Origin of the sequence: Vibrio hangzhouensis, assembly GCF_900107935.1 — a bacterium.
Classification (GTDB): Bacteria; Pseudomonadota; Gammaproteobacteria; order Enterobacterales; family Vibrionaceae; genus Vibrio; species Vibrio hangzhouensis.
In genome coordinates, this window is the sequence record NZ_FNVG01000011.1 from 1 (window position 1) to 167,546 (window position 167,546).

The following is a 167,546-nucleotide window of genomic DNA, read 5'->3' on the forward strand; positions in this document are numbered from 1 at the left end:
GCGGTCGCTGCGGCCATTGCGCGCGCCAAAGCCCGTAAGCAAGCCGCACAGTCTGAGCCATCGGAAGCAAAGGCAGAGCCTGAATCCACGGAAAACGATCCGAAAAAAGCCGCGGTCGCTGCGGCCATTGCGCGCGCCAAAGCCCGTAAGCAAGCCGCACAGTCTGAGCCATCGGAGTCAAAGGCGGAGCCTGAATCCACGGAAGACGATCCGAAAAAAGCTGCGGTCGCTGCTGCCATTGCGCGTGCTAAGGCAAGAAAAATTGAAAAAGAACAACAAAATAAGGAGAACAACTAGTGTCGTTCTTTATTGCTAGCTCTCCACATGCTCACAGTCGTAAACGTACACCTGATCTTATGAAAGGTGTGGCGATTTGCGCTTTACCTGGTCTGGTCGCCCAAACCTATTTCTTTGGCTGGGGCACGCTTCTTCAACTGAGTTTAGCTCTCGTTGTCGGTCTACTACTCGAGGCCGGCGTAATGCTTCTGCGCAAGCGCGCTCCTGCTGCGGCATTGAGAGACTACAGTGCACTTGTAACAGCCTGGCTATTGGCGATCGCCATACCCCCTTACTCGCCTTGGTGGATTGTGGTGATTGGTCTTATTTTTGCCATTGTGATCGCCAAGCACTTGTACGGTGGATTGGGCCAGAATCCCTTTAACCCAGCCATGGTGGCGTACGTCGTTCTGCTCATTTCATTTCCGGTTGAAATGACAAGTTGGATCACACCGCAATCCGTTTCAAATGAATCCGTTTCATTCGCAGACGCATTTTCTCTGATCTTCACTGGTTTCGATATTGATGGCTACTCACTTCAGCAAATCAGGACAGGGATTGACGGCATCACCATGGCCACACCACTTGATGCATTCAAGACCGGAATAAAAAATGGCAATACCATTAGCGAAGTGTTCCAACAGCCCATTTTCGGTGGTTTGGCGGGTATTGGCTGGGAATGGGTCAATCTGGCCTACTTAGTCGGTGGGTTAGCACTACTGAAACTCAGAGTCATTCAATGGCACATCCCCCTCGCCATGCTGGCATCGCTGACGGTTGTCAGCGGTTTCTTCGCCCTGGTTATGCCCGGCCAAACCGGTTCACCGGTTATGCATCTGTTGTCGGGAGCAACGATGCTGGGGGCTTTCTTCATCGCGACTGATCCGGTTTCTGCTTCAACCACAGTAAAAGGACGACTTATTTTCGGTGCTTTTATTGGTGTAATGGTGTTCATCATCCGAACTTGGGGTGGCTTCCCTGATGGTGTTGCATTTGCCGTATTGCTGGCAAACATGTGCGTACCACTTATCGACTACTACACCAAACCAAGAACCTACGGACATTAATCATCATGTTGAACGCAATTAGAAAAAACGGCTTAACATTAGCGATCTTTGCCTGTGCATCAACGGGTGTAGTTGCGGTAACGCAATATTTAACGAAAGACCAGATCCTACGTCAAGAACGTGCTCAGCTTCAGGCTACTTTGAACGAGGTCATTCCTCATGAACTGCACGACAATGAACTTTACGCTTCATGCACTCTGGTTTCAGATCCTGCACTAGGTACTAATCAACCCCAACCGGTTTACATCGCGACGTTGGATGGGACACCGACCGCACTAGCGATCGAAAGTATCGCACCAGATGGCTATAATGGTGCTATAAAACTCATCGTTGGCATCGATAATCAGGGTATCATTTTAGGCTCCCGTGTTCTGGCGCATCAGGAGACTCCCGGACTGGGCGACAAAGTTGACCTACGTGTCAGTGATTGGGTATTAAGTTTCACAGGTAAACAGATCACTGAGAGCAATCAGGCGGAGTGGGCTGTCCGAAAAGATGGTGGCCAATTTGATTCATTCACCGGCGCCACAATCACCCCGCGAGCTGTTGTTAAAGCAGTGAAAAATACCGCTGAATACGTCAATGCAAATCGCGAGACAATCCTGAATCAGCCTCAAAATTGTGGAGGTCAGTAATGAGTACATCGAAAGAGCTACTAAAAAACGGCCTGTGGGATAACAACCCGGCATTGGTGCAATTGCTGGGACTTTGTCCACTGCTTGCTGTTTCCTCAACAGTGACTAACGCTCTTGGACTTGGTCTGGCAACGCTGGTTGTTTTGGTAGGTTCAAATGTAACCGTGTCATTGATTCGCGACTATGTGCCAAAAGAGATCCGCATCCCTGTGTTCGTCATGATCATCGCTGCGCTGGTTACCTGCGTTCAACTACTGATGAATGCCTACGCCTACGGTCTTTATCTGTCATTGGGTATCTTTATCCCGCTTATCGTAACCAACTGCATCATCATTGGTCGTGCAGAAGCATTTGCATCAAAAAACGCTGTCGCCCCTGCGGCCCTTGACGGGTTATGGATGGGGTTAGGTATGACGTCTGTATTGGTTGTACTAGGAGCCATGCGCGAACTCATTGGCAACGGCACCCTGTTTGACGGTGCAGATTTGCTGCTCGGCGACTGGGCTGCATCATTACGCATAGAAGTCTTTCAATTTGACAGCCAGTTCTTGTTGGCGCTGCTACCGCCCGGAGCCTTCATCGGAGTCGGCTTCCTAATTGCTCTGAAAAATGTTATTGATAAACAAATTGAGCTGCGTCAGCCTAAACAAGAAAAGCCACAAATAGAGCGAGCGCGTGTCACCAACTGATCACTATTCTATGCCCGAGTTTCTCGGGCATTTATTTACTGGAACCACAAAGTCAGCCAATGAACAACATAAAAAGAAAAGAAATTCTAGAAAGGCTTCGCGAAAATAATCCTAACCCGCAAACTGAACTCAACTGGAACTCACCGTTTGAGCTGCTTATCGCCGTTTTGCTCTCCGCCCAGGCAACGGACGTCAGTGTCAATAAAGCCACAGATAAACTCTACCCTGTCGCCAATACGCCCGAAGCTATGCTTAAACTTGGTGTTGATGGCGTCAAAGAGTACATTAAGACTATCGGCTTATTTAATTCGAAAGCAGAAAACGTGATCAAGACTTGTCAGATTTTAGTCGACAATCACAACAGTGAGGTCCCGGAAAACAGAGAAGCACTGGAGGCATTGCCTGGGGTTGGTCGCAAAACGGCAAACGTGGTGCTCAATACCGCATTTGGCTGGCCGACAATTGCAGTTGATACTCATATATACCGTGTTTCTAATCGCACTAAGCTTGCTATGGGTAAAACCGTCGATGACGTTGAGCAGAAGCTGTTAAAAGTGGTACCAAAAGAATTCAAACTCGATGTTCACCATTGGCTGATCCTTCACGGAAGATATACGTGTGTCGCCCGTAAACCACGATGTGGCAGCTGTATCATTGAAGACCTGTGTGAATTTAAAGAAAAAGTCTATCCAGAGAATTAAAAATTAAGGAGCAACGTTATGTCTAATGGTCGTATCCTGCATACCATGTTACGAGTAGGCGATTTAGATAAATCTATCTCATTCTATACCGATGTCATTGGTATGAAGCTGCTACGCAAAAACGAAAACACCGAATACAAGTACACACTTGCGTTCCTTGGCTTTGGTGACGAATCAGAAGGCGCGGTGATTGAACTGACATACAACTGGGGCGTTACCGAGTATGAATTGGGCAGTGCTTACGGTCATATCGCCATTGGCGTTGATGATATCTATAGTACATGTGATGCCATCAAGGGTGCCGGTGGCAACGTTACTAGGGAACCGGGCCCGGTGAAAGGGGGAACAACGGAAATCGCTTTCGTCAAAGATCCTGATGGCTACATGATTGAGCTGATCCAGAACAAGCAAGCCAGCGCTGGTCTGGAAGGTTAATAGATAAAACGCCAGCATGCTGGCGTTTTTTAGTACTATACTTCCGTTCTTCCAAACGAAATAACAACCCGCTGGTTCTTTGACTTGCCAATCGGTGAGGTATTCTCTGCGATCGGGCGTCGCTTACCGTAGCCCTGCACCTGGATCCGGTCTTTTGGCAACCCTAAAGATTCAAAGTAGTCCTGAAGGATTTGCGCTCGTGTCTCAGACAGTCGCTGGCTTTCACTTTTTGAATCTGATGAATCGGTATACGTTGACACTAGCACCAAATCGATGTCCTGGTTATATCTGATATACTCGGCAATTTGCTGCAATCGATGCTGTGAGGTCTTGTTCAACTGCTCACTGTTTCTATCGTAGTGCAGTATAGTGAATGAGATATCCTCAAAACTGTATGGCAACAAATTGGCGATGCAGTCACTAAAGACATTGTACTTCGCCTGAAACAATACCGAAGAAAGAGCCACTTCAATTCGTTCGTTACGGCTTTGCCAGTCTTGATAACTGAACGTTGGATAACGCCCTTTCTCAAGTTCACTCAGCAAGCTCCAGGCTGCCTGACCGCCAACATAACCATTAAACTGCTTAAAAAATTGTAGATTAGTGATACGATCCGCACTGTCTCCCGGTCTCCAGGGTGGCGGCATGGAGACCAGACTGACATTTCTCGTCTCCCCCATTGCTCGTCGCATCTTCAGTTCGAAATCAAGATTAATTTTTTTACTAGCTCTGGCGATAAACTCCGCATCACCAAAATTAGGAATAGGATGAACTAAGCGGCACTCTAATGGGGTATTACTGACCATCTCCCATTGAGATTGGGTCGGTGTTGCCACATACCGTTTTTCCATTGCCGCCTGTACCGCTGTAGGAAGCAATACTGGTAATAATGATAGTGTAAATAAGGCTTTTAATTTCATTAACTTATGGCAACTCTATAGTAAAACGCGTTGCGGCATTGTATTGCCGCTCTCAACGTCAGAGGGATCTTCATATTCAGTTAAGCAAAAATCCCGCCAAGTTCTTGATGAATTGAACTCGGTGTTTCACTGACGATTTACTCTTTCTATCATGCTAATTTCTCAGCACTACTGCAGCTTTGGCTGCGAAACGACCGCCAGATACAGCGAATCTTGCATTAACCCCGAAATTAAATGCTTTGTTTGGTTTTTTAAACCGAAAGAATCTGCAATAATGCTGCGTTCGTCACACTAGAAAACTCTAAAATGTCTGTAGAAAACGAAGCTCTCACTCTAAAAAAGCGATTCCGAGGCTATTTTCCTGTCGTTGTCGATGTGGAAACCGCTGGGTTTAATGCTAAAACCGATGCACTGCTTGAAATCTGTGCTGTAACCCTAAAAATGGATCAGGACGGCAACCTGCAACCTGCTTCGGTTTTACACTACCATGTTGAACCCTTTGAAGGTGCCAACCTCGAAAAAGAAGCGCTAGAGTTCAACGGCATTCGTGACCCCTTTAGCCCACTTCGTGGCGCGGTTTCCGAACAGGAAGCACTTAAAGAGATCTACAAAGTCATTCGAAAGGAGCAAAAGCTACACGACTGCAACCGTGCAATCATGGTGGCGCATAACGCAAATTTCGATCACAGTTTCGTCAGTGCGGCGAACGAGCGTGCCAAACTTAAGCGCGTTCCTTTTCACCCGTTTGCAACGTTCGATACTGCCACATTAAGTGGTTTGGCCTACGGACAAACGGTATTGGCAAAAGCTTGTAAAGTCGCAGGAATGGAGTTTGACAATAAAGAGGCGCATTCAGCTCTTTATGATACTCAAAAGACGGCTGAGCTGTTTTGTCGAATTGTTAACAAATGGAAAGCACTCGGTGGCTGGCCTATTGTTGACGACAACCAAGAATAAACCAAACACAACTTTTTAGAGATTATTATGAATCCTGTCGTTATTTCCGTTTGCATTATGCTGGTTCTGGCATTAATGCGCGTTAACGTTGTCGTTGCGTTAACCTTTAGTGCCATCGTTGGTGGTGTTGTATCTGGAATGTCTCTTACCGAAGCGGTCAGCGCCTTTGAGGGCGGCCTTGGCGGTGGTGCAACGATCGCACTTAGCTACGCGATGTTAGGCACGTTTGCCGTGGCTATTTCAAAATCCGGCATTACTGATTTGCTGGCTCAGAATGTGATTAAACGTATTCACGGAAGAGAAAGCTCTGCCGGAACTACCGGACTCAAGTATGCAGTTCTGGTTGCACTCATTTTAGTGACTATGTCTTCGCAGAACATTATCCCTGTTCATATCGCCTTTATCCCTATTTTGATTCCACCTCTACTGGGCGTATTTGCTAAGCTAAAACTGGATCGCCGTTTGATCGCCTGTGTGCTGACCTTTGGTCTTGTTACACCTTACATGGTTCTTCCGGTTGGCTTTGGTGGTATCTTCCTAAACAACATTCTGCTAAAAAATCTGCATGAGAATGGTCTGGAGTCGGTCACCGCAGCTCAAGTACCCATGGCGATGTTGCTGCCTGCTGCTGGTATGATCACAGGTTTGCTACTCGCCATTTTCTTCAGCTATAGAAAACCTCGTGAGTATGCAGAAACGGAACTTACTCATGTTGATGAAGAACCTTCTCACATCAACAGAAAGAACATTATGGTTGCTGTAGCGGGTATTGTTGCTGCGCTAGCGGTTCAGCTGACTTCCGGCTCAATGATCATTGGTGCTTTGGCAGGTTTCATGGTGTTCACTTTCGGTGGTGTCATTGCATGGAAAGAGACTCAGGATGTCTTCACTAAAGGTGTCCACATGATGGCCATGATTGGCTTTATCATGATCTCTGCGGCTGGCTTTGCAGCGGTAATGAAACAAACCGGCGGTGTTGAATCACTGGTTGAAGCGCTAGCTACCAGTATTGGTGACAACAAGCCGCTTGCGGCGCTTCTGATGCTGGTTGTTGGCCTACTGGTCACTATGGGCATTGGTTCATCCTTCTCAACCATCCCTATTATCGCGACGATCTATGTACCACTAGCTATTGCTTTTGGCTTCTCTCCAATGGCAACGGTCGCTTTAGTGGGAACAGCCGCCGCTCTGGGAGACGCGGGGTCTCCGGCCTCAGACTCTACATTAGGTCCAACATCTGGTCTGAACGCAGACGGCCAACACGAACATATCTGGGAAACAGTGGTGCCAACCTTTATCCACTACAATATCCCACTCATTGTGTTTGGTTGGATCGCCGCAATGGTTCTTTAAAATGGTTCTTTAAACCTACAGACACAAAAAAGGCTTGGTCAAACCAAGCCTTTTTTTACAACTGCTGAAACGAGTTACGCGTCACCTTGCTCCGCATTGCGTGCAGCGGCTTCTTTGATGATCGGTTGCAGTTCGCCCTTCTGGAACATCTCTACAATAATATCACAACCACCAATCAGCTCGCCTTCTACCCATAGTTGAGGGAACGTTGGCCATTGAGCATACTTTGGTAGCTCAGCACGGATATCTGGGTTTTGTAGAATGTCTACATACGCGAATTTTTCACCACAAGCCATCAGTGCTTGAGCTGCCTGTGAAGAAAAACCACAGCTAGGCAATTTAGGAGAACCCTTCATATAGAGAAGAATTGTGTTTTGCTCAATTTGCTGTTTAATTTTATCGATCGTTTCCATTGCTTCCTCGAAATGCTTGTACTGCGAATGTGTTCACATTCTAGCGAATCGCCACAGAATAAAAAGCACATTAATATTGTGGTTATACTATTGTAGCTATGATTGGATTTGGATAGCTTAAACTAATCACTTACACAATTCATCACAATAAATTTGTCACCGCCCCCTTTTAATAAAGTAAAAACTTGCTAAAATGGCTTACAGTCAGTCAAAACACGACTCAATAAAAATATTTTGGAAGCAATCAAGGGTTAAAACCCGCTAATAATCAATGGAGAAGCGAGCAATGGCATTCGAACTACCAGCACTTCCTTACGCGAAAGACGCTCTAGAACCACACATCTCAGCTGAGACACTGGACTTTCACCACGGTAAGCACCACAACACTTACGTTGTAAAACTAAACGGTCTTATTCCTGGTACTGAGTTTGAAGGCAAAACTCTAGAAGAGATCGTGAAAACTTCATCTGGTGGTGTTTTCAATAACGCAGCGCAAATCTGGAACCATACGTTCTACTGGCACTGCCTGGCGCCAAACGCAGGTGGCGAACCAACAGGTGCAGTAGCAGATGCTATCAACGCCGCGTTTGGTTCATTTGAAGAATTCAAAGCTAAGTTCACGGATTCTGCTATTAACAACTTTGGTTCTTCATGGACTTGGTTAGTGAAAAAAGCGGACGGTTCTCTAGATATCGTTAACACGTCTAATGCAGCGACACCTCTAACAGAAGAAGGTGTTACACCACTGCTAACAGTTGACCTTTGGGAACACGCATACTACATCGATTACCGCAACGTGCGTCCAGACTACATGAACGGTTTCTGGGCACTGGTTAACTGGGCATTCGTTGAAGAAAACCTAGCAAAATAATTGCTCGCAGTTGTGAGAATTGAAAAAGGCCTGTTTACAGGTCTTTTTTTTGTCTCATTGCAATTAAAGCACTAAAGCCCGCCCCTACACTGCCGATACAGTCTCTGTAACGAGAGGTATTTATGCAGATTCATAGCTTAGACAAAGCACAATTAGTCAACGAACTACAATGTGGGACATCGCTTAATCGCGCCGTCGAACAGGGTAGACGTGCCGACTTTGCTCTAATGCTTTCGATGTTTTCCCATGACTGTCGTGAGACTACGGTGATCGAAGACATAGATACCCAACAGACTGATGAAGCGCTACTGAGAAAGCGCTTTGATGTACCGACAGCACAAAAATTACAAGGCCTGTTGGACGATTACCAAACCTCAGCTGCAATCGCTAATCAATTTTACAATGGTGGCCTCGCCAGCGCTAAGCTCCAACATTACACTGTGCCTGAGCCGTTAAACTATGCACCGATCGACACCCACGGCCTGAATGAAGAGGTTTATCAAAACCTGTCTGGCCACACTCGCAGGCAGCTTACAGAGCAAGGCGTTCTGAAACCTGGCGTCGATGCTTTATACAATCAGCTTTCAACCGCTTATCGTAAAGACACACTATCAATACGTCTTTGATTGGGGCTAATACGCGCTTTCTAATGTAAGCAATGCGTTTATTCCGTACTTTATGTGATATGTTGCAAAAATAGGCTGATAAGTCCTCTCCCTTCTTCGAAAACTTGATGTTATTCACATTAGATTCACAGTTTTTCTACCAAGTTATTATCTAGGGGAACGGTGAATAGCCAATATTATCCGAAGCCGTCAAATTCGGGGTAACTATGATAATTAAGAATTCGGTAGTACTGATTACTTCGGCAGGCACTAGCCTGGGGGCAATGATTGCATTGCACTTCACCAGGTTAGGGGCTAATGTCGTGCTGTGTGATACAGACGAGGCGGCGCTTAGGTCGACCTATCTACGCTGTAAAGATGTAGCGGGTAACGTAGATATGGTTCAAATCCATGAACTGTCGCTGGAATCCATTGAATCATTATTTGATAAGGTAGAGGCGAGACTTGGTCGCAGCCCTAACGTTCTGGTAAACCATTGGACATCTCTACCACGGCAATCGCTGACCAATGGACATAAAGGGGCACAGTTTATCGCCCAGTTTTCCATGCTCGCATCGAGCTTATTTCTATTTGGGCAAGTCGCGGCTGAGCGCATGTCTAAAACCCACTCAGGCGTAATTGTAAATGTCGTCGCTCAAGAGCCTGATCAACACTACAGTGATTTGGATAATACTACGTCAATGGTGACGGGTTTTACTAAAAGTTGGGCTAAAGAGCTCAAACCGCACAACATTCGTGTGGGTGGTGTCATACCTGTCAGTGATCACAGTTATAACGTTGCAGCCAACTGGTCGCAGATACAGGATGAACTCACTCGAACCACAGAATACATTGTCAGCAATGATTATTTTAGTGGCCGTGTCGTCAGCGCAGAAGCGTAGTTCGAGAGCATGTCATTTTGGACTAGAGGTCCAAGCCTGTAAACGAAGAAAGCCCCCTCAAGTGAGGGGGCTTTTATCTTTTCCCGATTTAGATTTCGTGCTAGCGAAAATCTACAACTGAATTAAGCTTCAGCTTTCTCTTTTTTAGCTTTAGCCGCTGGCTTAGCTTCTTGATCTTCTTTCTTCTTGATTACAGTCGTGCCTTCGAAAGTTTCACCTTCAACGAATGCTTTACCGTAGTAAGAAGCTTTTAGAACTTCTTTAAGCTCAGAGATTAGAGGGTAGCGTGGGTTCGCACCAGTACATTGGTCATCGAACGCTTCAACCGCTAGCTCGTCAAGCTTCGCTAGGAAGTCAGACTCTGCTACACCTGCAGCTTGGATAGAAGCTGGGATGTCTAGGTTTTGCTTAAGCTCTTCCATCCATGCTAGTAGACGTTCAATCTTCTGAGCAGTACGGTCACCAGCTTGGCTTAGGCCTAGGTGGTCAGCGACTTCAGCGTAACGACGACGTGCTTGTGGACGGTCGTATTGAGAGAACGCAGTTTGCTTAGTTGGGTTGTCGTTAGCGTTGTAACGAACAACGTTAGAGATTAGTAGTGCGTTCGCCAGACCGTGTGGTAGGTGGAACTCAGCACCAATCTTGTGAGCCATAGAGTGACAAACACCTAGGAATGCGTTCGCGAATGCCACACCAGCGATAGTTGCTGCGTTGTGTACTTTTTCACGAGCGATTGGGTCGTTTGCACCATTCGCGTAGCTTGATGGTAGGTACTCTTTTAGCATCTTAAGTGCTTGTAGAGCCTGACCGTCAGAGTATTCGTTCGCTAGAACTGAAACGTAAGCTTCTAGAGCGTGAGTTACTGCATCGTAACCACCGAATGCTGTTAGAGACTTAGGCATGTTCATAACAAGGTTCGCGTCAACGATAGCCATGTTAGGAGTTAGCTCGTAGTCAGCTAGTGGGTACTTAGCACCAGTCTCGTCGTCTGTAACAACTGCGAATGGAGTAACTTCAGAACCAGTACCAGATGTTGTAGTGATACATACAAGCTCAGCTTTTTGACCCATTTTAGGGAACTTGTAGATACGTTTACGGATGTCCATAAAGCGCATTGCAAGCTCTTCGAAGTGAGTTTCTGGGTGCTCGTACATTACCCACATGATCTTAGCAGCATCCATTGGAGAACCACCACCTAGAGCGATGATTACGTCTGGTTGGAAGCTTTGCATTGCTTCAGCACCTTTCTTAACAACAGATAGCGTTGGATCCGCTTCTACGTCGAAGAAAGTCTGAACTTCCATGCCTTGAGCTTTAAGTAGCTTCACTACTTCATCGCTGTAACCGTTGTTGAATAGGAAACGGTCAGTTACTAGGAATACGCGCTTCTTACCTTCTAGGTCGCTAAGAGCGATTGGAAGGCTACCACGACGGAAGTAGATAGACTTAGGTAGTTTGTGCCACAACATGTTTTCAGCTCGCTTCGCTACAGTTTTCTTGTTGATTAGGTGTTTAGGACCTACGTTCTCAGAGATAGAGTTACCACCCCAAGAACCACAACCTAGAGTTAGAGAAGGCGCTACGTTGAAGTTGTAAAGGTCACCGATACCACCGTGAGTAGTCGGGATGTTTACAAGGATACGTGCAGTCTTCATCTTGTCACCGAAGTAACGGATGCGGTCAGCGTTAACGTCTTGGTTTGTGTACAGACCAGATGTGTGACCGATACCACCGATTTCAACCATAGTTACCGCTTGAGCAACTGCATCTTCGAAGTCGTCAGCACGGAATAGACCTAGAGTTGGAGATAGTTTCTCGTGAGCAAATGCGTCGTCGTAAGAAACTTTGCCTAGACCTTCACCAACTAGAACTTTAGTGTCAGCTGGAACTTTAACGCCTGCCATCTCAGCGATTGCTGGAGCTGGTTGACCTACGATCTTAGCGTTTAGGTTGCCGTCGATTAGTAGTACTTTACGTACTTTCTCAGCTTCAGCTTTGCTTAGAACGTATGCTTTGTGAGAAGCGAAACGCTCTTTAACTTCGTCATATACAGAGTCAACAACGATTGCAGCCTGCTCAGAAGCACATACTACGCCGTTATCGAACGTTTTAGACATAAGGATAGAAGCTACTGCACGTTTGATGTCAGCAGTTTCGTCGATAACTACAGGAACGTTACCTGCACCTACACCGATTGCTGGCTTACCAGAAGAGTAAGCTGCTTTAACCATGCCTGGACCACCAGTCGCAAGGATAAGAGCGATGTCGTCGTGCTTCATAAGAGCGTTAGAAAGCTCTACAGATGGTTGGTCGATCCAACCGATGATGTCTTTTGGAGCACCCGCTGCTACTGCTGCATCTAGAACTAGTTTAGCTGCGTCGTTAGTAGAGTTCTTTGCACGTGGGTGTGGTGAGAAGATGATACCGTTACGAGTCTTCAAAGAGATTAGAGATTTGAAGATTGCAGTAGAAGTTGGGTTAGTTGTTGGTACGATACCGCAGATGATGCCTACAGGCTCAGCGATCGTCATAGTGCCCAGGTTATCGTCTTCTTCAAGAATGCCGCAAGTTTGCTCGTCTTTGTATTTGTTGTAGATGAACTCAGACGCAAAGTGGTTCTTGATAACTTTATCTTCAACGATACCCATACCAGACTCTTCTACCGCTTGTTGTGCAAGAGGAATACGAGCTTGGTTAGCTGCTAAAGATGCTGCGCGGAAAATTTTGTCTACTTGCTCTTGAGAGTAAGTTGCAAATTCTGCTTGTGCCGCTTTAACGCGTGCAACCATTGCATCTAGTTCAGCCATATTTGTTACAGGCATAATGAATCTCCTAAAATAAAAAAACTAAAAACTTTTTAGTAAGTCAGCTGTTTTCGCTAATGAATCACTCGTTGTTAGCACAACTCTACTTAGTAAATTGCTTTCATGGCTGAGTATAATATTTCATGACGTGAAAATAATTGACTCAGATCAGTTCTGAAAAGTAATTTACCTACTAAGTAGTAACGCCTAAGGATTATCACACTTAAACAGCTGATTAATAAGCAATTTTTAAAGTAAAATACTTAGGTTAAAAATAGAGCAAACGAGCAAATCTTTTAAATAAACTACAAATATCTGTAAAAAAGTTTCATTTTTGAACAGATAAAACAAGTGAAACGCCCTGTTCGTGCTACAACTAGTATATCTTGGAACCCCCTCAAAGCCACTCACATCACACTTTTTTATCGAAAACGTGCTGATGATAACAAATACGAAACACCTTCTGGTTGGAGTCTAGTCTTTGATTGAAATTTTTTTTCACATCTTGTTCATAACTGCGATGCAGGTCGATAGACATTAGTTTTATTGTGGTTAATTAGCGACATATCTTTAGATTTTTTCATTCGCTTATCCCTTTACGTTAGCGTACATTAGCGGCTTCAAACATAGACTCCAACGAGTCACCCCTGTCATCACATTTCGCTATGAGTGTTGGAAAATGAGTAGCATTGAATTTGCCATTTACTTGCAGTTTTTTCTTGGTTTAGTCGCTGCGGTTAACCCAGTAGGTATCATGCCCGTGTTTGTATCCTTAACCGGCCACATGTCACCAGAAGACAAAAACAAAACAGCCGCCACAGCAAACATTGCCGTTGCTGTCATATTGATTACATCTCTGCTTGCAGGACAGGTGTTATTAGATATGTTCAGTATTTCGCTGGATTCATTTCGCGTTGCAGGGGGGCTGCTGCTACTGAGCATCGCGTTTTCGATGATGTCGGGTAAGTTAGGTGAAGATAAACAGAATAAACAAGAGAAATCCGAATACGTCAGTAAAGAGCAAATTGGTGTAGTGCCCCTGGCCATGCCGCTTATGGCTGGTCCGGGTGCAATTAGTTCTACTATCGTCTATGGAGCCCGCTACCCTACCATGGTGGAAACGGTTGGCATCATCATCAGCATTATTGTCTTTAGCTTATGTTCATGGATGTTATATCGTTCCGCACCATTAATCGTAAGATTCCTCGGGCAAACAGGCATCAACGTGATCACGCGTATTATGGGTCTGATCCTTGGCGCCCTTGGCATCGAGTTCATGGCTAATGGCTTAAAAGCACTGTTCCCGGGACTGGCTTAGCGCCTTGTTAAACTGGTCTCTTCCACAATGAGATGAGACCATCTTTCTTTCCTGAGTTATACTGATTGTAGTGTCCACCACCAATATCTTGTTATGGAAAACAATCAGTTAAAACACCAGCTCTATATTGTCATTTTTGGGACCCACACACGCGCCGGCCGAATCTTTGACATAGCTCTGATCATCGCCATTCTGCTGTCTTTGACCGTACTTATCCTACATTCCATTGAGGGCTTAGCGACCGAGTGGGATGATGTATTCCAAAAGCTTGAGTACCTATTCACCGCGCTCTTTACCGTAGAGTACCTGCTTCGTTTGTACTGTTCACCCAAACCCAGAGCCTACGCTTCAAGCTTTTATGGCGTCGTTGATCTGCTTTCGATTCTGCCTACCTACTTAGCGTTACTCTTCCCTTCAGCCTCTTTCATGGGGGTAATACGACTGCTGCGTGTCATGAGAATCTTTCGTATCCTTAAGCTGGTGCGCTACCTGCAGGATTCCAATATCCTGTTGCGCTCACTACTCATGTCTCGTCGCAAGATTTTCGTTTTCTTTAGCACTGTCGCGATACTCGTGACCATATTTGGTGCATTGATTTATGTAATTGAAGGGCCTGAAAATGGCTTCACTAGTATTCCACAAAGCATCTACTGGGCGATTGTGACCATCACCACTGTGGGCTACGGCGATCTGGTACCTAGCACGCCACTTGGTAAAGCTATTGCCTCACTCACTATGCTACTGGGCTACTCTATTCTTGCCGTGCCTACGGGTATCATCACTGCCGAACTAAGCCAGGAAATCAATACGCATCGTAATCTGGTTAAATGTCCAAATTGCTCGAAAACAGGACACGAAAGTGATGCCTTACACTGCAAACACTGTGGTAGTGAACTCGCGGCCCCAGATGAACGAGTGGTCATCGAAACCAAAGCCGATTAGCAGATAGCAAAAAGCCCTCTACATGAGAGGGCTTTGGGTTGAACTAAGCGTTCGATTTAGCCTGCTTTCTCTGCAAGGATGATACGAAGCGTACGGCGTAGTGGTTCAGCCGCACCCCATAACAATTGATCACCTACGGTAAATGCATTCAAGAAGTCATCACCCATTGCCATCTTTCTCAAACGACCAACCGGGATCGACATCGTACCCGTCACTTTCGCCGGAGTGAGTTCCTGAGCGGTAATGTCACGCTCATTAGGGATCACTTTCACCCAATCATTATGAGTTGCGATAATCTCTTCGATTTCATCCATTGGTACGTCTTGCTTAAGCTTAATAGTCAGTGCTTGAGCGTGGCAACGCATTGCACCGATACGAACACATGTACCGTCAATGGCAATTGGATTGCCATCGGTACCCAGAATCTTGTTCGCTTCGACACCCGCTTTCCACTCTTCTTTGCTCTGACCATTATCACGCTTCACGTCAATCCAAGGGATGAGTGAACCGGCTAGCGGTACGCCGAACTGATCGGTAGGGAATGCTGAAGAGCGAATCGTGTCCGCGACTTTGCGGTCGATATCGAGAATAGAGCTAGCAGGATTAGCCAGTTCAGAAGACACCGCATCGTTAACCACACCCATTTGTGAAATCAGCTCGCGCATGTTCTTAGCACCAGCACCTGAAGCGGCCTGATAAGTCATCGCACTCATCCATTCCACCAGCCCTTTTTCGTACAGGCCACCAAGGCCCAATAGCATCAAGCTTACGGTACAATTACCGCCAACAAAGGTGTTAGTTCCTTTAACAAGCCCATCCTGAATTTGAGTCAGGTTCACTGGATCTAAGGTAATGATTGAGTCTTTGTCCATACGGAGAGTAGAGGCGGCATCAATCCAATAACCTTTCCAGCCTGCCTGGCGCAACGCTGGATATACCTTTTCAGTGTAACTACCACCTTGACAGGTAATAACCGCATCCAGCTGTTTCAGGCTGTCGATATCAAATGCATCTTGAAGTAGACCGGCGTCTTTGCCGAAGTTTGGGGCAGGAATACCTACTTGAGAAGTACTGTAGAATACTGGCTCAATAACGTCGAAGTCTTTCTCTTCAACCATACGCTGCATCAGAACCGAGCCGACCATGCCGCGCCAACCAACTAAACCTACTCTCATTGAATTACTCTCCGTGTGAATTAAAAAAAGGCTTCCCCATCTATAAAATTTTCCGAGCCATAACACAAGAGTAAATTGCCAATAAGTGTGTTTTTTTTAACTAGCCCAACCAGTTTGAGCAATTATCAGTGAGCAACATGATAAAAAAGCCCCAAAAAGGGGCTAAATATGAATCAGGCTTCATTTTTTACATCTTTCGTTGCTTGCACCTTTTTACCAAGGATATAACCCAGACCAAGCGGTGCAAAAAAGATCACTAGAATGAACAAAATAAAGTACACAATAGTACTCTTTATCAGCTGTATAAGTTTTTCTAGTGCCAAGGACACAACATCTTGTGAGATCTTATCCAGATCCTGAGCAAACAGCTCGCGTTCATGGTTGACGATGAGCGCTAGCTCTTTTCGTTCCCTTTCAACCATTTTGATCAACTCTTCTCTTTCTCTCGCTACCATCTCATCAAGCGCTTGCCTTTCTGCACTTAACTGCAACAACTTGTCCTGTGTTTTGGCATCAAGATCATTCAATAAAGGTTGCAACTCGATTGCCATTTTTCGGGCCAAATCACGCATATACTGAGGATTGTTGTTCACAAAGTCCTGAAACGCTTCTGCACTCATTTGAAAGCTTTGGATGGCCCCACGGATGTCATCCCCGCTCACATTGCTATTAAGAGCAATCAATTGAGCCTTCCATGTCATCAGTTTCGGTGTCTGCTCTGACATCAAAGAGAGTCGGTCAGACACATCCGATAACGCTTCTGGCATGGTCCCGAGTGTTGTCGTGACCTCACTTTCGTCGATACCCTGAGCGTTCAGCCATTCGCGATACGCCGGAACTCGCGTAAAGGTCAGATTTTCAAAAGGATGCAGTGTTGCAAAATTATTAACAAAAGCACGGCTGGTCTCGTAATTGCCGTCTTTAAACAGCGAGCGAGCCAACTGATCGATGTCGGCACTCAATTTCTTCGATATAACAATGGCTTCATCGGTTTTAAACAGAGTTTGACCAGCACCGGACACGAAGAAGTTCTCCATCTGCAAAGTAAACACCCAGCTGTCGATTAACCCGGCAACTGGCGATACCTGATAGGCCGCTTGTTGCAAGCCTTCTTCCGCATGAATCTTCCACAACAGAACATATGACTGATGGAGGACATCCGTTTCGACATACTGAGCAGAGATAGAGTCAGCAGTTGCCTCCACCTGAGTGAAAAACTCGCGACTATACTCGCGAGTCATGAGGCGCATGTTGAGTTCTTGTTTTGTCAAAGGTGTCGTTTGACTGTCTATCTGAATCTCCAGCAGTGAGCACCCCGACAGCAACGTGGTTAATAAGATAAAAATCAAATTGCGGGTTGCGCGCAGCATATCCATTACAGAAACCTCTGATCATTAAGTGGATTTTACACTGCTATTATAAGGCTTATTCACACCAGATATTGATATTCATTATTTAATTCACCCATTTATAGTCGATGACGACAATGTCGGGTTTGCTATGTAGTCCTCTGCTGACGTTATGGCCGCTGCAAGGTGTCGGGCCAATTCCTCCAGCACATCATTTGAGACCGATTGGGTTTCTTTCAGGCTGTGCTCTGTAGCTATCGCAACATTTCTCAACTGTTCCGCAAATATACTGCCAGAAACACCCTTTAAAGTGTGGGCTATTCGAGTGGCGAGTTCAACATCATCCACCAGATGATGCTGCAGTTTTTCAGCGTCGTTTGCATGCTCGGCAACAAACACACCAAGCAATAACAACATAGATTCATGGTCACCATCTAAGGTACTCAACATCTTCTCAAAGTGAATAGCTCTTCCAACGGATTCAGATAGGGAGGGGGGCTGAAAAGCAGGGGGGGCACTCTCGGCTGCAACTCCTGCCGTAGTTGTTTGAGTCACAGTGTCCCTGTACTTTGTGTTACCCTCCGACAGGTCAACGGGTTGTGGGATTTGCGATGGTTCTGTACCAGCCTGTGGTATTAACCGTGAACCATCAACCTCATCCAGAGAAGAAAAAGAATGCCGATAAGACCGAGAATAACGCCACCCTAGTAGCGTCAGAGTCCCTACCAGAATCAAACTCAGTAGAGAGACCATAAACAACTGTTGATTAACCACCTGCTGTGACTGCCCCTTACGCTGTGAAAGCTCACGAATCACAGGATGGTTCACCACCCTCTCTACCAAAAAGTTTGTATTGGCTGCTCGAGACAGCAATACCGAGGCTTGAGAATTCAACGACAACAACTGCTGTCGGTCTGGTTCGGGCAACTGATAGGACAATCGCTGGACTTCTTCCAGTTTCAGATAAACGTGGCGCGGCTCTATAGATTCATTAAATAGCGTATCCAACACGATAGAAGAGAGTTCATTACTCAGAGTCCTTCCCGCTAGCGTCAATGAAGGCGTTTTCTCACTGATGTTAGCAATGAACTCATCCAGACGTGTTTCATCTTTTGCCAGCAGGGTTGCCTGCTCCACAAACCGTTCTAGTAGGTACACAGTATGGGTTACGTCAGATAGCAACTCCGACTGGTTCAACGCTTTTAATTGCAGGGCTTGCGCATGAAGTAACTGAATATCCAGTTCTATTTGAACAGAAAACTGGGAACGGTAGGGCTGAGCAAGAAAGAGGGTTTGTTGCAGTTTATTGATGCTGGTTGAAATCTCATCGATCAAGTGATTGGTTTTTTCTTCTTGTGTTGCAATATGAAGAATGAGCACTATCCCCAATGCCCAGGCAGCGGTTGTCGTAGCAACGTAGATAAAAAGACGGTTGATAGAGTTCAACGACGGCTCCCCTTCCCTGATGGTTGAGTCAAAAAAGCGCTACGTCCGGTAGCGCTTGGGCATTATCGATTACGAGTCAGCTGATCTCTGAGGTTAGGAGGTGTTCCCTTAATCGTCAGAGTGTCCGTTTCCGGATCGTAAAATACACGCTCACCTAGCAACAGGCTATCAAAGCTCAGGTTAAGGCCGCCACCGGCACCGACAAACTTTGTGAGCTTACGAACAGTTGAACGATCGGCCGGAAAGCTATCTTCCAGCTCATAGCCTTGCTCTTGAGTGTAATCTAAAAAGCTTGAACCTTCATTGCTCGGCAGTTCACCGGACAACTCTTTGATCTGAACTTCATCGCCCGCCTTTAGCTGATCATTACAGTAATCATAAACTTGTTTCTTGTAGCTGACGGTTTCGTCTTTATCCAACTGAGCATCGGCGCAGAAGTCTTCAACAGCCTGCATCAGAATCGTGTTCTGTTGTTTGGTATCCAACCCGACTTCAGCTTGCAAAAAGTCCAGGAAGAAATCTGCAACTTTACGCCCTACTCTCCCCTTGATATAGGTTAGGTAGCGATTCGAACTCTTATCGAGCTCATAACTGGTTAGATCGATACGGGCGGCAATATCCATTTTAGCGATATCAAGGTAATCAATAGAGCCAATGTTAAGCCCCTCTGTGATTTGCAGGCTATTGTACGAAGGTAACAAGCCTATGAACAGGTAATCAGTAGCCAGAGACTGATACTGAGCCATTACTAGAGTTCCCGCCTCCGCGAAGGGGTACTTCGCAAGTTCGGTTTTAAGTCTCTCTGCACTGTCTTGAGAGAACGAATAAAAATCCTTGTCCCCTTTTAGCAGCTCACTCAACCAAACCTGAAAATCACTTTCATTTGTGAAGGAACCAAATCCCTTTCCAGCTTTCGAATTAAAGACGCGATGAAGCTCAGCAACCAGGCTTTCGGTAGAATTATCGTTAGGTAGTAGTGCTTCACGATAGTGAACGACCAGTTCTTCCTGCTCATTTATCGCCAACTGGTGTAAAATAACGTTAGATAGATTCAAACTCATAGTGAAATTATTATCGTTGCTGTTTCGTTTGTGATGCAGAGTAGGGTATCATAAGCCGCTTTCATTATCATTAGCAGAGTCTTTATGCCAATTACATCTAAATACACCGATCAACAAGTTGAACAGATCCTTTCAGAGGTGGCTGCCGTTCTTGATAAGCACGGTGCCGGAGCTGAGCTTTCACTTATGATTGCCGGTAATATCGCAACCAATGTCTTAAATCAGAACGTTGCTCCTTCACAACGCCAGGCAATTGCGGAAAAATTCTCTAAGGCTCTGATTTCTTCGTTAGAAACGAAAGACCAACACTAATAAATAACGGAATAAAAAACGGCAGATGGTAGACAGCGAAAACTCATATGGTGAACGAGTCTCCCGACTAGTAGGTTGGGGACATTGGTTCGCGTTCTTCAATATTATCGCAGCAATGTTGATAGGTACGCGTTATATTGCCGCCTCACCATGGCCCGACACCCTTTTCGGTCAGATCTATTTGCTGAGTTCCTGGATTGGTCACTTTGGCTTTCTGGTGTTCGCGCTTTACCTATTGGTGCTGTTTCCACTGACGTTTATTGTTCCGTCACGTAAGCTTTTCAGACTGCTTGCGGTGTGCTTTGCCACATTTGGCCTGACTGTATTGTTGATCGACACACAGGCCTACCAGTCAATTAACTTGCACTTGTCCCCTGTCGTTTGGGAATTGTTGTTTAACGATGAAAGCAGTCCGGTCAGCTCTGATTTACAACACCTGTTTATCGTTTTACCCCCAATATTCTTAGTTCAACTCGCTCTGTCTGAATGGGTTTGGCGCAAGCAGCGTAAGTTGTCACACAAGCATGTCGGCCGTCCTCTGGCAGCACTGTTCTTCGTTTGTTTCATTGCCAGCCACTTGATTTTTATCTGGGCTGACGCGTTTTTCTACAATCCAATCACAGTTCAGAAAGCCAATTTCCCGCTTTCCTATCCAATGACGGCGAAGTCATTTATGGAGAAACATGGTCTGTTGGACAGAGATGAGTATCTGAAGAAGCTTAAAGAAAACGCAGATGGCATTGATCTAGTGAACTACCCGCTGAGCGAAATCGAGTTTAACCGCCGCTCTGAGAACCTGAATGTATTGGTGGTCAGTATCAATAATTTACGTAGCGATATGCTATCGGCAGAAACAATGCCAAGCAGCTACGCTTTTGCCCTGAATAATCAAAACTTCATCAACCATTACAGCTCGAGTAACGATGACTTTGGTGTGTTCGGACTGATGTATGGACTGCCAAGTAGCTATGCGAGCAGCATAAAAGCACAGGGCAGCGAACCTCTGTTTCTGTCGATTCTGAAAGACCAGGGCTATACCTTTAAGCTCTACAGTGGGGATAACTTTGCTGACGACCTGTACACTGAAACAATTTTCCGCAAGTTCCCGCTCGTCGACTTAACCAAAGCAGACCGTGATAGCACCTCTTCTCTGACCACAGTTTCCGACAGCGCCGCTATCGAGCAGTGGAAAGCAGACATAGAGGCATCTTCCAACAAGCCTTGGTTTAGCTACGTAGAATTGACGACAGTAGATAATTTCAATATTTATCAGCCAACAGCACCAAATTTGTCCCCAGAACAACAGTTTATTTCGGCCTATTCCGCTGCAGCAACCGCCGCTGACGGTGAGTTTGCTAAAATACTGCAAACCTTGGTGGACCAAAAACTGATGGACAAAACCATCATTGTTCTGACGTCTAACCACGGTACCGAATTCAATGAGACTAAGACTCGCAGCTGGGGATCCAATACCAACTACAGTCAATACCAACTGCGTGTTCCTATGGTCATTCGCTGGCCAGGTAAACTGGCTGCGGACTATACCCATATGACTAGCCACTTAGATTTGTCTGTTACCCTCATGCAGGATTTGAGTGGGGTCTCGACAAACGCGAAAAACTACAGTAGTGGTAGAAACCTGTTTGACGAACGCAAACGTAAGTGGGTCATTGCCGGTGATACGCGCGAATTAGCGTTGATCACTGACAAAGATACTACGGTGGTTGATAAATTCGGCAACTACAACCTTTATGATCATAACTATAACAAGTTAGATGATAAGAATCCCAAACTGCCGATTTTAATGCAAGGTTTTACCGAATTGCAGCGTTTTTATGCAAAAAGTCAGTAAATCAAATATTTAATGCTATTTGAGTCTTGACCAATATATTTGACTGGTTTAGATTAAACCCATCGGACTGTAGCGCAGCTTGGTAGCGCACCGTCATGGGGTGTCGGGGGTCGCTGGTTCAAATCCAGTCAGTCCGACCATATTTAAGCCCCTAGTGAAAACTAGGGGCTTTTTACTAAAGATATGTTTAGTTTTTGGACACCCAACCCTCTAATTTGACTCAACTGCTTATAATTACAGCAAACGAACAAAATAGGGGTTTACAAACAGTAAGATGCCCATTACTATGCGCATCAACAACGGAGAGATGGCTGAGTGGTTGAAAGCACCGGTCTTGAAAACCGGCATACGTTAATAGCGTATCTAGGGTTCAAATCCCTATCTCTCCGCCACATTCTGAAAAGGCCGCTACTATGTAGCGGCCTTTTTGCATTTCTGGCTATCAATTGATGGATGCTACTTACATCGGCTTCCAAAACTTCCCACAGGCCTAACAAGCCTGTTGAGATATCCTTTAGCCTATCACTTCGCTTGGTACTGATAACCTGCATTTTTCACCGGATAACAAGGCAAATATACCTCGCCGTTCAACAACGCGATTGTAGAACTCGTTGCGTTTTATGCCACCTACATTGAAGGGAAAGTAAAATATTGTTCAGGAAGGGTAAAGCTCAGACGGGTAGGTTTGATAGTAGAGGAATGCTTTTTCTGTCACGGAAAACAGAAAACAAAGCTCGAAAGACAGAAAAACAATCAGCAATTGATATGAATGTTGCTCAGCCGTCACTGAGCAATTCTATCTAATTTTCAGCACTAAGCGGCAGGTTGTTCGACAACTTCGAGTGCACCCTGCTCTGCTGAATCACTGTTTGCCAATTGCTCCGCTTCCATTTTCGCACGCTCAGCCTTAGAGATGTAGCGGGGTTTGTTTTTACCTGCACCGTTCTTTTTGGCATTGGCTTTTTTCATGCGAGCTTTGTGAATTTGATTAATTTTCTTTTTGCGGTTCATCAGTTGGTACCTTGCTGTCTTGCTGAGGGGCTGCATAATACAGATCCTGAGCAATTTAATCTAGGTGGTTAACGTCGTCTTGGTCTCCCTGAACATAACTGCCCAGATGCGTTGAGAAACGCTGCTGCTCAACAAGTGGCAGCAACACCGAAACCAAATCAGCGGGGAAAACCTTGTACTGCTCGAGTTCATCGATATCCACCCAGCTCACTTGTTGTATATAATCAGCATCATTAAGTCCATGAAGATTACCAAGAGAGAGTTCACCCCGCCACGAGTCGATTAAGTAGAACAGTTCTACATGATAACGGTCACTGGATGTCTCATGAAACTCTCTGACACATATCAATGGCCCCACTGACACTTCCAGCCCTGTCTCTTCTCTGAATTCACGTACAAGCGCACTCTTTGTCGTCGCATCCGTATCCTCCAGACCTCCTCCTGGCGGAATCCAGTACTCGCCAGAATACTCGTCTGCCACCCTAAGCATCAGTATCTTATTATCTCTAACTGCAATCCCTGCAGCACGGATCCTGTGTTTCATTAACGATTCCTCAATTGATAGGCCGCATCGATCAATGACATATGGATCGGCACTAACTGTTCGTGGTTGGAGCGATAACCACCCCCCACAACACACGCAACAGGTATTCCTCCTCGTTCACAGCTTGTAAGCAACCAAGAGTCTCGCTCGCGAATCCCCTCCAGAGTCACATCCAAATAGCCAAGCTCGTCGTGTTGATGGATATCCACACCTGCATCAAAAATCACCAAGTCAGGTTGATGAAGCCGCAGTGCCAGTTCAACCACCTGCTTAAAACTGCTGAGATACTCTTTGTCACCCGTCCCACGAGGAAACGGTACATCCAAATCGGACTCAGGCTTACGTGCCGGGAAGTTCTTGTCACAGTGCAGCGATAGGGTCACAATCTCCGGACTGTGTGTTGCCAGAGTGGCACTGCCATCTCCATGGTGAACGTCACTGTCTATGATAAGCACCTTGTCAGCCCCCAGTTCGAGGCCATGCCTGGCTGCGATGACCAGATCATTAAACAGACAAAAACCACTTCCAAAATCATAATGGGCATGATGATAACCACCACTCAGGTGAATTGACACGCCCTCCCTTAACGCAAGCTCCACTGCAAGGCAGGTTCCGCCAGCAGAAGTCAGTGTTCTTTCGATCAACCGTTCACTCCAGGGAAAACCGATTCGCCTAAGCTGAGCAGCAGGCAGGCTCCCCTTGATAAGCGCATCGACATAGTGTTCGCAGTGCACCGATTTGACCAGTTGCTCAGTCACAGGAGTGGGAGTTGCGATCACAAAGGTGTGGTTGGTTTCGCCAAGATATTTGTGCTCTATTGCCTCATAAAGCAGCCGGTACTTATTAATGGGGTAGCGATGCCCCTCCGGCAATGGCAGAGCGGAATAAATAGGATGGTAGATCAATGGAATAGGTTTATTCTGCATCTGGTGTTGTGATTTCATTTATAATGAAGTCATCTTATCGTCAGGAAGCCATTATGAAAACCGTATTCGTTACCGGAGCCAATCGTGGAATTGGACTAGCGCTGGCCAAAAAGTTTCTCGAAGCCGGATATCAGGTTCATGCCACATACCGTAGTGCCAGCAGCGCGCATGAATTGCTGTCGCTGGAAGTCAGTGAATCAAATCTCATTACCCACGCACTGGACGTCACAAACTACGAGGCAACACAAAGGCTGGCCTCCCAGTTACCCAAGCTGGATGTGGTTATCAATAATGCGGGCTACTATGGTCCTAAAGGCTATGGCTTAGGTAATACTGATGTAGATGAATGGCGCAAGGTTTTGGAGGTCAATACGATCGCTCCTTTGAAACTCATTGAAGCCTTGCATCCCAAATTGGTCGACTCCAAGATAAAGAAAATCGCCTGCTTGTCTTCCAAGGTAGGAAGCATGACCGAAAATACCTCTGGTGGCGGCTATATTTATCGCTCTTCCAAGGCTGCGCTGAACTCTGTAGTGAAGAGTCTGAGCAATGACTTATCCTCACAAGGTTTTACCGTATTAGCTCTACACCCTGGTTGGGTACAAACAGAAATGGGTGGGCCAAATGCCTTAATCTCAACCACCGAGTCGGCAAATGGTTTGTTTCAGGTGATAGAGCACGCGGCTATAGAAGATTCGGGGCGCTTCATTAATTACAGCGGCGAAACGCTTCCCTGGTAAACCGATATTGCCCAGTAGCTGTACAGAAGCTATGGTCTCAGCCGCGGCTTTTTGATACGCTTTTCTTACCTTTACTGTAACGGCGCTTTTTAAAGGCAGGCCTTTCAACTTTTGGTAAGTTCTTCAGTGACTCTGGTACTGGTCCTGTCTTCACCTGACCCATTAACTGCGCCAGTCTTGAATGCAATTCAGCCATAAATGGCGTATAGGAGTGGGTTTTTTCCGCCATCCCTTGTAGCTGGAACTCCCAATGTGCGGTCATGTCGGGATAGGTAGATTCACCTGGCAGTGCATGGATCAGGCCTCGTCCTGCCGAGGTACTGAGTACTGACTTGCCCTGTCGGTTGAGTAGCTGCCTTTTAAACAGCGTATCCAATATGCCAGCACGCGTCGCTTCGGTGCCGATACCATCCGTCTCTCTTAAGATCTTCTTTAATGACTTGTCTTCAACAAAACGACTGATGCCAGTCATCGCTTGCAATAACGTAGCTTCGGTAAAATGACGAGGCGGCTCGGTTTTCTTTTCGCCTATCACACCTTCACGACAAACAAGCTCGATGCCTACATCCAGAGGAGGAACCGCATCCACCCCCTCCTCTTGCTCATCGGCATTTTTTCCCAACAGAGCTCTCCAACCGGGCTCCTGTAGACGTTTGCCCTTAGCGATAAAACGTCCCCCCTGAATGTCAAATTCAAGCATGGCTTCTGCATACACTGCTGGGGGATAAAACTGCATAATGTATTGTCTGGCTATCAAGCCATAGATTTTTTCTTCAAAGCCCGAAAGGACCCCTGCCGCTTTCTTAGGCGTCGGAATAATGGCGTGATGAGCATCGACTTTATTGTCGTTCCACGCTTTTGATTTTCTACCGATGTCAGCACCAGCAACCGCCTGTTGATACTCACGACTATTGTTGTCAATTGCGGCAAGAACATCATTAGCCTGATGGAAATGGTCTTTTGGCAAATAACGGTTGTCGGAGCGCGGGTAGGTGATCAGCTTATGTTTTTCGTACAACGCCTGACACACGTCCAGTACCTGCTGTGCGCTCATGTTGTAGCGCTTTGCAGCATCGATTTGCAATGCCGACAATGAATAAGGCAGTGGCGCGTTCTGTCTTGTTGATTTGTGTTCCGACTTGACGACTTTTGCAGGCTGTCCCTGGATTCTGCTGGCAACATTTTCCACCAGCTTTTTGTTCAGGACACGACCTTCATCATCTTGCCATGGCTGGCACGCTTCACTCGGTTTCCACTTGGCTCTGATATCGAACGATGCCCCCTTATCGTGATAAGGGATCAAGGCATGCAAAGTAAAGTAGTCTTTGGGGATAAAGTTTTCAATTTCTTCATCTCGACGAACCACCAACCCCAATACCGGCGTCTGTACCCGCCCCACAGATAATACACCCTGATAACCAGCCTTCTGGCCAAGCAAGGTATAAGCACGGGACATATTCATGCCGTAAAGCCAATCGGCACGGGAACGCGCCAATGCAGACACCGACAAAGGCACGAATTCGCGATTCATGCGCATGTTATTGAGCGCTTTTTTTACCGCTGGTAAGTTAAGGTCACTAATCAGCAGACGCTGTGCGGTCTCTTTCTTAGATTTAGGGACTTTGCAGTAATCGATGACTTCGTCCACCAACAACTGCCCTTCTCTGTCGGGATCACCGGCATTGACGATGGTGGTAGCATTCTTGAGTAGCTTCTTAACCGCAGTTAACTGCTTGGACGCGCTCTTTCGGGGTCTTAACTGCCACTGTTCTGGGATAATGGGCAAGTCGGCCAAATTCCACTTCTTGTAACGCTCGTCATAAGCGTCTGGCTCAACCTGCTCAAGTAGATGACCAATACACCAGGTCACAACGTCGCCATTGCCACATTGAATAAACCCGTCCCCTTTCTTTTGAGGATTGGGTAAGGCGGCAGCGATAGCTCGCCCTAAGCTGGGTTTTTCTGCAATAAAAAGACGGGTCATAGCAACAATCGCAACTATCGAAAAATAAAGGTAAGCTTAACTAAGCTTACCTTTATTAATCAAGAAAAACTGTCTATTTATACAGTCATTGTGTTCGGTCGGTTACAAGAACTCGACAAATTTGCTCAGTTCTCGCTCAGGCACCTTCATTGGCGTGCAACCCGGTGTGCCCACATAGAGAAATCCGACAATTTGATCATCACCTTCAACACCAAAAGCAGTGCGCACATGATCATCAAACATCCACTTACCAGAGCGCCAGAAGGCCTGATAACCCTGCGCTACTGCGGCCATCTGCATCGCTTGCACGGCACAACCTGCCGAAAGATGCTGTTCGAAAGCCGGAACCTTATCGTGTGGTGTCACTTTTGCGATAATGGTAATCACTAATGGTGCACGAAATGGGGCTTTTCTGGCCTTTTCAACTACCGCCTCATCACCGCCAGCTCGTGTTGCAGCCTCACTGAGAATGTCAGAGAGCTTTTGCCTGCCATCACCTTGCGCAAGCACAAACTGCCATGGAGTGAGCCCGGCGTGATCAGGCGCGCGTAGGCCCGCTTTGATGATGTTCTCCAAAGCCTGCCCTTCTGGGGCCGGATCGGATAATTTAGCGATCGAGCGTCGGTTAAGTAACAATTCTAGGGCGTCCATAACACTTCTCTTTTTTTGTGGTTATTGTAATAACGCCCATTATAACAAAATGTTAACCTAGTTACAGTAAAAGTGAGAACCATTCTCAATGTTGGCTATAACTTCGCAGCGAGCTCGACCCCTTGGCGGATGGCTCGAACGGCATCGAGTTCCCCCGCGTAGTCTGCACCCCCGATGACATGAAGCTTATCGCCGAATTCAGGCCACTGATTTTCAAACGGCTTAACCGACTCCTGTCCTGCACAGATAACCACCTTGTCAGCCGGTATCAGTTGCTGCTCCCCTTTTACCGTGATGTGTAGCCCTTGTTCATCAATCTTGTCGTAACTTACACCACCGAGCAAATGGACGCCGCGCTTTTCCAGCGTTTTCTTATGGATCCAGCCCGTGGTTTTGCCCGGCCCTTTGCCCACACGTCCTTCCTTACGTTGCATTACCCATACGTTGGTAGCCGTCACTTCTTCCGGAAACGGATAAAGCCCGCCCGGGTGTTCAATAGTCTTATCAATGCCCCATTCATGGAGCCAGTCATCCAGCGTCTGACCATGGGGCTCGGTGATCATACTGGCTACATCAATGCCGATTCCTCCGGCCCCCATGATAGCGACGTTTTCTCCCAGGTAAGTCTTGTCCCGGATCAGAGTCTGATAATCAATGACTTTATCTGCATTATCGATACCTTCGATGTTTGGAGTACGCGGCTTAACGCCTGAAGCCATCACCACTTCATCGTACTCTTTCAGCAGATCGGCAGTTGCTTCGGTTTCCAAGTGAAGCTTAACGCCCGTTTCTTCAATGCGATTGGCGAAATAACGAATCGTTTCTCTGAACTCTTCTTTACCCGGTATCTGCATGGCCAATCGGAATTGCCCACCAATACGGTCATTTTTCTCGAACAAATCCACCGAATGTCCTTTCTCCGCCAACATGGTCGCACAAGCGAGTCCTGCAGGTCCGGCGCCCACCACGGCAATACTCTTACTTTGAACGGCTTTCTTGATAATCAAATCCGTTTCATAACACGCCAGAGGGTTGACCATACAAGTTGCCCGTTTGCCCTTAAAGGCGTTATCTAGACACGCCTGATTACAGCCGATACAGGTGTTGATCAGCTGCGATTTACCCTGCTCCGCTTTGGCTATAAAGTTAGGATCTGCTAAGAATGGGCGAGCCATCGACACCATGTCTGCGTGACCGGATGCCAGAATTCGCTCCGCTTCTTCAGGCATATTAATTCGGTTTGTCGTGATGACGGGCACCTTAAGATGTGGACGAATTTTCTCTGTCACCCAGGTAAATGCCCCCCTTGGCACCTGAGTGGCAATAGTCGGCACCTTAGCTTCGTGCCAGCCGATACCTGTATTGATGATGGTGACGCCCGCCTGTTCCAATGCCTGACCAAGCTGAATGACCTCCTCGAAAGTACTGCCCTGCTCAACAAGATCCAGCATAGAAAGTCGGAAGATGATAATAAAGTCTTCACCCACTGCGGCACGAACCGCTTTAACAATTTCCAATGGCAAGCGAATACGATTTTCATAGCTACCGCCCCATTCATCATATCGGACGTTGGTACGTTTACAGATGAACTGGTTAATGAAATATCCTTCGGAGCCCATGATCTCGACACCGTCATACCCCGCCTCTCGAGCCAGAGACGCACTGTTGGCGTAGGCATCGATGGTCTTCCAGATTTGACGACTACTCATTTCACTTGGTGTAAATGGGGAGATAGGCGATTTAATTTTGGAGGCACTTTGAGAGAAGGGATGGTAACCATAACGTCCTGCATGGAGGATCTGCAACGCAATTTTACCGCCATGTTTATGTACAGCTTCGGTCACGACCTTGTGTGCCTTCGCATGTTTAGGTTTACTAAACTCTGCGGCAAAAGGAGCTAAGCGGCCTCTTAAGTTTGGCGCAAACCCTCCGGTAACAATCAGGCCAACTCCACCTTTCGCACGTTCTTCGTAAAATGCGGCAAGTTTGTGCAAACCTTCCTTATGTTCTTCCAGGCCAGTATGCATCGAGCCCATCAACACTCGGTTACGCAGTTGTGTGAATCCTAAATCCAGTGGCTTAAGTAAGTTCGGGTACATAGCAGACATCACTTCCGTTGTTATAGTTGTGGTCTGACCAGAGTATTATGGAAAGGTTAAAAAATCAAACTGCCGTTTACAATTCAACAACATTTTCAGAAATATTTTCTGATTCTTTGAACTTAATCTAGTATGTTAAGTCATTAATTTTTATTCACTATCAACCAGGTTTGAGTGAAACTGGCAACATTCACGTACAATTACAATAATCATACAGCGAATTAATACCCCCAGCGCTACACTAGTAATTGATGTTTAGGGATATAAACACTCACCATTTGGGTGAAGTGGAGACATGATGAAAAAAGTATTTCGATTTATCGGTTTGATCTTTAAGGGCATCTGGAAAGTGATCAACTTTACCAGACTCGCTATCGTTAACCTGTTCTTCTTCGCGATCATTGCGATGATTTACTTCGCCTTAACCCAAGTTGAATCCACACCGCCAGCCGTACAGAAAGAGTCAGCCTTAGTCCTGAACATTGCGGGCCCCATTGTTGAGCAAAGCACTTACGTCAATCCAATGGATTCGGTAACAGGATCATTGCTGGGAAGGGACTTACCGAAAGAAAACGTTGTTTTCGATATCGTTGACACCATCCGACATGCATCCACAGATGACAAGGTGACCGGACTGGTGCTGTCGCTCAGAGATATGCCAGAAACCAGTCTGACCAAATTGCGCTACATAGCTAAAGCCATTAACGAGTTCAAAGCGACAGGCAAGCCCATTTATGCCTACGGGGCATTCTACAACCAGAGCCAATATTACCTGGCCAGCTACGCCGATAAAGTACTCTTGGCACCTGATGGCGCAGTGCTCATCAAAGGCTACAGTGCGTATTCTATGTATTACAAAACACTACTCGAGAAGCTTGACGTCACCACCCACGTTTTCCGGGTGGGCACCTATAAGTCAGCAGTAGAGCCGTTCTTGCGAGATGATATGTCCGCCGAAGCTAAGGAATCCGCAACTCGCTGGGTAACACAGCTTTGGGGGGCGTATGTGGATGACGTTGCCAACAACCGCCGAATCGATGCTGGTGTTTTAACACCAAGCATGGATGAGTTTCTGAGTGAACTTAAACAGGCTGGTGGTGATCTCGCTGCTTTGTCAAAGCAACTTGGGCTAGTCGATGAACTGGTCACCAAGCAACAAGCCAACGAGGCCATGATTGAAGCATTTGGTAGCGATGGCGAAGGCGGCTTCAATGCCATTGGCTATTATGAATATCTTGCTTCACTGCCTTATGACATGCCCGGCCATCCTGACAATCGCGTTGCCGTCGTCGTCGCCAGTGGCTCCATTATGGATGGCGACCAACCTCGAGGTACTATCGGGGGAGACACCACCGCAGCGCTTTTAAAACAAGCGCGTGAAGACGACTCGGTAAAATCCGTTGTACTGCGAGTCGATAGCCCAGGCGGCAGCGCCTTTGCTTCAGAGGTGATCCGTAATGAAGTTCAAGCGCTCAGAGATGCAGGCAAACCTGTTGTGGTCTCGATGTCGAGTGTCGCGGCTTCCGGTGGCTACTGGATCTCCATGAGCGCAGATAAGATCATTGCCCAACCCACGACTATTACCGGGTCTATCGGTATCTTCAGTGTGATCACCACATTTGAAAAAGGCCTTAATAACATCGGTGTTACGACGGACGGAGTCGGAACGTCACCATTCTCGGGTGTGGGTATCACCACCGGCATCAGTGAAGGGGCATCTGCAGCATTCCAAATGGGTATTGAGAATGGTTACAAGCGTTTCATTTCACTGGTAGCCAGCAACCGTGATATGTCCGTCAGTGACGTAGACACCATCGCTCAGGGACGAGTCTGGACTGGTAAGGATGCCTTGGCACATGGACTCATCGATAAGATCGGTGATTTTGATGATGCAGTGGCTCTGGCCGCTCAGTTAGGCAACATGGAACAATACGATGTTTATTGGGTCGAAGAGCCACTCAGCCCGGCTCAGCAATTTGTTCAGGATCTAATGCATCAAGTCAAAGTGAGCATGGGTCTGGATATCTCATCTTGGGTACCGGCTAGCCTGCTTCCGGTAGCTGTTCAAATTCAGCAACAAGCCAGCCTGATCGAGAGCTTTAATGATCCTAAGGGACACTACGTTCTGTGTCTGACCTGTAACGTACAATAACTCGCTACAAACTACCTAATATGAGCCACCAATCGGTGGCTCTTTTATTTGTTTTGGTTATAATCGCCTGCACCTGTTCCCTGACAATATAGTGATGCCTGTCATGACGAGAAAACACATCTATATCGCATACACTGGTGGCACAATCGGAATGCAAAAGTCCGATCACGGTTACATCCCTGTTGCTGGATTTATGGAAAAGCAACTGGCGAGCATGCCAGAATTCCACCGACCAGAAATGCCGGAGTTTACGATTCACGAATACGATCCCTTAATCGATTCGTCTGATATGACTCCCGCTGACTGGCAGCAGATCGCTGATGATATTCGCGATAACTATGACAAATACGACGGCTTCGTGATCCTGCACGGCACAGACACTATGGCGTATACCGCATCCGCACTGTCTTTTATGCTGGAGAACCTGGGCAAGCCCGTTATCGTGACAGGGTCGCAAATCCCACTGGCTGAACTGCGTTCAGACGGCCAGGCCAATTTGCTGAATGCGCTTCATATTGCCGCCAACTACCCGATTAATGAAGTGACACTGTTTTTCAACAACCAGTTAATGCGTGGTAATCGTAGTACCAAGTCTCATGCCGACGGGTTTAATGCCTTTACATCACCTAATATGCCGCCTCTGTTAGAGGCAGGGATTAACATCCAGCTCAGCAGTGGTGTTGAGATCAACAAGGCAGCTGCTGGTCAATTTAAGGTTCACGACATCACGCCACAACCGATTGGTGTCATCACCATGTATCCGGGTATCTCTCATGAGGTGATTCGCAATACCTTATTGCAACCGGTCAATGCCATGATCCTATTGACCTTTGGTGTGGGCAACGCACCACAAAACCCTGAATTGCTTGCACACTTGAAAGAAGCATCCGAGCGCGGCGTTATTGTCGTTAATTTGACTCAATGTCTTGCGGGTAAAGTCAATATGGGTGGCTATGCAACAGGCTGCGCACTTGCTGATGCTGGTGTGATCAGTGGCTTTGATATGACGCCAGAAGCTGCGTTGGCAAAACTGCACTATCTGCTCAGCCAAAACCTCGACTACGAGGAAGTCAAAGCACAAATGCTGGAAGTGCTTCGTGGTGAAATGAGTAAGTAACCTACCCCAAATAACCGATAACGCAGCCATTACAGGCTGCGTTTTTTAATGGTATTTAGCCAGTACCGAATCAGCCGCTTCCTCAATGAGATCGAGTACCAATTCAAACCCTTGCTCCCCTCCATAATAAGGGTCAGGTATCTCATTGTATTCGGATGAGCCATGGCTTAAGAACAGCGACAACTTATGATGTAGATGACGTGGACAGCGCTGCTTCAGGTCTGCGAGGTTGTCTTTATCCGCGGCCAGAATCATATCAAACGATTCAAAATCATCGTCTGTGACTTGCCTGGCTCGTATTCCTGAAAATGAGTAACCACGAGCCTCTCCCGCCTGTTGCGCTCGTGAGTCTGGAGGATTGCCATGATGATAGCCAATGGTCCCGGCAGAGTCGACCTTCACATCGATACCCATTTGCCGAGCCCGAGCTTTCAGCACAGCTTCTCCTGTCGGCGAACGGCAGATATTGCCCATGCAAACAACCAGTAGCGACGGTTTTCTATTGATGGTCATCGTTTCAGTCCTTACTTTACTTGAGTTTAACTATCATATACCAACCAACATCAGGATTGAATTGAATATGCATCTGATCAAGTTCAAAGTATTTACATTGTATTGTTTGATATTACACATGAATGAGTCATGAATAAATATCCATTATTCTCCCAAAATCAATATAAATTAGCATGAGATAATAATATTGTTGCCAAATTACTAATTAATAATCCTGTTGAATTATAGTGTGAAATTAAAAGAACCAAATATGTTGTTATTTTATGTGAACAAAGACAAAGATTACCTGTGACGACAATAGTACAGTTAACTCATTATTTTGGATTAGTAATTCTTATAGCTTCAATGTGGTAATTGATGGTTAAACTTACACGTTAGGCCGACCCGGTTCCCAGCCATCGGCCAAGGAGAATACTATGACTGCCCAAGCGATACCTAAACCCAAGAAGACTGGTGGCTTTTTTGCCAACTTTAAATTCCCCTCTGCATACACCATTTTATTCGCTCTGATCGCCATCGTTGCTGTAATGACCTGGATCATCCCTGCCGGTCAGTACGAACGAGAAATGAATGAAGAACTGGGTCGTGAAGTTCCCGTTGCCGGCACCTACGCCAGCGTTGACAGTAACCCTCAAACGCCCATCGATGTGCTCATGGCGCCGATAGATGGCTTCTATGATCACAACAGTTACGAAGCCGGGGCCATTGATGTGTCGCTATTCGTTTTAGTCATCGGCGGCTTTTTGGGTCTTGTGACGGCAACGGGCGCCATTGATGCTGGTATCGAGCGTGTGACCCACCGACTGGAAGGTCGCGAAGAGTTGATGATACCTATCCTTATGGCTCTGTTTGCTGCCGGTGGCACGGTCTATGGAATGGCGGAAGAGTCGCTCCCCTTCTATACCCTGCTTGTACCTGTGATGATGGCTGCCCGTTTTGACCCCCTCGTTGCCGCAGCGACAATTCTGCTCGGCGCGGGAATCGGTGTACTCGGCTCAACCATTAACCCGTTTGCAACGGTCATCGCCGCTAACGCTTCGGGTATCCCATTTACCGATGGCATATTGCTGCGCCTTGCGATGCTGATCATTGGCTGGGTGATCTGTGTGGCTTATGTTATGCGTTATGCCAGAATGGTCAAAGCCGATCCAACCAAATCGATCGTGTATGACAAATACGAAGAAAACAAAGCGCATTTCCTCGGTAATAGAGGGGATGAAAAACTCGAGTTTACTACCACAAGAAAAGTCATTCTGGCGATTTTTGGTGGCTCATTTGCTGTCATGATTTACGGGGTGTCCGTCGCTGGCTGGTGGATGGCAGAAATATCCGCGATGTTCCTTGCCTCATCAATCCTGGTCGGGTTTGTTGCCAGAATGAGCGAAGAGTCGTTTATCAATAATTTCATTGAAGGCGCGAGGGACTTACTCGGAGTTGCACTCATTATTGGTATCGCCAGGGGCATTGTTGTTGTGATGGATCGTGGCATGATTACCGACACGATATTAAATTCAGCAGAACACATTGTTACCGGACTCTCCTCAGTCGTGTTTGTGAATGTCATGTTTTTCTTAGAGATATTGCTGTCATTCTTAGTGCCATCAACCTCCGGCCTTGCAGTCTTAACCATGCCAATCATGGCGCCGCTGGGCGACTTTGCCGGTGTTGGTCGTGATTTGGTAATTACCGCCTATCAATCGGCTTCCGGACTGGTAAACCTCATAACCCCAACGTCAGCCGTAGTCATGGGCGGTCTGGCTATTGCACGGGTTCCGTATGCAAGGTGGCTCAAATGGGTCGCGCCGCTGATGGCCATTCTTACTGTGTTCTGTATCATTATGCTTAGTATCGGCACTCTGATCGGTTAGCCCCCCACTTCTCTTAGATAAAGCCCGCTGCTCCCTCAGCGGGCTTTGTTATTCCTGGCCTGTTCAGGATCGTCCCTGCTTTTTATGCCCCCCAGGGCGCTGTAAGCGCTATAACCAGCACATAACCCTTAATAGGTGCCACCTGCATCACGAAAACAGAGAAAGAACCATCGTAAAACAGCTCGTCAGAACGAGATTTCAATCACATTTTTGACCAATAAATTGTTAACAAAACGCTTCGAAGCACGTCGAATTCACTTATCTAGTGATTCGACTTGCATATTTGTGCTCGCTAATGATTAAGATGAATTTAACTAATGCGAATCAAAATCCTAAACTGGTCACAGCCATCAAACAAAGACGAATATAACCTGCATATTATTCCGTGTAGATTGCCAATTTACCTATCTATAAATGAAATTATCGGAGAATAGATATTGTTAATATTCACTCAATAATCATCAGCAAACATGAATATATTTATGTGATCATGGTCGAACACATCACCCATTAATTGAGCGATATTAATAACACCACAACGAAGCTAATAATTAATACCCTACTATGAACTCACAGAGTTCTAATAATAATAGAGAGACATGATTATGAATAAACTATACGTTGGTTCTGAAGTTGGTCAGTTACGCCGTGTCTTAATACACCGCCCACGACGTGCTCTCACTCACCTAACACCATCCAACTGCCACCAGCTCCTTTTCGATGACGTACTTGCCGTCGAAAAAGCAGGCGAAGAACACGACGTGTTCGCTAAAACACTTCAGTCGCAGGGGGTCGAGGTTTTACTTCTTACAAACTTACTCGCAGAAACACTCGCTGTACCAGAAGCCAAAGACTGGCTCCTTAATACCCAGGTCTCCGATTTTCGTTACGGTGCAACCTTTGCCAATGACGTGAGATGTTATTTAGGTGACTTACCTAACCTTGAGCTAGCGAAAGTACTAACGGGTGGTCTGTCTTTTGGCGAAATGCCTCTTGAGTCTTCCTCAATGCTGCAGTCTTTGTATAAAGCTAATGACTTTATCATTGACCCTCTACCAAACCACCTATTTACCCGCGATACCTCTTGCTGGGTTTACGGAGGCGTATCCATCAACCCTATGGCGAAAGTCGCTCGCCAGAGAGAAACCAATCATCTCAGAGCCATCTATCGCTGGCATCCAACCTTCGCTGGTCAAGACTTCATTAAGTACTTTGGCGATGAGCAGAACGCCTATGACCACTCGACGATCGAAGGCGGCGATGTATTAGTTATTGGTAAAGGCTCAGTGCTGATTGGAATGTCTGAGCGCACCACACCGCAAGGTGTCGAACATTTGGCGTCAAGTCTGTTCAAGCATGGTCAGGCTAAACAGGTAATTGCACTTGAGCTTCCTAAAGATCGCTCTTGCATGCACCTCGATACCGTAATGACCCACATGCGCGAAGATACCTTCTCCATCTACCCCAATGTCATTCCTGACGATGTGAAATGCTGGAGCCTAACCGGTGACGAATCCGGTCGAGTCAACGCCTCACAGCAAAGCTCTTACATCACCACCATTGAAAAAGCGCTACAAGTTGACAAGCTAAACCTAATCACAACCGGTGGCGATAACTTCGAAGCCGAGCGAGAGCAGTGGAATGACGCGAACAACGTCCTGACCGTGAAGCCAGGTGTGGTGATTGGCTATGAACGTAACACCTACACCAATGAGAAATACGATAAAGCCGGTATTACGGTGTTACCGATCCCCGGTGACGAGCTAGGACGCGGCCGCGGTGGTGCACGCTGCATGAGCTGCCCACTAGAGCGCGATGGTATCTAACCACTCGTTATTAATCACCTGTTCTGGAAACAAAGACTATGAAAAAACAAACGATCGTCGTCGCCCTGGGTGGTAATGCTCTGCTAAAGCGTGGTGAGCCACTAGAAGCAGAAGTGCAACGTCATAATATTGAAATCGCAGTTAAAACTATCTCAGAAATTGCCCAGCAATATAACGTGGTCTTGGTGCATGGCAATGGGCCCCAGGTTGGACTGCTGGCACTACAAGGTTTGGAGTATAAAAAGGTCAACCCCTATCCACTGGATGTACTCGGTAGTGAAACACAGGGCATGATCGGCTACATGCTAATGCAAGAGTTCAAGAATCAGATGCCCGCTAAAAACGTCACTTGCATGCTGACGCAGATGACCGTCGATCCTGGTGACCCGGCTTTCAAAGATCCGACCAAGTTCATTGGTCCGGTTTACGACAAACAAGAAGCGTGTGACCTGGCAGAAAAATACCATTGGACCATTAAGCCCGACGGTCAGTACTTCCGTCGCGTGGTACCAAGCCCGCTACCTACCGGAATTATTGAGCACGAAGCCATTACTTCGCTTATAGAACAGGGGCACCTGGTGATTTGCACTGGTGGCGGCGGAATTCCGGTCACCCGAAAAAACGGCAAGCTTGTCGGAGTAGAAGCGGTGATCGATAAAGATATGTCTGCGGCGTTCCTGGCCAAACAGCTTCAGGCCGATCGTCTTTTAATCCTCACCGATGCAGACGCTGTCTACCTAGATTGGGGTAAGCCAACGCAACATGCCCTTCGTTCCACAACGCCAGACGAATTGGCCGGTTATGTATTCGATGCTGGCTCAATGGGACCCAAGATTGACGCTTCCTGCGAGTTTATTAATCAGGGTGGACAAATGGTCGGAATCGGTGCGCTCGAAGATGGCCTTCGCATTCTCGAAGGCACCGCAGGCACCACGATTTCTAAACACTGATTTAGCTACTAACTACTGATCAATTTTTTCATTGACTAGGCGCATTGGTGACCGCGTGTTGTCGTCACCGATGGGCAAGAATAAAAAAAGGAACCTATTATGGCTTTTAATCTTCGCAATCGTAACTTCCTTAAACTTCTTGATTTTACTCCGCGTGAAATTCAGCATCTATTAGAACTGTCTATTGAACTTAAAAAAGCCAAATACAATGGCTACGAACAGCCTCGCCTCATAGGCAAAAACATCGCGCTGATCTTTGAAAAAACTTCAACCCGTACTCGCTGTGCATTCGAAGTCGCGGCCTTCGATCAAGGTGCGCAAGTTTCTTATCTTGGCCCCACGGGTTCTCAAATTGGCCACAAAGAGTCGATGAAAGACACCGCTCGAGTCCTGGGTCGCATGTACGATGGAATCGAGTACCGAGGCTTTGGTCAAGCAATCGTCGAAGAGTTGGGGGAATACGCAGGCGTACCGGTCTGGAACGGACTCACTGACGAATTTCATCCAACCCAAATCCTGGCCGACTTTATGACCATGATGGAACACGCACCGGGTAAGCCCTTACAGAACATTCGCTTTGCCTATCTAGGGGATGCTCGCAACAACATGGGCAATTCACTGATGGTCGGTGCTGCGAAAATGGGGATGGAGATCAGACTGGTTGCCCCTAAGCAGTTCTGGCCTGAAGCATCTCTGGTTGAAGAGTGTCAATCAATCGCCAATCAGACGGGTGCGAAAATCACTCTGACGGAAGATATTCAAGAAGGCGTGCAAGATTGTGACTTCCTTTACACTGATGTCTGGGTCTCTATGGGCGAAGCAAAAGAAGCATGGGCAGAGCGCATCAAACTCATGCTGCCATATCAGGTCAACATGGCGATGCTCAAAGCCACCGGCAACCCTAATGTGAAGTTTATGCACTGTCTCCCTGCATTCCACGGCGAAGATACGACAGTAGGTAAAGCGTTAGCCACCGAATATCCCGAACTGGCGAATGGCTGCGAAGTCACTGATGAGGTCATTGAATCCGAACATTCTATCGTATTCGATGAGGCGGAGAATCGAATGCACACCATCAAAGCCGTTATGGTCGCCACATTAGGGAACTAAATCCTGCTTCAAGTACAACGAGAGGGTGATGCATCCTCTCGTTTTGATTGATTTCGCTATTAATTTGTTCGCTTTTGCGACCAGAGCATATATTTCAAAAATAGATAATTTGCTAGTTTATACAGTCAATAAAATCTTAAAAAGCAACATTACAAACTAGCTCAAGGATGAGTTTCGATATTTGATAGGTGACCCCATGTATGAAACTCCTACCTCCAATGAGATGTTCGACGTCGATCACAAACTGACCGATGTCTGCAAAAGGCTCCTCCAGCAACAAAGTTTCACCACTCAGAACAAGCTGCGACAAGCACTCGTGGAACTCGGTTATGAAGGGATTAGCCAGTCGACGGTATCACGGTTACTGACCCATTTAGGTGTCGTCAAGGTCCAGAACGCCTGTGGTAAAAAAGCCTACTGCCTGACCTCAGAAAATAGTCCGGTTCGTGTCGACTCTTCCATCTCATCGCAAATTGAGATGATCACCAACAATCAGTCACTGGTGGTCGTGAAAACACACCCGGGCAGTGCTCAACTTATTGCCCGCCTTATCGACATCGACCCCCATGCGGACATCTTAGCAACGATAGGTGGCAACGATACGATTCTGGTGGTACCCAAACACGTCAAAGATGTCGATCGCTGTGAACGCGTCGTCCGTGCGCGACTTGGCGCTTTGTAGTCCCCATAGGTTTCTTCATCTGCTCAACGCTTCCCATAAAGCAGGCTCACAACCTGCTTTAAATCCCTTAGATTTTGTCTAGTTTTTTTCTGACAGCAATCCATTATGATAAGGTGATTCGAGTCAAACTTCGCCCATAAGGAAACCCTATGTCATTAACGGATGACCAAAAAGAACAACGACACAAAGCTCGCCAACAAAAGGTCAAGGAAAACGTCGATAAAAAGATTGCCAACGCGCAGGAAGAAAAAGGTCTTCTGCTGGTGATTACCGGCAACGGCAAAGGTAAGTCTACTTCCGGCTTTGGTACCATTGCCCGCGCTGTCGGCCATGGACAAAAATGCGCTGTGGCGCAGTTCATTAAAGGAACCTGGGACAATGGTGAGCGAAACTTGCTTGAAAAGCTGGGTGTCGAATTTCAGGTCATGGCAACCGGATTCACTTGGGAAACTCAAAATAAGACCGCCGATACCGAAGCGGCTCAAAAAGTCTGGCAGCAATGCAAACGCATGCTTCAGGATGACTCTTTGGACGTCATTCTATTTGATGAACTCACTTATATGGTGAGCTACGGCTATATTGACCTCGATGAAGTGGTGGAAGCACTCAACAACCGGCCAAAAATGCAGTCTGTCGTCATTACTGGGCGAGGTGCTCACCGGACATTGATCGATATGGCTGACACAGTATCGGAGGTAAAAAACATAAAGCACGCCTTTGAATCTGGTGTTAAAGCCCTGAAAGGCGTCGACTGGTGATGAAATAAGCTATCAGCTCCTCCGAATTGAAAAATGAGATGTACGTCTCATTTTTTTCTGTATACTGCCCTCCCGTTTGCCGGGTCACTTCGCGTCTTCGCATCGCCACCTGGCCATACACCAATACAAGCCGTCACCAAGGAACCGTGAACGACCCAAGGATTTGGACCAGCTTCAATCTTAACGCTTGTAAAGGGTATAAAATGGGCAGATTTATCTTCACCTATCACAAACAGTGGTTTCCACAGCTCAGTGCTGTTTCTTCCTGGTCATCGTATTCAACGCTGAATAGCCTCTATTACATTGAGGTGGCAAAATGATGATAACGCTTCTTTTTGGTCTGCTTGGCATCGCTTCTCTGGTCGCCATTGGCTTTTTGTTTTCTGAGAACCGTAAGGCAATTAACTGGAACACCGTATTACGTGCACTACTCCTGCAAACACTATTTGCGGCGTTCGTTCTCTACATCCCGTTTGGCCAAGACGTCTTAGGTGCGATGAGCTCCGGTGTGGCAAGAGTGCTCAGCTTTTCTGACATCGGTATCCAGTTTCTATTTGGCGATCTGGCATCCGAAGGGTTCATTTTTGCCATTCGTGTGCTGCCAATCATCATCGTCATTAGCGCACTGATATCCGCGCTGTACTATCTGGGAATCATGCAAGCTGTGATCCGATTTCTGGGTGGACTGATTCAAAAGTTTTTAGGTACCAGTAAAGCCGAATCTCTGGTTGCTACGGGCAACATTTTCTTATCACAGGGTGAGTCACCGCTGCTGATCCGTCCATTTCTTGCCACCATGACCCGTTCCGAGCTGTTTGCCGTCATGGCTGGCGGCATGGCATCGGTGGCTGGCAGCGTCCTTGGGGGTTATGCTGGCTTGGGTGTAGAGCTTAAGTATCTGATTGCGGCCAGCTTTATGGCGGCGCCAGGATCACTCATGATGGCAAAACTGATCGTGCCAGAACAACAAACTCCGGTTGCCCATGACGCTGTAGATTTGGACACCGGCGATCAAAGCAATGTCATTGATGCCCTGGCCTCCGGAGCCATGAATGGCGTCAAGGTCGCGGTCGCGGTTGGTACTATGTTGATCGCTTTTGTCAGTGTCATCGCGATGGCAAATGCTGCCATTGAGTCCATTGCCGAGGTATTCGGTGCACAGGGAATCACTCTGCAACTCTTGTTTGGCTATCTGTTTTCTCCGGTAGCCTGGTTAATTGGCGTCGATCAGAGCGAAATGTTGCTAGCAGGCTCGTTTATTGGTCAGAAGGTGGTCATGAATGAATTTGTCGCCTTTATTGACTTCATCGAACATCAGGCGAGCCTGTCTGAACACAGCCAGGTCATCGTTATTTTCGCGCTGTGTGGTTTTGCCAACATAGGTTCGATTGCGATTCAACTTGGCTCCATTGGCGTAATGTCACCAGAGCGTCGTTCTGACGTTGCCAGCCTCGGTCTCAAAGCGGTGCTGGCTGGTACACTTGCTAACCTGATGAGCGCCTGTCTGGCGGGTATTTTTATCTCTTTATAAGAGCTATTCGCCTTAGAACCAAACCTTACAGGTGCCAATAATACCGGCACCTGTTCATCCACCTTGACTCGTTAGTTGCAAACGTTTTTACCTCAAAACGTGTCACCCAATTTAGGTACATCCAATCTCACCGCCCGAATGACAGCGGCAAAAAAATCGTATAAGTTAACAATAATGCAACACACATGTAACACGGAGAGTTTCATGGATAGCGCTAGATTGATACTTTGGATAGATACCAGTGAGAACCAGTTTGTCCTTGCCGAGGGACCTGAAGAAACCATCAGTCTGGTATTATCTGAGTGGCAGCTCGTTGCCGATGAAGGTACGCGCCGTTCCTATAAAATTGGCTTAGAAGTCAATGGGGCGACAACCCGTTTTAAGCACATCACTATCGAACAAGTCTCTGTCCTATTGCAGCAGTGGTATCCACACCACCATACAGAACCTGAACAACAAGATCTGGACTTACACTGGTAATGGTACGTTCGAACCGAAAAGAAAAATGCCAGCGATTGAAACGCTGGCATTTTGGGATTAGTTGAAGAGTCCTTTGAGTAGACTATCGACAGCCTTCTTGGTTTTCTCATCTTTAATTCCAAGACGCTCAGTAGCACGCTCTACTTCTTTCTGAGCTTTCTGTTTCAGGACGTCATCAAAAACCAGCGCAAAGCGAGGCTCAGCCCAAGCACCAGCCACTTTAATTGGGATGGTCACATCTCTTAACTCATCAATACTTTGACCACCCTGACCCTCTAAGGTACCGACAACAGATGTTCTGATCAGGAAGTCCACTGTTTCATTGATGTAATTGGCAGAGCCTTCACCACTAACGCGCAGCAACGGAGATTCAGCGTACATATTATTAGTCGAGACCACACCACCAGCCAGTTTTAATGTCGCTTTCATTGCACTGAAATCAGTTTTCTGGGGGCCCTGAACACCATCAAGCGACTGGCCTTTAAATCGTGCGTAGTTTTCTCGTATCATCTGCGCAACGTTGATGCCGTTGACTGCACCGTCAGCGAAGTTGATATTGACTGTGCCCGCAAGATTCTTCTTAATACCGGTTGGGGTCAGGCTCTTACCCTTGATGTTCACATCAATATTTCCCGTTCCTTCAAGCTTATCATTGCCAGCTACGTCGATAAGTAACGGCTGAACCTTTACACCTTTGATGTTTTTAACGGCAGTGTACGTCGCTGGCGTTGAACGCGCGTCCAGTTTCGCTTTCGCTGTAATTGACCCACCATAAAGTTTTGAACTGAATGAAGTCAGCTCGGCAACGCCCCGATTCACTGAAAACTTGGCGGTAACGTTCTGCATTTTCGCATTTGCCGCCTTAAACTTATCGATGACAATGCTACCTTTGACGTCCAGTCCCTTGAGTGCCGTTAAATCCGGCTCGACTTCTGAAACTGGCTCTGACTTGCCGGAGGAGGTGCCCGCACCACTCCCTTCACCACCGCTGACGGCCGAATCCTTACTCGCTGCCTTGTTCAGACCCAAAAACTCATCTAAATCAATATTCGGGCTATGAAGTGAAAAGCGCACTTGCGGAATGTCGGCCAATTGCACTGTGGCTTTGCCATCCAACTCGATCTGATTCACAGTCAATGCCTGTAACACGAAATCAAGGAAATTCTTGTTCAGGTCAAACGTCAGATCAGACGCCATTGTCACGACCATTGGTGACTGAGGCAGGGTTGCACCCTGCAAATTCGAATCCAGAGTCAAGTTAGCAAGTTTCACCGCCGCCAGGTCTTTATCAACCGTAAAGTTAGTACCACCCTTGGCATCAAATTGCAGATCTGGCGTCGCTCCCTGAAGGGTAAACTCCATCTTGTTTGGCTTATCAAACTCAAATGTGGCCAGTTTCAACTGAGCCTGGTCAATCTGATTCACCGCATCCTGAAACGTAGCGTCAAACTCAATATTTTTCAGCGCGTAGTCAACAAAGCCTTCGCTTAATTTAAAATCTGCCGTGCCTTTAGCGGTAAAACGTTGCTCATTGTTTTGCCCTTTCAAGTCAAAATTGGCGGTTGTCCATTGGTTCACGGCAAACTCAGTGACATTCAGACCCACGTCATACAACTTGGTGAAAGTGGCGGTTTTTTCGTTGCTGATTTCTAACAGAGCATTTGAAACCGTCACACCGGACAGAGAAATGCTCCAGCCTTGGCTTGCTGTTGACTCAGAGTCTGCCGTCGGTTGAGCGCCGGCCTCCATAGGCTCCGAGGACTTCACTTCACTTTTTGCGGTGAGTGTATCCAGATTAGAACGGCCATCCTTACGCGTTTCTAGATAGACTTGTGCTCCGTCGAGCGTTACAGAGCCAATTTCCAGGGTCTTGTCGAACAGAGGCATAACAGCCACACTGACACCCACCTGACTGACACTAAACAAATTAGGGTTTTTGAAGCCTTCAGGGTTTTTCAGTGTCGTCTGCCCTAACTCAAAACCAAGCGACGGGAAAAACTGCCAACCAATATCACCGCTGATCTCTAGTTCCAGTCCGGTCTGATTTTGAACCTGTTCAGCGATCATGGGTTTGAACTGGTTCGGATTTACCAACATCACGAGGGCGGCGATACCAATAACAATAACCAGAACTGGAATGGCGAGAATAAGAAGGAGTTTTTTCATTAGCAACTTCCTTGAAAGGCTGAAAACAAAAAGTGGCACATAAAGTGCCACTAATTCATTAAAAAATAAAGCAATTTAAACGTTGTACGTGCACCCATTCAGTATAGAACATAAAGGACAGCAACAACGTAAGAATTCCATCTGCAAAATGTAAGGATTACGCCTTAAGTAGTCTCGCAATGTGTGCTTTCAGTACATCAATCGCAATACGGTTCTTACCACCACGAGGAACAATGATGTCAGCATACTGCTTTGACGGTTCGATAAATTGCATGAACATGGGGCGTACGGTCGTTTGGTATTGTTGAAGCACCGATTCCATAGTACGGCCACGCTCTTCAACATCGCGTTTAACACGGCGAAGTAAACAGATATCCAGCGGTGTATCCATAAACACCGTAGCGTGCATTAGTTTACGAAGTCGAGGATCGGTAAGAAGCAAAATCCCCTCGAGGATGATAACTTTCTTAGGGGTCATTGGGGTGGTGTTTTCTGTGCGGGTATGTTCTGAATAGCTATATTCCGGAACTTCTACAGCATCACCCTGCATAAGCTTTTCAAGATGGTCGCAAAGCAGGTCATGATCAAGCGCATTCGGGTGGTCGTAGTTGGTCTTTACGCGCTCTTCCATACTCAAATGACCTTGGTCATTGTAGTAACAATCTTCCGTAATCACGCCAATTTGATGGTCGCCAACTTTTTCACGAAGTTCGTTATAGATTGTGCTCGCAATGAGGCTTTTTCCAGAAGCGGAAGCGCCAGCGATACCTACGATGACACATTGATTATTATCAGACATTCTTTGCACCTAGTACATATATGGTGGTGAGGACAAAACCGGGTAATTATATGGACATCAATCCTTAGATACTAGTCGATATCTCACTTATTTGATGCCCAATTTTGCCCTCGCTCAAGAAAAGGGAAATTGCAATCGATTACTTAATTTTACAATTTTGTCTCCTATAAGAAACCAGGCTCACTTCTGTCATCAAGTCCGCTCATTCCACCATTTTGAACATGATCGACTCAGGCTTAGCTTTGCCATTCCAGTAAAGGTCTGCACATACTCGCTCTGCAAGTGTTTTATATATCTGCCCGTGCTCGCCATCTGGGTTTGATACGGTAGTAGGCGCACCATTATCAATGGATTCTCTGATGTCTATATGCAAAGGAACTTGTCCGAGCAAATTGAGGCCAAATTTCGTCGCCATCCATTCAGCCCCACCCGCACCAAATATATGCTCTTTCGAACCGCACTGGCTGCAAATATGGTAGCTCATGTTTTCAACAATCCCTACCACTGGTACTGAAACCTTCTCAAACATAGCCGCACCCTTGATGGCATCAGCCAAAGCGAGATCCTGCGGCGTCGTCACTATGATGGCACCCGTCACTGGGATCTGCTGGGACAACGTCAGTTGAATGTCTCCAGTACCCGGTGGCATATCGATAACCAGATAATCCAATTCTGGCCATTCCGTTTCATTGAGAAGTTGAGCCAACGCCTTCGAAGCCATAGGACCGCGCCAAATCGCAGCATCATCAGAGCTGATCAGGTAGCCAATAGACTGAGTATAAATACCATGTGCCAAAACCGGTTGCATCCACTTGCCATCACGTACTTCCGGGTGTGCGTCTATCTTTCCAAACATCATAGGAATCGATGGTCCATACACATCGGCATCCAGAATCCCAACCTTTGCGCCTAGCTGACTGATCGCCAATGCCAGATTGACAGCCGTGGTCGACTTACCTACACCACCTTTAGCTGACGTCACTGCTATGATGTTTTTGACACCTTTCACCTGATTTTCCACTGTGGTTTCTAATGCTCTGACGTTCGTTGATACTGAGAAATCAAACCGAGCCACTTGCCCGGCCTGCTGCTGCTTTTTGATCCAGAGTTCAAGTGCTTGCACCGTCGTTTGATTGGCAAAGGGCAACTGGAGTACGAACTCGCCGGCAGCCGTCACCTTGACTAAGTCGGGCAATTCATTCCATCCTACCTTGAGATTCTCTGCGGTAAATTCCCCCAACCAGTCACAAAAATCTTGTTTCGACTCAAACGTACGCATCGTGTTTTCCTTATCATTTTTATACCTGATAAGAGTAGCACTGACCCACTCGAACCAGAACCCCAAAAAAGTTATGGGGATTGAACTCTGACACCTTGGAGTCACGCCAAGCATCATGTAGTATTAGCGAATATTTTACTCTGAATAAAGAAAGCGAAATTTAAGTATGGCAACCGATCCAAGAAAACTATTGGTAACTTGCGCACTACCGTACGCTAACGGCTCTATCCACCTTGGTCATATGCTTGAGCATATCCAGGCGGATATCTGGGTACGTTACCAACGTCTGCGTGGCAACGTAGTAAACTTCATTTGTGCTGATGACGCTCACGGCACACCAATCATGCTGAAAGCTCAGCAGATGGGGATCACGCCTGAAGAAATGATCGCAGCTGTTAGCGAAGAGCACCAAAGAGACTTCGCTGGCTTTGATATCAGCTTTGACAACTACCACAGCACTCACTCAGAAGAGAACCGCGAGTTGGCATCTCATATTTATCTTGAGTTGAAAAAGAACGGCTTTATTTCAAGCCGCACTATTTCTCAGCTATTTGATCCTGAGAAAGAGATGTTCCTGCCAGACCGTTTTGTAAAAGGTACTTGCCCTAAGTGTAAGTCTGAAGACCAGTACGGTGACAACTGCGACAACTGTGGTGAAACGTACAGCCCGACAGAACTTATAGACCCGAAATCGGCTGTGTCTGGTGCGACTCCGGTAATGAAAGATTCTGAGCACTTCTTCTTCGACTTACCTCAGTTTGAAAGCATGCTGAAAGAGTGGACTCGCTCTGGCTCACTGCAAACTGAAACTGCAAACAAGATGCAAGAATGGTTTGAATCTGGTCTGCAACAGTGGGATATCTCTCGTGATGCACCGTACTTCGGTTTTGAAATCCCGGGCGAAAAAGACAAATTCTTCTACGTGTGGCTAGATGCACCTATCGGTTACATGGGTTCTTTCAAAAACCTATGTGACAAACGTGACGACCTAGACTTCGCAGAGTACTGGAATAAAGACAGCAACACTGAACTTTACCACTTCATTGGTAAAGACATTGTTTACTTCCACAGCTTGTTCTGGCCTGCCATGCTCGAAGGTTCTGGTTTCCGTAAGCCAAACAACGTATTTGTTCACGGCTACGTCACGGTTAATGGCGCTAAGATGTCGAAGTCGAAAGGTACGTTTGTGAAAGCAAGTACTTACCTAAACCACCTAGATCCAGAGTGTCTACGTTACTACTACGCTGCGAAACTTAACAGCCGTATCGACGACCTTGATCTTAACCTTGAAGACTTTACACAACGCGTTAACGCAGACGTTGTAAACAAAATCGTTAACCTAGCGTCACGTAATGCGGGTTTCATTACCAAGCGTTTTGAAGGCAAGCTTTCTGACAACTTTGCTGAACCTGAGCTTTATAACGAATTTGTTGCCGCAGCTGACCGCATCGCTGAGCTGTATGAAGCTCGTGAATTTGGTCGCGCGATTCGTGAAATCACTGCGCTTGCTGATAAAGCTAACCAATATGTGGATGAAAAAGCGCCATGGGTTGTCGCGAAAGAAGAAGGTAAAGACCAAGAGCTGCAAGATATCTGCTCTGTAGGTATTAACCTGTTCCGCGTGCTGATGACCTACCTCAAGCCAGTTATGCCTGCTCTTGCTGCACGTACCGAAGCATTCCTGAACGAAGAGCTAACATGGGATGGCATTGTGCAGCCACTAACCGCCCATGAGATCACCAAGTTCAAGGCTCTGTTTAACCGTATCGATCCTAAGAAAGTGGAAGCGATGATTGAAGCTTCTAAAGAAGATGCAGCAGCAGAAATTGCGGCGAAAGAAAAAGCGGAAGCAGAGAAGAACAAAGCAAGCCAAACTGAGCTTGATAAAGATCCAATCGCCGATGAGATCGAGTTTGACGACTTTGCCAAAGTAGACATGCGTATTGCGCGCATCATTTCTTGTGAAGAAGTGCCAAAAGCGAACAAGCTACTTAAATTCCAGCTAGACATTGGTGGTGAAACTCGCCAAGTGTTCTCTGGCATCAAATCTGCCTATAAGCCGGAAGAGCTAGAAGGCAAGCTAACGGTCATGGTAGCGAACCTGAAGCCACGCAAGATGAAATTCGGTATGTCGGAAGGCATGATTCTGGCGGCTGGCCCTGGTGGCAGTGATCTTTGGATCCTTGAGCCGCACGAAGGTGCACAACCGGGTATGCGCGTCATGTAATTGATCGGGCAGATACTGCTCAGATTGTAGAACTGAAAAGCCAGCATTTTGCTGGCTTTTTTTTGTGATTCAACTCACGGTTTTTGTGCATCTGCACCAATCAAATGCAACCTCTCACCCAAGACCATTTATAACTGACTGTTTTTATTGAGAATATTATTTGGCACTCTCTTTGCTCTGCCTCTTTCAGGAGACAATGAACCACAAAAGGAGGTCGTCATGTTTGTATTCGTGTCTTTTATATTGTCTGCTGCCATTCTGGCAGCCATCTACCACTACGCAAAGGCTACTGAAGCCAAACTTGAACGTAAATATCAACTTATCGTCAATTTACGTGGTCTGGTTACTCTGGTAAGACAGCATCGAACTGCGACCCATTATTATCTGATGTTCGGCCAGAAAAAGCTCAAACAACTAGAAAAAATCGAACAGGAGATGGAACGCCGCTGCCTCGATCTTATCGAAGTGGCTCATTTTGACAATAAACCTATGTATCGCGTACTCCATAGCAACATTAAGCTATTGTGTCGGTCCTGGAAAAAACACAGCGTCAGCAAAAACCAACTGGTACACGGTAAGCTGATCCGTCAAACCTTACTTCTCGTGGATGATATTTTGATCGCCTGGCTTGTGGACGTCGAACGGGAAGAGCTTGAAGAAGACTATCGTAATCTATGGCAAGGAATTATTGATTCTCTCGACTGTTTAACACAGCTGCGCGTCTGTATCGAAGGATGTGAAAGTGAACTGGGCAAACAACGCGTCATGCACTATTGCAGAATGATGCACCGGAAAGTCAATCAATTAAGTGTGGTTGGCCCCCTATCCGTGCCTTCACCAATGTACAGTGCAACAATCGGTAGAATTGAAACCCTTATTGAAACTCCTGCCACCGAGTTGGATCGAGAATTTTTGTATCAGCTAACCTCTGAGCTGTCCGAACTGATATTCACCAGTTACGACGGTATCATTAAGGAAATGGCCGAGGAACTGTACCAACCTATCCCCAATACCGCAGTAGTCTGAAAGGTTCAATCATTAAAAAGGCCGCTAACTTAGCGGCCTTGAGTTTCTACAGCATTAACTGTCGTCTTCGGTAAAATCTGTTGGCAGTGTGGTTTTCATCTGATTCCAGATTTGACTACTCTCGATACCGTAGTGACGAATCACTAGCGGCAGTCTATCTCGATCACCGTTCTGGCAAACTTGCAGTAGCTCTTTATAGAAGGCCAGTGCCAGTTCACGAGCTTCTGGGTTAGAGAAGTAGTAACTACCCACGCGATCGTAGAGCTTCTTAAGACCATTGAAAATCAGACCGTAGATCTGGTTTCCTGAATGAAAGGCCAGACGTTGGAACAGCATATAGTCATAAAAGTTGAAGGTTCGAGCGATCAGTGCAGACTGACGTTTCGCTTCGTCTTTTTCACCTTCATCTTTAACGTTTTGCTTAATTTTGTCGGCATAAGGAGAGGACTCAACAAACGCATCCCAGGACTCTGCCTTAAGAAGGCTTTCACAGGAATCGATCACACCTTCTATAGTGCGTTCTGAATTCTCTTTATTCGCTTTGAAAGCGTAGCGCATGAATATCGGACTGATGTTGGTACGTGCCGCAAGAAGATCTTCAACTATTGATGTAGCATTATCCGCATCTAAAGTCATAAGCGTATCCAGAATGTGAAGACCTGATGTCTCCATAAACTGATTTACCTTGGTTGGCTTGCCATGCTGAATGGTTAACCAACCATCTCTAGCCAAGCGTTGTAGCACTTCACGAAGCGTCGTTCTCGTTACCCCAATAAGTTCAGACAGTTCTCTTTCAGCTGGGAGAATTGAGCCCGGTGGAAAACGGCCATTCCAGATGCTCTCTATAATATACTTTTCAGCGAACCCTGCTGGGCTCTTCGCCTTAATTACCATTATGGGGTGTATCCAATCATTTTATTTATTTGTGTATAGAACTCATCATACCACTACTTCAAGAATTTGGTAAACCTACACGACTTATAACTGTAACATTTACAAAATAGAGCAATAACTCTATTATGACATTTTTATGGACATACCCATTTATAGGTACCATTAATAGTCATTACCAATTTATTAAACTTCTATTAACCATACAACTTATTATAATATATACAAAAACACCCTGACATAACCAAAAATAATCAATACGTTTTTTCCGAGTATTAGCCGAAATTTAAACAGAAAAACATGCTTTTTTGACCTGTACGATTCACATAGTATCTATGACTCATATTTTGTATGGTCATCCATCACAATTGTGAAAAGGCAACCATTACGCATGTCTATGTTTAGCTTATTACACATGGATCGCGTTTTTAGCAAAAAGTAGAAGTTTCCCAATACGAAATTGTATTTTTTGTTGACTAAATCTTACCGAAGAGTAGAGTTGCGGGCGAAGCAAGGAGTGCTTACAACTGAGGGACTTGGCAAGTGAACAATCACCCCCACCTAGTGTGAGCGTTGTTCGTTTACTAAGTTTTTTAAGTTTGATTTTGTTTGGAAGCCCTCTCAAATACTCTCGCACCCTTTGCATTTGTCATTTAATAACAACATAAGAGTATTACTATGCCGATTTCTCTTGGAAATGCTTTTATCAAGAACTTTCTTGGTAAGGCTCCCGATTGGTATAAAGTAGCGATCATCGCTTTCCTGATTATCAACCCAATTGTTTTCTTCTTCATTGATCCATTTACAGCCGGTTGGCTGTTGGTCATTGAGTTTATCTTCACCCTTGCCATGGCACTAAAATGCTACCCACTTCAACCAGGGGGTTTGCTAGCTATTGAGGCCATTGCGATTGGAATGACCAGTCCTGCTATGGTGAAGCATGAAATCGTTAACAACATCGAAGTGTTATTACTTCTGGTGTTCATGGTGGCCGGTATCTACTTTATGAAACAGCTACTGCTGTTCATCTTCACTAAGATACTGTTGGGCATCCGTTCTAAAACGATACTATCGCTCGCGTTCTGTTTCGCGGCAGCATTCCTGTCCGCATTCCTGGATGCGCTTACGGTTATTGCCGTCGTCATCAGCGTCGCTGTAGGCTTCTACTCAATCTACCACAAAGTGGCTTCTGGTAAGCACTACGGTTCTTCTCACGATCACACTCAAGACGAACACCTGTCTGAGTTGACCCGTGATGACTTAGAAGACTACCGCGCGTTCTTGCGTTCGCTTCTCATGCATGCCGGCGTTGGTACTGCTCTGGGCGGCGTAATGACAATGGTAGGCGAACCACAAAACCTGATCATTGCGGATCAGGCGGGATGGCAATTCGGTGAGTTCATCATGCGTATGTTGCCAGTGACGCTACCGGTATTTTTCTGTGGCCTGCTAACCTGTGTGCTGGTCGAGAAATTTAAGGTGTTTGGTTACGGCGCCAAGCTATCAGACAACGTTCGTCAAATCCTGGTTGACTTCGACCGTGAAGAACGCAAAACGCGTACCAAGCAAGATGTTGCCAAGCTATGGGTTCAAGGTGTGATTGCAGTTTGGCTCATCGTCGCATTAGCGATGCACCTGGCCGCAGTTGGTCTTATTGGTCTGTCTGTTATCATCCTTGCAACCGCATTTACTGGTGTCATCGAAGAACACTCTATGGGCAAGGCGTTTGAAGAAGCGCTACCGTTTACCGCACTTCTTGCCGTGTTCTTCTCAATTGTTGCGGTTATCATCGACCAGGGTCTGTTCAAACCGATCATCGATGCGGTACTGCATATTGAAGATAAGGGTACACAGCTGGCTCTGTTCTATGTTGCCAACGGTCTGCTTTCAATGGTCTCAGACAACGTATTCGTTGGTACGGTCTACATCAACGAAGTGAAAACAGCATTAGTTGAAGGTGTCATTGATCGTGCCCAGTTCGACTTGCTGGCAGTAGCGATTAACACAGGTACGAACTTGCCATCAGTGGCGACACCGAATGGTCAGGCAGCCTTCCTGTTCTTGTTGACATCGGCTCTTGCTCCGCTCATTCGTTTGTCCTACGGCAAAATGGTCATCATGGCACTGCCGTACACCATCGTGCTTGCTCTAGTCGGTCTTTTCGGCATCGTATTCCTACTGGAACCTATGACCGCAATCTTCTACGATTTGGGTTGGATTACGGAAGCAACAGGGAAAGCAATTGAGGCCGGAGTCTCATCCGGACATTAATTTTTAGTTGATTGTGAAACTATTCCAAGTTAAAAAGCTCTGAGTATTCAGAGCTTTTTTTATTTTAACAAGGACGTATCAGTGTCAGTTCTTTCTAACATCAAGACTTTTTCTCAGTCCCGATTATCTTGGGCTTTACTGTTTCTCTTTACCCTGTTCTTTGAACTGTGTGCCCTGTTCTTCCAGCACGTAATGCAACTGGCTCCCTGCGTGATGTGTATTTACGAGCGCGTCGCTATGTTTGGGATTTCAGGAGCCGCGCTGATTGGCCTGCTCAATCCTAAAAATACACTACTACGATGGGTGGGGTTAGGTGCCTGGGGGGCATCCGCCGTGAAAGGCCTGACTCTGTCTCTAGAGCATGTGGATTACCAGTTCAATCCCTCACCCTTTAAAACCTGCGATTTGTTCGTCACCTTCCCCGACTGGGCACCGTTGAACCAATGGGCTCCATGGATGTTTGAAGCTTATGGCGACTGTTCAAAAGTAGTTTGGCAGTTCCTCACTTTATCCATGCCTCAGTGGCTAGTCGTCATTTTTGCCGGTAACCTTCTTGCGTTGGCAATCATTGTTATTGCACAAGCCAGCAAAACTAAACGTTTCTGACTTCGAGCGGTAAGCGCTAAGAAGCCAATTTACGCCATCAATATATGTTGTACCGATAGCAAAGAAGCCTCATTTGAGGCTTCCTGATTGCTTTATTTCCCGCAGCATTTCTTATATTTGCTACCGCTGCCACAAGGACACGGATCGTTTCGTCCAATCTCCTTGAACGGGTTCACGGTCTGGGACTGATGGCCAATCATCATCTCATCGGCTGCCATAGCCACCTCATGAACCATGGTATCAAGTTGTGGCGCTAAATCGGCATAGGTGGGCAACTGTTCAAAACCCGCTTCACACATTTGGGCGTGGGTTTGCTCTTCATCCATCGCCAGCATCAGCGTGGTAAGCAGAGCCTGGAGCATACGTACGGTGCCATCTGACAGCGCTTTGCCTTGCCATTGTATCTCAACGACTGGCCAAACCGTCATGAAGCCTTCTGCAAAATCCGCCACCAGATCTTGATTGTCATCAAGCAAGGCCAACAACGCATATTGATTGGTTTTGAGAAGCGCATACTGAGCTTGAAGGTGCTCGACCACCCAAGTTTCTTGCTCCGGCGTGAAGTCACCAAGTACCGATGATAGCCAAGCCTCTGGCTTTAAGGGCTCAGCTGCAAAGTTAGCGGCTAGGATTGCGCCTTCGATAAACGCACTAGATTCGCCTGCCCAGTCAGCAGGAAGCTCGATGAATTTCATTTGTTCAATACACCCGTCAGAATTTGTGGCAAGTATATTTACCTCGCCGTAGAAACACAATGGTCGATTCTTTAATCCATAACGGGTAGAATCCTCGCTCCCTGATAGTAATGAGAACCAGTATGCGCGTTGTTTTGGGCCCGATGGAGGGCGTATTAGATCATTTGATGCGAGAAATCCTTACCGAGATCAACGACTATGATCTTTGTGTAACCGAGTTTGTTCGTGTCGTTGACCAAACACTCCCTGATCATGTGTTTTATCGACTGTGTCCTGAACTCGCTCAAGGTTCGATGACCAAATCTGGCACGCCTGTTCATATTCAGCTTCTTGGCCAAGATCCGCGTTGGATGGCCGAAAACGCGGTAAAAGCCGCATCACTTGGCGCTAAGGGGATTGACCTAAACTTTGGTTGCCCGGCAAAACTGGTGAACAAGAGCAAAGGGGGCGCGGCGCTACTGCAACATCCAGAGCTTATCCATAACGTGGTTAAGGCATGCCGAGAAGCCGTCGACCCATCTATTCCAGTCACCGCGAAAATACGTCTGGGTTGGGAAAATCCTGATGACTGCTTTGAAATTGTCGATGCGATTGAGCAGGCTGGCGCCAACGAGCTAACCGTGCACGCGCGCACCAAAACGGGCGGTTATAAAGCCAGTGAAATCAAATGGGACTACATCAATCAGATACGTCAAAAGACCAGCCTTCCCTTGATCGCCAACGGAGAGATCTGGAATTATGCTGATGGTCAGCGCTGCATCGACAATACTGGCGTAGACTCCTTGATGGTCTGTCGCGGTGCGTTCAACGTGCCAAACTTGGGTAATGTCGTCAAACACAACCATACTGTGATGCCATGGCATGAAGTGGTCGAACTGCTTTTGGTATATTCGACCTATGAAATCAAAGGCGATAAAGGACTCTATTATCCAAACCGCGTCAAGCAGTGGTTTTCGTACCTTCGCCAGCAATATCCTCAAGCTGCTGATTTGTTCAGAGAAATCCGTACCCACAATAAGGCAGCGCCTATTGTAGAGCACATTCAGCAGTACCGCGACAAGATGCTCGCCACCCTGCCGCTGTAAGACTGTCTAGCGTGTCAGCAGCAGAGAATGCTCTGCTGCGATAGTGACATCTAAATCACCCTCTTCTGCTTGGCATGTACGACCGGTCAATACACATTCAAACGTGTCATTCTCAAGTCCAAGCTTCCATACTGGCAGCGAAACACGCAACGCCTCTATGCCCAGGTTGAAGCCACTAATCACTACTTCCTGGCCCAATTGACGGGCGAACACCAAACTTGATTGATCAACATATAGCGGGACAAAACTGCCTCGTTGTAAAGCAGGTGAAGCTTTACGAAGCGAAATCAACTGCTTGCAATAAGGTAACCATTTACTCGTCGTCACTTGCTCCCATGGAAAGCAGCGGCGATTGTCCGGATCGTGTGTCCCCTCAAGTCCCACTTCCACTCCGTAGTACAGACACGGTGTGCCGACGTAGGTCATCAACAGCTGCAGTGCGATGGCAAGACGAGACTCGTTGCCACCCAGAGTGGTAACAAAGCGCTCAGTATCATGGCTATCAAGTTGGTTTAACTGGGACAGTTGGTTACTCCATGGTACTTTGGCACTGGCCTCTTGAAGCCAGCTCAAAAACTCATGACAGTCGATGTCGATAGGGTCAAACGCAATGTCTTTCCTGGCGAGTAGCGCACGTAGTGGATGGGCAAAACCATAATAGTTCATGGCCCCATCTTCCTGATCTCCCTGCAGCCACTGGGTCGCCTCAAAGAAGTGTTCCCCAAGCATATAAGAGTCAGAATTTACCGACTTCATTGACTCACGAAACGCTCTGACATAATGCGCATTATTGGCTGCACCTTCGCCTTCCCCTAGCATATGAATCACATCAAAGCGCCAACCGTCGATATTATAAGGCGGTTTGAGCCAATGTTTGATCACCGAGTCTTGACCTCGATAGATGTGATCACGTACGTCGTCATTATGGAAGTTCAGGACAGGAAGCGTATCTATTCCCTTCCAGCCTACGTACTGTTTTGAGTCTCCGTTAAAGAAGTAGTAGTCACGATAGGGGCTGTCTGGAGAAGTGTATGCGCCATTGCTCTCTTCCAGTACATCAAACCAAGGGTGTGCGACAGAGGTATGGTTGAGCACGGCATCAAGTACCACCCTCATACCTCGCTGATGCAAGTTGTCAGCAAGTTCGGCAAATTGTTGGTTGGTGCCAAATTTTGGATCGATGGAGTAGTAGTCCACCGTGTCATACTTGTGGTTACTGTATGAGGTAAAAATCGGATTGAGATACAAGCTAGTGATCCCAAGGTCTTGCAAGTAATCCAGCTTAGATTCAATGCCAGCGAGATCGCCGCCATAAAACTCAACCGCACCAGAGTTTCCATGATTCCCCACAGGCTCGCCCCACTGTTTTTTCACCGATTGACGATTGCGATTTGGGTATTGGTACTCGCCCGTCTCGACGCCAATGCTTGAGTCACCATTGCAAAAGCGATCAGGGAAAATCTGATAGAACACTTGCTCAGCAACCCAGCTTGGCGGTTGGTCTGTGCGATTATACTTAAAGTGATATTCTCGTCCGGGCATGCGACTGTGGATACCACGTGCATCGAGCCAATACTGACTCGTCGCCGTCAGTGCTTTAAACACATAGTAAGTGACGTCTTTGTCTATGCTAAGTGGCAATGTCGCTTGCCAGATATCCAGTTTGCCTTTACTGCCAACTTTACTCAGTGCGATTAAGTACTCTTCATTGTCAGGCTCGTGACGTAGCTTAATCGAATCAAATTTATCTTGCTCGGCAAATAAACGGATGGTGAGCCAATCACCTTCTCGCACTAGCCCATCGTTGGTTTGCGGGTGATACAAAAATGGCTGGTTCATTATGATTCTTCTGTAGAAAGGGAACGAGGTAAAGTTATTCTAGAAGAATTGCACGGTGAAAAAATCCCCCTTCAAATTGAAGAGGGATCACAGATGGTAGGCGTAGACCCCTGGGCTGAGTCTAACCAGTTTACATGTTAACTGAGTAACAAGCTGTCATCGGCTAGCTCTTCGCCACGCACTTTAGAGAACATTTCTAATAAGTCTGGTACTTGCATGTTGGCGCGTTGCTCCCCTTCTACATCAAGCACTATTTCTCCTTGGTGCAGCATCACGGTTCGATCGCCACAAGCAAGCGCATCTTTCATTGAGTGCGTCACCATCATCACGGTGAGATTAAACTCTTTGATGACTTTTTTGGTCAGATCGATGACAAACGCTGCCATACGTGGGTCCAGTGCTGCAGTGTGCTCATCCAGTAACAGCAGTTTACTGTCTGATAGTGTTGCCATGACCAGACTCACCGCCTGACGCTGACCGCCGGAAAGTAGCCCTATGTTATCACCAAGCCTGTCTTCCAGACCGAGCCCAAGAATACTAATGCGCTCCTGGAACAGCTTGCGACGTTTGCTGGAAAGCGACAAGCTCCAGCCGCGTTTCTTACCACGCATGTACGCCAGCGCCATATTCTCTTCAATAGACAAATCACCACAGGTACCCGCCAGCGGATCCTGAAATACCCGAGCACACTGGTTTGCACGTTGATCTACAGAAAGTCGGGTAACATCCATATCATCAATCAACACTTTGCCTCCTACCATTGGTGTTTCTCCGGTAACAGCGCCAAGCAATGTTGATTTACCCGCTCCATTAGAGCCTATTACTGTCAAGAACTGATGTTCGGGTACTTCTAGATTCACCCCTTTCAATGCCCTGTTCTCCAGTATGGTTCCTGGATTGAACGTAACTTGAATATCTTCCAGTCGAATCATGCTGCTTTCCCCGTGTTGCCTGCGTTAGATACTGCTTTACTCTCTACAGGCTTAACGCCCTTTTTTGCTTTAAGGTTTCCTTTGATTTTTGGTGCAATCAACGCCATTGCCACCAGTACCGCTGTAACCAGGTTAAGGTCCGATGCTTGCAAACCAAACATGCCGGTACTCAATGCAAACGCCACCGCCAAACGATAGAGAACGGAGCCAACAATAACAGCAGTCACTGCCACCCAAATTTTACGCCCCGGAATTAAGGTCTGACCTAAAATAACCGCGGCAAGCCCTACAACTATGGTACCCACGCCCGACGTGACATCGGCAAAACTGTTCGTTTGTGCAAACAACGCGCCGGCAAAACCGACAAAACCATTGGAGAGTGCCAGACAGAAATAGGTGTAAAAAGAGGTACTTGCCCCCTGCGCTTTCACCATTCGAGCATTGACACCGGTGGCTCGCAAGCCAAGGCCAAAGTCACTGTTAAGAAGACGAACGACAAACCACGCGGAGATCAACACCAATACGCCCACCACCAATGGACGAACATACATAGCGTCACCCATCATTTCGAACGGTGTCAGAATGGTGTCCTCACCGAGCAGCGCCATATTAGGTCTGCCCATGATACGAATATTGATTGAGAAAGCGGCTATCATGGTCAGGATAGAGGCAAGAAGGTGTAGAATGCCACAGCGAACAGCCAAGAATGCCGTCACCCAACCGGTCGCAGCACCCGCTATTATCGCCATTCCCGTAGCCACCCAGGGGTCAATTCCCGCCACAATCGCGGTCGCAGCAACCGCTGCTCCCATAGGGAAACTGCCATCTACACTGAGATCGGGAAAATCTAAAACACGGAATGTGAGATAGACGCCCAAAGCGACAAGACCATATATGAGGCCAATTTCTAAGGCGCCAAAAAAAGCGAAAGCAGACATAACAACTCCTCTTCTGCTCAATAAAAAGCTGGGCTCTTTGGCCCAGCATCAGGTTGTTGCGGATTACTTCACGCTAGTTGCTCGGTCCAGTACCGTTTTAGGGATCGACAATCCAAGTTTTTTCGCTGCTGTCGCGTTAATCACCAGGTCGGAACCTTTCGCTACCTTAACGTCCATTTCGCCCGGATTTTTACCTTCTAGGATAGCCGCCACATAGTCTGCCGTTTGAACACCAATCTGGTAGTAGTCAAAACCAAGACTTGCTACTGCACCGCGCTCAACATAAGACGTCGCCGCACCAAACACCGGTGTTTTCGCCTGGTTAGCTGACACGATCATACCCTCAATTGCACTTGCAACCGTGTTGTCGATCAACGCATAGATAATGTCCGACTTTCCAGAAATAGCCTGTGTTGCGGTCTGAACGTCCGCACTCTTCAGAGCCGTCGCTTCAACCAGTTCAATCCCGCGTTTGTCAGTACTCTCTTTGAGCAACTTCATCAAGCTGACTGCATTCGCTTCGCCAGGATTGTAAACCACACCAATTGTTTTCACGCCGGGCATGATTTCCTGAATCAGTTCAACATGCTGAGCAACTGGAGAAAGATCAGACAAACCTGTTACGTTTTTACCTGGTTGCTCCAGTTGTTTCACCAACTTGGCACCAACTGGGTCGGTCACTGCGGTAAACACAACAGGGATATCACGGGTTGCAGAAACAAGAGCCTGAGCTGTTGGCGTTGCAATACCTACAAGAACATCAGGACGCTCACCTACATATTGTCGCGCGATTTGCACAGCGATGGCAGGGTTACCCTGAGCCGTCTTATAATCAAACTCCAGGTTCTTTCCTTGTTCATAACCTTTCGCTTTCAAGCCATCAACCAAACCCTGTCGGGTAGCATCAAGAGCGGGATGCTCAACGATTTGAGAAACGGCAACCTTCGCCGTTTTAGCCATAATGCTTGTAGAAGAGAGTAGCGCGACACCAGTAAGTGCAGCCGTGACAAATAACTTGCTTGCTTTCATCTTGACTCCTTGATTCAGCAAAGATCCACACCGGACGTTGTTGCGGTGTGAGAGATAAATTGAGTGTAATTATTAATTTACATAAATCGCCGAAAGCATTTCATCATTGCTCGGCCTAATGCTATTTCTACCAGTAACACAACTAAAATGAAAGGAATTATTAACAATTAGCCTAGGTAGATGTGCTACATGATCGAATGGGTGAATTATATTTTTGCCCAGATGTACAACAATCGATACATACGTCTAATTTTCATTCAGTTTTCAGAGTAATGCAATTTTGACAAAGTACTGCATGTATGAGTGTGTTTTTGTGAAAGCTGTCTATATTCATACAGATACTGTAATGAACAGCGAGCACGGCTGTCCTTAGTGGTAACGTTCGGAGATCTAATGATGAGATATCTGCTACTCACCGCCTGCCTATTCTGCGTCACTGCCACAACCTCGGCCCGCGAATTGGAAGGCACCCAGCTCACCAAAATGGGTCAGATAGACGGGGTACCCTGGTCTATTCAAAGTACAGGAAATCAGACGTTTCTTATTGGCTTGAGGCGGGGTGAAATGTTTCTCTTCGACGGCCAAAAGGGAACGACACAACCTGTTTCAGGTTTGCCAAAAGTGTTCGCCTCTGGTCAGGGAGGTCTTATGGACATCCACCCTAGCCCGTCAGAGCACAATGTCTTTTACTTTACTTATGCCAAGCCCGCGGGCAAAGGTGGCGCACCTACACTCGCCAAAGCCAGACTGTCTGGCAGTCAGTTAATGAATTGGCAAGATCTCTTCACCAGCAATCTGGTCGTCACGACAGGCCGTCACTTTGGCAGTCGCGTCGCGTTTGATGACAACAACTTTGTCTACATGACGATTGGCGATGGTGGGGAGCGGGATAACGCACAAAACACTGAAAATCACGCCGGTACCATTGTCAGACTGCACCCCGACGGCTCCATTCCTCAAGACAACCCCTTTGTCGACACTAGCGGTTTTGCACCTGAGATTTATTCCTATGGCCACCGTAACCCACAAGGCATCGCATTTGATGATAAGACCGGATACCTGTGGGCAATCGAACACGGCCCAAGGGGTGGAGATGAACTCAATCTTATTCGCTCAGGCGCCAATTACGGCTGGCCCATTACTTCGCACGGTAAAGAGTATTGGGGGCCTGTCAATGCAGGAGAAGCTCAAGAGAAAGAAGGCATTGAATCCCCCAAGAAAGTCTATATTCCTTCCATCGCTCCCGGCTCTTTGTTGCTATACCGTGGCGAAGCCTTCTCGCGATTAAACGATAAGTTTTTGATTGGTGCTTTAAAACTCACTCACATCAACATACTGGATCTGAATGGTGAAGGTCAGGTACTGGAGGAGCGGCGCTACTACGAGGATCTCAATGAACGGATTCGCGATATCACAACGGATGAGCACGGTCATCTGTGGTTCACGACCGACAGCGGCAACATCTATCGGGTGAATTGGCCATCACCTTCCCAATAGGCTCTCTGCAATAAACCCCCAAAAAACAACAAACCCGCTCTTGAGCGGGTTTGTAATTCACACGGGAGACGCGACAACTTTAGAACCAACGTTCAAAGTCACGTCGATCCAACTGCCTGAACGCGCGGTTCAGCGTCATGGCTAACTCCTTATAGCGTGGCTTCGCTTTGACAGGCTCGAGCGCGAACCCCGTTTCAATGATCTTCTGGTGCAGTTCACGATACCAGGACGCAAGTGCCGGAGGTAGCTGTGTATTGTAGCGATTCCCTAACCACCACATGCCCTGAACGGGTAGACTGATGGCAAATAGCGCAATGACGATGGCCTGCGGCATAGCCGGTGCGTTACTGAACGCCATTTGCGTTAACACGCTGATCGCTGCGACCGCGGGCATCACTTTGATACCAAACTTCGTTGCTTTAATGATGCGCTGCTCAGGGAACATCGGGGTCAGTTCCTTTCTCATTGGCCAAAGCTCCATATACTTTTGACCATTTTTTATACTCTGAGTCAGACTTACTCGCTCGCTCATAGGCAACCTCACTAAAAAAAAGTTGAACTATTCAACTAAATCAGCAAAATATTGACGGAAGTTAATATTCTTTCAAATTTATTTTGTTATCTTCTGTCATTATCGTTATTCTTTGCGATTCCTCAATCTCATTGTTGTCTTTATTTACAATAAAGGCAACCAGGAGATGAACGTCGCAAGGACGCAAATGTGATTTTACTGAGAAAATCGCATATTATTATACGGCAATTGATGATTTTTTGACCAAGGCTGATTGGTAATCTTTTATTACTTTTCGGCCTTGAGAACGTTTATACCCTTGATCCTCGATCAGATAAAATACAGGTAACCTCTAATGTCTAAGCTGGTTTTAGTTTTAAACTGCGGTAGTTCTTCTCTTAAGTTCGCCATCGTTGATGCAGAAAACGGTGATGAGCACCTAACAGGTCTTGCTGAATGTCTTCACCTTCCAGAAGCTCGTATCAAGTGGAAACTTGATGGTAAACACGAAGCGCAACTAGGTAACGGTGCTGCACACGATGAAGCGCTATCTTTTATCGTTGAAACTATTCTTGCTTCTAAGCCAGAACTTTCTCAAGCGCTAGCAGCTGTTGGTCACCGAGTTGTACACGGCGGCGAGAAATTCACTCAATCAGTACTGATCGACGACACTGTTGTTAAAGGTATTGAAGACTGTGCAACTCTAGCACCTCTTCACAACCCAGCGGCTATCATCGGTATTAAAGCGGCTCAAAAAGCTTTCCCTGGTCTGCCAATGTCTGCAGTTTTCGACACTGCATTCCACCAGTCAATGCCAGAAGAAGCATACCTATACGCGCTTCCATACAACCTATATAAAGAGCACGGCATTCGTCGTTACGGCATGCACGGTACATCTCACCTGTTTATCGCTCGCGAAACAGCTGAGCGCCTGGGTAAACCAGCTGATGAACTTAACATCATCAACTGCCACCTAGGTAACGGCGCCTCTGTATGTGCTATCAAAAACGGTAAATCTGTAGACACTTCTATGGGTCTGACTCCTCTTGAGGGCCTTGTTATGGGTACTCGTTGTGGCGATATCGACCCTGCGATCATCTTCCACCTACACGACGCACTAGGTTACTCTGTTGAGCAAATCAACACGATGCTAACTAAAGAATCTGGCCTGCAAGGTCTGACTGAAGTGACTTCTGACTGTCGTTTCGTTGAAGACAACTACGGTGAGAAAGAAGAAGCGACGCGTGCAATGGACGTGTTCTGCCACCGTCTGGCAAAATACGTAGCGGGTTATACAGCGACCCTAGAAGGTCGTCTGGACGCTATCGTATTCACTGGTGGTATCGGTGAAAACTCTGCGCCAATCCGTGAAATGGTTCTAAACCGTCTGGGTGTATTTGGCATCGAAGTTGATGGCGAAGCTAACCTTAAAGCTCGTTTCGGTGGTGAAGGCACTATCACTTCTGCAAACAGCCGCATCCCAGCTATGGTTATCTCTACTAACGAAGAGCTAGTCATCGCTGAAGATACTGCGCGCCTAGCAGGTCTTTAATTTCAAACTGGCTAACTAAGGTTAGCCAGTTTTCGTATTGGGCTCGGTAGAACGTTTTACTTCTCCTGTTAAAGGCGTTCATATTGCTGAGTTTCTTCCCCTACATATAGTTTGAGGTACTCAAAGAATGTCCCGTACTATTATGCTTGTACCCACTAGCGCTGGCGTAGGTCTTACCAGTGTTAGCATGGGTGTACTGCGCGCTATGGAACGTAAAGGCGTGAACGTTGCGTTCTACAAGCCTATCGCTCAGCCTCGCCACGGTGGCGATCAACCAGACTTAACTTCTACTATCGTTGGCAATAGCAGCGACATGCAAGTGGGTCAACCACTTCCAATGTCTGACGTTGAGAACCTGTACGGTAGCGAAAAGGTAGATGTGCTACTTGAGACGATTGTTGAACGTTACAACCAGGTAAGCAAAGATGCAGAAGTCACGCTTATCGAAGGTCTGGTACCAACTCGTAAGCACCCATTTGCAAACGCAGTAAACGCGGAAATCGCAAAAACGCTTGGCGCTGAGATCGTATTTGTAGCAACGCCTGGCACTGACAACCCAAGTCAGCTTAAAGAGCGCATTGAAGTTGCATGTACCAACTACGGTGGTACTAAGAACAAGAACATCTCTGGCGTTATCATCAACAAGCTGAATGCTCCAGTTGATGAAGCTGGCCGTACGCGTCCTGATCTGTCTGAAATCTTCGACGACGCAGACACCGCGCAACAGGCTAACCTTGAAGTGATGCAGATCTTCAACACTAGCCCAATCCGCGTTCTTGGCTGTGTACCTTGGAAGATCGACCTAATCGCAACGCGTGCTATCGACATGGCGAAGCACCTGAATGCAGAAGTCATCAACGAAGGTGACATTGCCAAGCGTCGTATTAAGAGCATCACGTTCTGTGCACGTTCTCTGCCAAACATGATTGAGCACTTCAAACCAGGCTCTCTACTGGTTACTTCAGCAGACCGTCCAGACGTTATCGTCGCTGCGGCTCTTGCTGCAATGAACGGTGTAGAAATCGGCGCTATCCTACTAACAGGTGGCTACGATGTTCCTGCTGAGATTGCTGGCCTAATCAAGCCTGCACTAGACACGGGTCTACCAATCTTCAAAGCTCAGGGTAACACGTGGCAAACCTCTCTTAACCTACAGAGCTTCAGCCTGGAAGTACCTGCAGACGATAAAGAGCGTATCGAGTTCGTTAACGAGCACGTTGCTGGTCACATCGACGGCCCTTGGATTGATTCTCTACTTGAAGGTACTATCGGTACTCGTAAGCTAAGCCCACCAGCATTCCGTTACCAGCTAACTGAACTTGCTCGTAAAGCTGGCAAACGTATCGTTCTTCCTGAAGGTGATGAACCTCGTACAGTTAAAGCTGCAGCTATCTGTGCTGAGCGTGGCATCGCAGAATGTGTGCTTCTTGGTAATCCTGACGAAATCAAGCGCGTAGCTGCACAACAAGGTGTTGAGCTAGGTGCTGGTGTCACAATCATCGATTCTGATGCGGTACGTGAAAACTACGTTGCTCGTCTCGTTGAGCTGCGTGGCGCGAAAGGTATGACTGAAGTTGTGGCTCGTGAGAAGCTACAAGACTCTGTTTACCTTGGCACAATGATGCTGGAAGCAAACGAAGTAGACGGTCTGGTATCTGGTGCTGTTCATACAACAGCGAATACTATCGTTCCTCCGTTCCAAATCATCAAAACAGCTCCGGGTACATCTATCGTATCTTCAATCTTCTTCATGCTACTGCCTGATCAAGTATTGGTATACGGTGACTGTGCAATCAACCCTGATCCAACCGCAGAGCAACTTGCTGAAATCGCAATCCAATCTGCAGACTCTGCTGCGGCGTTCGGTATCGACCCACGCGTTGCGATGATCTCGTACTCTACTGGTGAATCTGGTAAAGGTGCTGACGTTGATAAAGTACGTGAAGCAACCAAACTAGCGAAAGAGAAACGTCCTGATCTGATCATCGACGGTCCTCTACAGTACGATGCAGCGATCATGGAGAACGTAGCGGCTTCTAAAGCACCTAACTCTCCAGTTGCAGGTAAAGCGACAGTATTTGTATTCCCAGATCTAAATACGGGTAACACAACATACAAAGCGGTACAGCGTTCAGCAGACCTGGTTTCTATCGGTCCAATGCTGCAAGGTATGCGCAAGCCAGTTAACGACCTTTCTCGTGGCGCACTGGTCGACGATATCGTCTACACAGTAGCACTGACTGCAATCCAGTCTGGCCAAGAGCAAAAGTAAGCTACTAAGCTAAAGATTGAAGCCCCGGCGTAAGCAGGGGCTTTTTTTTAGTCATAGACCGGTGCCCAGTGACAACAACACCCCCAAGCCACTGACAACACTCACCAACATGATCGGCACGACCCTTACCCAGAGTTTCTTACTGCCGAATACGATCACCATCGACATCTTCACCAAGGTGTTCACTGACGCCGCAATAATGATGCCCATCGCAGCCACAGAAGCTGGCAGTACACTGGTACTTTGCCGGGCTAAGGTAAGAGAAATGGCATCCACGTCTGTGATACCTGACAGAGCAGCCAAAACCAGTACCCCAACATGGCCAAACCACTCGGATAACGCATGGGACAGCAACATGATCAGTGCGAGCACGATACCAAAGAAAAGTGCTGAGCCCAGAGCCAGTGGATTTGTTTTGGTCTCAGATTGACTAACCGAAACATTCGGGGCCATTTTCCACAGCCACCAGCAAGGCAGATACATCGCAAGCATCATCACGCCAACGGGAAGCGCTATCTGCTCAATGAGATCTGGGTTGATAACAGACAGCACCACAAGCAGTCTGGGGAACATAGTGCCACAACTAAGCAAGATACCCGTCGCCAGTAAAGGACTGACCGAAGGTTGCTGCCTGGACAATTGAGAAAACTGCAATGTCAGAGCCGTCGATGAACTCAAGCCCGCAAAAATTGAAGTAAACAGGATGCCCCGTTTTGCGCCGGCAATGCGTATAGCAAAGTAGCCAACAAAGGAGATACTGGCAATCAGTACCACCATCCACCAGATCTCATACGGATTGAGTGCCTGCCAGGGTCCAAACCCCTGATTAGGCAGTAACGGCAGCATTACGATCGATATCAATAGAAGTTGGAGTGCTGCATCCAACTCATACTCTTTTAGTTTGGCGAGCGCCTGGTGCAGTTCGCGCTTGTTGTCGAGTACGATGGCGGTAATGACTGCGGCAGCTGCGGCAGCAATTGGCTCGTCATACACCGCTAACGTACCGAGCAGAAAGGTAATTAAAAGAGCCACAACGCCAGTGATGCTGATGTCCTGATTTCGCTTTTGCTGAACCACAAACGCAATGGCAGCAATCACAACCAGAGCAACCAATGTGAAACCGACAATAACAATAGACGTTTGTTTAGCAACAGCGGCAACCAGTCCGCCCAGTAAACCGACAAGTGCAAAAGTACGGATCCCGGCAACACGGCTTCCTTCAACACTTTTTCGCATAACCCAGCCACGCTGAGTACCGACTATGGCCCCCAACAACAGAGCAATGAATAGCTTCCAGACGAGGTTACCGTTGTTGAAGATCTCACCGATGTCCATAAAACACTCCCACCCCTGCCTTTACACTATTAGTGTAAGTGCTTCAGCGCAGAGATCTTTGATGGACACCGTTTTTTTCACATTATCTGTTTGATTATGTGGAAATCCGTTCACGGTGATGGGGCGAGTCCAAATCCAGATTCGGCCCTAAGGGGACGACTTGCGTCGGATTGATGCCGGTGTGGCTGAAATAATAGTGGCGTTTTATGTGGTAAAAGTCCGTCGTCTGTTTGACTCCCTGGATCTGGTACAGCTCTTTCAAATAGCCCTGGATATTTGCATAGTCGGCGATACGTTGCTGATTACACTTAAAATGCCCCACATACACGGCGTCAAAACGAACCAGAGTCGTGAACAAACGCCAGTCAGCCTCTGTGATACGCTCACCTGTCAGATAGCGATGTTCTGCGAGATGGCTGTCAACGCGATCAAGAGCGGCAAATAAGCTGTGAAACGCTTCTTCGTAGGCTTCCTGTGTCGTCGCAAAGCCGCAACGATAAACACCATTATTAATATTGGGATAGATGAAGTCGTTCCATTCATCAACCGTACTCTGCAAAGGCTCCGGATAATAATCGTCCACATTCCCCGTCAAATCGTTAAACTCCGAGTTGAACATTCGAATGATTTCAGAGGATTCGTTACTGACGATGGTATTGGTTTTCTTATCCCACAACACAGGGACAGTAACTCTCCCGGTGTAGTCATACTTTGCCTGGGTATAAATCTGATGAAGCTTAGTAAATCCAAACAGTGGCTCTGGCAAACCAAAAGACCATCCCTCTGACATCATATCAGGGCAGACAACGGTGACACCGATGTGCGATTCGAGGCCTTTCAGAGTTCGGAAAATCAAAGTACGGTGAGCCCAGGGGCAGGCAAGAGAGACATAGAGATGGTAGCGGCCGGATTCTGGCTGGAACTGTGCATCAGGTTTATTTCTAATCCAATGTCGAAATCCGGCATCTTCGCGCACAAACTTTCCGCCAGAAGATTTGGTGTCATACCAGACATCATGCCATACACCTTCTATCAACTTACCCATCCATTTCATCCTCTCTATACCTAACTTAATGCCAGTATAGGAAAAGTCACGGATTAACTTAAGTATGAGATTTTAAAGAAGACGTTCGAATTCATTGAAGAAGTGATATCACATGCCCCATGTGCCGTGCTATCAGAAACAGCATCAAAATAAGGCGATCAAAAAAAGCGCGACCAAAAAGATTGCCGCGCTTTGGCCCGTCACAGGCTGAAATAGCGACTCTGACTACTCACACACAAATAATCAGAGCCATTCCTTGCTAAGATTCGGATCGTCTAAATATCGACGTGTAGGCATGACACAGCATGCACATCCGTTCCCTTTATCGTTGGTTTTTGTTGCGCACACTGTTCTGTCGCCATAGGGCAACGAGTGCGGAACACACAACCTGAAGGAGGGTTTATTGGTGAAGGAAGGTCCCCTTCCAACATCTGAATAGTTTTACTGCGCTCAATCTTAGGATCCGGAATCGGTACCGCTGACATCAACGCACGCGTATACGGGTGCTTAGGATCAGCAAACAGAGCCTCTGCTTCGCCCAGTTCTACTGCATTACCCAGATACATCACCAGTACACGGTCAGAGATGTGTTTTACAACCGACAAGTCGTGGGCGATAAACACTAAGCTAAGGCCAAGCTCTTTCTGAAGTTCTTTCAGCAGGTTCACGACCTGTGCCTGAATCGATACGTCAAGTGCTGACACTGGCTCATCACAAATGATCATCTTAGGACGAAGAATAAGTGCACGTGCAATACCAATACGCTGACACTGACCACCAGAGAACTCGTGCGGGTAACGGTTGATTACGTTTGGCAACAAACCTACCTTCGCCATCATCTCTTTAACGCGATCTTTCACTTCCTGCTTTGACAACTCAGGGTAAAAAGTCTCAAGAGGCTCAGCAATAATATCGCCAACCGTCATACGCGGGTTCAGTGACGCCAGAGGATCCTGGAAAATCATCTGAATTTCTTTACGTGTATTGCGGCGCTGAACTTCTTTCATCTTGGTCAGATCCTGACCAAGCCACATCACTTCACCTTCCGTCGCTTCAACCAGGCCGATGATTGCGCGTGCGAACGTTGACTTACCACAACCTGACTCGCCAACTACCCCGAGCGTTTCACCTTCGTACAAACGAACGTTAACACCATCAACTGCTTTTAACTGAGACGGTTTAGTCCAGGGCCAAGCCGATTTAGCTGCAATACTGAAGTGAACTTTCAGTTCTTTAACGTCCAGTAGTAATGATTTGTTATCTGTCATTGCATTCATTTCACCCAAGCCTCCCAATCAGAAAAACACGCACGCTGACGACCTTGACCAAAGTTCTCTAGCTTTGGTGCTTCTACGCTGCACTGAGGGGTCGCACGGTGGCAACGCTCCTGATAAGGGCAGCCTGGTGGCAGGCGTAGCAAGTTAGGTGGGTTACCCGGAATAGTCGGTAGAATTTCACCTTCGGTGTCCAAACGTGGGATGGCCTTCAACAAACCTTCCGCGTATGGGTGGCTTGGGTTATAGAAGATTTCATCTACAGTACCGTACTCCATAGTACGACCAGCATACATAACCAGAACCTTGTCGCATGAACCTGCAACCACACCCAAATCGTGAGTGATCATAATAATGGCCGTGTTGAACTCGTCTTTCAATTCGTTCAAAAGGTCCATGATCTGCGCCTGTACAGTTACGTCCAGTGCAGTAGTTGGCTCATCGGCGATTAATAGTTTTGGACGGCACAACAGGGCCATCGCAATCATTACACGCTGACGCATACCGCCTGAAAACTCATGTGGATACATAGTAATACGCTTGCGTGCTTCTGGGATTTTAACCGCTTCAAGCATACGTACAGATTCTTCAAACGCCTCTGCTCTGCCCATGCCTTTATGCAGCATCAATACTTCCATCAACTGGTCGCTCACCTTCATATAAGGATTAAGCGACGTCATTGGATCCTGGAAAATCATCGCAATTTGCTCAGCACGAACCTTGTTCAGCTCTTTTTCAGGCAGATTTAGGATCTCTTTGCCTTCAAACTTTGCGCTTCCCGAAATGATACCGTTTTTTGCCAGCAGGCCCATGATGGCAAATACGGTCTGTGATTTACCAGAACCCGATTCACCAACGATGCCCAGAGTCTCACCTTGTTGTAGTGAGAAGTTCAAATCGTTTACTGCGGTAACAATACCGTCCTGCGTGGTAAATTCGACACGCAGATCTTTTACATCTAATAAGCTCATCATACTTCCTTAGTCGTTGTTATCTGTCTTTTGGATCCAACGCGTCACGAAGACCGTCGCCCACATAGTTAAAGCAGAACAGAGTGATCACCATAAAGGCGGCCGGGAACAGTAGCTGCCAGATCGCAACTTCCATTGTGTTTGCACCTTCTTGAAGTAGTGCTCCCCAGCTAGTCATAGGCTCTTGAACACCCAGACCAAGGAATGACAAGAATGATTCCGTTAGGATCATGCTCGGAATAAGTAGCGTTGAATATACCGCAACGATACCCAATACATTTGGAACAATGTGACGCGTAATGATCTTCCAGTTACTCACACCACAAACGTGTGCTGCCTCGATGAACTCTTTGCTGCGCAGACTCAGAGTCTGGCCACGTACGATACGTGCCATATCCAGCCAGGCAATCGCACCGATGGCTACGAAGATAAGAACAATGTTACGACCAAAGAATGTCACCAGTACAATAACCAGGAACATGAATGGCACAGCGTATAGGATTTCCAGGATACGCATCATAATACGGTCAACACGACCACCAATGAAGCCGGAAGTTGCGCCATAAAGGGTACCGATAAGAACCGCGACCAAGGCACCAAGCACACCCACCATCAGAGAAATACGACCACCAACCAGTGTACGTACGTATAAATCTCGTCCCAGGGCGTCAGTACCAAACCAGTGCTCAGCACTTGGTGACGCATGCATGGCATACCAGTCCGTATCATCAAATGCGTACTCGGCCATCATCGGCAGGAAAACGACTGCTAGAGTCATTAGTAACAGGATAAACAAGCTGACCATGGCCGCTTTGTTGCGCATAAATCGAATACGCGCGTCTTGCCAAAGGCTTCGGCCTTCAACTTCTAAGTTTTCTGAAAACTTTTCAATCGCTTCCAGATTATCTTTTTTCGTTAGCATCATTACCACACTCCCTTAGTAACGAATTTTCGGGTCGATCATTGCTAGCAGAATATCAACGACCGCATTGAACAGAATGAAAAGGAAACCAATGAGTATGGTGACCCCCATTACTAACGAATAGTCTCGGTTAAACGCTGCGTTCACGAACAGCTTACCGATGCCAGGAAGACCGAAGATAGTCTCGATAACTACCGAACCAGTGATGATACCTACGAACGCTGGCCCCATGTACGAAACAACAGGTAGTAGAGCAGGCTTAAGCGCATGCTTGATAATAATATAGCGGTAGCTTAACCCCTTCGCACGGGCTGTACGAATAAAGTTACTGTTAAGAGTTTCAATCATGCTACCACGTGTAATACGGGCAAAAGTTGCCACATACAGTAAAGACATACCAATAATAGGTAGAGCCATGTACTTGAAGGAGCCGTCATTCCAGCCCCCCGCAGGAAGCCAACCCAAATTAATTGAGAAAATATAAATCAGCACTGGTGCGAGTACGAAAGATGGCATGACCACCCCGAGCATGGCTGTCGCCATGATCCCGTAATCCAGCCAGCTGTTTTGCCGGAGTGCGGCTATGGTTCCGACCGTTACCCCCATGATGACCGTAAAGATAAAGGCAAGGAAACCTACTTTCGCGGAAACAGGCAGTGCATTAGCCACCAGCTCATTTACAGTAAAGTCTTTGTATTTGAAAGAAGGACCGAAGTCACCTTGCAAAATGTTGGTCAGATAAGTGGTGTATTGCTCAAATACAGGCTTATCCAAACCATATTTCGCGTTGATGTTCGCCATTACCTCAGGCGGTAATGGACGCTCACTCGAAAAAGGGTTACCTGGCGCGAAGCGCATCAGGAAAAAAGATACAGTGATCAATACCAGTAGCGTCGGTATCGCTTCAAAGATCCGTTTCATAATGAATTTAAACATAAACTCATCCATCCAGTCTGTGACAATTAAAAAAAAGCAATAGACGCTGCATGTGTCTCCACATGCAGTGTCTTCATAGTTATAGTTTTTTTTGAGTAGGAACTACTCTTTAAGCATTACTCGTTGAGCATTACTCTACGATGTACATATCTTTTGAGAACAACTTATCTTCAGCGTTGTTGCTTGGGTAACCACCCACTTTAGGTGATACTAAGCGAGAAGTAACGTACTGGTAGATCGGTGCAATTGGCATGTCCGCAGCAAGCAGTTTTTCAGCTTTCACGTACAACTCTTCACGCTCTGCATCGCTGGTAGCAGCCATAGCTTGAGCCATTAGAGCATCGTACTCTTTGCTGTTGTACTTAGGATCGTTTGAGCTGTTGTTCGATTGCATTAGTGACAGGAAGCTTGATGCTTCGTTATAGTCGCCACACCAACCCGCACGAGTCACGTCGAAGTTACCTTGACGACGTGTATCCAGGTACGTTTTCCACTCTTGGTTTTCAAGTGTTACTTTTACACCCAGATCTTTTTTCCACATAGACTGGATTGCTGTTGCAATCTTCTTGTGGTTTTCAGATGTGTTGTAAAGTAGTGTGAACTCAAGAGGGTTGTTCTTATCGAAGCCCGCTTCAGCAAGCAGTTTCTTCGCTTCTGCAATGCGCTCTTTCTGAGAAAGCTGACCGTAAGCTGGTAGCTCTGGGTTAAATCCAGCTGTGATCTCAGGCGTTAGGAAGTACGCTGGCTTCTGACCTTGGCCAAGAATCGCGTTTGCTACGATGTTACGATCGATTGTGTAAGACAGTGCCTTACGTACACGAACGTCATCAAACGGCGCTTTAGCGTTGTTGAAGCCGTAGTAGTAAGAGCATAGGTTGCCCTTAACATCGACTGAGTCAGAGTGGTCTTTCTTCAGGCGCTTGAAGTGCTCGATCGGCAGTTCATTTGTGATTTGGATTTCGCCAGATAGGAAACGGTTCATTTCCGCAACCTGGTTTTCGATAGGCAGGAACGTAACTTTATTGATTACTGTCTTATCGTTGTCCCAGTAGTTAGCGCTACGTACTAGTTCAATACGCTCGTTCACTACCCACTTTTCCAGAACAAATGCACCGTTGCCTACGAAGTTTTCAGGTTTAGTCCACTGATCACCAAATTTCTCTACTGTCGCTTGGTGTACAGGTTTCACTGTTGTGTGACCCATCATTTTCACGAAGTAAGGAACCGCTTGCTCTAGTTGAATAACCAGAGTGTGGTCATCAAGCGCTTTAACACCCAGTGTTTCTTTGTCTTTTTTGCCAGCGATGATATCTGCTGCGTTTTCCATAGTGGTCATTTCAAGGTACCACGAGTATGGAGAAGCAGTGTTTGGATCAACCGCACGTTTAAAGCTGTACACGAAGTCTTGCGCTGTCACAGGATCGCCGTTTGACCACTTCGCGTCTTTGCGAAGATGGAAAGTAAACTTCGTGTTGTCTGTCGTTTCCCAAGACTCTGCAACACCAGGGATAGTATTACCGTCAGCGTCCTGGTTCACCAAGCCTTCTAATAGATCACGAATTACGTGAGACTCTGGCACACCTTCAGTTTTGTGTGGGTCAATAGATGCTACTTCTGTACCGTTACCACGAACTAGCTCTTGCTTTGCAGCCAGTTTAGTACCCGCAGGAACGTCTGCGGCAAGGGTAGAAAAAGAAGTAGCAGCCACTGCCATGCCAGCGCCTAGAAGTAGCGCTTGCGTGATTTTATTCTTATACATGCATTTAACTCCAAGTTTTAATTTTGCATCCATGACTTCTTCGCAGGATTGCCAGAACGGACAGCATTTTAGATTTATTTAGCTCACATTGTGAGCATTAAATTCTAAATCCTTACGAAGATTGCGGTTCACATTACCAACCTTCGAAGCAATTTGCCATATTTTTGTAGTAAAAACGGCATAATTCGCCTGTGGAAGGTAAAAATCAGGTGAACATTCTGTAATGTAAGGTGAATTGACAACTTCTCACCAAAATGTGAGGTCTCACCAGAAATTAATGTCGATAGTTCTGATAATTAACCGTTTCTCAGCATATTATGCCTAAAAATCAATGGTTAATTTAACAATTCGTTTTCATTCTACTCTGCCGATAGAATTATCAAATGTCAAAAAAAACCTAAATGTGAACATAATCACATTTAGTCGCCGACCTTAAAAAACCCTAAGATACAGATCACAAAAAAAAACCCGATCTCTGACTACCAAGAGATCGGGTAAACTGATGTAGTCACGCGGCTCAAGCGCGAGCTCAGATAAGGAGATGTTTCACTTACAGACGTTGTAAACGTGTGCTTGTTCCAACGCTTATGATGTTAAATATTTTTAACGATTGTTAAAATAACCCTATCAGGTGACATCAGTATCTCCTTAACATCAATGCACGTGTTTCCCATCAAAATAGACGGTAAGAGGATCGATATTGCTGTTTGCTGGTACCGTTGAAGCGGCTTCCAAGAACAACGAAAACAGCTCTGATTGTGAAGATATCTTGAGTTTGTTGTGAATGCGCTTTCGATACACCTTGACGGTTTCTGTACTGACCTCGAGAAGCGGCGCAATCGCTTTAGTCGAATACCCCTGGAGCACTAACTGAGTTACCTGACATTCTCGTTCACTCAAGAAATCCTTGCCAAAGTTACTAAAAATGTCATTTAACTGGTGACCGATTGTTCTTTGCTGCGGATCACCCAGTTCATAGTGCTTGCGAATCGCTGACTTTATCTCAGCAAAGTATTGCTCTAGACGAGACTTCTCATCAAACTCTACTTTGTCTTTTCCTCTTAAACCGAGTGACAAAACTAACGTATACCCTTCTGAGCAGGTCACTATCATCCCTAATTCTTGCTTTAAGCCTGTCTGCTTATAGATCTTATGATAATAGTCACTCATATAGAACTCATCAGGTGCGATGTCACTCAACTTATATATCCCTTCTCGTGTCCCTCTTTTGATCAACTGATAAAAAGGGTCGAGTACCAAAGCACCTATAAATTCCTTATCAACACTTTGCTTCTCAAAGAAGGTAGTATCGTTGTAACCGATGACTGGCGGAGCATCGGCACTAAACCCCATGACGACCATACTTTCATAGTCGACAATCGAGGTAAGTAATTCAGACAGCCTTGCTAAAAAGTCATTTTCACCGATGGCGTCAATTACTGCGGGATAATGACGGTGGAATTCACTCCACCCTTCCATTGTGACAGACATAGACACTCCTTATCATTTTTTCTTACTGCTCTTATGAAGTACCACGACTGGGTGACAGACTCAATGCAACAAGCCAGACACCAATCGACTAAACCAAATGTTCACCCTGTCACCCATTCGATATCTAAAAAGCACTAAGTTCATTCTAGTTAAATATATCTACCATGCTGACAAATATATTATCCCTAAAAAAGTAAATTACCCCTGATTTGAGGAATGTTGTCACAGTTTTTCTTCAGCACTCCCCGCTCCTACCGTCCTACAAACAAGCTACGTAACCCTATCGGGGTACATACCCATTGCGCATACGATCACATACTATTCACATACCTATAACAAATGGAGTGCCCTATGAAAGGTCAGATGATGGATGTCCCACTGACAATAACTGAAATTATGCGCCACGCGGACAGAATAAATGGAGAGACTGAAGTTGTGTCGGTCGCCTACGATAATCCGCGCCACCGCTATACCCTCTCCGACGCCTTCAAACGAACCCGAAAACTAGCTAACGCCCTGAAATCCCTTGGAATAAAAAAGGGAGACCGAATCGCTACGCTGGCATGGAATGACTATCGTCATCTGGAGCTATATTATGCTATCTCTTGTTCAGGAAGTGTCCTGCATACGATTAACCCCAGACTGTTCCCGGAACAGATAGAGTACATCATCAATCATGCAGAAGACGGAATCGTATTTTTCGACCCTCTGTTTGCTCCACTAATAGAAGGTTTGCAGGCGAAATGTCCTAGCGTGAAACATTTTATTGCTTTGTGCGATGCTGCACACTTACCCGAAACCAGTATTCCGGAGTTAATGGACTACGAGAGTTTCATAGAATCACACAACGACAGCTTCGACTGGCCACAGCTTGCCGAGGATGATGCGAGTTCGCTGTGCTACACATCAGGAACTACTGGCCACCCTAAAGGCGTACTTTACTCCCACCGCTCAACGGTTCTGCATTCACTGGCCAGCGCATTGCCTGATGCCTTCTCACTTTCAGTGCACGATACTGTCATGCCTATAGTACCTATGTTCCATGTTAACGGTTGGGGCCTCGCCTACAGCGCACCGATGACAGGCACCAAACTGGTACTGCCTGGACCTAAAATGGCTGACGGTGAAACGCTTACCGATCTTATTAACAATGAAGAGGTCACCATGACCGCCGGGGTACCTGTGGTCTGGCTAACATTGCTGGAGCACTTAAAGCAAAGTGATACTCAGGTTCCCTCTTTGTCTCGCATCATTGTCGGCGGCTCCGCGTGCCCAGAATTATTGATTCAGGAGTACGACGAACTATTTGATGTCTCTGTTCACCATGCCTGGGGCATGACGGAAATGAGCCCTCTTGGTACTTTCAATCAAATGACGCCCAAGATCGCCGCACTCTCTGAACAAGAACAAATGGCCTACAAACTGAAGCAAGGTCGTATCGTATTTGGGGTAGACATGCGCATCGAAGATTGGCAGGGAGAAGCCGTCGAGTGGGATGGTCATCAGTTCGGCGCGGTAAAAGTTCGCGGGCCTTGGGTCGCCTCCGGTTACTATAAGCAGGGTGAATCTATAGATAGCAATGGTTATTTCGATACCGGTGACGTTGCTAGTATTGATCCCCATGGTTACATGTTAATTACCGACCGCTCAAAAGATGTCATCAAATCAGGGGGCGAATGGATAAGTTCCATTGAGCTGGAGAATATTGCCGTCGGCCACCCTGATATAAAAGAGGCCGCAGTCATTGGCGTACCGCATAAAAAATGGGGAGAACGCCCCTTACTCATCGCAGTAACGCGTGACGTGGACGTGTCAGCAGAAGAGTTACTGGCACATTTTGAAGGCAAAGTGGCTAAGTTCTGTATGCCAGATGCGGTCGAGTTTATTAAAGAGCTGCCCCATACCGCCACAGGCAAACTCAGCAAAAAAGATCTGCGAGAGCAGTTTGCCAGTTACGTCTTAGGTTAACCTTTATTGGTTAAAACGGGCTCGCTATCCTGAAAAGGGGCGAGCCCTTTTGATATTTAACACACAAAGCACAATTATTAACAACTCTGTAACCCAAATGGGTACTACAGCAATCTGGCATATCGGCTCATTATTAACATATCTATAACAAACCTAATCTAGGATGGATAGGAGAATACTATGTTAAAACACGTTGTGAGCCCGGCTCGGACGATCGACTCCAGAGCACTGATCATCGCAGCCATGATGCTCGTGATGTTTGCCCCAAATGCCTTTAACTTCTTACCCTTCATGCTTGGAGGTGCTGCGGAAGTTATGTCGCTGAATGATGCTCAAATTGAAAGCATTGCGATGTATGAATTGCTAGCAACCGCCCTCTCTTCTCTACTCTTTTCTCTGCTACTGATTCGTCGTACTAACTGGCGCTATATTGGCTATCTGGCTGCACTTGCTCTGATTGCGGGTAACTACCTGAGCATGACTGCACCGGATTTTGACAGCTTCATAATCAGCCGACTTATTTCTGGTAGCGGCCAGGGTATTGGCTATTCACTTGGATTAGTAGGCATGAGTGTTACCCGTCATCCGGGTCGCAACTTTGGTTACATGATCGCTGCACTGAATATCTGGCTCATCACCTGGTTCATTATGATCCCTGAATTAATGGCAACTTATGGTCTTGATGCACTCTACCAGTTCTTTATGTTTGCTTCGGCATTGTGTCTGGTCGCGTTTTGGTTCTATCCTGATAATGGCCGCTTGGATAAAGATAAACAGATCACTGAGAACACCAACGGTCAGGTCGACAAAAAAACGTTCGTCGTTCCAATGATTTGGGTTGGCGGTGCATTCCTGGTTTACAGCCTGAGTCTTGGCATCATTTACCCGTACATTGAGATCATCGGTGCTGATATGCAGGCTTCGACTGAAGATGTTGGTCTGGTATTAGCAGTAGGTTCAGTGATGGCCGTTGTCGGTGGTATTCTGACCGCTGTCGTAGACAAAAAGTACAGCCATACCACCATCATTGTTTCATTGAGTATCATTAATGGTGCTGTCTGCTTTGGCATGGCAACTACTCAAGACACTGCATCATTCCTCGGCTTCTCTGCTTTCTATATCATGCTCTGGAATATGATGTATGCTCGTTACTACACCGCTTTGGCCACTACGGACAAATCCGGGTACTTCAGCTCCTACGGTCCGGAAATTGGCACTGTGGGATTAGCAATGGGACCTATCGTTGCACAAGCAGCAACAGCAACTGGTGACTTTCAGGGTCAAGTCGGAGTGGGTGCAATATGTATCGCGGTAGCCACCGTTATGGTTTTCATCGGTCTGAACAAATCCAGAGTCATTGAGAGAAATCTGGAATCCACCATCGAAGCAAAGCAGTAGAATAAATACAACCTTCAGTTGATAGGAGCAAGAGCCGATACATATCGGCTCTTTTTTTTGCTTATGGGTTATCAGCAGGAAAGCTCACTCCGGTCTGCTCACGAACTAGGGTAATAATACGGGCTATCTCTAAAGATCGTTGAGTGGCATGTGGGTCCATCCTGTCGTTGGCTATCATTTGAGCAAACGCCTCTGCCTCGTACATCATGCTATTTTCTCCCTGCGCTACACGACAGTGAATATGCTCGCCACTGCGTAACTGCTTATCAAAGCCCAGACATTCCGAGAAATCGGGCAACAACAGGCTCGCCTCTTCCCCCTGGACTTCGCTAGTTGAATAGCTGTTGCTGACTTTGGAATGACTCAAGGTGACATCAAAATCAGGATAATTCAGCAACACACTGCCGTGAGCATCGACGCCCGACTCGAGAAGATGTGCCGAAGCCTGCACGCGGGACGGTGCCCCAAATAACTCGACGGCAGCTGCCACTGAATAGAATCCTATATCCATAATGGAGCCATTTGAGAACGCTGGATTAAAAGTGTTCGGATTCTCGCCATCAAGATATTTCTGATAACGGGAGGAATACTGGCAATAGGTAAGATGAGCCTTATGCAATTTTCCAATGTTCGCCAACGCTTTTTTTGCCTCAATAAAGTTGGGCAAGTAGGCCGTCTTAAACGCTTCCATGAGAATCACGTTTTGTTCTTGCGCCACAGCAAACATGGAGGTGGCCTCTTTCAGATTAGAAGCCATCGGTTTTTCACAGATCACATGCTTTCCAGCTCGCATAAGTTGAATGGCTTGTTCGCAATGAAGGCTATTGGGTGACGCGATATAAACCGCATCGATGGACTCGCAATTCCCGAGACTTTCCAGAGTGTCAAAAAACAGCGTCGCTCCCAAAGGTCCGCCAAACTGCTGGGCTTTCTCCAACCCTCTAGAATACACACCTCGAATCACAAACCGCTCTGTTTCCAATGCAGCACGAGCAAATTTTTCACTAATCCAATTGGTTCCGATTATTGCTAGATTGATCATTCCCTATCCTTGTCGTTACTTCATATTGAAAGGGGATTATTATAAAGAACCACTTTGTGATCCTATAGTGGGAACGAAAGCCAACGCTGACTTCAATGGTTTTCTTGCTCAACGGGCTCTCTGTTGAGCTTAAAGTAATGAATAAACTGCCGAAGTTCAATAGCCGCCCTTAGTAAACTGTATCCACAAATCACTAATGTGTGCCATGTGGTCCAAATTGATGTGAAACCACTTATGGCACTTTGTATTAGTAGGAAACACAGTAACAACATGGCGTTTAACAAATGGTTGGGGCAGAATTTACGAGATCCACCACACCGATAAACGATATAGGGAATCCACTTGCTCAATGCGTGACTGACACAAAACAGCACACCCACAACACTCGTTGTAAAAATAAACAAATAGCCCGCACTTCGAGCCAACTGGAGGATTAGCATAGGCACTATTCTTCCAACCTCAGGTAGGCGATTGAACCAAGCAAACACAACACGTACCCCGAGTAAGAATGCCATGAAGACGAGCCAAACTTCGATGAAAAGAACATCTGGGCCATATGCCTGATTAAGATCCTGGGTTTGAGTCGCCAAAATTGAAGCAGGGAGAGCAAATATCCCAGCACATACCCATGCCACATAAGGAACATAATTCTGCCCAAGTTCTCTGTATGCCTGAGACACCTTCGGTTTAGCCTCGTAGATGAGACCCAGTCGGTCATTCTCATGATAACCAATTTCGTATGCGGTAAAATAACTCAACACAAACAGTAGCAAACTTGCTGCACTCGCCCATGGGGTGGAACTGGCTAAACTAAAGGTTAACAGTAATAGAAAGTAGTCATGCCCTAAGATAACTCGGGTAAAGTAGTTTTCATCGGGACGCTTCACCTTCTTGAGGTAAACAAAAGGCAGCATGGGTTTCAACCCAATCTGACGAGAACTGACTTTCGAACATCCCATTTGAACTGAGTAACGTGTCATTTCAAATATGTCACTATCTGTGTGGCGACAACCAATGAACAGCCCTCTTCGCACCGCTTCCAAACCGAGCAGCCTAACCACAGCCACACCTTTTCCATCTTTTCTCAAGCGACTAGCTATATTTAAATCACCTGCCACGACCAGTGGCCATGCGATGTTTAACGATTTCAACATAGGCTCGATGACAAATCGAAAACCAGAGCTAACAATTACGACTGGCTGATTGGACCGTTCTAAGGTCTGACGCAATTCACCGTTAAGGTGTTTGGCTGCTTGTATAGTAGTGACATTCCTCCACTGAAAAATGGACCAGGGCGCCACTATTACAACGACTAATACTCTTAGCCAATCTTGACTTTGAGTACGACCATTCTGAGCCGATCCAAAAGACGAAATGAGCAGCTCCAATAGCTGCAACCAAAAACTAACCCACATCGAAGGTTTAACGTTCGACAAAAATGCCTCTGTTGAATTTCTTAGCCAAAGAGAATCGTCAAAAGCTACGACTACAGGATCATGTTCGCTTAAGTGCCCTAGGTAGGTACCTAACTCTACTTCATACATACAACGGTCCGCATTCGCCTTCTCTTTCACTTCAGGCACTGCGCTTTCCATCGCTTCCCTCCTTAAGTAAGTTTTCCAATTACTTAGAAGCAATCATCAGGGTTCAACCAACCTTTCTCAAAAATATACTGTGCAGTATCGGCTTCGTAATCTCGTTCACCCTTACTATTTTCATCCAATATTTTATATAGTTAACCTGAAAATCTTATTATAAGCCAAATGTTTCATACCAAAAAGCCATTCTATGTGTTGTAGCAAAACTAAGACACAAATAATAAAACGGATAACTACAACCCGCCCTACACTTTTTATTCCTGTAATTGGTCTACATTTAATAGCTACGCGAGTCCTAATTCAGCAGTGGCTTAATGTTAGGATAACTTCGATAGGTTGCAAGTATAAGATGGTGTCTGGGAGCCATAACCTAAGGGCGGTAGCGTGCCCTAGGCTTTATCACAGCGATAAGAACCCACAATAGAAATCGAAGAAATTACTTAACTTATGGATGAGATATAGTATTCACTTCGCCGTAGTTTGATTGCAGATATATATAATAATCTTTTATATCAGCATGTTAAAACATACGTAATGAAACGCGAATATTTCATTATTAAATCCATAATAAACCTTAGTGCTAAATAATATAACGATAATATGCACTTTAGGTTGACACTAATATGTGTTGGTTAAGGCCTTAGGTAGAGCTAGTCCCATGAAAATTAGGAAAATAAAAACAGGCACGACCGAATTTGCTATTTTATACCGAATCATTGATGCAATAATTATAGCATTCATTCTATACATTAGTGCCAAAGTTTATTTGGGCAGCATGTCGACAATGCATATGGTCGTCGCATTTTATGCATGTATGCTATTTTTGCTTGTTGGTGAGGCCATGGACTTGTATCTGTCGTGGCGAACCTCTCCCTTTTTAACTCAACTCAAAGTTGCCGTGGTCAGTTGGGTGGTCGTGGCCTTGGTGTTGTTGACCACCGCCTATTTCTCAAAAACCGGTGAACAGTTTTCTCGAGTCGTTACAGGTGTCTGGTTTGTAGTCACTCCGGTATGTTTATGTCTCTGGCGCGTTTTCCTTTTGCTGGTCAAAAAGAAGTGTATCGAGTTAGGCTTGAGCAGGCAGCCCGCTATTATCATTGGCGTAACCGAATCTGGACTGAGGCTAGCTGACCAAATCCATGAGTTTCAGCACTTGGGTATCGATCTCGTCGGCTTCTATGACGATAGAGAACCTGAACGACTGGACTTGCAAAATGGCAGTGTGCCGCTGCTGGGAAAGGTAGAACAAGGGTTAGAGTTGGCTCGTCAAGGCAAAGTCCATCACGTTTACATTGCGATGCCGCTGCGCGCTGATAATCGAATAGTTGGCTACTTAAAACAGTTCTCAGATACGACTGCGAACACCTATGTTCTGCCCGATTTTTTTATCTTTAACCTGATCCAATCTCGACTAGACTCTGTAGGCGATGTCCCCACACTCAGTGTGTACGACACACCATTTTATGGTGTCACCACTATTATCAAAAGGCTTCAAGACATTGTTTTATCGATAATTATTTTATTAATGATCAGCCCAATAATGATTGCGGTCGCCATTGGCGTCAAACTCTCTTCGCCCGGCCCCATCATCTTCAAACAGAACCGGTACGGACTCGACGGACGCAGGATCTCTGTGTGGAAATTTCGCTCTATGCGCACTTTAGAAGACGGAGCGGTTGTTAAGCAGGCCATTAAGAACGATCCAAGGGTCACACCATTTGGCGCTTTCATTCGTCGAACATCACTCGATGAGCTGCCACAGTTTTTCAACGTATTACAAGGCAGTATGTCGATCGTCGGGCCACGTCCCCATGCGGTGGTCCATAACGAAGAGTACCGTGCAATTGTCGAATGTTACATGCTGCGACATAAAGTGAAGCCGGGCATTACTGGTCTTGCACAAATCAGCGGCTGTCGTGGAGAAACCGATACTATCGATAAAATGAAGAAACGAATTGAGTTTGACCTAAAATATATTGAGTCATGGTCTACTTGGCTCGACATGAAGATCATTTTTTTAACTATATTTAAAGTACTTACTGACAAGGAAGCTTATTGAATATGAAAAGGAATTTCTCACATACTGGATGTATCGTGCTGTGTACTTTGACATATTTGCCAATGGTGTATGCAGAAGGCGACCAGGGGTACAGAACAGAATCAGGGCTAACAATTATACCGATATTTGATACCAAGCTAGAATACAATGACAACATTGGCCGGTATTCAGAGGAGATCCCCCCTGAAAGCTCATACTTACTCGATGTCAGTCCTGGCATTCTTCTGAAGTCCGATCGTGGGGGTAACCTTTACAGCGTGGGTTATCAACTCTCTTCCGGTACGTATTTCGACAGCCCAGACGATAATTATCTTGATCATAACTTCTACACAAAAAACTTTGTCCGATACAACATTCGACATGGAATGGGATTTGACTATCAATATAAGCGCGATCATCAGGAGCGAGGAACCGGTATATTCGCAGGTGATGAATTTTCAACAAGAGCGTTAAATCCTGTTGAGTATCAACAGCATAACCTAGATCTCAAGTACATCTACGGCGCTGACGGCGCTAGAGGTAGAATTGAGGCCAAAGCCAACTATACCGACAGAGAATACCTTAATTACCGGTTCCTGACGGGCACAGACGAGCCCTTCAGTACGAGTTATAAGGATTACAGCCAGGTAGGAGGAGGACTCGCCTTTTACTATCGTCGCAATGACACTACCTCGTTATTTGCAGAACTCGATGCCAATGACAGACATTACGAGCGCGAATTTAATGGCCGCATTCAGGATAGCCTCAACCTATTTTACTTTATAGGTGGTGCATGGGAGATAACAGGGGTAACAACGGGAACAATTCGCTTAGGTTTGCAAGATAAAGATTACAAAGATCCTAACAGCGAAGACTTTCAAGGTTTTAGTTGGAACGTAAAACTGAACTGGAAGCCTGTCGAGTACTCCAGCATAAACTTTAGTGGTGGACAAAGAGCAAGAGATCCAGACCAAGGCGTCAACTCTCAATACATACAATCTACCCTGCTCAACGCCGATTGGAAACATTACTGGCAGTACAATATTTTCTCGATGATCACGCTTGCTTCCATACGCGATGTCTATTCCGCCTCGGACAGAGAAGATGACAAAGTCAGGGCCTCAATCGGTGTCGGTTATCGCATCCGCAGAGATTTTGAAGCATTGCTAAGATGGCAATACGAGGAAAAAGACTCCAATGTCCCCAATAAAAGCTATACGCAAAACGCTTATGGGTTAGCGGCAACCTATCGGTTTTAGGGCCCTATAAGTACCAAGGAGCATAACATGTTGATGAAGCTTATTTTACTGCACATCATGGCACTCAGCGTCATGCCAATGGCGTATGCCAATTCATTGGACACGACCTACAAATTGGGCGCAGGTGATAGAGTACAAATTTCTGTCTACGGAGAAGCCGAGCTCTCTATCAATGATTTGTATATCAGTACCAGTGGTCGATTCGACTATCCCTACCTTGGACAATTAACTGCCCTCAATAAAACACCCGAACAATTAAGAAAAGAGATAACCAAAGGCCTGGAACAAGGTTACTTGATCGACCCTAAAGTGCGTGTGTCAGTGATTGGCTTTCGAAGTTTCTACGTCAATGGCGAAGTCAAAAAGCCTGGAGGCTACGAGTATCAGCCAGGACTCACCGTAGACAAAGCAATAGCGCTGGCAGGAGGATTTACCGACCGTGCTGCCCGAAATAAGGTTTACGTAACTAAAGCAGGTAATGGGGATACCAAAGTAAAAGTCAGATTAAGTACGAAAATTTCCCCCGGAGATATCTTGGTCATAGAGGAAAGCTTTTTTTAGGCTAATTTCGCATACTAACGACTCGCCGAGGAAGACAAATGACAGGAACCATACATGCGCCTCAAGGCCAGGAAGAGCGGTTAGCGGTGGGACATTATCTGTCCGTTATTCGTACACGCCTCCTCCCCATTTCCATCTTTACAATATTGTGCACCTTACTGACATTGCTCATCGTACTGTCACAAACACCTATTTATCGTGCCACCGCCACGCTCTTAATAGAATCAAACCAAAAATCTGCGGTTTCTATTGAAGAAGTTGTTGGTATTGACACGACGGCGAAAGAGTACTTTCAAACTCAGTTTGAAATTATCAAATCCAATCGCGTTGCCCAGCGAGTCATAGACAAAATGGATCTGATCAATCACCCTGAGTTCAACTCTACTCTTGTTGAACCTACGGGTTATAGCGCAAAAATTGCCGAACAATTCAACTCCTTACTTGGAAAAATTTCCTTCTTTAATCAATATCTTGAGGAGCCGGGAATAGTTGAAGCCAGCCTTTCTGATGAAGTGACAAAAACGAAAGTTCTAGAGGAGTTCAAATCTAGAATGTCGATTATTTCTGTCTCCAAAACTCAATTGGTGAAGATTTCTTTTGAATCCAAGGATGCTGTCCTTTCCGCAACCATTGCCAATGAGATTGGCAATGCATTCATCGAAAATAGCCTTGAATCTAAAATCGTCGCGACAGAGTTGGCAACAAACTGGATAAACTCGCGTCTATTGGAACTAAAGCAAAAACTTCAGCAATCTGAACAGGCTTTATTGGCATTTTTGGAAGAGCAAAAACTGATTGATGATAGAGGAATTGATGCACTCACAAGTACTGAGCTTGCAAACTTAACAGAACGCCTTTCCTCGGCGACAGAAAGGCGGATCGCTTCACAATCCCTCTATTCTGCGCTACGAGGAAAGAATGCCGATTTGGCTAGTATTTCCAGTTTGTCCCAGATATCCAACCATCCACAGGTCACCAATATCCGTTTAGCTGAAATTGAAGCAGAAAAACGGGTAAGCGAACTTTCCAAGCGTTACGGGCCAAAACACGACAAAATGATTCAGGCCAAAGCTCAGCTCGCCTCCGTTCAGCAACGGGCAGAAAAAGTGGTAACGAAACTGATCTCCGGGATTCAACAAGAACTTTATAGAGCGCAGCGTCAAGAAGAGTTATTACGCCAGGAGTTAGCGTCCAAGAAAGATGAGTTTCAGGAGTTAGGTATCGTCAAACGAGAGTACGATGCACTCAAACGTGAAGTGGACAGCAATGCTAAGCTTTATGACCTTTTCCTGACCCGACAAAAAGAAACGTCTGCCACGAGCGATTTCACTACCGCCAATGCTCGATTTACCGACTCTGCGCTAATCCCGTTAGAGCCAGCAAAGCCACAAAAAAAACGCATTGTAATGATTTCCTTTGTAGCAAGCCTGTTCAGTGCCATTCTCGCTGCACTGCTACTTGACTCCCTGAGAAATACAATAAGTGACAGCAGTGATTTTGAAGAGAAAATTGGATTGGTTCCACTCGCATCACTGCCAAAAGTCAAAGGGATACGTGGGTCAAATCCGCTTTTCAAACTAGATAAGGCAAACGCAAAGTTGGCACGGCTTTACCTTGAGAAAATTGACTCATTAAGAACCACGTTGCTACTCAACCAAGGTCAAGATAAGTACGCCAAAGTTATCAATGTGACTTCCTCTCTTCCCAATGAGGGCAAAACCTCTGTCGCAATGCAGCTGGCTCGCTCTTTTTCAAAACTAGAAAAAGTACTATTGATAGACACCGATTTGCGAAGACCCACGGTATACCTTGAACTTAATTTGCCCCGCTCACAGGCGGGTATTACCAACTTCGTCCATAGTGGTATCAGCTTTGAGGAATGCATTGCTAGTCCAGCGACGGCTGACTTTGATGTCGCCCTGTCTGGGATCGCGACGTCGTCTCCGCATGAGACGTTGAGTCACAAGAAGTTCCATCAGTTCATCGATACTGCATTAGAGAAATATGACCGCGTGATTATTGATACACCGCCTTCTCTGCTTGTGAGTGACTGCCTGATTGTAGGCAAATTAGTCGGACATATGGTACTTGTGGTAAAAGCGCACAGCACCAAGCTTTCCACCGCACGAACAGCCATTGACCAACTACACCGACACAATATTGCACTAGATGGTGTCGTCCTCAACAGTGTATCTACTTCGTTAAGCAGCGTTCACGAAAAGTATCACTACTCCTATTATCATGAATAGACAGTCGATTGTTAACTACACCATAGGGCCCGTGGCCTCTATGCTGCTCGGAATTGTCAGCATACCATTGATCACCTGGTATTTTCCTGCCGAAGCCATTGCAGCTAACGCATTAATGATTACTTTAGTGGTACTACTTAGTACCGTGATGACGCTTGGTTTGGAGGTTTATTATTTAAGGCACTATGAGCAGGAGAACCCTGACAAGCTACTGTTTTTTTGTGGTTTTATATCGCTTGTTTTTCTTACTATCGTAATGAGCTGCTTCTATGCATTGACCCCATCAACACTAAGCGCCTGGTTGTTTGGTCAGCACAATCTTGTCATTGAGTGGCTGATGGTCGCCTGCTTCTATGCGGCGACGACGATTAAGTTCTTACTGTGTATCTTGCGAATGAATGAAAAGTCGTTCGAGTACTCTCTTAGTCAGGGTGTCAACAAAGGCCTATATGTGGGTCTGATTATAACGGCTATTATCGTTGGGAAAACTGATGAGCAATGGCTAGTTATCTGCACACTAGTGGCTAAATTTTTCACTTTGGCCTACCTGTTTTGGATCGTCGGCAAGCGCACAACGCAGCGTATCCAATACTACTTTTCATCGACAAAGCTGAGAGATGCATTAGCCTTTAGCATTCCTTTGATGATTAACGGTGTAGCGATGTGGGCCTTGAGTAGTATTGACCGCTTTATGCTTAACAGTTTAGCGAACTCATTTGAGTTAGCACTGTACAGCGTCGCATTCAATTTTGCGACGGCAGCGGCAATCGTCCAAGCGGTATTCGCCACAGTTTGGGCACCACATATCTTCAAAATGATAAAAGGAAACAACCACGTTGTTGAAGAGTATCAGCGCGTACTCAGGCATATTCTCCATATCGTCATTGCTCTCGCATCTCTATATGGCCTGACAAGTTGGATTTTGACGTGGATATTGCCTCAAAGCTATTCAGCGGTTCAGAACATTCTTGTGAGCTGTGCCCTCGTTCCATTAATAACGGCATTAGCAGGCATTACGACCGTAGCAATTCAAGTAACAAAAAAGACCTCCAAAATAGCAGCTTGTGCGGCGGTGAGTTTGATAGTCAATATAATTCTTAATCAATGGCTTATTCCCGATTATGGCGCGGTGGGTGCCGCTCTGGGCTCCGGAGCCGCTGTCGCTGTCTATTTCGTGTCTATGTCACAAGCGGCTAAGACCGAAGGCGCCAGCTTAAATCTCACCTATGCCTATTTGGCGACCGCCATACTATTCACAATGGGAGCGATTGTTGCGCTTGAGCTGGTGCCTGGATGGGTTGGCACTTGCATCTGGCTAATACCATTTCTGTTTGTCATCCAACAAAACTGGTCCATGGTCAAGCATGGGTGTGCCTCTTTAGTCAGAATCTATCAACCATGAATATACTTTTTTTGAGTCACACATATATTGGTTGTCGCTATGTGGTTGGTAGCCACCACCTGTCAAAAGCACTTTCAGACTTAGGGCATTGCGTGGTGCACATACCTCACCCGTGGTCGTCTATCCACAAAATGGTGAAAGGAGAGCGTTCCAACTTTTTAGAAGGCCAAGTTTCTCCCAATCGTTGGCAGTTTCTTATAGGTGAACTATTACCGAGCAAATGGAACATGGTTGCCCTTGACTTTGACGCGCATTCTAAGCGACTGGCAAAAAAAATAATCAAACAGTGCTCAGGTATTGGCATCGACCATTTTGATTTCTGTTTTGTCGATGATCCCATTTTTCAAAAAACGTGTCGTTATTTGCCGATAGATAAGCTGATTTATAGACCCACTGACATCTACCCTGAAATGCCAAATGGACGAGCCTACAAGAACACTGATAAGCAGCTCATTGAAAAGTCGGATATTGTCATCGCAACCAACAAACAAATCTTGAAGTACCATGGAGTTGAAGGTCGACATAACACCTTTGTGCTCAACAATGGTTTTGATATGGAGCACTTTAGTCATACCCAGAATCACATCAACGGGAAACAGAAGGTAAAATCCAGATTATCCACCTGCTATGTTGGTGCTCTGGATCATCGATTCGACTTTAATCTAATTAATTCGGCGGCTAAAGTATGCAAAGAGGTGGATTTTGATATCTATTCTCCAGGTGAACCTGACAAATTGGATCTCAGCCTCAGCAACATCCATTACCTTGGCCCACTGGACTATCAGCAATTACCGTCCACGCTCGTAAAATACGGCTTATTGATCATGCCGTTTACCTTTGACTTAAGTAATCGTGGTCGTAGCCCGATGAAGCTATTTGAATACGCCGCATCTAATGTACCAATATTGGTCCCCGACTATATGGATACGTTTGGTATAGAAAGCGTTAGCAAATATTCTAATCTCGACAGCTTTATCGACGCGATCAAAAGAACATCCCCTAATAGCAATTTAACGAGAAACTTCGAAACACTAAAACCTCACAGCTGGCCAGTAAAAGCCAAAATATTGCTAGAACTTGCGCAAGGAAAGGCCTCTTAATGCCTTTATTTCTAGTACAGTAAAACTAGTCAACGACAACCATATACATAAGTTTCATCTAAAATAAAATCTGACTATTATCGTCCCCTCAAAAGATAGTAACAAACGTATTATAGCCAGCAACCTGATGACAACAACGGCAGGTATAATCATGAACTTTAAAAGCATTAGCGATCTAAATCGTGATATAAACTGTAATCTTTCCTTATTAAAGAGTGAAGGCTTTGACGTCATTGTCGGCATTCCAAGGAGTGGTATGCTTCCTGCCAGTATAATTTCATTAAAGCTAAATTTGCCATTGATAACATTAACTGAATATTTAAACAACAGCCCTATTAGCCACGGAAGAACACGAAAGCCATCAAATAACATAAAGTGCGCACATGATGCAAACAAGGTCTTGATAGTCGATGATAGTATTCATTCCGGCGGTACCTTAGCTGAAGTGAAACACAAAATGGACGACCATTTATTACATAAAGCTCGCTTTTTAGCGGTTTATGGCATTAGCAATGACAAATCGGCAGATTTTATTTTAGAAGTTGTGAAGCCCCCACGTTTTTTTGAGTGGAATGCTATGCACCATAACATAATTTCTGACTCTTGCTTTGATATAGATGGTGTACTTTGTGAAGACCCTCGTGAAGACCAGAATGATGACGGTGTAAAATATATTGATTTTTTGGAGAATGCCAAACCACTATATTTACCAATAAAAAAAATAGATACCATCGTTACCAACCGGCTAGAAAAATACCGCCCTCAAACGATAAGTTGGCTCGAAAAACATGGTATAAAGTATAATCACCTCAAGATGGTAAAATTGGAAACCAAAGAAGAAAGAGTCTCTCAGACAGATTATTTTAAGCATAAGGTTGATGTGTATTTACAATCGAACACAAAAATCTTTTACGAGAGTTCTCTAAATCAAGCAAAAGTGATTTTTGAAAGAACCAAAATGCCAGTTTATTGTGTAGACGAGAATATATTATTTTCAACTGACTCTGCAATTAATTATATCAACAAACCGCAGCTCAAATGGATTCTTAAAGAAAGGTTCTATCGTTACAGTATCACCCGAAAAGCGCGCAGTTTAATTAAACGTTTACTTAAGAAATCAACTCGCCTGGTTTTGCGCAACTAAACACGAAGTACCGCCGAGTGCGGATGAAAAACACGGCCTATTAATGTTTATACAAGGACAGGGCTTATGAAAGTTATTCATGTGGTAAGACAATTTTCACCCGCTATAGGTGGATTGGAAAACTTTGTTTTCGACTTGGTAAAGGCGCAATTGGCACAAGGAATTGACGCTTCTGTAGTAACACTGAATAAGCGCTATGACTCCGGCCAGAAGTTAGCAGCCAAAGAAACTATACAGGGCATTCAGATCACGCGCATTCCTTTTATAGGCAGCTATAAATACCCTATTGCACCTAAAGTGCTCAAGGCTATTCGTGATGCGGATATTGTACATGTACACGCCATCGATTTTTTTGTCGATTACCTGGCGCTGACCCAGTTTATCCACAAAAAGCCGCTGGTAGTATCCACTCACGGTGGGTTCTTTCACACCAAATTCGCCAGGCACTTAAAGAAGATCTACTTCAATACCATTACACGGGCATCGCTAACCAGAAGCGCTCGAATTGTCGCTTGTAGTGAAAATGACCAGCGCCTGTTCGCTGCCCTTGATCCTAAAAAAACACAGTTAATTGAAAACGGTGTTAATACGATCAAATTCTTTTCTGGTTCCCCAAATCGAGCCGAAAACCAAATGCTGTTTATCGGCCGTTTTTCCGACAACAAGCGAATTGACCTATTGATCAAATGGTTCAAAGAGCTTGCTTGTTTGGATGCGAGCTTTCGACTCGTTATCGCTGGCAAAAACTGGGACAACAACCTTGATTCGCTAACACATCTCGTAGACGACTTAGAACTCACATCGAATGTTCATTTCAAACTAGAGGCAAGTGAGGAAGAATTGAGCGAGTTGGTTGCAAGTAGCTCTTTTGTCGTCAGCGCTTCGGAATATGAAGGGTTCGGGATGACAATAATAGAAGGCATGGCGGGAGGCCTTATTCCAGTAATGTCGGGTATTGCAAGCTTCGAAAAAATCCACAGATCCACAGGTTGTGGCTGGATCATAGATTTTGAACAACCCGGCTCTGCAAAGGCGTGGCTGGCAGAACTACACCGGAATGGAGATGTTCTTTCGCTAAAACAGAAATCTGTAAAGGCTGCACAACGCTACAGTTGGCCATTCGTTTCGCAACAGTTCACCCAGGTTTACCAGCAAGTACTGTCTTAGGGAGCGGTTTATGAATAGGCAACTGTTTGAACGAATTACAACCTCACAAGACAATGGCAGCGCCCTGATTCAATCGCTTATCAATACACAAAAACCCGTTACGGTAGGCTTCCTAAACCAGCATGGCGCCAACCTTTGTCATGATAGTGCGATTGTCCAACAACACTTTGAAGCACTTGATATATTACTTCGAGATGGCCTGGGGGTGAAAATTGCGATGAAGCGACTAGGGTTGGCGCCTGGTGATAACCTGAATGGTACCGACTTTATACCTGCATTAGCCAAACAGAGCATCTCTCGCCCCCTAAATGTGATTGTATTTGGTACCAAAGAACCCTGGTTGTCCGATGGCATCAAAGAACTAGGCCTTGAGGGACAGTGTCGTTGCGCTGAAACAGGATTTCATGATGAACAACACTACGTCGACCTCTTTGAAGCGTCGATACAACCCGCCAAACTCAATTTGGTGCTACTTGCGATGGGGATGCCCAAACAAGAGCAACTGGCATTACGGCTCCGGTCACTCACTTCTTCGCCAACCATCATTGTTTGTGGTGGAGCTATTCTGGATTTTCAAGCCGGGCGTTTTGCTCGCGCCCCTGCTGTAATGAGACGGTTTGGCCTTGAGTGGGCTTACCGCTTGTTCAAAGAACCTAGACGATTGTTTAAGCGTTACATTATTGGAATCCCATTGTTCCTAAAGCACACAATCTTCATTGGCAAATAGGACGTAAGGTTTTGCAGACATTTGACTCTTCTAACAGACCTTTTTTTACCCGCAACCAACACATAATCATAGCGGCTATCGCATTTTTGGGGATTACCTACAATGCGATATTTGCATTCGTTTATTCTAACGTGGGTATTATAAGCGACGGACACGTCATTATGGCCGAAATGGCAATATCCTTTGCAGGTTTGTCCGTTATTTTGATTAAAGGAATAAAGGAAAATGATAAACTAATAATGATGTTTGCAGTGACCGTGGGTATCTCCGTCATACTCATTTATATTGCTTCGAGTCTAGTCGCTGTAAATATGATCCGGAATTTTTTGATAGTCATCATCTTCACTATGCTTGGCTATAGACTCAGCAAGCAGGTCTATCATCGTTTAGTCTATACTATCGCCATCATTGTGCTTTTTATTCTGATTATAGAGATAACATCTGTCGAAGCTTATGTTAGCTTATTTTCTCCTGCGAGATACTATGAGGCCACTCGCGGCATTGAAATCAAGGACTTCAATGACACTGGCTTGTTTGGCAATGCGTTATCTTTTGAGGGTAGGTTTAACTTTGGTTTTTTCAACACTCACCGGACCTCTTCCATCTTTTTGGAACAAGTATCCTTTGCAAACTTCCTTTCCGTATTAGCAATATACACAGCAACATTCTGGCGAGAACTATCTGCAAACCGAAAAACGATATATTTGACACTTATTATACTGGGATTACTGACAAATAACAGCCGAACATCAAGCACTGTCGCTGTAATTTGCTTTCTGCTATACAATTTGTATGCATTTCTGCCTTCAGCAATAACACTCATAAGGCGAGCTTGTTTCATTACAACTTTCTCAGTTGCTTCTATAGTCGCAATGAATAATGATTTCATATACTCAGGAGATAATTTTGAGGGCAGACTTAGTTTAGGAATGGGACGTTTCTATGACTTAGAGGCGCTAGACTATCTCGGCTTTGGTTGGAATAAGATAGATTCCCTTTGGGATAGTGGCTTCGGTTATTTAATAGCATCGAGCACGATTTTCGCCGCAGTTGGTTTTATCGCATTCATTCATTTATATTTATCATCTAGATTTCGAAATCAACTTTTATTCTCAACCCTGTTAATCATCTACATTTCACTTAACCTGGTAATTGGTGGCAATGCAATATATTCCATGAAAACGGCACCTTTACTATGGATGGCTTTTGGATTTTTGAAATCGGAAGAATCATCAGACGAAGCAGTAGAGAATACAAATTTAAGCTCTCTTGTGCTTTTAGGAGTCTACTTTGCGCACAGAAAAAACCGCTTGGGTTGATTACGCAAAAGGTATAGGCATTATACTGGTTGTCTACGGACATGTTATCCGTGGTCTCGAGAATGCTGGTATCTCAGTCCCCTACTTCAATGAGATAGATACGATAGTATACAGCTTTCATATGCCTCTGTTTTTTTTCATCTCGGGTATGTTTGTACAGCAATCGCTGGACAACCGAGGCTCGAAAGGGGTGATATTATCGAAAGTTGATACTTTGGTTTACCCCTATGTTATTTGGTCATTATGTCAAGGAATGATAGAAGTTGCGCTCTCAACTTACACAAATGGGAATGCCACCCTAGTTGAAGTATTATCTCTGTGGGATCCAAGAGCTCAATTTTGGTTTCTGTATGTTCTCTTTACGACTTTTTGCATCACATGTTTAATTTATCACTACACCAAGAAAGGACTTTTAACCATCGGCCTAGCTTTGGCCTTAATTGCATACTACCAAAGTTTGCCAATGGAAATTTATGTTGTTGATTATGTCTACTCCAAACTTTCTAGCCACTGGGTGTATTTTATGCTTGGTATGTTGTACCAGCACCCCAGCATAAAAGCATTCGCTCAATCAACAAGAATACCGTTAGTCATTGCTTGCGCCTTATTTGTTTTTATTCAGGTGTTATTACTAAAAGAAATATATATACTCAGCGAGCGAACCACCCAATTAATCGCTGCAGTAACATCCATTCTTTTCGTTATTGAACTCTCCAAGGCAAGTTGTAATTTAAACATCTCTGTCATAAAAACCTTGGGTGTTTCTTCAATGGAAATATACCTAATCCATATACTAACAGGCAGCGGCGCGAGAGTTATTCTGTTTCGTTTGGGCATAGACGAGGTCTATACTCATATCATCATAGGTACAATTGCAGGATTGGCTATCCCAATCGCATTTAAACTATTGAGCCAACATTTTGGGTTGAAATACTTATTTAAGGCTCCCATCAGTAATTTATTTCTGCGCACCACTTAGAATACAACCAGGCAACGTTATTTTAATCAATCCGGATAGTGTTTTTATTTAACAAACCATCTATATAGGTAGAGTTACAATGCTAATTCCAGTCATCTTGGCCGGAGGCACTGGCAGTCGTCTATGGCCGCTCTCACGAGAGCTTTATCCCAAGCAATTTCTTAATGTAACCGGGAGCAAGACCATGCTCCAAAGTACGCTGGCTCGTTTAGTTGGCTTAGAGCACACTAGCCCGCTAATTGTATGCAATGAAGAGCATCGTTTCATTGTGGCTGAACAGTTGCGCTTAGGTGGTTTCGGCCACTCAGGAATTATTCTGGAACCAGTACCAAGGAATACAGCACCGGCGATCGCATTAGCTGCACTACAGGCAATGGAACAAGGCGGCGATCCGCTTCTTCTCGTGATGCCAGCTGACCATATCATTGATGATGAAATAGCGTTTCAAACAGCAGTAAAAAAAGGGTTGGCCAGTGCCAACCATGGGCAACTTGTTACTTTTGGTATTGTTCCTCATAGCGCAGAAACAGGCTACGGCTACATTTTGCGAGGCGAAGCGGTCGCTGGGTTCGAAGCCAACTATGTTGTGAAAGAGTTTGTTGAAAAGCCCAACTCCGAGCTTGCACAACACTATGTTGATTCTGGCGAGTATTATTGGAACAGCGGCATGTTTTTGTTTAAAGCCACTGCATTTATCGCTGAGCTAAAACGGCTAGCTCCAGATATTTTAACTGCTTGCCAGCACGCGCTTTCGGCCTCTTCTGCAGATATGGAGTTCATTCGGGTTAACCCTGATGATTTTGAAGCTTGTCCTTCTGACTCTATCGACTATGCAATCATGGAGAAAACTCAATTGGCCACAGTCGTCCCTCTTCATTCTAACTGGAATGACATAGGTTCATGGTCTGCATTGTGGGACGTTTCTGATAAAGACGAACAGCATAATGTGAAAAAAGGTGACGTGATCGCAGTAAACTCACAGAGCAACTATCTCTGTTCTCACAACAAACTGGTCGCAACTGTAGGAGTGAACAACCTGGTTGTCGTGGAGACCAAAGACGCCATCCTTGTCGCTAATAAAGATAATATTCAAGAAGTTAAACAAGTTGTCGAGGCACTTAATGCCTCAGGAAGGACCGAACACATCTTCCACCGTGAGGTTTACCGACCTTGGGGGAAATACGATTGTATCGACTGTGGGTCTCGAGACAACGTAAAACGTATTACCGTTAAACCTGGCGAGAAACTTTCTCTGCAAATGCATCATCATCGAGCCGAGCACTGGATTGTTGTGTCAGGAACAGCCCTTGTGACAAACGGTGACCAAACCATTCTGGTGACTGAGGATCAATCAACTTACATACCGTTAGGTACAGCCCATTCTCTGGAAAACCCCGGAATAATCCCACTCGAGATGATCGAGGTCCAAACCGGTAGTTATCTTGGTGAGGACGATATCGTTCGTTTCGAAGACCGATATGGTCGAGCCGATAACTAAAAGATGAAAAGGGAAATTATGTTGCAAGCATCAACGATTATTCGAAACTCTGGCATTTCATTTGGAACCAGTGGCGCAAGGGGCTTGGTCACAGATTTCACTAACCCTGTATGCGCAGCCTTTACCCATGCATTTGTGCATAGCTTAAGGCAAGAGTTTCAGTTTGAGCAAGTAGCACTAGCCATCGACAACCGCCCAAGTAGCTATGCCATGGCTCAATCCTGTGCCGGTGCACTAATGCAACTTAGGATCCATACTTTCTATTATGGCGTAATTCCGACCCCCGCGCTTGCATACACCGCAATGCGTAAAGGCATACCATGTATCATGGTCACCGGAAGTCACATTCCATTTGATAGAAATGGATTGAAGTTTTATCGACCCGATGGCGAGATCACCAAACAAGACGAACTGCGGATAATCCAAGCTGACTGTGGTTTTGAGGCGTCAATTACGCTACCAGAACTAACCGTAGACTCGACAGCAGCAGACAACTATCTATCCCGTTTTATCGACCTATTTACACCTACATTTCTAATTGGGAAGCGGATCGGTATCTATGAACATTCGAGCGCAGGCCGGGAACTTTATCACCGCCTGTTCCAAGCGCTTGGTGCTGAAACGGTATCATTAGGTCGTTCCGACCAATTCATTCCAATTGATACCGAAGCCGTGTCACAAGAAGACAGAGTAAAGGCAAAACGCTGGATAAAAGAGCACCAGCTGGACGTGATATTTTCAACCGATGGTGACGGGGACAGACCTTTGGTAACCGATGAAAACGGTGAATGGCTTCGTGGTGATATTCTCGGTTTGCTTTGTTCGCAGGCTCTTGGCATTGAGGCGTTGTCTGTCCCGGTCAACTGTAACTCAGTGATTGCGAACTCTCCCGACATTAAGCACGTCACCTTGACCAAAATTGGCTCACCTTATGTCATCGCTGAGTTTGACTCACTAACTGCGAATTACTCGTCAGCCGCGGGCTTTGAGGCTAATGGCGGCTTTATGCTCGCAACTGACATGCTTGTCAATGGCGCCTCCTTAAAAGCTTTGCCAACACGTGACGCAGTACTTCCGGTATTGATGCTACTTTACGCTGCCCAGAATTCATCGGTTGCCAAACTGGTAGAACAATTGCCAATGCGCTTTACCTACAGTGATCGCATTCAGAATTACGCCACAGCAAAAAGTCTCGAATTGGTCGCCCAGGGTGAAGCTCAACCAGAAGCGCTGCTCAAAACCTTAGGAATCACTGCCAACTCGGTCGACGGAAAGAACACCCTTGATGGACTCAGGCTGTTACTATCGGACGGTTCCATCATTCACCTTCGTCCATCAGGCAACGCTCCTGAGCTTCGCTGCTACGCTGAAGCAAGTAGCTCAGACAAGGCTAAACAACTTGTCGATACGGCCATAGTGTCGCTGACATCAAGCCCCTAACCGTTCAGTAATAGGATGAATCAATGATACGTTCTTTACGACTGTGGATTTTAGCAGCGATCACTCTGGTTATATTACTTATAAATACCTCTGGGTGTAGCGACTTAGTTGGAACTAATGAGCAGAGCAAGCACATTTTTACCCCACCCTATTTTGGTGTCAATCTGTCTGGTGGGGAGTTCAATACAAAGGCGTTGCCGGGCAAATTCAATGAGGATTACACCTTCCCGAGTACCGCTGAGGTGGACTATTTTGTCAGTAAGGGTATGACGATATTCCGTTTACCTTTCCGGTGGGAAAGACTGCAACAAGAGATATACGATGATCTAGACCCGCTGCAACTAGAGCGCATCGATCAACTGGTAGACCATATTGCTAATCAAGACGCGTTGGTCATTATAAATCCTCATAACTTTTCTCGGTATTATGGCAATGTCATTGGAACCCCGGAAGTGCCCGTTGAAGCATTCAAAGATTTTTGGACCAAGCTCGCCAACCACTATAAGAGCAACTCGAGAGTCATCTTTGGATTAATGAATGAACCATTTGGAATGTCATCCGAGCTGTGGCGAGACAATGCCAATGCGGCTATCGCCGCGATTCGTGCTGCTGACGCAGACAATCTTATTCTTGTTCCTGGCAACGGGTACTCTGGTGCTGCTTCATGGCACAGTGATTGGTACGGTACGCCCAACGCAACAACCATATTGACTATCGTCGATCCCATTGACAATTACGCCATCGAAGTACATCAGTATCTCGATAGTGATTCTTCAGGCACGTCACAGGATTGCGTTAGCGCTAATATTGGTGTGGAGCGCTTAATTAAGTTCACTGGTTGGCTAAAAGAACACAATAAAAAGGGATTTCTTGGTGAATTCGGAGCGGCAAACAATGACATTTGCCATCAGGCTATGAGCAACCTGTTAGCTTATATCAATGATAATCTCGACGTCTGGATAGGCTGGACATGGTGGTCGGCGGGACCATGGTGGGGGAGCTACCCCTATTCGATACAACCGTCAGAAGGTAAAGACAAGCCGCAAATGAAATGGCTGGAAAAAGCCATGTCCAAAGCCAACTCGCAGGATGTGGAGACAGGTAATAACGGAGTGCCGAATGACCTTTAATCACAACTTGATTATCACCATAGCGTTGTCCATTTCCGCAATCGCGCTCATGTGCTTTTCTGTGATTCAGATTGACCATACGATGGCAAATCACGCTCTCACTAAATCCATTAAAGATCATGAAGCTCTTTATATCACGACAAACAATGGCTCCAACACTTCGCTGCCATCCTTCTCTATCAATGAGTTAAGGCCGCATTGGTTAGAATCGCCACACAACATCAACTTGGTGGCAAAGCAGCTAGAGTGGCTGCAGTTCTATAGCCCGAACTTAGATACACAAATCTACCGAGTTCTACTTCTAGAACAAAGCATCAGAATGCGCCCAACTTGGGCCAACGCGTATTTCGAGCTGCATCGAGCCCTTGAGGGACAGTCCAGCGCTCTGGGTGAGCCTGAAACTATTTTGACTTTGGGAGCACAATTTGGTCCGTATGATCCTTCAATCAATTTTGTGTTAATCGAAAAGCAGTTGGAACAGTGGCCTACTATGACTATCGATGCCAGAATATTGTTACTAGAGAGGCTCGTCGCCTTACTCAATGCCTATTACACCCATGATGAGTTGAGCGTACTGATCGCTAATAGCAATGAAATAACACGAATCTGTTCTGCGACACGATTTTTCGGCATCTGGATACCTGAATGTTATCCATAACGTTCTTCCATCAGACATAGCTCAACTTCTCGACAAAACTTTCGCTTTCTTTAGTAACTATGGGCCGCTTATCGATAACGCTTCTGAGCGTCAAAATGAAAAGGATTCTCTCGTGATTAAGAATTCACTCATCATACTCTTCATCGTATCTTCAATGTTAACCCCATTTGCAACTCATGGATTAACGAGTGAAGAAACCGACAGGCTCCTACAACGGCTGAATTCTGCGCCTACCGCGAAATCTCATCATGCTGTTTTCAAGAAACATTCTGATCATGTGCTTGAACTACTGGAGGCCACATTTATGAGTAATGCTTCAAACGTAACTCTTGCGCTTAACTCTGCGTTTCGTGCTCGACCCGATCTCGCAGTGGACATCGCAGCGCTCGCCAGGGCCTACTATCTTGAACCAGGTATGATTGCCAATGTCGCAATATCAGCGGGTATTGACCCGATGAAAACAGCTCAAAAGAGCAACTTAAGCGCAAAACAGGATACGAGTACTTCTCCTCAATCCTCAGCCGGTCCTCCGACCAAATTAACCACTGGAGGCAACGGCGGAGGAGGATTGGATGTCATTTCTCCAAACTAGCTTCTCGGACGTCACTTTTAAAACATCATTGGTCTTCGCCATTCGATTCACTTTGTGATACTGGTTAACAAACTATGCAATACAATTCTTTACCAGAAAAAGATCGCTATCTGTTGTATTCATTTATCGCCCTACTTATCTGGCTTCCGATTCCTCTAGGGAGCAACCGAGAAATAACATGGGCAATTGCACAAATTTGGATATCATTGCAAACAGTTGGCACCTTCGTCGTTTACCGTAAACAGCTTCCTCTCCATCGTTTAGCTCACTACAAAGTGCTCCTATGGGGAATCCTACTCTTTCAAGTTTGGATTGCACTACAAATCATACCATTGCCTTTGAGCTTATTAAGCTGGGTATCACCTAGAAGTGCTGAAATCTATCAAATGGTCGATGCACAATATGGGTATATCTCTCTGGACAAACATATCACTACAATAGCCTTAGCCAAAGGTGTCGCCTACAGCCTGTTTGTCTTTAACGCCATTATGATCATATCAACATCCAGTCGGCTAAAACTGGCATGCATTGCACTAGTGTGCAGTGGAACATTTCAGGCTTTGTATGGCACTCTTATGGTCCTTCTCAAGGCGGATGTCAGCCCCTTTTTGGGTATTCCTGTTGAAGATATCGCCACAGGTTCGTTTATCTACAAAAATCACTATGCCAATTACCTGTTAATGATTCTTTGCATAGGTATAGGTCTGGTCATCACTCAGCTTCACACCTCAGAATCCGGTATTTGGAAGGTGAGGCTAGATCGAATGCTATCAAGTATTTTTAGCCAAAAAATGATGATTCGGCTTTGCTTAATTTTTATGGTGATCGCGCTGGTCATGAGTGGCTCACGTATGGGTAATGCTGCTTTCTTCACTGTTATCGTCTTAGGTGGTGTTTTGTCATTGGCGATATACAAACGCCGACCAAGAGCACTCATCGCCCTCTTCGTGAGCATTTTTATCATTGATATGATTATTGTTGGGGCTTTGTTTGGTGTCAGTAATGTTCAGCAAAAGATAATGAACACGTCGTGGCTGGAAGAATCGCGAGATCAGGTTTTATTGTGGTCTCTTGACATTATCAAAGACTTTCCCTTGACGGGTACTGGCATGTCCAGCTTCTACACCGTATTCCCCGGCTATGCACAAGACTATCTCGGATTTTACGATCATGCGCACAACGACTACATTCAATTTGCCGTAGAGGCAGGGGTTCCCGCCACCATTATGCTCGGAGTGGTCGTGCTATACAGCTTGCTGAAATGCGTGCAAACCGTTCATCTTCGCCACAGTCGAACAATGAAAGGAATCGCTTTGGGCACTATAATGGCTATATTAGGAATGCTGATTCACAGTAGCACGGATTTTAACTTTCAACCGACCGCGAACGCGTTGACCTTTATATTCATTCTGTTTTTGGCAAACGCGACAGCGGTCATACCAGCAAAAACATGGATAAGGGACTCTGATCGCCCTTCCAGCAACTTGGACGCTAGATACTAATTATGAAACTAGACAAAATTGTTGTTGTGTGTACAGGGAATATTTGTCGGTCTCCAATGGCAGAAGCCTTGCTCAAATCTTATATTCCGAACAAAGAGATTTATTCAGCGGGTTTAGACGTCGTGAATAATGACCTGCAAAACCAAAGTCCGGTAGAACAAGCCCAACTCACTGCTTCTAAGTACGGGCTCGACATTAGCAATCACAGAGCGACACAACTTACCACAAACATGGTCAACGAAATGGATCTCATTTTGGTTATGACTCAAGAGCAGATCGACCAAATTGCGATACGTTTTCCTGGTTGCGCTCAAAAAACTCTACTCATTGGACAATGGGGAGGGGTGGGTTATATTCAAGACCCACTCAACCAAGACTTAGTAACCTTTGAACACTGCTTCAATCAGCTAAAGAAGGCCGTCATCAGCTGGCGTGACAAACTAAAGGCTATTTCTCAATAGGGCATGAAGTCCCGTGGCCTACACGACCAGACTGCCTACTTACAGCATCTTCATCCCCATAAGCTTATAGTAATACCTTTTTTGTCTCTGAGATGGGTAGTCATTCGGATTAACAACGTCTCAATGACCAGGTTTTAGAAGTTCAAATAAGAGAAAGCAAGGAATAATAATGAATATAAAACTCACACCGGATTTGCTGGCTATTTATCTTCTCGCTATCGCTGTTCTCATTACCATTTCATTGATAAGCATCTATTTTCATTTGCCAATCCATTTTTTCACCAGAGATGTAACGACACAGGCCAATATCAGTCCTTTTTCAGGGGTGTTGTCAAACTTGGGAATTTACTTATGGTGCGTAGCAGCAACGGCCAGTTTCTTTGCCGCCATGTTGCTTCGCAATAGAAATCAAACCGAGCCGTTGCCTTTCCTATTTAGCTCTGCTTGTTTAACGACCTACCTAATGCTTGATGATGCATTTCTGATCCATGACTCCATAGTTCCCGTCCATATTGGCGTAGGTGAAAAAGCGGTATATTTAGTTTTGGCTATCGCCGTTTTACTGTATTTAGTATTTTTCATGGCGACAATTCTAAGAACTAACTATGTGCCCCTCATCCTGGCCTTCGCCTTTTTGTCTTCGTCCGTAGTGATTGATTCCATTTTTGAATCATGGCTTGTTCTCCAGATTGGCCATTGGAAGTCAATCATTGAGGACGGTGCCAAGTGGCTGGGCATTGTAAGTTGGTGCATTTATCATGTTCAGACTGCGTTTGCTTTCATTATTCAAACATATACTTTGCCTGAAGTAGCAAATGAAAACAGGACATACTGAGCAAATTCGTATTAACTTACTTTTTCTACATCGTCCATCTGGGGTCTGGCCTACATAAATAGTGTGCCTAGATTGAAATGCGGTGAGTGATAACTTGAAATACAGTCCCTGTTTTAGTTCAGTGCCCGTTATTAGAACTAGGCACTGAATCAACTCTAGCGTCTTAGATGGTCGCTTGTAACTCTGTCCAAAGATCATTTACGATCAAACGATCCGCAGGACTAAGCTCTGATTTAGCGGCATCCAGACTGTCCTGAATACGTGTTTTAAACACCGATAAATCCACTACGCCTTCTTCTTCACATGAGGCTGCAGACAAAGAAATGTGTCCGCGCAGATAACCACCTGCAAACAACTCGTCATCGGATGCTTCTTGGATGCGTGAATCGATGGTCTCAAGAAGTTTTTCTTCATATTCGATAATCATATCGTCTTTATTCCTCGTCTGCCCCTAGCGAACCGTAAACTGGTCGCTGGAAAGTTGCGGTGTTTGATAAAAATGCCTCAAAGCTTCAGAAAGTTGCAATACTCGTTTAGGAATACCCTGCTCTAAAATAGCAAGCGCCTCACTGTGTACTTTACGCATAAAGCCCAATCGATCTGGCTCAAAGTCACCACTCAAATTGTCACAACTGACACTAAATGGAAAACCTGCACTGACGGATAAGATCCATTCATAGGCCTGAGGACGAATTTCTACTTTCTCAAATTCACTTTGTACCTCACGAGTGCGGCCGTCGGGTTGATACCAGTATCCAAAATCTTCCAATTGTCGTCTTTCTGGACCCGCCACACACCAGTGAGCGATCTCATGCAGCGCTGACGCATAAAAACCATGTGCAAAGATGATGCGATGATAATCCACCTGTTCATCTGCAGGCAGGTAGATAGGCTCATCACCACCCAACTCTAACTTGGTCTGATACTCATCAAAAAATGTCTGATTGAAAATTGCGATTAGATCTTGGTACTGGTGGCGCATAATCGTGTTACAACATGAATAATTGGCTGGTATTGTCTATGGAATTCAACGTCAGGTAAAGCTCTGTGTCAGTAGCATCATAAGAAGTAAACTTACGACCACTTAGTCTCGCCTTCGTAAACTCATATTCACATTAGTTTTTTTTATCAGAAAAACGTTTCCCTTTTACTATATTTCATTCGTCAACAGTGCTGACTGCCACTACACTAGCGCATCTTTTATTTTCGAGTATCGTGTCATGTTGCTGAGTGTCTTATATATTATTGGCATTACTGCCGAAGCAATGACCGGCGCATTGAGCGCAGGTCGTCGCAATATGGATTGGTTTGGCGTTATGTTGGTGGCGAGTGCAACGGCCATTGGCGGTGGCACCGTACGTGACATTTTGCTGGGTCACTACCCACTTGGTTGGGTCAAACATCCGGAGTTTCTGGCGATCACTTGTCTCGCCGGTGTTCTAACAACAGGACTGGCTAAGTGGATTATTAAGCTCAAAGGGGTGTTCATTCGTCTAGACGCGTTGGGTTTGGTGGTATTTACCATTATCGGCACCAACGTCGGCCTCAGTATGGGGTTACATCCCTTTATTTGTGTCGTTTCCGGACTAGTTACTGGTGTCTTTGGCGGGCTTCTACGCGATCTTATCTGTCGCCAAACTCCGTTGGTATTACATCAGGAGCTCTACGCATCAATCTCTGTTGTCGCCGCTTGTTTATATCTGGCGCTGCTGGAGTATGGCATCAGTACTTTAGTAACCACAGTGATCACCCTCATTGTCGGTTATGCGCTACGTATGGCGGCGGTGCGCTTTAAATGGCGTTTACCTTCATTCCACCTCGAGGGTGAAGAGGCCCTGCATTAATAACAAGCTGGTAAGAATAAGCCCCGCTATATTGCGGGGCTTTTTTTCTTAATCAGCCTGTTGACACACAAGCTTTTGAATCGCCGGCGGCGCAGGTTCATAGTGACTCAATGTCATACTAAACCGACCTTCACCACCAGTCAGTGCTTTAAGACGTCGTGAGTAGTCTTGCAACTCATTTATAGGTGACTTGGCCTCCAACACCGTGCTACCGAAATTACCTTGCTCAGTACCTACGATCAGACCCCGATTGCCCGATAAATCTCCAGAGACATCACCGACCGCCTCAGTTGGGATCTCTAAAGTAAGATCCACAATCGGTTCAAGTACGATTGGGCCCGCCTCTTCCACCGCCTGCAGGAACGCTTTCTTGCCGGCAATCACAAAGGCGATTTCTTTGGAGTCCACCGAATGGAATTTACCATCGTGCACCGTCACTTCCAGATCCTTTATCGGGTTCCCTGAGATCGCGCCTTCTTCCAGAGCCTGATGAATCCCTTTTTCGACCGCAGGGATGAGAGCCGTTGGGATAGCACCGCCCACCACTTTATTCACAAACCGGAATCCTGCACCGCGCTCCAGCGGTTTCACTTTCAAGTGCACTTCACCAAACTGGCCTGCGCCACCACTTTGCTTTTTGTGTCGATACTGTGCTTCTGCTGGTTTAGTGATGGTTTCAAAGTACTCAACACTTGGCTGACTGGTCTCGACGTCCAGTTTAAATACCTGATTCATTTTCTCCAGAGCAATTTTCAGGTGGAACTCACCCTGCCCACTTAAAACCGTTTCGTTGGTTCTGGTTCTATGCTCTATCTTCAGTGAAGGATCTTCAGCCGCCATTTTCGTAAGGACGTCCGAGAGCTTTTGCTCATCCCCACTTTTTTTCGGGCGTAAAGCCAGACTGTACATCGACTCCGGGAAATTAAGCGTCTTAAATGCGACACCATCTTCATCATGAGAATCATGAATGACCGAGTCAAACTCAAGCTCATCCACTTTAACCAGAACACACAAATCGCCAGCTTTGGCACTGGAGATCTCCTTGCGCTCTTTTCCTTGCAGGTTATAAAGGTGCCCTACCTTAAACGCCTTGCTGCTGTCACCAATGAACAATTGACTGCCCGCGGTAATTTCACCCTGGAACACACGAACATAAGCCAACTTACCCATATAAGGATCAACGTTCACTTTGTAAACATGGGCTACGGTGTGGTCACGCTTATCGCAATCTATGGCGACCTGTTTGCCGTTTTTCTCAAGTAAGGGTGGATTGCCCTCATCGGGCATCGGCATGATTTCAGCAAGGGTTCTGAGCAACAGTTCACACCCTGCACCAGTATCTGAGGAAACAAAACAAATAGGAATGACGTGCCCAGTGCGCAGCGCCTCTTCAAAAGGATCATGCAACTGTTCAGGGGTGAGCTCTGAGCCTTGTTCCAAGTAGAGTTCCATTAGCTGTTCATCAACCTCTACAACCTGATCAATCAACAGTTCGTGGGCTTCATCAACACTACTAAACAGAGTAACTTGTTCTGTATTTGGCTCGAAATAACAGTCGACGACTTCCGCAGGCGTTATGCCAGGTAGGTTTATAGGCATACATTGGGCGCCAAACCTCTGAGCGATATTCTCAAGCAGACTCTCCAGTTTTTCTGGGTGCTGATCGATTTTGTTCACTATAATCATCTGGCATTTTTTCTGCTCCTGAGCAAACTTAAACAGTCTCTCCGATACCTGATTGATAGGCATACTGGCGTCCAGAACGATAGCACTGGTTTCCACGGCCGGAAAAATGCTTAAGGTCCGTCCAAGTAACTCAACCTGTCCGGGAGTGTCGATAAAGTTCATCTGATGCTTGTGCCAGGAGAGCGTGACTGGCGTTGCTTCAACACTGTGCTGATAGTGAATGGATTGATCGTCGAAGTCCGTGATGGTATCACCATCTTCGACATGACCCAGGCGGGTACTACTGTGAGACTCGAACAGCAAACGTTCGATAAGGCTGGTTTTTCCGGTTCCGGTTTGACCTACAAAGGCAATATTTCTGATTTCATGTTGAGACATAATGAACTCCTAAAATGATTGGAAACAAGCACAGTTGTATTGAGTCGGCGGTTTCCCGCCTGCTCGTCTTCCAAGTCATTTTTCGGATCCTACTTCCCAACAAGTGCACTCCTTGTCTCAATGAACTTCTAGTGTGGCCTTATACCCTCAGAAAATTTGTGACTAATTTCATATCGTCCAACATTTTGATCACTTATTGCTCAAGACGTGATGAGGCACAAAAAAACGCCCCGCATGTCTGCATGCGAGGCGCTGTTATAACAGATGTATTTGTCGTTAGATGATAGGCGTTTCAGTTTTCACACCGTAATTTTGACCGCGATGACGCAGCAGATGGTCAAGCAGTACGATAGCCAGCATTGCTTCAGCGATAGGGACCGCTCTGATGCCAACACAAGGATCGTGTCTGCCTTTGGTGATCAACTGAGTTGCTTCACCCGTTTTGGTGATGGTATCACCCGGAACGGTAATACTGGATGTCGGCTTCAATGCAATATTGGCAACAACGTCCTGACCCGTAGAGATACCGCCAAGAATACCACCAGCATGGTTGCTGGCGAAACCTTCTGGAGTCAGAGGATCGCGATGTTCACTGCCTTTTTGTTTCACCACATCAAAGCCGTCACCAATTTCAACCCCTTTGACAGCATTGATGCTCATCAGCGCATGGGCAATGTCAGCATCCAGGCGGTCAAAAATAGGCTCACCAAGACCGACTGGTACATTAGTCGCAACAACCTGGAGTTTGGCACCAATAGAGTCACCCTGTTTCTTCAGGTCACGAATCAATTGATCGAACGCTTCGACCTTATCAACATCCGGGCAGAAAAACGCATTGTTTTCTATCTCATCCCAATCCACCTTATCGATGGACACATCACCCATCTGCGACAGGTAAGCACGGATCTCTACACCAAATTCTTGTTTCAGGTATTTTTTGGCGATCGCTCCAGCCGCAACGCGCATAGCGGTTTCACGCGCCGATGAACGGCCACCACCACGGTAATCACGCACACCGTATTTCTGATGGTAAGTATAATCGGCGTGACCCGGTCGGAATTTATCTTTAATTTCCGAGTAGTCTTTTGAACGCTGGTCGGTATTTTCAATCAGCAGACCGATTGAAGTGCCCGTGGTCTGGCCTTCAAATACGCCAGAAAGAATTTTCACTTCATCCGGTTCACGGCGTTGAGTTGTGTATTTTGATGTCCCTGGACGACGACGATCTAGGTCTACTTGTAGATCGGCTTCCGTGATTTTCAGACCTGGAGGACAGCCATCCACGATACAACCTAGGGCAATACCATGACTTTCTCCAAATGTTGTTACACGAAAATGTTGTCCGATGCTATTTCCTGCCATTACTTCCTCTGTCTGTCCGAACAAGCTATACCAAAGCTTGTCCAATACCTGTCTGTTCTTCGTGGTTTCATAGTGACGACAAAGGCCAGCGTTGTAAACCCCAAAACAAAAAAACGCCGCAATTCTCATTACGGCGTTTTTTATTCGTCTGTCGGCGGGGATCAGTCTTTATAAATAGCAAACTCGTCAGCGTGAGCCACCAGTTGATCGCGCGTCAGCATAAATACGCCGTGACCGCCATTTTCGAACTCAATCCAGGTAAACGGGATATGAGGATATTGCTCCATCATGTGCACCATTGAGTTGCCCACTTCACAAATCAGAATGCCGTTATCAGTGAGGTAATCTGGCGCGTTAGACAGGATACGACGCACCAGTTTCAGTCCATCAGTACCTGCTGCCAGGCCCAATTCAGGCTCATGAGTAAACTCTTCCGGAAGTGAGTTCATGTCCTCTTCATCAACATAAGGAGGATTCGACACAATAAGGTTGTACTTCTCCTTCGGTAAATCACGGAACAAGTCAGAACGAATCGGGAACACTTGCTGTTCAAGACCATGATCCTGTACATTTTGTTCCGCCACTTCCAATGCATCCGCAGAGATGTCTATGGCGTCTACCTCCGCTTCAGGGAAGGCATGAGCACAAGCGATAGCAATACAACCGCTGCCCGTACAAAGGTCCATAATACGAACGGGCTCTTCCGTCAGCCAAGGCTGAAATTGCGCCTCAATCAGTTCACCGATCGGCGAACGTGGCACCAGCACTCGCTCATCAACGAAGAACTCAAGACCACAAAACCAAGCTTTATTGGTTAAATACGCCGTTGGAGTACGCTCATTGATACGTTTAATTACGCGTTCAACGACACGCAGACGCTCGCTGCTGGTAAGGCGAGAATTCAAAACATGTGGTGGCACATCAATCGGTAAGTACAGCGTTGGCAGGATGAGCTGAACTGCCTCATCCCAAGCATTATCAGTGCCGTGGCCATAAAAAAGACCTGCTGCGTTGAATCGACTTACGGTCCAACGAATCAAATCTTGAAGTGTGTGAAGCTCTGAAACTGCCTCTTCCACAAAAATCTTATCCAAAATTGCCTCCAAAAAGCGCTACAATACTGCCAATACCCGAGTTATATGAGTTGTTCCCGTTAATGAGCAAGAAAGACACCAACACTGATGACGACTTCGCCCTCTTTAAGGAGGCAGTACAAGGCGTAAAAAAGTTGCGACAGGATACCATAGTCCAGCAGCCAAACAGAAATAAGAAACAAAAAGAAGCGAAAAGAACTAACCGAGAAGCCAAAGACGCCGAATTTTATTTCTCTGACGAGTTTGTCCCACACCTGAATGAAGAAGGGCCGACACGGTATGCCCGTGACGATGTCTCGACCTATGAAGTCAAAAGGCTGCGCCGTGGCGTCTATGTTCCCGACGTTTTTCTCGACATGCATGGCATGACGCAGCAAGAAGCAAAGCGCGAACTGGGTGCTATGATTGCGCACTGTGTGAAAGAGAATGTGCACTGTGCTTGCGTGATGCATGGCATAGGCAAGCACATCCTCAAACAAAAAGCACCACTTTGGTTGGCACAGCACCCTGACGTAATGGCCTTTCATCAGGCGCCACTTGAGTTTGGCGGTGACGGTGCACTACTGGTGCTGCTGTCGATTCCTGAAAAGTAGTCGCGATTTATGGGTGAATGTGCCAGAGCACTTCACCCTGTCTGCGTTCAACGTCGTAGTCAATACAGACCATCCCCGATGTGGGAAACATAGGGGCGCTCATATCACCGACAAACTCAGCCGTCAGATAGCCGACAAGCGGCAAGTGGGACACCAGCAGAATGGATTGCAGCTGCTCAATCTCAGCGATCGCCGCCACATACTCAACCACATCTTCAGCTTGGCCATATGGCGTAATATCGTCCGATGTTACGACATCATCACTGCTAAACTCCCGCGCGATTGCGGCCCAGGTTTGCTGTGCTCTCAAATAAGGACTCACCAGTACCTTATCGAACTCCGAAAAGCCCTGCTGCTTACAGGCTCTCGCAACGATGACTGAGCACTCTTTTCCGTTAGAGGTCAATGCACGTTGTTCATCTGTAGGGGCGTAATGGACAGCTTCACCATGACGCATTATAAAAACTTTCATATGTTTACCTGTTTCTATCGATAGCCCTATCGGGCGTATCATCTTGCAAGCGATAACCAAGTCGCCTGAATATATGCAGCTATACTTATTTAAAAAAATTAATTATATCAATTCACTTGCTAAAGGCTTCGACTTTCTTAACAATTTAATAAGTAATCTAAAAAGATTTGTAACTATGTTTTTGCGGGTCTCTTTTTTACCGTCATAATTATTTTACTTAACTATTGGCCTATCCTGTGAGTACCAATAGTGAGATTTCCGCTTTTGTTGCCAGGCGCTTGGTTAAGCCGTCCAAGCTTCCGCTTACTCTGGAGAAGATACGTGCATATAAGTCCTAATGATAATCGCTCATATCGTTACCTCACTCTCAACAACGAGCTAAGAGTACTGCTTATTCAAGATCCCAAAGCCCAGAAATCAGCAGCAGCACTTGCTGTTAACGTCGGCCATTTCGATGATCCTTCCGATCGGGAAGGATTAGCTCATTATCTTGAGCATATGCTGTTTCTTGGTACGAAAAAATACCCCAAAGTGGGCGAATTTCAAGCGTTTATTAGTCAGCATGGTGGGTCCAACAACGCGTGGACTGGCACCGAACACACCTGCTATTTCTTTGATATCTATCCAAATTCCTACGAAAAGGCTTTAGACCGCTTTAGTCAATTTTTCTCCGCGCCTCTCTTTAATGAAGAAGCTCTGGATAAAGAGCGTCAAGCGGTGGACTCAGAGTACAAACTGAAACTCTACGAAGACGGCAGACGCTTGTACCAGGTACAAAAAGAAACCATCAATCAGAAGCATCCATTTTCCAAATTCTCGGTTGGTAATGTCGACACTTTAAGTGATCGTGACGGAAACACTATTCGTGATGAAATCATGCGCTTTCACAACGAACAATACTCAGCCGATTTAATGACACTGGCTCTGATTAGCCCAGACTCTCTGGATGAACTTGAACTTTGGGCAACAACGAAATTCTCTGACATTGTCAACAACCAGCGTCAGAGCAAACGGGTTGAAACGCCTTTTGTCACCGAAGAACATACTCAGGTCTTGGTGAAGGTAGAACCTATCAAAGAGATCCGTAAACTGATCTTATCCTTCCCTTTCCCCGGTACGCATCAACATTACCATCAAAAACCCCTGTCTTTTTTTGCCAACTTGTTGGGCCACGAAGGCAAAGGTAGCTTAATGCTCTACCTGAAAAAGAAAGGCTGGATAACCTCTCTGTCCGCTGGAGGTGGAGCATCTGGTAGTAACTTTCGGGAGTTCACTGTCAGCATGACCCTGACACCTGCAGGGCTCGATTACGTTGATGAAATTATCCAATCGCTGTTCCGATTTATCACTCTAATAAAACAGCAAGGAATGAACGAATGGCGCTACACAGAAAAGCGCGCCGTTACCGAGTCAGCCTTTCAGTTTCAGGAACCGGCCAGACCCTTAGATCTGGTTAGCCATCTGGTAATGAACATGCAGCACTATGACGCCGAAGACGTTATTTATGGCGACTATAAGATGTCAGGTTACGATGAGGACCTACTAAACCAGTACGGTGCATACCTCACGACCGATAATCTCAAAGCGACTCTGGTAGCCAAAGAGCAACACTACGATAAGCAGGCTAAATGGTACTTTACCCCCTACTCAGTACAACGCTTTACTGATGCTCAACTGACCTTCTTTAACGATTGTCCTGATTTTGATGCTCTGCCATTTGCGTTACCAGAGCGTAATCCGTTCATCAACTACGATTTGGCCACCTACCCAATTGAGACAAAGGATGACCACCCTCAACTCATTGAAGACCTTGATGGTTTTAGATTGTGGCATCTTCAGGACAACCAGTTCAAGGTACCGAAAGGGGTCGTGTTTATTGCAATCGATAGTCCACATTCGGTGAACTCACCTAAAAACATCGTCAAGACAAGACTGTGTGTTGAGATGTTCCTGGATTCACTGTCGGAAGAGACCTATCAGGCCGAGGTCGCAGGGCTAGGTTACGATATGTATGCCCATCAGGGGGGAGTGACACTTTCCATTACCGGGTTCAGTAAAAAGCAACCTGAGCTACTCGCTATGATACTCAAGCGATTTGCCTCGCGGGAATTCAACCCTGAGCGTTTTGCTAGCATCAAAGCGCAATTGCTTCGCAACTGGCGAAATGCGGCTAAAGATCGCCCCATTTCCCAGCTTTTCAACGCAATGACCGGTATTTTGCAACCCAACAACCCACCTCATCCAGCACTCATTGAAGCACTAGAGCAAACCGAAGTGGACGAACTTCCCGCGTTTGTACAGTCCATCCTCTCTGAACTGCATATCGAGATGTTTGTTTATGGCGACTGGCACAGACAAGGCGCACATGACATCGCAAACACCCTGAAGGACGCGCTGCGAATCAACAACCAAAGGTATGAAGAAAGTTTACGCCCTCTAGTGATGCTAGGTAAGAATGGCAGCTTCCAGAAAGAGGTATATTGTGACCAGGATGATTCTGCCATTGTTGTTTATTACCAATGCGAGGACATTGAGCCGAGACACATCGCGCTGTACTCACTGGCAAACCATCTGATGTCGGCAACCTTCTTCCATGAAATCCGGACTAAACAGCAGCTGGGCTATATGGTGGGGACAGGCAATATGCCACTAAACCGTCACCCGGGGCTTGTACTCTATGTACAATCTCCTAATGCGGCACCGAGTGACCTGATTCGCTCAATCGATGAGTTTTTAAATGCATTTTACATGGTGCTATTAGAACTGGATGATTATCAGTGGCACAGCAGCAAAAAAGGGCTTTGGAACCAGATATCCACACCGGATACCAATCTCAGAGGACGCGCCCAAAGACTCTGGGTCGCGATTGGCAATAAAGACACCTCGTTCAGTCAGAGAGAGAAAGTGCTGACTGAACTCAAATCGCTCACCCGGGCGGACATGACGCGATTTGTCGTTAATGAGTTGAAGCCGCGCACGGCTAACCGTCTGATTCTCCATAGTCAGGGCAAAGCACATACCAATGCTCCGAGGCTGGATCTCGGCTTTGAGATAGGCTCTATTGAGGAATTCCAGTTGCGGCCTAAGGACACTGACTTAGGATAACCACGTTCCTTCACAACACTCAAAACAAAACGCCCCTCATTTGAGGGGCGTTATTTCGATATCAACAGCCGTTATCAATAAAAGGTTGCGTCCATCCCGGCTCGAGTGAGCAGACCATCACAAGGCGCAAATCGGTCACCGTATTTCTCCGCGTGTTGGTTCATCAGTTCAACCACATTCTTGATCCCCAGCGTATCCATATAACGGAACGGGCCGCCCAGGAATGGAGGGAAACCTATTCCGAAGATCGCACCAATGTCGCCATCACGAGGGCTGCGGATGATCCCTTCATCAAGACAACGCACGGCCTCATTGAGCATAGGTAACACACTGCGCATGGCGATATCTTTCTCTGCCATCTTCGCTTCCGGTTTTAGTCCCAACACTTTGTATACCGAGCTGTCAACGGACTTTTTCTTGCCCTTATAGGTGTAGAAACCTTTGCCGGACTTCCTACCTTTACGTCCATCATTAAGTAACTTGTCAAACACATCAGGTCCCTGGAAGCGCTCACCTAATTCTGCCACCAGAATAGGCATGATCTTCGCACCGATATCTACACCCACTTCATCAAGCAGCGTGATCGGTCCAACAGGGAAGCCAAAGTCCAACAAAGCCTTATCCAGTGCTTCAATGGGTTCATTGGCCAGCAGTATGTTCGCCGCTTCATTCATGTAAGGTGCCAGAATACGGTTTACATAGAATCCCGCCTGATCCTTAACAACAATCGGGGTTTTGCCTTGTTTTCTTGCAAACTTCACCATAGTCGCAATGGTTTCATCTGAAGTACCTTCATGCGGAATGACTTCCACCAACGGCATCTTATCAGCAGGGCTAAAATAGTGCAGACCCACAACATTTTCCGGGCGCTGTGCCTGCGCCGCTATTTGCGCAATAGGTATAGACGAAGTATTGGTTGCAAAAATAGTCTCTGGTTTGGCGTTCGATTCCACATCACTGACCATTTGTTGCTTCAAGGCCAGATCTTCGAACACGGCTTCAACGACCACATCGGCTTTACTAAATCCGGTAAAGTCGGTTCCGCCGGCCATTTGCAGCATCTGCGCCTGCAGGTCTGCTTTCGAAATAATGCGGCGTTTACGCTTCTTCTCTAGCAGCTTAAAGTTGTAATTCAGCGCGTTAACAATACCTTCGTTCGCGACATCTTTAATTCGCACTGGTACCTTAGCTTTGCACACGGTCACATGGGTAATACCTGCTCCCATCAGGCCGCCACCCAGCACGATGGCATTATCAACCACTTTAGGCTGAGCATCACTACCAAACTCTTTTTTCATCTCCGTAGTGGCAAAGAAAATTGAGCGCAATGCTTTCGATTCAGCGGTCATGACCAACTCACCAAAGCGTTTCGCTTCATGCTCAAGACCCTTTTTAATGCCTTTTTCTAAACCAAAGCGAATCACATCAAGGATGGCGTCAGCAGCTGGATAGTTGCCACGAGTTTTCTCATGGGTCTTTTTCGCAGCCTGATCAAAGATAACTTTGCGTCCAAGTCCTGTCCCCGACATCAACAGCTCTTTTTTGGTCAGCTTTTTCGCTTTACGCTTTTTGCCCTTCTCCAAAAAATCCCTGGCAACATCCAATAATATGGTTTGAGGCACACTGGCATCGACCACGCCCAGCTTTTTCGCTTTCTTGGCGCGCAGTTGCTTACCTGTCAAAATCAGATCCAGAGAAGGCAACAGACCGATCAGGCGTGGCAGTCGTTGCGTCCCCCCTGAGCCAGGTAACAGACCCAACTGAACTTCGGGCAAACCTAATTTGGTGATATCAGCATCACTGCAAACGCGATAATCACAAGCCAGTGCCAACTCCAGTCCGCCACCCAGACAAGGGCCATGAATTGCCGACACGACAGGGAAAGGAAGATCAGACAGCTGTTGGAACATCTCCTGACCTTTGCTTGCCAGTGCCTGAGCTTCGTCTGCAGACGTGCACGCATCCAACATACGCACATCGGCACCTGCGATAAAGTTGTCCGGCTTCAGAGAGTGAACAATTAACCCTTTGATCCCTGACTTTTTCTGCTCCAACTCTTCAAATACCTGCGACATTTCATCGGCAAAAGCAGCTTGCAACGTATTCATCTTTTCGCCCGGGACATCGATACCCAGCCAGGCAATGTTCTGCTCATCAATCTTCAGATGAAAGGCTTTTTGTTCGCTCATTATTCTACCTCCAGAACCATTGCTGCACCCAGACCACCTGCCGCACATGCTGTATTCAGTGCCAGACCACCACCTCTGCGCTTCAACTCATTCAGTGTCTGAGTGATCATTCTTGCCCCGGTTGCTGCGAACGGGTGACCATACGCGAGCGAACCGCCAAGCACATTAAACTTATCCATATCAATCTCACCAATTGCACTGGCGCGACCCAGTTTTTCTTTGGCAAACTTATCGCTGGCAAACATCTTAACGTTTGATAACGCCTGGGCGGCGAAAGCTTCGTGCATATCAATGAGAGTGAGATCTGACAGTGAAATGCCTGCTCGGTCCAATGCCATCGGAGTGGCATAAGATGGCCCCATCAGCATGTCTTCCCGAACACCGATTGCCGAGAAGGCGTAAGAACGGATATAACCCTTGATTTCCAATCCCAGCTCTTTCGCTCGACCTTCACGCATTAACATGATGGCAGCAGCACCATCGGTGAGCGGTGTACTGTTTGCCGCTGTGACCGAACCATACTGACGATCAAATGCTGGTCTTAACTTGCTGTAACTGGCCAGCTCCGAGTCGTGACGGATATTATTATCCTGGTCAAGGCTGTTCTTATAAGGTTCTGGAAAGGCCGTCATTACTTCATCTCGAACCTTACCCTCTTTCCATGCTTGTGAGGCTAAAGTATGTGAGCGATGAGCTAGTTCATCCTGTTCAAGTCGGCTTATCCCGTGAGATTTCGCCATTTGTTCAGCGGTCTGCCCCATTGACAGGCCTGTCGAATATTCCGCAACTGCTGGCGGTACCGGCATCAGATCTTTCAATGACAGCTTCTTCAGAATACTGAGTTTTTGCCCCAAAGTTTTTGTTTTACTTAACGCAAGTAGATTGGCAGCCAGTTTCTTCGATACCCCAATAGGCAACACTGATGATGAATCCGCTCCACCTGCAATTCCGACCTCAATGGTGCCCGCCATAATGCTTTCACAAACATTGGCAGCCGCCTGAAAACTGGTTGCACAAGCGCGTGTCACACTATAAGCATCGGTATGAATATTCATACCTGTACCAAGGACAATCTCTCGGGCGATATTGGGGGCTTCTGGCATCTGAACCACTTGGCCAAACACGACCTGGTCGATCAGCTTAGGATCGATGTCAGTGCGTGCCATCATCTCGGCAACGACCATTTTACCGAGGTCTACTGCTGGTACCTGACTAAACTCTGTACTCTGGCGTGCAAAGGGTGTGCGCAATCCGGCAACCACTGCGATTCGCTCGCCGTTACGGGTGGTGAGATCGATTTTCCCCACTTCCTTACTGCTCATAGTTTCTCCTTTTTAAGAGGTCTGACCACATTATTGTAACGAAGATGTTAAGGATTTAAAACAACCGTTTGACAAATCTCACCAAAATTATTGAATAACGTGATAGGGTCGACCAAAATGGAATATGAGAAATGAGCCAGTTCGTTGACAATAGAACGCGGTAAAACAACAAGATAGGTTTTTTCAGGCAAAAAAAAACCACACAGTAAATTGTGTGGTTGGAATCTATAAAGCAATTAACTTGCGCCAATTGAAAATAATCAGTTTCCTGATTAGGAGAAAGTAAAGTCAGCCTTCAAAAGGAAGTGTCATCTTGCTCAACATGTTAGTCTCGAGAGACCAACGAGATGACAAGGCTTAATATAACTTCTCCTCAGGTCATAATTTTGAACTAGATCAATTTTGAGTGACTTTACTGGTTTTACTGAGCAAAAAACAAGATTCACAGAGCAAAACGGGGGCTCCTGTGTCACTGATTAAAAAATTTGGAAAGAAACTTTCCAATCGTCCGGTCAACTCGGATATGGACAAACAAAGAAAATACGAAGCACTGGTGCGTGCTTATCACCGAGATCTTTATCGTTACGCTTATTGGTTGTGTAAAGATAAGCCTGTCGCTGAAGATCTGGTTCAGGAAACGTGCTTGCGAGCATGGAAGTCTTTGGATAGTCTCCAGGATGAAAAAGCCGCCAAGTCATGGCTGATCACAATATTGAGGCGAGAAAACGCACGTCGTTTTGAACGTAAGCAGTTTGATCTGGTTGATATTGATGATTACGGCAACGACGCTAAAGTATCTGACGACCCGCACCACCAGCAGGAGTGGCTTCAAGCTCAAATAATGAAACTCGATGTCGAATACCGTGAACCGCTATTTCTTCAGGTCGTAGGTGGCTTTAGTGGTGAAGAGATTGGCTCGATACTCGATTTAAATAAAAACACCGTTATGACTCGATTATTCAGAGCACGCAACCAGCTCAAAGAAATGTTGGAGTCTGAGGATAAATATAGGGGGCAACACAATGGATGAATTAGAATTCCGTCGTCGTATTATGTCCGATCCAAAGGCAAAAGACCCAGAGTTACTGGATGCAGCTAAAGAGAGCGACAACAACGCAAAATATCTGGAAGATGTGTTAGCGCTCGATGCTCGAATTGAACAAGCAATGAAAGTCGAAGTTCCTGACGACCTGGCGGATCGGATCTTATTCCATCAGCCTGATTCCAACGTTGTGAAAGTGAAATTCGGAAAGAGAGCCCTGTCTCTCGCAGCATCCATAGCTTTCGCATTCGGTCTTTTGGTCGGTCAGGTTAATTGGGGAAACGTCGTCGTCTCTCCTGCACAAGCTTCACTTTCTGATACCGCGATGGAACATGTAAATAATGAGATGGGCTTTATTGACCCGTTAGACGAGAATGTGTCAAAAGCGCAGATTAATGCCAAGCTTCTGCCATTCGCGTATCAATTAGGTCAGAATTTTCCGTACCATGTTTATTATTTAAACCACTGCGGCTTTGGTGAATCCAATGCCATGCACATGGTATTTCAAGGCGAGAAAGGCAAAGTCACACTGTTTCTGACCGGACTCCCATCAGATCAAAGTAAAACATTTGATAAAGATGGCTTTTCTGGACTTGTGGAACCTCTGGGAGAAGCCAGCTTTATACTGGTTGGTGAACAGGGAGAGGACTTCCAAAAGATCGGTGAAAATATAAGAAAGATCCTTAATCCATCATAAACTAACTGCCAAAAGAGTCTTATTCCAGAATAAGGCTCTTTTTTTAATAATAACGCTATTATTAGAGCTCTAACTCTAAAAATAACGTTATTAGATGCATTTCCTGCCATATAGTCGTCATTTATATACTTTTCCCGACATTTTTATTACTGGTCAGATTTGTATTGATTATACTAGCGATTAGGATCAGCCCCGAAATTGAGTTTTAACTCAATTTTAACTAACGCCCAAAAGAGGCGATTACAACAAAGGATGTATACTAAATGACTACTTCGCGTCTGTATAAAAAAACACTATTAGCAGTGGCAATCTCGTCACTTACTTTCGCCTCCCATCAAGCAGCGGCAGCAGGTTTCCAACTTAACTCTCAATCAGCAACCGGCCTAGGCCGTGCATTTGCGGGTGATGCAGTAATTGCTGACAACGCTTCAGTCATGGCACGTAACGCGGCAGCGATGACGTTGTTTGATTCGCACCAGTTTTCTGGTGGTGTGAATGTGATCGCTTCGAGTATCGATGTTAAAGACATTGGTGGTGCAGGTGCACCTCCTTATGGTTTACAAGAACCTAACGCCAACAATACCGCTACTTCATACGTACCTAACATATATTATGTCCATCGCCTAAACGACAAATGGGCGTTAGGTGCAGGCCTTTATTCCAACTTCGGTACAACTAACAACTTTAGCGACTCTTTTGGTAATAACAACTTAGCAAAAGTTTATGGTGGTACGACCGAGATAACGAGTGTTAACTTGACACTAAATGCTGCTTATCGAATTAATGAACAGTGGAGCGTTGGTGGCGGCATCGATATTATTCAAGGAACTGGTAGATTAAAGCGTGAAACATCTCCAGCTACACCTAGTGTTCCGCTGCCACCAGGACTACCAGTCTCAGACTCAGATCCAATTGGTCAACAGGCTATAGTTGATATCGACGCTACAGGCTATGGCCTAGGCTTTAACCTAGGTGCCGTTTTTGAGCTCAACCAAAATAACCGATTCGGCCTAGCCTACCACTATAGCCCGGCAGTAGATGCAGATGGCACTGTTAATTTTGGCCCTAACATCACGGCTGGAGGCGGGACCGTCCCAGTTGCATCACAGCAGTCTTATGATAGCGTGACATTACCACTACCAAGTATGTTAGAGTTCTCAGGCTATCACAAAATCGAAGATTCCAAATTTGCCGTTCACTATAGCTTACAGTGGATAGGTTGGAGTGTATTTGACAAAGTTGCAACTAACACCGGTCAAACTATTAAAGACTACGAATGGAAAGATGGTTACCACGCTGCGTTGGGGGGAACATACTATCTAAACAACGACTGGACTCTACGTGCAGGTTACATGTATGACACTGCAGCTCAAGATCAGCTTACGTCAATCTCAGTACCAGATTCTGACCGTCATTGGTTCTCATTTGGTGCTGGTTACAATTTCAATAAACACCACACTGTAGATCTTGGTGTAACTTATCTAATGGGCAAAGATGTTTCAGTTTCTGAAACTAATCCTCTTGCTCCTGATTTGACGGCAACTACTCGTGCAAATGCATGGCTGGCTGGCATCCAATACAGCTACAGTTTTTAAGCTAAATAGCTAAACTTTCTAAGGGTCGGTATTCCGGCCCTTTTTTCTATCCGCTCTTCCTCTACTTGATAGTTTCAGCTTACAACTGGTCTTACCAATCGTTGCGTTTCGTTTACATCTGTACGCTGAAATATCGAAACATCTGCGTAACATCCCATTTTTTAACCTAACCTAAAAGCATTTTGCAAAATAAAATATCAAAATTGCATCCTTTACACTAAAATCGTTTTAAAGCATTTACTCTAAAAATACAATCAGCGCTCTTCATAAAAATACTTTGAGCGTACAATAATGATAATTTCAAAACGAACTCCCCTTTCTCTTGCAGTGGTTTTGGGGCTGCTCTCCTCTACACAGGTATCAGCAGCAGGTTTTCAGCTGGCAGAATACTCAGCAACGGGCTTAGGACGCGCATTTGCAGGTGAGGCAGCAATGGCTGACAATGCAAGCGCACAATGGCGTAATCCAGCGATGTTGACCTATCTAGCGGGGACTCAGATCTCTGGTGGTGTGCTTTATGTAGAGCCGAATATTGATGTCAAAGGAACGTCTTCATTCGCTGGCTACACGGAAGCAAACGATATTGCCAAGGGCGCCCCAGTACCTAATTTTTATATCTCTCACCAGATTAACGATAAGTTTGTCACTGGTTTTGCCCTGAGCTCTAACTACGGTATGGAAACAGACCTAGGTAGTGATTTCAAAGCCACTCAATATGGCAACGAAGCCAAGATCATGACGGTTGAAGCAGTTGCCAGTCTAGCCTATAAACTCAACGAACAGTTTAGCTTCGGTGGAGGTATTCGCTATGTAACGGGTGAAGGTAAAATTGGTGCGACAGTGCCTTTTGATACGAGTATACCGGTAGCTCCTGGCGTTGATATTCCTGTATCTAAGGGTGACTACTTGAAATATGTCGAAGGCACTGACTCTTCATGGGGCTATGTTTTGGGGGCGGCCTGGCAAGTCAATGATACAAACCGCATTGGTTTTGCCTACAAATCCGAAGTAATGATGGATTTCGAAGGGCACGGTGAAGGCATTGGTTTTGGTTTTATGGGTAAGAAAGACGGTAAGTTGAGTGTCGCTCTACCGGCAACGGCTGAGCTATCGAGCTTCCATCAACTTAACACTCAATGGGCCCTTCACTCGAGCATCAACTGGACCCAATGGAGCAGCTTTAAAGAACTGCACGCTGAATTCGTCGATGGTACAAGTAGCCACATTAAGCAAGAGAACTGGAAGGACAGTTACCGCTTCGCTCTCGGTACGACCTATGCACTAAACCAAAAACTTACGCTACGTGGTGGTGTGGCTTACGACATGTCAGCCGTCGATGACAAATACCGCACGACAACCATCCCTGAAACCGACCGTACCTGGCTAAGTGCTGGCGCAAGCTATATGTTTTCCGATCAATTCAGCTTAGATGGTGGACTGACATACATCATGGCACGCACGGCTTCTATCAATGAACCTCGCGACAGTTCTGATGATGAAGCAGCAAAATTTGGTGACTTCAATGGCGAAATCACCGGTGATGTTTGGATTGTTGGTATTCAAGCGAACTATCGCTTCTAACCCTCGACTCAAATATTAAGACGCTTTAGAAGTACCGTCATCTTTACTTGCGTGAAGATGACGGTAATTTTGAGTTAGGTGAGAATGACAACGGGTACTTAGGTGCGCTTCTAACGAAAGACTCACTACTCAAAACCTTCCAGATAATCATCTATATATGCTTCTTCCGCTTCATTCACTTGTTCTGTGTCTATCTCGGCTTTGTAGTTCTGCCGTTGGATATAAACATCACGCGTTAGCGAATAAGGGTCTGGGGACTGCTCCAGAGTTGCTTCCTGCGGCACGACCAACGCTCGTTTTTCCATGCCTTCCAGCGCCCACTTTCCAAACTTTGCCCAGAAGTTTAGAAACGATATAGGTGGGTAAAGTCCGTCAACCAAATCCGCTCCCTCACGCAACACAATCGGTCCGTATGCGGGGATCATAATGTACGGACCGGTTGCCACTCCATAATGACCAATAGCGTCACCAAACTCTTTCTTTTCGCGTTTTTCGATACCTGCCGCAGAGGCAATGTCAATGAACCCCAGTAGACCTACGGTACTGTTAATCCAAAATCGATTGAAGTGATCCAGAGCTGTAGCTCCATTCCCCATGACCGCATTATTCACGGCACTGAATGGTTCGTCGAGGTTAGCAAGGAAATTGCGAATCCCCAAACGCACCGGATCGGGCGTGTAATTGACGTAAGCAAGGGAAACAGGACGTACCAGGTAAGGGTCGAGGTAATCATAGTTAACCGCCCACATTGCTCGGTTAAAGCTCTCAAAGGGGTCATACACATCGGTGCCGACCTGTATTGGTTGTTCAGGCACAGTCACTTCACCGCCTGTGTCTTCCACACTACCATAGGGGGTGTTTGATTGATTTATTGCTGTTTCCTGGCTCTCTATCGGTAATGCGTCTTCATCAGGGGCAGAAGAGCAACCAACAAGAAATACGCAAGAAACAAAAACGGCAAAAAGTGTTACCTTTTTGCCGGTCAATGCTGACTGCATAACCTCATCCATAAGCCATAACAATCTAGCAATTAGTCGTTTTTATAGTCCCTAATTATTTGATTTATAGGACGTATGCACTAGATTGTTGTGATAACCACTAACCAAGAGTATAGCGGTATGCTACATCTCAAGCCAGTGAAAGCAACCATCCAGGCAACATTTTATTAATCAAATTGCAGGTTTGTTAACGATAATTTAGTACTGTTGGTTGATATCTACCTTCACAGTTTCCCCTAGTTTGGCAGGCTGACTCTCGCCATACCAATCGCCATCTCGGGTCGCAACATTGCCGTCGCTATCAATACGAACACGAACGACTAACCCTTCAAGGCTGGATAACTTACGCCCTTCCATCATGCTGTTGTTATCATCGAGAACCACAGTGCGTGGGAATGAACCTAATGGATAACGCGCAGCTGCGACTGGCATCGGCGAACCATCAGCCGGATGCACCGACACAATCAGCGCCGCGCCCTCAGGGACCTGAACGCCTGGGCTTAGTGAAATCTCCACGGCAACGGATTCACCCTTAACAACAGGCTCACCCATGCGTGCCTTGGCACTTTCGATGCTTCGGGTTAGCATTTCGTAACGGCTGTCTTCCGGGCCAATCATTCTCTGCATCACTGACCAGTAGCGAATCGCACTTGCAAAATCTTCACGCTCAAATGCATCAAACGCCAGTAAAGAAAATACTCTGAGATCTACGTACTCTTCCTGTATCAAGCTGGTTAGCAAGCTACGTGCACGATTCTGATCCATCTCATCCTGAGACATCATCAACGCCTGAGCGTAACCTAGTTTGACGTCGGCATTATCTGGTTCAATACGGTACGCATTCTCCATCGCATCTGTTGCAGTGGCAACGTCACGGTTAGCCAGAGCGATACGTCCTAGCAGAAGCCAGCCCGTGGAGTCATCTTTCTGATAATGGAGACGAGTACGAAGCGCCAGAGTCAGATCCTGCATTTCGTCTTCCGTCATTGGCTCAGCGGAGCCAGCCATCAACTTCTTAGAAAGCTCAGGTAAATTAGCTGACACTTCATGCCAGTTTTTCACCTTTTCCGCTCCTCCAAAGTGCATGTACATACCGTACGTAAGCACTACAATCAAAATCGCTGACGGCAATAAAATAGCCATCAGTGACACATTGGTCTTGGCGACTTCCTGTTGCTGAGGAATGTCATCCAGCAGAGATTGCTTCAGGTCATCGATCAGGTCTTGTTGGTTTTCCACCAAGCCTTCACTGGTTTCCTCTTCCAACTCAGATAAACGGTCTTTGTAGAATGCCTTATTTAATTCGTCACGCAGCTGCTCATCATTGTTGGCTTTCTTGCTGTTGAGCGTCATCACCAACAACAGAATAGCGACGAAAACCAGAGCGACTGTTGATATCCAAAAAAGTGTCATTACTGCTTATCTCCAGTCTCTTTTTCATCTAGCAGAGCTTTCAGCTGAGCTTCTTTTTCTTCATTCCACTCACTGTTATCACTCGCTTGTTTAGTGCGATTTCTGCGGCTACGAACCACAATCAGACCAAAGCCAATAACGATGACGACGAACGGGCCTAACCACAAAACAGATGTCGCTAGCGTAAGTGGTGGCTGATAGGTCACAAAATTGCCGTATCGGGCGATCATATAATCTACGATCTCATCTTTTGATTTACCCTCTTTGGTCATCTCGTACACTTTCTGACGCAGGTCTTGCGCCAATTCGGCATTGGAGTCACCGATTGTGTTGTTCTGACACTTTGGACAGCGAAGGGTCTGATTAAGCTCTTTGAACTGATTTTCTTGCTCCAGAGAGTCAAACTCATGAACTTCAATGGCAGCATGAGCGCCCAGCGCCAGCAACAAGGATGATGCAAAAGCAACTAACCACTTTTTCATTGTTTATCCTCCTCTAACATCTGCTGATAGAGAGGCTGCAACTTTTCACTCCAGTTACGCGGATTCACGTCGCCGACGTGTCGATAACGAATCACGCCATTTGCATCAATCAGAAAGGTCTCTGGCGCTCCATAAACACCCAGATCCAGTCCCAGCATTCCGTCTCCGTCAAACAGGCTGATTAAATAGGGGTTACCCAACTCATTTAACCACTGAACCGCTTTGTTACGTTGGTCTTTGTAGTTAAGGCCAATGATTTTGACCCCCTGGGCCGCAAGTTCATTGAGGTACTGATGCTCAGCATAACAAGTCGGACACCAGGTCGCCCATACATTCAGAAGTAGAGGCTCGCCCTTAAAGACGTCCTGATTATACAACTTGCCCGGCTCCGCCAAGTCTTCAAGGCGAAACTTCGGAACCTGCTTACCAATGAGAACTGATTCCAGTTTCGTTGGATCATCGCCAGCCTGATTTTTACCAAGCTGAATCGCAAACACAGCAACTAAAACAAGGAAGGCGATGAGAGGAATAAACAGAATCTTTTTATTCATTATGCATCTCCTGTCGTCTTAGCCGTTTTTCTGAAACGATAGCGCTTGTCACTAATGGACAGAGCCCCACCCAGGGACATAATCAACGCCCCCAGCCAGATCCAGCGCACAAACGGCTTGTGATAAATACGTACTGCCCATGACTTACCATCGTCCAATCGCTCACCCATCGCAATGTAAAGATCACGAGTCACGCCACGGTCAATCGCCGCTTCTGTCATCATCGACTTCGCCGTGCGATAGAAGCGCTTCTCGGCATGTAGCGTGTTGATATATTTTCCATCTTTCGTGATTTCAAAGTCCGCTATATAGCCGTCATAGTTTGGTCCGTCTTTATCGCGCAGGCCTTTAAAGTAAAAATCATAATCATTGATCTGATAGTGCTCGCCCGGAGCCAGACGCACATCGCGTTCGATACTGTAGTTCTGGACCATTGCAATACCAATGACCGTCACTGCCAGACCAATATGACCCATAACCATTGCCCAGTGGTTGCGTGGCAGCTTTTTAATACCTTCGGCAAAACTGTGGCGGTGTGTCGCGCGCTCGTAAAGTTCGAAACAGTGCATGGTGACAATCCACGAAGCCATCAGCCAGCCAAGGAAAGCCAGTCCTGTGAAGTACTCAGACAGCAGTACAACCATCAGAGCTGAGAACACCAATGAGATCACACCGGAAACCAACATTGGTTTCGCTAATGTTGACATCTTGTCACGCTTCCAACGGATCAGTGGCCCAATCCCCAACAAAAAGGCAAACGGCACCATTAACCAGGTAAACAGCATATTGAAGAAAGGCGCCCCGATGGAGACAGAGCCCAAGCCAATTTGTTTATGCACTAAAGGAAGCAGAGTACCTACAAGAACGACCACAAGTGCCGCCATCAGCAAGACGTTGTTGCCAAGCAATGCGTTCTCGCGCGACAGCAAGTCGAAGTTACCGCGCACTCGAACGGACGCGCCCTTGAGGGCAAACAGCAACAGCGAACCACCAATAACGAAGACAAGGAAGCCAAGAATGAACATGCCACGTGATGGATCAGATGCGAACGCGTGTACCGATACCAGAATACCGGAACGTACCAGGAAAGTTCCAAGCAAACTCAATGAGAATGCAGAGATAGCCAAAAGCACAGTCCAGGCCTTGAAGGTTCCGCGTTTTTCCGTCACTGCCAGAGAGTGCATCAGCGCTGTACCTGCTAACCAAGGCATGAAAGACGCATTTTCAACAGGATCCCAGAACCACCAGCCGCCCCAGCCTAGCTCATAGTATGCCCACCAAGAGCCTAGCGCGATACCCAGCGTTAGAAACACCCAAGCAGCCGTGGTCCATGGACGAGACCAGCGTGCCCATGCCGTATCCAGACGGCCAGACATCAAAGATGCAATGGCAAACGAGAACGCAACTGAGAAGCCCACATAGCCCATATAAAGCATAGGTGGGTGAATAATCAATCCCGGGTCCTGCAGCAGCGGGTTTAGGTCGCGGCCATCTACCGGGAAGAAAGGTAAGGTACGTAGGAATGGGTTTGACGTCACGATGATAAATAGTAAGAAGCCAACCGTAATCATCCCCATCACTGCCAGTACGCGAGCAACTGACTCTTGCGGCATACCGCGACTGAAGCTAGCAACTGCTACTGTCCATGCAGCCTGGATGAGTACCCATAACAGCAATGAACCTTCGTGAGCCCCCCAAACCGCCGTCAGACGGTAGTACCATGGAAGCTGGGTATTTGAATTGTTTGCGACGTATTGCAGCGTGAAATCATTGACGTAAAACGACCACTCCAGAATCAGGAATGACAATAACAACATAATGAACATACCCCAGGAAAGAGGTCTGGCGGTGTTCATCAGCATTGTGCTGTTCTTTGATGCCCCAATGAGCGGCAAAATACTGAGTAGCACGGATAAACTCAGCGAGAGTATCAGTGCAAAGTGACCAATTTCAGCAATCATTGACCGCTTCCTTGTTTCTGTTGTTTAGAATATTGCAGCGGCTCGTGAGTCTTCTTCATCGCTTCCGCCACTTCCGGTGGCATATACTCTTCGTCGTGTTTTGCCAGTACTTCGAAAGCTTCAATCTTAGTCGGCTCGATCAGAACACCCTGAGCAACAATCCCCTGCCCCTCACGGAACAGGTCTGGCAGGATACCATCGTAAACCACCGTCACCTTCGGACCCACATCGGCCAAATCGAAGCTGACACGCAGAGACTCTGAATCACGAGATACAGAACCGGCAACCACCATGCCACCAATACGCAGACGCTGACCGATTTCTGGCTTCGAGCCATCCTGCTTACCATTCACCAGTTCCGTTGGCGTATAGAACAGATCCATGTTTTGGTTCAAGGCATAGAGAATAAGACCAACGGTCGCACTGATACCAATGAAAATGGCCAGAATGATACCCAGCCTTTTCTTACGTCTTGGGGTCATAGTGTGTTCTCCATATTTTTTGCCGCTTCGATACGCGCTTGCCTATCGACTTTAGCTTGAACGTCTTTAAGTAGTTTCTTTCCTCGTGACACGCTGGTCACGAGCAAAATAATCAGAGATAAAAAGGTAATGCCAAACGCACTCCACACGTAAGAGGCGTAGCCACCCATCGCAAAAAAGTCACTCAAGGATTCAAAATGCATAATACTTAACCTCTTTGCTTCACTTGTGCTGCCAGTTGGACCACCCACGGACGATGGCCTTCTTTGCTGATAATTTCATTACGAAGTCGGATTAAAGTCAGTGTGCCGAAGAAAAATGCAAACCCAAATATGTTGAGCAACAGCGGCCACAACATATCGGTCGAAATTGAAGGCTTAGCAAACTTGGTGATTGTTGCCCCTTGATGCAGGGTATTCCACCACTCGACCGAAAAGTGAATGATGGGTAAATTGATCACACCTACAATCGCTAATATACCCGCGGCCTTAGCGGCCGTTTTTTGATCATCAAACGCATGGTAAAGTGCGATTACACCAAGATAGAGAAATAGAAGAATCAGTTCCGATGTCAGGCGTGCATCCCACACCCACCAGGCCCCCCACATCGGCTTGCCCCAAACCGCCCCCGTAAGCAGGGCGATGAAAGTAAAGACGGCGCCAATTGGTGCCATTGCCAATGCCGCCATACTGGACAATTTAACCTGCCAGACTAAACCAATGAAGGCAGCAATCGCCATTGACATATAGACACCCATCGACCAGATTGCCGAAGGTACGTGGATGTAGATAATACGGAAACTATCACCTTGCTGGTAATCAGCAGGCGCGAAGGCTAAGCCCCAAATGGTGCCAATAGACAAGCAGGCCAATGCCAGCGTGGCGAACCAAGGTAGAAGCTTACCGCACAGTTGGTAAGTGGTTTCGGGTTTGGCATAAGGATGAAGCCATTTCCACATAGTGTTTCTCACTCTTAGACGACATTTCCCTCATCACACACAGGTGATAAAAGCGTTTTAGTTTTCTAATTTACGCTAACTCTTAAAGCGGCGCTGATAGCAAACGGGGTGAGAGTCATCGCCCCAGCTAACATGGCAGCCAGCAAAGCCAACTGACCATTATACGCGACACCCAATGATGCAGCATCAATCGCGGAGGTAGCAAATATTAGAATAGGTATGTAGAGAGGCAACACGAGCAAACTCAGCAACACGCCCCCCTTTTGCAATCCAACCGTTAGTGCGACGCCGATGGCGCCAATAAAACTCAAGGTAGGCGTACCGACCAGTAGAGTTGATACGACAGCAATCCAGGTAGTAGTGTCCAAAGACAGCAGTATCGCCAGCAATGGACTAATGATGATTAACGGTAATCCCGTTAATATCCAATGAGCAATGATTTTCGCCATCACGACCAGTTGCAACGGGATAGGCATTAGCATCATCTGCTCCAATGAACCATCCTGAAAATCATCTTTAAACAAACGCTCCAGAGAAAGCAGTGCCGACAGCAGTGCGGCAACCCATACGATCCCCGCGGAAATCCGAGCCAATAGGTTAGGCTCCGGACCAATACTGAGCGGGAAAAGGGTAATAACAATAATAAAAAACCACAGCGGGTTAAAAATGTCTGCCTGACGACGAAATGCGATGAGCAGCTCTCGACGAATAATTTTCATCATGGACGCGATCATACTACTCTCCAAGCTTAATCTTTTTCAGTTTAGGGTTATCGCTAAACATATCCTGGTGAGTCGTCAACAACACGATTCCGCCCTTTTCTGCATGACTTAAAAATAAGTTCTCCAGAACTTTCACACCTTGTTTATCAATGGCAGTCAAAGGCTCATCCAGTATCCACAATGGCTGTTCGCTCAGCCAAAGACGTGCCAACGCAACCCGTCGTTGCTGACCTGCTGACAGTTGTGCCACAGGCACATCTTCACGACCCGCGAGGCCAACCTGAGTGAGGGCTGTAAAAATCTGCTCCTCCGAGGTATCGGGCGCATGGATAGATTGATAGAATTTGAGATTTTCAAACGCAGTGAGGTCGCGCTTAACACCAGTCTGATGCCCAAGAAACAACAAGGATTGGTGATACTCTTCTCGATTTGACTCGATTTTTTCACCGTTCCATTTGATATCCCCTTCTTCTTTATCACCCAGGCCCGCCACAATACGCATGAGCGTTGTTTTTCCGGTGCCATTGCGTCCTTCAATCTGAACAAGGTCGCCTAATTGTAAAGAAAAAGATAAATTCTCAAATAATACGCGTTCATCACGAATCGCTGATAATTTTGTTACTTCTAACATTCATTTACATACTGGTTCGACAGGACCTTCATCTTACCATAGCTACCATACGGAGAAACGATAATGATCAAACCCGCTTCACGAAACTTAGTAAGAAACTATAAATTGCTGTTCTTAAAACGAAATATATACCCATAAAGTGGTATAAAATTTCTTATTTTTTCACATAACTGCGGGTAATAGAATAGCAAACCGTATTACTATGACGACAGTAAAACCGTAAGAGATTGTTAATGTTGTTATTGAAATAGAACAAGAACATCAATGCGTTATTGATGCCCTGTAATGTTTATCTTAATCTTTTTGAAGGGGCGTAGCCTTGCGATGGCGACTTGCGAACAGCTTGTTTCGCCTTGTGAAGCGGTGGGACCTGCTCCTTACCGGCGATTTTGTTTTGCAGTGAAAGCATCAGTTCAGCTTCTGCTTTTGGGAGCTCACATTCTTCAATCAGTTCATTGATGTCAGCACCCAGTTTGACCATTTTGTTGGCCCGGGTATAGAGTCGGCCATCACTGTCGACATTCTCAAGTTCAATAATCCGCTCAGTAAGATGGGCAATGATCTCTTCCTGCTCAGACATTTTTTGTCCGAGACCAACCAAAACGGAACGAACCTCAAGCAACTGCTTATTGCACTTCTCGACTTCTTTTTCCAGAGCCCGCTTCTGCTGACGTGCGTGGGCCTGGTGAAGATTCAAATTGCGATGAACCTTCACAAGCCAGCCGAATAAAATCACAACTAATGCCACCGCTCCCCAGAAAAGCGGCGACATTAGGGGTAACGCGTCCATCATTATAGGTAAGCCATCTCGTCCCACTCATCTTCCGAGAGCAGTTTATTAAGATCAACCAGAATGAGCAACTTACCATCACGGTTACTGACGCCCTGAATAAACTTGGCGCTTTCGTCGGTTCCCACACTTGGTGTAGTATCGATCTCTGAAGAACGCAGGTAAACCACTTCCGCAACACTGTCTACTAAAATACCAATCACTTGTCGCTCAGACTCAATCACGATAATGCGAGTATTATCGGTAATTTCGCCCGGCATCAGGCCAAATCGTGAACGTGTGTCGATCACCGTAACCACGTTACCACGCAGATTGATGATACCCAGCACGTAGTCTGGCGCACCCGGAACCGGTGCTATCTCGGAATAACGGAGTACTTCACGAACCTGCATTACATTGATGCCGTACGTTTCCTCTTCTAACTGGAAAGTCACCCACTGAAGCACTTCGTCGTTAGCTTGATCTTTTCTTAGTTCAACATCCATCGTTTGAGACATAGTCTTCCTCTCAATTTCTTCACCGCACAGCCCAGCACAAACTCCGCTGGGTGCCATTGCATCAATATTGTTTGTTATTGTACCGATTTAACATCTAAACCAGCATTTAGCATGTCGATTAACTCAGACACATGAACCAGCGCACACATTTGTTGCTTTACCATGCCAGCCAGCCAGGGGCGTTTTCCGGCTTTCTCTCGCCACCTCACAGCTTCGGGCATTAGTAATTCTGTACCTTTCAGTTCACTGGAGGCCAACCCCCAGTTGCTTTCCCCCAGCATCACGATATATTCGTATACATCTTGGTGTGCATTGTCACTCAGTACGTCCGGCATGACCCAACGCGCCGTATCAACAACGTCGAGTTTATTTTCCCGGCTCGATTGAAGCCCCAGATACCAACTGGGTTTGCCAATCAAATGATTTAGCTCGCCCATCTGGTGAATACCACCTAGTTCGTCCAAAGGAACAGCAAAAGTGACACCATTCACATCGAAGTAAAGAACCTGAAACCCCTCGGCACGTTCACCATTGCGCCATTGCTGCGGCACATCCGGTATTTCATTATGAGCGGCAACCTGCTCTTTTATGATATCGGCTACCTCTGGCGTTGCTTTAACCTCTGGTTCAACCTCAAGCGTGACATCGGTGTCCCAGTTCTGAATTTCGGGCTCGGTTTCGGCCTGCTCAAGCTCGGTCACTATTTCCGGTTTAACCATCGGTTCACACTCGCTGGCAACCTGTGACTGCAAACCACTAAACAGTTTTTCTAAATGAGCAAGATCGGGTTGCTCACAGTCCACAAACTGCTTTGATGCGGCTGCTACCTGCAACTGGGACTGGGGTTGTTGTTTTGGCGCTTCTACTTCTTGTTCTGGATAATCACTACTCAAGTGATCTACGATCTCTGGCGCGATATCAACCTCAGTCTGTCGCTGAACCTCAGTCTGTTGCTGAACCTCAGGCTCTACCAATGGCGCATCCAGAACTTCTGTATCAACATCGTCTTCAAGCCCCAGCAATGACGAAAAGTAGTCGTCCAACGCTTGTTCACTCGATAATGGTGCCGCATCAGCTTTCATCTTGTGCCAGCCTCTCGAGATAGATTAATAGCTGCTTGTACGCAAAGACACCGCGACTTCCCGCAGCAAAATGCGAGGCAGGCATGTGCTTCAGGCTTGCATCACGAAACTTAGTATCTATCGGTACGGCAGAACTCCATACCTGTGATGGATAATCATGCTTTAATTGAGTCAGGGTTTGCAATGAAGCTCGTGTACGCTTGTCGTACATAGTCGGGACTATGGTTACTTTAAACGGTCTTTGACGCGATTTTTGCATGATAGCCAACGTACGCACCATGCGTTCGAGCCCTTTCATCGCCAAGAACTCAGTCTGGACCGGAATCAATATCCGATCGCTTGCAGCCAGAGCATTGACCATCATCACGCCCAGTATAGGTGGACAGTCAATCAACACATAATCGTATCGCTCACGTAACGTCAGCAATGCACGTTTCAAAATCAATCCCATGCCACTGCGATTGCCCATCACACGGTCCAGAGTTGCTAACGACATGTGAGCAGGCAAAATATCGATGTTATCGATATCTGTGTTATGGATAAGGGCTTTGACGCGACTCTCAGAAAACTCTTTAAGCTGAAACAAGTCAAACAAACTTTGTTTGAGCTCATCTGAATCCATACCCAGATAAGTCGTCAGTGAAGCATGAGGGTCAGTATCAATAAGTAATACTCTGTGCCCCTTCTGGCTCAACAATCCCGCTAAAGTTACCGTGGTTGTAGTCTTACCGACACCGCCTTTTTGGTTTGCGACACTCCATACGATCATAGTTAGTGCCTCTTTAACTCGACTAAAATGCGCTCAGCGATACGCTCAAGAGGAAGATCCTCACTGGAAATTCCCGCTTTAGCGACCGCTTGTGGCATTCCATATACCACGCAGGATTCCTCATCCTGTGCCCAGACTGTCGAACCGGAACTTTTAAGCATTCGCGCACCTTCGCGACCGTCAGCGCCCATCCCTGTTAGTACCATAGACAGGACCTTGTCCTGATAGATTTTCGCAGCAGAACCAAAAGTGACGTCGACACAAGGTTTGTAGTTCATGCGGTCGCCACCATCGAGAATACGTATCTTGGCACTATTGGCGCGTCCTTCAAGCATCATTTGCATGCCGCCTGGTGCCAGATAAGCTACGCCAGGTTTTAGCACGTCACCATCTGCGGCCTCTTTGACCGTTATCTGGCATAAAGAGTTAAGTCTGGCGGCGAACGCAGCCGTAAACGTGGCTGGCATGTGTTGAATCAACAAAATAGGATGCGGATAATTGGCCGGTAATTTGGTCAGTATCTTTTGCAATGCCACCGGACCGCCTGTGGACGTGCCGATAGCCGTCAACTGATAACTCTTGCCACTTGCTCTGAATCGCGTTGGTGACGTTGTTATCGATGTGGTTCTGCTCGAAGCGGATACCACCGGGCGCACTGGACGTAGTGAGGTTCTGCGAAGCAAAGCCCGTCGACTGGCAATCTGCTGCACGCGCTGTTGAAGCAGGTTAACCGCTTCATCTTTATTTCTGGCAATGTCCTCAAACTTCTTGGGTAGGAAATCAAGCGCGCCAGCTTCCAGAGCATCGAGTGTCGCTTTTGCCCCTTCATGGGTGAGCGATGAAAACATAAGAATTGGCGTTGGCTGAGAAGCCATGATTTCCCGAACCGCGCTGATGCCATCCATCACTGGCATCTCAATGTCCATGGTGATGACATCGGGTTTCAGTGCCAATGCTTTCTCAACCGCTTCTTTGCCGTTGGTTGCGACATCAACCACCTCCAGTCGAGGTGCCGCGTTTATGATGTCGCTGACACGTCGACGGAAAAAACTGGAGTCATCGACTACGAGTACTTTTAAAGACATAGATTTCCTTATCAGATACGCGATGCCGCTGCGTACTGCTTAAGCAAGTCAGGCACGTCAAGAATTAGCGCAATATGACCATCGCTGGTAATGGTCGCTCCAGCCATGCCTGGAGTACCCTGAAGCAGACTGTCCAGTGGCTTGATAACCACTTCTTCCTGACCAATGAGCGTATCCACAACAAATCCGACACGCTGGCTACCAATTTGCACGATAACAACGTGACCATGACCTTTGCGCTGCTCAGCTCTTCCTGCATGTGGTGCTAACCAGTTCTGCAAATAAAACAGTGGGATAGACTTGTCGCGGACAATAATGGTGAGCTGGCCATCTACGACATTGGTACGGCTCAGATCCAGATGGAAAATCTCATTCACGCTAGCTAATGGCAAGGCAAAAGGATTGCCACCGACACCTACCATCAAGGTCGGTAGAATCGCCAGCGTCAGCGGCACTTTGATGATGATCTTAGTACCTTTACCCAGCTCAGAGTCGATATCAATAGATCCGTTTAGAGCATTAATAGCGGTATTTACCACATCCATGCCCACGCCACGGCCCGAAATGTCTGAAATTTTTTCTTTACTCGAGAAGCCTGGCATAAAGATGAGGTTAAAACATTCTTTATCCGTCAGACGCGAAGCGGCGTCTTCATCCATCATGCCGCGTTTAACCGCAATAGCTCTGAGTTTTTCCGGATCCATACCGCCACCGTCATCGACGATAGCAAGCTCAATATGGTCACCTTCTTGCGACGCTGATAAGGTGACCTTACCAGTGCGAGGCTTACCCGCCTGTTCACGAATGTCTGGCATTTCAATGCCATGGTCAACCGAGTTTCGGACTAAGTGGATCAGTGGATCAGCAAGCGCTTCGACCAGGTTCTTATCCAGATCGGTATCTTCTCCCTGCATCTCCAATGTGATGTCTTTATTGAGGCTGCGAGCCAAATCACGGATCACTCGAGGGAAACGGCCAAAGACTTTCTTAATTGGCTGCATGCGAGTTTTCATCACGGCACCCTGAAGGTCTGCCGTCACCACATCCAGATTTGAGACCGCTTTCGACATCTCTTCGTCGTTGCTGTTCAGGCCAAGACTCACTAGTCGGTTACGTACCAGAACTAACTCGCCCACCATGTTCATGATGGTGTCTAATGTCGAAGTATCAACACGTACCGTGGCTTCAGCCTGCGGCTTCTTCACCTGGACTGCTGTGCTTTTGTTCTCTTGCGCCGCCGGCAACGATTTTTCAGGAGCCGGGGCCACAGAAGGTGCCGCTTTCACTTCCGCGACAGGTTGAGACATAACCTCTGCTGATGCTGAGTTAAGCGTTGCGGGCTTGGTGGCAACTTCTAACTCGTCAGGTGACGGGCCTTTACCCACGCCATGTAATTCATCGAGTAACTTCTCGAACTCTTCGTCGGTCATAAGGTCGCCGCCATCAGTGGCGTCAGCAGGCTTGGCCGCGACTGGATCTTTGGTTGGAGTGGCAGATGATTCTACATTATTGGCAGACGGCCCTTTACCAACCCCGTGCAACTCATCCAACAACTTTTCAAATTCATCATCAGTGATATCAGAAGACGGCAATTCCGCGGGAGCAACCGGGGCAATGTCAACGACAGAGGCCGACGGCTTCGCCGCTTTGGTAGGACTTCCACCCTTACCGTGCAGTTCGTCAAGAAGACGCTCAAATTCATCCTGAGTGATATCGTCAATTGAGTCACCATTAGACACTGGCGTTGATTCAATAACACTTAGACTGGCTTCGGCTGTCTGATTCGGTACAAAGGGCTCCGGTGTTTCAACAATCGGAGCAGGAGCAGATGACAACTCGTCTGCTGACTCAGGCCTACTTAAACGGTGGAGTTCCTCAAGTAAAGCAGGGTCAGCTGGGGCAATCGGGTCCATATTCTGAACAGACTGAAACTGATGATTGACTGTGTCCAACGCCTTAAGCATGGTATCCATCAAACTTGCGTTCAGCGAACGTTGACCATTGCGAAGAATGTCAAAGACATTTTCAGCACCGTGGCAGGTATCAACAAGTTCAGTAAGAGACAAGAAACCGGCTCCCCCCTTAACGGTATGAAAGCCTCTAAATATTGCATTCAACAGATCTTTGTCATCTGGATTATTTTCTAATTCAACCAGTTGCTCTGATAGCAACTCGAGAATCTCTCCAGCTTCCACTAGAAAATCCTGTAAGATCTCTTCATCTAACTCGTAGCTCATAGTCACCCCTAAAACCCAAGACTCGAAAGCAAATCATCCACTTCGTCTTGCGAAGAAACGGCATCGTCCCGCTCGTGAGGGTTAATAATGGGTCCCTCAACGCCAACTGGTGCCTGCTTTGGTTTTGTTGTTATTGATTGTTGTTCGTCACTGAACACTTTCAAGATTTCCACCAGCCTCGTTTCCACTTCACTGACTAAAGTGATAACGCGGCGAATGATTTGTCCAGTAAGGTCTTGAAAATCCTGCGCCATTAGAATGTTGGTGAGTTGAGTACGTAATTCGGTACTGTCTCCCTCAACCTGACTTAACAGTTCATCAATGCGATGACACAGGTCTTTGAATTGTTGCAGTTCTAGCCTTCCATGCATCAGTTCGTTCCACTGAGGACGAACTTGCAATAAGCAGTCATGGAGGTTGTCTGCCATAGGCAAGCACCGTTCAACCGCGTCCATGGTCGTATTGGCCGAAACTTCGGTCTTATTGATAACGTATTCCAGACGGTCTCGTGCTTCGGGGATTTCATCGTTAGCGATCTCATTGAGACGCGTATCAATGCTAAATTCCGTTAAAGCATCGTGCAGATCGCGGGTCAACGCTCCTACTTCTTGCAGGACGCGACGCTCACTACCGCCTTGAATCATCATGACCAGCTTGTTCGCTTCTTGTTGCTTGTCGTGTTCCAACAACTCAACAAGCTGCTTAGCTTGTTCCAATGAAATCATTCTGATATAGCCATTTGCTATGAGAACGCGTTATAAGCGCTCAAAAATTTTGTCTAGTTTTTCTTTTAATGTCGCTGCAGTAAACGGCTTGACGATATAGCCATTCACGCCTGCTTGTGCTGCTTCGATGATCTGTTCACGCTTAGCTTCCGCTGTGATCATCAATACAGGCAAATGTTTCAGTTCTTCATCCGCGCGAATGTGCCTTAAAAGGTCAATACCCTGCATACCCGGCATGTTCCAGTCTGTGACCACAAAGTCAAAGTCGCCTTTTTTAAGCATTGGTAATGCCGTTAAACCGTCGTCAGCTTCTAGCGTATTGCTAAAGCCCAAGTCGCGTAGAAGGTTTTTGACAATACGTCGCATTGTTGAAAAGTCGTCAACAATAAGGATTTTCATGTTTTTATTCAAAATTGCCTCCACTGAAAGCAAGATCAGTGTTTATTAATTATTATCGGTCCAAGCACTCAGCTTGGTGCGAAGACGCTGCATCGATTGGCTTAATATCTGACTAACGCGCGATTCGCTGACGCCCAATATCTCACCTATCTCCTTCAAATTTAACTCTTCATCATAATACAGTGATAACGTTAATGCTTCACGCTCTGGGAGCGATTTTATTGATTCTATTAACGCTTCGCGAAACGCATCGTCCGCGACACCCTGAAATGGTGAGTTATCGTCTTCATCTGAAACAGAGACTGAATCTTCAGACACGCCCAAATCTTCAATACCCACTAACTTGGAACAACTAATATCGGTCAAAGCTTTGTGATATTGAGCAAGGCTCAGCCCCAAATAGTTTGCCACTTCGACGTCCGTCGGATCTCGATTGAGCTCCACTTCCAATACCGAAATGGCTTGCGAAATGTCACGGCTATGTTTATGTACTGAACGTGGTACCCAGTCACCGCGACGAATATCATCCAGCATGGCACCGCGAATTCGAATCCCTGCATAGGTTTCAAAACTGGCGCCCTTGCTGCCATCATAATTTTTTTGTGCCTCAATCAGGCCAATCATGCCAGCCTGTATCAGGTCCTCTACCAATACATTGGGTGGTAGTCGACCAATCAGATGGTGAGCAATCCTTTTCACCAATACTGAGTATTTCTCCAAGAAAGCTTGCTGACCACTCAAATTGGCATGCTGGTCGTAAGTCAAAGCTTTATTCACCAAACGGTTCCTCTATTGCATCAGTTCTATTTAGCAGTCTCTCGACGAAGAACTCAAGGTGGCCACTCGGTACCTTGGGAATCGGCCAGGTCAATGCTTTGTTGGCTAATGAACTGAGTGCAAGCGCCGCTGGTGAACGAGGAAAAGCATCGACAACAATCTTCTGTCTTTTCACTGCTTGCCTCACCTTATCATCAAGTGGAATGCACGCCACTAGCTCAAGACTCACGTTTAGGAATCGCTCTGTCACTAATGTCAGTTTTGTGAACAGTTCTCGACCTTCACGATAACTGCGCACCATGTTAGCAACAACCTTAAAGCGCTGGACCTGATGTTCGCGACTTAACAGCTTAATCAACGCATACGCATCGGTAATTGAAGTCGGTTCATCACAAACGACCACCACCACATCCTGTGCCGCTCTCGAAAAGCTAACAACCATATCGGAAATGCCTGCAGCGGTATCCACCAACAACACGTCCATTTCTTCTTCCAGGCTACCAAAAGCCCGAATAAGACCCATATGCTGAGCATGGCTAAGCTCTGTCATACTCTGGGTGCCAGAAGTGGCGGGAATGATCCTAATACCGTGTGGACCTTCAACGATCGCGTCTTTTAGGTCGCACTCACCCGCAAGTACATGCCCGAGGTTTTTCTTGGGACGAATCCCCAACATGACATCCACATTGGCCAGTCCAAGATCGGCGTCTAGAACCATCACCTTCTTGCCCTGGCGAGCCATACAGATCGCAAGACCCAGAGTAACGTTGGACTTACCAACGCCGCCCTTACCTCCGGTCACTGAAATTACTTTGGTCAACGTCGGTTGTGTCAAACGTCTTAGGCCACTCGCCTGATCATGTATCATGTTATTTGTCATATTCGCTTGCACCTAAACCCCCTCCATATCACTGTTCCAGAAGTGGGGTTCATTTTCTGTCGACTTCTCTAATAATTCGTTCGCTTTAGCGACCATATACTTAGGTTGCGCAATTACAATGTCTTCTGGCACTCGCTGCCCGTTAGCAATGTAAGTCACCGGTAATGCGTTTTGTACTACCACACTAATAAATTCACCCAGACTTAAAGACTCGTCCAACTTAGTCATAATGCAGCCTGAGAGGGGAATGCGTCTGAAGTGATCCAATGTTTCCTGAAGTACCTGTCGCTGCGCTGTGGCCGGCAGCACCAGATAGCTGTGAATCACTTCGCCACTTTCCTGCATCAGGGTATCCAGTTGCTCAGACAGTCGAACATCTCGCTGTCCCATACCCGCTGTATCTATAAGAATCAGGCGACGATTTCTTAACTGATAAAGTACATCGGCCAGTTCTTCAGAATCTTTAGCAACTCTTACAGGGCATCCCATAATTCTGCCGTAAATGGACAACTGCTCGTGAGCACCGATACGATAGGTGTCAGTCGTCACCAAGGCGACGTTGTCTGAGCCGTATTCCATCGCCGCTCTTGCAGCCAACTTGGCAACCGTGGTGGTTTTTCCCACGCCAGTCGGGCCCAACAAGGCTACGATGCCACCTTTGCGCAGCAGATCCTGTTTACTAATCACGATTTGGTCAGAGACAAGAGACAGAAGCGCCTTCCAGGCCTTTTGTGGTGGAGTATCCTCGGGAATATAGCAGGCAAGCTGATCAGAAAGTTCTGGAGAAATCCCCATACGTTCCAATCGCTTAATCAACATGGCACGTAGCGGCTCACGGCGTTCAACTTCCTGCCACATCAGCCCTGATACCTGATGCTCCAGCAGGCGACGTATCGAAGACATGTCTTCTTTCATAGCCTCTAACTCTTCGCCTAGCTTGCCATCTCGACCAGGTGCTGCTCGTCGCGCGGGTTCTTGATGATTGTCACTACGATAGGAAGCACGTTGGCCTGAACGTAATGGTGAAGCATCACGCTCAGAAAACTCTGAACGGTTGTCCTGAGCATACTGGTAGCGGTCGGAGGCTTTGTAGCCTTCACTAACCGATTTTGCCCTTTCGGACTGACGCTCAAGCAGAGCGGAAAGGGAATCAGGTGGGGTCACACTGTTTTTACTTTCCACGCTTTCACCATTGCGGTAGTTTTTAAGCATGTTGGCAAATCTGTCCGTTACCGAAGGAGAGCCAGAAGCTCGGCTCTGGTTCAGGCTTACTACATCTTCCTTAAGATTGCGGCCATCGCCGGTAGGCTCTGTCAGGTTATTTGGACGCGCAGGCGCTGTCAGAGCATTACTCTGCATCTGTCGCGGCTGAGCTTGCGCCGCGTCTCCGTCAATGGCAGCAACGATTTCTACACCACCTGCCACTTTCTTGTTGGACATGATCACAGCATCTGCACCCAGCTCCTCTTTAACCTGGAGCAGAGCCTGACGCATGTCTCTGGCAAAAAATCGTTTAATTTTCAAATGTTACATCCATTTCAATTACCGGCTATCAGTTACCTACAGCCTGCACAATTCTAATCTGTTTTTCGTCCGGGATTTCCTGATACGATAGAACCCGCAAGCTTGGAATAGTATTTTTCACAAACTTGGCGAGGGTCGAACGTAATACCCCTGACGTTAGCAGCACTGCTGCTTCTCCTTTTAGCTCTTGCTCTTGAGTCGCTTGGGTGAGCGATGCTTGCAGTCTTTCGGCTAATCCAGGTTCAATTCCAGTCGATTCACCACCAGAAGCCTGCATCGTTTGATGCAATATTTGTTCCAGCTCAGGAATCAGCGTTATAACTGGAAGTTCTGGCTCTATTCCATTGATTTCCTGAACAATTAGGCGTTTTAATGCGATACGAACAGCGGCAGTAAGAACGTCAGGTTCTTGACTCTTGCCGGAATACTCTGCCAAAGTTTGGACGATCGTGCGAATATCCCTGATAGGGATTGCCTCATGTAGCAGATTCTGCAGTACTTTAACAACCGTACCCAAAGGTAGCTGCTCCGGCACAAAGTCTTCCACCAGCTTAGGTGCACTTCGTCCCAACATCTCCAACAGGTTCTGAACTTCTTCGTGGCCCAATAGCTGTGCCGCATTATTGGTCAGTAACTGGCTCAAATGCGTCGCCAATACCGTAGATGAATCTACAACTGTGTAACCTAATGCCTGAGCATGTTCACGCTGTGCTTCTTGTATCCACACGGCTTCCAGTCCGAAGGCCGGATCTATCGTCTGTTCCCCATCAATCAGGCCATACACCTGACCCGGGTTAATCGCGAGCTCCTGATCGGGGCGTATTTCCGCTTCACCTACAGCAACGCCCATCAGTGTGATTCGGTAGGAGTTAGGCGTCAGCTCCAGATTGTCTCTGATATGTACCGCAGGAATCAAAAATCCGAAGTCTTGAGAGAGCTTCTTACGCACCCCTTTCACTCGCTCCAGTAATTCCCCCCCCTGATCACGGTCGACAAGCGGGATCAGGCGGTAACCCACTTCAAGGCCAATCACATCAACAGGCTGGACATCATCCCAGGACAGCTCTTTAGGTGTACTCGACGATTCTCCCCCACCCACTTCAGCAGGCAAGTGTTTGTCTTCCTCCTGCTTAGCTTGTTTGCGATGCATCCAGTAAGCTGCACCGCCAGCAATTACGGCCAGTAATAAAAACGCAAAGTGTGGCATCCCCGGGACAATCCCCATTACCCCTAAAATACCCGCGGTAATGGTCAGTGCTTTCGGGTTATCAAACAGTTGGAACACCACCTGCTGACCCATATCTTCGTCAGTATTTTGACGCGTAACCATAATTGCCGCTGCGATGGACAGTAGTAACGATGGAATTTGTGCGACCAAACCGTCACCGATTGTCAGTAAGGTATAGATCTCAATGGCCTCTCCAAATCCGAGTGAATACTGCATCATCCCGATACTAAGGCCACCGACAATATTGAGGAACAGGATTAAAATACCCGCAATCGCATCACCTTTTACGAACTTAGAAGCACCGTCCATAGAACCGTAAAAGTCGGCTTCCTTGGTCACTTCAAAACGGCGAAGTCTCGCCTGCTCTTGGTCAATCAACCCGGCATTCAGGTCAGCGTCAATCGCCATTTGCTTACCCGGCAAGGCATCAAGGGTGAAGCGAGCACTTACCTCAGAAATACGACCGGCACCTTTAGTAACGACCATAAAGTTAATGATCATCAAGATAAGAAACACCACCAAACCGACAGCATAGTTACCACCAATAACAACGTTACCAAACGCTTCAATAACATTACCGGCGGCGTTTCCCCCTTCGTGACCATATAAAAGCACCACACGCGTCGATGCAACGTTAAGCGCCAGGCGCAACAATGTAGCGATCAATAACACCGTTGGAAATGCCGCAAAGTCCAATGGGCGTCGGGTGTATACCGATACCAAAAGCACAACCATCGCTAGAGCGATGTTAAAGGTAAAAAACAGATCGAGTAAAAATGCAGGAATGGGTAGCACTATCATCGCCAGAGCGGCGAGGACCATAACGGGAGCACCAATGGCAGGCAGGGCACGACGAGGGATATTAGGCATCTTGTCGGCGAATGGCAAAGTCAATTTCATTACTACTACATCACTGCGTTACCACACCAATCCTGGGTGGCGATTATTATTCCTATAGAGGCACAGTAATCTGCAAGAATTAAGCCAAAGAAAGACGCCAAATTTTTGACGCAACATAGTTACTCAGTAACGCATCTCTTTCGGAATGGTGATCTGCTCGTTCTGCAGGGTCGGGCGTTGTCCGCCTTTTTTGCGATATTGTTTTAGCTGGTAAACGTAAGCCAGTATTTGCGCAACGGCGGCAAACAGGCCATCCGGGATTTCCTGTTCCAGTTCTGTGGTGTGGTAAAGTGAGCGCGCTAGCGGTGGTGAAGGAATTACGTAAATATTATGCTCCCTTGCTACCTCACGGATTTTCAACGCCATATGGTCAATGCCTTTTGCCACAACGATGGGCGCTTTGTCCTGCCCTTGTTTATAACGCAGTGCCACTGAGAAATGCTCAGGGTTGGTGATAATAACATCAGCCTGCGGGACTTCTGCCATCATACGTCGTTGGGCAGCCTCTCGCTGTAACATCCGAATACGCCCTTTTACCTCAGGTTTACCTTCCGTATCCTTAAACTCGTCTTTCACCTCTTGTTTGGTCATCTTAAGTTGATTAGCGTGCTGCCAGATCTGAAAAGGGATATCGATGGCAACCACTATCAACAGTGTTGTGCTAATGAGGAGTATAAAGTTCAACAAGATATCAAGAGCATGGAATATGTTTTGTGGAAACACCTCCATACTGAGCTGGAACAGATCGGCTCGGGAAGCATTCACCAGATAAAACGCCATACCAGCAACCAAGGCCACTTTGAGAATGGACTTGATCAATTCAACCCAACTTTGCATTCCCAGCATGCGCTTGAGACCACTCAGTGGATTCATTTTAGACAGTTTGGGCATCGCGGCTTCAGCCGAAAAGCTGATGCCCCCAACGCCAGCGGCACCGACAAGTGCGGCAACAAACAGTACTAACAGGATTAGAGCAAGTGGAAGCAATAGACTCGAAAGAGCACCGAGCACGACGTCAAACAGTTTCGTCGGATCGTAGATTTCATCGCGACTCAGAGTAAACAGGCGCGCCATCGAGCCAAACAATGCACGAGCGAGACCTTCTCCAAACATCATCAGAGACAAGGCACCGACAATCAGCACTGACACTGACGCCAGTTCTTTTGAGCGTGCCACCTGGCCCTTTTCGCGGGCTTGCTTTAGCCGCTGGGGGGTGGCGTCTTCGGTGCGTTCCTGACCGTCTGATTCTGCCATTATCAGCCTCCTAGTCGTTTAACACGTCGTATCAATCAGGCGGCATACCTGACTTTCCACTTCCAGCCAGTACAACTGATAGTGGCTGTACAACCCGGCCATAATATACCAACAGATCATCAGACCAATGAGCAAAGCAAACGCGAAACCCAATGAGAAAATGTTCAGTTGAGGTGCGGCACGGGTCATCACGCCAAAAGATAGGTTAACAGTAAGGAGCGCGATGATCCCCGCTAAAGCCATGCTTAACGCTGTCTGAAACATAATACTCAGCCAGCCAGCCATCTCTCTGAAATCAGCACTAGAGAGGTGTCCACTGCCAATAGGCAGGGTTTTAAAACTCATAACTACAAGCTGAATCATTTTTAAATGACCATCCGTTGCCAAAAAGAACATGGTGGCAAGAAACATAAATAACTGACCAAGCAACGGAGTGTTCTGACCATTCGCAGGATCCACCATAGAGGCAAAACCCAGACTCGACTGCATACCCAGGATCTGGCCCAGCATAACAAAGGTTTGGATCATAAATACCGTCGTCATCCCCATCGCGATGCCAATCAACATCTGTTCTGCCACCGTCAAAAAGCCTTCAAATGATAGCAACTCGATAGACTGCGGTGCGGCGGGGATAGAGGGCATCACTGCCAGAGTCAGTGCCAGTCCGAGGAACAAGCGAATTCTGGGCGAAACGAAGTTTGCCCCAGTGACAGACATCACCATTAACATGGCTGATATTCTGATGTAGGGCCAAAAGTAATTACTCAGCCATTCCAATACCGCGCTTGCTGGATATTCCATCAGGAGACTACCAAAGTACCTGAGGTAGCCTTTCTATGATCTCGTAGAAAAACTCCATCATCATTTGAGTTCCCCAGTGGGCAAACCCAATCAGCGCAAGAATTGTCACTATCAATCTTGGTAAAAAGCTCAGCGTCTGTTCATTAATCGAGGTGGCGGCCTGAAAAATAGCCACGATAAGACCAATCAACAGGCTGGGAACAACAATGGCACATACCAACAGGAGTACCATCCAAAGTGCGTCCCGAAACAGCTCAACAAATACCTCTGGAGTCATACGTCTTCTCCAGCTACAAGGCAAAGCTGCCGGCGAGGGTCGACAGTATCAGGTTCCAACCGTCTACCAGCACAAACAGCATCAATTTGAACGGTAGTGAGACAATCATAGGTGACAACATCATCATACCCATTGCCATCAATATCGATGCGACCACCAAATCAATGATCAAGAATGGCAGAAACAGCATAAATCCTATCTGGAAAGCGGTTTTGAGTTCAGAGGTGATAAAGGCCGGGATTAGTACCGCCATCGACACATCTTCTGGGTTCTGAGCAGTGGAACCGGACATTTCTACGAAGGTTTCCAAATCTTTAACACGGGTCTGTTTCAGCATGAACGACTTCATCGGCCCCTGAGCCTGTTCAAACGCCTGCTTAGCAGTTATTTGCTCATTTAGATAAGGCTGAATGGCCTGGTCATTCACCTGATTCAAAACCGGTGACATAATGAAAAACGTCAAGAATATCGCAATACCTATGATCACCTGATTGGAAGGTGTCTGCTGCAAACCCATCGCCTGACGAAGAATCGACATCACCACCACGATACGAGTGAATGACGTCATCAATATCACCATTGCAGGCAAAAAGCCCAGCATGGTCATCAAAGCAAGTATTTGCAGGTTAACCGAGTAATCCTCACTGCCGTCTGGATTGGTCTTCATGGTGAAGGCGGGAATGCCCGGTCCGGTTCCAAAAGCGCTGGATGTGGAACTTCCTGCAGCGCCGCGATCGTTTTGCATCGCAGTGACGGTCACACCACCTTCTAGCGCAGCGCCCGTAGGAACGGGCGTCGCAAGTGCCTCTTCAGCCATCGAAACTGGCGACAGAAATATCAGTAAAGAAAGAAGTAGGAGTCGAATTACTTTAGTCATGCGAATTTTGCTTTTTCATTAACTTCGACAATTGTGAGGCAAACGCTGGTTGTGCCATCTCCGCTTCATCCAGTGGTTGTTCAAGCTTCGAAATCAGCTGTATTGAATGACTGGTGATGCCGACCAAAAACTGTTCTTCTCCTGCCTGAACAATCGCAATACGCTCTTTGGTACCGACCGGGATCTGTCTGACGATTTTCAACCCCTGCTGGTTCACCAATGAAGGGACTTTCATTCGCTTAAGGACCCATGCGAGAGCCAGAATCACCCCAATAACCAGTACCAGCGAACCGAGCGTCGCGGCCAAATCAAAAGGCGAACCGGAGGCATTCAGTGAGGTATGCTCCTGGCTGGCATAAGCCGATGTTGAAGCCATCATTGGTAACAACATTGTCAGGGCCCGTTTAGTTACTCTGTTGTCCATCACTAACGCAACTTCTTGATTCGCTCTGTCTGGCTGATAACGTCAGTCAAACGGATACCAAATTTGTCGTTCACTACTACCACCTCACCATGCGCAATCAGTGTACCGTTAACCATTACGTCCAGTGATTCTCCGGCAATTCGATCGAGCTCTACAACCGAACCCTGGTTGAGTTGTAACAGGTTACGGATACTGATCTGTGAACGACCGACTTCCATCGAAATCGTCACAGGAATGTCCATGATGGTGTCCAGCTTACGACGTTCATCGTCAGATATTGGCGAAGCTGAATCTTCTAGCTCATCCAACGGGGCAGCCAATACTTCATCAACATCCACGTCTGGCGCCATTGGGTCTTCACCAAGAGCTGCTGCCCATTCATCTGCTAGTTTTTGGTCGTCACTAATAGTCATGTTCTTTTTCTACTCTCGTTATTCTTCGTCAGCTTCTTCCACATGCTCAAGCTCTGCCATAATATCCTTTCCAAGGAAGGCAAGATCGGTTTTCACCACATCTGGACGTCTAATTTTTTCTGAAATCTGTACCGCTACCTTCTCACCAGAGCGGCCCATTTTGACACGGAATGTCGGTAGGTCTTCGACAAACATCGTAGCGTTTTCCGGCATTTCTATCGGGATAATGTCCCCAGCCTGAAGCTCCATCAGGTCACGTAACGACACATCTTTTTCCAGCAGATTTACCCTGAAATTTACTGGAACATCCATAATTTCTTCGCGCAGTGCGCTACTCCAGCGAACGTCAGTTTCCATCTTATCTGACTGAACACCAGCATCGAGCAGTTCGCGGATAGGCTCCACCATGGAATAAGGCATCACCACATGGAAATCACCGCCACCGCCATCCACTTCAATATGGAATGAGCTCACGACGATCACTTCAGTTGGGCTAACGATGTTGGCCATACTGGGGTTGACTTCGGAATCCAGATACTCAAATTCCACCCCCATCACCGGTGACCAGGCTTCTTTGTAATCCTCAAACACCGTCTTCATCAACAGCTGTATGATTCTGCGCTCGGTTGGTGTGAATTCGCGCCCCTCAATCTTGGCGTGAAATCGACCATCGCCGCCAAAAAAGTTTTCCACCAAAATAAAGACCAGCCGCGCTTCCATAGTAATGAGCGCCGTCCCTTTGAGAGGTCGAAACCTCACCATGTTCAGGCTGGTCGGAACATAAAGCGTATTCTGGTATTCACCAAACTTCATCATCTGCACACCGTTGATAGACACTTCAGCGGTCTTTCTCAACATGTTGAACAGACTGATCCTCATATGTCTTGCAAAACGTTCATTAATGAGTTCCAGAGTCGGCATACGACCACGGACAATGCGATCTTGAGACGAAAAGTCAAAATGGACGACATCACTGGGGTCCTGATCCAACTCATCTTCGACTTCATCAACATCATCTACCCCGTGAAGCAGCGCATCAATTTCGTCTTGGCTTAATAAATCGGTCACAAATTACCTACTGAATTACAAAATCGGTAAACAAAACTCGTTCAATCACTGGTTTTCCGACGACTTGAGACAAACTCGCCTGAACATCAGCTGTTGCCTGATCTCTAAGTTCGACTCGTCCATTCGTGCTACGGAGTTGTTCTACAGTCACTGACGCAAAGGTTGAAAGCAGAGTGCTTTCAATAAGGGGTGAGTGGTATCGGGCATAATCTTCATTCTCCATCCCACGCACCATTAGCTGAACTTTAATCTGTACAACTCTGTCACGCTGTTTACCAGTAGCGTTAAAAACGAAAGGCTGAACAACATTAACGTAAGATATCGGATCGATTACCACCGCTGGGGAGTTCCCAGTAGCGTCAGGTGCTCGGCTCGTGCTCTCATCGGATCCCAGCAGCCAATATGCCAGTCCACCTGCGCTTAGCAGCAGAACCAAAGCGGCAACTATAATAATTAACAGCTTTTTGTTGTATTTCGGTTGTTCTAGAGTTTCTTCTGCCATGTCATTTTCTACTTAGCGGTTTATTTTGTCGGTATTAGGCGTAATAGCTAATCCCATCTTGTTTTTTGGTCAGACTCACATTGACGTTAAGCCCACCTTCGCTCTCGTCAACGCCTGTTGATGCTCCCATGCTGCCCTGAGAGGACTGTTGGTCGGTGCCGTGAGAAGCGTGACGCTGTTGTCCCTGATTTTGTTGCTGTACCGAGGTATCTGCCAACTGAATTCCCTGTTGAGACAACATTTCTCGGAGCCTTGGCATCGCCTGGTCGACCATATCCCGAGTCTGCTGGTTCTGCACAGTAAAGTGCACGGTTGCAGAATCGTTATTCAGCGTCATTCGAATCTGCATTCGTCCCAGATCCGGTGGGTCAAGACGAATATCCACATGCTTGAGGTTTTTCGACATCATCATTTGAAGGCGTTCAGACACTTGTTCACTGGCGTTTTCCTTCGTCAGTACTAACGGCGATTGCACGCCCGTCGCTGACTGAGGCTGTTCTGCTCTTAACTGGTTTGCAGTGAGCGTACCGGCACCGGTAGCCTGCAATAGGCCATCCGGTCGCTCGGTGCCTTGCCCTATCCCACCCGTGTCACGCTTACCATTGGCAGGCAGAGAGCTCGCATTTAACCCGGAGGCAGCTGGTTTGTTACCATCAGGTGATGTCACTGCCCCTGTGGCGATGGCCACAGCAGCCGCTTCAGCACTACCAACGCCATTCGGCGTTACCAGACCCGCAGCTTGAGGAGTCGGCGAACCTGCTTGAGCAGGAGCCACGACAGATTGGGGATGGGCAGACACTGGAGATTTATCGCTTGTTATTACTGAACTTGCTAATGCTGCTTTGCCAACGACTTTAGAGCCATTTTCTCCTTCAGCCGTTGTCCAGGCGATGTTTGAGGACTGAGTTGTTTTGACGTCCCCTTCACCGCCTTTTGTTTCGGCATTGACGCCAGCGTTGGCCGATACTGCGGCAGTCGATACTGCGGCAGTCGATGCTGCGGTAGTCGTGGCTGCGCCACTGGACGCTGACGAACCTGGTGTCAAACTATTGTCGCTGACGGCAGAGCCCGTCGAATGTTTGGTCGACACTGCCGCGATTCCACTGGTAGTGTTTGCAGCTGACGACTGAAGATCCGCAAGCTCGACAGTCGCGCTTTGATCACGTACGACATCAGAGTCAATGTCGCCACTAGCCTGACTTGTTTCGGTCTTGGCTGAACTCCCGACCTGCGCTGCACCGGCGGCAATGGCGACACTCTTTTCTTCGGATTGCAGTTGAGAATCAGGTTTTAGGGCTTTGTTCGCTTCATCGAGACGATTAAGCAGCGCACTGCTGTCATTCACCGCCTGCTTTGCCTGATCGCTGCTTGATTGCCCCGCTTGCGTGTGATTCGTCTCTACGTCTGTATTTTCAACATCGGAACCTGTCATTTTTTTGACGTCATCATTCGAGCTGACACTTTGTTCCGACTCTTCATTATTCACTGATGTGGATGCTTTTCCATTCACTGCAACTGATTCTTCATCAGTCGATGCAGCTTCTTGTGCGTCTTTTAGTACCGTTTGGGTGGATTCAGATAGCGCAGAATTTTGACTATCCGTAACATCAACCTTCTGATTTTTATCCGCCTTTTCTGACGTTAAAGCACCTTTCAGCTTATCGAAAAAACCCTGACTTTCACTGACGTCTCCCTTCTCGGAAGCTGCACCAGTGCCGGTTACCTTGCTGGTAGCGGAAGTGGGAGAGGTATTATTTGAAATTGACAGACTCATTCCATTAAGGCCCGTAAAGTCGAGGTTGAAACATACGGCAGCGCTTTGCCGCAATTAGGTGTTATTCTAAATCGGATGCAAGTTTTGTACCCATAGAATAATAAGCCGCTTTAGCGCTGATTTCTTCGCCGGGCAAATAACAGATTCGAAAATTCATCCATCTGTTTTTGCTCCAGCTTCTCCGCGCGTTGCGCCTTCTCTTCGGCTTTTTTGTCCATCAACCATTGGTATGAACGTCGCTGTTTTCGGGTGGTCTGCCAGTAGTCCTGACAATCCTCAACTTGTTGTTTGAAGTGAGCCTCTGCTGACTTCTGTTTTGTCAGAGTTTCATCTAACTGAGTCAGGAAGCGATTCAAATGACCGTACTCACTTGCGGTTAATCCGGATTTACCCCGCTCCACCAACTGATTACAATAATCCAGCCGATACTGCTCTATCTGTCTGACTTGATTGTAATAATCCTCAAGTTCCGAGCGTGCCTTGTTTAACGCCAGCACCGCCTGCTGCTCATTGTCTTCTGCCTGCTCCAACAAGAATTCCAGTGCATTTTCCATCAGCGCGTTAACTCACCTGAAGTAACTGTTTCAACATACTCAGGCACATATCATAAGGCACCGTCTCTCTCATGCTTTGCTGTAAATACTGATCGAGCTTTGGTTTCAGGGTAAAGGCACTATCGATAGCTGGATCCGTTCCCGGCTTATAGGCACCAATCGATACCAAATCCTGATTTTTTCTACAAACTGACAGCACTTGCCTCACCGCTTTCGACATCAGAACATGCTGGTCGTCCGTGATCTGAGGCATTACACGACTGACCGATTTCTCAACGTCAATCGCTGGATAATGCCCCGCATCTGCCATTTCACGAGACAATACAATATGACCATCAAGAATTGCTCTTGCCGCGTCGGCAATGGGGTCCTGAAGATCGTCACCTTCGGTTAATACGGTAAAAAATGCGGTAATAGAGCCCTGATTCGCGTTTCCGTTACCGGCCCGCTCTACCAGAGCAGGGAGCTTGGCAAACACCGACGGTGGGTAGCCTTTCGTTGCCGGGGGCTCGCCTACCGACAATGCAATTTCACGTTGCGCCTGGGCAAAACGGGTCAGTGAGTCCATTAATAGCAACACATCAAGTCCCTGATCACGGAAGTATTCCGCTATAGTCAGTGCGGTCTGGCAACCTTTTAGCCGCATCAGTGGCGAAGCATCTGCGGGTGCAGCCACAACGACTGAGCGCTCCCGACCTGATGTTCCCAGGATTTCTTCAATAAACTCTTTAACTTCGCGACCACGCTCACCAATCAGGCCAACCACGACAACCTGTGCCGTTGTCCCCCGAGTCATCATTCCCAGTGTCACCGATTTACCGACACCAGAACCGGCAAACAGACCTATACGTTGTCCTTTACCGACGGTCAACAGGCCGTTAATGGCCTTCAGTCCAACATCCAATGGCTCAGAAATCGGCTTTCTTGCCAATGGGTTGATCGGTTCAGCATTGAATGCAGCACGTTTTTCGGTGTAAATATCCCCTAAACCGTCCAGCGGATTGCCGACACCGTCAATGACCCGGCCTAGCAACTCCATGCCTACTGGCAACCCGGCTTCAGAGGCGAGTGGTGTGACTTTTGCTCCGGGAAGTACCCCGGTAATTTGCTCACTGGGCATCAGATAAAGATGCTCGCCGGAGAAGCCGACCACTTCGGCTTCCATTTCGCCATGCATGGTTTCTACTTTGCATAAACTGCCTATGGGCGCCTTGCAGCCTATCGCTTCGAGCGTCAGCCCCACTACCCGAACCAGTTTTCCCGATGCGATTGCCCGTGATTTATGACCCGCTACTTTGTAATTGGCAAGTCTTTGAGCGAGTGGCAACATCAATCGCCCCCTTGATGCCGATTGCTCGCACAGAAGCTTTGTAAGACACTTTTGACTCTCTCCTCGAGCTTATAACTGACACTCGATTCGCCCGCCTCGATGAGTACATCACCACGGTTGAGGGAAGGCTCCACAACCAGATTCCAATTTCGTATATCCAGCTCGTCATCACCATACGCTGCTCGAATGATATCGACGTCAGCCGGGTTGAGCTTAAGGGTGATTGCATGACCCAAAATCGGCAATGCTTCAACCGACTGCTTAACCGTATCCAGAATCACCTGCGGATTGGTCTGTACCTCGACGTGAACAACTTCTTTAGTCAGCGCCAGTACCATGTCCACCAACTGTTTTTCCACCTGGCTGTTCATTAATTCCAACGGCTGAGCAAACTGATTGGCCATCGCCATAAATGTGTCAACCTGCTGCTTGATATACTCTTCGCCAGCAGCCACACCTTCGGCTTTACCTAACTCAATTCCTTCCTGATGACCCGCCTCAAGACCTTCTTCCTTGCCTTTGTCGTAGCCCTGTTTAAAACCGGCTTCCTGCCCCTGAAACAACCCTTCTTGATAAGCGCCCTGTTTGATCTGCTCAATTTGTTCTTCGGTCAGAACCAGGGGTTCTTCTTCGGCAGAAGGTTCATCAACGGGTGTCCAACTGGGATCGTAATTGAGGGCGGTCTCTCTGGCCGTCTGGTTAACCTGTGAGGTATAGTCCGGGAGTCCCCAAGAATGAGCAGACTCTACGGTATTATCTTCGGATGGACGTAAAAAGCCGCGCTTTCTGTCTCCAGACATAAACCACTTTCCCTTAATAAATAAATCAATGTCGATTACAAGAACTCATCGGCACCACCAGATAGCGCCAGCTCTCCGTTGTCCGCCATACGTCTTGCGATAGTGAGGATTTCTTTCTGAGCCGCTTCCACGTCTGACACTCTGACAGGTGGCATCGCTTCGATATCTTCACGCATCATATCGGCTGCACGTTTCGACATGTTATTTAAGATCTTCTCTTTAAGACCTTCGTCGGCACCTTTCAATGCACGTTGCAGTACATCCTGAGGGACATCTCTAAGCAGCTTCTGAATCCCCTGATCGTCCACTTCGATGAGGTTTTCGAATACAAACATAAGGTCCTGAATCTGAGTCGCCATGTCTTCGTCCTGGTCGCGAATTTGATCCATGAGAATGCCTTCGACATTGTTGTCCAGGTAGTTCATGATCTCTGCCGCTGCCTTCAGGCCGCCAATCTTCGCCGCCTGAGCCCCTGCCTGACCGGCAAACTGCTTCTCCATGATTTCGTTCAGTTCTGCTAACGCAGAAGGTTGGACTTCTTCAAGGTTGGCAATACGCATCATCAGATCGAGACGCACGCGTTCCGGGAACTGAGACAAAATTTCAGCAGACTGGTCGGCTTCCAGATAGGACAATACGATAGTCTGGATTTGCGGGTGTTCATTAACAATGATGCTTGCCACCTGACGTGGATCCATCCATTTCAATGAGTCGAGGCCTTTGGAGCCCGTACCTAGCAGGATCTGATCAACAAGGTTGTTGGCTTTATCTTCACCCAGTGCCGCCACCAACGTATTACGCATGAAATCTTCACTACCCATGCCGATGTTGGTGTATTTCTGAATGTCTTCCAGAAAAGCGCGGTGCACCGCGCCCACTTTGTCCTGACTGAGGTCGCTGGCTTTGGCCATCGCACTACCAACACGCTGCACCTGTTTAGGCTCTAAATGGCGAATGATGCTTGCCGCGTCAGCCTCATTAAGACTGAGCAATAGAATTGCGGCTTTTTCATCTCCGCCAATGGTTGAAATATCAACGCCCGTTTCCGTAAGTTGGCCACCATTTGCCGTCACAATTTCGTTCGCCATCAGTTTTCAGCCATCCAGTTCTTAACCACTTGTGCTGCCAATTCTGGTTCATTGGCTACCAGAGCCCGAACCGCTTTCAGCACATCTTCATCTTTATGTAAATTTGGCAAATCGATGCCGGTACTGAACTCAAACAGCTCACTACCATCAATATCAGTGCCGATAAGGCTTGTTTCACCGTCAGCTGCCAGTGGCAAGCCATCTGGGCCGTACAGCTGATCGTCTTCTTCTTGTGCTGCCGGATTGAGCAGTTTTTTCATCGCTGGTCGAATCAAAACCAACACCACCACAACGATAACCAATGCGCTTGCAAACCAACGCACCCAGTCATTGAAATTCGGATGTTCCCAAATTGGCACATCGGGTAGCAGCTCAGCCGCAGGCTCTTCAAAGGTCATACTAAGAACGTTCAGTAAATCGCCCCTATTTTCGTTAAAGCCAACCGCACCGATCAGTATTTGTTTGATGGCGGCAAGTTCGCTTTCCGAGCGCGGCTCATATATGACCTCGCCAGTGTCAGGATTGACAGAGCTGCGGTTTTTAATCGCAACGGCCACTGTCTGACGATTGACGACACCACTCTGCTTTCTTTCATGGCTGATCGTCGTATCCAGTTCAAAGTTTCGAGTCGCCTCTTTGTGAACAGAACCCTGACCCATGATAGAACCATCTTTCATTTGTGCTACATCGGTAGGAATAGACGCATCCGCTGGCGGCTGGTTACTGAGGGCCCCTGGGACACCAGCCACCACATTACCGTTATTGTAATCTTCGAGTGTGTATTCACTGCGCGTGGCCGGCGTGTTGGGGTCAAAGCGCTTACGTGTTTGTTCAACAGCGCTGAAATCCAGTTCGATATCAACCTGGGCTGTGTAATTGCCCAGTCCAAGAATGGGGATCAGTACGGAATCAATCTTCTCGCGTAGAGCCTGTTCCTGATTGCGCTCCAACTCTTGCTCTTTACGTCTCGCCATGGACATAGCGTCCTGAGAACCAGAGCTTAGCAGGCGACCATGTTGATCTGTGACTGTAATTCGGGACGGTTTCATTCCTGGTACGGCACTGGCTACCATATCGACGACAGAGTCGACTTCCTGTTGTCTCAGAACCGCACCCGTTGCCAGCGTCAGGAACACCGACGCTGACGCTTCCTGATTATGACGGACGAACACACTTTGTTTTGGTAGAGCCAATAGTACGCGAGCAGTACGCACCTGTTTCATTTGTTCAATGGCTTTTGCAAGTTGTCGTTCACGACTGAGCTTGAGCCTTTCTTGCTCCAGACGCTGTGATACACCGAATCCCATGTCCTGCATCAGAATATCGTCACCAGCATTCGACGTTCGGTTCAGCCCTGAACGCACCATATCGAGTTTGATATTGTTGTATTCATTGACAGGTACACTCAAAGCGTTGCCTTCCAGTTTATACTGGACCTTTTTCTGGTCGAGATAGTCCAATACCGGAATCAGTTCTTCCGTTTCATAGACCCCTAATGGGCGCATCTCAGGTTCTTTAACCCAGAAAAACAGCATAACAATCAATGCTACGCAGATGGAAATCGACAGAACTAAAACAATTTGACGCAGCAAATCGAGATCACCGACGGCCATATCGAATTTAGAACTGCTCTTTTCGTTAATGTCTGGATTTTGACTATCGGTAGCAATATCGGAGCTCGATACCATTGCGGTATCAACCCCACCATCCATTACTGCTACATCGGTCGAATGATTTTCTTGAGCCACTACTTATTACTACCTAGATTAAACGGGCATATTCATGAGTTCTTTATAGGCTTCAACAAGCTTATTTCTCACCTGAATGGTTGCTTCGAAGGCGACACTCGACTTGTTACGCGCGATCATCACATCCGATAGAGAGACATCAGAATCGCCCCGATCAAAACGCATTTGCAAATCTCCTGAACTCTTTTGCAAGCCGTTAACATTGTTTACCGCCTGCGAAAGCATATCCCCGAAATTCGCCCCTACCTGATGGGCATTGGGAGCAGGCTTTGAGTTGGTTGCTTCCAGCATCATTGCCTGCATTTCGTTGTGTAGTCCGTCTACCTTCATGCGCTATCACTCGCCGTCAATCTTTTGACAGTGTCCTTACATTATCTTGATACTAACCTAAAATTTGCAAAAATTATGCCACGCTTTCGTTAGTTGTGACCAGTTTCAATTGTAACCGGAAGCAAAGCCGTTAACCTGGGATTTCAATACCCGCATCCCTCATTTTGGCCAGCTTATAGCGAAGGGTTCTCGGGCTGATGCCCAGCTTCTCTGCCATTTCTTTACGTCGCCCCTGACATTCATTTAGTGTTTCCAGAATAATCGAGAATTCCTGATCGCGTAGCTCACCGCCTAAGCCTTCAGCAGCCACTACACTGCGTTGAACGCTTTCGCTGACTGGCTCAGCCTGAGGAGCGACCATCGGGATGACATCACTGGGTGACGCAACCACTTGTTGTAAGCTGGACGCATCTTGCCAGTCTACACCCTCTAGTAGAATATGCTCTGCAGCGATGATAGGTTGGTCACAAAGAATGAGCGCACGCTGTATCACGTTATCCAGTTCACGAACGTTGCCCGGCCAGGGATAGCTCATCAGCTTATCCAGCGCTGACTGATTAAAATCTGGCACTGGCATTCCCAGTTTCTTACAATGCCTTTCGATAAGGTGACGGGACAATGGGGCTATATCTCCCGGCCTATCACACAATGCCGGCCACGCTATTGGAAACACATTGAGTCGGTAGTATAAATCTTCACGGAAGTTGCCTTCCTGAACGTACTGTTTCAGGTCACGGTTACTGGTCGCCAGTACCCGTACATCAAGGGCTATGCTCTTGCGACTGCCCAGACGCTCCACTTCACGTTCCTGCAGGACTCGCAATAATTTGGCTTGTAAGTTGAGATCCATTTCACTGATTTCATCCAGCAAGATGGTGCCACCCTGAGCTTGTTCAAACTTGCCCGGACAAGCCTGTACCGCACCGGTAAACGCCCCTTTCTCGTAGCCAAACAGTGTGGCCTCCAGCATGTTGTCAGGAATCGCCGCGCAGTTAATCGCGACAAAAGGTCCGTCGGCTCGCAACGATTTATTATGGATATATCGTGACATCACCTCTTTACCTGAACCACTCGGGCCCAGCACCATCACGCTGGCATCGGTTTTGGCGACTTTCTCGGCCAGTGCCAGCAATTGGATACTTTTCGGGTCAGCGACTACCGCATCTCCGTTATCATCGGATTTAACCGGTGCATAGCGGCTCACCATATTCAGCAATACTTCTGGCGCAAAAGGCTTCGCCATGTAGTCGATCGCTCCTTCTTTCATGGCCGCTACGGCATCTTCAATGTTCGCGTAAGCGGTCATAAGCAAAACGGGTAAGTTAGGCCAATGCTGCTTAATGTTTCTCAACAAAGCCAGTCCACCCATCCCGGCCATCTGAACATCAGAAACCACAATATCCACAGGTTGAGTTTTCAGTTTGACCAGGGCGTCTTCAGCACAATCCGCCTCAACCCATTCATAACCTGCTAACGCGAGTGTGTCGACCAACGCCTCGCGGAGACCTTCATCATCCTCTACGATCAGTACTTTGCTCTGAGCCATTAGCTTAATCCTTCATAAGTTACTTCTTGGGAAGACGATGCATTTTGCAGTGGAATACAGATGGTAAAACACGCGCCATCATCTTCTTCTGATATCAATTCAAGACGCCCATCGTGGGCGCGGCAAACCATTTGAACCACCGCAAGCCCCAGACCTGTTCCCTGAGAGCGAGTGGTAAAAAACGGTTCCATTATTTTTTGTTGGATTTCTGCAGGAACACCTGGCCCGCTGTCCTGTACCGAGATCTTGAGTTCGTCGTTTACCGGGCGGAAAAACACATCAATCTGCGACTGCTTCCCAGCTATCTGTATCGCATTCATCACCAGATTGCTCAACGCAGACGCTATCGCATTGACGTTGCCTAGCAATGCCACCTGCTCTTGCTCCACCTCAAGGCAGTAGTCAATTTGATTACTTTTAAGGGCTGCTTCCACCATTGGTTGATATTCACTAACCAAATCGCGGATCGTAAACGGTTTAACTACCTTGTTGTCCCCACCCTTCGCGAATAACAACATATCGTTGACCTGCTTTTCCAGATCATGCAGCCGGTCCACCAGTTTGACCTGAAAACGCTCGCGAGTCGCTTGAGGCAAATTGGGCGCGCCCAGATTGGAAGCATAAAGCATCGCACTTGATAGTGGAGTTCGAACCTGATGTGCCAGGGATGCAACCATGCGACCTAGCGAAGACAAACGTTGTAAGTCACTGACCCGCGACTGCAACAGTCGGGTCTCGGTCAGATCAGTAATGAGGATCAACTGGCCTGTTGAAGAAGCGGAAATGGCCAAACGTACTTTACGCCCATTACGCAGTGATACTTCATGCCCATCGTCCTCTTTGGGATCAAACACCACCTGAATCAGGTGAAACCATTTTTGACCAACTAAGGGGAGATCCAAAATCCGGTGAGCCTCCGGATTGGCTTCCCTCACCACGCCCTGAGTATCCAAAAGGATGACTCCCGCAGGCATCGCTTCGATAACTTGCTGATAACGTTCAACTTGAGACTCAAGTGAGTCTAAGTGCGAGCTTGACCGCTCATCTTGTACTGGTGTTCCACTGACCATTTGATTCATTTACGAGGCTTTCCTTTCTCAATACTGCTCGCAGAAATAGTTAAGCCCATAAAAGACTTAAGCCCAGCAATGCAAGAGACATGCCGGGCTTAAGTTTATATATTTCAATGAGTTAACTGCGTCAATAAATTGTCGTCAAAAAAATCCCGTGATGGACATCACATTCAAACCTCAGGTCAACGATTCAAACTGTATTTACGCATTTTCTCCACCAGTGTGGTGCGTCTCATTCCTAACATATCAGCGGCTCGGGCTACAATACCATCCTGCGCATCCAATGCCTGACTGATCATATTCACTTCCAGCTCCGCAAGCATCTCTTTAAGGTTGACGCCTTCAGGCGGTAGAGACTGAGGCGCGTTTTGATGCTCAAACTCCTGATCTTCAAAGGTGAAGTTATCAGCAAAAATACTGTCCAGCGCATCACGCTCTTGCTCTTCGATAGTCTTAAAAGCGTTCATTTCCGGCTGGAACTCAGGAATGTCACTGTAGCGATATTTAACCGGAAGGTGGTTTACGTCCACCAGGCTATTAGGATACAAGATCACCATGCGCTCAACCAGATTGGCCAGCTCTCGTACGTTACCCGGCCAATCGTGTTCCATCAAAGAGTTTACCGAACGAGGCGCGAAGCAGATGGGCTGTCCACCCTCCGCTTCCATACGTGCTAACAGCTCTTGTAACAACAATGGAATGTCTTCTTTGCGATCTCGTAGCGAAGGCATCTCGATGGGAAACACGTTCAAACGGTAGTACAGGTCTTCACGGAAATCTCCGGATTGAATCATCTGTTCAAGGTTACGATGCGTTGCGGCTACAATGCGCACATTGGCCTTGATCACGGTACTGCCACCAACTCTTTCAAACACTCGTTCTTGTAACACTCGAAGCAATTTCACCTGCATCGGCATCGGCATATCGCCGATCTCATCAAGAAACAGGGTGCCTCCCTCTGCCAACTCAAAACGCCCCTTTCTTGACGTGATGGCACCGGTAAACGCACCCTTTTCATGACCAAACAATTCACTTTCGAGCAGATCTGGCGGAATCGCACCGCAGTTTACTGGCACAAACGGGCCGCTGCGACGAGTGGAGTGATAATGAATATTGCGTGCCACCACTTCTTTACCCGTCCCGGACTCGCCTAGGATCAGAACATTAGCTTCCGATCCAGAGACCTGTTCGATGAGGTGACGTACTTCCTGGATACCCGAACTCTGTCCCACCAAGCTACGAAACAGCGTGTTTTTACGAGTAGTAGAAGGCACCTGAACGCCTTTACGCCCCAAAAACTCGCGGCAATGACGCAGCGCATCGCTCAGTTGGGGGTAGTTTAGCGGCAATTCGAGTTCGCCTACAAAATTGGACAAAGGCTCTACGGCTCCCGTGAACTCGCTGGTCACCAGCAAAGGGATATGGTTCGACAAAGATAGCTGAGAGAGCAAAGCTTTTGACAGAGTTGTGCTACCTAAAGCACCGACGATGCACCCTGACCAGGTCTGGGACCAATCGATCTGATTGATGTCACTTGATGGAATCGCCACACAATGCTCACCAACGAATTCAAGAATGGTATTCAGGTTGGTGCGAATTTGTGGTTCATCAGCAATAACAAGAAGTTTAGCTAAGCCTTGCATGAGTCAGGTATTATGCCTTGATTTCAAACGAACTCCTGTTTGTGTCAAATTATTGTCGCTTGCCAATTTAACGTCGGGAAAAGAGCGTAAAAAGGGCTGATGTTAATGACAAGCAATTTATAAAACAGGTAGTTAGATGTAAAAAAACGCCATTTGGCGGAGAATGGCGTCTATTCTATTGGCATTATTTTAATAAGGCAACTTAGTCACCCCGACTTTAAGAGGTTAATTCCGCTTAGATGCCAACTTCTTGAGCAGTCAAGTTGTGGTAATTGGTCGGAATTTGATCCCAAGCAGATTTTATCTCACGTATGATTTCAATTACGTCATCGATAGGCTTAGGATTATTCTCATGATTTGCCTCTGTGATCTGGGCGATCATAAATTCATACAGTTGATCAAGGTTTTTTGCGATATCGCCACCGTCATCCATCGACAAACAACTGCGCAGAGCGATGATGATGTCCAGCGCCTTGCCGATACGTTCACCTTTAACAGGAATGTTGCCCTGCTCCATCGCAGCTTTGGCTTGGATCAGTCTCTCAATGGCACCACCCATAAGCATTTGGATAACTTTGTGCGGCGAGGCAGCACTTAACTGGCTGTCTACTGATACTTTCTTATATGCTTGTAATGAACCACGCATCACTATCCTCTCAAATAAATTTTTGATACTGCTGTAGGGAGCGCTTACCGTGTCGGTATTTTCTCAGCGTCAGCCCTAATTGTTCCGTTTTCATTTGCATGTGATGAGTAATTCGACGTGTCGATTCCACCACATCTTGCCATTCAGTACTCTGTTTAAGGTTCGGATTCCCTTGGCAAGCGACAACTAACTTATTGATTATCTGTTCTCTTGTATCGACCAGTTGATGGATTTCTTCAGTATCCACATCGATATTTTCTAAAACAGACTGTAAACGGTGATCCAAATCACTTAATTCTTTGAAAATTAACACCTATTTACCTCTATTCATATCAATCTAAGACAAGGCACTCATTAGTCCGGCAAGTTGTGCCTGCATCTTACCTGTTGCATCCTGCATCGCAGCAAATTTGTCATGGGTACGCTTCTCAATACCCTGCATTCGTCTGTCCAGAGTGGCCTGATCATCATTTAAGCGGTAATTCTGCTCTGTCAGGCTTTTCTCACGTGTGCGGATGGAACCCGTCATACCAGTCATACTGTGGATCGCATCCTCAACCTTCTTGGCAAAGCCATTGTTGCCGCCAAAAAAGGACTCTAACTTGGTAAAGTTGCTGTTCAATTGTTTATCGAGCATTTGGTAATTGATTTCCAAATTGCCCTGCCTTGTCGTGGTAATCCCAAACTCGGTTAACGATTTCAGATCTTCCGGAGCACCATCAATAGAGGCTGAAAAGACGCTCTTTAACCGAGCGTCGGCACTTCTTACGATACTGTCACCAGCAAGCGGTCCAACCTGACCCGTAGTGGGATCGACCTTAGCCAGGCTCTGAGATACCTGAAAAAACTGATTATAAGCTGTGACAAATTGCTCGATATCAGCTCGAACACTTTGCCTGTCGTATTCCACGCCGATCTCTGTCGCACGCTCACCCGGTTTGGTGGTGCCCTTAAGGGTCAGGTCAACACCTTCGATCGCATCTTCAATTACATTATTGTTGCTAGCCAGTTTTGCCACACCATCTAACACCACAACAGAGTCTTGCGCTGCCTGAACCTCTGACATCCCCATATAAACTTGCATTGAACGCTGCGCTTCGGCCAGCTCAGCCTGAATCGCTTCCACTTTTTCAAGACGTTCACGTTCTTCAGGGGACAGTTTCTCCCGTTCGATTTGCTTCGCTTGTTCTTCCGTGAGATCCCCTTCAGAAACCGCTCGCGCAACGGCGGCTTTTTCCGCGGCCAACTCTTGTTCCAGCTTGGCTTGGGCTTCACTCGGTGTGACATAAGAATCTGTTAATGTACCCGAAGCCGTATTAGACCACCCGGGTACTTCTTTGGATTTGGCCAGCGCTTTCTCATCAAGTTCAGGTGGAGGGACATAATAAGAGTCCATCAGTGTTCCCGATGCCGTCGGGGTCCAACCAGGAATAGTATCTTCAGGGCGGCCAGACTTTGCCTCCGTTGGTTGCTGACTGATGGTTTCGCTCGACTGAACGGCCGGTGTCTCCTTAGCGGTTTCGGATTCAGCCTCAACCTGTTCGGTAGAATTCGGCTCCGTCTCCGATAAAGGTGTTGCGGGCAGTCCCAACAAATTAAGTGCTTCTGCCTGCGCCTGCTCTAAATCTTTTACTCTCTGTTCTATGGTCTTGTATTCAAAACGGTAGAGTTCATTTCCTGGTTCAGCATCAACATTAATACGAACCGTCTTTTCCACACCCGACTGGTTGGCGGCAACAATCAGCCTTGGTCCGTTCATGTCTTTGATGATGGAAGCTCTGACCCCTGGATTATCACTGGCACCGTTTATGGCGCGAACGACATCGGTTAGTCTAGAATTTTTGCGAAGGGAAAAATTGAAGCTGTCCTCGCCTAAGGAAATTTGCAGCTTGCCTGGCCCAAAGCGAGTATCATCCGGGATGACATCCGAGGCCACTTTATGGCTTTGAGCAAGCTGCAACACATCGACAGCATATTTGCCAGCGATAGCGTCTGTAGTCGCTGTTGCTGTGACAATATTTTCTTCAGTACTATTTACGCTGCGAACCGCAAACGCTTTTTCCTGACGAAAATTTGCCATCAGGTTTTTCATCGTATCCAGTGACTCTCTGAGCCGCCCATAGGCACTGATACTGGAATCAATTTTGTTGCGCTCGTAGTCGATACGCTGCTGCTTCGGAATTCGCTCAGCATCGACTATTTTGCTCACCATGGAATTGATATCCATGCCAGAAGACATCCCTATCGGGCCCATATTCACCAAACCACTTCGAATTAAATACCAACATGTCTCCGCAACGGAGCCAGTCACTAAACCAGCATGTCTATATTCAGAGAACCATGCTGTTCAATGCGCTTTAATACATCAAGTAGTTCTTCATCCGGAAACTGACGAATCACTTCGCCGCTATCTTTTGCGTATATCGTGATGATGTCACGTCCAAGCTCTTCATCTCGACGGAATGAAAGTCCGGTATTCATCGAGGTCAGAAACTCATCCAGACGCTCCACCATTTTTTCACGTTCGGCCTCATTGAGGTCGTGACGCTCGGTAGCCATTTTCTGAATTAGATCTGCGGTTTTCTGATTGGAAAACTCTGCTCTTTCTGTATTTTTTAGCTCATTTACTGTTTTGGACTGGTTGTCCAACTCAGTAGCATTTTGCTGAGGCGCTGTTTTGTTTGTATTTTTAGAAGCAATTTCTGTGCCACTGGACGAGGCAAAAGGCTGAATGTTCGATGCGTAAGAGGAAATATCCATGCTCGCTCTCCCGGTTCTAACCTTGCATTGTCCAACTCCAACTAAGGTACTACTTGTTGAGCAATAGGAGTGAAATTGGAAAGTTAGCGATAAGCAGAGCTTACCGCTAACACGAATTGCCTAAGGTGAAATACCTATAATTAACCTAGCAAGCTAAGTGCGGCAGACGGAGATTGCTTCGCTTGTGCAAGAATCGAAGTACTCGCTTGTTGCAAGATTTGGTTCTTCGTCATTGCTGTCGTTTCTTTCGCATAATCGGTATCTTTGATACGGCTATTTGATGCGTTCACATTCTCGTTAATGTTGCTTAAGTTATTGATTGCGTGACCGAATCGGTTTTGGAATGCACCCAGCCCTGCACGCTGAGAGTCAACACTCTTCAAAGCGCCATCGATGACGGCAACCGCTTCTTGAGCGCCGGCTACAGAGGTGACATCAATGTCTTTTACTGTGACATCTTTAGCCTCACCCAGACTTAATTCCGATGCCAGGCTGCCACCAAACGCAACATCACCTTGTACTTTCTGCGTAGAAGCGAACAGTTGGATTTTGCCCTCTTCACCTACAGAGGCTTTAACGTCATTGCTCTGACCATTAATGTAGGTCGCAAGTTGCTCAATATCGTCGCCTTGTTTTGCATTGATAGACAGGTTAACTTCTTCACCCTGCTTATTGGTATAGCTCATAGTCAGTTCAGAATCTTGACCAACTGTCCAACCCGGCTCTTTGCCTTCCGTTGCAGAGTAGCTCTTACCACCCATTTCCATCGTATCAGAACGCAGGCTACCCATACTCAGCATAACGGCTTCACCTGAATCCGCACCGATTTGGAATGACTGAGTACCGAACGTACCGTTGAGAAGACGGTTACCACCAAATGAAGTGGTTTCTGCGATACGGTTTAGTTCATCATTAAGCGCTGTCACTTCTTCCTGAATCGCAACACGCTCCGATTTTGAGTTAGAACCGTTTGACGATTGTAGTGACAAGTCACGCATACGTTGCAGGATATTGGTTGTCTCGTTCATTGCACCTTCAGCTGTTTGTGCAATAGAGATACCATCGTTAGCGTTCTTAACCGCCATATCAAGACCACGACTTTGCGCATTCAAACGGTTTGAAATCTGTAGACCTGCAGCGTCGTCTTTTGCGCTGTTAATTTTGTAGCCAGAAGACAAACGCTCCATTGATTTTTGAGTACCTTCCGCAGCGTTGTTCAGATAACGCTGGGCGGTCATTGCAGACACGTTAGTGTTTACATTAATTGCCATATTGATCTCCTTAGGCGGGGTATTTAGATGGCCGCCATGTCTCTCACCTCATTTTGGCCATCTGATTTCATTTCTCTCAATCCCTGTAACGGCGATTGATTTAGAAGCTTTAGCAAAAACATTGTTTTTTTTGGCTGTTAATTCAACTGATTGGATAAATGTGATCGTGATCTGGGATTTTGAGAAAGGATGGGATGATAAAAATTCTAAGGGCTAGGAAGGGGTTTGCGTTACTTTTCTTGATATGATTCGGGTGGTAGGAATTTTGCGATTACGGATTATTTCACCACGCTCCACTTTCCAGGCACCCTCTGCTCCCCAAGAGCCTGGAACCCAGAAACCTAGAAACAAAAAAACCAGAGCCGAAGCCCTGGTTCCTGATCCCTCGCGCTTTACTACTTAACCTAACAGGCTCAGTGCCGCGTTTGGTGCCTGTTTCGCTTGCGCCAAAATTGAGCTGGAAGCTTGAGACAGGATTTGGTTCTTGGTCATCGCCGTGGTTTCTTTCGCGAAGTCAGTGTCTTTAATGCGGCTCTTCGACGCATTCACGTTTTCGTTGATGTTGTCTAAGTTGTTAATCGCGTGATTGAAACGGTTCTGGAATGCACCCAGCTCAGCACGGTGGCTGTCTACATACTTCATGGCTGAATCCAGAATCGCGACTGACTCTTGTGCACCACCCACAGTCGTTACGTCAATCGTATCTACTGTGACCGCTTTACCCTCTTGCATACCCAGCTCACCGGCAAGGCTGCCAGAGAACGACACTTCACTGTCGACTTTGTTGTTGCCGGCAAATACCTGCAACTGACCGTTTTCGTTCACTGACGCTTTTACCAGGTCAGTTTGACCGTTGATGTAAGTCGCTAGCTGCTC

Annotated in this window: 149 protein-coding genes, 2 tRNA genes and 1 pseudogene; 64 read left to right on the plus strand and 88 right to left on the minus strand. The window is 46.6% G+C overall.

The window, feature by feature from the left end:
- The 6 genes and pseudogenes from C4S60_RS12130 to gloA form a co-directional block, all read left to right on the plus strand.
- Positions 1–297, plus strand: a pseudogene (locus C4S60_RS12130) (electron transport complex subunit RsxC); the annotation flags it as partial.
- The gene (rsxD, locus tag C4S60_RS12135; RefSeq protein WP_103880619.1) at positions 297–1,343 is read left to right on the plus strand and encodes an electron transport complex subunit RsxD; all 1,047 of its coding nucleotides are present in this window, start codon (positions 297–299) and stop codon (positions 1,341–1,343) included. The pseudogene C4S60_RS12130 and the gene rsxD, both read left to right, overlap by 1 nt.
- A 5-nt stretch (positions 1,344–1,348) precedes the next feature.
- A complete protein-coding gene (gene rsxG, locus C4S60_RS12140; protein ID WP_103880620.1) occupies positions 1,349–1,978 on the plus strand; it encodes an electron transport complex subunit RsxG in 630 nt (209 codons plus the stop codon).
- Positions 1,978–2,667, plus strand: coding sequence for an electron transport complex subunit E (locus C4S60_RS12145; RefSeq protein ID WP_103880621.1), 690 nt, complete (start codon positions 1,978–1,980; stop codon positions 2,665–2,667). Before rsxG ends, C4S60_RS12145 begins: the two co-directional genes overlap by 1 nt.
- A 59-nt stretch (positions 2,668–2,726) precedes the next feature.
- Positions 2,727–3,368, plus strand: coding sequence for an endonuclease III (gene nth, locus C4S60_RS12150; protein WP_103880622.1), 642 nt, complete (start codon positions 2,727–2,729; stop codon positions 3,366–3,368).
- 18 nt (positions 3,369–3,386) lie between these two features.
- Positions 3,387–3,803, plus strand: a complete 417-nt coding sequence (gloA, locus tag C4S60_RS12155) for a lactoylglutathione lyase (protein WP_103880623.1) — start codon at positions 3,387–3,389, stop codon at positions 3,801–3,803.
- A 35-nt stretch (positions 3,804–3,838) separates the two neighbouring features.
- Here gloA and motY read toward each other — a convergent pair whose 3' ends face one another.
- Positions 3,839–4,723: a flagellar protein MotY gene (gene motY / locus C4S60_RS12160; RefSeq protein ID WP_103880624.1), complete on the minus strand. Its 885-nt coding sequence runs from the start codon at positions 4,721–4,723 to the stop codon at positions 3,839–3,841.
- Positions 4,724–5,029: 306 nt separating this feature from the next.
- Between motY and rnt the strand changes: the two genes are divergently transcribed.
- Together rnt and C4S60_RS12170 are read left to right on the plus strand one after the other, a co-directional pair.
- Positions 5,030–5,680 carry a ribonuclease T gene (gene rnt, locus C4S60_RS12165; RefSeq protein ID WP_103880625.1) on the plus strand — a complete coding sequence of 217 codons (651 nt, stop codon included), beginning with the start codon at positions 5,030–5,032 and terminating at the stop codon, positions 5,678–5,680.
- 27 nt (positions 5,681–5,707) lie between these two features.
- Positions 5,708–7,033, plus strand: coding sequence for a Na+/H+ antiporter family protein (locus tag C4S60_RS12170; RefSeq protein WP_103880626.1), 1,326 nt, complete (start codon positions 5,708–5,710; stop codon positions 7,031–7,033).
- Between the two features lie 74 nt (positions 7,034–7,107).
- Here the strand turns inward: C4S60_RS12170 and C4S60_RS12175 are convergent, their stop codons facing one another.
- Positions 7,108–7,446, minus strand: coding sequence for a Grx4 family monothiol glutaredoxin (locus C4S60_RS12175; RefSeq protein WP_103880627.1), 339 nt, complete (start codon positions 7,444–7,446; stop codon positions 7,108–7,110).
- Between the two features lie 286 nt (positions 7,447–7,732).
- Between C4S60_RS12175 and sodB the strand changes: the two genes are divergently transcribed.
- From sodB to C4S60_RS12190, 3 genes are all read left to right on the plus strand, one after another.
- A complete protein-coding gene (sodB, locus tag C4S60_RS12180) occupies positions 7,733–8,317 on the plus strand; it encodes a superoxide dismutase [Fe] (protein ID WP_042499104.1) in 585 nt (194 codons plus the stop codon).
- 122 nt (positions 8,318–8,439) lie between these two features.
- Positions 8,440–8,943: a VC2046/SO_2500 family protein gene (locus C4S60_RS12185; RefSeq protein ID WP_103880628.1), complete on the plus strand. Its 504-nt coding sequence runs from the start codon at positions 8,440–8,442 to the stop codon at positions 8,941–8,943.
- Positions 8,944–9,149: 206 nt separating this feature from the next.
- Positions 9,150–9,824 (plus strand): SDR family oxidoreductase, encoded by a 675-nt coding sequence (locus C4S60_RS12190; RefSeq protein WP_103880629.1) that lies wholly within the window; start codon positions 9,150–9,152, stop codon positions 9,822–9,824.
- A 122-nt stretch (positions 9,825–9,946) separates the two neighbouring features.
- Here C4S60_RS12190 and adhE read toward each other — a convergent pair whose 3' ends face one another.
- Positions 9,947–12,646 carry a bifunctional acetaldehyde-CoA/alcohol dehydrogenase gene (adhE, locus tag C4S60_RS12195; protein WP_103880630.1) on the minus strand — a complete coding sequence of 900 codons (2,700 nt, stop codon included), beginning with the start codon at positions 12,644–12,646 and terminating at the stop codon, positions 9,947–9,949.
- Positions 12,647–13,307: 661 nt separating this feature from the next.
- Between adhE and C4S60_RS12200 the strand changes: the two genes are divergently transcribed.
- Together C4S60_RS12200 and C4S60_RS12205 are read left to right on the plus strand one after the other, a co-directional pair.
- On the plus strand, positions 13,308–13,946 hold the full coding sequence (locus C4S60_RS12200) for a YchE family NAAT transporter (protein WP_103880631.1): 639 nt from the start codon (positions 13,308–13,310) through the stop codon (positions 13,944–13,946).
- Between the two features lie 93 nt (positions 13,947–14,039).
- Positions 14,040–14,888, plus strand: a complete 849-nt coding sequence (locus C4S60_RS12205) for an ion transporter (protein ID WP_103880632.1) — start codon at positions 14,040–14,042, stop codon at positions 14,886–14,888.
- A gap of 56 nt (positions 14,889–14,944) precedes the next feature.
- Here the strand turns inward: C4S60_RS12205 and asd are convergent, their stop codons facing one another.
- From asd to yejK, 4 genes are all read right to left on the minus strand, one after another.
- Entirely contained in the window at positions 14,945–16,063 is a 1,119-nt protein-coding gene (gene asd, locus C4S60_RS12210; protein ID WP_103880633.1) for an aspartate-semialdehyde dehydrogenase, read from the minus strand.
- 173 nt (positions 16,064–16,236) lie between these two features.
- Complete coding sequence (locus C4S60_RS12215) at positions 16,237–17,433, minus strand: chemotaxis protein (protein WP_167390980.1); 1,197 nt, start codon at positions 17,431–17,433, stop codon at positions 16,237–16,239.
- Positions 17,434–17,523: 90 nt separating this feature from the next.
- Positions 17,524–18,858, minus strand: a complete 1,335-nt coding sequence (locus C4S60_RS12220) for an Hpt domain-containing protein (protein WP_103880635.1) — start codon at positions 18,856–18,858, stop codon at positions 17,524–17,526.
- A gap of 62 nt (positions 18,859–18,920) precedes the next feature.
- Positions 18,921–19,919 (minus strand): nucleoid-associated protein YejK, encoded by a 999-nt coding sequence (yejK, locus tag C4S60_RS12225; RefSeq protein ID WP_103880636.1) that lies wholly within the window; start codon positions 19,917–19,919, stop codon positions 18,921–18,923.
- An 84-nt stretch (positions 19,920–20,003) separates the two neighbouring features.
- On the opposite strand from yejK, the gene C4S60_RS12230 reads away from it, so the two are divergent.
- The 4 genes from C4S60_RS12230 (at position 20,004) to C4S60_RS12245 (ending at position 22,475) form a co-directional block, all read left to right on the plus strand.
- The gene (locus C4S60_RS12230; RefSeq protein WP_103880637.1) at positions 20,004–20,231 is read left to right on the plus strand and encodes a YejL family protein; all 228 of its coding nucleotides are present in this window, start codon (positions 20,004–20,006) and stop codon (positions 20,229–20,231) included.
- Between the two features lie 25 nt (positions 20,232–20,256).
- Positions 20,257–22,083, plus strand: coding sequence for a DUF3413 domain-containing protein (locus C4S60_RS12235; protein WP_103880638.1), 1,827 nt, complete (start codon positions 20,257–20,259; stop codon positions 22,081–22,083).
- 63 nt (positions 22,084–22,146) lie between these two features.
- Positions 22,147–22,223: transfer RNA gene (locus C4S60_RS12240), tRNA-Pro, on the plus strand.
- 161 nt (positions 22,224–22,384) lie between these two features.
- Positions 22,385–22,475, plus strand: a tRNA-Ser gene (locus C4S60_RS12245).
- 421 nt (positions 22,476–22,896) lie between these two features.
- Here C4S60_RS12245 and C4S60_RS12250 read toward each other — a convergent pair.
- From C4S60_RS12250 to C4S60_RS12260, 3 genes are read right to left on the minus strand one after another with little or no spacing between them, the layout of a single operon-like run.
- On the minus strand, positions 22,897–23,094 hold the full coding sequence (locus C4S60_RS12250) for a DUF2986 domain-containing protein (RefSeq protein WP_103880639.1): 198 nt from the start codon (positions 23,092–23,094) through the stop codon (positions 22,897–22,899).
- Between the two features lie 55 nt (positions 23,095–23,149).
- Complete coding sequence (locus C4S60_RS12255; protein WP_103880640.1) at positions 23,150–23,638, minus strand: NUDIX domain-containing protein; 489 nt, start codon at positions 23,636–23,638, stop codon at positions 23,150–23,152.
- The gene (locus C4S60_RS12260; RefSeq protein ID WP_244183093.1) at positions 23,638–24,582 is read right to left on the minus strand and encodes a histone deacetylase family protein; all 945 of its coding nucleotides are present in this window, start codon (positions 24,580–24,582) and stop codon (positions 23,638–23,640) included. Before C4S60_RS12260 ends, C4S60_RS12255 begins: the two co-directional genes overlap by 1 nt.
- A 35-nt stretch (positions 24,583–24,617) precedes the next feature.
- Here C4S60_RS12260 and C4S60_RS12265 point away from each other — a divergent pair, with 35 nt between their 5' ends.
- A complete protein-coding gene (locus C4S60_RS12265; RefSeq protein ID WP_103880642.1) occupies positions 24,618–25,304 on the plus strand; it encodes an SDR family oxidoreductase in 687 nt (228 codons plus the stop codon).
- Between the two features lie 37 nt (positions 25,305–25,341).
- Here the strand turns inward: C4S60_RS12265 and C4S60_RS12270 are convergent, their stop codons facing one another.
- The 3 genes from C4S60_RS12270 to C4S60_RS12280 form a co-directional block, all read right to left on the minus strand.
- Positions 25,342–27,288, minus strand: coding sequence for a DNA topoisomerase III (locus C4S60_RS12270; RefSeq protein ID WP_103880643.1), 1,947 nt, complete (start codon positions 27,286–27,288; stop codon positions 25,342–25,344).
- Positions 27,289–27,390: 102 nt separating this feature from the next.
- The gene (locus C4S60_RS12275; protein WP_103880644.1) at positions 27,391–27,939 is read right to left on the minus strand and encodes an NAD(P)H nitroreductase; all 549 of its coding nucleotides are present in this window, start codon (positions 27,937–27,939) and stop codon (positions 27,391–27,393) included.
- 95 nt (positions 27,940–28,034) lie between these two features.
- Positions 28,035–30,038 carry an NADPH-dependent 2,4-dienoyl-CoA reductase gene (locus tag C4S60_RS12280; RefSeq protein ID WP_103880755.1) on the minus strand — a complete coding sequence of 668 codons (2,004 nt, stop codon included), beginning with the start codon at positions 30,036–30,038 and terminating at the stop codon, positions 28,035–28,037.
- 298 nt (positions 30,039–30,336) lie between these two features.
- Between C4S60_RS12280 and sppA the strand changes: the two genes are divergently transcribed.
- Positions 30,337–32,190, plus strand: a complete 1,854-nt coding sequence (gene sppA, locus C4S60_RS12285) for a signal peptide peptidase SppA (protein ID WP_103880645.1) — start codon at positions 30,337–30,339, stop codon at positions 32,188–32,190.
- A gap of 103 nt (positions 32,191–32,293) precedes the next feature.
- Positions 32,294–33,307, plus strand: coding sequence for an asparaginase (gene ansA, locus C4S60_RS12290; RefSeq protein ID WP_103880646.1), 1,014 nt, complete (start codon positions 32,294–32,296; stop codon positions 33,305–33,307).
- 45 nt (positions 33,308–33,352) lie between these two features.
- On the opposite strand, the gene C4S60_RS12295 is transcribed toward ansA, so the two are convergent.
- Positions 33,353–33,820 carry a low molecular weight protein-tyrosine-phosphatase gene (locus C4S60_RS12295; protein WP_103880647.1) on the minus strand — a complete coding sequence of 156 codons (468 nt, stop codon included), beginning with the start codon at positions 33,818–33,820 and terminating at the stop codon, positions 33,353–33,355.
- A gap of 416 nt (positions 33,821–34,236) precedes the next feature.
- Between C4S60_RS12295 and C4S60_RS12300 the strand changes: the two genes are divergently transcribed.
- The 8 genes from C4S60_RS12300 to C4S60_RS12335 all read left to right on the plus strand — a co-directional run bounded on the left by C4S60_RS12300 (position 34,237) and on the right by C4S60_RS12335 (position 43,025).
- A complete protein-coding gene (locus tag C4S60_RS12300; RefSeq protein ID WP_103880648.1) occupies positions 34,237–35,688 on the plus strand; it encodes a YfcC family protein in 1,452 nt (483 codons plus the stop codon).
- Between the two features lie 605 nt (positions 35,689–36,293).
- A complete protein-coding gene (arcA, locus tag C4S60_RS12305) occupies positions 36,294–37,514 on the plus strand; it encodes an arginine deiminase (protein ID WP_103880756.1) in 1,221 nt (406 codons plus the stop codon).
- Between the two features lie 38 nt (positions 37,515–37,552).
- Complete coding sequence (locus C4S60_RS12310; RefSeq protein WP_103880649.1) at positions 37,553–38,464, plus strand: carbamate kinase; 912 nt, start codon at positions 37,553–37,555, stop codon at positions 38,462–38,464.
- Between the two features lie 99 nt (positions 38,465–38,563).
- The gene (locus C4S60_RS12315; protein ID WP_103880650.1) at positions 38,564–39,574 is read left to right on the plus strand and encodes an ornithine carbamoyltransferase; all 1,011 of its coding nucleotides are present in this window, start codon (positions 38,564–38,566) and stop codon (positions 39,572–39,574) included.
- A 196-nt stretch (positions 39,575–39,770) separates the two neighbouring features.
- Entirely contained in the window at positions 39,771–40,256 is a 486-nt protein-coding gene (locus C4S60_RS12320; RefSeq protein WP_103880651.1) for an arginine repressor, read from the plus strand.
- A 149-nt stretch (positions 40,257–40,405) separates the two neighbouring features.
- Positions 40,406–41,014 carry a cob(I)yrinic acid a,c-diamide adenosyltransferase gene (cobO, locus tag C4S60_RS12325; RefSeq protein WP_103880652.1) on the plus strand — a complete coding sequence of 203 codons (609 nt, stop codon included), beginning with the start codon at positions 40,406–40,408 and terminating at the stop codon, positions 41,012–41,014.
- A gap of 322 nt (positions 41,015–41,336) precedes the next feature.
- Positions 41,337–42,545, plus strand: a complete 1,209-nt coding sequence (locus C4S60_RS12330) for a NupC/NupG family nucleoside CNT transporter (protein ID WP_103880757.1) — start codon at positions 41,337–41,339, stop codon at positions 42,543–42,545.
- 204 nt (positions 42,546–42,749) lie between these two features.
- Positions 42,750–43,025, plus strand: a complete 276-nt coding sequence (locus C4S60_RS12335) for a hypothetical protein (RefSeq protein WP_103880653.1) — start codon at positions 42,750–42,752, stop codon at positions 43,023–43,025.
- 57 nt (positions 43,026–43,082) lie between these two features.
- On the opposite strand, the gene C4S60_RS12340 is transcribed toward C4S60_RS12335, so the two are convergent.
- The 3 genes from C4S60_RS12340 to apbC form a co-directional block, all read right to left on the minus strand.
- Positions 43,083–45,191 (minus strand): AsmA family protein, encoded by a 2,109-nt coding sequence (locus C4S60_RS12340; protein ID WP_103880654.1) that lies wholly within the window; start codon positions 45,189–45,191, stop codon positions 43,083–43,085.
- Between the two features lie 157 nt (positions 45,192–45,348).
- Positions 45,349–45,990 (minus strand): uridine kinase, encoded by a 642-nt coding sequence (gene udk, locus C4S60_RS12345; RefSeq protein ID WP_103880655.1) that lies wholly within the window; start codon positions 45,988–45,990, stop codon positions 45,349–45,351.
- A gap of 202 nt (positions 45,991–46,192) precedes the next feature.
- On the minus strand, positions 46,193–47,269 hold the full coding sequence (gene apbC, locus C4S60_RS12350) for an iron-sulfur cluster carrier protein ApbC (protein ID WP_103880656.1): 1,077 nt from the start codon (positions 47,267–47,269) through the stop codon (positions 46,193–46,195).
- A gap of 166 nt (positions 47,270–47,435) precedes the next feature.
- Here apbC and metG point away from each other — a divergent pair, with 166 nt between their 5' ends.
- Both metG and C4S60_RS12360 read left to right on the plus strand, forming a co-directional pair.
- Positions 47,436–49,496 carry a methionine--tRNA ligase gene (gene metG, locus C4S60_RS12355; protein WP_103880657.1) on the plus strand — a complete coding sequence of 687 codons (2,061 nt, stop codon included), beginning with the start codon at positions 47,436–47,438 and terminating at the stop codon, positions 49,494–49,496.
- A gap of 219 nt (positions 49,497–49,715) precedes the next feature.
- Entirely contained in the window at positions 49,716–50,522 is an 807-nt protein-coding gene (locus C4S60_RS12360) for a hypothetical protein (protein WP_103880658.1), read from the plus strand.
- A 54-nt stretch (positions 50,523–50,576) separates the two neighbouring features.
- Here C4S60_RS12360 and fadR read toward each other — a convergent pair whose 3' ends face one another.
- Positions 50,577–51,416, minus strand: coding sequence for a fatty acid metabolism transcriptional regulator FadR (gene fadR / locus C4S60_RS12365; RefSeq protein ID WP_103880659.1), 840 nt, complete (start codon positions 51,414–51,416; stop codon positions 50,577–50,579).
- Between the two features lie 675 nt (positions 51,417–52,091).
- Between fadR and nhaB the strand changes: the two genes are divergently transcribed.
- On the plus strand, positions 52,092–53,684 hold the full coding sequence (nhaB, locus tag C4S60_RS12370; protein WP_103880660.1) for a Na(+)/H(+) antiporter NhaB: 1,593 nt from the start codon (positions 52,092–52,094) through the stop codon (positions 53,682–53,684).
- A gap of 81 nt (positions 53,685–53,765) precedes the next feature.
- Positions 53,766–54,290 (plus strand): disulfide bond formation protein DsbB, encoded by a 525-nt coding sequence (dsbB, locus tag C4S60_RS12375; RefSeq protein WP_103880661.1) that lies wholly within the window; start codon positions 53,766–53,768, stop codon positions 54,288–54,290.
- A gap of 92 nt (positions 54,291–54,382) precedes the next feature.
- On the opposite strand, the gene C4S60_RS12380 is transcribed toward dsbB, so the two are convergent.
- Entirely contained in the window at positions 54,383–54,985 is a 603-nt protein-coding gene (locus C4S60_RS12380; protein ID WP_103880662.1) for an SEC-C metal-binding domain-containing protein, read from the minus strand.
- Between the two features lie 122 nt (positions 54,986–55,107).
- Here C4S60_RS12380 and dusC point away from each other — a divergent pair, with 122 nt between their 5' ends.
- Positions 55,108–56,070, plus strand: a complete 963-nt coding sequence (dusC, locus tag C4S60_RS12385; protein WP_103880663.1) for a tRNA dihydrouridine(16) synthase DusC — start codon at positions 55,108–55,110, stop codon at positions 56,068–56,070.
- Positions 56,071–56,076: 6 nt separating this feature from the next.
- Here dusC and malZ read toward each other — a convergent pair whose 3' ends face one another.
- The 4 genes from malZ to C4S60_RS12405 all read right to left on the minus strand — a co-directional run bounded on the left by malZ (position 56,077) and on the right by C4S60_RS12405 (position 60,808).
- Positions 56,077–57,909, minus strand: coding sequence for a maltodextrin glucosidase (gene malZ, locus C4S60_RS12390; protein ID WP_103880664.1), 1,833 nt, complete (start codon positions 57,907–57,909; stop codon positions 56,077–56,079).
- Between the two features lie 137 nt (positions 57,910–58,046).
- Positions 58,047–58,841, minus strand: a complete 795-nt coding sequence (locus tag C4S60_RS12395) for an ABC transporter ATP-binding protein (protein WP_103880665.1) — start codon at positions 58,839–58,841, stop codon at positions 58,047–58,049.
- Complete coding sequence (locus C4S60_RS12400; protein ID WP_103880666.1) at positions 58,838–59,779, minus strand: ABC transporter permease; 942 nt, start codon at positions 59,777–59,779, stop codon at positions 58,838–58,840. Before C4S60_RS12400 ends, C4S60_RS12395 begins: the two co-directional genes overlap by 4 nt.
- A 63-nt stretch (positions 59,780–59,842) precedes the next feature.
- On the minus strand, positions 59,843–60,808 hold the full coding sequence (locus C4S60_RS12405) for an ABC transporter substrate-binding protein (RefSeq protein ID WP_103880667.1): 966 nt from the start codon (positions 60,806–60,808) through the stop codon (positions 59,843–59,845).
- Positions 60,809–61,201: 393 nt separating this feature from the next.
- On the opposite strand from C4S60_RS12405, the gene C4S60_RS12410 reads away from it, so the two are divergent.
- Positions 61,202–62,305: a PQQ-dependent sugar dehydrogenase gene (locus C4S60_RS12410; RefSeq protein ID WP_103880668.1), complete on the plus strand. Its 1,104-nt coding sequence runs from the start codon at positions 61,202–61,204 to the stop codon at positions 62,303–62,305.
- A gap of 79 nt (positions 62,306–62,384) precedes the next feature.
- Here C4S60_RS12410 and yfbV read toward each other — a convergent pair whose 3' ends face one another.
- A complete protein-coding gene (yfbV, locus tag C4S60_RS12415) occupies positions 62,385–62,837 on the minus strand; it encodes a terminus macrodomain insulation protein YfbV (protein ID WP_103880669.1) in 453 nt (150 codons plus the stop codon).
- Positions 62,838–63,171: 334 nt separating this feature from the next.
- Between yfbV and C4S60_RS12420 the strand changes: the two genes are divergently transcribed.
- Both C4S60_RS12420 and pta read left to right on the plus strand, forming a co-directional pair.
- Entirely contained in the window at positions 63,172–64,368 is a 1,197-nt protein-coding gene (locus tag C4S60_RS12420; RefSeq protein WP_103880670.1) for an acetate kinase, read from the plus strand.
- Between the two features lie 127 nt (positions 64,369–64,495).
- Positions 64,496–66,640 (plus strand): phosphate acetyltransferase, encoded by a 2,145-nt coding sequence (pta, locus tag C4S60_RS12425; RefSeq protein WP_103880671.1) that lies wholly within the window; start codon positions 64,496–64,498, stop codon positions 66,638–66,640.
- A gap of 51 nt (positions 66,641–66,691) precedes the next feature.
- Here pta and C4S60_RS12430 read toward each other — a convergent pair whose 3' ends face one another.
- The 8 genes from C4S60_RS12430 to C4S60_RS12465 form a co-directional block, all read right to left on the minus strand.
- Complete coding sequence (locus C4S60_RS12430) at positions 66,692–67,975, minus strand: MgtC/SapB family protein (protein ID WP_103880672.1); 1,284 nt, start codon at positions 67,973–67,975, stop codon at positions 66,692–66,694.
- A gap of 94 nt (positions 67,976–68,069) precedes the next feature.
- Entirely contained in the window at positions 68,070–69,020 is a 951-nt protein-coding gene (locus C4S60_RS12435; RefSeq protein ID WP_103880758.1) for a glutathione S-transferase family protein, read from the minus strand.
- Positions 69,021–69,295: 275 nt separating this feature from the next.
- The gene (gene oppF, locus C4S60_RS12440; RefSeq protein WP_279626946.1) at positions 69,296–70,288 is read right to left on the minus strand and encodes a murein tripeptide/oligopeptide ABC transporter ATP binding protein OppF; all 993 of its coding nucleotides are present in this window, start codon (positions 70,286–70,288) and stop codon (positions 69,296–69,298) included.
- A 5-nt stretch (positions 70,289–70,293) separates the two neighbouring features.
- Positions 70,294–71,265: an ABC transporter ATP-binding protein gene (gene oppD, locus C4S60_RS12445; RefSeq protein WP_167390981.1), complete on the minus strand. Its 972-nt coding sequence runs from the start codon at positions 71,263–71,265 to the stop codon at positions 70,294–70,296.
- A 19-nt stretch (positions 71,266–71,284) separates the two neighbouring features.
- The gene (gene oppC, locus C4S60_RS12450; RefSeq protein WP_103880759.1) at positions 71,285–72,187 is read right to left on the minus strand and encodes an oligopeptide ABC transporter permease OppC; all 903 of its coding nucleotides are present in this window, start codon (positions 72,185–72,187) and stop codon (positions 71,285–71,287) included.
- 15 nt (positions 72,188–72,202) lie between these two features.
- Positions 72,203–73,123 carry an oligopeptide ABC transporter permease OppB gene (oppB, locus tag C4S60_RS12455; protein ID WP_103880675.1) on the minus strand — a complete coding sequence of 307 codons (921 nt, stop codon included), beginning with the start codon at positions 73,121–73,123 and terminating at the stop codon, positions 72,203–72,205.
- A 130-nt stretch (positions 73,124–73,253) separates the two neighbouring features.
- Positions 73,254–74,882: an ABC transporter substrate-binding protein gene (locus C4S60_RS12460; protein ID WP_103880676.1), complete on the minus strand. Its 1,629-nt coding sequence runs from the start codon at positions 74,880–74,882 to the stop codon at positions 73,254–73,256.
- Between the two features lie 654 nt (positions 74,883–75,536).
- Positions 75,537–76,373, minus strand: coding sequence for a helix-turn-helix transcriptional regulator (locus C4S60_RS12465; RefSeq protein WP_103880677.1), 837 nt, complete (start codon positions 76,371–76,373; stop codon positions 75,537–75,539).
- Positions 76,374–76,724: 351 nt separating this feature from the next.
- On the opposite strand from C4S60_RS12465, the gene C4S60_RS12470 reads away from it, so the two are divergent.
- Both C4S60_RS12470 and C4S60_RS12475 read left to right on the plus strand, forming a co-directional pair.
- Complete coding sequence (locus tag C4S60_RS12470) at positions 76,725–78,341, plus strand: long-chain-fatty-acid--CoA ligase (RefSeq protein ID WP_103880678.1); 1,617 nt, start codon at positions 76,725–76,727, stop codon at positions 78,339–78,341.
- A gap of 180 nt (positions 78,342–78,521) precedes the next feature.
- Positions 78,522–79,739 carry an MFS transporter gene (locus C4S60_RS12475; RefSeq protein ID WP_103880679.1) on the plus strand — a complete coding sequence of 406 codons (1,218 nt, stop codon included), beginning with the start codon at positions 78,522–78,524 and terminating at the stop codon, positions 79,737–79,739.
- A 61-nt stretch (positions 79,740–79,800) separates the two neighbouring features.
- On the opposite strand, the gene C4S60_RS12480 is transcribed toward C4S60_RS12475, so the two are convergent.
- Both C4S60_RS12480 and C4S60_RS12485 read right to left on the minus strand, forming a co-directional pair.
- Positions 79,801–80,781 carry a Gfo/Idh/MocA family protein gene (locus C4S60_RS12480; protein ID WP_103880680.1) on the minus strand — a complete coding sequence of 327 codons (981 nt, stop codon included), beginning with the start codon at positions 80,779–80,781 and terminating at the stop codon, positions 79,801–79,803.
- Between the two features lie 92 nt (positions 80,782–80,873).
- Positions 80,874–82,376 carry an HAD family hydrolase gene (locus C4S60_RS12485; RefSeq protein WP_103880681.1) on the minus strand — a complete coding sequence of 501 codons (1,503 nt, stop codon included), beginning with the start codon at positions 82,374–82,376 and terminating at the stop codon, positions 80,874–80,876.
- A 661-nt stretch (positions 82,377–83,037) separates the two neighbouring features.
- Here C4S60_RS12485 and C4S60_RS12490 point away from each other — a divergent pair.
- From C4S60_RS12490 to C4S60_RS12580, 19 genes are all read left to right on the plus strand, one after another.
- Complete coding sequence (locus C4S60_RS12490) at positions 83,038–84,438, plus strand: undecaprenyl-phosphate glucose phosphotransferase (protein WP_103880682.1); 1,401 nt, start codon at positions 83,038–83,040, stop codon at positions 84,436–84,438.
- Between the two features lie 2 nt (positions 84,439–84,440).
- Positions 84,441–85,676, plus strand: coding sequence for an outer membrane beta-barrel protein (locus C4S60_RS12495; protein WP_103880683.1), 1,236 nt, complete (start codon positions 84,441–84,443; stop codon positions 85,674–85,676).
- 33 nt (positions 85,677–85,709) lie between these two features.
- On the plus strand, positions 85,710–86,237 hold the full coding sequence (locus tag C4S60_RS12500; protein ID WP_103880760.1) for a polysaccharide biosynthesis/export family protein: 528 nt from the start codon (positions 85,710–85,712) through the stop codon (positions 86,235–86,237).
- Between the two features lie 38 nt (positions 86,238–86,275).
- Positions 86,276–88,486, plus strand: coding sequence for a GumC family protein (locus tag C4S60_RS12505; protein ID WP_103880684.1), 2,211 nt, complete (start codon positions 86,276–86,278; stop codon positions 88,484–88,486).
- Positions 88,479–89,888, plus strand: a complete 1,410-nt coding sequence (locus C4S60_RS12510) for an oligosaccharide flippase family protein (RefSeq protein WP_103880685.1) — start codon at positions 88,479–88,481, stop codon at positions 89,886–89,888. The genes C4S60_RS12505 and C4S60_RS12510 overlap by 8 nt, the downstream gene beginning before the upstream one ends.
- Before the next feature lie 11 nt (positions 89,889–89,899).
- The gene (locus tag C4S60_RS12515; protein ID WP_146060865.1) at positions 89,900–90,988 is read left to right on the plus strand and encodes a glycosyltransferase family 1 protein; all 1,089 of its coding nucleotides are present in this window, start codon (positions 89,900–89,902) and stop codon (positions 90,986–90,988) included.
- A 151-nt stretch (positions 90,989–91,139) separates the two neighbouring features.
- The gene (locus C4S60_RS12520) at positions 91,140–92,132 is read left to right on the plus strand and encodes a phosphoribosyltransferase family protein (protein ID WP_160111362.1); all 993 of its coding nucleotides are present in this window, start codon (positions 91,140–91,142) and stop codon (positions 92,130–92,132) included.
- Between the two features lie 66 nt (positions 92,133–92,198).
- Positions 92,199–93,299: a glycosyltransferase gene (locus C4S60_RS12525; protein WP_103880688.1), complete on the plus strand. Its 1,101-nt coding sequence runs from the start codon at positions 92,199–92,201 to the stop codon at positions 93,297–93,299.
- A gap of 10 nt (positions 93,300–93,309) precedes the next feature.
- Complete coding sequence (locus tag C4S60_RS12530; protein WP_103880689.1) at positions 93,310–94,026, plus strand: WecB/TagA/CpsF family glycosyltransferase; 717 nt, start codon at positions 93,310–93,312, stop codon at positions 94,024–94,026.
- Positions 94,027–94,187: 161 nt separating this feature from the next.
- On the plus strand, positions 94,188–95,345 hold the full coding sequence (locus tag C4S60_RS12535; protein ID WP_146060866.1) for a hypothetical protein: 1,158 nt from the start codon (positions 94,188–94,190) through the stop codon (positions 95,343–95,345).
- Entirely contained in the window at positions 95,317–96,324 is a 1,008-nt protein-coding gene (locus C4S60_RS12540; RefSeq protein WP_103880691.1) for an acyltransferase family protein, read from the plus strand. Before C4S60_RS12535 ends, C4S60_RS12540 begins: the two co-directional genes overlap by 29 nt.
- 79 nt (positions 96,325–96,403) lie before the next feature.
- Positions 96,404–97,822, plus strand: coding sequence for a mannose-1-phosphate guanylyltransferase/mannose-6-phosphate isomerase (locus tag C4S60_RS12545; RefSeq protein WP_103880692.1), 1,419 nt, complete (start codon positions 96,404–96,406; stop codon positions 97,820–97,822).
- Between the two features lie 18 nt (positions 97,823–97,840).
- Positions 97,841–99,262: a phosphomannomutase gene (locus C4S60_RS12550; RefSeq protein WP_103880693.1), complete on the plus strand. Its 1,422-nt coding sequence runs from the start codon at positions 97,841–97,843 to the stop codon at positions 99,260–99,262.
- 23 nt (positions 99,263–99,285) lie between these two features.
- Positions 99,286–100,392 (plus strand): glycoside hydrolase family 5 protein, encoded by a 1,107-nt coding sequence (locus C4S60_RS12555; RefSeq protein ID WP_103880694.1) that lies wholly within the window; start codon positions 99,286–99,288, stop codon positions 100,390–100,392.
- The gene (locus tag C4S60_RS12560) at positions 100,382–101,050 is read left to right on the plus strand and encodes a hypothetical protein (RefSeq protein ID WP_103880695.1); all 669 of its coding nucleotides are present in this window, start codon (positions 100,382–100,384) and stop codon (positions 101,048–101,050) included. The genes C4S60_RS12555 and C4S60_RS12560 overlap by 11 nt, the downstream gene beginning before the upstream one ends.
- A 304-nt stretch (positions 101,051–101,354) precedes the next feature.
- Entirely contained in the window at positions 101,355–101,642 is a 288-nt protein-coding gene (locus tag C4S60_RS23450) for a hypothetical protein (RefSeq protein ID WP_146060867.1), read from the plus strand.
- A gap of 74 nt (positions 101,643–101,716) precedes the next feature.
- Entirely contained in the window at positions 101,717–103,144 is a 1,428-nt protein-coding gene (locus tag C4S60_RS12570) for an O-antigen ligase family protein (protein WP_103880697.1), read from the plus strand.
- 2 nt (positions 103,145–103,146) lie between these two features.
- Positions 103,147–103,605 carry an arsenate reductase/protein-tyrosine-phosphatase family protein gene (locus C4S60_RS12575; RefSeq protein WP_103880698.1) on the plus strand — a complete coding sequence of 153 codons (459 nt, stop codon included), beginning with the start codon at positions 103,147–103,149 and terminating at the stop codon, positions 103,603–103,605.
- A gap of 169 nt (positions 103,606–103,774) precedes the next feature.
- Positions 103,775–104,440: a hypothetical protein gene (locus C4S60_RS12580; protein WP_103880699.1), complete on the plus strand. Its 666-nt coding sequence runs from the start codon at positions 103,775–103,777 to the stop codon at positions 104,438–104,440.
- A gap of 163 nt (positions 104,441–104,603) precedes the next feature.
- On the opposite strand, the gene C4S60_RS12585 is transcribed toward C4S60_RS12580, so the two are convergent.
- Positions 104,604–104,867, minus strand: a complete 264-nt coding sequence (locus C4S60_RS12585) for a YfcL family protein (protein WP_103880700.1) — start codon at positions 104,865–104,867, stop codon at positions 104,604–104,606.
- 24 nt (positions 104,868–104,891) lie between these two features.
- Entirely contained in the window at positions 104,892–105,422 is a 531-nt protein-coding gene (locus C4S60_RS12590) for an elongation factor P hydroxylase (protein ID WP_103880701.1), read from the minus strand.
- Positions 105,423–105,660: 238 nt separating this feature from the next.
- Between C4S60_RS12590 and C4S60_RS12595 the strand changes: the two genes are divergently transcribed.
- Entirely contained in the window at positions 105,661–106,284 is a 624-nt protein-coding gene (locus C4S60_RS12595) for a trimeric intracellular cation channel family protein (protein ID WP_103880702.1), read from the plus strand.
- 48 nt (positions 106,285–106,332) lie between these two features.
- On the opposite strand, the gene fusA is transcribed toward C4S60_RS12595, so the two are convergent.
- The 3 genes from fusA to prmB all read right to left on the minus strand — a co-directional run bounded on the left by fusA (position 106,333) and on the right by prmB (position 110,804).
- Positions 106,333–108,348, minus strand: coding sequence for an elongation factor G (gene fusA / locus C4S60_RS12600; protein ID WP_103880703.1), 2,016 nt, complete (start codon positions 108,346–108,348; stop codon positions 106,333–106,335).
- Positions 108,349–108,624: 276 nt separating this feature from the next.
- Positions 108,625–109,710: a chorismate synthase gene (aroC, locus tag C4S60_RS12605; RefSeq protein ID WP_103880704.1), complete on the minus strand. Its 1,086-nt coding sequence runs from the start codon at positions 109,708–109,710 to the stop codon at positions 108,625–108,627.
- A 161-nt stretch (positions 109,711–109,871) separates the two neighbouring features.
- Positions 109,872–110,804 (minus strand): 50S ribosomal protein L3 N(5)-glutamine methyltransferase, encoded by a 933-nt coding sequence (gene prmB / locus C4S60_RS12610; RefSeq protein WP_103880705.1) that lies wholly within the window; start codon positions 110,802–110,804, stop codon positions 109,872–109,874.
- 62 nt (positions 110,805–110,866) lie between these two features.
- On the opposite strand from prmB, the gene smrB reads away from it, so the two are divergent.
- A complete protein-coding gene (gene smrB / locus C4S60_RS12615; protein ID WP_103880706.1) occupies positions 110,867–111,397 on the plus strand; it encodes an endonuclease SmrB in 531 nt (176 codons plus the stop codon).
- 7 nt (positions 111,398–111,404) lie between these two features.
- Here the strand turns inward: smrB and sixA are convergent, their stop codons facing one another.
- Positions 111,405–111,869, minus strand: coding sequence for a phosphohistidine phosphatase SixA (gene sixA / locus C4S60_RS12620; protein ID WP_103880707.1), 465 nt, complete (start codon positions 111,867–111,869; stop codon positions 111,405–111,407).
- A gap of 321 nt (positions 111,870–112,190) precedes the next feature.
- On the opposite strand from sixA, the gene C4S60_RS12625 reads away from it, so the two are divergent.
- Positions 112,191–114,974: an insulinase family protein gene (locus C4S60_RS12625; RefSeq protein WP_103880708.1), complete on the plus strand. Its 2,784-nt coding sequence runs from the start codon at positions 112,191–112,193 to the stop codon at positions 114,972–114,974.
- 74 nt (positions 114,975–115,048) lie between these two features.
- On the opposite strand, the gene fadJ is transcribed toward C4S60_RS12625, so the two are convergent.
- Together fadJ and fadI are read right to left on the minus strand one after the other, a co-directional pair.
- Positions 115,049–117,163, minus strand: coding sequence for a fatty acid oxidation complex subunit alpha FadJ (fadJ, locus tag C4S60_RS12630; RefSeq protein ID WP_103880709.1), 2,115 nt, complete (start codon positions 117,161–117,163; stop codon positions 115,049–115,051).
- Positions 117,163–118,485: an acetyl-CoA C-acyltransferase FadI gene (gene fadI, locus C4S60_RS12635; protein ID WP_425275127.1), complete on the minus strand. Its 1,323-nt coding sequence runs from the start codon at positions 118,483–118,485 to the stop codon at positions 117,163–117,165. The genes fadJ and fadI overlap by 1 nt, the downstream gene beginning before the upstream one ends.
- Before the next feature lie 523 nt (positions 118,486–119,008).
- Here fadI and C4S60_RS12640 point away from each other — a divergent pair.
- The 4 genes from C4S60_RS12640 (at position 119,009) to C4S60_RS12655 (ending at position 123,400) form a co-directional block, all read left to right on the plus strand.
- Entirely contained in the window at positions 119,009–119,515 is a 507-nt protein-coding gene (locus tag C4S60_RS12640; protein ID WP_244183095.1) for a sigma-70 family RNA polymerase sigma factor, read from the plus strand.
- The gene (locus C4S60_RS12645; protein WP_103880710.1) at positions 119,508–120,224 is read left to right on the plus strand and encodes a DUF3379 domain-containing protein; all 717 of its coding nucleotides are present in this window, start codon (positions 119,508–119,510) and stop codon (positions 120,222–120,224) included. Before C4S60_RS12640 ends, C4S60_RS12645 begins: the two co-directional genes overlap by 8 nt.
- Before the next feature lie 263 nt (positions 120,225–120,487).
- Positions 120,488–121,819 (plus strand): outer membrane protein transport protein, encoded by a 1,332-nt coding sequence (locus C4S60_RS12650; RefSeq protein WP_103880711.1) that lies wholly within the window; start codon positions 120,488–120,490, stop codon positions 121,817–121,819.
- A gap of 294 nt (positions 121,820–122,113) precedes the next feature.
- Complete coding sequence (locus C4S60_RS12655) at positions 122,114–123,400, plus strand: outer membrane protein transport protein (RefSeq protein ID WP_103880763.1); 1,287 nt, start codon at positions 122,114–122,116, stop codon at positions 123,398–123,400.
- Positions 123,401–123,525: 125 nt separating this feature from the next.
- Here C4S60_RS12655 and C4S60_RS12660 read toward each other — a convergent pair whose 3' ends face one another.
- The 46 genes from C4S60_RS12660 to C4S60_RS12885 all read right to left on the minus strand — a co-directional run.
- On the minus strand, positions 123,526–124,398 hold the full coding sequence (locus tag C4S60_RS12660) for an MlaA family lipoprotein (RefSeq protein WP_103880712.1): 873 nt from the start codon (positions 124,396–124,398) through the stop codon (positions 123,526–123,528).
- Positions 124,399–124,596: 198 nt separating this feature from the next.
- Entirely contained in the window at positions 124,597–125,811 is a 1,215-nt protein-coding gene (gene ccmI, locus C4S60_RS12665; RefSeq protein ID WP_103880713.1) for a c-type cytochrome biogenesis protein CcmI, read from the minus strand.
- On the minus strand, positions 125,811–126,293 hold the full coding sequence (locus C4S60_RS12670; RefSeq protein WP_103880714.1) for a cytochrome c-type biogenesis protein: 483 nt from the start codon (positions 126,291–126,293) through the stop codon (positions 125,811–125,813). The genes ccmI and C4S60_RS12670 overlap by 1 nt, the downstream gene beginning before the upstream one ends.
- Positions 126,290–126,844 (minus strand): DsbE family thiol:disulfide interchange protein, encoded by a 555-nt coding sequence (locus C4S60_RS12675; RefSeq protein WP_103880715.1) that lies wholly within the window; start codon positions 126,842–126,844, stop codon positions 126,290–126,292. The genes C4S60_RS12670 and C4S60_RS12675 overlap by 4 nt, the downstream gene beginning before the upstream one ends.
- Positions 126,844–128,805 carry a heme lyase CcmF/NrfE family subunit gene (locus C4S60_RS12680; RefSeq protein WP_103880716.1) on the minus strand — a complete coding sequence of 654 codons (1,962 nt, stop codon included), beginning with the start codon at positions 128,803–128,805 and terminating at the stop codon, positions 126,844–126,846. The genes C4S60_RS12675 and C4S60_RS12680 overlap by 1 nt, the downstream gene beginning before the upstream one ends.
- A complete protein-coding gene (gene ccmE / locus C4S60_RS12685) occupies positions 128,802–129,287 on the minus strand; it encodes a cytochrome c maturation protein CcmE (RefSeq protein ID WP_103880717.1) in 486 nt (161 codons plus the stop codon). Before ccmE ends, C4S60_RS12680 begins: the two co-directional genes overlap by 4 nt.
- Positions 129,284–129,490 (minus strand): heme exporter protein CcmD, encoded by a 207-nt coding sequence (ccmD, locus tag C4S60_RS12690; RefSeq protein WP_103880718.1) that lies wholly within the window; start codon positions 129,488–129,490, stop codon positions 129,284–129,286. The genes ccmE and ccmD overlap by 4 nt, the downstream gene beginning before the upstream one ends.
- 5 nt (positions 129,491–129,495) lie before the next feature.
- Positions 129,496–130,245 carry a heme ABC transporter permease gene (locus tag C4S60_RS12695; protein ID WP_103880719.1) on the minus strand — a complete coding sequence of 250 codons (750 nt, stop codon included), beginning with the start codon at positions 130,243–130,245 and terminating at the stop codon, positions 129,496–129,498.
- Between the two features lie 65 nt (positions 130,246–130,310).
- The gene (gene ccmB / locus C4S60_RS12700; protein WP_103880720.1) at positions 130,311–130,979 is read right to left on the minus strand and encodes a heme exporter protein CcmB; all 669 of its coding nucleotides are present in this window, start codon (positions 130,977–130,979) and stop codon (positions 130,311–130,313) included.
- A 1-nt stretch (position 130,980) separates the two neighbouring features.
- Positions 130,981–131,598, minus strand: coding sequence for a cytochrome c biogenesis heme-transporting ATPase CcmA (ccmA, locus tag C4S60_RS12705; RefSeq protein WP_103880721.1), 618 nt, complete (start codon positions 131,596–131,598; stop codon positions 130,981–130,983).
- A 289-nt stretch (positions 131,599–131,887) separates the two neighbouring features.
- Positions 131,888–132,391: a DUF2802 domain-containing protein gene (locus C4S60_RS12710; protein ID WP_103880722.1), complete on the minus strand. Its 504-nt coding sequence runs from the start codon at positions 132,389–132,391 to the stop codon at positions 131,888–131,890.
- Positions 132,391–132,885, minus strand: coding sequence for a chemotaxis protein CheW (locus C4S60_RS12715; RefSeq protein WP_103880723.1), 495 nt, complete (start codon positions 132,883–132,885; stop codon positions 132,391–132,393). The genes C4S60_RS12710 and C4S60_RS12715 overlap by 1 nt, the downstream gene beginning before the upstream one ends.
- Positions 132,886–132,959: 74 nt before the next feature.
- The gene (locus C4S60_RS12720) at positions 132,960–133,967 is read right to left on the minus strand and encodes a chemotaxis protein CheW (RefSeq protein ID WP_103880724.1); all 1,008 of its coding nucleotides are present in this window, start codon (positions 133,965–133,967) and stop codon (positions 132,960–132,962) included.
- On the minus strand, positions 133,957–134,736 hold the full coding sequence (locus C4S60_RS12725; RefSeq protein WP_103880725.1) for a ParA family protein: 780 nt from the start codon (positions 134,734–134,736) through the stop codon (positions 133,957–133,959). The genes C4S60_RS12720 and C4S60_RS12725 overlap by 11 nt, the downstream gene beginning before the upstream one ends.
- A gap of 2 nt (positions 134,737–134,738) precedes the next feature.
- Positions 134,739–135,821 carry a protein-glutamate methylesterase/protein-glutamine glutaminase gene (locus C4S60_RS12730; RefSeq protein WP_103880726.1) on the minus strand — a complete coding sequence of 361 codons (1,083 nt, stop codon included), beginning with the start codon at positions 135,819–135,821 and terminating at the stop codon, positions 134,739–134,741.
- A gap of 11 nt (positions 135,822–135,832) precedes the next feature.
- On the minus strand, positions 135,833–138,058 hold the full coding sequence (locus C4S60_RS12735) for a chemotaxis protein CheA (RefSeq protein ID WP_103880727.1): 2,226 nt from the start codon (positions 138,056–138,058) through the stop codon (positions 135,833–135,835).
- A gap of 8 nt (positions 138,059–138,066) precedes the next feature.
- Positions 138,067–138,783 (minus strand): protein phosphatase CheZ, encoded by a 717-nt coding sequence (locus tag C4S60_RS12740; RefSeq protein WP_103880728.1) that lies wholly within the window; start codon positions 138,781–138,783, stop codon positions 138,067–138,069.
- 30 nt (positions 138,784–138,813) lie between these two features.
- Positions 138,814–139,182 carry a chemotaxis response regulator CheY gene (gene cheY, locus C4S60_RS12745; RefSeq protein ID WP_006069980.1) on the minus strand — a complete coding sequence of 123 codons (369 nt, stop codon included), beginning with the start codon at positions 139,180–139,182 and terminating at the stop codon, positions 138,814–138,816.
- 45 nt (positions 139,183–139,227) lie between these two features.
- A complete protein-coding gene (locus C4S60_RS12750) occupies positions 139,228–139,959 on the minus strand; it encodes an RNA polymerase sigma factor FliA (protein WP_103880729.1) in 732 nt (243 codons plus the stop codon).
- Entirely contained in the window at positions 139,952–140,839 is an 888-nt protein-coding gene (locus C4S60_RS12755; RefSeq protein WP_103880764.1) for a MinD/ParA family protein, read from the minus strand. The genes C4S60_RS12750 and C4S60_RS12755 overlap by 8 nt, the downstream gene beginning before the upstream one ends.
- 12 nt (positions 140,840–140,851) lie before the next feature.
- The gene (gene flhF, locus C4S60_RS12760) at positions 140,852–142,363 is read right to left on the minus strand and encodes a flagellar biosynthesis GTPase FlhF (RefSeq protein WP_103880730.1); all 1,512 of its coding nucleotides are present in this window, start codon (positions 142,361–142,363) and stop codon (positions 140,852–140,854) included.
- Between the two features lie 28 nt (positions 142,364–142,391).
- Positions 142,392–144,491, minus strand: coding sequence for a flagellar biosynthesis protein FlhA (flhA, locus tag C4S60_RS12765; protein WP_103880731.1), 2,100 nt, complete (start codon positions 144,489–144,491; stop codon positions 142,392–142,394).
- Between the two features lie 123 nt (positions 144,492–144,614).
- On the minus strand, positions 144,615–145,745 hold the full coding sequence (gene flhB / locus C4S60_RS12770; RefSeq protein ID WP_103880732.1) for a flagellar biosynthesis protein FlhB: 1,131 nt from the start codon (positions 145,743–145,745) through the stop codon (positions 144,615–144,617).
- Positions 145,746–145,763: 18 nt separating this feature from the next.
- Complete coding sequence (gene fliR / locus C4S60_RS12775) at positions 145,764–146,546, minus strand: flagellar biosynthetic protein FliR (protein WP_103880733.1); 783 nt, start codon at positions 146,544–146,546, stop codon at positions 145,764–145,766.
- A 7-nt stretch (positions 146,547–146,553) separates the two neighbouring features.
- The gene (fliQ, locus tag C4S60_RS12780; protein ID WP_103880734.1) at positions 146,554–146,823 is read right to left on the minus strand and encodes a flagellar biosynthesis protein FliQ; all 270 of its coding nucleotides are present in this window, start codon (positions 146,821–146,823) and stop codon (positions 146,554–146,556) included.
- Positions 146,824–146,836: 13 nt separating this feature from the next.
- Positions 146,837–147,640 (minus strand): flagellar type III secretion system pore protein FliP, encoded by an 804-nt coding sequence (gene fliP / locus C4S60_RS12785; RefSeq protein WP_425275128.1) that lies wholly within the window; start codon positions 147,638–147,640, stop codon positions 146,837–146,839.
- A gap of 52 nt (positions 147,641–147,692) precedes the next feature.
- Entirely contained in the window at positions 147,693–148,079 is a 387-nt protein-coding gene (gene fliO, locus C4S60_RS12790; RefSeq protein WP_167390982.1) for a flagellar biosynthetic protein FliO, read from the minus strand.
- Between the two features lie 47 nt (positions 148,080–148,126).
- Entirely contained in the window at positions 148,127–148,537 is a 411-nt protein-coding gene (gene fliN / locus C4S60_RS12795) for a flagellar motor switch protein FliN (RefSeq protein WP_103880737.1), read from the minus strand.
- An 18-nt stretch (positions 148,538–148,555) separates the two neighbouring features.
- Positions 148,556–149,605: a flagellar motor switch protein FliM gene (fliM, locus tag C4S60_RS12800; protein ID WP_103880738.1), complete on the minus strand. Its 1,050-nt coding sequence runs from the start codon at positions 149,603–149,605 to the stop codon at positions 148,556–148,558.
- A 7-nt stretch (positions 149,606–149,612) separates the two neighbouring features.
- Positions 149,613–150,107: a flagellar basal body-associated protein FliL gene (gene fliL / locus C4S60_RS12805; protein ID WP_103880739.1), complete on the minus strand. Its 495-nt coding sequence runs from the start codon at positions 150,105–150,107 to the stop codon at positions 149,613–149,615.
- 34 nt (positions 150,108–150,141) lie between these two features.
- Positions 150,142–151,881 (minus strand): flagellar hook-length control protein FliK, encoded by a 1,740-nt coding sequence (locus C4S60_RS12810; protein WP_103880740.1) that lies wholly within the window; start codon positions 151,879–151,881, stop codon positions 150,142–150,144.
- Positions 151,882–151,991: 110 nt separating this feature from the next.
- A complete protein-coding gene (gene fliJ, locus C4S60_RS12815; protein WP_103880741.1) occupies positions 151,992–152,435 on the minus strand; it encodes a flagellar export protein FliJ in 444 nt (147 codons plus the stop codon).
- Between the two features lie 7 nt (positions 152,436–152,442).
- Complete coding sequence (gene fliI, locus C4S60_RS12820; protein ID WP_103880742.1) at positions 152,443–153,765, minus strand: flagellar protein export ATPase FliI; 1,323 nt, start codon at positions 153,763–153,765, stop codon at positions 152,443–152,445.
- The gene (gene fliH / locus C4S60_RS12825; RefSeq protein ID WP_103880743.1) at positions 153,765–154,565 is read right to left on the minus strand and encodes a flagellar assembly protein FliH; all 801 of its coding nucleotides are present in this window, start codon (positions 154,563–154,565) and stop codon (positions 153,765–153,767) included. Before fliH ends, fliI begins: the two co-directional genes overlap by 1 nt.
- Before the next feature lie 35 nt (positions 154,566–154,600).
- Positions 154,601–155,653 (minus strand): flagellar motor switch protein FliG, encoded by a 1,053-nt coding sequence (fliG, locus tag C4S60_RS12830; RefSeq protein WP_103880744.1) that lies wholly within the window; start codon positions 155,651–155,653, stop codon positions 154,601–154,603.
- Positions 155,653–157,365 (minus strand): flagellar basal-body MS-ring/collar protein FliF, encoded by a 1,713-nt coding sequence (gene fliF / locus C4S60_RS12835; protein ID WP_425275129.1) that lies wholly within the window; start codon positions 157,363–157,365, stop codon positions 155,653–155,655. The genes fliG and fliF overlap by 1 nt, the downstream gene beginning before the upstream one ends.
- A gap of 54 nt (positions 157,366–157,419) precedes the next feature.
- Positions 157,420–157,731, minus strand: coding sequence for a flagellar hook-basal body complex protein FliE (gene fliE / locus C4S60_RS12840; RefSeq protein ID WP_103880746.1), 312 nt, complete (start codon positions 157,729–157,731; stop codon positions 157,420–157,422).
- Positions 157,732–157,861: 130 nt separating this feature from the next.
- On the minus strand, positions 157,862–159,277 hold the full coding sequence (locus C4S60_RS12845) for a sigma-54-dependent transcriptional regulator (RefSeq protein WP_103880747.1): 1,416 nt from the start codon (positions 159,275–159,277) through the stop codon (positions 157,862–157,864).
- Positions 159,277–160,347, minus strand: a complete 1,071-nt coding sequence (locus C4S60_RS12850; protein WP_103880765.1) for a sensor histidine kinase — start codon at positions 160,345–160,347, stop codon at positions 159,277–159,279. The genes C4S60_RS12845 and C4S60_RS12850 overlap by 1 nt, the downstream gene beginning before the upstream one ends.
- A gap of 185 nt (positions 160,348–160,532) precedes the next feature.
- Complete coding sequence (locus tag C4S60_RS12855; protein WP_103880748.1) at positions 160,533–161,993, minus strand: sigma-54 dependent transcriptional regulator; 1,461 nt, start codon at positions 161,991–161,993, stop codon at positions 160,533–160,535.
- Positions 161,994–162,228: 235 nt separating this feature from the next.
- Entirely contained in the window at positions 162,229–162,639 is a 411-nt protein-coding gene (gene fliS / locus C4S60_RS12860; RefSeq protein ID WP_103880749.1) for a flagellar export chaperone FliS, read from the minus strand.
- 10 nt (positions 162,640–162,649) lie between these two features.
- On the minus strand, positions 162,650–162,952 hold the full coding sequence (gene fliT / locus C4S60_RS12865) for a flagellar protein FliT (protein WP_103880750.1): 303 nt from the start codon (positions 162,950–162,952) through the stop codon (positions 162,650–162,652).
- A 24-nt stretch (positions 162,953–162,976) separates the two neighbouring features.
- The gene (gene fliD / locus C4S60_RS12870) at positions 162,977–164,899 is read right to left on the minus strand and encodes a flagellar filament capping protein FliD (protein WP_103880751.1); all 1,923 of its coding nucleotides are present in this window, start codon (positions 164,897–164,899) and stop codon (positions 162,977–162,979) included.
- A 50-nt stretch (positions 164,900–164,949) separates the two neighbouring features.
- Positions 164,950–165,399: a flagellar protein FlaG gene (locus tag C4S60_RS12875; RefSeq protein ID WP_103880752.1), complete on the minus strand. Its 450-nt coding sequence runs from the start codon at positions 165,397–165,399 to the stop codon at positions 164,950–164,952.
- A 140-nt stretch (positions 165,400–165,539) separates the two neighbouring features.
- Complete coding sequence (locus C4S60_RS12880; RefSeq protein ID WP_103880753.1) at positions 165,540–166,670, minus strand: flagellin; 1,131 nt, start codon at positions 166,668–166,670, stop codon at positions 165,540–165,542.
- 399 nt (positions 166,671–167,069) lie between these two features.
- Positions 167,070–167,546: flagellin (locus tag C4S60_RS12885; RefSeq protein ID WP_103880754.1), on the minus strand; the 477-nt coding region annotated here is incomplete at its 5' end.

What these genes read in the sequence shown, in the direction of transcription:
- rsxG (WP_103880620.1), top strand. Translation starts at nt 1,349, where the DNA reads ATGTTGAACGCAATTAGAAAAAACGGCTTAACATTAGCGATCTTTGCC.
- C4S60_RS12145 (WP_103880621.1), top strand. Translation starts at nt 1,978, where the DNA reads ATGAGTACATCGAAAGAGCTACTAAAAAACGGCCTGTGGGATAACAAC.
- nth (WP_103880622.1), top strand. Translation starts at nt 2,727, where the DNA reads ATGAACAACATAAAAAGAAAAGAAATTCTAGAAAGGCTTCGCGAAAAT.
- gloA (WP_103880623.1), top strand. Translation starts at nt 3,387, where the DNA reads ATGTCTAATGGTCGTATCCTGCATACCATGTTACGAGTAGGCGATTTA.
- motY (WP_103880624.1), bottom strand. Translation starts at nt 4,723, where the DNA reads ATGAAATTAAAAGCCTTATTTACACTATCATTATTACCAGTATTGCTT.
- rnt (WP_103880625.1), top strand. Translation starts at nt 5,030, where the DNA reads ATGTCTGTAGAAAACGAAGCTCTCACTCTAAAAAAGCGATTCCGAGGC.
- C4S60_RS12170 (WP_103880626.1), top strand. Translation starts at nt 5,708, where the DNA reads ATGAATCCTGTCGTTATTTCCGTTTGCATTATGCTGGTTCTGGCATTA.
- C4S60_RS12175 (WP_103880627.1), bottom strand. Translation starts at nt 7,446, where the DNA reads ATGGAAACGATCGATAAAATTAAACAGCAAATTGAGCAAAACACAATT.
- sodB (WP_042499104.1), top strand. Translation starts at nt 7,733, where the DNA reads ATGGCATTCGAACTACCAGCACTTCCTTACGCGAAAGACGCTCTAGAA.
- C4S60_RS12185 (WP_103880628.1), top strand. Translation starts at nt 8,440, where the DNA reads ATGCAGATTCATAGCTTAGACAAAGCACAATTAGTCAACGAACTACAA.
- C4S60_RS12190 (WP_103880629.1), top strand. Translation starts at nt 9,150, where the DNA reads ATGATAATTAAGAATTCGGTAGTACTGATTACTTCGGCAGGCACTAGC.
- adhE (WP_103880630.1), bottom strand. Translation starts at nt 12,646, where the DNA reads ATGCCTGTAACAAATATGGCTGAACTAGATGCAATGGTTGCACGCGTT.
- C4S60_RS12200 (WP_103880631.1), top strand. Translation starts at nt 13,308, where the DNA reads ATGAGTAGCATTGAATTTGCCATTTACTTGCAGTTTTTTCTTGGTTTA.
- C4S60_RS12205 (WP_103880632.1), top strand. Translation starts at nt 14,040, where the DNA reads ATGGAAAACAATCAGTTAAAACACCAGCTCTATATTGTCATTTTTGGG.
- asd (WP_103880633.1), bottom strand. Translation starts at nt 16,063, where the DNA reads ATGAGAGTAGGTTTAGTTGGTTGGCGCGGCATGGTCGGCTCGGTTCTG.
- C4S60_RS12215 (WP_167390980.1), bottom strand. Translation starts at nt 17,433, where the DNA reads ATGCTGCGCGCAACCCGCAATTTGATTTTTATCTTATTAACCACGTTG.
- yejK (WP_103880636.1), bottom strand. Translation starts at nt 19,919, where the DNA reads ATGAGTTTGAATCTATCTAACGTTATTTTACACCAGTTGGCGATAAAT.
- C4S60_RS12230 (WP_103880637.1), top strand. Translation starts at nt 20,004, where the DNA reads ATGCCAATTACATCTAAATACACCGATCAACAAGTTGAACAGATCCTT.
- C4S60_RS12235 (WP_103880638.1), top strand. Translation starts at nt 20,257, where the DNA reads ATGGTAGACAGCGAAAACTCATATGGTGAACGAGTCTCCCGACTAGTA.
- C4S60_RS12250 (WP_103880639.1), bottom strand. Translation starts at nt 23,094, where the DNA reads ATGAACCGCAAAAAGAAAATTAATCAAATTCACAAAGCTCGCATGAAA.
- C4S60_RS12255 (WP_103880640.1), bottom strand. Translation starts at nt 23,638, where the DNA reads ATGAAACACAGGATCCGTGCTGCAGGGATTGCAGTTAGAGATAATAAG.
- C4S60_RS12260 (WP_244183093.1), bottom strand. Translation starts at nt 24,582, where the DNA reads ATGAAATCACAACACCAGATGCAGAATAAACCTATTCCATTGATCTAC.
- C4S60_RS12265 (WP_103880642.1), top strand. Translation starts at nt 24,618, where the DNA reads ATGAAAACCGTATTCGTTACCGGAGCCAATCGTGGAATTGGACTAGCG.
- C4S60_RS12270 (WP_103880643.1), bottom strand. Translation starts at nt 27,288, where the DNA reads ATGACCCGTCTTTTTATTGCAGAAAAACCCAGCTTAGGGCGAGCTATC.
- C4S60_RS12275 (WP_103880644.1), bottom strand. Translation starts at nt 27,939, where the DNA reads ATGGACGCCCTAGAATTGTTACTTAACCGACGCTCGATCGCTAAATTA.
- C4S60_RS12280 (WP_103880755.1), bottom strand. Translation starts at nt 30,038, where the DNA reads ATGTACCCGAACTTACTTAAGCCACTGGATTTAGGATTCACACAACTG.
- sppA (WP_103880645.1), top strand. Translation starts at nt 30,337, where the DNA reads ATGAAAAAAGTATTTCGATTTATCGGTTTGATCTTTAAGGGCATCTGG.
- ansA (WP_103880646.1), top strand. Translation starts at nt 32,294, where the DNA reads ATGACGAGAAAACACATCTATATCGCATACACTGGTGGCACAATCGGA.
- C4S60_RS12295 (WP_103880647.1), bottom strand. Translation starts at nt 33,820, where the DNA reads ATGACCATCAATAGAAAACCGTCGCTACTGGTTGTTTGCATGGGCAAT.
- C4S60_RS12300 (WP_103880648.1), top strand. Translation starts at nt 34,237, where the DNA reads ATGACTGCCCAAGCGATACCTAAACCCAAGAAGACTGGTGGCTTTTTT.
- arcA (WP_103880756.1), top strand. Translation starts at nt 36,294, where the DNA reads ATGAATAAACTATACGTTGGTTCTGAAGTTGGTCAGTTACGCCGTGTC.
- C4S60_RS12310 (WP_103880649.1), top strand. Translation starts at nt 37,553, where the DNA reads ATGAAAAAACAAACGATCGTCGTCGCCCTGGGTGGTAATGCTCTGCTA.
- C4S60_RS12315 (WP_103880650.1), top strand. Translation starts at nt 38,564, where the DNA reads ATGGCTTTTAATCTTCGCAATCGTAACTTCCTTAAACTTCTTGATTTT.
- C4S60_RS12320 (WP_103880651.1), top strand. Translation starts at nt 39,771, where the DNA reads ATGTATGAAACTCCTACCTCCAATGAGATGTTCGACGTCGATCACAAA.
- cobO (WP_103880652.1), top strand. Translation starts at nt 40,406, where the DNA reads ATGTCATTAACGGATGACCAAAAAGAACAACGACACAAAGCTCGCCAA.
- C4S60_RS12335 (WP_103880653.1), top strand. Translation starts at nt 42,750, where the DNA reads ATGGATAGCGCTAGATTGATACTTTGGATAGATACCAGTGAGAACCAG.
- C4S60_RS12340 (WP_103880654.1), bottom strand. Translation starts at nt 45,191, where the DNA reads ATGAAAAAACTCCTTCTTATTCTCGCCATTCCAGTTCTGGTTATTGTT.
- udk (WP_103880655.1), bottom strand. Translation starts at nt 45,990, where the DNA reads ATGTCTGATAATAATCAATGTGTCATCGTAGGTATCGCTGGCGCTTCC.
- apbC (WP_103880656.1), bottom strand. Translation starts at nt 47,269, where the DNA reads ATGCGTACGTTTGAGTCGAAACAAGATTTTTGTGACTGGTTGGGGGAA.
- metG (WP_103880657.1), top strand. Translation starts at nt 47,436, where the DNA reads ATGGCAACCGATCCAAGAAAACTATTGGTAACTTGCGCACTACCGTAC.
- C4S60_RS12360 (WP_103880658.1), top strand. Translation starts at nt 49,716, where the DNA reads ATGTTTGTATTCGTGTCTTTTATATTGTCTGCTGCCATTCTGGCAGCC.
- fadR (WP_103880659.1), bottom strand. Translation starts at nt 51,416, where the DNA reads ATGGTAATTAAGGCGAAGAGCCCAGCAGGGTTCGCTGAAAAGTATATT.
- nhaB (WP_103880660.1), top strand. Translation starts at nt 52,092, where the DNA reads ATGCCGATTTCTCTTGGAAATGCTTTTATCAAGAACTTTCTTGGTAAG.
- C4S60_RS12380 (WP_103880662.1), bottom strand. Translation starts at nt 54,985, where the DNA reads ATGAAATTCATCGAGCTTCCTGCTGACTGGGCAGGCGAATCTAGTGCG.
- dusC (WP_103880663.1), top strand. Translation starts at nt 55,108, where the DNA reads ATGCGCGTTGTTTTGGGCCCGATGGAGGGCGTATTAGATCATTTGATG.
- malZ (WP_103880664.1), bottom strand. Translation starts at nt 57,909, where the DNA reads ATGAACCAGCCATTTTTGTATCACCCGCAAACCAACGATGGGCTAGTG.
- C4S60_RS12395 (WP_103880665.1), bottom strand. Translation starts at nt 58,841, where the DNA reads ATGATTCGACTGGAAGATATTCAAGTTACGTTCAATCCAGGAACCATA.
- C4S60_RS12400 (WP_103880666.1), bottom strand. Translation starts at nt 59,779, where the DNA reads ATGTCTGCTTTCGCTTTTTTTGGCGCCTTAGAAATTGGCCTCATATAT.
- C4S60_RS12405 (WP_103880667.1), bottom strand. Translation starts at nt 60,808, where the DNA reads ATGAAAGCAAGCAAGTTATTTGTCACGGCTGCACTTACTGGTGTCGCG.
- C4S60_RS12410 (WP_103880668.1), top strand. Translation starts at nt 61,202, where the DNA reads ATGATGAGATATCTGCTACTCACCGCCTGCCTATTCTGCGTCACTGCC.
- yfbV (WP_103880669.1), bottom strand. Translation starts at nt 62,837, where the DNA reads ATGAGCGAGCGAGTAAGTCTGACTCAGAGTATAAAAAATGGTCAAAAG.
- C4S60_RS12420 (WP_103880670.1), top strand. Translation starts at nt 63,172, where the DNA reads ATGTCTAAGCTGGTTTTAGTTTTAAACTGCGGTAGTTCTTCTCTTAAG.
- pta (WP_103880671.1), top strand. Translation starts at nt 64,496, where the DNA reads ATGTCCCGTACTATTATGCTTGTACCCACTAGCGCTGGCGTAGGTCTT.
- C4S60_RS12430 (WP_103880672.1), bottom strand. Translation starts at nt 67,975, where the DNA reads ATGGACATCGGTGAGATCTTCAACAACGGTAACCTCGTCTGGAAGCTA.
- C4S60_RS12435 (WP_103880758.1), bottom strand. Translation starts at nt 69,020, where the DNA reads ATGGGTAAGTTGATAGAAGGTGTATGGCATGATGTCTGGTATGACACC.
- oppF (WP_279626946.1), bottom strand. Translation starts at nt 70,288, where the DNA reads ATGACAGATAACAAATCATTACTACTGGACGTTAAAGAACTGAAAGTT.
- oppD (WP_167390981.1), bottom strand. Translation starts at nt 71,265, where the DNA reads ATGAGCTTATTAGATGTAAAAGATCTGCGTGTCGAATTTACCACGCAG.
- oppC (WP_103880759.1), bottom strand. Translation starts at nt 72,187, where the DNA reads ATGCTAACGAAAAAAGATAATCTGGAAGCGATTGAAAAGTTTTCAGAA.
- oppB (WP_103880675.1), bottom strand. Translation starts at nt 73,123, where the DNA reads ATGTTTAAATTCATTATGAAACGGATCTTTGAAGCGATACCGACGCTA.
- C4S60_RS12460 (WP_103880676.1), bottom strand. Translation starts at nt 74,882, where the DNA reads ATGTATAAGAATAAAATCACGCAAGCGCTACTTCTAGGCGCTGGCATG.
- C4S60_RS12465 (WP_103880677.1), bottom strand. Translation starts at nt 76,373, where the DNA reads ATGTCTGTCACAATGGAAGGGTGGAGTGAATTCCACCGTCATTATCCC.
- C4S60_RS12470 (WP_103880678.1), top strand. Translation starts at nt 76,725, where the DNA reads ATGAAAGGTCAGATGATGGATGTCCCACTGACAATAACTGAAATTATG.
- C4S60_RS12475 (WP_103880679.1), top strand. Translation starts at nt 78,522, where the DNA reads ATGTTAAAACACGTTGTGAGCCCGGCTCGGACGATCGACTCCAGAGCA.
- C4S60_RS12480 (WP_103880680.1), bottom strand. Translation starts at nt 80,781, where the DNA reads ATGATCAATCTAGCAATAATCGGAACCAATTGGATTAGTGAAAAATTT.
- C4S60_RS12485 (WP_103880681.1), bottom strand. Translation starts at nt 82,376, where the DNA reads ATGGAAAGCGCAGTGCCTGAAGTGAAAGAGAAGGCGAATGCGGACCGT.
- C4S60_RS12490 (WP_103880682.1), top strand. Translation starts at nt 83,038, where the DNA reads ATGAAAATTAGGAAAATAAAAACAGGCACGACCGAATTTGCTATTTTA.
- C4S60_RS12495 (WP_103880683.1), top strand. Translation starts at nt 84,441, where the DNA reads ATGAAAAGGAATTTCTCACATACTGGATGTATCGTGCTGTGTACTTTG.
- C4S60_RS12500 (WP_103880760.1), top strand. Translation starts at nt 85,710, where the DNA reads ATGAAGCTTATTTTACTGCACATCATGGCACTCAGCGTCATGCCAATG.
- C4S60_RS12505 (WP_103880684.1), top strand. Translation starts at nt 86,276, where the DNA reads ATGACAGGAACCATACATGCGCCTCAAGGCCAGGAAGAGCGGTTAGCG.
- C4S60_RS12510 (WP_103880685.1), top strand. Translation starts at nt 88,479, where the DNA reads ATGAATAGACAGTCGATTGTTAACTACACCATAGGGCCCGTGGCCTCT.
- C4S60_RS12520 (WP_160111362.1), top strand. Translation starts at nt 91,140, where the DNA reads ATGAACTTTAAAAGCATTAGCGATCTAAATCGTGATATAAACTGTAAT.
- C4S60_RS12525 (WP_103880688.1), top strand. Translation starts at nt 92,199, where the DNA reads ATGAAAGTTATTCATGTGGTAAGACAATTTTCACCCGCTATAGGTGGA.
- C4S60_RS12530 (WP_103880689.1), top strand. Translation starts at nt 93,310, where the DNA reads ATGAATAGGCAACTGTTTGAACGAATTACAACCTCACAAGACAATGGC.
- C4S60_RS12535 (WP_146060866.1), top strand. Translation starts at nt 94,188, where the DNA reads ATGGCCGAAATGGCAATATCCTTTGCAGGTTTGTCCGTTATTTTGATT.
- C4S60_RS12545 (WP_103880692.1), top strand. Translation starts at nt 96,404, where the DNA reads ATGCTAATTCCAGTCATCTTGGCCGGAGGCACTGGCAGTCGTCTATGG.
- C4S60_RS12550 (WP_103880693.1), top strand. Translation starts at nt 97,841, where the DNA reads ATGTTGCAAGCATCAACGATTATTCGAAACTCTGGCATTTCATTTGGA.
- C4S60_RS12555 (WP_103880694.1), top strand. Translation starts at nt 99,286, where the DNA reads ATGATACGTTCTTTACGACTGTGGATTTTAGCAGCGATCACTCTGGTT.
- C4S60_RS12560 (WP_103880695.1), top strand. Translation starts at nt 100,382, where the DNA reads ATGACCTTTAATCACAACTTGATTATCACCATAGCGTTGTCCATTTCC.
- C4S60_RS23450 (WP_146060867.1), top strand. Translation starts at nt 101,355, where the DNA reads ATGAGTAATGCTTCAAACGTAACTCTTGCGCTTAACTCTGCGTTTCGT.
- C4S60_RS12570 (WP_103880697.1), top strand. Translation starts at nt 101,717, where the DNA reads ATGCAATACAATTCTTTACCAGAAAAAGATCGCTATCTGTTGTATTCA.
- C4S60_RS12575 (WP_103880698.1), top strand. Translation starts at nt 103,147, where the DNA reads ATGAAACTAGACAAAATTGTTGTTGTGTGTACAGGGAATATTTGTCGG.
- C4S60_RS12580 (WP_103880699.1), top strand. Translation starts at nt 103,775, where the DNA reads ATGAATATAAAACTCACACCGGATTTGCTGGCTATTTATCTTCTCGCT.
- C4S60_RS12585 (WP_103880700.1), bottom strand. Translation starts at nt 104,867, where the DNA reads ATGATTATCGAATATGAAGAAAAACTTCTTGAGACCATCGATTCACGC.
- C4S60_RS12590 (WP_103880701.1), bottom strand. Translation starts at nt 105,422, where the DNA reads ATGCGCCACCAGTACCAAGATCTAATCGCAATTTTCAATCAGACATTT.
- C4S60_RS12595 (WP_103880702.1), top strand. Translation starts at nt 105,661, where the DNA reads ATGTTGCTGAGTGTCTTATATATTATTGGCATTACTGCCGAAGCAATG.
- fusA (WP_103880703.1), bottom strand. Translation starts at nt 108,348, where the DNA reads ATGTCTCAACATGAAATCAGAAATATTGCCTTTGTAGGTCAAACCGGA.
- aroC (WP_103880704.1), bottom strand. Translation starts at nt 109,710, where the DNA reads ATGGCAGGAAATAGCATCGGACAACATTTTCGTGTAACAACATTTGGA.
- smrB (WP_103880706.1), top strand. Translation starts at nt 110,867, where the DNA reads ATGAGCAAGAAAGACACCAACACTGATGACGACTTCGCCCTCTTTAAG.
- sixA (WP_103880707.1), bottom strand. Translation starts at nt 111,869, where the DNA reads ATGAAAGTTTTTATAATGCGTCATGGTGAAGCTGTCCATTACGCCCCT.
- fadJ (WP_103880709.1), bottom strand. Translation starts at nt 117,163, where the DNA reads ATGAGCGAACAAAAAGCCTTTCATCTGAAGATTGATGAGCAGAACATT.
- fadI (WP_425275127.1), bottom strand. Translation starts at nt 118,485, where the DNA reads ATGAGCAGTAAGGAAGTGGGGAAAATCGATCTCACCACCCGTAACGGC.
- C4S60_RS12640 (WP_244183095.1), top strand. Translation starts at nt 119,009, where the DNA reads ATGGACAAACAAAGAAAATACGAAGCACTGGTGCGTGCTTATCACCGA.
- C4S60_RS12645 (WP_103880710.1), top strand. Translation starts at nt 119,508, where the DNA reads ATGGATGAATTAGAATTCCGTCGTCGTATTATGTCCGATCCAAAGGCA.
- C4S60_RS12650 (WP_103880711.1), top strand. Translation starts at nt 120,488, where the DNA reads ATGACTACTTCGCGTCTGTATAAAAAAACACTATTAGCAGTGGCAATC.
- C4S60_RS12660 (WP_103880712.1), bottom strand. Translation starts at nt 124,398, where the DNA reads ATGCAGTCAGCATTGACCGGCAAAAAGGTAACACTTTTTGCCGTTTTT.
- ccmI (WP_103880713.1), bottom strand. Translation starts at nt 125,811, where the DNA reads ATGACACTTTTTTGGATATCAACAGTCGCTCTGGTTTTCGTCGCTATT.
- C4S60_RS12670 (WP_103880714.1), bottom strand. Translation starts at nt 126,293, where the DNA reads ATGAAAAAGTGGTTAGTTGCTTTTGCATCATCCTTGTTGCTGGCGCTG.
- C4S60_RS12675 (WP_103880715.1), bottom strand. Translation starts at nt 126,844, where the DNA reads ATGAATAAAAAGATTCTGTTTATTCCTCTCATCGCCTTCCTTGTTTTA.
- C4S60_RS12680 (WP_103880716.1), bottom strand. Translation starts at nt 128,805, where the DNA reads ATGATTGCTGAAATTGGTCACTTTGCACTGATACTCTCGCTGAGTTTA.
- ccmE (WP_103880717.1), bottom strand. Translation starts at nt 129,287, where the DNA reads ATGACCCCAAGACGTAAGAAAAGGCTGGGTATCATTCTGGCCATTTTC.
- ccmD (WP_103880718.1), bottom strand. Translation starts at nt 129,490, where the DNA reads ATGCATTTTGAATCCTTGAGTGACTTTTTTGCGATGGGTGGCTACGCC.
- C4S60_RS12695 (WP_103880719.1), bottom strand. Translation starts at nt 130,245, where the DNA reads ATGTGGAAATGGCTTCATCCTTATGCCAAACCCGAAACCACTTACCAA.
- ccmB (WP_103880720.1), bottom strand. Translation starts at nt 130,979, where the DNA reads ATGATCGCGTCCATGATGAAAATTATTCGTCGAGAGCTGCTCATCGCA.
- ccmA (WP_103880721.1), bottom strand. Translation starts at nt 131,598, where the DNA reads ATGTTAGAAGTAACAAAATTATCAGCGATTCGTGATGAACGCGTATTA.
- C4S60_RS12710 (WP_103880722.1), bottom strand. Translation starts at nt 132,391, where the DNA reads ATGATGGACGCGTTACCCCTAATGTCGCCGCTTTTCTGGGGAGCGGTG.
- C4S60_RS12715 (WP_103880723.1), bottom strand. Translation starts at nt 132,885, where the DNA reads ATGTCTCAAACGATGGATGTTGAACTAAGAAAAGATCAAGCTAACGAC.
- C4S60_RS12720 (WP_103880724.1), bottom strand. Translation starts at nt 133,967, where the DNA reads ATGAAAGCTGATGCGGCACCATTATCGAGTGAACAAGCGTTGGACGAC.
- C4S60_RS12725 (WP_103880725.1), bottom strand. Translation starts at nt 134,736, where the DNA reads ATGATCGTATGGAGTGTCGCAAACCAAAAAGGCGGTGTCGGTAAGACT.
- C4S60_RS12730 (WP_103880726.1), bottom strand. Translation starts at nt 135,821, where the DNA reads ATGTCTTTAAAAGTACTCGTAGTCGATGACTCCAGTTTTTTCCGTCGA.
- C4S60_RS12735 (WP_103880727.1), bottom strand. Translation starts at nt 138,058, where the DNA reads ATGAGCTACGAGTTAGATGAAGAGATCTTACAGGATTTTCTAGTGGAA.
- C4S60_RS12740 (WP_103880728.1), bottom strand. Translation starts at nt 138,783, where the DNA reads ATGATTTCATTGGAACAAGCTAAGCAGCTTGTTGAGTTGTTGGAACAC.
- cheY (WP_006069980.1), bottom strand. Translation starts at nt 139,182, where the DNA reads ATGAAAATCCTTATTGTTGACGACTTTTCAACAATGCGACGTATTGTC.
- C4S60_RS12755 (WP_103880764.1), bottom strand. Translation starts at nt 140,839, where the DNA reads ATGACAAATAACATGATACATGATCAGGCGAGTGGCCTAAGACGTTTG.
- flhA (WP_103880731.1), bottom strand. Translation starts at nt 144,491, where the DNA reads ATGAAATTGACTTTGCCATTCGCCGACAAGATGCCTAATATCCCTCGT.
- flhB (WP_103880732.1), bottom strand. Translation starts at nt 145,745, where the DNA reads ATGGCAGAATCAGACGGTCAGGAACGCACCGAAGACGCCACCCCCCAG.
- fliR (WP_103880733.1), bottom strand. Translation starts at nt 146,546, where the DNA reads ATGGAATATCCAGCAAGCGCGGTATTGGAATGGCTGAGTAATTACTTT.
- fliQ (WP_103880734.1), bottom strand. Translation starts at nt 146,823, where the DNA reads ATGACTCCAGAGGTATTTGTTGAGCTGTTTCGGGACGCACTTTGGATG.
- fliP (WP_425275128.1), bottom strand. Translation starts at nt 147,640, where the DNA reads ATGGCTGAAGAGGCACTTGCGACGCCCGTTCCTACGGGCGCTGCGCTA.
- fliO (WP_167390982.1), bottom strand. Translation starts at nt 148,079, where the DNA reads ATGATGGCTTCAACATCGGCTTATGCCAGCCAGGAGCATACCTCACTG.
- fliN (WP_103880737.1), bottom strand. Translation starts at nt 148,537, where the DNA reads ATGACTATTAGTGACGACCAAAAACTAGCAGATGAATGGGCAGCAGCT.
- fliL (WP_103880739.1), bottom strand. Translation starts at nt 150,107, where the DNA reads ATGGCAGAAGAAACTCTAGAACAACCGAAATACAACAAAAAGCTGTTA.
- C4S60_RS12810 (WP_103880740.1), bottom strand. Translation starts at nt 151,881, where the DNA reads ATGAGTCTGTCAATTTCAAATAATACCTCTCCCACTTCCGCTACCAGC.
- fliJ (WP_103880741.1), bottom strand. Translation starts at nt 152,435, where the DNA reads ATGGAAAATGCACTGGAATTCTTGTTGGAGCAGGCAGAAGACAATGAG.
- fliI (WP_103880742.1), bottom strand. Translation starts at nt 153,765, where the DNA reads ATGTTGCCACTCGCTCAAAGACTTGCCAATTACAAAGTAGCGGGTCAT.
- fliH (WP_103880743.1), bottom strand. Translation starts at nt 154,565, where the DNA reads ATGTCTGGAGACAGAAAGCGCGGCTTTTTACGTCCATCCGAAGATAAT.
- fliG (WP_103880744.1), bottom strand. Translation starts at nt 155,653, where the DNA reads ATGGCGAACGAAATTGTGACGGCAAATGGTGGCCAACTTACGGAAACG.
- fliF (WP_425275129.1), bottom strand. Translation starts at nt 157,365, where the DNA reads ATGGATGGTGGGGTTGATACCGCAATGGTATCGAGCTCCGATATTGCT.
- fliE (WP_103880746.1), bottom strand. Translation starts at nt 157,731, where the DNA reads ATGAAGGTAGACGGACTACACAACGAAATGCAGGCAATGATGCTGGAA.
- C4S60_RS12845 (WP_103880747.1), bottom strand. Translation starts at nt 159,277, where the DNA reads ATGGCTCAGAGCAAAGTACTGATCGTAGAGGATGATGAAGGTCTCCGC.
- C4S60_RS12850 (WP_103880765.1), bottom strand. Translation starts at nt 160,347, where the DNA reads ATGGTCAGTGGAACACCAGTACAAGATGAGCGGTCAAGCTCGCACTTA.
- C4S60_RS12855 (WP_103880748.1), bottom strand. Translation starts at nt 161,993, where the DNA reads ATGCAAGGCTTAGCTAAACTTCTTGTTATTGCTGATGAACCACAAATT.
- fliS (WP_103880749.1), bottom strand. Translation starts at nt 162,639, where the DNA reads ATGCGTGGTTCATTACAAGCATATAAGAAAGTATCAGTAGACAGCCAG.
- C4S60_RS12875 (WP_103880752.1), bottom strand. Translation starts at nt 165,399, where the DNA reads ATGGATATTTCCTCTTACGCATCGAACATTCAGCCTTTTGCCTCGTCC.
- C4S60_RS12880 (WP_103880753.1), bottom strand. Translation starts at nt 166,670, where the DNA reads ATGGCAATTAATGTAAACACTAACGTGTCTGCAATGACCGCCCAGCGT.